The organism is Reyranella sp. (assembly GCF_965249915.1).
In the GTDB taxonomy this organism is placed as follows: Bacteria; Pseudomonadota; Alphaproteobacteria; order Reyranellales; family Reyranellaceae; genus Reyranella.
Genome location: NZ_OZ252257.1, coordinates 3,787,734 through 4,011,054, shown reverse-complemented (window position 1 = coordinate 4,011,054; position 223,321 = coordinate 3,787,734). Strand labels below are relative to the sequence as shown.

General features: G+C 65.0%; 228 protein-coding genes, 1 tRNA gene and 5 pseudogenes (1 of these 234 running past the window's edge). 133 read left to right on the top strand and 101 right to left on the bottom strand.

The annotated features are described in order from the left end of the window. Positions 1-6: 6 nt before the first annotated feature. From gpmI to rplU, 9 genes and pseudogenes are all read right to left on the bottom strand, one after another. Positions 7-1,599, bottom strand: coding sequence for a 2,3-bisphosphoglycerate-independent phosphoglycerate mutase (gene gpmI, locus ACP15H_RS19905; protein WP_425067886.1), 1,593 nt, complete (start codon positions 1,597-1,599; stop codon positions 7-9). Next, a complete protein-coding gene (locus ACP15H_RS19900) occupies positions 1,599-2,126 on the bottom strand; it encodes a hypothetical protein (RefSeq protein ID WP_425067885.1) in 528 nt (175 codons plus the stop codon). Before ACP15H_RS19900 ends, gpmI begins: the two co-directional genes overlap by 1 nt. Before the next feature lie 123 nt (positions 2,127-2,249). After that, positions 2,250-2,708, bottom strand: a complete 459-nt coding sequence (gene rlmH, locus ACP15H_RS19895; protein WP_425067884.1) for a 23S rRNA (pseudouridine(1915)-N(3))-methyltransferase RlmH — start codon at positions 2,706-2,708, stop codon at positions 2,250-2,252. Positions 2,709-2,912: 204 nt separating this feature from the next. Further along, positions 2,913-4,001 (bottom strand): nicotinate-nucleotide adenylyltransferase, encoded by a 1,089-nt coding sequence (locus tag ACP15H_RS19890; protein WP_425067883.1) that lies wholly within the window; start codon positions 3,999-4,001, stop codon positions 2,913-2,915. A gap of 10 nt (positions 4,002-4,011) precedes the next feature. Further along, on the bottom strand, positions 4,012-5,295 hold the full coding sequence (locus ACP15H_RS19885; protein ID WP_425067882.1) for a glutamate-5-semialdehyde dehydrogenase: 1,284 nt from the start codon (positions 5,293-5,295) through the stop codon (positions 4,012-4,014). A gap of 16 nt (positions 5,296-5,311) precedes the next feature. Further along, on the bottom strand, positions 5,312-6,427 hold the full coding sequence (gene proB / locus ACP15H_RS19880) for a glutamate 5-kinase (RefSeq protein ID WP_425067881.1): 1,116 nt from the start codon (positions 6,425-6,427) through the stop codon (positions 5,312-5,314). After that, positions 6,424-7,449 (bottom strand): GTPase ObgE, encoded by a 1,026-nt coding sequence (gene obgE, locus ACP15H_RS19875; RefSeq protein WP_425067880.1) that lies wholly within the window; start codon positions 7,447-7,449, stop codon positions 6,424-6,426. The genes proB and obgE overlap by 4 nt, the downstream gene beginning before the upstream one ends. A gap of 75 nt (positions 7,450-7,524) precedes the next feature. Further along, positions 7,525-7,797 (bottom strand): 50S ribosomal protein L27, encoded by a 273-nt coding sequence (gene rpmA, locus ACP15H_RS19870; RefSeq protein WP_425067879.1) that lies wholly within the window; start codon positions 7,795-7,797, stop codon positions 7,525-7,527. Positions 7,798-7,825: 28 nt separating this feature from the next. Beyond that, positions 7,826-8,119 (bottom strand): annotated as a pseudogene (gene rplU, locus ACP15H_RS19865) (50S ribosomal protein L21); the annotation flags it as partial. 319 nt (positions 8,120-8,438) lie between these two features. Between rplU and ACP15H_RS19860 the strand changes: the two are divergent. Continuing rightward, positions 8,439-8,528 (top strand) — tRNA-Ser (locus ACP15H_RS19860). Between the two features lie 346 nt (positions 8,529-8,874). Here the strand turns inward: ACP15H_RS19860 and ACP15H_RS19855 are convergent. The 8 genes and pseudogenes from ACP15H_RS19855 to ACP15H_RS19820 all read right to left on the bottom strand — a co-directional run. Next, positions 8,875-8,985, bottom strand: a pseudogene (locus ACP15H_RS19855) (transposase); the annotation flags it as partial. A gap of 96 nt (positions 8,986-9,081) precedes the next feature. Beyond that, positions 9,082-11,580, bottom strand: a complete 2,499-nt coding sequence (locus tag ACP15H_RS19850) for an Hsp70 family protein (protein WP_425067878.1) — start codon at positions 11,578-11,580, stop codon at positions 9,082-9,084. Further along, positions 11,577-11,951, bottom strand: coding sequence for a hypothetical protein (locus tag ACP15H_RS19845; protein ID WP_425067877.1), 375 nt, complete (start codon positions 11,949-11,951; stop codon positions 11,577-11,579). Before ACP15H_RS19845 ends, ACP15H_RS19850 begins: the two co-directional genes overlap by 4 nt. Then, a complete protein-coding gene (locus ACP15H_RS19840) occupies positions 11,948-14,071 on the bottom strand; it encodes a tetratricopeptide repeat protein (protein ID WP_425067876.1) in 2,124 nt (707 codons plus the stop codon). The genes ACP15H_RS19845 and ACP15H_RS19840 overlap by 4 nt, the downstream gene beginning before the upstream one ends. A gap of 406 nt (positions 14,072-14,477) precedes the next feature. Further along, positions 14,478-15,788 carry a hypothetical protein gene (locus ACP15H_RS19835; RefSeq protein WP_425067875.1) on the bottom strand — a complete coding sequence of 437 codons (1,311 nt, stop codon included), beginning with the start codon at positions 15,786-15,788 and terminating at the stop codon, positions 14,478-14,480. Between the two features lie 178 nt (positions 15,789-15,966). Continuing rightward, complete coding sequence (locus ACP15H_RS19830) at positions 15,967-16,332, bottom strand: hypothetical protein (protein ID WP_425067874.1); 366 nt, start codon at positions 16,330-16,332, stop codon at positions 15,967-15,969. A gap of 23 nt (positions 16,333-16,355) precedes the next feature. Further along, a complete protein-coding gene (locus tag ACP15H_RS19825) occupies positions 16,356-17,660 on the bottom strand; it encodes a recombinase family protein (RefSeq protein WP_425067873.1) in 1,305 nt (434 codons plus the stop codon). After that, the gene (locus ACP15H_RS19820; RefSeq protein WP_425067872.1) at positions 17,657-18,109 is read right to left on the bottom strand and encodes a DUF2924 domain-containing protein; all 453 of its coding nucleotides are present in this window, start codon (positions 18,107-18,109) and stop codon (positions 17,657-17,659) included. Before ACP15H_RS19820 ends, ACP15H_RS19825 begins: the two co-directional genes overlap by 4 nt. Positions 18,110-18,456: 347 nt before the next feature. Here ACP15H_RS19820 and ACP15H_RS19815 point away from each other — a divergent pair, with 347 nt between their 5' ends. From ACP15H_RS19815 to ACP15H_RS19710, 22 genes are all read left to right on the top strand, one after another. Beyond that, on the top strand, positions 18,457-19,698 hold the full coding sequence (locus ACP15H_RS19815; RefSeq protein WP_425067871.1) for a hypothetical protein: 1,242 nt from the start codon (positions 18,457-18,459) through the stop codon (positions 19,696-19,698). Beyond that, positions 19,658-20,623, top strand: coding sequence for a hypothetical protein (locus ACP15H_RS19810; protein WP_425067870.1), 966 nt, complete (start codon positions 19,658-19,660; stop codon positions 20,621-20,623). Before ACP15H_RS19815 ends, ACP15H_RS19810 begins: the two co-directional genes overlap by 41 nt. A gap of 112 nt (positions 20,624-20,735) precedes the next feature. Next, positions 20,736-21,983 carry a hypothetical protein gene (locus tag ACP15H_RS19805; protein WP_425067869.1) on the top strand — a complete coding sequence of 416 codons (1,248 nt, stop codon included), beginning with the start codon at positions 20,736-20,738 and terminating at the stop codon, positions 21,981-21,983. A gap of 181 nt (positions 21,984-22,164) precedes the next feature. Beyond that, a complete protein-coding gene (locus tag ACP15H_RS19800) occupies positions 22,165-22,740 on the top strand; it encodes a hypothetical protein (RefSeq protein ID WP_425067868.1) in 576 nt (191 codons plus the stop codon). Between the two features lie 171 nt (positions 22,741-22,911). Continuing rightward, entirely contained in the window at positions 22,912-23,250 is a 339-nt protein-coding gene (locus tag ACP15H_RS19795) for a hypothetical protein (RefSeq protein WP_425067867.1), read from the top strand. Beyond that, on the top strand, positions 23,250-24,029 hold the full coding sequence (locus ACP15H_RS19790) for a hypothetical protein (RefSeq protein WP_425067866.1): 780 nt from the start codon (positions 23,250-23,252) through the stop codon (positions 24,027-24,029). Before ACP15H_RS19795 ends, ACP15H_RS19790 begins: the two co-directional genes overlap by 1 nt. Next, entirely contained in the window at positions 24,010-24,534 is a 525-nt protein-coding gene (locus ACP15H_RS19785) for a hypothetical protein (RefSeq protein ID WP_425067865.1), read from the top strand. Before ACP15H_RS19790 ends, ACP15H_RS19785 begins: the two co-directional genes overlap by 20 nt. After that, the gene (locus ACP15H_RS19780; protein ID WP_425067864.1) at positions 24,534-25,022 is read left to right on the top strand and encodes a hypothetical protein; all 489 of its coding nucleotides are present in this window, start codon (positions 24,534-24,536) and stop codon (positions 25,020-25,022) included. Before ACP15H_RS19785 ends, ACP15H_RS19780 begins: the two co-directional genes overlap by 1 nt. Further along, positions 25,022-25,765 carry an ATP-binding protein gene (locus ACP15H_RS19775; RefSeq protein WP_425067863.1) on the top strand — a complete coding sequence of 248 codons (744 nt, stop codon included), beginning with the start codon at positions 25,022-25,024 and terminating at the stop codon, positions 25,763-25,765. The genes ACP15H_RS19780 and ACP15H_RS19775 overlap by 1 nt, the downstream gene beginning before the upstream one ends. 24 nt (positions 25,766-25,789) lie before the next feature. After that, a complete protein-coding gene (locus tag ACP15H_RS19770) occupies positions 25,790-26,308 on the top strand; it encodes a DUF669 domain-containing protein (RefSeq protein ID WP_425067862.1) in 519 nt (172 codons plus the stop codon). 5 nt (positions 26,309-26,313) lie between these two features. After that, positions 26,314-26,709: a hypothetical protein gene (locus tag ACP15H_RS19765; RefSeq protein ID WP_425067861.1), complete on the top strand. Its 396-nt coding sequence runs from the start codon at positions 26,314-26,316 to the stop codon at positions 26,707-26,709. Next, entirely contained in the window at positions 26,709-27,647 is a 939-nt protein-coding gene (locus ACP15H_RS19760) for a PD-(D/E)XK nuclease family protein (RefSeq protein WP_425067860.1), read from the top strand. The genes ACP15H_RS19765 and ACP15H_RS19760 overlap by 1 nt, the downstream gene beginning before the upstream one ends. After that, the gene (locus ACP15H_RS19755) at positions 27,641-29,368 is read left to right on the top strand and encodes a DEAD/DEAH box helicase (protein ID WP_425067859.1); all 1,728 of its coding nucleotides are present in this window, start codon (positions 27,641-27,643) and stop codon (positions 29,366-29,368) included. The genes ACP15H_RS19760 and ACP15H_RS19755 overlap by 7 nt, the downstream gene beginning before the upstream one ends. Further along, positions 29,365-29,589 carry a DUF6511 domain-containing protein gene (locus tag ACP15H_RS19750; protein ID WP_425067858.1) on the top strand — a complete coding sequence of 75 codons (225 nt, stop codon included), beginning with the start codon at positions 29,365-29,367 and terminating at the stop codon, positions 29,587-29,589. Before ACP15H_RS19755 ends, ACP15H_RS19750 begins: the two co-directional genes overlap by 4 nt. Before the next feature lie 17 nt (positions 29,590-29,606). Then, positions 29,607-31,853: a PriCT-2 domain-containing protein gene (locus tag ACP15H_RS19745; RefSeq protein WP_425067857.1), complete on the top strand. Its 2,247-nt coding sequence runs from the start codon at positions 29,607-29,609 to the stop codon at positions 31,851-31,853. A gap of 375 nt (positions 31,854-32,228) precedes the next feature. Next, positions 32,229-32,768 carry a hypothetical protein gene (locus ACP15H_RS19740; protein WP_425067856.1) on the top strand — a complete coding sequence of 180 codons (540 nt, stop codon included), beginning with the start codon at positions 32,229-32,231 and terminating at the stop codon, positions 32,766-32,768. Then, a complete protein-coding gene (locus ACP15H_RS19735) occupies positions 32,765-33,193 on the top strand; it encodes a hypothetical protein (protein ID WP_425067855.1) in 429 nt (142 codons plus the stop codon). Before ACP15H_RS19740 ends, ACP15H_RS19735 begins: the two co-directional genes overlap by 4 nt. Then, positions 33,190-33,447, top strand: coding sequence for a DUF6378 domain-containing protein (locus ACP15H_RS19730; protein WP_425067854.1), 258 nt, complete (start codon positions 33,190-33,192; stop codon positions 33,445-33,447). Before ACP15H_RS19735 ends, ACP15H_RS19730 begins: the two co-directional genes overlap by 4 nt. Further along, the gene (locus tag ACP15H_RS19725) at positions 33,444-33,644 is read left to right on the top strand and encodes a hypothetical protein (protein ID WP_425067853.1); all 201 of its coding nucleotides are present in this window, start codon (positions 33,444-33,446) and stop codon (positions 33,642-33,644) included. Before ACP15H_RS19730 ends, ACP15H_RS19725 begins: the two co-directional genes overlap by 4 nt. Next, positions 33,637-34,104, top strand: coding sequence for a DUF6362 family protein (locus ACP15H_RS19720; RefSeq protein ID WP_425067852.1), 468 nt, complete (start codon positions 33,637-33,639; stop codon positions 34,102-34,104). Before ACP15H_RS19725 ends, ACP15H_RS19720 begins: the two co-directional genes overlap by 8 nt. A gap of 331 nt (positions 34,105-34,435) precedes the next feature. Beyond that, a complete protein-coding gene (locus ACP15H_RS19715; RefSeq protein WP_425067851.1) occupies positions 34,436-34,756 on the top strand; it encodes a hypothetical protein in 321 nt (106 codons plus the stop codon). Positions 34,757-34,904: 148 nt separating this feature from the next. After that, entirely contained in the window at positions 34,905-35,408 is a 504-nt protein-coding gene (locus ACP15H_RS19710) for a GIY-YIG nuclease family protein (RefSeq protein WP_425067850.1), read from the top strand. A gap of 84 nt (positions 35,409-35,492) precedes the next feature. Here the strand turns inward: ACP15H_RS19710 and ACP15H_RS19705 are convergent, their stop codons facing one another. Continuing rightward, complete coding sequence (locus ACP15H_RS19705; protein WP_425067849.1) at positions 35,493-35,774, bottom strand: DUF3489 domain-containing protein; 282 nt, start codon at positions 35,772-35,774, stop codon at positions 35,493-35,495. 95 nt (positions 35,775-35,869) lie between these two features. Continuing rightward, positions 35,870-36,076: a hypothetical protein gene (locus ACP15H_RS19700; protein WP_425067848.1), complete on the bottom strand. Its 207-nt coding sequence runs from the start codon at positions 36,074-36,076 to the stop codon at positions 35,870-35,872. Between ACP15H_RS19700 and ACP15H_RS19695 the strand changes: the two genes are divergently transcribed. Both ACP15H_RS19695 and ACP15H_RS19690 read left to right on the top strand, forming a co-directional pair. Next, positions 36,075-36,503 (top strand): HNH endonuclease signature motif containing protein, encoded by a 429-nt coding sequence (locus ACP15H_RS19695; RefSeq protein ID WP_425067847.1) that lies wholly within the window; start codon positions 36,075-36,077, stop codon positions 36,501-36,503. The genes ACP15H_RS19700 and ACP15H_RS19695 overlap by 2 nt on opposite strands. Positions 36,504-36,616: 113 nt before the next feature. Next, positions 36,617-37,906 carry a site-specific DNA-methyltransferase gene (locus tag ACP15H_RS19690; protein WP_425067846.1) on the top strand — a complete coding sequence of 430 codons (1,290 nt, stop codon included), beginning with the start codon at positions 36,617-36,619 and terminating at the stop codon, positions 37,904-37,906. On the opposite strand, the gene ACP15H_RS19685 is transcribed toward ACP15H_RS19690, so the two are convergent. Then, entirely contained in the window at positions 37,903-38,232 is a 330-nt protein-coding gene (locus ACP15H_RS19685) for an addiction module antidote protein (protein ID WP_425067845.1), read from the bottom strand. The two genes, ACP15H_RS19690 and ACP15H_RS19685, sit on opposite strands and share 4 nt — an antisense overlap. Before the next feature lie 2 nt (positions 38,233-38,234). After that, positions 38,235-38,531, bottom strand: coding sequence for a type II toxin-antitoxin system RelE/ParE family toxin (locus ACP15H_RS19680; RefSeq protein WP_304851220.1), 297 nt, complete (start codon positions 38,529-38,531; stop codon positions 38,235-38,237). 91 nt (positions 38,532-38,622) lie between these two features. Between ACP15H_RS19680 and ACP15H_RS19675 the strand changes: the two genes are divergently transcribed. Next, positions 38,623-39,012, top strand: a complete 390-nt coding sequence (locus tag ACP15H_RS19675) for a hypothetical protein (RefSeq protein WP_425067844.1) — start codon at positions 38,623-38,625, stop codon at positions 39,010-39,012. Position 39,013: 1 nt separating this feature from the next. Further along, positions 39,014-40,711: a terminase large subunit gene (locus ACP15H_RS19670; protein ID WP_425067843.1), complete on the top strand. Its 1,698-nt coding sequence runs from the start codon at positions 39,014-39,016 to the stop codon at positions 40,709-40,711. 19 nt (positions 40,712-40,730) lie between these two features. On the opposite strand, the gene ACP15H_RS19665 is transcribed toward ACP15H_RS19670, so the two are convergent. Continuing rightward, entirely contained in the window at positions 40,731-41,168 is a 438-nt protein-coding gene (locus ACP15H_RS19665) for a PaaI family thioesterase (protein WP_425067842.1), read from the bottom strand. Between the two features lie 109 nt (positions 41,169-41,277). Here ACP15H_RS19665 and ACP15H_RS19660 point away from each other — a divergent pair, with 109 nt between their 5' ends. The 25 genes from ACP15H_RS19660 (at position 41,278) to ACP15H_RS19540 (ending at position 61,839) form a co-directional block, all read left to right on the top strand. Further along, positions 41,278-41,481, top strand: coding sequence for a hypothetical protein (locus ACP15H_RS19660; RefSeq protein ID WP_425067841.1), 204 nt, complete (start codon positions 41,278-41,280; stop codon positions 41,479-41,481). Beyond that, on the top strand, positions 41,481-42,710 hold the full coding sequence (locus ACP15H_RS19655) for a phage portal protein (protein WP_425067840.1): 1,230 nt from the start codon (positions 41,481-41,483) through the stop codon (positions 42,708-42,710). The genes ACP15H_RS19660 and ACP15H_RS19655 overlap by 1 nt, the downstream gene beginning before the upstream one ends. A 1-nt stretch (position 42,711) precedes the next feature. After that, positions 42,712-43,395, top strand: a complete 684-nt coding sequence (locus tag ACP15H_RS19650; protein ID WP_425067839.1) for an HK97 family phage prohead protease — start codon at positions 42,712-42,714, stop codon at positions 43,393-43,395. 16 nt (positions 43,396-43,411) lie between these two features. Continuing rightward, the gene (locus ACP15H_RS19645; RefSeq protein ID WP_425067838.1) at positions 43,412-44,758 is read left to right on the top strand and encodes a phage major capsid protein; all 1,347 of its coding nucleotides are present in this window, start codon (positions 43,412-43,414) and stop codon (positions 44,756-44,758) included. A gap of 85 nt (positions 44,759-44,843) precedes the next feature. Then, the gene (locus ACP15H_RS19640; RefSeq protein ID WP_425067837.1) at positions 44,844-45,269 is read left to right on the top strand and encodes a hypothetical protein; all 426 of its coding nucleotides are present in this window, start codon (positions 44,844-44,846) and stop codon (positions 45,267-45,269) included. Between the two features lie 147 nt (positions 45,270-45,416). Next, positions 45,417-46,145, top strand: coding sequence for a hypothetical protein (locus tag ACP15H_RS19635; RefSeq protein ID WP_425067836.1), 729 nt, complete (start codon positions 45,417-45,419; stop codon positions 46,143-46,145). Further along, positions 46,145-46,477: a hypothetical protein gene (locus tag ACP15H_RS19630; protein ID WP_425067835.1), complete on the top strand. Its 333-nt coding sequence runs from the start codon at positions 46,145-46,147 to the stop codon at positions 46,475-46,477. Before ACP15H_RS19635 ends, ACP15H_RS19630 begins: the two co-directional genes overlap by 1 nt. 1 nt (position 46,478) lies before the next feature. Then, positions 46,479-47,150 carry a hypothetical protein gene (locus ACP15H_RS19625; RefSeq protein WP_425067834.1) on the top strand — a complete coding sequence of 224 codons (672 nt, stop codon included), beginning with the start codon at positions 46,479-46,481 and terminating at the stop codon, positions 47,148-47,150. A 9-nt stretch (positions 47,151-47,159) separates the two neighbouring features. Beyond that, on the top strand, positions 47,160-47,657 hold the full coding sequence (locus ACP15H_RS19620; protein ID WP_425067833.1) for a hypothetical protein: 498 nt from the start codon (positions 47,160-47,162) through the stop codon (positions 47,655-47,657). 84 nt (positions 47,658-47,741) lie between these two features. Further along, positions 47,742-48,671, top strand: a complete 930-nt coding sequence (locus ACP15H_RS19615; protein ID WP_425067832.1) for a phage tail tube protein — start codon at positions 47,742-47,744, stop codon at positions 48,669-48,671. Then, on the top strand, positions 48,671-48,853 hold the full coding sequence (locus tag ACP15H_RS19610; RefSeq protein ID WP_425067831.1) for a hypothetical protein: 183 nt from the start codon (positions 48,671-48,673) through the stop codon (positions 48,851-48,853). The genes ACP15H_RS19615 and ACP15H_RS19610 overlap by 1 nt, the downstream gene beginning before the upstream one ends. 49 nt (positions 48,854-48,902) lie before the next feature. Then, the gene (locus ACP15H_RS19605; RefSeq protein WP_425067830.1) at positions 48,903-49,331 is read left to right on the top strand and encodes a hypothetical protein; all 429 of its coding nucleotides are present in this window, start codon (positions 48,903-48,905) and stop codon (positions 49,329-49,331) included. 164 nt (positions 49,332-49,495) lie between these two features. After that, a complete protein-coding gene (locus ACP15H_RS19600; RefSeq protein WP_425067829.1) occupies positions 49,496-49,717 on the top strand; it encodes a hypothetical protein in 222 nt (73 codons plus the stop codon). Positions 49,718-49,918: 201 nt separating this feature from the next. Then, a complete protein-coding gene (locus ACP15H_RS19595) occupies positions 49,919-53,437 on the top strand; it encodes a hypothetical protein (protein WP_425067828.1) in 3,519 nt (1,172 codons plus the stop codon). Positions 53,438-53,450: 13 nt separating this feature from the next. Then, a complete protein-coding gene (locus ACP15H_RS19590) occupies positions 53,451-55,187 on the top strand; it encodes a hypothetical protein (protein WP_425067827.1) in 1,737 nt (578 codons plus the stop codon). Between the two features lie 3 nt (positions 55,188-55,190). Then, positions 55,191-55,835 carry a hypothetical protein gene (locus ACP15H_RS19585; RefSeq protein ID WP_425067826.1) on the top strand — a complete coding sequence of 215 codons (645 nt, stop codon included), beginning with the start codon at positions 55,191-55,193 and terminating at the stop codon, positions 55,833-55,835. A 13-nt stretch (positions 55,836-55,848) separates the two neighbouring features. Next, entirely contained in the window at positions 55,849-56,664 is an 816-nt protein-coding gene (locus tag ACP15H_RS19580) for a hypothetical protein (RefSeq protein WP_425067825.1), read from the top strand. Then, positions 56,664-56,894: a hypothetical protein gene (locus ACP15H_RS19575; RefSeq protein ID WP_425067824.1), complete on the top strand. Its 231-nt coding sequence runs from the start codon at positions 56,664-56,666 to the stop codon at positions 56,892-56,894. Before ACP15H_RS19580 ends, ACP15H_RS19575 begins: the two co-directional genes overlap by 1 nt. Before the next feature lie 8 nt (positions 56,895-56,902). Continuing rightward, entirely contained in the window at positions 56,903-57,799 is an 897-nt protein-coding gene (locus tag ACP15H_RS19570; RefSeq protein ID WP_425067823.1) for a hypothetical protein, read from the top strand. A gap of 7 nt (positions 57,800-57,806) precedes the next feature. Then, complete coding sequence (locus tag ACP15H_RS19565; protein ID WP_425067822.1) at positions 57,807-59,453, top strand: hypothetical protein; 1,647 nt, start codon at positions 57,807-57,809, stop codon at positions 59,451-59,453. Between the two features lie 56 nt (positions 59,454-59,509). Beyond that, positions 59,510-59,737, top strand: a complete 228-nt coding sequence (locus ACP15H_RS19560; protein ID WP_425067821.1) for a hypothetical protein — start codon at positions 59,510-59,512, stop codon at positions 59,735-59,737. Then, positions 59,734-60,450: a glycosyl hydrolase 108 family protein gene (locus ACP15H_RS19555; RefSeq protein WP_425067820.1), complete on the top strand. Its 717-nt coding sequence runs from the start codon at positions 59,734-59,736 to the stop codon at positions 60,448-60,450. The genes ACP15H_RS19560 and ACP15H_RS19555 overlap by 4 nt, the downstream gene beginning before the upstream one ends. Beyond that, entirely contained in the window at positions 60,447-60,983 is a 537-nt protein-coding gene (locus ACP15H_RS19550; RefSeq protein WP_425067819.1) for a hypothetical protein, read from the top strand. The genes ACP15H_RS19555 and ACP15H_RS19550 overlap by 4 nt, the downstream gene beginning before the upstream one ends. Before the next feature lie 183 nt (positions 60,984-61,166). Continuing rightward, the gene (locus tag ACP15H_RS19545; protein WP_425067818.1) at positions 61,167-61,319 is read left to right on the top strand and encodes a hypothetical protein; all 153 of its coding nucleotides are present in this window, start codon (positions 61,167-61,169) and stop codon (positions 61,317-61,319) included. A gap of 70 nt (positions 61,320-61,389) precedes the next feature. Continuing rightward, on the top strand, positions 61,390-61,839 hold the full coding sequence (locus ACP15H_RS19540; protein ID WP_425067817.1) for a pyridoxamine 5'-phosphate oxidase family protein: 450 nt from the start codon (positions 61,390-61,392) through the stop codon (positions 61,837-61,839). Positions 61,840-62,089: 250 nt separating this feature from the next. On the opposite strand, the gene ACP15H_RS19535 is transcribed toward ACP15H_RS19540, so the two are convergent. After that, complete coding sequence (locus tag ACP15H_RS19535; protein WP_425067816.1) at positions 62,090-62,383, bottom strand: hypothetical protein; 294 nt, start codon at positions 62,381-62,383, stop codon at positions 62,090-62,092. A gap of 148 nt (positions 62,384-62,531) precedes the next feature. On the opposite strand from ACP15H_RS19535, the gene mgtA reads away from it, so the two are divergent. Further along, complete coding sequence (gene mgtA, locus ACP15H_RS19530) at positions 62,532-65,111, top strand: magnesium-translocating P-type ATPase (protein WP_425067815.1); 2,580 nt, start codon at positions 62,532-62,534, stop codon at positions 65,109-65,111. Between the two features lie 293 nt (positions 65,112-65,404). Here mgtA and ACP15H_RS19525 read toward each other — a convergent pair whose 3' ends face one another. The 6 genes from ACP15H_RS19525 to ACP15H_RS19500 form a co-directional block, all read right to left on the bottom strand. Then, on the bottom strand, positions 65,405-66,400 hold the full coding sequence (locus ACP15H_RS19525; protein ID WP_425067814.1) for an ABC transporter ATP-binding protein: 996 nt from the start codon (positions 66,398-66,400) through the stop codon (positions 65,405-65,407). Further along, the gene (locus ACP15H_RS19520; protein WP_425067813.1) at positions 66,393-67,382 is read right to left on the bottom strand and encodes an ABC transporter ATP-binding protein; all 990 of its coding nucleotides are present in this window, start codon (positions 67,380-67,382) and stop codon (positions 66,393-66,395) included. Before ACP15H_RS19520 ends, ACP15H_RS19525 begins: the two co-directional genes overlap by 8 nt. Continuing rightward, entirely contained in the window at positions 67,382-68,248 is an 867-nt protein-coding gene (locus ACP15H_RS19515; protein WP_425067812.1) for an ABC transporter permease, read from the bottom strand. Before ACP15H_RS19515 ends, ACP15H_RS19520 begins: the two co-directional genes overlap by 1 nt. Then, positions 68,229-69,185 (bottom strand): ABC transporter permease, encoded by a 957-nt coding sequence (locus ACP15H_RS19510; protein ID WP_425067811.1) that lies wholly within the window; start codon positions 69,183-69,185, stop codon positions 68,229-68,231. Before ACP15H_RS19510 ends, ACP15H_RS19515 begins: the two co-directional genes overlap by 20 nt. Further along, positions 69,186-70,709: an ABC transporter substrate-binding protein gene (locus tag ACP15H_RS19505; RefSeq protein WP_425067810.1), complete on the bottom strand. Its 1,524-nt coding sequence runs from the start codon at positions 70,707-70,709 to the stop codon at positions 69,186-69,188. It abuts the gene before it with no gap. A 425-nt stretch (positions 70,710-71,134) separates the two neighbouring features. Beyond that, the gene (locus tag ACP15H_RS19500; RefSeq protein ID WP_425067809.1) at positions 71,135-71,965 is read right to left on the bottom strand and encodes a TauD/TfdA dioxygenase family protein; all 831 of its coding nucleotides are present in this window, start codon (positions 71,963-71,965) and stop codon (positions 71,135-71,137) included. 147 nt (positions 71,966-72,112) lie between these two features. Here ACP15H_RS19500 and ACP15H_RS19495 point away from each other — a divergent pair, with 147 nt between their 5' ends. Beyond that, positions 72,113-72,943 (top strand): helix-turn-helix domain-containing protein, encoded by an 831-nt coding sequence (locus ACP15H_RS19495; RefSeq protein ID WP_425067808.1) that lies wholly within the window; start codon positions 72,113-72,115, stop codon positions 72,941-72,943. 38 nt (positions 72,944-72,981) lie between these two features. Here ACP15H_RS19495 and ACP15H_RS19490 read toward each other — a convergent pair whose 3' ends face one another. Together ACP15H_RS19490 and ACP15H_RS19485 are read right to left on the bottom strand one after the other, a co-directional pair. After that, positions 72,982-74,484, bottom strand: a complete 1,503-nt coding sequence (locus ACP15H_RS19490) for an amidohydrolase family protein (RefSeq protein ID WP_425067807.1) — start codon at positions 74,482-74,484, stop codon at positions 72,982-72,984. Positions 74,485-74,727: 243 nt separating this feature from the next. Further along, a complete protein-coding gene (locus tag ACP15H_RS19485; protein ID WP_425067806.1) occupies positions 74,728-75,396 on the bottom strand; it encodes a GntR family transcriptional regulator in 669 nt (222 codons plus the stop codon). A gap of 98 nt (positions 75,397-75,494) precedes the next feature. On the opposite strand from ACP15H_RS19485, the gene ACP15H_RS19480 reads away from it, so the two are divergent. The 3 genes from ACP15H_RS19480 (at position 75,495) to ACP15H_RS19470 (ending at position 78,582) form a co-directional block, all read left to right on the top strand. Next, positions 75,495-76,553: a TauD/TfdA family dioxygenase gene (locus ACP15H_RS19480; RefSeq protein ID WP_425067805.1), complete on the top strand. Its 1,059-nt coding sequence runs from the start codon at positions 75,495-75,497 to the stop codon at positions 76,551-76,553. Positions 76,554-76,617: 64 nt separating this feature from the next. Beyond that, on the top strand, positions 76,618-77,598 hold the full coding sequence (locus ACP15H_RS19475; protein ID WP_425067804.1) for a Bug family tripartite tricarboxylate transporter substrate binding protein: 981 nt from the start codon (positions 76,618-76,620) through the stop codon (positions 77,596-77,598). Between the two features lie 3 nt (positions 77,599-77,601). Continuing rightward, positions 77,602-78,582 carry a Bug family tripartite tricarboxylate transporter substrate binding protein gene (locus ACP15H_RS19470; RefSeq protein ID WP_425067803.1) on the top strand — a complete coding sequence of 327 codons (981 nt, stop codon included), beginning with the start codon at positions 77,602-77,604 and terminating at the stop codon, positions 78,580-78,582. Here ACP15H_RS19470 and ACP15H_RS19465 read toward each other — a convergent pair. From ACP15H_RS19465 to ACP15H_RS19455, 3 genes are all read right to left on the bottom strand, one after another. Beyond that, positions 78,570-78,698 (bottom strand): hypothetical protein, encoded by a 129-nt coding sequence (locus ACP15H_RS19465; RefSeq protein ID WP_425067802.1) that lies wholly within the window; start codon positions 78,696-78,698, stop codon positions 78,570-78,572. The genes ACP15H_RS19470 and ACP15H_RS19465 overlap by 13 nt on opposite strands. 363 nt (positions 78,699-79,061) lie before the next feature. After that, positions 79,062-79,790 (bottom strand): integrase core domain-containing protein, encoded by a 729-nt coding sequence (locus ACP15H_RS19460; RefSeq protein WP_425067801.1) that lies wholly within the window; start codon positions 79,788-79,790, stop codon positions 79,062-79,064. Further along, entirely contained in the window at positions 79,787-80,083 is a 297-nt protein-coding gene (locus ACP15H_RS19455; RefSeq protein WP_425067800.1) for a hypothetical protein, read from the bottom strand. The genes ACP15H_RS19460 and ACP15H_RS19455 overlap by 4 nt, the downstream gene beginning before the upstream one ends. Before the next feature lie 146 nt (positions 80,084-80,229). On the opposite strand from ACP15H_RS19455, the gene ACP15H_RS19450 reads away from it, so the two are divergent. Next, complete coding sequence (locus tag ACP15H_RS19450) at positions 80,230-80,424, top strand: hypothetical protein (RefSeq protein ID WP_425067799.1); 195 nt, start codon at positions 80,230-80,232, stop codon at positions 80,422-80,424. Between the two features lie 25 nt (positions 80,425-80,449). Here the strand turns inward: ACP15H_RS19450 and gcvA are convergent, their stop codons facing one another. Then, entirely contained in the window at positions 80,450-81,358 is a 909-nt protein-coding gene (gene gcvA / locus ACP15H_RS19445) for a transcriptional regulator GcvA (protein ID WP_425067798.1), read from the bottom strand. 163 nt (positions 81,359-81,521) lie between these two features. Here gcvA and ACP15H_RS19440 point away from each other — a divergent pair, with 163 nt between their 5' ends. The 6 genes from ACP15H_RS19440 to ACP15H_RS19415 all read left to right on the top strand — a co-directional run bounded on the left by ACP15H_RS19440 (position 81,522) and on the right by ACP15H_RS19415 (position 88,753). Further along, positions 81,522-82,541 (top strand): ABC transporter substrate-binding protein, encoded by a 1,020-nt coding sequence (locus ACP15H_RS19440; protein ID WP_425067797.1) that lies wholly within the window; start codon positions 81,522-81,524, stop codon positions 82,539-82,541. 19 nt (positions 82,542-82,560) lie between these two features. Next, complete coding sequence (locus ACP15H_RS19435; protein WP_425067796.1) at positions 82,561-84,288, top strand: ABC transporter permease; 1,728 nt, start codon at positions 82,561-82,563, stop codon at positions 84,286-84,288. Position 84,289: 1 nt separating this feature from the next. Then, positions 84,290-85,348, top strand: a complete 1,059-nt coding sequence (locus ACP15H_RS19430) for an ABC transporter ATP-binding protein (RefSeq protein WP_425067795.1) — start codon at positions 84,290-84,292, stop codon at positions 85,346-85,348. 107 nt (positions 85,349-85,455) lie between these two features. Beyond that, on the top strand, positions 85,456-86,346 hold the full coding sequence (locus ACP15H_RS19425) for a TauD/TfdA dioxygenase family protein (RefSeq protein ID WP_425067794.1): 891 nt from the start codon (positions 85,456-85,458) through the stop codon (positions 86,344-86,346). Continuing rightward, positions 86,343-87,422, top strand: a complete 1,080-nt coding sequence (locus tag ACP15H_RS19420) for a mandelate racemase/muconate lactonizing enzyme family protein (RefSeq protein ID WP_425067793.1) — start codon at positions 86,343-86,345, stop codon at positions 87,420-87,422. Before ACP15H_RS19425 ends, ACP15H_RS19420 begins: the two co-directional genes overlap by 4 nt. Positions 87,423-87,433: 11 nt before the next feature. Continuing rightward, positions 87,434-88,753: an LLM class flavin-dependent oxidoreductase gene (locus ACP15H_RS19415; RefSeq protein ID WP_425067792.1), complete on the top strand. Its 1,320-nt coding sequence runs from the start codon at positions 87,434-87,436 to the stop codon at positions 88,751-88,753. A 91-nt stretch (positions 88,754-88,844) separates the two neighbouring features. On the opposite strand, the gene ACP15H_RS19410 is transcribed toward ACP15H_RS19415, so the two are convergent. From ACP15H_RS19410 to ACP15H_RS19385, 6 genes and pseudogenes are all read right to left on the bottom strand, one after another. Next, positions 88,845-89,300 (bottom strand): transposase, encoded by a 456-nt coding sequence (locus tag ACP15H_RS19410; protein WP_425067791.1) that lies wholly within the window; start codon positions 89,298-89,300, stop codon positions 88,845-88,847. A 100-nt stretch (positions 89,301-89,400) separates the two neighbouring features. Next, positions 89,401-89,559, bottom strand: a complete 159-nt coding sequence (locus ACP15H_RS19405; RefSeq protein ID WP_425067790.1) for a hypothetical protein — start codon at positions 89,557-89,559, stop codon at positions 89,401-89,403. Between the two features lie 272 nt (positions 89,560-89,831). Beyond that, on the bottom strand, positions 89,832-91,463 hold the full coding sequence (locus ACP15H_RS19400; protein WP_425067789.1) for an ABC transporter substrate-binding protein: 1,632 nt from the start codon (positions 91,461-91,463) through the stop codon (positions 89,832-89,834). A gap of 820 nt (positions 91,464-92,283) precedes the next feature. Then, a complete protein-coding gene (locus ACP15H_RS19395) occupies positions 92,284-92,505 on the bottom strand; it encodes a hypothetical protein (RefSeq protein ID WP_425069933.1) in 222 nt (73 codons plus the stop codon). A 194-nt stretch (positions 92,506-92,699) separates the two neighbouring features. Next, the gene (locus ACP15H_RS19390; protein WP_425067788.1) at positions 92,700-93,119 is read right to left on the bottom strand and encodes a cyclic nucleotide-binding/CBS domain-containing protein; all 420 of its coding nucleotides are present in this window, start codon (positions 93,117-93,119) and stop codon (positions 92,700-92,702) included. Between the two features lie 160 nt (positions 93,120-93,279). Continuing rightward, positions 93,280-93,713 (bottom strand): annotated as a pseudogene (locus ACP15H_RS19385) (transposase); the annotation flags it as partial. Here ACP15H_RS19385 and ACP15H_RS19380 point away from each other — a divergent pair. The 6 genes from ACP15H_RS19380 (at position 93,667) to ACP15H_RS19355 (ending at position 99,956) form a co-directional block, all read left to right on the top strand. Next, positions 93,667-93,987, top strand: a complete 321-nt coding sequence (locus ACP15H_RS19380; protein WP_425067787.1) for a tripartite tricarboxylate transporter substrate-binding protein — start codon at positions 93,667-93,669, stop codon at positions 93,985-93,987. The pseudogene ACP15H_RS19385 and the gene ACP15H_RS19380 sit on opposite strands and share 47 nt — an antisense overlap. After that, positions 93,984-94,154 (top strand): hypothetical protein, encoded by a 171-nt coding sequence (locus tag ACP15H_RS19375; protein WP_425067786.1) that lies wholly within the window; start codon positions 93,984-93,986, stop codon positions 94,152-94,154. Before ACP15H_RS19380 ends, ACP15H_RS19375 begins: the two co-directional genes overlap by 4 nt. Positions 94,155-94,281: 127 nt before the next feature. Then, positions 94,282-95,151, top strand: coding sequence for a universal stress protein (locus ACP15H_RS19370; protein ID WP_425067785.1), 870 nt, complete (start codon positions 94,282-94,284; stop codon positions 95,149-95,151). A 93-nt stretch (positions 95,152-95,244) separates the two neighbouring features. Then, complete coding sequence (locus tag ACP15H_RS19365) at positions 95,245-96,084, top strand: universal stress protein (protein ID WP_425067784.1); 840 nt, start codon at positions 95,245-95,247, stop codon at positions 96,082-96,084. A 135-nt stretch (positions 96,085-96,219) separates the two neighbouring features. After that, positions 96,220-97,059 (top strand): universal stress protein, encoded by an 840-nt coding sequence (locus tag ACP15H_RS19360; protein ID WP_425067783.1) that lies wholly within the window; start codon positions 96,220-96,222, stop codon positions 97,057-97,059. Positions 97,060-97,151: 92 nt separating this feature from the next. Continuing rightward, complete coding sequence (locus ACP15H_RS19355) at positions 97,152-99,956, top strand: cation-transporting P-type ATPase (RefSeq protein WP_425067782.1); 2,805 nt, start codon at positions 97,152-97,154, stop codon at positions 99,954-99,956. Here ACP15H_RS19355 and ACP15H_RS19350 read toward each other — a convergent pair. Further along, positions 99,953-100,183: a DUF429 domain-containing protein gene (locus ACP15H_RS19350; RefSeq protein WP_425067781.1), complete on the bottom strand. Its 231-nt coding sequence runs from the start codon at positions 100,181-100,183 to the stop codon at positions 99,953-99,955. The two genes, ACP15H_RS19355 and ACP15H_RS19350, sit on opposite strands and share 4 nt — an antisense overlap. 817 nt (positions 100,184-101,000) lie before the next feature. After that, entirely contained in the window at positions 101,001-102,047 is a 1,047-nt protein-coding gene (locus tag ACP15H_RS19345) for a hypothetical protein (protein ID WP_425067780.1), read from the bottom strand. A gap of 261 nt (positions 102,048-102,308) precedes the next feature. Here ACP15H_RS19345 and ACP15H_RS19340 point away from each other — a divergent pair, with 261 nt between their 5' ends. Together ACP15H_RS19340 and ACP15H_RS19335 are read left to right on the top strand one after the other, a co-directional pair. Continuing rightward, positions 102,309-104,474, top strand: a complete 2,166-nt coding sequence (locus ACP15H_RS19340; RefSeq protein WP_425067779.1) for a GAF domain-containing protein — start codon at positions 102,309-102,311, stop codon at positions 104,472-104,474. 630 nt (positions 104,475-105,104) lie between these two features. Further along, positions 105,105-105,331 (top strand): annotated as a pseudogene (locus tag ACP15H_RS19335) (transposase); the annotation flags it as partial. 34 nt (positions 105,332-105,365) lie between these two features. Here ACP15H_RS19335 and ACP15H_RS19330 read toward each other — a convergent pair. From ACP15H_RS19330 to ACP15H_RS19310, 5 genes are all read right to left on the bottom strand, one after another. After that, complete coding sequence (locus tag ACP15H_RS19330; RefSeq protein ID WP_425067778.1) at positions 105,366-107,951, bottom strand: DEAD/DEAH box helicase; 2,586 nt, start codon at positions 107,949-107,951, stop codon at positions 105,366-105,368. Between the two features lie 3 nt (positions 107,952-107,954). Then, a complete protein-coding gene (locus ACP15H_RS19325) occupies positions 107,955-110,075 on the bottom strand; it encodes a site-specific DNA-methyltransferase (protein WP_425067777.1) in 2,121 nt (706 codons plus the stop codon). 254 nt (positions 110,076-110,329) lie between these two features. Continuing rightward, positions 110,330-110,692 (bottom strand): hypothetical protein, encoded by a 363-nt coding sequence (locus ACP15H_RS19320; protein WP_425067776.1) that lies wholly within the window; start codon positions 110,690-110,692, stop codon positions 110,330-110,332. Between the two features lie 20 nt (positions 110,693-110,712). Next, positions 110,713-112,017 (bottom strand): recombinase family protein, encoded by a 1,305-nt coding sequence (locus ACP15H_RS19315; RefSeq protein ID WP_425067775.1) that lies wholly within the window; start codon positions 112,015-112,017, stop codon positions 110,713-110,715. Further along, a complete protein-coding gene (locus ACP15H_RS19310; protein WP_425067774.1) occupies positions 112,014-112,466 on the bottom strand; it encodes a DUF2924 domain-containing protein in 453 nt (150 codons plus the stop codon). Before ACP15H_RS19310 ends, ACP15H_RS19315 begins: the two co-directional genes overlap by 4 nt. Positions 112,467-112,695: 229 nt before the next feature. On the opposite strand from ACP15H_RS19310, the gene ACP15H_RS19305 reads away from it, so the two are divergent. The 17 genes from ACP15H_RS19305 to ACP15H_RS19225 all read left to right on the top strand — a co-directional run bounded on the left by ACP15H_RS19305 (position 112,696) and on the right by ACP15H_RS19225 (position 126,691). After that, positions 112,696-114,834, top strand: coding sequence for an AAA family ATPase (locus ACP15H_RS19305; protein ID WP_425067773.1), 2,139 nt, complete (start codon positions 112,696-112,698; stop codon positions 114,832-114,834). Positions 114,835-114,841: 7 nt separating this feature from the next. Next, complete coding sequence (locus ACP15H_RS19300) at positions 114,842-115,972, top strand: ATP-binding protein (RefSeq protein WP_425067772.1); 1,131 nt, start codon at positions 114,842-114,844, stop codon at positions 115,970-115,972. Beyond that, positions 115,972-116,742, top strand: coding sequence for a response regulator (locus tag ACP15H_RS19295; protein ID WP_425067771.1), 771 nt, complete (start codon positions 115,972-115,974; stop codon positions 116,740-116,742). Before ACP15H_RS19300 ends, ACP15H_RS19295 begins: the two co-directional genes overlap by 1 nt. Before the next feature lie 142 nt (positions 116,743-116,884). Then, a complete protein-coding gene (locus tag ACP15H_RS19290) occupies positions 116,885-117,070 on the top strand; it encodes a helix-turn-helix transcriptional regulator (RefSeq protein WP_298309335.1) in 186 nt (61 codons plus the stop codon). After that, positions 117,067-117,483 carry a hypothetical protein gene (locus ACP15H_RS19285; RefSeq protein WP_425067770.1) on the top strand — a complete coding sequence of 139 codons (417 nt, stop codon included), beginning with the start codon at positions 117,067-117,069 and terminating at the stop codon, positions 117,481-117,483. Before ACP15H_RS19290 ends, ACP15H_RS19285 begins: the two co-directional genes overlap by 4 nt. A 154-nt stretch (positions 117,484-117,637) precedes the next feature. Then, on the top strand, positions 117,638-118,381 hold the full coding sequence (locus ACP15H_RS19280) for an ATP-binding protein (protein ID WP_425067769.1): 744 nt from the start codon (positions 117,638-117,640) through the stop codon (positions 118,379-118,381). A gap of 23 nt (positions 118,382-118,404) precedes the next feature. Continuing rightward, positions 118,405-118,929, top strand: a complete 525-nt coding sequence (locus ACP15H_RS19275) for a DUF669 domain-containing protein (protein ID WP_425067768.1) — start codon at positions 118,405-118,407, stop codon at positions 118,927-118,929. A 5-nt stretch (positions 118,930-118,934) separates the two neighbouring features. After that, positions 118,935-119,327, top strand: a complete 393-nt coding sequence (locus tag ACP15H_RS19270; RefSeq protein WP_425067767.1) for a hypothetical protein — start codon at positions 118,935-118,937, stop codon at positions 119,325-119,327. After that, positions 119,327-120,259, top strand: a complete 933-nt coding sequence (locus ACP15H_RS19265; protein WP_425067766.1) for a PD-(D/E)XK nuclease family protein — start codon at positions 119,327-119,329, stop codon at positions 120,257-120,259. Before ACP15H_RS19270 ends, ACP15H_RS19265 begins: the two co-directional genes overlap by 1 nt. Then, positions 120,259-121,986, top strand: a complete 1,728-nt coding sequence (locus ACP15H_RS19260) for a DEAD/DEAH box helicase family protein (RefSeq protein WP_425067765.1) — start codon at positions 120,259-120,261, stop codon at positions 121,984-121,986. Before ACP15H_RS19265 ends, ACP15H_RS19260 begins: the two co-directional genes overlap by 1 nt. Further along, positions 121,983-122,207, top strand: coding sequence for a DUF6511 domain-containing protein (locus ACP15H_RS19255; protein ID WP_425067764.1), 225 nt, complete (start codon positions 121,983-121,985; stop codon positions 122,205-122,207). Before ACP15H_RS19260 ends, ACP15H_RS19255 begins: the two co-directional genes overlap by 4 nt. Further along, positions 122,204-124,471 carry a PriCT-2 domain-containing protein gene (locus ACP15H_RS19250; protein WP_425067763.1) on the top strand — a complete coding sequence of 756 codons (2,268 nt, stop codon included), beginning with the start codon at positions 122,204-122,206 and terminating at the stop codon, positions 124,469-124,471. The genes ACP15H_RS19255 and ACP15H_RS19250 overlap by 4 nt, the downstream gene beginning before the upstream one ends. Positions 124,472-124,965: 494 nt before the next feature. After that, the gene (locus ACP15H_RS19245; RefSeq protein WP_425069932.1) at positions 124,966-125,385 is read left to right on the top strand and encodes a hypothetical protein; all 420 of its coding nucleotides are present in this window, start codon (positions 124,966-124,968) and stop codon (positions 125,383-125,385) included. Beyond that, the gene (locus ACP15H_RS19240) at positions 125,382-125,810 is read left to right on the top strand and encodes a hypothetical protein (RefSeq protein ID WP_425067762.1); all 429 of its coding nucleotides are present in this window, start codon (positions 125,382-125,384) and stop codon (positions 125,808-125,810) included. The genes ACP15H_RS19245 and ACP15H_RS19240 overlap by 4 nt, the downstream gene beginning before the upstream one ends. Then, positions 125,807-126,064 carry a DUF6378 domain-containing protein gene (locus ACP15H_RS19235; protein ID WP_425067761.1) on the top strand — a complete coding sequence of 86 codons (258 nt, stop codon included), beginning with the start codon at positions 125,807-125,809 and terminating at the stop codon, positions 126,062-126,064. Before ACP15H_RS19240 ends, ACP15H_RS19235 begins: the two co-directional genes overlap by 4 nt. After that, positions 126,061-126,261 (top strand): hypothetical protein, encoded by a 201-nt coding sequence (locus tag ACP15H_RS19230; RefSeq protein ID WP_425067760.1) that lies wholly within the window; start codon positions 126,061-126,063, stop codon positions 126,259-126,261. Before ACP15H_RS19235 ends, ACP15H_RS19230 begins: the two co-directional genes overlap by 4 nt. Next, a complete protein-coding gene (locus ACP15H_RS19225; RefSeq protein ID WP_425067759.1) occupies positions 126,254-126,691 on the top strand; it encodes a DUF6362 family protein in 438 nt (145 codons plus the stop codon). Before ACP15H_RS19230 ends, ACP15H_RS19225 begins: the two co-directional genes overlap by 8 nt. Positions 126,692-126,780: 89 nt before the next feature. Here ACP15H_RS19225 and ACP15H_RS19220 read toward each other — a convergent pair whose 3' ends face one another. The 3 genes from ACP15H_RS19220 to ACP15H_RS19210 form a co-directional block, all read right to left on the bottom strand. Beyond that, positions 126,781-127,068: a DUF3489 domain-containing protein gene (locus ACP15H_RS19220; protein WP_425067758.1), complete on the bottom strand. Its 288-nt coding sequence runs from the start codon at positions 127,066-127,068 to the stop codon at positions 126,781-126,783. A 98-nt stretch (positions 127,069-127,166) separates the two neighbouring features. Beyond that, positions 127,167-127,373, bottom strand: coding sequence for a hypothetical protein (locus ACP15H_RS19215; RefSeq protein WP_425067757.1), 207 nt, complete (start codon positions 127,371-127,373; stop codon positions 127,167-127,169). Positions 127,374-127,997: 624 nt separating this feature from the next. Then, the gene (locus tag ACP15H_RS19210; protein WP_425069919.1) at positions 127,998-129,035 is read right to left on the bottom strand and encodes an IS5 family transposase; all 1,038 of its coding nucleotides are present in this window, start codon (positions 129,033-129,035) and stop codon (positions 127,998-128,000) included. 390 nt (positions 129,036-129,425) lie between these two features. On the opposite strand from ACP15H_RS19210, the gene ACP15H_RS19205 reads away from it, so the two are divergent. Next, on the top strand, positions 129,426-129,548 hold the full coding sequence (locus ACP15H_RS19205; RefSeq protein ID WP_425067756.1) for a hypothetical protein: 123 nt from the start codon (positions 129,426-129,428) through the stop codon (positions 129,546-129,548). Between the two features lie 79 nt (positions 129,549-129,627). Here the strand turns inward: ACP15H_RS19205 and ACP15H_RS19200 are convergent, their stop codons facing one another. The 4 genes from ACP15H_RS19200 to ACP15H_RS19185 all read right to left on the bottom strand — a co-directional run bounded on the left by ACP15H_RS19200 (position 129,628) and on the right by ACP15H_RS19185 (position 131,735). Beyond that, positions 129,628-130,047 (bottom strand): cyclic nucleotide-binding/CBS domain-containing protein, encoded by a 420-nt coding sequence (locus ACP15H_RS19200; protein ID WP_425067755.1) that lies wholly within the window; start codon positions 130,045-130,047, stop codon positions 129,628-129,630. Positions 130,048-130,233: 186 nt separating this feature from the next. Next, a complete protein-coding gene (locus ACP15H_RS19195; RefSeq protein WP_425069931.1) occupies positions 130,234-130,581 on the bottom strand; it encodes a family 16 glycosylhydrolase in 348 nt (115 codons plus the stop codon). Continuing rightward, on the bottom strand, positions 130,581-131,378 hold the full coding sequence (locus tag ACP15H_RS19190) for an alpha/beta fold hydrolase (protein WP_425067754.1): 798 nt from the start codon (positions 131,376-131,378) through the stop codon (positions 130,581-130,583). The genes ACP15H_RS19195 and ACP15H_RS19190 overlap by 1 nt, the downstream gene beginning before the upstream one ends. Before the next feature lie 45 nt (positions 131,379-131,423). Then, positions 131,424-131,735, bottom strand: a complete 312-nt coding sequence (locus tag ACP15H_RS19185; protein WP_425067753.1) for a non-heme iron oxygenase ferredoxin subunit — start codon at positions 131,733-131,735, stop codon at positions 131,424-131,426. Between the two features lie 204 nt (positions 131,736-131,939). Between ACP15H_RS19185 and ACP15H_RS19180 the strand changes: the two genes are divergently transcribed. From ACP15H_RS19180 to ACP15H_RS19165, 4 genes are all read left to right on the top strand, one after another. After that, positions 131,940-133,109, top strand: coding sequence for an aromatic ring-hydroxylating oxygenase subunit alpha (locus ACP15H_RS19180; RefSeq protein ID WP_425067752.1), 1,170 nt, complete (start codon positions 131,940-131,942; stop codon positions 133,107-133,109). Between the two features lie 74 nt (positions 133,110-133,183). Further along, positions 133,184-133,756, top strand: a complete 573-nt coding sequence (locus tag ACP15H_RS19175) for a flavin reductase family protein (RefSeq protein WP_425067751.1) — start codon at positions 133,184-133,186, stop codon at positions 133,754-133,756. A 25-nt stretch (positions 133,757-133,781) separates the two neighbouring features. Further along, a complete protein-coding gene (locus tag ACP15H_RS19170) occupies positions 133,782-134,819 on the top strand; it encodes a hypothetical protein (RefSeq protein WP_425067750.1) in 1,038 nt (345 codons plus the stop codon). A gap of 8 nt (positions 134,820-134,827) precedes the next feature. Beyond that, positions 134,828-135,832, top strand: coding sequence for an FAD-binding oxidoreductase (locus ACP15H_RS19165; RefSeq protein ID WP_425067749.1), 1,005 nt, complete (start codon positions 134,828-134,830; stop codon positions 135,830-135,832). On the opposite strand, the gene ACP15H_RS19160 is transcribed toward ACP15H_RS19165, so the two are convergent. Then, entirely contained in the window at positions 135,814-136,854 is a 1,041-nt protein-coding gene (locus ACP15H_RS19160; protein ID WP_425067748.1) for a LysR family transcriptional regulator, read from the bottom strand. The genes ACP15H_RS19165 and ACP15H_RS19160 overlap by 19 nt on opposite strands. A gap of 142 nt (positions 136,855-136,996) precedes the next feature. On the opposite strand from ACP15H_RS19160, the gene ACP15H_RS19155 reads away from it, so the two are divergent. From ACP15H_RS19155 to torT, 3 genes are read left to right on the top strand one after another with little or no spacing between them, the layout of a single operon-like run. Beyond that, entirely contained in the window at positions 136,997-138,040 is a 1,044-nt protein-coding gene (locus ACP15H_RS19155; RefSeq protein ID WP_425067747.1) for an ABC transporter permease, read from the top strand. Between the two features lies 1 nt (position 138,041). Continuing rightward, positions 138,042-138,824: an ATP-binding cassette domain-containing protein gene (locus ACP15H_RS19150; protein WP_425067746.1), complete on the top strand. Its 783-nt coding sequence runs from the start codon at positions 138,042-138,044 to the stop codon at positions 138,822-138,824. Positions 138,825-138,877: 53 nt separating this feature from the next. After that, positions 138,878-139,939, top strand: coding sequence for a TMAO reductase system periplasmic protein TorT (gene torT, locus ACP15H_RS19145; protein WP_425067745.1), 1,062 nt, complete (start codon positions 138,878-138,880; stop codon positions 139,937-139,939). A gap of 451 nt (positions 139,940-140,390) precedes the next feature. Here the strand turns inward: torT and ACP15H_RS19140 are convergent, their stop codons facing one another. The 6 genes from ACP15H_RS19140 to ACP15H_RS19115 form a co-directional block, all read right to left on the bottom strand. Next, positions 140,391-141,272, bottom strand: coding sequence for a plasmid partitioning protein RepB C-terminal domain-containing protein (locus ACP15H_RS19140; protein WP_425067744.1), 882 nt, complete (start codon positions 141,270-141,272; stop codon positions 140,391-140,393). A gap of 2 nt (positions 141,273-141,274) precedes the next feature. After that, positions 141,275-142,159, bottom strand: a complete 885-nt coding sequence (locus tag ACP15H_RS19135; protein ID WP_425067743.1) for a plasmid partitioning protein RepB C-terminal domain-containing protein — start codon at positions 142,157-142,159, stop codon at positions 141,275-141,277. Further along, complete coding sequence (locus tag ACP15H_RS19130) at positions 142,156-143,700, bottom strand: recombinase family protein (RefSeq protein ID WP_425069930.1); 1,545 nt, start codon at positions 143,698-143,700, stop codon at positions 142,156-142,158. The genes ACP15H_RS19135 and ACP15H_RS19130 overlap by 4 nt, the downstream gene beginning before the upstream one ends. Positions 143,701-144,716: 1,016 nt before the next feature. After that, a complete protein-coding gene (locus ACP15H_RS19125) occupies positions 144,717-145,109 on the bottom strand; it encodes a hypothetical protein (RefSeq protein ID WP_425067742.1) in 393 nt (130 codons plus the stop codon). Continuing rightward, positions 145,109-146,413, bottom strand: coding sequence for a recombinase family protein (locus ACP15H_RS19120; RefSeq protein WP_425067741.1), 1,305 nt, complete (start codon positions 146,411-146,413; stop codon positions 145,109-145,111). Before ACP15H_RS19120 ends, ACP15H_RS19125 begins: the two co-directional genes overlap by 1 nt. Then, the gene (locus ACP15H_RS19115; protein WP_425067740.1) at positions 146,410-146,862 is read right to left on the bottom strand and encodes a DUF2924 domain-containing protein; all 453 of its coding nucleotides are present in this window, start codon (positions 146,860-146,862) and stop codon (positions 146,410-146,412) included. The genes ACP15H_RS19120 and ACP15H_RS19115 overlap by 4 nt, the downstream gene beginning before the upstream one ends. 455 nt (positions 146,863-147,317) lie before the next feature. Between ACP15H_RS19115 and ACP15H_RS19110 the strand changes: the two are divergent. The 3 genes and pseudogenes from ACP15H_RS19110 to ACP15H_RS19100 form a co-directional block, all read left to right on the top strand. Continuing rightward, positions 147,318-147,485, top strand: a pseudogene (locus ACP15H_RS19110) (glycosyl hydrolase 108 family protein); the annotation flags it as partial. 36 nt (positions 147,486-147,521) lie between these two features. After that, on the top strand, positions 147,522-147,938 hold the full coding sequence (locus ACP15H_RS19105; protein WP_425069929.1) for a peptidoglycan-binding domain-containing protein: 417 nt from the start codon (positions 147,522-147,524) through the stop codon (positions 147,936-147,938). Positions 147,939-147,991: 53 nt separating this feature from the next. Further along, positions 147,992-148,471, top strand: a complete 480-nt coding sequence (locus ACP15H_RS19100; RefSeq protein ID WP_425067739.1) for a hypothetical protein — start codon at positions 147,992-147,994, stop codon at positions 148,469-148,471. A gap of 317 nt (positions 148,472-148,788) precedes the next feature. On the opposite strand, the gene ACP15H_RS19095 is transcribed toward ACP15H_RS19100, so the two are convergent. After that, positions 148,789-148,995, bottom strand: a complete 207-nt coding sequence (locus ACP15H_RS19095) for a plasmid partitioning protein RepB C-terminal domain-containing protein (protein WP_425067738.1) — start codon at positions 148,993-148,995, stop codon at positions 148,789-148,791. On the opposite strand from ACP15H_RS19095, the gene ACP15H_RS19090 reads away from it, so the two are divergent. Then, positions 148,994-149,275, top strand: coding sequence for an AAA domain-containing protein (locus ACP15H_RS19090; protein ID WP_425067737.1), 282 nt, complete (start codon positions 148,994-148,996; stop codon positions 149,273-149,275). The two genes, ACP15H_RS19095 and ACP15H_RS19090, sit on opposite strands and share 2 nt — an antisense overlap. Positions 149,276-149,413: 138 nt before the next feature. Here ACP15H_RS19090 and ACP15H_RS19085 read toward each other — a convergent pair whose 3' ends face one another. Continuing rightward, positions 149,414-150,337 carry a LysR substrate-binding domain-containing protein gene (locus ACP15H_RS19085; RefSeq protein WP_425067736.1) on the bottom strand — a complete coding sequence of 308 codons (924 nt, stop codon included), beginning with the start codon at positions 150,335-150,337 and terminating at the stop codon, positions 149,414-149,416. Positions 150,338-150,421: 84 nt separating this feature from the next. Between ACP15H_RS19085 and ACP15H_RS19080 the strand changes: the two genes are divergently transcribed. Further along, complete coding sequence (locus tag ACP15H_RS19080; RefSeq protein ID WP_425067735.1) at positions 150,422-151,303, top strand: TauD/TfdA dioxygenase family protein; 882 nt, start codon at positions 150,422-150,424, stop codon at positions 151,301-151,303. Positions 151,304-151,344: 41 nt separating this feature from the next. Beyond that, complete coding sequence (locus ACP15H_RS19075; RefSeq protein WP_425067734.1) at positions 151,345-152,187, top strand: phytanoyl-CoA dioxygenase family protein; 843 nt, start codon at positions 151,345-151,347, stop codon at positions 152,185-152,187. Positions 152,188-152,616: 429 nt separating this feature from the next. Here the strand turns inward: ACP15H_RS19075 and ACP15H_RS19070 are convergent, their stop codons facing one another. From ACP15H_RS19070 to ACP15H_RS19045, 6 genes are all read right to left on the bottom strand, one after another. Continuing rightward, positions 152,617-154,203 (bottom strand): DNA polymerase, encoded by a 1,587-nt coding sequence (locus ACP15H_RS19070; RefSeq protein ID WP_425067733.1) that lies wholly within the window; start codon positions 154,201-154,203, stop codon positions 152,617-152,619. Beyond that, positions 154,196-155,896: an RNA-directed DNA polymerase gene (locus ACP15H_RS19065; protein ID WP_425067732.1), complete on the bottom strand. Its 1,701-nt coding sequence runs from the start codon at positions 155,894-155,896 to the stop codon at positions 154,196-154,198. The genes ACP15H_RS19070 and ACP15H_RS19065 overlap by 8 nt, the downstream gene beginning before the upstream one ends. Positions 155,897-156,405: 509 nt before the next feature. Beyond that, positions 156,406-157,080 carry a formylglycine-generating enzyme family protein gene (locus tag ACP15H_RS19060; RefSeq protein ID WP_425067731.1) on the bottom strand — a complete coding sequence of 225 codons (675 nt, stop codon included), beginning with the start codon at positions 157,078-157,080 and terminating at the stop codon, positions 156,406-156,408. Between the two features lie 95 nt (positions 157,081-157,175). Then, on the bottom strand, positions 157,176-157,862 hold the full coding sequence (locus ACP15H_RS19055; RefSeq protein ID WP_425067730.1) for a hypothetical protein: 687 nt from the start codon (positions 157,860-157,862) through the stop codon (positions 157,176-157,178). Beyond that, positions 157,859-158,647, bottom strand: coding sequence for a hypothetical protein (locus tag ACP15H_RS19050; protein WP_425067729.1), 789 nt, complete (start codon positions 158,645-158,647; stop codon positions 157,859-157,861). The genes ACP15H_RS19055 and ACP15H_RS19050 overlap by 4 nt, the downstream gene beginning before the upstream one ends. A 14-nt stretch (positions 158,648-158,661) precedes the next feature. Next, a complete protein-coding gene (locus ACP15H_RS19045) occupies positions 158,662-160,083 on the bottom strand; it encodes a DUF2252 domain-containing protein (protein WP_425067728.1) in 1,422 nt (473 codons plus the stop codon). A 151-nt stretch (positions 160,084-160,234) separates the two neighbouring features. On the opposite strand from ACP15H_RS19045, the gene ACP15H_RS19040 reads away from it, so the two are divergent. The 3 genes from ACP15H_RS19040 (at position 160,235) to ACP15H_RS19030 (ending at position 161,233) form a co-directional block, all read left to right on the top strand. Continuing rightward, complete coding sequence (locus tag ACP15H_RS19040; protein WP_425067727.1) at positions 160,235-160,513, top strand: hypothetical protein; 279 nt, start codon at positions 160,235-160,237, stop codon at positions 160,511-160,513. A gap of 24 nt (positions 160,514-160,537) precedes the next feature. Beyond that, entirely contained in the window at positions 160,538-160,753 is a 216-nt protein-coding gene (locus tag ACP15H_RS19035) for a hypothetical protein (protein WP_425067726.1), read from the top strand. Positions 160,754-160,867: 114 nt separating this feature from the next. Beyond that, positions 160,868-161,233, top strand: coding sequence for a hypothetical protein (locus tag ACP15H_RS19030; protein ID WP_425067725.1), 366 nt, complete (start codon positions 160,868-160,870; stop codon positions 161,231-161,233). A 39-nt stretch (positions 161,234-161,272) separates the two neighbouring features. On the opposite strand, the gene ACP15H_RS19025 is transcribed toward ACP15H_RS19030, so the two are convergent. From ACP15H_RS19025 to ACP15H_RS19015, 3 genes are all read right to left on the bottom strand, one after another. After that, positions 161,273-163,174 carry an ABC transporter substrate-binding protein gene (locus tag ACP15H_RS19025; RefSeq protein WP_425067724.1) on the bottom strand — a complete coding sequence of 634 codons (1,902 nt, stop codon included), beginning with the start codon at positions 163,172-163,174 and terminating at the stop codon, positions 161,273-161,275. A 210-nt stretch (positions 163,175-163,384) separates the two neighbouring features. After that, on the bottom strand, positions 163,385-164,272 hold the full coding sequence (locus tag ACP15H_RS19020) for an SGNH/GDSL hydrolase family protein (protein ID WP_425067723.1): 888 nt from the start codon (positions 164,270-164,272) through the stop codon (positions 163,385-163,387). A gap of 118 nt (positions 164,273-164,390) precedes the next feature. Further along, positions 164,391-164,894, bottom strand: coding sequence for a DUF2059 domain-containing protein (locus ACP15H_RS19015; protein ID WP_425067722.1), 504 nt, complete (start codon positions 164,892-164,894; stop codon positions 164,391-164,393). A gap of 238 nt (positions 164,895-165,132) precedes the next feature. On the opposite strand from ACP15H_RS19015, the gene ACP15H_RS19010 reads away from it, so the two are divergent. Then, entirely contained in the window at positions 165,133-165,705 is a 573-nt protein-coding gene (locus ACP15H_RS19010) for an NUDIX domain-containing protein (RefSeq protein ID WP_425067721.1), read from the top strand. 22 nt (positions 165,706-165,727) lie between these two features. Here the strand turns inward: ACP15H_RS19010 and ACP15H_RS19005 are convergent, their stop codons facing one another. Continuing rightward, a complete protein-coding gene (locus ACP15H_RS19005) occupies positions 165,728-166,747 on the bottom strand; it encodes a hypothetical protein (protein WP_425067720.1) in 1,020 nt (339 codons plus the stop codon). Next, complete coding sequence (locus ACP15H_RS19000; RefSeq protein WP_425067719.1) at positions 166,747-167,778, bottom strand: glycosyltransferase; 1,032 nt, start codon at positions 167,776-167,778, stop codon at positions 166,747-166,749. The genes ACP15H_RS19005 and ACP15H_RS19000 overlap by 1 nt, the downstream gene beginning before the upstream one ends. 446 nt (positions 167,779-168,224) lie before the next feature. Between ACP15H_RS19000 and ACP15H_RS18995 the strand changes: the two genes are divergently transcribed. The 4 genes from ACP15H_RS18995 (at position 168,225) to pncA (ending at position 172,517) form a co-directional block, all read left to right on the top strand. Continuing rightward, positions 168,225-169,799: a hypothetical protein gene (locus ACP15H_RS18995; protein WP_425067718.1), complete on the top strand. Its 1,575-nt coding sequence runs from the start codon at positions 168,225-168,227 to the stop codon at positions 169,797-169,799. 73 nt (positions 169,800-169,872) lie between these two features. Further along, complete coding sequence (locus tag ACP15H_RS18990) at positions 169,873-170,739, top strand: TauD/TfdA dioxygenase family protein (protein ID WP_425067717.1); 867 nt, start codon at positions 169,873-169,875, stop codon at positions 170,737-170,739. A 121-nt stretch (positions 170,740-170,860) separates the two neighbouring features. Next, positions 170,861-171,709, top strand: a complete 849-nt coding sequence (locus ACP15H_RS18985) for an enoyl-CoA hydratase/isomerase family protein (protein WP_425067716.1) — start codon at positions 170,861-170,863, stop codon at positions 171,707-171,709. Between the two features lie 64 nt (positions 171,710-171,773). Next, on the top strand, positions 171,774-172,517 hold the full coding sequence (gene pncA, locus ACP15H_RS18980) for a bifunctional nicotinamidase/pyrazinamidase (RefSeq protein ID WP_425067715.1): 744 nt from the start codon (positions 171,774-171,776) through the stop codon (positions 172,515-172,517). Between the two features lie 206 nt (positions 172,518-172,723). Here pncA and ACP15H_RS18975 read toward each other — a convergent pair whose 3' ends face one another. After that, the gene (locus ACP15H_RS18975; RefSeq protein ID WP_425067714.1) at positions 172,724-173,359 is read right to left on the bottom strand and encodes a hypothetical protein; all 636 of its coding nucleotides are present in this window, start codon (positions 173,357-173,359) and stop codon (positions 172,724-172,726) included. Between the two features lie 122 nt (positions 173,360-173,481). On the opposite strand from ACP15H_RS18975, the gene ACP15H_RS18970 reads away from it, so the two are divergent. Continuing rightward, positions 173,482-175,359, top strand: a complete 1,878-nt coding sequence (locus ACP15H_RS18970) for an adenylate/guanylate cyclase domain-containing protein (protein ID WP_425067713.1) — start codon at positions 173,482-173,484, stop codon at positions 175,357-175,359. A 16-nt stretch (positions 175,360-175,375) separates the two neighbouring features. On the opposite strand, the gene ACP15H_RS18965 is transcribed toward ACP15H_RS18970, so the two are convergent. Both ACP15H_RS18965 and ybaL read right to left on the bottom strand, forming a co-directional pair. Further along, the gene (locus tag ACP15H_RS18965) at positions 175,376-175,846 is read right to left on the bottom strand and encodes a YHS domain-containing (seleno)protein (RefSeq protein ID WP_425067712.1); all 471 of its coding nucleotides are present in this window, start codon (positions 175,844-175,846) and stop codon (positions 175,376-175,378) included. A gap of 100 nt (positions 175,847-175,946) precedes the next feature. Continuing rightward, positions 175,947-177,614 carry a YbaL family putative K(+) efflux transporter gene (ybaL, locus tag ACP15H_RS18960; protein WP_425067711.1) on the bottom strand — a complete coding sequence of 556 codons (1,668 nt, stop codon included), beginning with the start codon at positions 177,612-177,614 and terminating at the stop codon, positions 175,947-175,949. A gap of 92 nt (positions 177,615-177,706) precedes the next feature. Here ybaL and ACP15H_RS18955 point away from each other — a divergent pair, with 92 nt between their 5' ends. Continuing rightward, the gene (locus tag ACP15H_RS18955; RefSeq protein ID WP_425067710.1) at positions 177,707-178,684 is read left to right on the top strand and encodes a Bug family tripartite tricarboxylate transporter substrate binding protein; all 978 of its coding nucleotides are present in this window, start codon (positions 177,707-177,709) and stop codon (positions 178,682-178,684) included. A gap of 342 nt (positions 178,685-179,026) precedes the next feature. Here ACP15H_RS18955 and ACP15H_RS18950 read toward each other — a convergent pair whose 3' ends face one another. Beyond that, positions 179,027-180,187 carry an enolase C-terminal domain-like protein gene (locus ACP15H_RS18950; RefSeq protein WP_425067709.1) on the bottom strand — a complete coding sequence of 387 codons (1,161 nt, stop codon included), beginning with the start codon at positions 180,185-180,187 and terminating at the stop codon, positions 179,027-179,029. Positions 180,188-180,233: 46 nt separating this feature from the next. Next, a complete protein-coding gene (locus tag ACP15H_RS18945; RefSeq protein ID WP_425067708.1) occupies positions 180,234-180,575 on the bottom strand; it encodes a response regulator in 342 nt (113 codons plus the stop codon). 97 nt (positions 180,576-180,672) lie between these two features. On the opposite strand from ACP15H_RS18945, the gene ACP15H_RS18940 reads away from it, so the two are divergent. Next, positions 180,673-181,254, top strand: coding sequence for a biliverdin-producing heme oxygenase (locus ACP15H_RS18940; RefSeq protein ID WP_425067707.1), 582 nt, complete (start codon positions 180,673-180,675; stop codon positions 181,252-181,254). Continuing rightward, complete coding sequence (locus ACP15H_RS18935; RefSeq protein WP_425067706.1) at positions 181,247-183,781, top strand: HWE histidine kinase domain-containing protein; 2,535 nt, start codon at positions 181,247-181,249, stop codon at positions 183,779-183,781. The genes ACP15H_RS18940 and ACP15H_RS18935 overlap by 8 nt, the downstream gene beginning before the upstream one ends. On the opposite strand, the gene ACP15H_RS18930 is transcribed toward ACP15H_RS18935, so the two are convergent. Both ACP15H_RS18930 and ACP15H_RS18925 read right to left on the bottom strand, forming a co-directional pair. After that, positions 183,778-184,995 carry an MFS transporter gene (locus tag ACP15H_RS18930; RefSeq protein WP_425067705.1) on the bottom strand — a complete coding sequence of 406 codons (1,218 nt, stop codon included), beginning with the start codon at positions 184,993-184,995 and terminating at the stop codon, positions 183,778-183,780. The genes ACP15H_RS18935 and ACP15H_RS18930 overlap by 4 nt on opposite strands. Before the next feature lie 2 nt (positions 184,996-184,997). Beyond that, positions 184,998-185,942, bottom strand: a complete 945-nt coding sequence (locus ACP15H_RS18925; protein ID WP_425067704.1) for an SMP-30/gluconolactonase/LRE family protein — start codon at positions 185,940-185,942, stop codon at positions 184,998-185,000. Positions 185,943-186,114: 172 nt separating this feature from the next. Here ACP15H_RS18925 and ACP15H_RS18920 point away from each other — a divergent pair, with 172 nt between their 5' ends. Then, a complete protein-coding gene (locus ACP15H_RS18920; protein ID WP_425067703.1) occupies positions 186,115-186,915 on the top strand; it encodes a hypothetical protein in 801 nt (266 codons plus the stop codon). Positions 186,916-187,063: 148 nt separating this feature from the next. After that, complete coding sequence (locus ACP15H_RS18915) at positions 187,064-188,929, top strand: dihydroxy-acid dehydratase (RefSeq protein WP_425067702.1); 1,866 nt, start codon at positions 187,064-187,066, stop codon at positions 188,927-188,929. Between the two features lie 248 nt (positions 188,930-189,177). Here the strand turns inward: ACP15H_RS18915 and ACP15H_RS18910 are convergent, their stop codons facing one another. The 5 genes from ACP15H_RS18910 to ACP15H_RS18890 all read right to left on the bottom strand — a co-directional run bounded on the left by ACP15H_RS18910 (position 189,178) and on the right by ACP15H_RS18890 (position 195,463). Continuing rightward, positions 189,178-190,863 (bottom strand): hydantoinase B/oxoprolinase family protein, encoded by a 1,686-nt coding sequence (locus ACP15H_RS18910; RefSeq protein WP_425067701.1) that lies wholly within the window; start codon positions 190,861-190,863, stop codon positions 189,178-189,180. Then, a complete protein-coding gene (locus ACP15H_RS18905) occupies positions 190,860-192,926 on the bottom strand; it encodes a hydantoinase/oxoprolinase family protein (protein WP_425067700.1) in 2,067 nt (688 codons plus the stop codon). Before ACP15H_RS18905 ends, ACP15H_RS18910 begins: the two co-directional genes overlap by 4 nt. 2 nt (positions 192,927-192,928) lie before the next feature. Then, positions 192,929-193,906: a Bug family tripartite tricarboxylate transporter substrate binding protein gene (locus ACP15H_RS18900; protein WP_425067699.1), complete on the bottom strand. Its 978-nt coding sequence runs from the start codon at positions 193,904-193,906 to the stop codon at positions 192,929-192,931. A gap of 102 nt (positions 193,907-194,008) precedes the next feature. Beyond that, positions 194,009-195,157, bottom strand: coding sequence for an aminotransferase class V-fold PLP-dependent enzyme (locus ACP15H_RS18895; RefSeq protein WP_425067698.1), 1,149 nt, complete (start codon positions 195,155-195,157; stop codon positions 194,009-194,011). 117 nt (positions 195,158-195,274) lie between these two features. After that, positions 195,275-195,463: a CsbD family protein gene (locus tag ACP15H_RS18890; RefSeq protein WP_425067697.1), complete on the bottom strand. Its 189-nt coding sequence runs from the start codon at positions 195,461-195,463 to the stop codon at positions 195,275-195,277. 308 nt (positions 195,464-195,771) lie between these two features. Between ACP15H_RS18890 and otsB the strand changes: the two genes are divergently transcribed. Genes otsB through ACP15H_RS18875 form a run of 3 tightly spaced genes read left to right on the top strand, consistent with a single transcriptional unit; the run spans position 195,772 to position 199,693 of the window. Further along, complete coding sequence (otsB, locus tag ACP15H_RS18885; RefSeq protein ID WP_425067696.1) at positions 195,772-196,530, top strand: trehalose-phosphatase; 759 nt, start codon at positions 195,772-195,774, stop codon at positions 196,528-196,530. After that, on the top strand, positions 196,527-198,326 hold the full coding sequence (locus tag ACP15H_RS18880) for a glycoside hydrolase family 15 protein (protein WP_425067695.1): 1,800 nt from the start codon (positions 196,527-196,529) through the stop codon (positions 198,324-198,326). Before otsB ends, ACP15H_RS18880 begins: the two co-directional genes overlap by 4 nt. Continuing rightward, entirely contained in the window at positions 198,311-199,693 is a 1,383-nt protein-coding gene (locus ACP15H_RS18875; protein WP_425067694.1) for an alpha,alpha-trehalose-phosphate synthase (UDP-forming), read from the top strand. Before ACP15H_RS18880 ends, ACP15H_RS18875 begins: the two co-directional genes overlap by 16 nt. Before the next feature lie 2 nt (positions 199,694-199,695). Here ACP15H_RS18875 and ACP15H_RS18870 read toward each other — a convergent pair whose 3' ends face one another. The 5 genes from ACP15H_RS18870 to ACP15H_RS18850 are packed head-to-tail and all read right to left on the bottom strand — an operon-like array spanning position 199,696 to position 203,762. Continuing rightward, positions 199,696-200,226, bottom strand: coding sequence for a GNAT family N-acetyltransferase (locus ACP15H_RS18870; protein ID WP_425067693.1), 531 nt, complete (start codon positions 200,224-200,226; stop codon positions 199,696-199,698). Beyond that, complete coding sequence (locus ACP15H_RS18865) at positions 200,193-200,807, bottom strand: pyridoxamine 5'-phosphate oxidase family protein (protein WP_425067692.1); 615 nt, start codon at positions 200,805-200,807, stop codon at positions 200,193-200,195. The genes ACP15H_RS18870 and ACP15H_RS18865 overlap by 34 nt, the downstream gene beginning before the upstream one ends. Positions 200,808-200,817: 10 nt before the next feature. Next, positions 200,818-201,660 carry a DUF3883 domain-containing protein gene (locus ACP15H_RS18860; protein WP_425067691.1) on the bottom strand — a complete coding sequence of 281 codons (843 nt, stop codon included), beginning with the start codon at positions 201,658-201,660 and terminating at the stop codon, positions 200,818-200,820. A gap of 12 nt (positions 201,661-201,672) precedes the next feature. Continuing rightward, the gene (locus ACP15H_RS18855) at positions 201,673-203,049 is read right to left on the bottom strand and encodes a CoA transferase (protein ID WP_425067690.1); all 1,377 of its coding nucleotides are present in this window, start codon (positions 203,047-203,049) and stop codon (positions 201,673-201,675) included. Then, on the bottom strand, positions 203,046-203,762 hold the full coding sequence (locus tag ACP15H_RS18850) for an alpha/beta hydrolase (protein ID WP_425067689.1): 717 nt from the start codon (positions 203,760-203,762) through the stop codon (positions 203,046-203,048). The genes ACP15H_RS18855 and ACP15H_RS18850 overlap by 4 nt, the downstream gene beginning before the upstream one ends. Positions 203,763-203,818: 56 nt before the next feature. On the opposite strand from ACP15H_RS18850, the gene ACP15H_RS18845 reads away from it, so the two are divergent. The 4 genes from ACP15H_RS18845 (at position 203,819) to ACP15H_RS18830 (ending at position 207,305) form a co-directional block, all read left to right on the top strand. Beyond that, positions 203,819-204,097: a FeoA family protein gene (locus ACP15H_RS18845; protein ID WP_425067688.1), complete on the top strand. Its 279-nt coding sequence runs from the start codon at positions 203,819-203,821 to the stop codon at positions 204,095-204,097. Between the two features lie 56 nt (positions 204,098-204,153). Continuing rightward, entirely contained in the window at positions 204,154-206,004 is a 1,851-nt protein-coding gene (gene feoB / locus ACP15H_RS18840) for a ferrous iron transport protein B (RefSeq protein ID WP_425069928.1), read from the top strand. A 2-nt stretch (positions 206,005-206,006) separates the two neighbouring features. Then, complete coding sequence (locus ACP15H_RS18835; protein ID WP_425067687.1) at positions 206,007-206,918, top strand: PepSY-associated TM helix domain-containing protein; 912 nt, start codon at positions 206,007-206,009, stop codon at positions 206,916-206,918. A gap of 75 nt (positions 206,919-206,993) precedes the next feature. Beyond that, the gene (locus ACP15H_RS18830) at positions 206,994-207,305 is read left to right on the top strand and encodes a PepSY domain-containing protein (RefSeq protein WP_425067686.1); all 312 of its coding nucleotides are present in this window, start codon (positions 206,994-206,996) and stop codon (positions 207,303-207,305) included. Between the two features lie 11 nt (positions 207,306-207,316). Here the strand turns inward: ACP15H_RS18830 and ACP15H_RS18825 are convergent, their stop codons facing one another. From ACP15H_RS18825 to ACP15H_RS18815, 3 genes are all read right to left on the bottom strand, one after another. Continuing rightward, entirely contained in the window at positions 207,317-207,679 is a 363-nt protein-coding gene (locus ACP15H_RS18825) for a DMT family protein (protein ID WP_425067685.1), read from the bottom strand. A gap of 8 nt (positions 207,680-207,687) precedes the next feature. Continuing rightward, a complete protein-coding gene (locus ACP15H_RS18820; RefSeq protein WP_425067684.1) occupies positions 207,688-208,653 on the bottom strand; it encodes a Bug family tripartite tricarboxylate transporter substrate binding protein in 966 nt (321 codons plus the stop codon). Positions 208,654-208,743: 90 nt separating this feature from the next. Next, positions 208,744-210,177 carry an amidase gene (locus tag ACP15H_RS18815; RefSeq protein WP_425067683.1) on the bottom strand — a complete coding sequence of 478 codons (1,434 nt, stop codon included), beginning with the start codon at positions 210,175-210,177 and terminating at the stop codon, positions 208,744-208,746. Positions 210,178-210,220: 43 nt separating this feature from the next. On the opposite strand from ACP15H_RS18815, the gene ACP15H_RS18810 reads away from it, so the two are divergent. From ACP15H_RS18810 to ACP15H_RS18790, 5 genes are all read left to right on the top strand, one after another. Continuing rightward, the gene (locus tag ACP15H_RS18810; protein WP_425067682.1) at positions 210,221-211,048 is read left to right on the top strand and encodes a phytanoyl-CoA dioxygenase family protein; all 828 of its coding nucleotides are present in this window, start codon (positions 210,221-210,223) and stop codon (positions 211,046-211,048) included. 30 nt (positions 211,049-211,078) lie between these two features. Then, the gene (locus tag ACP15H_RS18805; protein ID WP_425067681.1) at positions 211,079-211,912 is read left to right on the top strand and encodes an ABC transporter substrate-binding protein; all 834 of its coding nucleotides are present in this window, start codon (positions 211,079-211,081) and stop codon (positions 211,910-211,912) included. A gap of 115 nt (positions 211,913-212,027) precedes the next feature. Continuing rightward, positions 212,028-212,765, top strand: coding sequence for a TSUP family transporter (locus ACP15H_RS18800; protein WP_425067680.1), 738 nt, complete (start codon positions 212,028-212,030; stop codon positions 212,763-212,765). After that, positions 212,762-212,962, top strand: coding sequence for a hypothetical protein (locus ACP15H_RS18795; RefSeq protein ID WP_298314475.1), 201 nt, complete (start codon positions 212,762-212,764; stop codon positions 212,960-212,962). The genes ACP15H_RS18800 and ACP15H_RS18795 overlap by 4 nt, the downstream gene beginning before the upstream one ends. Further along, positions 212,959-213,762: a crotonase/enoyl-CoA hydratase family protein gene (locus ACP15H_RS18790; protein ID WP_425067679.1), complete on the top strand. Its 804-nt coding sequence runs from the start codon at positions 212,959-212,961 to the stop codon at positions 213,760-213,762. Before ACP15H_RS18795 ends, ACP15H_RS18790 begins: the two co-directional genes overlap by 4 nt. A 165-nt stretch (positions 213,763-213,927) precedes the next feature. On the opposite strand, the gene ACP15H_RS18785 is transcribed toward ACP15H_RS18790, so the two are convergent. Then, positions 213,928-214,740 (bottom strand): enoyl-CoA hydratase-related protein, encoded by an 813-nt coding sequence (locus ACP15H_RS18785; protein WP_425067678.1) that lies wholly within the window; start codon positions 214,738-214,740, stop codon positions 213,928-213,930. Positions 214,741-214,757: 17 nt separating this feature from the next. Between ACP15H_RS18785 and ACP15H_RS18780 the strand changes: the two genes are divergently transcribed. Next, on the top strand, positions 214,758-215,783 hold the full coding sequence (locus ACP15H_RS18780; protein ID WP_425067677.1) for an alpha/beta hydrolase: 1,026 nt from the start codon (positions 214,758-214,760) through the stop codon (positions 215,781-215,783). A 172-nt stretch (positions 215,784-215,955) separates the two neighbouring features. Here ACP15H_RS18780 and ACP15H_RS18775 read toward each other — a convergent pair whose 3' ends face one another. Together ACP15H_RS18775 and ACP15H_RS18770 are read right to left on the bottom strand one after the other, a co-directional pair. Further along, on the bottom strand, positions 215,956-216,918 hold the full coding sequence (locus tag ACP15H_RS18775) for a Bug family tripartite tricarboxylate transporter substrate binding protein (protein WP_425067676.1): 963 nt from the start codon (positions 216,916-216,918) through the stop codon (positions 215,956-215,958). Positions 216,919-216,957: 39 nt separating this feature from the next. Continuing rightward, a complete protein-coding gene (locus tag ACP15H_RS18770) occupies positions 216,958-217,449 on the bottom strand; it encodes a GFA family protein (RefSeq protein WP_425067675.1) in 492 nt (163 codons plus the stop codon). 56 nt (positions 217,450-217,505) lie between these two features. Between ACP15H_RS18770 and ACP15H_RS18765 the strand changes: the two genes are divergently transcribed. Both ACP15H_RS18765 and ACP15H_RS18760 read left to right on the top strand, forming a co-directional pair. Further along, positions 217,506-218,294 carry an SDR family NAD(P)-dependent oxidoreductase gene (locus ACP15H_RS18765; RefSeq protein ID WP_425067674.1) on the top strand — a complete coding sequence of 263 codons (789 nt, stop codon included), beginning with the start codon at positions 217,506-217,508 and terminating at the stop codon, positions 218,292-218,294. Beyond that, positions 218,282-218,674 carry a lysozyme inhibitor LprI family protein gene (locus ACP15H_RS18760; protein ID WP_425067673.1) on the top strand — a complete coding sequence of 131 codons (393 nt, stop codon included), beginning with the start codon at positions 218,282-218,284 and terminating at the stop codon, positions 218,672-218,674. Before ACP15H_RS18765 ends, ACP15H_RS18760 begins: the two co-directional genes overlap by 13 nt. Positions 218,675-218,771: 97 nt before the next feature. Here ACP15H_RS18760 and ACP15H_RS18755 read toward each other — a convergent pair whose 3' ends face one another. Together ACP15H_RS18755 and ACP15H_RS18750 are read right to left on the bottom strand one after the other, a co-directional pair. After that, positions 218,772-219,656: a DMT family transporter gene (locus tag ACP15H_RS18755; protein WP_425067672.1), complete on the bottom strand. Its 885-nt coding sequence runs from the start codon at positions 219,654-219,656 to the stop codon at positions 218,772-218,774. A 34-nt stretch (positions 219,657-219,690) separates the two neighbouring features. Further along, entirely contained in the window at positions 219,691-220,668 is a 978-nt protein-coding gene (locus ACP15H_RS18750) for a Bug family tripartite tricarboxylate transporter substrate binding protein (RefSeq protein ID WP_425067671.1), read from the bottom strand. Between the two features lie 293 nt (positions 220,669-220,961). Here ACP15H_RS18750 and ACP15H_RS18745 point away from each other — a divergent pair, with 293 nt between their 5' ends. Continuing rightward, positions 220,962-222,821, top strand: coding sequence for a DEAD/DEAH box helicase (locus tag ACP15H_RS18745; protein ID WP_425067670.1), 1,860 nt, complete (start codon positions 220,962-220,964; stop codon positions 222,819-222,821). Here ACP15H_RS18745 and ACP15H_RS18740 read toward each other — a convergent pair whose 3' ends face one another. After that, positions 222,822-223,321, bottom strand: the 3' portion of a protein-coding gene (locus ACP15H_RS18740) for a 3-hydroxyacyl-CoA dehydrogenase family protein (RefSeq protein ID WP_425067669.1). Its footprint extends 430 nt past the window's final position; only the last 500 of its 930 coding nucleotides appear in the window; its start codon lies beyond the right edge, outside the window; it ends in the stop codon at positions 222,822-222,824. It lies immediately after the preceding gene.

Genomic DNA, 223,321 nt, shown 5'->3' with positions numbered 1-223,321 from the left:
CACAAATCAGGCAGAAGCTGCGGCCGCTGGGCGCGGCGCGGCCAGGACCGCCGGTCGGGAGGCCGTCGAGAGCATCGATTGGCCGGTCATTTCCGCAGGCTGCGGCAGGCCCATCAGCGCCAGCATCGTCGGCGCGACATCGGCCAGCTTGCCGTCCGACAAGGAATGGACCGTGGCCGGCGCGTTGAACAGCAGCGCGGGCACGCGATTGAGCGTGTGCTGGGTGTGCTTCTGGTGCGAATGCTCGTCGTACATCTGCTCGGCATTGCCGTGGTCGGCGGTGACGAACATCACGCCGCCGGCGGCCTGGATGGCCTGCATGAGGCGGCCGAGGCAGCCATCGACGGCTTCCACCGCCTTGATGGCGGCGCCGAGGTCGCCGGTATGGCCCACCATGTCGGTATTGGCGTAGTTGACCACGATCAGGTCGAAGGTGCCGGAGCCGATCGCCTCGACCAGCCTGTCGGTCACCTCGCCGCTGCTCATCTCCGGCTTCATGTCGTAGGTCGCCACCTTGGGCGACGGCACGAGGATGCGCTCCTCGCCTTCGAACACGCGCTCCTCGCCGCCGTTGAAGAAGAACGTGACGTGGGCGTACTTCTCGGTCTCGGCGATGCGAAGTTGCTTGAGGCCGGCGCGCGACACCGTCTCGCCGAGGCCCATCTTGATGATCGCGGGCGGGAACAGCGTCTTGAGGAACGGATTGAGCGCGGCCGAATACTCGACCATGCCGACCGTCTCGGCGAAGACGACGACCCGGTTGCGGTTGAAGCCGTCGAACCGCGGATCGAGCAGCGCGGTCAGGATCTCGCGCGCCCGGTCGGACCGGTAATTGAACATCAGCAGGCCGTCGCCGTCCTTCATGCCGGTGTAGCCGTCGATCGCCGTCGGCAGCACGAACTCGTCGTCGAGCTTGGCAGCATAGGCCTTGTCGACGGCTTCCTTCGCCGTCGTCGCGCGCTCACCCTTCGCGTCGACCATCGCGTCATAGGCCACGCTCACGCGCTCCCAGCGCTTGTCGCGGTCCATGGCGTAGAAGCGACCGATCACGGTGGCGAAGCGGATCGGCAGGCCGGGCTTCAGGCCCGCCTGGATATGGTCGAGGCATTCCAGCGCGCTGCGCGGCGGCATGTCCCGCCCGTCGAGGAAGGCATGGATCCAGACCGGCACGCCGTGACCCGCGACCAGGTTGGCGAGGAAGACCAGATGATCCTGGTGGGCATGCACGCCGCCCGGCGAGGCCAGGCCGATGAGATGCAGCGCCGCGCCGCTCTGCTTCAGCCGGGCGATCGTCTGGCCGAGGATCGGGTTCTGCGCCAGCGAGCCGTCCTCGATGGCATTGTCGATGCGCGGCAGGTCGGGCACGGCGACGCGGCCGGCGCCGAGATTCATGTGGCCGACTTCGGAATTGCCCATCTGGCCCTTGGGCAGGCCGACGAAGCTTTCCGAGGCGTCGATCAGGCCCTGCGGGCAGGTCGCGACCAGCCGGTCGTAGTTCGGCGTGCGGGCGTCGAGGATCGCATTGTTCAGCGGATCGGTGCGATGGCCCCAGCCGTCGAGGATGCAGAGCAGGGCGGGACGCGGTGCCTTGGCGGTCATCACGAGGCCTTCCGCGGCTGCGGCCGGGCGCGTTCGACGGCGTTGAACTTGTTGGGGCAGCTCAAATCGCGCGGATCGGTGTTGGGGTTCTGGTCCGGCACCTCGATGGCGCAGAACACGAACTCGCCGCGCGGCTCGCCGTCGATGCTGACATCGTAAGTGTAGGTCCCGGCCGGATCGCCCGGAATGATGCACCAGGAACGCTGCAGCACGCCGTCCTGAACCGTCTCGAGCATGCGCGTCGTGGCCTTGGTCTTGTCGGCGCTGACTTCGGTCTCGGGACCGGCGATCACCTGCTCGGCCGGCTGCGAGGTCGTCAGAACCTCCTTCAGCGACACCACCCGGTTGGGCCCGCCGAGATACATGCGCCAGCCGAAGCAGGCGCGGTGGAACAAGAGCGGAATGGCGTTGGTCTCGTAGTGGCGCTGCTTGCCGTCTTCTCCCGTGATCGACACGTACGGGATGCTGCGCACGGGCTTCACGCCCGGCTTCTCGACCGGAGTGGCCGGGGCCGTCGACTGCGCCATTGCGGCGCTCGAAGCGGCTGCTAGGAGGAGGGCGGACGAAGTGGCCAGGAGCCACCGGGAGAATGGGTGCATGGCGCCAATGTAGCCCCGGTTTTTCGTCAGAACAGAGGCAAAATCGCCTTTTCAGGCGCGATGATACGGATGGCCGGCGAGAAGTTGCTGAGCGCGGTAGATCTGCTCGGCCAGCATCCCGCGCGCCAGCTGGTGGGGCCAGGTCATGGCGCCAAATGACAGGATGAGCGTGGCTTTTTTCAGCATCGCCTCGGTGTGGCCGTCGGCGCCGCCGATCAGGAAGGCCACGTCCGACACCGACGTGTCGCGCCAGCCCCCCAGGCGGGCCGCGAAACCCTCGCTGTCGAGGACCTTGCCGCGGCGGTCCAGCATCACCAGCGTCGCGCCGGCCGGGGCCGCCTCGAGCAGCAATTCGCCCTCGCGCTGCATGAGCTGCGGCGCCGGCAGCTTCCGCTTCTCCTCGAGCTCGCGCAGCACCAGCGGCCAGCGGATGCGGCCGGCATAGTGTTCGTACAGATCCCGCTCCGGCCCGCGCGAGGCGCGGCCGATGGCGGCGATGGTGATCTTCAAGCGGTGCTCATGGGGCTCTGTTCAGGGAAGGGCTCGCCCGTCACGCAAGGGTCCCTCCCTTCGTTCGGGATGACACCATTGGTGAGGTGCGCGCCGTGCGCCGATCCAGAAAACGGTGTCATCCCGAGCGTAGCGAGGGACCTTTCGTTTTCCTCGAAACGCGAGCGCCTGCGCCTCCCGGGCCATACGCGATGGCCCGAGCGTTCACGACGCGCGCTTGCGCCGGGCGGCCGGCTTGGGGGCCGCCTTCTTGACCGCGGCCTTCTTCACGGCAGCCTTCTTGACCGGCTTGGCGGCGGCCTCGTCCTCGAGCGCCCACATCTTTTCGAGCGCATAGAAGGAGCGCGCTTCGGGGCGGAAGACGTGGACGATCACGTCGCCGGCATCGACCAGCACCCAGTCGCCGGTCTGCTTGCCTTCGACGGGAATGTAGCCGCGGCCGGACTGTTTGAGCTTGTCGGCGAGGTTCTCGGCGATGGCCACGACCTGGCGGGTCGAGCGGCCCGAGGCGATCACCATGTAATCGGCGAAGGCCGACTTGCCCTTGAGGTCGATGACGACGACGCCCTCGGCCTTGTTGTCGTCCAGGGACTCGCGCACCAGCTTGAGGAGCGCGTCGGAATCTTTGCTTCGATCGGGAAGCGTGCGGGTCTGGTCGGGGATGGTCTTTCCTTTCGCTCTGGTCCGTTGGGGGCGCACGGCGCGAAGGGCCGTCGCGGAATGGTTGTCCAACCTGCTCGGGATAAAGCACCAGGCCGGCGGCTCGCAAGTGGCGAGCCGGCGGGCCTCGGTGGCTTGCAGGCGGAAACGCTCGAAGGTGCGCGGCGCCGGGGCGGCCAGCGCCGCATAGCTCCAGCCGGGCCGCGCGAAGGCGGCGATCGGCACGGTGCCGAACAGGGTGCGCCAGCCCGCCCAGTCGACGAGCTGGGGCAGGATGTCGGCGCCCATCAGCCACACGAACCTCGCATGGGGGTAGACGTGCTGCAGCGCCTGCACCGTGTCGAGCGTATAGCGCGTGCCGAGCATCAGCTCGGGCGCCTCGACGCGGATGCGGGGATGACGGGCGACCTGACGGGCGCGGGCCACGCGGGTGGACAGCGGCTCCATGCCGTCGCCGCTCTTCAGCGGGTTCTGCGGCGAGACCAGCCACCAGACTTCGTCGAGGCCGAGGCGCTTCAGGGCCTCCAGGCTGATATGCCGGTGGCCGGCATGGGCCGGATTGAACGAGCCGCCCAGCAGGCCGATGCGTCGCGTGGTGGCGCGCGACACGCCCGGCATCGGGTGCAGGCTCACGAGGGGAAACTCACGGCCTGAGCGTACCCTTGCCGCGCACGATGTTCTTGTAGGTGGTCAGCTCGACCAGTCCGACGGGGCCGCGCGCGTGCATGCGGTTGGTCGAGATGCCGATCTCCGCGCCCAGGCCGAACTCGCCGCCGTCGGCGAACTGGGTGCTGGCATTGTGCATCACGATGGCGCTGTCGACCTCGCCCAGGAAACGCTGCGCCGTCGCCTCGTTGTCGGTGACGATCGATTCGGTGTGCTGGCTGCCGTAGCGCGCGATGTGCTCGATCGCGCCGGCGACACCGTCGACCGTGGCGACCGAAATGATCGGCTCGAGATATTCCGTGCGCCAGTCCTTCTCGGTGGCGACCAGCGCCCTGGAATCGCGCTTCCGGACTTCCTCGTCGCCGCGCACTTCGCAGCCCAGCTCGTGAAGCTTGTCGAGCACCGGCTTCAGATGGGTGTCGAGCGCGGCGCGGTCGATCAGCAGGGTCTCGGCCGAGCCGCAGACGCTGACCCGGCGCATCTTGGCGTTGGCCACGAGGTCGCGTGCCATCGCGACGTCGGCATCGCGGTCGACATAGACATGGCAGATCCCGTCGTAGTGGCGCAGCACCGGCACGCGGCTCTCCTGCGTCACGCGGTCGATCAGCGAGCGTCCGCCGCGCGGCACGATCAGGTCGAGCCAGTCCATGGCGCGCAGCATCTCGCCCACGGCGGCGCGGTCGGTGGTCGGCACCAGGGCCACGCAATCCTCGGGCAGGCCGGCGCCGGCCAGCGCGCGGCGCAGCAGCTCGACGATGGTGCGCGAGGAATGGAAGCTGTCGGAGCCGCCGCGCAGCACCACGACGTTGCCCGACTTGATGCACAGCGCGCCGGCATCGGCGGTGACGTTGGGCCGCGCCTCGTAGATCACGCCGATGATGCCGATCGGCACGCGCACGCGGCTGAGCGCCAGCCCGTTGGGCCGCCGCCATTCCTCGATGATGGCACCGACCGGATCGGGCAGGGCGGCGATGTCGTCGAGGCCCTTGGCCATCGCTTCGACGCGCGCCTCGTTCAGCAGCAGCCGGTCCTGCAGCGCAGCCGTCATGCCGGCGGCCTTCGCCGCCTCGATGTCGCGCGCATTGGCGGCCAGGATCGCGTCCTTCTCGGCGCGGATGAGACGCGCCGCCTCGAGCAGGGCCGCGTTCTTGGCCGTGGTCGAGGCGTTGCGCAGCGCGGCGGCGGCGGCCTTGGCGCGGCGGCCGAGGTCGGCCACCAGGGAAACGACGTCTTCGGCAGCGGGCTTGGTCTGGACGTTCATGGGACGCTCCGTCGCTTCACTCGACCACGAGGTCGTCGCGATGGACGATCTCGTCGCGGCCGCGGAAGCCCAGCAAATGTTCGATCTCGACGCTCTTGCGGCCGGCGATGCGGCGCGCATCCTCGGCGGCATAGGCGACCAGGCCGCGCGCCAGCACGCGGCCGCCGCGATCCTTCACGTCGACCACGTCGCCGCGGCGGAACTCGCCGGCCACCGCGGTGACGCCGGCGGGCAGCAGGCTCTTGCCGGTCGACAGCGCGCGCACCGCGCCGTCGTCGACGACCAGAGTACCGGCGGGCTTGAGCGAGCCCTTGATCCACTTCTTGCGCGCCGACAAAGGCGAGCCCTCGGGCAGGAACCAGCTGCAGCGCGCGGTGCCGTCGATCAACGCCCCCAGCGCGCCGACGCTGCGGCCGTCGGCGATGGCCATGCGGCAGCCCGCGGCCATGGCGATGCGGCCGGCCATCAGCTTGGTCACCATGCCGCCGTTGGACATCTCGGAGGCCGCGACGCCGGCCATCGCCTCGATCTCGGGCGTGATCTCGCGGATCTCGGGAATGAAGGTCGCCGAGGCGTCGCTGCGCGGGTCGCCGGTATAGAGACCGTCGATGTCCGACAGCAGCACCAGCGTGTCGGCCGAGATCATCTCGGCGACGCGCGCGCCCAGGCGATCGTTGTCGCCGAAGCGGATCTCGTCGGTCGCGACCGTGTCGTTCTCGTTGATCACCGGGATGGCGCCCAGCCCCAGCAAGGTCGCCATGGTCTGGCGGGCGTTGAGGTAGCGGCGGCGCTCTTCCGAATCGTTCAGGGTCAGCAGGATCTGCGCGACCGTGATGCCATGCCGCGCCAGCGCCTCCTGATAGGCCTGCGCGAGGCGGATCTGTCCGGTGGCGGCGGCGGCCTGGCTCTCCTCGAGACGCAGCGGCCCGGCAGCGAGCTTGAGATGCGTGCGGCCCAGCCGGATGGCGCCGGACGAGACCAGCACGACCTCGCAGCCGCCTTTGTGCAGGCGCGCGACGTCGCCGGTCAGGGCCTCGAGCCAATCGCGCCGGACCTCGCCCTTCGTCTCGTCGACAAGGATCGAGGAGCCGATCTTGACGACCAGCCGCCGCGCGCCGGCAAGCGGTGTCATGCGGCGTCCCGGGAGGGCGAGCGCTGCTTGTCGACGAGCTTCATGAGCTCGTGCAGCAGCGGCGTCACGCCCTGGCGGGAGACCGCGGAGATGACGTGCACCGTCTTGCGGCTGACCTTGGCGAGCTGGGCACGCTTGGCCTCGATGTCTTCTTGCGTCATGGCGTCGGTCTTGTTCAGCGCCACGATTTCCTTCTTGCGCGCCAGGTTGCCGCCATAGGCCTTGAGCTCGGTCCGCACGGTGCGATAGGCGCCGGCGACGTCGTCCTGCGTGCCGTCGACCAGATGCAGCAGCGCGCGGCAGCGCTCGACATGACCCAGGAAGCGCGTGCCGAGGCCGGCGCCTTCATGGGCGCCCTCGATCAGGCCCGGAATGTCGGCCATCACGAACTCGCGCGCGTCCGAGCCGTCGCCCACTTTCACCACACCGAGGCCGGGATGGAGCGTCGTGAACGGATAGTCGGCGATCTTGGGCCGCGCGTTGGTGTTGGTGGAGAGGAACGTCGACTTGCCGGCGTTGGGCAGCCCGACCAGGCCGATGTCGGCGATCAGCTTGAGGCGCAGCCACAGCGCGAGCTCCACGCCCGGCCAGCCGGCATCGGCACGGCGCGGCGCCCGGTTGGTCGAGGTTTTGTAGTGCAGGTTGCCGTAGCCGCCGTCGCCGCCCTTGGCGATGATCACGCGCTGGCCGATCTCGGTCATGTCGGCCAGCAGGGTCTCGTTGTCCTCGGCGAAGATCTGGGTGCCGCGCGGCAGGCGCAGCACGATGTCCTTGCCGGCGCCGCCGGTGCGCTGGCTGCCCATGCCGTGATGGCCGGTCTCGGCCTTGAAGTGCTGGGCGTAGCGATAGTCGATCAGCGTGTTGAGGCCGTCGACGCATTCGGCGATCACGTCGCCGCCGCGCCCGCCGTCGCCGCCGTCCGGCCCGCCGAACTCGATGAACTTCTCGCGGCGGAAACCCGCGCAGCCGGCGCCGCCGTTGCCGGAGCGGACGTAGATCTTGGCCTGGTCGAGGAACTTCATGAGATGGGGTCCAGAAACGGAAAAGGGGGAACGGCGAGCCGCTCCCCCTTCAAAAATCCAATGGGATGAACGGCGTTATTCGGCGGCCAGTGCCGGCGCCGGGAGAACGTTCACTTCGACCTTGCCGCCGGAGCGGGTGCGGAACGACACGACGCCGTCGGCGGTGGCGAACAGCGTGTGGTCGCGGCCGAGGCCGACATTCTCGCCCGGGTTCATCTTGGTGCCGCGCTGGCGGACCAGGATGTTGCCCGAGATGACCTTCTCGCCGCCGAAACGCTTCACGCCGAGGCGCTTGCCGTCTGAATCGCGGCCGTTACGCGAGGAGCCGCCTGCTTTCTTATGTGCCATCGTCCTACTCCGGTCGCTCTGCTCAGGCGACGATCTGTTCGATCTTGACCACCGTCAGGTCCTGACGGTGACCGTTCTTGCGCCGCGAGTTCTGGCGACGGCGCTTCTTGAAGATGATCACGTGCTCGCCGCGGGCCTGCTTGACGATCGAGCCGACGACCTTGGCGCCCTCGACGACCGGCGCACCGATCTTGTCGCCGACCATCAGCACGTCGGTGAATTCGACCTTGGTGCCGGCCTCGCCGTCGATCTTCTCGACCGTCAGCTGGTCGTCGGCGGCGACCGTGTATTGCTTACCACCCGTGCGGATAACGGCGATCATGATGACACCCGGCTTGAGGTTTCCCGGCGCGAAATGCCGAAAAACACGAAAGAACGCGGCGGACCCGCAGGGCCCGCCGAAGAAGCGCGGAATATACGCACGCCGGCCCTTGAGTCAATGTCGGAGACGGGATGGCCGATGCAGGGCTCACGGAACCTCCCGGAGGCCGGAAAGTCAATGTTTTCGGGGCGCTGGGCGCGGATCGCCTTGCTGCGGCGCCGCCGGGGACGCGTTCGGGGCCTTTTTTCCCGCAGCCCCGCCGTTCCGCGCGGGAAGCTGTTGCTCCTCCAAAGACGCCCGCCTATAAACCCGCGCGCCCGGAGGGGTGCTAGAGTGGTCGATTAGGACAGTCTCGAAAACTGTTGTGCGTGCAAGCGTACCGTGGGTTCGAATCCCACCCCCTCCGCCATTCACCGTCGAGCTGACAGTCTCTCCCGCCTTGGCGGGCCTCTTGAAAGCCCAATAGGCGCGGGCATTACGCGTTGGACCTGTTGACCGGCGTCGCCGTCCCAGGGGCCGTTTGGCTCTCTCTATGCCTCTTTCTCTCCAAAGCTGATGACTGCGGGATTTGGTACGCTTCTTGTAAGTCGCTGATCTGGTTGACTAATTCGGAGCGTAGTTCTGCGGGTTTCGAAGGTTCGGGCGGCCGGAGAGTAGGGCTGAGATCGAAACTTTGCAGGCTCGGCGTGGCGGTCAGAGCTAAGGGCAAGTTCTTTGCTAGCCGACGCCGGTGGCGAGCGCGCAGCTCATGAAGAGACCCGACACCTCTGCCACGTGGCACCGAGCACCATGGCGGCGGCGGCCTTTAGCCCTTCATGAGCGCGTGAGACGATGAGCTTGACGCCACGCAGGCGCCGGCGGGTCAGCGAGCATGCCGCGGGAACCCGCAATGACCGCCTCAAACGCGAGACTGCCTGAAGTTACACCACGCCTTGGGACGCTACCCGAAACCGTGTCTACGCCTATACCAGTCCGGTGAACATCCGCATCTCTTCCTTCGTCTGCTGCTCCTCGGGCATAAGGTTCCAAAGTCGGCTGCAGATGGTGCCTACCTCTTCCCAGTCGTCCGCAGCGACGGCGCGCTTACCGGCTTCCAGCAGCCTCGACGCTTGAACCTGGTCGTTCATCGCAGCGCGGCGCTGGTTCAGATGCTCCAGCATCCCTCGCAAAAAGGTCGGAGTCCTCGCGAGGATGGTGAACATCAGTGAGCGCAGAGCTTCTATCTCGGCGTGAATTTTTTCAGGCACGTTCGAGTTGATAAAGGTCTGCTCGCGGTTGAGAATTGCCTTGAGCTGATTGCGCTCACGGTCGTTGCCGGACTCTTGCACCGCCTTCACGCACTCAGACTTGGCGTCCTGGTAATCCCGGCGGGCCTGCTCCAGTCGCTTACCGGACGTCAGGTCGAACATCGTCCGAGCGGCTTCGCGCTTGCGGTCCTCGAGCTGGTACTTTTTGTCGGTAACGTCGTCATCCTTGAGCTCGGCAATCTCGCCCATGAGCGTCTGTACCGTGCTCAGCGTTTTCTCGATGCCTGCAGCGACGTCACTCTGGCCGTTCTTCTCGGCGTCTTCGAGCTCGGTCTGCAGCTTGCTCTCCAGCAGCAAAGTCTCGGCAGCAAGGTCCCTGGTGGTCACGTGCCGGAACTTAGGTGCGAAGACCTCTGAGAATTCTTGGTCCGTCCCGTTCAGGTAGGCGTTAACAGTAAGGTCACGTGATTCCGATATCGCAATTTTTAGGTCGACTTCTGTACCTTTGATGAGGTCCCGTGCGATCTGTTTGCCTGTAATGAGCAAGACCCCCAACGGCTTGTTCGTCGAGGAATGGCGATTTGAGGGTCCCTCAACAACGAGGATGCGAAGCTGGTCGTTAGAACCTTTGACGATGGTGCGTCCAACTTCCTGAGTGAGTTTGGTTTGCGACGGCAGCACCACGTTCTTGTGAAACAGCGGGCGCAGCTTTGTGTCATTCGCGGCGGGATCATCCAGCACCAGGCAGATGTCTTCGGGAAGCATCTGACCTGCCACGCTGTAGCGACCCTGGGCAATCTGGATGACGTCGTTGTCCAGTTTCACCAGCGTGCCTGTGGCATCGAACACTTTTAAGGCGAAGACGTTGTACGCGCCGGCGCGCAGCGGCAGGTCCTCGACAATGCGATTACCCAGCTTCTTCAAGCTGCTGTCGTAGGCCCCGTCCTCGCCGACGATGCGGTACTGCATGCCCTCAGAGGCGCCTTCCACCTTAGCAGTGAACGGCTCCTCGGTCTCTTGAGAAGTCTTATTGTAGGACATCCGCACCTTCACGGCGGTATCCGGTCTTGCCGCGTTTGGCGCCCCCTGCCCCTTCTCCTTGGTGCCGGCGAAGTAGGCGGCGCCCACCGCCACGGCGTTTGTCGGGTCAACGCTAGTGTTGGCCGCGATGCCCATCACCTCCTGAACGCGCTTGCGAACAAAGGGAATGTAGGTCGAGCCTCCCACCATGAGAATAAACTTCAGGTCGCCAGGCTGCAGCGAATTCCGCGTCAGTATCCGCTTGACCATTTCGATTGTACCTTCGACTGCATCCTTAATGACCGCCTCGAAGTCGCTTCGCGTGATAGTCAAAATGGCATCGACGGCCGTGCCTTCATCGTCTTCGACGGTGAGTGTGCCCAGGTCGATTTCAGTAGAGGTTTTAGCCGACAACTCAACCTTGGCCTCTTCGGCCTTCGCCAACAGGGCGTACCATAGGGGGTTTCGGCTACCGCTCTGGCTCTTGAGGGAGCCCAGCAGGTCCTCAAACTTGCCTCGCCGGTTGAGCTCAGCGACGACCACCTTTTCGACCAGCAGAGCGTCGAAGTCGGTTCCACCGAGGTAATTGTCACCCTCATGGTCCATGACAGTCAGCTCGCCCTCGACGATACGGACTAGGGCGGTGTCGAACGTGCCGCCACCAAGATCGTAGACGAGCCACTGGCTGTTCTTCAGGTCGACATTACGTTCCTTGTTGGCATAAGCCAAGCTCGCCGCAATAGGCTCCTGTAGCAGCACCACGCTCTTGAAGCCCGCCTGAAGGCCAGCTTCCTTGGTCGCGTTGCTCTGAAGCGTGTCGAACGAGGCCGGGATGGTGATGACAGCTGCGTCCACCTCCTCGCCGGACTGGACGAAGGTCTTCAACTCCTTGAGTACATATGCTGAAAGCTCAACCGGAGTTTTCGACGCACCGAGCGCCTTGATGTTGAAGCTCTCGGAGGTGCCCATCTTGCGCTTGAAGCGGCTAACCACACTTCGTGAATCACGGAGCAGGTAGGCCCGTGCCTGCTCGCCAATGAGGGTACGGTCGTTCCGGAATCCGACGATGGAAGGAAGGGTCTCCTTGAACCCGCTGGGGTTCTTGAACACCTGAACCTCGCCCTTCTCAAACTTGGCGATGAGCGAATTTGAAGTGCCTAGGTCGATGCCGAAGTTGATGGTGTTGCCGCTCATTGCAGTTCTCCCGCTTGATTCCCTGCTTCGACGGTTTTGGACCGCACTACGACGATGCCCTTCTGGATGACTCGCGAGTAGGCTGGCTCGCCGTACCGAATAACCGGCTTGATGACTTCGGTCACATGAAGATTCTCTGTGCCCTCACCCGCGATGGACGCATCGAGGTCGGCGCGCGTCTCATTGAACGGCTGGCCCATGGGGTCCTCGTAGAAGAGCTTCTCTTCGGCAAAAGCATCTTTGATGCGCTCGATGTTGCGCAGTGCGCCGCCCGGGTCCCCATGCAGAGTCAGCTTGCGCTCGGCATCGTATAGATGGTTGAGCGTCTGAAGCACGAACTTCGGGATGCTCAGTTGCAGAGGTGCGCTCATGAGCGGGGGCGCTCCTTTCGATTAGCCAATAAATGCAGGATGATGGCGTTGTACGTTGACTCGATCGGCAGGTCAGCGGTTGCCTTGGAGTTCTGTGCATCCCGCAAGACGATGGAGCCGTTGACCATAGTCGACGAGAGCCTTGCCCACGGCACGCGAATCTTCTTGTCGGTGAACCAACCCCTGGCGGTAAGCTCAACACCGTCTTCGAATACCAGCAGTGGACCTACTCGCGCGGACTGATTTCGCTGGAGCTCCGCCTCGAAGTTTTCGGCTACCCCTCCTAGGATGAACGACGTTGTTGCTTCAACGAGTTCACCCCAGTACTTCTTCTGCTCTTCGAAGTTGGCGGCGGCACTCCAACTCACCACGATGTCTTCGCCCTGACGCGCCTTAAACGCCACGGTCAGTCGGTGGATGGGCGGCTGAGCGGAGGTCTGCACCAAGCCCCACCGCAACCCGACGATGTCGGCAGGCGCAAGCCTCTGCTTGCCGTAGACCACACCGTTCTTCGTGATGCTGACATTGCGGTCCTTGAAAGACAGGTGGGCTTCCTTGCTCTTTTCTTCGGCGATGAATCCGTCGAGAGTCTTTTCGTCAGCCTGCATTTGGTGGGCCAGGGCCGGAGATTTCTTTGCGCAGGCGCGGCCCAGAGCAAGAATTGCCTTCGCACCCTCCGCGTCGTGTTCACGGTTGTAGTACGAGACCGACAGATCCCGCAGGGCGCTGCCTACCGCGCTATGGGCCTCGTAGAACTCAATAGGCAGCAACGTTAGTAGACTGCCAAGGTTACCTTGGTTAAACGCTTTCTCGATTTCGGACCTGGAGACCGAGCACTTATCCTTGACCTCGGCAGCCTTAATTAGGGGTTCGCTCAGTCGGGTTACCAGCCGCTTGGTGCTCTCGAAGCAGGTGTCCAACTGCGCTGGCGTTACCCAACGCCGTCCATCCATCAGGCACTCGACCACCACCAAGTCGGCTTGCTCTACTGCACGGCTCAAGACATCGGCGAACTGCGCAGCGAACTTCGGACCGATATGTTCCAGCGTCTCCGCGTCCAACAGGTGGGGGAGAGTGCAGTCAGTCGAACCATCCTCGTTGATAAGGAAGTGGCGAAGGTCACCGCGCATTAGGAAATCGTTCAGCGCACGGTTATGAGACACCAGTTGGTGGGCGTTCCATGCGTCTACGATGTCAAGCTCAGTGAGCTTCGCCAAAGCGGTCGACTTGTCGATGACCAAGCCAGGCAGCCAGTCGACCTTTCCTTCTTCGAGCTCGATTTCGCGCATCAGCGCCTGCTTCGCCTTCTGCAGCGCTCTGGGGTTGTCCTCTACGTCTTCGGGCTCGACGTCCAACAGCGTGAAAGGATTGATGTAATGGCTGAACCACTCCGACTGAGGTAGGTACGGCTGGGGCCTGCGCAGCACTTGCTCTCGCAGCGCAAAAAGGCGCTGCTGGGCGTTCGAGCGGACCGTCGTCAGCTTTTCTGACTCGTAGCCAGTGCGACGAGCAGCTTCGAGCGCGTCCAAAGCGTCAGCATCGCGGTCGAGCGCTTCGTAGCCTAAAGCGAGGTTGTAGAAAGCGGCTTTTCCCTCATGCTTTCGCGTGTAGGTCTCATAGACCCTTACCGCTTCCGCCGTTTCGTTGGCTTCCCCAAGCAGGTAGGCCAGGTCGAACATGTCCTCTTCGTTCAGTTGGTCCTTTTCGTAGACCTCCCGCAATAGCGCAAGGCGCCTGGCAGGCACGCCTTCTTCCTTCCTGCCCTTGAGCAGGTAGGCCACCATTAGCATGCTTGAGATGTGTGAACTGTCTGCCTCAAGCGCTTGTTCATAGGCTTCGAGCGCTTCGTCGTTGCGATTAGCCCTTAAATGGGTCCGGCCCAGTTCGTTCCAGCCACCGGGAAACGCAGGAGCCAGCTCCGTCACTTTCTGCAGGGCCGGCAAAGCGGCTTCAGCGCCGTCTTTTGCTCCTTGCGCCAATGCAAGCTGCCACCACGCGTTTGCGTTATCCGCGTCCAATGCGGTGGCGCGGCGCGCGGCCAATATGGCTTCTTCCAGCCGGCCTTCACCGCGCAGGTTCTGTGCTCGTTCAGCAAACTGCTTCGCTTCAGCTTCACTCATTAGCAGGCCGCCCAAGTTCTTAACTGACATTTCTTTTATACCGAGGCTGTCCGGGCCTCTTGGGCGGACGATAACCTCGGGCACCGGCAGCAGGCAATCCTCGCGGGCGTCATGGGGTGTCGGAGGCAGACCGTGGAACCGCACTGGAGGCGCCTGCTCTGATTGCAGGCAAGTCCGGGAGGCTTTTATCCGTCGGGGAGCTGGCCCTGCTGTGCCCACTCCACCGGAAACACCCTCATCGCCTCCGCCAGCGTCGGCCCGGCACTCGCTCGCCCATCCAGCATCGCCTCCACGGTCGCCGGCGCGAGCAGCGTCAGCCTGAACACGCGTGAGACGTTGGACGGGTTGATCTTCTCGGCCTTGGCGATCTCCTTGATGGTCGCGTCCTGGCCGGTCTGTGCCGCGGCTACGTCGCCTTGATGACAAGAATTTTCGCGGATCCCATTCCGCGGAACATTTCGACGGCCCAGTCCCGCACACGGGACCAATCGACGGCTTCAACTTGGTGGGCGCCTTTCACTACTGCGTGATGGACCAGGATCGACGCAATGAGGCCGGCTACTAGTCCGATCCACACTGGGCCGCCAATCACGGCGCTAGTGGCAATTAGAGCGCCCGAGCCAAGACCACCCTTCATAAGGCCGACGACGAAGCGCGTTCGGCCCTTGGCGGCCTTAGCCGTCTGCACAGCGCGCGCGAAGCAGGCGATCGCAACGATGCCCAAGACCGGATTGGCCGCGCAAAGCGTCGATAGGCCTAAACTGCCGGCCAGGTTCGCCGCGCGCTCAGTTTCGGCCTTGTCCCAGCAGAGCAGCATGGCGACGGCACCGAGGGCGGCGCCCGCCAGCTCTGTCCCTGTGTAGGACAGGGCGTCGGCGAGCTGCGCCTTACTGATGCCGATGCCGTGCAGAGAGGTGTGTGTGGCATTGAACCAGTCGCGATTTACAGTGGCGAATGGCAGGCCCATCGGCGTGATGACATCCTTCCATATTGCCGCCAGATACCCGGCGATCTCCTCGGTGAAGGTGTCGTTGGGCGAAGCGGTCGCCACCGCCTTCCAAGCGTCCGTGAGGCTGTGCCCTTCGTCCCAAAGCCGATGGAACGCGCCCGACGGATGGGCGATGTGCGTGGCATCCATCGCCTTGTCGTAGATCGTCGGCTTGGCTGTTGCGAAGGTATCGCGCATCCAACCGTCAAGTTTGCGTGCGAAGTCGGTGCCGAGGCTGGCGTTGAACCAATCGGCCAGGCGGTCCCAGCTGAAGCTTGCCTTCTGCTGAGCGGTTGCGTCGCGAGAATTGGATGGGGACGGACTAACTGGCCCGACGGTTGATATTGTGGTGGAGCCCGCGTACGTCTCAGCCCTGCGTTCCGCCAGAGCGGCAAGGCGGGGGTCCGCCGCCGTTTTCGTCAGCCGAGGTGCCACGGGCGGCGACACTGGTAGTGCCGTAGTCCCAAAGGGTGCCAGAGGTTCGTAAGGGCGCAGCCCCACTTTCATCTGCCACTTGACGAACGCGACCTCATGGATTGCGACCGGGGGCACTTGCTGGTTGGCGACCTCGATAAATCGGCGCCGCGCCGCGGTATTCGCGGGCAGTTCGCCTGCGACCAGTCGTTGGTAGCTCGGCAGGTAGCGGCGCAGCAGCGCCTCTTCCAGCTCGCTAAGCGCGATATTCTGTCGCGAGTTGCTAGAGAGCGTCACTCCCGGAGCCGCCATCACTGTTCAGGCCGCCTAGACGAAATCAGGCACGGTGCCGCAAATCCTGCCGTGCCCCATGCGTGCAAAACGATCACGGCGATCGTGCCCGAGGCTTTCGTCCAGTTTTTCATTTGGCAGGGACCGAAGCAGCCATAAGCGACCATTGGCGGACCGTATCCGCACAAAATGCAGTGAGCAACTACACAGCAGAAGGGCGCCCCTGCCTCGCCCACTCCACGGGAAACACTCCCATCGCCTCGGCCAACGTCGGCACGGCACTCGGGCGCCCGTCGAGGATCGCCTCCACCGTCGCCGGCGCGAGCAGCGTCAGCCTGAGCACGCGTGAGACGTAGGACGGGTTGATCTTCTCCGCCCTGGCGATCTCCCTGATGGTCGCGTACTTGCCGGTCTCCAGCATCTTCTGCCACCGGAATGCGCGGGCGATCGCCTTGACCAATGTGCTGTCGATGTGCGGTGCCGCAGGCGGCACAGGCGCACCGTCCGGGGCCAGGACCAGCTTCCGCCCGCCCCGCTTGCGCACAGCAAAAGGCACCTTGATGGCCACGACGCCGGGCTCTGCCCGTGGCATCAGGCAGTCCTCCGCAGATCGCCCAGTTGCTGGACCACGTGGCCGAGCCCCTGCGTCCGGAGCTGGAGCTCGAGCCCGTCTGTCTTGAGGTCGATGCGCTGGACCAGCAGCTGGACGATGCGGGTCTGCTCGGCGGGGAAGAGCTCCTCCCAGAGCGGATCGAGCCGCTCCAGAGCCTCCCGGACGGCCGCTTCGGACAGTGCCTCGATCTGGGGCCCGGCAGCCCGCCAGGTCGCCATCACGACTTCAGGAGACCGGAGCAGGGCCCGCAGCTGGTCGATGACCGCCGCCTCGATGGCAGCCGCCGATACTCGCCGGATGGGGGAAGGCCCTGCCTCGCCCTTCAGGGCGGCCTGGCAGACGTAGTAGCGATAAAGCTTGCCGTGCTTGCGAGTGTGCGTCGGGCTCATGGCGCGGCCCGTAGGGCCAAACAGCAGCCCCTTGAGGAGAGCGGGAGTAGCCGCCCGAGCCCGGCAGCCCCTGACCCGGGGGCTCTCCTGCAGGATCGACTGCACCTTGTCCCAGAGGACTTGGCTGACGATCGCGGCGTGCTCGCCGGGGTAGGCCACGCCCTTATGGACTGCGAGCCCGACATACACCCGGTTCCGGAGGATCCGGTACAAGGTTCCCTTGTCGACGACCCGCCCTCGATGGCTTCGGACATCCTCGGCCCGAAGCTGACGCGCAAGCAGCGTCGCAGATCCGACCTTCAGGAACCGCTCGAAGATCCGGCGAATGACCGCCGCCTCGGGCTCGTGGACGACCAGCTTCCGGTTCTCGACCCGGTAGCCCATGGGCACGAACCCGCCCATCCACATGCCGCGCCGGCGCGAGGCAGCGACCTTGTCGCGGATGCGCTCGCCAATGACTTCGCGCTCGAACTGAGCAAAGGACAACAGCACGTTCAGGGTCAACCGGCCCATGCTGGTGGTCGTGTTGAAGGACTGGGTCACCGACACGAAGGTGACGCTGCAGCGGTCGAACACCTCGACCAGCCGGGCGAAGTCCATCAGGGAGCGGCTTAGCCGGTCGATCTTGTAGACCACTACGACGTCGATCCGGCCGGCCTCGATATCGGCCATCAGCCGCTTGAGGGCGGGGCGTTCCAGTGTGCCACCCGAGAAGCCGCCGTCATCGTACTGGTCGGCCAGTTCGACCCAGCCCTCCGACCGCTGGCTGGCGATGTAGGCACTGCAGGCCTCGCGCTGGGCGTCGAGGCTGTTGAACTCCATGTCGAGCCCTTCCTCGGTCGACTTCCGGGTGTACACGGCGCAGCGAATCTTACGGACGACCGGCTTCTTCATGCCGCTCTCCGCCTGTTCTTGAGTCCGAAGAAGAGCAGCCCGTTCCAGCGGGTGCCGGTGATGGCCCGCGCGATGGCCGACAGCGACTTATAGGGGCGGCCCTGCCATTCGTAGCCGTCGGCCATCACCGTCACGGTGTGCTCGACGCCCTGGTACTCTCGAATCAGCCGAGTGCCGGCGATGGGGATATCGCTGCCTCGCAGCCGGCGCACGGCGATGTTGCCGCCGTCGAGCTGCTCGCCCAGCTGCTCCAGCCGGCGCACCGTCTCGGGCTTCAGGCCGCCGTAGGCCAGCTCCTGGATCCGGTACGCGAGCCGGCTTTCGAGGAAGCGCCGGTTATAAGGTGGCGCCGGGTGGTCGAAGAGTGCGGTCCACTGTTCCTTGAGCTTCGCCGTCGGCATCGCCTTCAAGGCCGCGACGCGGGCCAATACACTGTCGTTTTGCTTCATGCCGTTCTCCGTCTGGGGGCGTCGGCATGACCGCTTCGGTCGGGCAGGAAGTCGACCGAACTGTCTCCGCGGTCGGCAGATAGTGGACTGGACTTCCGGGCATGAAGCCGGATCAGCCCGCGCGCCAGGATCTCGCCGAGTTCGGCGAGGCGTTCGTCGGGGGTCATGGCATCTGGGGATAACAAATTGGGGATCTGCACGGTGAGTCTAGGGATTGAGGCTTAAGGGCTCTCTACCCCTACCCATCGCCCCTTCGAGACGTCCCAAGGCGGCCGAGTTACTAGCCTTGTTGTCCACAGCTAATGAGAACGAGAATAGAACATCTGTGGCGCTAAACGGTGACTGGAATGGCCAAAAACCTGAAGAAATTCGCTAACGCTCGGTTTGTCAGGACGATTGATCTCGGTCTCCTGCGGCGTCTCCTCGAACGCCATGCCAACGCCCTATCAGGACTGGATCTCGCCATTCTCGATGACGACTCGGATGCGGCACGGAAGGCTTTGCTCGAGTTCTTTTTAGGGCCAGATGAGAACCATCCGGATGGGTTGGTGACCGATCTCCATCGGATTGCTGAGCTCGGCGACGCCAACGGGCTCCGGCTTCTCCAGGACCAGGCACGCCGACGCGGCGTGGGAATCATGGCGGCCAACGACGGGGCTCCCGACGAAGGCCGCGAGGATCCCAAGCATGTCGCGTTGCGCCTGTTTCTCGACGAGCGCGAATTGTTTGACGTTGCCGCCGACACGCTGAGTTACACAACGTTGTCGTCCTACAGCGAATTTTCAGGGACCGACGAAGGCATTGATGCCGAGGTCAACGAGGTAACGTGCTCCGCGTTCAAGGCCTCGGCGGAAAGTCTGCTGGAAGAAGAGCTTAGGGGTCGGTACTGCCGCGTCGGCTGGTATGATGACGATGGCGAGATTAATGTCGTCATGACGCACGGTGCCGTGCTGAAGACAACCGAGGTGATCGAAGAAGGCGCGGATCGGGTGATCCGCCTTCGCGAGGCCGCTCATGCCGTGCTGTCTTATGACCCGGCATCAGGCCGATTGAAGATCGGTGGCTTCGCCAAATCCGGTCGCGCTGACATTGCAGAACTCTTTGCTGTCACGATGTTGAAGCGGCCGGGCTTCTTCGCCGCACCAGATGCTCAAAACCTCTATACGCTGGCCCTGGTTGAGCGTGAGGGCTTCGGTTTCAAATTCGATCATGCGTTCGATGCCGGCATCCGACGCGTTATAATCACGGCTGTTCAGGTTGATCGCATCGGCACCGATCTGCGGTCCGGCAAGACAAGGACCCTGTGGTCACACCTGGTTCGCGACAGCCGTGACAACGCGCTGGCCCGGATGGGGGAGACCACGCGAGGCATCAACTTTGCGGGCGATTGGCGGATCAACCATATCGTTATTGGCGTAGACATCGACGTCGGCGAAAAGCGCCCGGTGCGGGTAACAATCAAACTGAAACCGCCAAGCCTCGCTGTATTCAAACGGCACCGCTTCGAGGCACGTATCATGGAACTGCTGCGCCGCAATGGGCTGGTCAATGACCGAGAGATTGCACAATCTGCTGCTGCGGCAGAGTGAGGCCGGCGAACCTGCGATCCTGTGGGGACGACTGGCAAAGCCGTTCCTGGGGAAGAAGTTCGACCGACTGCTCCACTGCGGCGTTCTCATCGAGGAAACGCCTGCTGACGACTGGGACGTCTGCAGCGATTGCGAATGCGGCCATGACAGCCGTCGCATCCAGCTGATCGATGGCAAGCTGATCGCCGCCTGTCCGATCGATCATCGCAGCGACACCGTTCTCGAGCCTGAGGACCTGCGGAGCTTCCGCATTAACCTGAAGTCGCTCGTACGTGAGATTGCCGTGGCTTCGGGCTTCACGGCGGAGCCGACGCAGGTCATGCCGGGTGTCTGGTATCTGGGTGTGGCGCCTGCGAAGCGTGGACTATTTTTCGCCTTCACGCGCAGCAACATTCTGGCGCCCGGCTTGATATCCAGCCTCAGGACGATCGGCGAAAAACTGCCGATCACCATCGTCGCCCCGGCATTGGCGGTGGGGGACTTGCTACGTTTTGCCGAAGCGGGAATCCACTACACATCGATCGCCGACGCTTTCTCTCCGGCGGGCACGGCCTTTGCGATCGACGCCGAAAAGCTGGTGCCGCCATCCTCTATCGCGGCGAGGCTCACGCTGATCCGCGAGCAATCGAAGATCGTTCTCGATGGTCGAGAGCTCAAACTGCCGCCGATCGGCTTCAAGATCATGTGGCTTCTGGCCGAGACGGCGATGCGCGACAACGGCAGGGTGAGCAGCCAGCAGATAGAAAAGCATTTGTGGGCGTCAACGGTGCTCAGAACCGCCGTCGGAGACGCTATCCGCAACCTGCGCAAGGCGCTGGACGGAAACGATATGAGGGGGAAGCATGGCGATCCGCTTGTGCAAAACCTCACCGCGCAGGGCTATTTTCTGAACCTTGAAGCAGCGGACATTCGCCTGGTGAATTGATCGGCGTTGCCACCGCCAGGATATTGCAACCATTGCAAACTTATCTACGCCACGCGGCGATTCGGCCAGCCGATGCTATCATTGCCGAGGTGAGAGAAATTGGCGAGACGCGATGGCGCCGGTTCAGAAGTGGCAATTCAAGGCGAGAATGCGGGCCCGCTCCTATAATTGGCGCGGTACGGCCCTCGCGACCGCACGGCTGAAGGCTGCGGTCTCCGAAATCAAGAAGGTAGCGAAAACCGATCCTGTCGCGGCGGGAGACGGGGTGGTGTCGTTGATGGAGCGGATCTGGCCGGCATTCCAGGATATCGACACCTCATCTGGCGCGCTCGGAACGGCGGTTTCGCGGACCTTGGACGAATTGATCCCGATCCTGATCGCCGCGCCGGCAGACCATGCGATCACAAGCACGTGGCTCGAACGTTTGTTCGAGGCGGTCCAGAACGACGGTGTTCAGTATCTGGCGCCAGTCGAGGACCGTTGGGGCGAGATCGCCCGCTATCCGGATCTGATCAATGATTATGCGGACAGGTTGCTGTGGGTGGTGCGCCGCGCCTGGGCCAATCACAACGGCTTCGAATATGTGACCGGCACGGCCATTTGCCTGTCGTGCCTGCTCGAGGCGGGCCGCTATGCCGAGCTGCAGGAGTTGCTGGCGAAAAGGCGGTCCAAGTTCTGGTCCTGGCACCGGTTTGGCGCGGAGGCGCTGGTTCGTCAGGGGTTGTGGGAAGCCGCCATAGCATTCGCCGAAAGCGTGCGCGATACCGCGAATTCTCCCTACGAGGACAGGTCGATCGATCGCTTTTGCGAGGATCTTCTGATCCGCCATGGCCGCTCCAACGAGGCCTATCGCCGCTATGGCCTGGTTGCTGCGGGCGGGACGACCAACCTCGCCACCTTCCGTGCTCTGACGAAGCGATATCCGGATCGCGACCGTCGTCAGACGCTGATCGATCTGGTTAAAACGCGCGGCGACAAAGGGAAGTGGTTTGCCGCCGCCAAGGATGCAGGATTTCTCGACATCGCGCTCGAGTGTGCTGAATTGAGCGGCGTGGATCCGTCGACGCTGGTTCGCGCGGCCCGGGATTTTTGCGACAAGGAGCCCCGGTTCGCCGCCGTGGTGGGGCTGCTGGCCATCAGGCATTTGCTCGCGGGCGGCGGTTATGATCCGCAGGTGTCGGAGGCAGCCGACGCCGCGACCCATCTCCTTGCCGCTGCACGCCAGATTGGCGCTGTCGACTGGGCAAGAGCGGAGCTCGGCAAACTTGCCGATGGGCCCTGCAGCTCAGAGCGTCAGCTGTTCCGCCACGCCGTCGAGGTCGCTTTGGCACGCGACATCGCAGGCAATCTCAAAGCCTGATCCAGCGTCACGGCCGCGGCGGGCCTGACGACCACCTTATCCTGGGATTCCCACGAGCAGGTTCGTGCCGTCGGGGCGCCGGTGCTGGGCCTTCCCATAGCTTCCCATAACAAGACCAACCGTATGGGAAAAGCGCACCTCTATCTTCGGTCTCCAACAGCGATGACCGAGGGGTCCGCAGATGCGGCAGTCTATTTCCCAAGACGATCTCAGGACGCTTCTTCATGAAGCCGACGTGGCGGTCCGCCGGCTGGTTCGCAAGCTGGGCCTGCCTCGTGCAGATCTCGACGATATCCGCCAGGACCTGCTGACCGACGCCCTGGCGCGCCTCCATGCGTTCGACGCCGAGCGGGGGGCGCTGGGTGCCTTCGCGGGCCTGGTCATGGCGAACCGTGCCACCCGCATTGCCCAACGCGTCAGGAACCATCGCCGCATGTACGGGCCGGAGCCCGTGTCGCTCGACGAGCCCGCGGCACCCGGTTCCCGCGAAACCTTGGGCGCTTCTTTGCCCGAGGAGCAGAGCCTCGCCGCCATTCAGGGGCACTGGGTGAACCCGATTGCCCAAGTCGAACGGCGCCTCGATCTCGAACGCGGCCTGGGAACACTCGATGAAAAAGGGCGCCGCCTTGTCGCCGACCTGCTGCGGGGATCGGCTCACTGGCTTGCACGGGCCGGCCTTGGGTCGCGTAGCACGCTCTACCGGCAGACGAGGGAACTTCGCCTGGCGCTGATGGCGGTCGGCGTTTCGGCAGTGTGAGGGACGCACGTCGATGTTCCCGCAAACGCACCTGCGGCTCCTCCTGGTCACGCACAGCTACGCGCGACTTCGCGGGCCCACGCAGTGGGTAGCCGAAGGCGATCTCATGCGTGTCGCTTCGGATTATCGAGGTCGTGAGACGCATCTCAAGAGCGCTGGGTAGGAGAGGGTATGGCAGTTTCACAAACCAATCCCAGGGCAATGCAGCGCCTCACCGAGACAGCGTTCTGTGCCTGGCTTGGCCAGGCCCATCCGGGTGCCCAGCTGGTCTATCACCGCGGCCTGCTCGCGCTGGACGCCAGTATCAACAGCCAGACTCCCAAGAGCGATGCGCGCCACGAACTCGCCCGTGTCGCACGGCGCGCCTGGTGGGCCGCCTCGCAGGGGTTGGTCCATCTGATCCAGCGGCGCAACGGCCCCGACGACTTCACTTACATCGCGATCGCGCGACCTCGGCCAAAGGAGCTGCCGGCAACGCCGTCATCGGTTCTTCTGAAGGAGGTCGCGTGATGGACCTTGCCGCCGTGTCCATCAATGGGCAGTACCTGCCCACACTTCTCGCCGACGCGGCAGCGGCCCTGGTCAACGCCCGCGATGCCGCCGAAGTGTTGGAAGCACGCGACCTTGCATCGCTGGCGTATGACGTGGCCAAGCGTACGGCGCGCCTGGCGAAAGCCAAACAGGCCCATGACGATCTGATCGTCGCTGCCCATCGTGCCCAGGCCCATGCCCTGCAGATCGAGGCGCGCGCCAAGCTGCGGCTGGCCGACGAATACGACGCCGCGCAGGATCGGGGAGAGGTGGCCAGTACCGGGCAGCACGCACGAGCTGTTCCAGACGGGAACAGCAGCTCTCGTGCGACGGTCGCCGACATCGGCCTCTCCCGCAAGGATATCCACGAAGCGCGTCTGGTACGCGATGCCGAACGGGCCGAGCCCGGCATCGTCGGCCGCACTCTCAAGGAGCAGATGGAACGCGGCGACGAGCCGACCAGGGCTGCGCTGCGCAAGATGGTGGTCGATGCTGCGATGCGCGGCCTGCGCGGCGGCGGATCGAAGAAGCGCGCTCGCAACCCGCTCTACGAGCCCAATCCTGCCTACGACGCCAGCGCCGGCATCGACGGCTGCTGCACGCGCATCGCCGACTACGTCGATACCCACGGCGCCGCGTTCATCCTGTCGGGTTGCCTCGACGCCCCCATGCTCGAACGCAGCATCGCAAAGATGACGCGCGGTCGGGACGCCCTCACCACCATCCTGGAGGCCGCTCGTGCTCAAGCGAACGTCTGATTTTACGCACCATGTCTGGGAGGCAGCCGATCTGGTTGGTCGCAACGCCCCACGCATCGTCGACGACATCCTGAAGGCACTGTTTCCGAACACCGTCAGCGCGGCGGAGGCGGAGGGGGCATCCCGGATACTCCGCATCGGGTGCATCGCCGAGGTCAAGCGCGTGCTCCACAGGTCCGGCAGCAGCAGCGCACAGGTCGACTTTGGCGAGATGCACGAGTCCTTCCTGCCGCTGGTTCGAGCGCTGCAGCGACCGTCCTATTTCGTGCCCGAGCGCGAAGAGGAAGTGCCCGTCAGGGAGTTGATCGCCGATCCCACCCAGCTCGACGCGGCACGTCGCTTCATGCGTCGCAAGGGCATGGAATGCCTCGACGAAGCTGAGCGACTCGACCGCCTGTACGAGGCCGTCATGGGGCAGGGCGATGCCGCCGCCGTTCCCCCGGCCATGCCAATCGCCGTCGCCCCTGATCGCCCTCGATCACTTTCTTCCTCGGAGGTCTCATGATGTCGAACAACACTACCAATCGCCCGCGTCTCGACGACATCGGCATCATGCCGATCGGTGAGATCGCGCAGCTGCCAGCCGAACACCTGGCGCTGCTGCAGGAAGATGCATCGGCTGCCCTCGACGCCACCAAGAAAGCCAAGGACTGGATCGATGGCGCCATCGTCTTGCGCTTTGCCGACCACGTTCAGGCGCTGCGCCGCGAGGCCGGCAAGGACACCGGTACCGTCCGCTTCGAGCAGGACGGCGTCACCGTCGTGGCCGACCTGCCCAAGCGCGTCGACTGGGATCAGGCGCTGATCACCGGTGTGGTCGAGCGCATCCGTGCTGCCGGCGACGATCCCACCCAGTACGTCGACATCGCCATCAAGGTGCCGGAGCGCAAGTACACCGCCTGGCCCGAGAACATCCGCACCGCCTTCGCGCCGGCCCGCACCGTCAAGACCGGTAAGCCGAGCTTCGTTCTCACTTTGAAGGAGCACCTGTAATGGCCATCTCACTCGCGTCCCTAAAATCGACGACGGCGCTGTCGCCGCCGCGGGCTCTTGTCTACGGCGTCGCCGGCGTGGGGAAGACGTCGTTCGCCGCCAGCGCCGACAGAGCCGTTGTCGTAAAAACCGAAGACGGTCTCGGGACCATCAAGGTCCCGCACTTCCCGCTGGCACGCAGCTTCGACGCGGTGATGGAAGCGCTCGCCGCACTTTATAGCGAGGCCCACGACTACAAGACCGTGGTGATCGACAGCGTCGACTGGCTCGAGCCGCTGGTGTGGGCGCGCACCTGCAAGGACAACAACTGGTCCTCGATCGAGGAGCCCGGCTACGGCAAGGGGTATATCGCAGCCCTCGGCCTGTGGCGGCAGTATCTCGATGGTCTGAACGCGCTGCGCGACGAGCGCGGCATGACGGTGATCCAGATCGCCCACACCGACATCAAGCGCTTCGATAGTCCCGAGCACGAACCCTACGACCGCTACGTCATCAAGCTGCACGCCCGCGCTTCGGCGCTGCTGCAGGAGCATTCCGACGCGGTGCTGTTCGCCAACTACCGCATCAGCACGGTGAAGTCCGACGTCGGCTTCAACAAGAAGGTGACCCGGGCGCTCGGGAGCGGGGAGCGCGTTCTCTACACCGCCGAGCGTCCCGCCTTCCTCGCCAAGAACAGATACGGCCTGCCCGACATGCTGCCGCTCGACTGGCAGGCCTTTGCCGCGGCGATGCCGCAACCCTGAGCCCAGACACAACAGGAGACTGACATGGCAAATCTCGGAGCCACTTTCGACGCCACCGGCGTCGAGCCCACCCAGACGCTGGAGGTGCTGCCTCCCGGCAAGTATCCCGCGCAGATCGTCAAGAGCGACCTCCGCCTGACCAAGGACGGCATGGGCCAGTACCTCAATCTCGAGATCGACGTGCTGGAGGGGCCGTACCAGGGGCGCAAGCTGTTCGATCGCCTCAACCTGGTGAACGCCAACAGCCAGACGGTCGAGATCGCGCAGCGCGCCCTCTCGGCGATCTGCCATGCCACCGGGCGCCTGCAAGTCCAGGACAGCGAGGAGCTGCACCTGATCCCCTTCATGGCCGTCGTCCAGGTCCAGCCGCCGAAGAACGGCTACGGCGAGAGCAACAAGATCCGCTACCAGCCGCTGCAACAGACAGCGCCCGCGCCTCAACCCCAGCGTCCCGCCGCGCCGACGCCCGCGGTAGCGCCTGCGCCCGCACCACGCCCCGCCACGGGCGGGTTCGCGTCGGCGCCCTGGAAGCGCTCGGCCTGAAGCCCATGCCCACTGCCGGCGACGTCCTGCTCGATGCCGCCGGCGGCAATGCCCTCTTCGAACCCGGAAAGCCCGACATGACAGCACAGCCCCCTGCCGAGCCGCGCGCCCGTCTTGCCAAGATCGACGACGCGATGGCCTCCATCAAGACCCAGATCGCGTCGGCCGACCTGCTGCGCCAGGCGAGCGGCAAGCCGATCGACCCGAGCTGGTTCCACCGTGCCAAGACGGCGCTGCGCCATCTGCAGCGCGAGCGCGCTGGACTAGTCGAGCAGTCCCGGCCGCGCCGCGAGTCGGTGAAAGACTGCCTGATCGCAGTGCTGCGCGAGCGCCACGACGAGACCGGCTGGTCCGCCATCATCGCCGAGGCCCACCGGCGAGCCGACGGGGAGGGCCTGTGATGGCCGCGCTGCCGGATCCTCCGACGCCGACGCTCGTCGCCATTTATGCCGCCTACGAGGCGGAGCGGGGCGACGGGTTCCGCGAGCATCTCGGCGCCTCGCTGATCGGCAAGTCGTGCGAGCGGGCGCTTTGGTACGACTTCCGCTGGGTAACGCGGGCGCAATTCCCGGGCCGCATCCTGCGGCTGTTCGAGACCGGCCAGCTGGAAGAGGCGAGGCTGGTACGCAATCTCCGCGCAACCGGCGCCACCGTGCTCGAGGTCGATCCCGAGAGCGGCCGCCAGTGGCGGGTCGAGGCCCATGACGGTCACTTCGGCGGCTCGCTCGACGCCGTCGCCATCGGCCTCAGGGAAGCGCCTAAAACCTGGCACGTGGTCGAGTTCAAGACGCACTCGGCTAAAAGCTTTCGAGACCTCGTCGCCAAGGGAGTTGCTCTCTCCAAGCCGCAGCACTGGGCCCAGATGCAGATTTATATGCATCTCACCGGTATCGCCCGGGCGCTTTACGTGGCGGTCTGCAAGGACAACGACGATCTGCACATCGAGCGCGTGCACGCCGATGGGGCTGCCGCAGATCGTCTTCTCGACAAGGCGCGCCGCGTCATTACAGCCAAATGCCCGCCGGCTCGCATCTCCGAAGATCCCACGTGGTGGGAATGCCGGTTCTGCGATCACCACGCCACATGCCACACGGGCGCCCCGGCAGAAACTAATTGCAGGACTTGCCTGCACGCGACACCGGTCGAGGGCGGCTGGCATTGCGCGCGCTTCGACCAGGCGCTCGATCGTGCCGCCCAGCACCGCGCCTGCCCAAAGCACCTGTTCATTCCCGATCTTGTGCTGGGAGAGGTGACCGACGCCGGTGACGATCATGTCGTCTACCGCCTGCCCGACGGCACCAGCTGGATCAACGATGCCCGGGAGGATGCACCATGCTGAGCCTGCGCCCCTATCAGCAGGCCGCCGTGACGGCGATCTACAACTACTTTGCCGAGAAGGACGGGCATCCGCTGGTCGTCATCCCGACGGCTGGCGGCAAGTCCATCGTGCTGGCCTCGTTCATCCAGGGCGTGCTGCAGCAGTGGCCCGACCAGCGCATTCTCGTGGTCACCCACGTGCGCGAGCTGATTGCCCAGAACCACGCCGAGATGATGGGACTGTGGCCCGAGGCGCCCGCGGGGATCTATTCGGCCGGGCTCGGCCGCCGGGATATCGAGGCGCGGGTCCTGTTTGCCGGCATCCAGTCGATCCATCGCCGGGCCTACGACGTGCAGCAATGCGACCTGGTGCTGATCGACGAGGCACATCTCATCCCGCGCGCCTCCGACACGATGTACCGGCGCTTCCTCGACACGCTGTCGCGCATCAACCCCAAACTCAAGGTGATCGGGTTCACGGCAACTCCCTACCGGCTCGACAGCGGCCTTCTGCACGAGGGCGAGGGCCGGATGTTCACCGACATCGCCTACGAGGTGTCGATCCGCGACCTTATTGACCACGGCTATCTCTGCCCGCTGATCAGCAAGGCGACCGATCTGACCCTCGACGTTGGCGGTGTCGGCAGTCGCGGCGGCGAGTTCATCCCGGGACAGTTACAGGCAGCCGTCGATCGCGAGTCGATCACCCGCGCCGCCATCGACGAGATCCTGGTCTATGGCGAGGGCCGACGGTCTTGGCTGGCGTTCTGCTCGGGCGTCGAGCACGCCACCCATGTCGCCGAGGCCCTGCGCGCGCGCGGCGTGAGCTGCGGCGCCATCTTCGGCGACACGCCGGCCAATGAGCGCGATCGCATCATTGCCGCCTTCAAGCGGGGCGAGATCCGGGCTCTGGCCTCGATGGGGGTGTTGACGACCGGCTTCAACGCCCCCGCGGTCGACCTGATCGCCATGCTGCGTCCCACCAAGTCCCCGGGGCTCTATGTGCAGATGGCCGGTCGCGGCACTCGCCTTGCGCAGGGCAAGGAGAACTGCCTGGTCCTCGACTTCGCCGGCAATGTCGCCCGGCATGGCCCGGTAGACGCGGTGAAGCCGAAGCGGCCGGTCGAGGCCGAGGGAGCTGCGCCCACCAAGGTCTGCCCGGATTGCGACAGCATCCTGGCGGCGGCCGTACGGCAGTGTCCCGACTGCGGCCACCAGTTCCCGCCGCCTGAAATCAAGGTCGCGTCGACCGCCAGCACACTGGCGATCCTGTCCAATGTCCGGTCGCAGTGGGTCGAGGTCGGCCAGGTGACCTACAGCCAGCACGACAAGCCAGGCAAGCCACCGTCGCTGCGCGTCGAATATTTCTGCGGGCTTTTAAGCCACAGCGAATGGATCTGCTTCGAGCACGCCGGCTACGCCCGGCAGAAGGCCGTCACCTGGTGGCAGGCCCGCAGTGCCGAGCCAGTGCCCGCCACTGTCGCTGCGGCACTGGGCAAGACGGGCAACCTGTCGACGCCAACTGCCATTTTCGTGCGGCCGAGTGGCCGCTTCACCGAGATCGTTAACTACAGGTTCCAGCCATGTCCCACCCCGGCCTCTGCGCCGTCTGCCACCGCGAGCCCCGTGGGTTCGGCTGGTTCGATGCGCGGTATCGCGTCAGCGACCCCCGGCGCGACACCAGTCGCCGGCACCTCTGCTCGATTCTCTGCCAGAACCTCTGCCATGGGAGGCGAGGCATGATCGATGCGACGCCAAACGAGCGGGCCGCGATGGAGCACGGTGGCGCCATGGCGGGTGAGTATCTCGACAGCCTGGGCAAGAGCGATCTCGCACAGTTCAGCCTTGGGGAATGGCAGACGCTGATCGAGGTGATCGTCACCGGCTACTGCGACCACCTGCGGTCGCTTGCCGGGCAGGACCGCAGCCGGATCGACGGCATGGCCGAGCAGGTGCCGTTTTGAGTGCGGCGCCCAGCTTCATGGCGCGGTTCGGTACCCGCCTCGTGGCCAATGGCTATGCCATCCTCCCGATCCAGCCGGGCACCAAGAAGCCAGGCTGCCATCGCGACGGCCAGTGGCGCGACTATCCGGCTTGGACCCGGCATGCCGCTCGGGCCACGACCGATCTCGAACTCCAGCTCTGGAACACCTGGCCCGACGCCGGCATCGGCATCGTGGGCGGCGCCGTGGCTGCGGTCGACATCGATATCGCCGACGATGCCGAGCTGGCGCTTCGCATCGAGCAGCTCGCCCGCGAACGGCTGGGCGACACGCCGGCGCTGCGCATCGGCCGGGCACCCAAGCGGCTGCTGGTCTATCGCACCATAGAACCGTTCAAGGGCATCAAGCGCCATCCGCTGGAAGTCCTCTGCCTTGGCCAGCAGTTCGTGGCCTACGCGGTGCATCCCACCACCAACAGGCCCTACGACTGGCCGGAAGAAAGCCTTGCCGATCTCGATCTCGCCAGCCTGTCGGCGATCACCGAGGAACAGGCGCGGGCGTTCCTGGACGAAGCCGTCGCCCTGCTGCCGCAGGCGCTGCGTTCGGCCACGCTCGCCGAGCCCGCCAAGGCGCCGCGGCCGGCACATGCGCAGCAGGGCACGCCGGAGGCGGTGGAGGCGGCACTCGCGTTCATTCCCAACGCCGACCTCGACTACGACAGCTGGGTGCGCATTGGCCTGGCCATCAAGGGCGCCATCGGCGATGGCGGCGCGTCGCTGTTCGCCGCCTGGTCCGCGCAGTCGGCCAAGGATGTGCCGGCCGCTACGGCGAAGGCCTGGGCCAGCTTCCGGCCCAACATTATCGGCGCCGGCACGATCTACCATCTCGCCATGGAGCGTGGATGGAAACCGGATGCCGGGCTCGAGCTGGACGGTGCCGCGCCGCGCGATGCCGTGCATCCGGCGGCCGGTATGCTGGCCAAGATCAGCAACGCGTCTGCTCCGGTTCAGGAACAGGACCAGTTCTCGCTCGTGATCCCGGACGGCCTCGTCGGCGACCTGACTCGGTACATGGTCGCGACCGCCCGCCGGCCGCAGCCGCTCCTGTCTCTTGGGGCCAGCCTGTGCGCCGTCGGGGCCCTGATGGGCCGCAAGTACCGCACCGAGAGCAATCTGCGCAGCAACCTGTACATCGTGGGTGTTGCCGATTCGGGCTCGGGCAAGAACCACAGCCGCGAGGTCATCAACGATCTCTTCCTGGCCGCCGGGCTCGTCGACCATCTCGGCGGCAACAAGATCGCCTCCGGCGCCGGCCTGCTGACGGCCGTGCACCGGCAGCCGGCCATCCTGTTCCAGATCGACGAGTTCGGCATGTTCCTCTCGGCAGCGGCCGACCGGCGTCGCAGCCCTCAGCACATCACCGCCATCCTCGACAACATGACGGAGCTGTACACCGCGGCAGGCGGTGTCTTCCTCGGCGCCGAGTACGCCAATCGCGACGGCCACAACGAGCGACGGGACATCAACCAGCCCTGCTTGTGCGTCTACGGCACAACGACGCCCGTGCGGTTCTGGAGCGCCCTTGAGGGCTCCAATGTCATCGACGGGTCGCTCGCGCGGTTCATCATCCTGCCGACCGAGGACGACTATCCGGAAGAGAACCCGAGTTCGGGGATCCATGTGCCGCCGGCCGGCCTGGTCGAAGGGCTTCGTCTCATCGCCGCCGGCGGCGGCCGGCAGATCGGGAACCTGGTGGGCCGGACGGCCGGACTGGAGACTGCGGTCGATCCCATGGTTGTGCCGATGCAGCCCGCCGCCCAGGACGCCTTCCGTGCTCTCGGGCAGGAGATCACCCGGGAACTGCGGGAGGCGCGCGGCACTCCTTTCACGGCCATCCTCGCCCGCATCGGCGAGAATGCTCAGAAGCTGGCGCTGATCCGCGCCGTCGGCATCGATCCTGTGGCGCCCGCGATCAGCGGCGATGATGCCGATTGGTCCATCGAGCTGGTCAGGCGCTACGCCTTGCGCACTGTCAGCGCCGTCGAGCGGCACGTCGCGGACAACGACACAGAGCGCAATCACAAGCGCATCCTCGAAATCATCCGCAATTCAGGCAGCGACGGCCTGGGCAAGAGCCACCTGATTCGCCGGACCCAGTTTATCGACAAGCGGCAGCGGGACGAGATCCTGGTGACGCTGGTCGAGGCGGGCCTTGTGACAATGGCTATGCGATCCACAGCGACGAAGCCGGGACTGTCCTATCGAGCGACACAGCAGGAGGTATGACCATGAACTTCTACAGAACCATCAAGCGGCATCGCCTGGCCAACCGCTGCTCCACAACAGAAAACTGGAATCCTTCCATCTTTCAATCATTCAAGGGGGGTCAGGGGGGCAAGGGGATGAGAGGGGCTCTAGTAGAGGGTCCTATATGGTTTATTATTATTTGAATTATTTAATTATATGAGTCCTACCCAGTGTCTGAGGGCCTCGGTCTTCATGGGCCCTCTTTGAAGCATTCTTGAACCTTCACCGTCCGCTGCCGGGCCTGTCGCCCAGCGGGACCTTACTCAACCCGAACCCCTCCTGGTTCGGGCGAGAGCCGCACCTTCGCCGGATGCCACGCTCGCCCCGACCACCCCGAACCTCGAGGAGGTCGTTATGTCCGAAGTCCCGGCGCAGCCGCGCTCTGGCAATCCCGCGATCGACAGCATCTTCTGCAATCCACCGCTCCAACAAACGATCCTCGCGCTGGACCTGGGCACCAAGACCGGATGGGCTGTGCAGCCCGCCACAGGGCCGGTCCAGAGCGGGACCCAGACGTTCCGCCCGAACCGGTTCGAAGGCGGCGGCATGCGGTACCTCCGCTTCACCGATTGGCTCGTCGAGATCGCCATGATGACCAGTGGCCTGCATCGCGTGGTATTCGAGGAGGTGCGGCGCCATGCCGGTACAGACGCCGCCCACGCCTACGGCGGCTTTCTCGCCACTCTCACGGGGTGGTGTGAACAGCACGAAGTTCCTTATCAGGGCGTGCCCGTTGGAACGATCAAGCGGTTCATCGCCGGCAAGGGCAACGCCGACAAGGCCGCCGTCATCGCCGCGATCCGCGCTCGCGGCTTCAATCCCGCCGACGACAACGAGGCCGACGCGCTGGCCATCCTGCTGTGGGCCACGGAAACGCAGGGAGGCGTGCGATGAACGGCGATCGCGCGATCGGCCTCGAACGGCGCGACGGCCATGACGTCGGCCGCGATCCCCGCGGCATGACGGCTGAGGAACTCACTGAGCTGGGCCATGTCCGCATGAACGCGCAGAAGGCGCTCCGGCTGCGATGCATCGACTGCTCCGGCGCGTCGGCCGCGGCTGTGCGGGCGTGCGCGCTCGTGCGGTGTCCGGCATGGCCGTTCCGGATGGGCAGCAGCCCGTGGCGGCCCCCGGCCAGCGAGGCGCAGTTGGCTCAGGCAAGGACCCTGGCCGCGAGAAGGGCTGTTGCCGCCAAAATTCAACCAAGCCGCCGTTGTTCCGGCGCTACGGAGGGGGTGGCTGCTACCACCCTACCTGCCAGGCACGATGTCGCCGTGGCACGGCTAAAAACCGCCCTGGCGACGAAGGTGCGGCCATGAGCGCCGACACCCTCCTCGACCAGGCAGCCTTCGTGCTGCGCGAGCGGCAGGCGGCCTACGGCGCACCGGACAAGGCGATGGCAGCGATCGCGGCGCGCTGGTCGCTCACGCTGGGCCACACTGTCACGCCGGCCGAGGTCGTGCTCTGCATGATCGACCTCAAGCTGACGCGCCTGGCGCGCGATCCCAGGCACCAGGACTCGATCCTCGATATCGCGGGCTACGCCGCCGTGCTGCACGAGGTGACGAAATGAAATGGGCGCCGCGGGGCTTTGGCGGCGAGCGCAGGCCGCCGGAACACATCAAGCGCGAGGGCTGGCAGGCCCAGCGTGTGCTGGTGATCGAGGCCGACGACGAGCGGTTGACGTGGCCAGAGCGCGAGTTGGTCCGACAGCTCGGCGAAAAGCTCTACGGCGACCAGCGCAAGCGACAGGAGAGCCGCCATGAATGACTGGACACCCGAGATGGTCGAGGAGCGGCTGATTGAGGCGGCTGCCGTCCTGCGGCGGCTTCCCGCGCAGCGGGGCCAAGGTTACTTCAGCACGTGGCCGCAGATGAAGGTCGAGTTCAGCGACCTCGTGGGCCAGACGCCGGAGCCGATGCGGCTGCCACCCCCGACCGCGGCCGCGATCGACCGGATGGAGCAGGTGTTGCAATGGTTCGCCTGGCTGGAGCCCATCGACTCGAAGATCGTCTGGGAACGGGTGAGCGGCAAGCGGTGGAAGGAGATCTGCTGGGAGGTCGGACTTGCCCGTGCTGCAACGCATGAGCACTGGCTCTATGCACTGTGCCTCATCACGTGGCGGCTGAATGGCCGTGAAGGGTTGACGCGTCTGGGAAGGCGCGCGGCGATTGCGCGTGTCCGGGTCGGATACGGCTCAGGCGCAGCTTGCCAAAGGCTTCGATCATAGTTGTCCGAGGCGCGATGGCCGAGTCCTTGGGGAGAGACGGCCATCGCTATTCGGAAGCCTACGCTTTGTGGGATGCGGCTTCCCTTAGGTCGAGGCCCGGGTGGGAGTGAGCCTGCGACCGTCCCTTTATGCCAGCTTTCACTGCGAATTTTGACAGAAGTTGAAACCATTTCGGATGTTTCCAGGCTCAGCTTTCGAGGAGTTCCTGGACCTGGTCGACCGGACGCCGTTGGCTGGCTCGCGTGTGGCGACTGCCCGGGGCCGGGAAAGCAGGTTCGGAGGGCCTCGTGGTAGGGTTTGAGGCCGGATCGGCCGGCCGGGGAGGCTCTCGATGAGCGATCAGCCGCGTATCGCGCTGCCGAAGAACATCGGCCAGACGCTGAAGTACCTCGACCATGACGATCTCGCCGCACTGCGCGCCGCCGTGGAGGACGAGTGGGCCCGCCGCGGCAATGGGGCCGCCACGCGGGCGGATGCATCGGCCGCCACCGCGCCGGCCAGGTCGAAAGCAGGCGCCTCGAAGCTGCCCGTGGGCAAGGTGAGCCTGATCAAGGCCTCCGCGCTGTCGGGCATGAAGCCGGCCGCGATAGCGCGCACGCTGCGGCTTTCGCTGGCGGAGGTGAACCGGGTGTTGAATGCCGAACGGAAATGAGAGGCTGAAAGCCGGACGAGAAAATCTAACCTGCAGACACTTTCCGACAAGACATGCGCGACGGGCCCAGGCAAAGTGCCTTCATTCCTAAAATCTCGGGCTCGCGCGCGCAGCGCTCGCCAGCCTTGGCGTCGCCGCACGGAGTGCGATGAGGCGCCCGCATGGTTTCCGGCGGTTCACGAAAAAGCAGGCGTTTCACAGCCTTTATCTCGTGACGACCGAGAGCGGCACACCGGTGAAGGTGGGGATTGCGTCCAATCCACACGCCAGGTTTAACGCCCACCAGTCGAGTAACTTCGTTCCGCTTCGGCTACATCGCTTCTGGTGGGTCGCCGGGCGCCAGATCTCGGTGCGGATCGAAGACGACTTCAAGGAGCACTTCGGGGCCCGGTGTGTACGCGGCGAGTGGTTCGAGGTTGCGCTTCCCGAGGCAGAGGCGTTCATTGAAGCTGCGGTGCGCACTATTGGAACTTGGGGCGTGGAGGAAGATCAGGTGATCCGGCTGATGGATCACTACGCTCGTCAAGAACTGTCGATGCCGCCGGACGCGCCGTCACCGCTGCGAGCTGCCCCGCCGGAGTTGAACGGCGGCGCGAAACGTCGAAGCTCACGCAACGACAAGAAGCCGCCTCATCTTTTCAAAGCTCGGTAGGGCTTTGCAAGGTTCTCCATGCGACGAACGACAAGCCGGCGACCACGCGATTGGCGCAGCCGCCGGCTTGGAGAGCGGGAGACGCTATCCGCCTATGCGGTACACGCGGCCCCGCTCGCCCTCCTTCTCGGACTCGATCGCGAGGCCGAGCTTCTTCTTGAGCGCGCCGGAGATGGCCCCTCTGGCCGTGTGAGCCTGCCATTCGAGCGCCTTGACGATCTCCTCGATCGTGGCGCCCTCGGGCCGGCGCAGCATGGCGATCAGCCGCGCCTGCTTGGTGTTGTCGCGTGGCGCGGCGGCGGATTCGGCGGCCTGCTTCGGCGTGGTGGTTTTGGTACTGCGCGGCTTGCGCGTTGACTTGGCCATTGTGTCTCTCCTTGCTGCGAGCCGCACCCTGCGGCTCCTACCGGCCCGAGCCCCGGTTGCCACGGCAACACGGGGCGGTGACGTTGCGCGTCACGCTATTCGGCGTACTCGCCTTCCTTGAAGGCGCTGTCGGTGATGCGCTTCAGCAGCTCGGCGTAGTGGGCGAGGGTGCCGACGTCGCCCCAGGTGACCGCGTCGGGCGCGACGTTGAAGTGGTCGTCGCTCAGCGCCTTGAGGCGCGCGAGCATCGTGTCGATCTCTGTCTTCGTCGCGACGTAGGCGTCGAGGGCGGTGCGGCGCATGTCGGTCTCCGTTGTTGGTGACCGCATAAGCGCTTCGATCGCGGCACGAGCCAAGCACACAAGCGGATCATTCGATTGCTTTATTGGGAGCAACACGATCATGGGATTACAAGCGCTGCAGCCACGCATAGCGCTGGCGAATCTGCGCACGGCGGCACTGCCGCCCAAGGTGGCGGACTCGTTCTACTCATCACCGGCGTGGATCGCGATGCGCGATCGCGTTCGACGTGAAGCATGTGGACGATGTCAGGTGCCAGGTTGTGGCCGTATCGAGCGCGGCATGATCGTCGACCACATCGTCGAGCTGAAAGACGGAGGCGCGCCGCTGGATCGAAGTAATGCCCGGTTGATGTGCAGAGCACACCACAACCAAAAAACCATCGCCGAACGCGCGAAGCGCACGGCGCGGAGGCCGGGGGGACCTTGATCCTTGGGGCTTTTGGGGCGCGCTGCCGGACGGGGGCTCACGCGGAGAATTTTTCCCGCCCGCCAATACCGCCACGAATTCGCCCGTACAGGGCCTCGACCTGAAAGGGGACAATGACCGCCAAGAGGGCGACAAGCCGCCGTGCCGACGCAGAATCCGGCGCGGTCGCCGCGACTGAGGCCAGGTGGCCGGCCGACGCCGTCGAACGCCGGCCCGTCGCGGCACTAGTACCGTTTGCGCGGAACGCCAGGACCCATTCCGACGAGCAGGTCGCCCAGATCGCGGCGTCGATCCGGGAATGGGGATGGACGATGCCGGTCCTAGTCGACGAGGCCGGAACGATCATCGCCGGCCACGGGCGCGTGCTGGCGGCCCAGAGGCTGGGGCTGGCCGAGATCCCGGTAATGGTAGCGGCGGGGTGGTCGGAGGCCAAGAGGCGGGCGTACGTGATCGCCGACAACAAGGTGGCGCTGAATGCCGGCTGGGACGAGGAACTGCTGCGGCTCGAACTGGGTGAGCTGAAGGGCCTGGGCTTCGACCTCGGGCTGACCGGCTTCGGCGAGCTCGAGCTGGGCAAGCTGCTGCTGGATGCCGAGGGCGACGGGGATCCGGACGTTGCGCCCGAGCCGCCCGCTGAGCCGATCACGAAGCCTGGCGATCTCTGGATCTGTGGCGAGCACCGTGTGCTGTGCGGCGACGCGACGGTCCGGGCCGACGTCGATCGGCTACTCGACGGCGAACTGGCGGACATGGTTTTTTGCGATCCGCCGTACAACGTGAACTACGCCAACTCAGCCAAGGACAAGCTGCGCGGCAAGAATCGGCCGATCCTGAACGATGCGCTGGGCGAGGGGTTCGAAGCCCTTCTCCACGCCGCCAGCGCCAACATGCTCGCCATCACCAAGGGCGCAATCTACATCTGCATGTCGTCATCGGAACTCGACACGCTGCAGAAGGCGTTCCGCGAAGCCGGCGGCAAGTGGTCGACCTTCGTGATCTGGGCCAAGAACACGTTTACGCTGGGCCGCGCCGACTACCAGCGCCAGTACGAGCCCATCCTGTACGGCTGGAAGGACGGCGCCGATCACTACTGGTGCGGCGCGCGGGATCAGGGCGACGTCTGGTTCTTCGACAAGCCTGTGAAGAACGACCTGCATCCGACGATGAAGCCGGTGGCGCTGGTTGAGCGTGCCATCAGGAACTCTTCGAAGAGCCGGGATATCGTGCTCGATCCCTTCGGCGGGTCAGGCACGACGATGATTGCTGCGGAGCGAACGGGGCGGCGGGCGCGGCTGCTGGAACTCGATCCGCGGTACGTCGATGTGATTGTGCAGCGGTGGCAGGGGACGACTGGTGCTCGTGCCTGTCACGCCCTCACGGGTGACCAATTTCCAACGACTTAAGCAGCCTTCCGCTTGCGTTCCACGGTCTTCGTGGCCCGCCGGGCCGGTGGTTGGACAGCAAGGGAGAAGCCAAGCGACCGGATAACGCCGAGCAGAGTCGTCAGCTTGGGGTCGCCAGTGGGGCTCAGTGTCTTGTAGAGCGCCTCGCGCGTCACACCTGCGCCGCGGGCGACCTCGGCCATCCCCCGCGCTCGTGCAATGACGCCAAGGGCGTTGGCGATGTACCCGGCATCGCCCGACTCCAGGGCGTCGGTCAGCAGCTCAGCCTGAGCCTTGGCAGAACCAAGGTAGCGCGCCGCATCAAAGGCGATCGTCTTCGTAGCCATCTTCAATCCTCCAGGTCCGCCGCCAAAGCTTTTGCCGCCCTGATGTCGCGAGACTGCGTACGTTTGTCTCCGCCACACAGCAGGACAATCATGATCTTCCCCCGTTGTACGAAGTACACTCGGTAACCGGGGCCGTAGTCGATCCGCAACTCGGAGACGCCCTCTCCAACTGGCTTGACGTCTCCGAGGAGCCCCGACTGCAAGCGCACGATACGCTGGGCAATACGCTCAGCAGCGCGCTGGTCGGCAAGTCGTTCCAGCCAGCGGCTGAAGACAACAGTCTGGCGTACCTCGAACACGTGTAACCTCTAGGTTACTGGCGGTGAGGCGTCAACTGCAGATTACAAATGCAACAGTGCGCCGGATGGCACCCAACCATAGGATTTCCAAGTGACCCGCCCTGGACGCGGCCGGCCCTCCCATGTGCCGACCGACGAAACCCGCAATCTCGTGGAATCGCTCTCGGGCTTCGGCATCCCCCAGGACGAGATTGCTCGCCTGGTCGGAATTGACCCCAAGACGCTGCGCTTCCACTACGCCGACCAGATCGAGCTGGGTTCCATCAAGGCTACGGCGAAGGTGGCACAGAACCTGTTCACCATGGCGTGCAAGCCCACTCGTGAAGGCCTGTCGGCTGCGATCTTCTGGCTGAAGGTGCGCGCGGGCTGGTCGGAGTACGCACCGAAGCGCGTGGAAGAGCCTCTGGGCAAGAAGGAGGCGGCCGAACGTGATGCGCTGACGGCAGGCGACGGCACCGAGTGGGGCCGCTTGGTCAACTGAGATGGAGCCGTGGTCGCTGGCCGTACCGGATTGGCGAGATCGCATCCGGGCGGGTCGATCGCTGCTGCCTGATTTGCCGCACCTCAACCGGGCCCAGGCCAACCGGGCGATCGCGATCTTCAACAAGCTGCGGCTGCCCGACGTGATCGGCACGCCGGCGCTGGCGGAGGCGGGGGCGGACTGGTTCCGCGAGATCGTGGGCGCCCTGCACGGGTCGTTCGACCCGGTCGCCCGGGAGCGGATGATCCGCGAGATCTTCCTGCTGGCGCCGAAGAAGTCGAGCAAGACGAGCTACGCCGCGGCGCTGATGGTGACGACGCTGCTGATGAACGAACGGCCGCGGGCCGAGTTCCTGCTGGTGGCGCCGACGGTATCTCTGGCGCACATCGCCTTTAGCCAGGCGCTGGGCATGGTCGACAAGGATCCGGACGGGTTCCTCCGCAAGCGCCTGCACGTGCAGGAGCACCTGCGGAAGATTACGGATCGTCGGACTAAGGCCACCCTGGAGATCAAGGCGTTCGACACGACGGTGCTCACGGGCGTGAAGCCTACCGGTGTACTGCTCGACGAACTGCACGAGATCGCCAAGGTCGCGGCGGCGGAGCGCATCATCGGTCAGCTGCGGGGTGGGCTATTGCCCAACCCCGAGGGCTTCCTGGTGTTCATCACCACGCAGTCGGACGAGCCGCCGCGAGGGGCATTCCGTGCCGAGCTGATGGTGGCGCGCGCCATCCGGGACGGTAAGACCCGGGGAGCGATGCTCCCGGTGCTCTACGAGTTCCCCGAGGACATCGCCAACGACACCGCTGACCCGCCGGCGTGGCAGGATTCGCGGAACTGGTGGATGGTCACGCCCAATCGGGACCGATCGGTCACTATCAGGCGACTAGAGGACGACTGGGCCCAGGCGAAGGCCAAGGGGCAGGGCGAGATCATTCGCTGGGCATCGCAGCACCTCAACATCGAGATCGGGTTGGCCCTGCGGTCCGATCGATGGGTCGGCGCCGACCTCTGGCAACGCGCTGCTGACAAGACCTTGACCCTGGACGTTCTGCTCGAGCGGAGCGAGGTGGTGGTGATCGGCATCGACGGCGGCGGCCTGGACGATCTGCTGGGCCTGGCGGTGCTGGGGCGAGACCGGATCACCCGGCACTGGCTGCTGTGGTCGAGGGCGTGGGCGCACGGCTCGGTCCTCGAGCGGCGCAAGAGCGAGGCCTCGGTGCTGCGCGACTTCGCAGCCGCCGGCGAACTGCGGATCGTCACCAACCTGGGCGACGACATCGCCGAGATCGCGGCCCTGGCCGAGCGTGTCGACGAGAGCGGCAAGCTGGGCTCGGTTGGCCTCGATCCATTCGGCGTCGGCGCCATCGTGGACGCACTGGCCGAGGTGGGGATTGCCGGCAATGACAGGGTGGTCGGCATCACGCAGGGATGGAAGCTCACCGGCGCGATCAAGACTGCCGAGCGCAAGCTGGCGGACGGCACCTTTAGCCATGGCGGCCTCGCCCTGATGGCATGGGCCGTCGGCAATGCGAAGGTCGAGCCCAAGGGCAACGCCGTCGTGATCACAAAACAGGCCTCGGGAACGGCCAAGATCGATCCGCTGATGGCGGCGTTCAACGCGGTTGCCCTGATGGCGATGAATCCTCAGGCCGCTGGCCAGTCGTATCTGCGATCGCGTGAGCTACTTGTTCTGTAGGAACACTCGCGAGGCCCGCTTATTGCGCCGCGGCTCCGGCCGATGGTGCGTCGAAAACCCGAAATATCGCCGTCGCGGTCAGCAGCAACTTATCCCCGGCGCTGGCCTCGGCGTCGAGGAAGGCCATGGTGCGCGTGAGCTTGCGCAGTCGGGCCCGCCCCGAAACCCAGCCACCAGATGGCGCGCCGGCGACGAACTGAACATTGAGTGCCACCGTGGCGCAGAGGCGTCCGGTCTGGACGACCACGGCATGGCCCAGGAACGTGTCCACGAAAGTCGTGACGGCAGCGCCGTGCAGTACGCCGTTCGGATTGCCATGGCGGGCGTCGCTTTGGAAACCGTAGACGAACTCGCCCGAGGGCTCCTTGGCCCAGTAGTAGGGTCCGTTGTGGGCGATGAAGCCGCCGTTCTCGGCAAATGGCGTGAACTCAACATCGGTCAGCTTATCGGTCGGCATGGATGCTCCCTCTGGCGCGGGCAAGATCGCCCGGTTGGTCACAGCGTTCAATGCGACGAGCCGACCCTATCGGCAGTCGAGCCATAGTCTCGCGCTCCTAGAGGAAACCATGATGAAGCTGCTCGCCACCGCCGTACGCACAATCGCAATGGCGGTGCCCAGTCTTGTCCGCGATCTGGCGGGCCTCTGCGGTGTCGGCCTCGTTTCCTACGGCGCGTGGATGATCTACCCGCCCGCCGGCTTTATCACCGGAGGCTTGCTGCTGATCGTCGGCACCCTGCTGATCGCGCTCGGCAACCGCGCAGCCGGTTGATGGAGGGATTGTTCGGCTCCCTGGCGTCCGGCCTGCGACGCCGCGAGCTGAAGACGACCGATGCGGGGAACCTCAGCTGGGCGGCGCTGTTCGGCCAGCAGAACTCGCGTGCCGGCGTGTCGGTCAACGTCGACAGCGCGCTGAAAGTCTCGACGGTGTTCGCCTGCCTGCGCGTCCTGGCCGACGGCATCGCGCAGGTGCCGTTAAAAGTTTACCGGGAGAAGGCCGACGGCTCGAAGGAGCTGGCGAAGGACCATCCGGCCTACCGGCTGCTGTCGCGTCGGCCCAACGAGTGGATGACTTCCTTCGAGTTCCGGCAGGTCATGATGTTTCATGCTGTTCTGCTCGGGAACGGCTGCGCCTATATAGGCCGCATCCGCGGCGTGCCGCGTGAGCTGATCCCGCTGGTGCCCGGCAGCTATACGATCGAGCAGGCGAAGGATTACACGCTCACCTACCGGCTAACCGGCCTGAATGGGCAAACGACGGTCCTGCCCCGCGAGGATGTGTTCCATGTGCGGGGCCCCAGTTGGACCGGCGTCGCCGGCCTCGACGCCCTGCAGGTCGCGCGCGAGGCGGTGGGGCTGGCGATTGCGACCGAGGAAACGCATGCGGCGCTCCACGCCAACGGCACTCAGCCGGGCGGCGTCCTGTCCGTAAAGGGCTCCCTGGACGATGCCGCCCGGGCGCGCCTGAAGGAATCTTGGGCGCAGTACCAGGGCGGGCTCGCGAACCGGTTCAAGACGGCAGTGCTCGACATGGACAGCACTTGGACACCGCTCGGCATGAAGGGGGTGGATGCCGAGCATCTCGACACGCGCCGGTTCCAGATCGAGGAGATCTGTCGTGACCTGAAAGTGTTCCCGCAGATGGTGGGCTACGCCGACAAGACCGCGACCTTCGCCTCGGCGGAGGCGTTCTTTCTGGCCCACGTCATCCACACGCTCAATCCATGGATCGAGAACTGGGAGCAGTCGCTGGCCCGCGACCTCTTCCCCGACGAGGACGACATCGTCGCGAAGTTTTCGATGCAGGGCCTGCTGCGCGGCGACAACGCGGCGCGCGCCACCTTTTATGCCAGCGGCATCACCAATGGCTGGCTGACGCGCAACGAGGCGCGGCGGCTGGAAGATCTGAACCCGATCGAGGGACTGGGCGAGCCGCTTCTGCCCCTCAACATGAGCACGCAGGCCGAACGCGCCGCGCCGCTACCGCCTGGAGGCAACTGACATGCTGCGTACCACCCGGCCGTTCGAGCTGAAGTTTGCGAGCGACACGAAGCCGGGGTCTTTCTCCGGTTACGGCGCGGTGTTCGACAACATCGACAACGGCGGCGACATGATCGTCAAAGGCGCTTTCAGGGACACGCTCGCCGAGTGGAAGGCCAAGGGCAAGATGCCGAAGATGCTGTGGCACCACGGTCTTGGCATGTCGTCGGAGGACCTGCTGCCGATCGGCTACTGGACCGGCATGGAGGAGGACGACCACGGCCTGAGGGTCGAGGGCCAGCTCATCGCCCTGGATACCGACCGCGGCCGCACCCTGCACGAAGGCATGATGGCCGAGGCGATCGACGCCATGTCGATCACCTACTCGGTCGTGGAGAGCTCCTACGGGAAGCTCGCGGGCGAGACCTTCCGCTCCATCAGCAAGCTCGACCTTTACGAGGTGGGCCCCGTGCTGTGGGGCATGAACGAGCAGGCCGGGATCGAGGACGCCAAGGCGTCGAAGAACATCAAGACCATCCGAGATTTCGAAAGCTTCCTGCGGGATGCAGGCGGGTTTTCGATTGCTGCCGCCAAGGCGATAGCCAGCGGCGGTTACAAGGCCAATCCGACCCCTCGGGATGAGGGCGGGACGGCGAAGGAGCTGGAGGCACTGCGCGACCGTGCCGCCAGCGTTTTCTCCCCCTGAACCGAAGGACAGGACAATGAATATGGGCAATCAGCGCCGCATCGAGCGCAAGGACGACAGCGGCCCAAACGTCGCCGCTGAGGTCAAGAAGGTCGTCGACCCGCTGATGACGGGCTTTGAGGAGTTCAAGAAGACGAACGACCAGCGCCTGGCGGAGATCGAGAAGAAGGGGGTGGCCGATCCCCTGACGCTGGAAAAGCTCAACAGGATCGAGGCCGATCTCGCCCGGACCGAAGAGGTGAACCAGAAGCTGGTCGCCATCGAGCGGGAGGCCAAGGCCGCGATCGAGCGCGAGCAGGAGCTGCGCGAGACCATCGACAGGCTGGAACTAAAGCTCAAGCGGCCTCTGGTCGGCGGCGAAGACCTCAAACTGCAGCGCAAGGTCACACACGCGACGTGGGCACGCGCGGCGGTCCTGTCTTCGATGGGGGGAACGCCGCTCTCGGACGAGCACCGCAAGGTGCTGGCCGACGTCGAGACCGAATGCAAGTCGCTCTCGATCCAGAACGACACGACCGGCGGCTACCTGGCGCCTCCGGAGTATGTGAAAGAGATCATAAAGGGCATCACCGAGATGTCGCCGGTTCGCTCCTTGGTCCGGGTCCGCTCGACTGGGGCCAAGTCGATCATGCTGCCCAAGCGCACCGGCCAGTTTGCCGCGCGCCGCGTCGGCGAGCAGGAGACCCGTACTGAGACCACCGGTCTTACCTGGGGCATGATCGAGATCGTGGCTCCGGAGATGTGCGCGCTGATCGATATCAGCCGGCAGAACCTGGAAGATTCGGCGTTCGATCTGGAAGCCGAGCTGCGGCTGGAAGCTGACGAGCAGTTTGCGGTCAAGGAAGGCGCCGAGGTCGTGTCGGGCACGGGCGTCAACCAGTGCGAGGGGTTTTTGACCAATACCGACGTGGGCTCGACAGTCTCGGGGTCGGCGGCCACCGTGGCGGACGCCAACGGCCAAGCGGACGGCATCCTGACCCTGAAACACGCGATCAAGACGCCTTATACGCGCAATGCCACCTGGGCGCTGAACCGGACGACGCTCGGTTCGGTCCGCAAGTTGAAAGATGGAAACAAGCAGTACATCTGGATGCCCGGGATTGCGCTCGGCAAGCCCAACACCATCGACGGCGACCCGTATGTGGAAGTCCCTGACATGCCGAGCGAGGGGGCGAATACGTATCCCATCGCCTACGGCGACTTCGCCCGGGCTTATACGCTGGTCGATCGCCTCGCCATGTCACTCCAGCGCGACAATCTCACCCAGGCCACCAGCGGCAATGTCCGGTTCCTGTTCTGGAAGCGTGTTGGCGGTGCGGTGACGCTGCCCGAGGCCATTCGCAAACTGAAGTGCTCGACCTGATCGGTCGGCACGGACCGGACAAACATCGAAGGCGCGCTTCCATGAGGCGCGCCTTTTCTCATTCTGCATTTAAAGGACTGTCACCATGCAAGACCTGCACAACAACATTCATCTGAAGCGCGGCATCAGCCCCGCTGCCGCCGTCGTCGACAATACCCCGTTCGTATCGCAGATCGCCGACCTTGCCGGCTACGATGCCGCCGAGTTTGCGATCCTGACCGGAGCACTTGCCGACGCCGATGCGACGTTCACCACTCTCGTCGAGCACGGGGACGCGGCCAACCTGTCGGATGCCGCCGCTGTTCCTGATGATCAGCTTCTGGGCCTGGAAACGCAGGCGAGCTTCCTGTTCAGCGATGATGACAAGGTTTTCAAGATCGGCTTGCGCACCAGCAAACGCTATGCGCGCGTGACGATTACGCCGGCGGCCAACACCGGCAATGCCTTCGTCGCGGGCGTGTGGGTGCTTGGCCGTCCGCGCAACCGGCCGACCTCGAACCCGCCGGCCTGATCGGCTCTGATCGCATGAGGAGCCAGTCATGAAGGCGAAGGTCGTCAAGGCATTCATGGGGGCGCCCGATGGCGCCCTCCATCCGCGGCAGTTCGAGGTGTCGGAGCTGGTCGAGGGAGATCTCGCGAGGGTCGCTGTTGCTGAGGGGTGGGCAGACGCACTGGACGCCGCTCCGACGGAGCAAGAACCTCCGCGGCGACGATCGGCGAGCCGGTGAACCCGCCGCTGTTCGAGGTGGTGACGCCGGCAGTCTCCGCGGCGGCCCGCCGACTGACCACGGCGGCGAAGGTCCAGGCAGCGCTCAGAATGGGCGCCGTCGATACGACCCTCATCGAAAGCATCATCGATGCCGTCAGCGGGGAGTGTGTCCGGTTCTGCAATCTGGCCCGCGGCGCGGCCGGTCCCGTGCCTACGTTCGGCCTAGAAGTCGTCCGTGCCACCTGGCTGGCCACCGACATGGACCGTAGTTCCGTCCTGATCCTGCCGTGGCGGACGCCGATCACGACGGTGGGCAGCGTGATCGAGGATGGCACCACCCTCGTCATGAACACCGGCTTCCGGCTGCTTGGCAGCGGCATGCTGGAGAGAATGGCCAATGACACCCCGGTCTGCTGGTCACCCGGCAAGATCGTGGTGTCCTGGACGGCCGGCTGGCCACTGCCCGCGGAGGTGCCGGCCGAACTCGAGGGGCAGGTGATCGAGCAGGTGAAGATGAAGTACCTGGCGACTGACCGGGACCCCGCCCTCAGGTCAGAGAACACGCCCGACATCTGGTCCGGCTCGTATGCCGTCGCCGGCGGCGACAGCATTGGCGAGAGCGGCCTGCTGAAGTCGCTGGAAGTGGCGCTGTCCCCGTTCAAGACGTGGGCGGTGTGATGACTGCTTCGGACACCGCCCGCAATGCTGCCCGTCTGATCGCGCGGCACGGCGAGACGATGGTGCTGAAGCGGGCGAGCGAAGCCACGGCCGTTGTCCTGAAAGGTAAGCGTCTCGTCGGTTCGACGGTTGATGTCGGCGGGTCGGCGGTCCAGCAGGAGTTCCGGATAAGAATCGGAACGACCGAGCTGGCAGCGTCGCCGTGGGCCAGCAAGGCGCCGGGTCGCCACGACAGCATCATCGTTGACGGTCGCGAAAGATCGATCCTCGATGTCCGGCCGCTGGGCGATGCGGGCACGGTCGCACTCTACGAGCTCCTGGTCGCCGGCTGACATGCCGGTGATCGTCGAAGGCATCTCTTCGGAGCAGCTCGGCCGGTCGACGGCGGAATGGGTGCGCGCCGCCACGATAGACGTGGCGAAGCGGGCCCTGCGGGAGGAGGTCGCGCGGGGCTTCGACAACGAGCCCGTGGTCATTACCGACGGCATGCCGCGGCGCGACTATCTGCAGGTAAAGCCGTTCGGCAGGATCGAGTTCGCGGCGCGCACCAGCATGGTGGAGGCGGTTCGCTGGGCGCTGACCGAATTGCAGAAGAAGAGCCCGGTGCTGACGGGGCGATATGCCAGTTCGCACACCGTGATGATCAACGGTGCCGAGGTAGAGGGCAATATCTGGGGTGCGCTGCGCAACGCTCGGCCGACGGATCGCGTCCAGATCGTCAATCCGCAGCCCTACGCCCGAAAGATCGAGGGCGCGACGGCGAATAGAAGAACGGGGCGCGGCAAGCGGGCAGCCCTCAGTCGGCAGGCCAGGAGCGGCGTCTATCGCGTCGTGCTGCGGGCCCTGGTCAACCGGTTCGGCAAGGCGCTGTTCTTCGACTTCAAATACGTGAACCTGAACATCGGCATCAAGGTGTGGGGCAAACGGGGCGCCCGGCGCGTCCAGCGGGATCAGGTGTATCCAGCGCTGCAGTTCTTCATCAAGCCCACGGGGTTGCCCAACTAAGGTCAGGACATGATGTATGGCGTTCATCCGATCGTCAGCGTGCCGCTGGGCGCGACGGCCACGGGCCTGGTTGTCGGCGACCCCCTGCGCATGGCGTTCCGCGACCGGCTCATCGTCTGGTTGGCCGATCTCGGCATCGGCTGGCCGATCAGGGATCTCTACAACACGGGTGACAATCCGGACGTCTCGCAGGGCTTTGTGGTGCTCGATTTTCCGGGTGGCACCGAGGATCAGTACACGTTCGGCGCGCCAGGACTGAACTTCTGGCGCGAGCAGGGCCAGGTGACGCTCTACGTAAAGACCCGGCTCGGCGCCGGTATCGTGGTGCGCAATCTGGCGGAATCCTACGCGAGTGGTCTGCGAGCCCGGTTCCGCAACGACCGCTTCGCTGCTGGCAATGGCACCGTTCGGATCGCTTCGACCGCCCCCATGGGCGGCGGGCACGACGAGGCCGGACTGTGGGTCGAAGCCGTAGCCCTCGGGTACGAGACTTATAACGTCGGCTGAGCCGGTAGAGCACGCGCCGCCGGACGCATCTGATCGCCGCCCACCGGGCGGCTTTTTGTTGTCTAAAATTTGGGAGAAGGCCTCTTGGACAGCGCCAACAAGCAGACCGCCGTCATCGCCGAAGCGACCGTCGGCACCACGCCGGCGACGCCGGCCTTCCTGCTCGCCCGCGACATCCGCGTCAGCGGCGCGCCGCAACGCCCCAATACCCGCTCGCCCGAGCGGCGTCCCGATCGCCAGGCCGCCTCGATGGTGCAGGGTGTCGCGACCTATCCCAAGCAGATCGAGATGCCGTGGGTCCGGGACGCGGCCAGCGACGTGCTGTGGGCCTCGCTCCTCTGCAGCCCCTGGGTGTCCAATGTTCTCAAAGTCGGCTCGGTGCGAAGCGGCACGACGTTCACCCTGGAAGAGAAGTACGAGGGCGGTGCCACCGACCCCTATCGCCGCCTGACCGGCTGCATGGTCGACAACGTCTCGATCGCCTTCCAGAACGGCAACCCGGGCCAGCTCAACTTCTCCCTGCTGGCCCTGGGCGAAAGCACTGCGACGACGGCGATCGTATCATCGACTTACGCCGCGCCGACGCCGGCCTACGATCCCTCGACGCCGGCCGACATCGTGGTCAACAGCCTGTTCGGCCTTGCCTCGCCGAAGGTCCGCTCGCTGCAACTGCAGATCTCGAACAACCTGCAGCAGCAGTACGCCTTCGGTTCGGCCGATCCCTTCGCCATCGGCCTGGGCGAGTTCAACGTGCAGGGCGTGGTCGAGGTCTATTTCAACGCCTTGGCCGACTACTCGGCCTTCGTCGTGAAGCAGACTGGTCAGACACTCGACATCACGATCGGCGCCACAATGAACTTCAAGGACCGGCTCGTGCTGGGCAATTGCGACGTCTTCAACCCGAACGTCGATGATCCCGGCCAGACCGGCGTCCACGCGGTCACCCTGAATTTCCTCGGCAAGTACTACGCCACCGACGCCTCGGCGATGAAGCTCACCCGCAACGTGCCGTAATGGCGGCACCGGAGATCGACATGGAAACAACCGTCCTCATTCTTCAGACCTTTCACCGCTTCGTGTCCGAAGGCGAGGGCAGGCCCGAGCGGAAGGAGCGCTACGCCCAGGGCCAGACGATCAAAGTGTCCAAGGAGGACGCGGCCGACTGGATCGCGAAGGAACTCGCGCGAGAAGCATGATCCCCAAAATCCACAGCTTCCTGTGGCATCCCACTCCCCGGAGCAAGACATGAACCAATTCAAGTTCGGCAATATCGACAAGCTGAAGCGCAACCGCGAGATCGAAGGCGAGAGCGGCACCGAGATCGGCCTGCCCGGCGGCATCTCGCTGATCGCGCTCTGCGCCTCGGATGCCAATCCGGCCTGGCGGCGCGGCGGGGAGGATTTTCTGGCCGAGCTGAAGCGGCTGAGCCGCGCCCACGCCTCGGACGAGCGCGTAAAGCGCTTCCTGGCCGAGCAGCTCGCCCGCATGCTGGTCAAGGACTGGAGCGGCGTCGTCGATGAGGACGGCAATGCCATCCCGTTCAGCACCGATGCGTGCATGGAATTCCTGATCGAGGCCGACGACGCGATCCCCGCCTTGCAGGCGGTCGTCTACGAGACGCAGAATTTCCGTGGCCAGCGTATCGAAGCGATCGTCGACCACGCAAAAAACTGATCCGCTGGGACAGCGCTAACGCTTCCGAGATCGCGGGCTGGAGCGATCGCGCCCGGGCGGGCGATGCCGAGTTCGTCGACCGCCTGCTGTCCCGGCCGCAACCCGACATCGAGACGGCGCCCTACTGGGAAGCCTTTCAGTACCTGACGAGGGACCGGACCCTGGTGTCGCTGTCCCTTGGCCTGGGCGGCGGCCTGGTGCTGCCCCAGCCGATCCCGCGTGAGGCGATCCGGCGATACGGCAGGGCCCTTCGTTTCTCCGGCGAGGAACTGGCCGACTTCGTGGAAATCGTGGCCTGCATCGACGACTTCTGGGTCGCGACCGAGCAGCGCAAGCAGACGGATGCAGCGGTTCGCGCTGCCAGGGGCATGAGCAGGCAACGCTGATCCATGGCTGAAGAAACCAAGATCATCCGGCTGGTCATCGACAGCTCGAAGGCGGTCGATGGGGGGCGGGCGGCGCAGAGGGCGCTGGAACAGATCGAGCGCAGCACCTTCTCTCTGGACAGCACCATGGCGCGCATGGAGCAGTCGCTGGGGCGTGTCGGCGGCATGATCAAGGCGCACCTCGCCCTCATGCTCGCCGAAATGGCGGCGCGCCTCGTCGATACGGCGAAGGCCGCGGTCGAAGCAGTGGGCGGCCTGGACGAGCTGGCCGAGCAGCTGGGGCTCACGACCAAGGGGCTACAGGCGCTGCAGTTCTCGGGTATTCAGAATGGCCTCAAGCTGGAGCAGCTGGAGACCGGCGCCGCCAAGTTCAGCCAGAAGATCGGCGAGGCGGCCAACGGTTCGAAGGAGATGATCGAGGCTCTCGATCATCTGGGCGTCAGAATACTCGACGTCGACAAGACCCTGCGGCCGACCGAGGACATCATGAGCGATGTCGCCCGGGCGATCCTGGCCATCGAAGACCCCGCCCGGCGCGCGTCGGCGTCAGTCGAGTTCTTCGGCAAGGCCGGGACACGGTTCCAACCCGTGCTGCAGGATATCGCCAAGGGTTTTGGCTTCATGGGGGAGGAAGCCCGGAAGGGCGGGGCCCTGGTCGACGAGCACGTGGTCAAGCGACTCGATCAGCTGTCCGATGCCTTCGAGCGCGGCAAGCTCCGCTCCCGGGCGTTCTTTGCCGAGATGGCGGTCGCGGTTCTCGACATGGCCGACAAGGCCGTCGATGCCTACCGCAAGATCCTGGCGCAGCAGGCCACGCGCAGTTCGGGGGGCGGCTACCAGTGGGAGCGTGACTTCCAGTCCTGGGTGGAGAACGCCGTGTCGAACATGGCGGGCGTAGGGGCGGGCGTCGTCGAAGTCTTCCGGGGAGCTGCCGAGCAGGTGGTAAAGCTCTGGATCGATGCCTTTAACCGCGTCCTCGCCGGCGCCGAGCAGGTGCTCAACAAGCTGAAGGAGTTCTCTACCTTTGGCCTGGGTGATGCGATCGCCCTCGGTCGGATCCCGGGAGGCGGTGCCAGCGCTAACGATTTTGTCGCCGGCGTCACGCAGGCAGCCGAGACGGCGCGCGCCGACACGCAGGCCTATTACGCCCGCCAGCGCAGTCCGGTTGGCAAAGCTTCCGATGGCACCGCCTGGGCGGTCGTCAACGATGGCCTGCCGGCGCAGGATGGCCCTCGGCCGGGCGTCTTCAATCCGCCGGTCAAACCCGGTGGCGGCGGCTCAGAAGATTCGGTCGACAAGCTGAAACGTCAGACTGAACTCGCGATGCAGTCGGCGCAGGCGCTCGCCGACGTCTCGGCCCAGGGCAGCCGGGCCGTTGCCGACCTCGAGCTCCGTTTCAAGGCAGTCAAGGAGGTCCAGGACGCCTACGCCAGCTCGGCGCACAAGGCGGGTCTCTCGGTCGAGGAGCTGACGAAGAGGATAGAAGATCAGCAGCGCGCCACCGAGCGCGCTAAAAACCTGAAAGACTTCAACATCGAGACCTCGACCCTGCAGAAGGCCAACGAGCTTCTGGCGGCCGAGAACCGTCTGATTGATCAGTCGTCCGAGACGCGCGCCGTCGTCATCGCCCAGATCAAGCTCAAGCAGGAACTCGAGCTAAAGGGCATTGGCGTCGCGACCGAGGCGGAACGGGCTGCCATTGCAGCGCGCGGGGAGGCGATCGCTCAGAACGAGAGGCTGAAAGGCCAGGCCGAGGAGCTGAAGCGCGCCAACGAACTCTGGACCGAGCCGCTGAAACAGGCGTTCCGCAACATCCAGACGGCCGGCGCCGATGCCTGGGACCGGATCCTGCAAAGCGGCCAGGTGTCGTTCCAGGCCCTGGGCGACATCTTCAAGACGACAATCCGGCGCATGGTGGCGGAGTTTTTGGCCCTCGCAACGATCCGGCCAGTGATGAGCGTCGTGGTCCAGGGCCTGGGCAGCCTCGGCGTGGTCTCGCCGACACTGGCCCAGCAAATGGGCTTCGGTTCGTCGGTGACTGGGAGTGGGAGCGGGAGCGCCGGAGGCGGGGGCATTGCCATGCCTTCGGCCGGCAGCATCGGTGGTGGCAGCTTCTGGAGCGGCCTTGGCTTGGGCGGAGTCGGTGACTGGCTCAACACTCCCTTTACCGGGCCCTATGCCGGAATATCGCCGTCGGCGATGCAGAGCGTGCCAACGCTATCGCCCAGCATGTGGAATCCGTCGACCTGGAGCATCACGCCTCTGCAGGGTATCGGCGCCGCCGCTGGTATCGGCATGGGCGCCTATCAGCTGGCGAACTCCAGGAGCACCGGCCAGACTATCGCCGGCATCGGCAGCATGGTCGGCGGCGCCGTGTCCCTGGTGCCCGGCCTGCAGCCGGTCGGCATGGCGATCTCGCTGCTGTCTCAGTTCGCACCCGCAATCTTCGGAGAGTCCAACACCCGGACGCACAGTTCGACGAACGCCTCGCTGCACTACGGCAACGGCAACTGGTACACGACCGGCGGTGCATATGGCCCAAACGCCAATAGCGGCCAGTCGGAAAGCGCGCTGCGCGGCCTGACGGGCGGCATCGATTCGGTGCTGGGCATCCTGGGCGGGGTGAAGGACCCATCGAAGGTCTGGGGGCTCAACGCCTCGTCCTGGACCGCCCAGGGCAAGGACTGGAGCTATACCAGCAACGCCACGCACCTCGTCGACCCGGAGACGGGCAGCCAGGAAGCCTGGCGGATGAACATGGACGACATGATGGACACCGGCGCCGCCCAGGTGGCGATCCGGTCGATCCTGTCCGGCGCCGTCGGCGAGATCTCGGCGACGATGAAGACCGCGCTGGAGTCCATGCGCGCCGCTTCCATGGGCATCAAGGAGACCGCCGAAAGCATCGTCTTCGTCGATGAAGTCTACGAACGCCTCGGCAAGGGCGCGCTGACCGTCCGGACGCAGTTCCGCGAGCTCGAGAAGCAGTTCGGCGACATGACCGACAAGGCGACCAGGCTCGGGCTCGCCCTGGCGCCGATCGAGGTCGAGCAGAAGAAAGCCACCGAACGGCTCGGCCAGGACTATGTCGACAATCTCATCGATCCGATCGCCGCCAGCCTGCGCGCGTGGGCAGACGAAAAACAGTCGATCCTGGCGAACATCGATTACATCAGCCAGCACACCGACGTGATCGTCGACCAGGCCCGCATCGCCGAGGCCCTGCTGCGCCGGGAAACCGCGCTGAAGGATCAGCTTTACAGCGGTGCGATCTCGCAGCTGGAGGACGCGATCCGGCGTCTCAGCCTGGGCGATCTCGCCAACCTCTCGCCCACTACCATGCTGACAGGCGTGCAGGCGGCCTATCAGGCCACCGTCGCGCAGGCCCGCTCTGGCGACAGCGGCGCCATCGCGCGCGTCGCGGCCGAAGGCACGACCTTCGCGCAGGCGGCCCAGTCCTACTATGCGAGCGGCCCGGACTACGAGACGCTGAAGCAGCAGATTCTCGATGACCTGCTCACCCTCCAGTCGCAGATCGCCGGCGGCGGTAGCACGACCGGCTCAGCGCTGAACGACAACAATGGCTCTGCGCAAGCGGCCGTCGCCCAGGTGGCCCAGCTTCAGTCCGTCGTCACCGAGCAGAGCCGGCAGATCGCAACGCTGATGGCAAAGCTCTCCGAGACCAACGACCTGCTGCTACGCCGCGTGGTGAACGGCTGAGAGGGACGGCCATATGGCCAGCACGATCTACCTGACGGGCTTCCCCGGTCCATCGGGCACGGTCGAATATCCCGCGCTGGCGCAGTTCCCGGTCGATGTCGGCGCCGATGCCATCGACCTGCAGTCGGCGAGGGGCCTGTCGTACCTGCTGCGGGCTGCACCACCTGATCCTGGTGGCAATATCGTGCTCTCCGATGGCGCGCCCTACCCCTCGGGCATGACCGATTGGCCGACGCCCTTCCAGGTCGAGTGGCCTGGTGCCCGCACCGTCATCTATCCGGCGGCCTCGCTGGGCCGCTCGACGGCGCCGGACGATACGCCGGCCAATACCTACGTGCCAGGCAAGCTGAACGGTCCGATCAACTACGGCATCAGCCTGTTCGACGGCATAGAACCCTCGCCCAGCGGCAAGGGCGGTGTCGGCGCGATCACCCTGATCGACCCGGACGGCGAGCTGGACGGGTTGACCCAGCTCGCCTGGGACGGCGCCAGCCTCGATATCCTGCGCGGCAACCCGCTGGCGGCGTTCTCGACCTTCGAGGTGGTGGGCCGGCTGACGACCAACGGCCTGCTCTACGACCAGCGCCGCAAGGAGATCAGGCTGCGCGACCTCGGCTGGCAACTGGCCGCCGCCGAACTGCACGGCCTGCGCTACGGCGGCACCGGCGGCGCCGATGGCGATGCCTCCATTGCCGGGCAGATGAAGCCCTATGCGGTGGGCCCGGTCTATAATTGCGAGCCGACGCAGGTCAGTGCCGCGCTGTTGATCTTCCAGCTGTCCTGCAGTTCGATCCTGGCGGTAGATGCTGTGCGGGATGGCGGCGCGCCTCTCGCGTTCGATGCCGACTATGCGGACTGGACGGCGCTGGCGGCCGCTGCGGTGCCCGCCTCAACATATGCCACCTGCCTGGCGCAGGGCCTGATCCGGCTGGGCTCGGCGGTGGTTTATACGCTGACCGTCGACCTCCGCGGCGACAACGACACCATCAACGGCCAGACCTATCCTTTTACGCGCGGCCAGGTCGCCCGACGCATCGCCACCGGGCGCGGCACCATCGTGCTCGGCGACGCCCAGATCGACTTTGCGGCGCTGAACTACATGGAGCAGGAGCAGGCCGGCGTCGTCGGTTTCTATTTCAAGGACGCAATCAGCAAGGCAGAGGCCCTGACCGAGGTCATGGCCGGATGCCTGGGCTGGTGGGCCGTACGCGCCAATGGCCTCCTCGCCCTGGGCTTTCTGGAAGAGCCGACACGTTCCCCGGCGCTGACCATCCAGTACCCCGAGGACTTCGGCTCCTCGGAGCCACAGATGATGCAGACCTACCAGGCGCCCCGTCGCGCAACCTATGTCGGCTGGCAGCGCAATTACACGCCGCAGGATCCCAGCCGGCTGGCCGGTTCCGTCGATGCGGCGGCGGCACTCCTCTACCGGGGCACCGAACGCTTTGCCAGCTCGTCCGACGGCTTCCAGGCCAGCCTCTGGCCCACGGCGGCCGCGGTCTATGTGAGCGGCGGCTTCTCGCAGGAGGCGGCGGCTAATGCCGAAGCGGCGCGGCAGCAGCGCGTCATGGGTGTCCGGCGCGAGCGGTGGCGCGTAACCGTGCCCTGCGATCCCTTCGCCAACCTGCTGGGCAAGGTGATCCAGATCTACGGCTTTACGCGCTACGGCTGGGCCGGCGCACGCAAGTTCATCTGTGTCGGCATGAGCTTCGCCTCGTCGAAGTCTGTCGCGCTCGATCTATGGGGATAGCGAATGGCGCACAGGATACTCGACCGCGTGCAGGAGACGACGACCAGCACCGGAACGGGAGGGCTCACGCTCGCGGGGGCCACGTCGAGGATGCTGTCCCTGTCCGGTGCCGGCTTCGCCAACGGCGATACCTTCTGGGGCTTGATCGAACACGCGACGGCCGCTGAGTGGGAGATCGCGCTCTGCACCTACGTCAGCGCCGGCGCCGGCAGCATCGCGCGCGCCGCCCCGCTCAAATCCAGCACCGGTGCCGCCGTGTCCTTCTCGGCCGGTACCAAGACGATCTCGTTGGTGGCGCCGGCGGCCGTGCTCACCCTCCTGGGCTCTCTCGAAGCGGTCGCCGCGCCGACCATTTCCGGAGGCGCGCTCACCGTCGATCTTCTGCTGGGCACCGTGCACAAGGTCGCGCTCAATGCCGACGTGACGGGCGTCACCATAGCCAACGCGCTGCCAGGCTTCGCCTCGGGCTTCACGGTGGAGTTTACCGCGGACGGCACTGCCCGCACCGTGACGATGCCCGGCAACGTCACCGCCTTGAACGGCACCTACGCGCCGTCCAGCACCAACGGCACACGCGATCTGCTCAACTTCGTGACCTTCGACGGCGGCACGACGTGGCTGATGTCGATCGTCGCGCAGAATTACTAGGCGAGGGGCCACGATGAGTTCGATTGCCCGCCGCCTCGGCGTCATGGGGCAGGTGGATGCGGACGTACTGTCGTGGCGCGACACCATCGTCGCCGCCGGCGGCAGTATCTCCATCGCGATCCTTTCCATCGCGTCGCGCTTCGTGGCGGACGAGAAGGCGAGTGGCGCGTGGCCGCTGACCGACGACTACTGGCCGTTCTGGGGCGAGAACCTGATCCAGGCGACCGTGTCGCTCAAGCAGTGGCGCACTGTGACACTGGTCAACGCACCGGTCTTCACGGCACGCCGGCATTTTGCGACCGACGGCACATCCAGATATCTCAACACCGGATTCATTCCCTCTACGCACAAGATCGCGGCCAGCACGCACAATTTTCGTCTCGCGGTCTATCTGCGCGACAATCTGTCGGGCAACACGTACGCGGCAGGTGCCGTCTCAAGCTCGAACAGAAACCTCCGCGTGCGTCCGCGCAATGGCAGCGTGGCCTATCTCGACGCCAACTCCTCTTCCGGCACCTACACGCTCCCCGCGGCGACCAGCGCGGGCTACACGGCCGGCTCGCGTGATGCAGCGTCGGGTGCCAACAGCTATGGCTACAAGAACGGGGTGGCCATGGTGCAGACCGTCGCTCCGACGGTGTTCGGCTCGGCAAGTCTGCCCGTCGTCCCGATCTTTGCCGGCGGATACAACAACGCAGGCGTCTTTACGGCTCCCCGCGCCACGTCGATCGGCTTCATGACCGTGGGCGCCACCCTCAGCGCGGCTCAGGAGCTGGCCCAGTACAACGCCGTGCAGGCGTGGGCCACCGCCGTGGGAGCAAACGTCTGATGCCAGTGTTCATCGTCCTCACCGCCGACGAGGCGGCCCATGTCCGTGGTCCGGCGTTGCCACCTTATGCGCTGGAGCCCATTGAGCGGCTGGGCGGCGTCTTCATTCTCCCGGCTGGCGTGCTGGCCCATCCGGCCTATGCGATGCACGCCGAGTTCCTGGCCGCACTTCCGCGACTGGACAGCGCCGATCCGTCGTTCCCGGCCGCGCTGGATCCCGTCGACGCCTAACGCGGCCCATGACCTTGCCATATCCCTACGGTGCGCTTCCGGTCGCCGTGGCGCCCTATGCCATGCCCACCGGCAGGGCCGAGCACCTCCTGCTTTTGTCGCCGCGCTACAGCGATCTCGCCACGCTGGTGGCCAGCAGCGCGGTGACGACGCTACCGGTGTCCAATCTGCAGAGCCCGGAGCCCTCGAAGAAGTGGCGTTCGACCTCGACTACCGGGCAATACATCGACATCACCCTGGCGTCGGGCCTGGGCTGCAACGCGGCCGCCCTCGTCGGCCATAATCTGAGCGGCGCCGGCCTGTGGCGGGTGAGGGGATACGCATCGCTCGCCGATGTCGGGGTCACGGCGGCCTCGGATACTGGCTGGCAGAGCGTGTGGGCGGGTGGCGTGAAGCCCACGGACGCCGCCTGGGCGCACCATCTTGCCCTGGTTCGCTGGACTTCGATCGGGGATCATCGCTGGTGGCGTATCGAGTTCGCCGATCCTGCGCCGACCACGACCTGGCTCGAAGCCGGGCGGCTCGTGCTGGGTGTTGCCTTTCAGCCCTCGCTCAACTGCGATTTTAGCGGCGCGGTCGGCTGGATGCCGGACGATGTCCAGGAGCCGACGCCCTACGGGCAAACCTTCACCGACCCCCGGCCCTATCGGAAGCGGCGCTTCGTGCTGCCCTTTGGTGCCATGGATCAGGACGAGGCGCACGAGGGCGCGATGCAGTTCGCCCGGCTGCATGGGCTCGCGGGCGATCTGATCTGCTGCCTCGACCCTGGGGAACTGGCCCGCTTCCATACCTGGTCGATGCAGGGCCTGCTGATACAGGGCAGCCATGATTTCACCCCACGGCCGCTGTTCCTGAACGGCCGGATGATGTGGGGATTTACCTTCACTCTCCTCGAAAAACTCTGAGGCACCGATGTTTGCCGATTCAGTCATGGAGTCCTCGTCGACCACGGGGACCGGCAGCTACACGCTTGTCGGCGCCGTGGGCTACTCGCGCACTTTCGCGCAGGATTTTGCCAACGGCGACACGGTTGCCTACTTCGTTTCGAACCTCGCCAAGACCAGGTGGGAGTTCTGCACCGGGACGCTCACCATCGGGCCACCACGCACGCTCACGCGCACGGTCAGGAAGAGCAGCAACGCGGGTGCGGCGATCGATTGGCAGGCGTCCGACGTCTACTACGTCTTCTCGATCGCCTCGGCCGACGTATTGTCGGGGCTGATCGCGGGCAACCTGGGTGCAACCCGCCCGTGGTGGGTCCGCACCGGCTCGCGCTGGTGGGACCATGCCGCCGGCCTTGCCGTCTCGTGGATCGACCGGCTGGCCACCGGCGCCGCCACCAACACCCGCATCGGCGTCTACGATGCCGTCAAGGATGCGTATTTTCCCGATGCACGCCGGCCGTGGACCGCTATCGGTGCTGCGAACAAGACAATCGCCGCAGCCGACATCAGCGGCATTTTCACCCAGAACAATGCCGCCGCCGATCGCACCTTCACGCTGCTGGCGCACGACGCCACCGGTGTGGGACACGGCTTCAAGGTCGGTGGCCTCGGCCTTAGCTCCGGTCAGTATGGCATCGTGCTGACCCCGGCAGCCGGCGACGGGATCGACGGGGGCGCCGATGCCGCGGTGAAGAGGATCCCGGGTGGTGTCCGTTTCGACGTGGAATGGGATGAGCCTGGCGACACCTGGCGCGTTTCCTACCTCAACTCAGTGCCTGAACCGCGCACCGGCCGGCGCCAGACTGTCGCCGCAGGCCCGGTCTCGAGCGCGGGGCTGCCGACGTTCCTGCCCTCGACCAACGGTGCACTCAGCCTGACGATGCAGAATGTGACTGCCACGGCACGCTTCGTCGCGACGGCGGCCAACGGCTGGGACTGGCAGGGGCGGCCGAACGATCGCGTCGGCGTCAGCCTGGCGAACCTCCAATGGACCGGTCTCACGGCCAGTCGCACGGCCGCGACGCCGAACTTCCTCTATGTGGCCGTCGGCGCCGATGGCGCGCTGACGCCCGGCAGCACCATCCTCGCGCCGGTCTACCAGGAGGGCGGCACCCCCGGCACAGCCAACGGCCAGTTCACTTTCAACATCGGCGAGATGAAGGGCTATCTCGGCAACGGCAGCTCGGCGGCGGAGGCCTTCGTCGTCATGGTCGGCGAGGCCGCCACGGACGGCAGTGGCGTGATCAGCACCGTGGCCTATGCCTACAACGCCCGCTTCGTCTCGGCCTTCACCACAACGCTTCCGACAGCCGCCACATTCACCTCGGCGAACCACAACCTCGGCATCAAGCCGAACGTGGCAAAGTTCATCGTCGAGAACGTCACGCCGGAGCATGGCTACTCTGCCGGCGACCAGATCACCGAGGGGCACGCTTCGGCCTACAGTACGCTCTATATCCCGATGCCCGTCGTGACGACTTCGAAGCTCATCGGCATTCAGCTGGGCCAGAGCGCTGGCTATGTCGTGACCATCCGCACCTCTGGCGTCACCACCGCGTCCGTGACCGCTGGAAGCTGGAAATACGCCTTCGTCGCCGATCGCGGCTGGGGCTGATCGATGTCGCTCAGTCCTGAGACGCGGCCAGGTACGCACCAAAGGAGCGGAGAATCATGACGTTGGAAGAGCGCGACCGGCTGGTGAAGGTCGAGCAGATCGTGGCCGGCCAGCAGGAGTCCCTGAGGTCCATCGAGCGCAAGCTCGATCACCTCATGAGCATTGCCGACATGGGCAAGGGCGCCTTGTGGCTGTCGCTCAAGGTCGGCGGTGTCATGGCAATGGCGGTCGCGGGGCTCTGGGCGCTGTTCGACAAGCTGCACAAGATCGGAGGCACACCATGAGCGACGCAATCGACAATCTCATCACGGACGTGATCCGCCGTGAGGCAGGCTACTCGAACCATCCAAACGACCGAGGCGGTCCGACGAAGTACGGCATCACCCAGGCTACCCTCTCGTCATGGCGTGGCTATGCCGTGCCCCCGGCCGAGGTGGAGACACTGACGATCCCGGAGGCGAGGCAGATCTACCGCGCCGTGTTCTTCCGGGGCCTGGAGGGTGTGACGGATCCCATGGTGCTCGAGTTCCTGTTTGACTATTCGGCGAACAGCGGTTCCGGCCGCGCGGTCAAGGCACTGATGGTTGTGCTGGGGGCGCAGAAGTTGGGCATGGTCGACCAGTCCACGCTGTTCTGGCCGCTGATCTGTGAGCGCCTGGACAACTTCCTCCGCATCGTCGGCAATGACCATTCCCAGGCAGTCTTCGCGACGGGTTGGGCCAATCGCATCACCGAGTGGTGGCGGCCAACGGGCACGCCGGTCGCGGGGTTCTCACAGCTCACGCCCGCTGACGCCGACGGCATCCTCGTCAGGGGCGAGAAGGGCCGTGCCATCAAGAAGCTGCAGGCCGCTATTGGTGTCGTCGCTGACGGCGACTTTGGGCCCGCCACCGAGCGGGCCGTCATCGCCTTCCAGAAGGCAAGAGGATTGACGGCGGATGGAGTTGCTGGCCCGAAGACCCTCGCCGCGCTCGGCATCACCCTGGAGGCTGCATGATACCTCTTGTTCCCCTGCTGCTGGGCATTGCGCCTACGGTTGCCAGCTGGATCCTGGGCGACAAGACCGGCGGCGCGGTCGAGAAGGTGACCGGCATCGCCCGCGAGATCCTCGGCACCGATGACCCCTCGGGCATCGAGGCTGCGATCGCGCGTGATCCCAACACGGCCCTGCAGTTCAAGACTGCGCTGATCCAGGCTGAGGCCGATGCCCGGCGGCTCGAGCATGAGGCCATCCTGGCCCAGATCCGCGACGTGCAGAGTGCCCGAGAGCAGACGGTACGCCTGGCCGAAGCAAAGAGCCCGATCGCCTACGGCGCCGTCTTGGTGTCGGCCATCGTGTTGGTGGGCTTCGCCGTTATGCTGTGGCTGGTTATTAGGGAAGAGGTGCCGGTCAACCAGCGCGATATGGTCACGCTACTGCTGGGCACGCTCGCTGGCATGGCCTCGAGTGTCGTTGCGTACTGGGTCGGCTCGTCCAACGGTTCGATGCAGAAGAATGCCGCGCTGGAGAAAGCGCTGGCACAGAAATGACCATGTGAATGGCAGTTGCTCTCCATAACTGCTGCAGTGCTCGCGTCGCATCTGCCGGGATTTGTCGTATTGGGGAACCTTCAGTGGATCCATTCGTTGATCGTCGCGGTGGGAGTGCACGTCGAAGCACTCTGCGGCCATAGGTTGTCGCCATCTGCCCTTTGAGACTCAGAGGAGCTCTCCATGACTGAAAGCAAGACGCTGCAAACTACCGACAATCAAGCCGCACAACCGAAACTTGGACAGGTGCGGCAGGCGGAAGAGAGCCAAGCGAGTGCCGCGGCTCAGCCAGTGCAGCGCCCGGCGGCTGGAAGGAAGCCACTCTTCCGCAACTGAGCCAAGCGTCGCTTGCGGCTAGACTATCGGAAGCAATTCGGGGAAACACCAGTTAACGCAGGTGGTCGCGATGTTGATTGAAAGCATGACGCGCCAGGCGAGCATAGAGCTCCTGAAACGCGCGCGCGTGGCCCGTCTGGGTTACGTCCACGATGGCCAACCCTACATTGTGCCAATGCTGTTCGCCTACAATGTCGACTATCTCTACAGTTTTTCTACCGAGGGCCAGAAGATCGCCTGGATGCGAGCAGATCCTAGGGTCTGCGTCGAAGTGGACGATCTGGTGACGAGTCAGGAATGGGAAACCGTCATCGTTCTCGGGCGGTTTGAAGAGCTTCCGCCTACAGAAGAAAATGAGACGTTGATTTCCTACGCTCACGCCCTGATCCAAAGACGCCCGGTGTGGTGGGAGCCCGGCTTTGTGAAGACCATCGTGGACGGCAAGGAGCGCCCGCTCGAAACTCTGTATTTTCGCATCCGCATTGACCAGATCAGTGGCCGTCGCGGAACGCCAGGGTAAGAATCTACGAATCAAAGGTTGCGACTGCAGGCAGCCGAGGCCGCGCACTGACCAATCTGTCCTTGCTCAAGAAGCCATCCGGCCATGCAATCGGTGTGACGATGCAGGTCACGCTTGATGATATTCGATAATTGAAGAGCTCGCCGTTCTCTTGCGGCGCGGCTTTCCGGCATGGGTCCTGGGCGCGCCGACCTCCGAGCGACGCAATAGCGGACCGCGACGGCGACCTCACTGCGAAGACGGTGCAGGTTCAATCGCTGCAAAAAGTGCAGGCCGCGCGACGCTCGTAGAGATGGCGCCGGCCGGGACGTTGCCGGCGCAGGACGGTCAATTGATGTCGCAGGGCGACGAGTTCGAGCTCCAGGGTGAGGCGACTAAGCACGGCGGCGCCGTCGCGAACTTGGCTGCGATTGACGGAGCTATTCCAGGTCGCGCCGCCATGTAGCAGCTGATTACGCAGCACGTACAAGCGGTCAAGGATCTTGATCCGGGCGTTTGATGACCTAGTCATCTGACGAATCAGAGTACCGATGGCAGGGTCCATTTTGGGCCTTCCCAGCCGCCTAGTCCTTGGCCTCCTCGTCAAACAACAGCTTGGACACGTACTCATACGGGGACAACTCTCTTGCGATAGGGACCAGCGGCGAGCCACCCTCCACAGGATCGACGGAGTTCCAAAATCGGACACATACATGAGCGAGTCAGGACACGAATCTCCATACTGGAGTCGGGACGCAGCCGAGTTGGCGTCATCCCTCCAGTCTGGGCCCGACGGTCTTGCATCCGATCGAGCTGCAACGCAGCTTGCGCTTGTTGGCCCCAACAGCATTGAAGATGCGCCGCGCCTAAGCGCAATTCGGTTGCTGCTTCGCCAGTTCGAAAGCCCACTCGTCCTCATCCTGGCATTCGCCGCCGTAATCTCGCTAGTGCTGCAGCAATGGGTGGACGCGGCCATCATCCTAGCAATCGTCCTTGGCAGTTCACTCCTCAGCTTCTTTCAGGAATACAGAGCCTCCACGGCGGTCGAAGAACTCAAGAAGCGCCTCGCGCTGACGTGCCGCGTAGTCCGGGACGGTGTGGAGCGGGCAGTTCCGGTCCGCACGATCGTGCCCGGCGACCACATTCTTCTCTCTGCTGGAAACCTGATCCCGGCCGATGGCCTGGTTATCGAGGCGCAGGACTTCCTTGTCAGCGAGGCCAGTATGACTGGCGAGTCCTTTCCAGTCGAAAAGCGGCCCGGGATTATCTCGCCCGATGCGCCCATCGCGGCCCGGACCAATGGGGTCTTTCTCGGCGCATCGGTTCGCAGCGGCACCGGGAGAATCCTCGTCGTGAAGACGGGCCGCCGGACCGAGTTCGGTGCTATTGCGGCGCAGCTGAGAGCACGCCCGCCCGAGACCGATTTCGCGCGCGGCGTGCGGCAGTTCGGCTATCTGCTCATTCGCGTGATGGTGGTCATCGTGCTGTTCGTGCTGACGGCGAACCTGCTTCTCGGCCGCCCCGTAGTTGAGTCGCTGCTTTTCGCCGTGGCGTTAGCGGTAGGGCTGTCGCCGGAACTGTTGCCCGCGATCATCAGCGTGACCCTTTCTGCGGGTGCGCGGGCCATGAGCAAGCGCGGCGTCATCGTCCGCCGGCTCGATGCCATTGAGAACCTTGGCAGCATGGACATACTGTGCACCGACAAGACGGGCACGCTCACCGAAGGGACCATCATACTGAGCGACGTCCTCGATGCTGAAAACCGGCCTTCGAATGAGGTACGACGGCTGGCGTTTCTCAACGCAGCGTTCGAGACTGGTATCGAGAATCCGCTCGACGCTGCAATCGTGACCGCAGGCGAGAGCACCGGGCTGACAACGCGAGGCTTCTCCAAGTTCGACGAAATTCCCTACGACTTCCTGCGACGTCGGCTCACCATCGTAGTTGCCAAGGACGACGCGCCCTCGCAACATCACGTTATCACCAAGGGTGCGTTCTCCAACGTGCTCGACATCTGCTCGTTGCTTGACCGCGATGGCGTCGAAGCTCCGCTGGATGCCGCGGGGCGAGCAGAACTAGAGGCGGTCTTCAAGGCCAAGGGCGCTGAAGGATTTCGTGTTCTGGCCGTTGCCACCCGCAAGGTGGCCGCGAAGGCAGACTACGACCGCGACGACGAACGGGAAATGACCTTTCGGGGCTTTCTCGTCTTTTACGACCCACCCAAGGTGGACGCACAACGCACGATAAGCGACCTCAACCGTCTCGGAATCAGCATCAAGGTGATCAGCGGCGACAATCGCTATGTGACGGCGCACATGGCGGCGGCGGTTGGCCTCGACGCCAAAGCGATGCTCACTGGAGAAGAGCTGGCGACGCTCAAGGACGAGGCCTTATGGCATCTCGCACCGCGCACCGATCTTTTCGTCGAGATCGATCCGCAGCAAAAGGAGAGGATTGTCCGTGCCCTGCAGCGGACTGGCCACTCGGTCGGCTATCTCGGCGATGGTATCAACGATGCGCCGGCCTTACATGCGGCCGATGTCGGCATTTCCGTCGAGGAGGCTGTGGATGTCGCCCGCGAGAGTGCCGACATCATTCTCCTGAGCCGCGACCTGGATGTGCTGCGCTCAGGCGTGGAAGATGGCCGCCGGACTTTCGCCAATACGCTAAAGTACATCTCGATCACCACCAGCGCTAACTTTGGCAACATGGTGAGCATGGCCCTGGCAACGCCTCTGTTGGTGTTCCTGCCTCTTGTCGCCAAGCAGATCCTGCTGAACAACTTTCTCTCCGATCTGCCTTCGATCGCGATCTCCAGCGACAATGTCGATCCGGATCGGGTTTCACGGCCGCAGCGATGGAACATCAAGGACATCCAGAAGTTCATGGTCGTCTTCGGTCTGATCAGCTCGGTCTTCGATCTGTTGACCTTTGCCATTCTGCTGCTGGGATTCCATGCAAACGAAGCGACCTTTCAAACTTCGTGGTTCATGATTTCACTTCTGACAGAACTTGCGGTCGTCCTCGTCCTGCGAACCCACAAGCCGGCCTTTCGCAGCAACCCCAGCCGATTGCTATTGTGGTCAACGCTGGCGGTGGCCACCGTGACCTTCACAATCCCGTTCCTCGGGCCCCTGAGTTCAACCTTCGGCTTTGTGCCTCTCTCGGCGCTTCAGATGGGGACCATCATCGCAATTGTCATTGGCTACATTGCAGCTACGGAAGTGGCGAAAGCATGGTTCTATCGGGAGAGAGCCACGCGAGAGCCCGGCATTGCGGCGCGCGCGCCCTGATCGCCCAGTGTCTCCGCCGAATGCTCCATCCGTGCCGGTATGACGGATGACATCAGCTAAGCTGATCTCCGATGATCGATTTCCTGAGCCTGGTCCTCCACGTCGAGGTATCGCCAATCAAGACGCGGGTGTCGTCGGTCGGGCGAACACTTTGACCATACGCCCCCCGGAAGGCCGCGCCGTGCTCTTCGAGCGCTCTTGCTGTTGCTCGGGACGCTCGCTGGCATGGCATCGAATGTAGTGGCGTACCGGGTGTCAACGGCTGAGGAAATTGTGCTGGTCGGTATCGACGTCTACTCGCTTGCGAAGTGACAGGCGACAACGTGATCATAGCCAATGCGTCGCAAGAGCGGTTCCTGAGAGGCACAGAGGTCGGTCGCCTTTGGGCAGCGGGTACGAAACCGACAGCCAGAGGGTGGTTCCAGAGGGGACGGCACCTCACCTGTTATGATCTGGCCTGACTTGCGCTTTGGTTGCGGGCGCGCTTCGGGTACAGCCGAAAGCAGCGCCTGTGTGTACGGATGAGCTGCATGTCCGTAGAGCCGATCCGACGGTGCAATCTCACAGATGCGGCCCAAATACATCACTGCCACGCGGTCGCTGATGTTTTTCACCACCGCGAGATCGTGAGCAATGAACAGCATCGTGAGCCCGAAACGCTGCTTCGCATCCTCGAGCAGGTTGAGGATCTGTGCCTGAACAGAAACATCCAGCGATGACACCGGTTCGTCGCAAATCAGAAGCCGTGGTCGCAAGATCAGAGCCCGTGCGATGCTGACGCGCTGACATTGCCCGCCGGAGAGTTCGTGAGGGCGCCGGTTCCAGACAACATCAGGATCGAGCCCTACGGCATCCAGCATCTCGCGAACAAGCTGGTCACGTTTCACCCGGCTGTGCCCCCCCGCAACGACAAGGGGTACTTCTACAATATCGGAGATCGTGCGCTTGGGGTTGAGAGAAGATACGGGATCCTGAAAGACCATCTGCATGCGCGGCCTGAGCGGGCGCAGCGTGTCTCGGGTAAGCCCGCAGAGCGACCTTCCTTCGAGCAGGATTTCTCCCGAGGTTGGCGGTGGCAATTGAATGAGCGCGCGGCCCACCGTTGTTTTGCCGCAGCCCGATTCGCCCACCAACCCCAGGGTTTCACCGGCAGCAATGTCGAAGCTGATTCCGGCGACCGCCTGCACGGTCATGCCGCCCGGAGCTGCAAAGGTCTTCGTGAGATCACGCACAGACAGAACCATATCGGTCCGTTCACCGCGCGAAACCTGCGTGCTATTTTCATCCATCGGACAAACCTATCGGATGCCAACAAGTATAGCGGCGGCCGCTCTGGGCGTGGAAAGTCTCCGGTGGATCGCGCTCACAATCCCTCTGCGAACGCGGACAGCGCGACGCAAACCGGCAGCCTGCCGGTGGATCTATCAGGATCGGCGGCCGCCCGCCTATTGCTTCGAGTTTTGTGTGGGGTGGATCGGCAAGCCGCGGTGCCGCACGGAGCAATGCCGCCGTGTAGGGCATGCGCGGTTCTGTGAGTAGATCAGAGGTTACGCCGTGTTCAACAAAGCGACCGGCGTACATCACTGCTACTTTGTCGGCCATTCCAGCGACAACTCCCAGATTGTGAGTGATGAGGATCAATGCCATGCGCCGTTTTTCCTGCTGTTCTTGGAGCAGGTTGAGGATCTGTGCTTGCACGGTCACATCGAGAGCGGTGGTCGGTTCGTCGGCGATTAGAAGCTTTGGATCGCAGGCAAGCGCGATGGCAATCATTACCCGCTGGCGCATTCCTCCTGACATTTCGTGCGGATAGTTTGCTGCCCGGCGTCGTGCCGAGGCAATGCCAACCGAATCGAGCAGTTCGACCGCTCGCTCCTGCGCCTGTCGAGCGCCAAAGCCGAGATGCAGTCGCAGGACCTGCTCGATCTGTGCTCCGATGCGCATCACGGGGTTCAGCGAGGTCATGGGATCCTGAAAGATCATGGCGATCTCGCGGCCGCGGATACGTCGGAGCTCGCGCTCGCCGGCCTGGCGCAGGTCGTACTCGCCAAAGCGTATCTCGCCACTCTCCTTGACGAGAACGGAATCGGGCAGGAGCCCCATGATGGAGCGCGCGAGAACCGACTTGCCACAACCGGTTTCTCCCACCACGCCAAGGGTTTCGCCGGCGTGCAGGTCGAAAGAGACGCCGTCCACTGCGCGAACCATGCCGCGCGGCGTGCGCAGGTAGCTCCTGAGGTCCCGTACCGAAAGAAGCGGCAAAGCTTCCATCAAATAGCCGCCTCCCGCCCATCCAGCCTGCGCTGTACCTGATCGCCCACGATATTGAGCGACAGGATTGTCAGAAACAGGAAGCCTGCCGGCCCGAAGACCGACCAGGGTGCGTCCAGAAGATTGGCCCGCTCGGCCGCGATCATGCCGCCCAGGGTGGGCTGAGGTGGTGGAACACTAAGTCCCAGGAAACTCAACGCAGCCTCACCGATTATCGCAACAGCCACCATCAGCATGCTGTACGCCGCCAGCGGAGCTACCAGATTGGGAAGAATTTCTCTCAAGAGGATAAATCCATCACGCATCCCGATGGCCCGCGCCGCCAGCACGAACTCGCGTTCCACGAGGCTCAACGTGTTGGCCCGAGCAATGCGCGCGAATGCGGGCACGAAAAGAATGCCAAGCACGACAATGACGAGCACCAAAGACGGTTGGGCATAGGACATGATCGCGATGGCAAGGACTAGCGGTGGAAAGGAAAGAACCACTGTCATAACGGCCGAAATCCAGAGATCGATCAGTCCCCGGAAATACCCAGACACCAGACCGAGCGCCCCCCCCAGCGCAAGGCCGAAAGCCACCGATCCAATGCCGACAATTAGGGACACCCGCAGGCCAACGATCGACCGGGAGAACACGTCCCGGCCGAGGCTGTCGGTACCTAGCCAGTGCGCTGCCGACGGCGGTTGTAGAGTGCGCAGCAACGCCTGCTTGAAGGGGTCGGGCAACGGCAGCAAACCAGCAAATACCGTCGCAGCGATCGCGACCACGAGCCAAGCTGCCGGAATATAGACCAGCGGCCCGAACCATTGGCGGGCAGCGATTGGCGCCAAATGCGCGGGGGGCTTAGTGACGGATACTGTCAACGCGAACTCTTGGATCCAGCATGCTGTAGAGCAGGTCGACGAGGGTATTGATCAGCACAAAGAAGACACCAACAAAGAGCACCACTCCCTGCACCACCAAGTATTCGCGCTGGTAGATGCCGTCGACCAGAAGCTGGCCGACGCCGGGCAAACCGAACAAGACTTCAACGATCACGGCGCCGCCGATCAGGCGGCCCATGTTGATTCCTACCACGGTTATCAAGCTAAGCGACGAGGGGCGTAGCGCATGGGTGATCAGAATTCGCCACGGCGGCAGGCCGATCGCACGAGCCAACAAGATAAAATTCTGCTGCAGCGTCTGGATCATGTCACTGCGCAGGAGCCGCATATAAATCGGGAACTCGAACAGGCCGAGTGTGGCGATCGGCAGCACCATCGTCAAAAAATTGCCAACCAGATCCTCACCAAGCGGGACGTAACCTGTCGCGGGTAGAACGCCCAGCTGCAGGGCAAAAACATAGATAAGAATGATGCCGATCAGGAAAGGCGGCGTCGAGACGAAGGCAAGGGCCACGCCGAGGGCGGTCTTGTCGGCAAGGCTACGTGGTCGATAGGCAGTGTAGATGCCGATGGGAAGCGCCAGGGCAAGCGCTACCACCTGCGCACCCAGCAGCAATTGCAGGGTCACAGGAAAACGCCCGACGATGGCGTCGAGCACCGGCTCATTGGCGCGAAAGGACTCTCCGAGGTCGCCGGTCAGCACTCCGCCCAGCCAATTTAGATAGCGCTGGAGAAGCGGCACATCTAGCCCGAGCCGCTGGCGCAGGGTCGCGATCGATTCTGCCGTTGCCGTCTCTCCTAGGATTGCCAGGGCGGCATCTCCCGGTGCGAGATTCATCAGGAGAAAGGTGATGAGCGAAACGGCGAACAGAATGCCGACGAGCGTGCCCCCGAGGCGCAAGCTCCTTCTCAGCATTTACTCCACCCAGGCTGTTTGGAGCCTGAGCACACCGTCGGCAATGTTGGGTCCGGGATGGACCTTGGCGGCCATCACGGTGTGGAATGTTGCGTAAAACAGAAACAGATAAGGGACCTCGTCTGCCAGGAGAGCCGAGGCCTCGTCGTAAATCTTCTGGCGTTCCGACCGGTCGAGCGTGCTGCGTCCCCTTTCCAGCAACTCATCCATCCTTGAATTGGTGAATTGCGTGTAGTTGGAGGACGTTTCGTTGGCGAACTTGGAGTGGAAGGCGCGATAGAGATTGAGATCTGGATCAGGACGGCCCGCCCACCGAAACAGCGACATCTGGAAATTGTGGGTTAGGGCATCGCGAATGAAGCGGGCCTGCTCGATCTGCTTGATCTCGGCGTTGATCCCGACTGCTTTCCACATCTCCTGCAGCGCCTGCGCCGCCAACGCATTGTGCGGCGACGTCGAAATTCCCAGCGCGAACGAGACTGGTTTACCGTACTCGGCCAGTAGCTTGCGCGCTTGTGCGGGATCATATTTGGGAAAGTTCTTCACGGCCGAGTGGGCCCACATGCCAGGCCCGATCAGGCTATCCGCAACGGGGTACTGGTTGTCATAGATAGCTTTAGTAAAGAGATCGCGGTCGGTAGCAAATGCCATCGCCCGCCGTACTCGTACGTCGTCGAACGGCGGGTTGCGGGTGTTCATCTTCAGGAACACGGTGCCGAGGCCTGCACCTGTCAAGACCTTCAGCTTCTTGTTGCGCCTGGCATCCCTGACGAACCGCGGACTGGGCGATTCAATTACATCGATCGAGCCGGAGAGGAGGCCGGACTGACGGCTCTCTTCGTTCGCGAGCGGTAGAATGACAACGCGATCAAGATAGGGTTGGTCTTTCACCCAATAGTTTGGATTGCGTTCGAGAACGATCTTGTGGCCCTGCTGCCATTCCTTGACAACGAACGGGCCCGTTCCAACCGGCTTCTTGGCCGTTCCCTTTTCATCCGCCCGCACCGCGGTGGGCGACACCATCAGCCCTGCCGCATCGGACAGAATGGCCGGCAACACGGCATCCGGCCGATTCAATTTGAATTCCACCGTTTTGGCATCGACCGCCTTCACTCCGACAATGCTGTCGATGTTGGCGAGGCAGCGGCAGGCGTTCTTGGGATCGAGGGACCGCTCGAGATTGAAGACAACTGCGTCGGCATCAAAGGCCGTGCCATCGTGGAACTTGACGCCTTCACGCAGGGTTATGCGGTAGGTCTTGCCGCCGTCTAGGACCTCGTAGCCGGTCGCCAGCATGGGCTTCACCTCGCCCTTTTCGTCAATGTCGAAAAGAGGATCCATGACCGCGAGGCCGACTTGTCGCTCGACCAGGGCTGTAACACGCAAGGGATCAAGGCTTGGGAAGTCGGCTTCAAGCGCAAGCGTTAGGGTGCCACCGCGTTTCGGCTGCTGCGCCTCGGCCGCAGGGCACCCTGCAAATAGACCGAAGAGCGTGAGTCCTGAGGCCAGTAGTCCGCGCAACATGGGGTAACGACACTGCACCGCAATTCTCCCTGTCAGCGTTTCTTCTTGTTAGCCACTATTCGGGACAACAAAATATTGTCAACAATCACATCTTCGTTGGTCGATGGTGCCGGATCGTACACCCGCCACGCTCAGCGTCGACAAAATCCCATTAATGAAAGTGCCTATGACCTCAGCAAGCCTTCGATGGGGTAAACAGTGTCGCGTTGTTCAATAGACCTTACGCGGCAACTCGTGTCTTGCTCGTTGCGAGACTGTGGTCGGTTCGGAGCAAGACGCTGTGCCAGGCAAGGCTCTGCGAATAGTCACAGGCGCCAACGCGTAACCCAGTCGGCTCGTGGTTCTCGATAGGCACAAGAGGCACCTCGGCAAAGGTGGGCGCCGGCTATAGATTAATCTAGAAGTCCTTTACGATTGGATCGTAGTTAGGCCGCTGCGCGGTAGAACGGTTTATCACCTGCCACCGTGACGCGATGTCCGTAGCGACGATGGGGGAAGTAATCGAACAAAGCATGATGCTGGGCACAGCGATTGTCCCAACAAGCCATCGAATTGGGCTGCCACTTGAAGCGCACGCATAGCTCGGGCATTTCGATGTGGCGATACAGCATCTCGAGGATGGCGGCGCTTTCATTGCGCGACAGACCGACGATGCGAGTCGTGAAGCCCCGATTGACGAACAGGGCTTGGCGGCCGGTAACCGGATGGGTCCGCACCATGGGATGCTCGGAACGTGGATACATCGCGCCTTCACGATAGCCCGGCCGCTCATAGACATGCTTGCCGTCGTGTACCGCCTTCATGCCGGAAATCATCTTGCGGATCGGTTCGGAGAGCGTTTCATAGGCGCGATACATATTGGCGAACATCGTGTCGCCACCGCCGTCGGGCGGTACTTCGGTCAGATGAAGCAACGAGCCCATCGGCGGCTCGGCATCGCATGAAACGTCCGAATGCCATTCCTCCCCGGCAACGTGCTTGGACTTCTCGTCAGCCTTGATGATGAGAATCTCAGGATTCTTCTCGGGTTGGTGTGCGGCTGGATGAAGATGCAATTTGCCGAAGCGGCGACCGAAATCGAGATGCTGATCCACCGTTAGCTGCTGGTCACGAAAAAAGATGACCAGATTCTCCATCCACGCATCATGAATTTCCTGGAACTGCTGGTTGCCCAGCGGCTTGGACAGGTCGACGCCATAGATTTCGGCACCAATCACCGGGGTCAGCTTACGCACTTCGATTGTCTGATAGGTCATGGCCGTTCCTCCTATGGGTAAAGCTCGCGGCGTTGTTCGCTCGTCGAGTGGATTTCTCCACACATAGTATTCTGGCAAGATTGGCGTCCCGCCGTGAATTTTACTAAAATCCGTATTACGGAAGAGCCTGACCAGAGTGGAATGCCAATGGCGAGTCGTCCCACGCCGCCTGTCGAACCTGTGCTGCGCGCCCTCGCCGTACTTGCGGCCCTCAATTTTCGGCCGATCTCCCGACTCAGTGATCTGCAAGCCGTCACCGGCCTGCCGAATCCTACGCTTGTGCGCCTGCTGCACACCTTGATGGCGGCCGGCTATGTTGCGCGCATCGGACCTCGTGCAGGGTATCGTATAACCGAGCGCGTACTTTCGCTGGCCAGTGGCATACGTTTCATCGACCGGATGGTCGACTGCGCCATGGCGCCTATGAGCGCGTTCACGCGCGAGCACGACTGGCCGCTCGTACTTGGCAAGGTGCGCAACGACGCCGTTGTCGTATTGCACAGCACGGCAGCGGAGAGTCACCTGTCATTCGAGCAAGCCGGGTACAACCGTACTTTCCCATTGCTCGTCAGCGCGCTGGGACAGGCGTATATGGCGTTCTGTCCGGCCGAAGAGCGCAAGCAAGTGATACGTCGACTGCTCGCCGCGCCGGCTTCGGGCTCCATCGTCGTTGAGGGCGTGCGCGGCGTCGAGGCGGCTCTTGCGGTCATTCAGCGCCGCGGCTATGCGATCACGATTGGCCCACGAGCTGGTCGCGTTCTAGGCCTTGCCGTTCCGATTAAGCGATCGCGAAATGTGTTCGGCAGCCTTTCAATGCGCTTCGCGCGTGCAGCATTTACGCCGGAACAGGCAGCCGCGCGCTTCCTGGAACCGCTCAACGCTACTGCTCGTTCGATCGCTCTCGCAATGGCAGCACACGATGATGCCGATTTGGCCGAGGGAGTGGACTCTCGTGTAATGAGACTTCCGTCCGTATGACACGCGCACCCGCTTGGCAGGGATGGTGAGGCAGCCCTCTATTCCGCGGCTTGGGCCTTCGACGCAAAGTCGGGGCGTTGCAAAGCGGTAACCGCATCCTCGACCGCCGTACCTTTGAAGAAGTCGCGGTTCAAACTGCCGTGCAATTCCGCGATGTTTGTAAACGTGAAGGCACGAAAATCGCTTTCGTCGATATGCTTGTGCTCGACGAGTTCGTAGGCTTCCTCTAGGACCTCCCCGATATCCTCGACGTCCCAGTGGCCGATGTCGGAGCTGAAGATCGCCTTCAGTTTGGTGCCCATCGGATTGAGGCGGTGATTGAATGCGCCAGGCACGCTCGAATCATCAGCCTCGCACCCGAAATAAAACGGGTCGGCGAACAGAGTCCGGATGTCTTCCTTGCGCTCGATCTGGCAACGCGACCATTCATCGATCTTGCCACGATCTTCCGTCGAACGTTCGATCCAGGCGCGATCGTCGCCATTGACCTGCACCTTCGAGCGGAACCGCTCGTCGCCGTATTTGTCGGCAAGCTCAAGGAAGAGCTTCAGGTCGAGGTTGGCCGGATCAAGCCGCTCAAGCGCCTTGCGATTCCGCTTCTCCCAATGGCCGACAAGATCAGCGTAGAGACTGCTCGCCCAGCCGACACCACCTTCAAGAAGGCCAAACTTGAGCGTGGGGAAACGCCGCGTGACGCCACCGAAGAAGAGAGCCTTGGCAGAGACTTCGTTGGCTGCAGCAAAATGGCCGATGTGGTTGAAATTATAGTTGCTGATCGAAGTCCGGCTGCCCCAACCCATGCTGCCTGTGTGAACTGTTGGCGAAATCTTGAGATCGACACATCGCTGCCAGAAGGGGTCGTAGTCGTGGAGGCTGTCGAGCGCCAGATTGTCGACCCATTGCGCAAGTCCAGCCACGGCAGGCGCTTCGCGGGCGACTTTGGGGACCGGCCGGCGGACGTGGCCAGCGATCATCGCCACCTTGTAGCCAAGTGTTTTGACGCAATAGTCGAGTTCCTCAACAGCCTCCGCGGGCGTGTGCATGGGAATTGCCGCTGCCGGCGTCATGCGTCGCGCATGGGGCCGAAACAGATCGGCGAGCATGCGGTTCAGCGCACGACAGGTTGCCTGGCGCAGTTCGCTGTTGGGATCGCGAGGCATGAAGAGCCCCATCGTCGGGTAGATGATCGAGTAGTCGATGCCGATCTCGTCCATGCGTTCTGCCAGCAGCTTTGGCATCATTGCGGTGGCGAGATCGCGCGTGTTGCGGGTTGGAGTTGCCCAGAATGGAGGCCGCACGGTGCGGCGATCGACCCGATCTTGCTCGCTTTGCGAATACCAACCGCCGGCCTGGGACCCTTGATTGTAGCCGCCACGGGCATCGAGGTTTTGCTTGCGCCAGCGGTCAGTGAGTTCACGCCCCGCGACTTCAAGGAGGTAATCCTCGAACAGCGGCCGGTATTCGATGACGTGTCCGTCGCCGTCGATCACCGGATGCTTGAGGGACGCGTGGATCTTCTCGGACTTCGTTGATTGTCCCATTGGACTGTCCTCCCTGTCGCGGCTTGTAACTATGCAGCGCAAAGTCGGCCGATTGCAACGGGATGGTCCGGCTGCCTTTCTCGGTAAAAGAAAAGGAAGCCATGATCAGCCTGCGTGGCGGATTCGCGTGAGCATCGGCCGGTCCAGCTTGCCGCGCTGTCGTTTCTCGGTAGCCTTCATTGCCAATGTTGCCGGATGTAGTTTTGGGCCGGGACACGGTATCGATGGCCACTGCAAAGCCGTCTATCGATTGGTGTTCAGCATTTTGAAGGCCGCATCGCGCGTGTCGAGGACGAGCTGCCGAGCAACACGTTCGGCGGCAGCCGCATCGCAATTGATCGTGGCGGTAACCAGCTTGCGCCAGTTGGCCAGCGACTGGCGGCGGCGCTCCGGTGTCGACAGGCTCAGTCTGGTGTAGCGCGCGGTCTGGCGGCCGAAGGAAAGGATGAGGTTGGCCAGCCGGGCGCTGCCGGCATTGTGCACGCAATACGAGCTGATCGCCAGGCTGGCGCGGGCGTAGGCCTCGCCATCGTCACGGGCCGATTGCAGGTCTTTGAGTAGTCCCGAGAGGTGCTTGCGCACCTCGGTTGACGCCGCGGCGGCCAGCCGATGGTGGGCGAGCCCCATAAGGTTGGCGCGAATCTCGAAGACGTCCTGCACTTCCTGCGCCGTGAGGGACGTGACCTGGGCGCCGCGCTGCGGAAGGATGGTGACCAACCCTTCGCGCTCGACCATGCGCAACGCTTCGCGCACCGAGGCGCGGCTGACGCCGAAGGCTGCGGCGAGGTCGACCTCGCGCAGCTTCTGCCCCGGCTCGAACTCTTCCTCGACGATGGCATTTCCGATCCGTACCGCGATCTGGGCGGGCAGGGTGGCATAAATCTCGTAGAGGGCGGGGGACAGGCTGGCCATTGACCGATGCTCTAACGGCATTGCTGCCTTGCTTCCAGCCCCTGTCCACTGGAATGTTACTAATTCATAATGTCGACATTCTAGCATGGGAGCAAGCGATGAGGGAACTGGAACTTGAGGAATTCGTCACTCGCGCAGCATGGCTCGGCCGGGACATCCAGGACAGTGAGGACTGGGTCTACAGGCTGGGCGCCGAGGAGATCGCCGAGATCGACGCCGCGTTGCGCCACCTGCAGTCGACCGGCCGGCAGATCCCCGACATCGGGAAGGGGGACTTCCCGCTCAAGCGCTTCGCGCGCACGCTTCGGCTGCTGCAGACTGAAATCGAGAACGGCCTCGGCGTCACCCTGATCCGCGGCCTGCCGCGCGACCGCTACACGGTTGAGGAGATGGGCCTGATCTACTGGGGTATTGGCGCCCATTTGGGCCGCGCCGTGGCACAGAACGCCCAGGGCGACGTGCTCGGCCATGTCCGTGACATGGGCCGCGACCAGTACAAGGACATGCACGCCCGCGGCTATCAGACCGCGAACCTACTGCCGTTCCACAACGATTCCTGCGACATCGTCGGGCTGTGCTGCCTGGAGACCGCCAAGAGCGGCGGGCTGTCCACCGTCGCCAGCTCCGTGGCGGTCTACAACGCGCTCGTCCGCTCGCGGCCCGATCTTGTTAAGATTCTGGGCCAGCCCTTCTACGCCGATCGCCGCGGCGAGGAGTCGGCGGACCAGAAGCCATACTACGTGACGCCGATCTTCATCTGGCACAAGGGCCGGATGTTCAATCGCTTCAACCGCACTTTCATCGACTCGGCGCAGCGCTTCGACGAGGTACCCCGGCTGACGCAGTTGCAGATCGAGGCGCTCGATGCGGTTGCGACGCTTTGCAGAGACCCGGCGTTCCGTCTCGACATTAAGCTCGAGCGCGGCGACATGCAGTTCGTGAACAACTACTGCGTCCTGCATTCGCGGACCGCCTACGAGGACCACGCCGAGGAATCGAAGAAGCGCCATTTGCTGCGGCTTTGGCTGCGAACGTCCGCCTTCGTTGACTATCCCGCCGCACTGCGCGACCGCTACGAGGACATGGACAAGTGGCGCTCCAATCCGCGTCCGCCGTCCTACCACTTCGTCGCCATGGCCGAGGTGACGACGCACTGATGCAAGGGCGTTGCCTGGAAAAAATGCAAGACTGAAAAAGAGCAAAAGAAGAATGGAGGGAACGATGCGCGCAACGAGGCGGGCGCTGGTCGCCGGCGCCGCTCTGCTGTTGGCTTGCGCGGGAGCGATGGCTCAGCCGGCGGACAAGTATCCCGACAAGCCGGTGCGGCTCGTGGTGCCGTTCCCGCCGGGCGGCCCAACCGACGTCTTCGCCCGTGTGCTTTCGCTCGGCCTGACCGAACAGCTCGGGCAGCAGATCTTGATCGAGAACAAGGGAGGGGCTGGCGGTAATGTTGGCACCGAGCTGGTTGCCAGGTCTAAGCCTGATGGCTACACACTGCTGTTCGGCACGGCGGCGACCCACGGCATCAATATCTCGCTCTACAAGACCCTGCCGTACGACCCGCTAAAGGACTTCGAGTTGGTCGCGCTCACCGGCCTCGTGCCAATGGTGCTGCTGGTGCCTCCCGACCAGCCGCACACGCTGAAGGAGTTGATCGCTAAGCTCAAAGCCGAACCAGGCAAATGGAGCTACGCCTCCTCGGGCAATGGCACAACCAATCACCTCGCCGGCGAACTCTTCAAGACGCGCGCGCTCGTCGATGTCGTGCACGTACCGTATCGTGGGTCCGGGCCGGCGTTGCAAGACCTCATGGCCGGCCGAGTCGCCTTCATGTTCGACTCCTTCGGCACGTCACTTGAACAGATCAAGGCGGGCAAGCTCTACGCCGTGGCGATCATGGCCGACAAGCGAAGCCAAGTGCGGCCGGACGTGCCGACCACAGCCGAGGCTGGCCTTGCCGATTTCGTGGGTGGCACCTGGAACGTCGTAGCGGCTCCAGCCGGCACGCCCAAAGAGATCGTCGAGCGGCTCAATGTTGCGGTTAACAAGGCGCTCAAGGACCCCACGGTGGCCGAGCGCCTGCGGCAGCTCGGCATCGAGGCCGTAGTCGATTCCACGCCGGTGACAACGCGGGCATTCGTCGAAGCGGAAATCCTCAAATGGCGTGAGGTCGTGAAGTTGGCTGGCGCGAAGGTGGACTGACACATGCTGAACCTTAAGTGGGCGCTGATTGCCGGCGCCGCCTTGGTATTGTCATGCGCGGGCGCGATAGCTGAGACGCCGGATAAATATCCCGAGAAACCGGTGCGGCTGGTGGTGCCCTTCCCGCCGGGGGGACCGACCGACCTCATCGCCCGCGTAGTCGCCGTCGGGATGGCGGCCGATCTCGGGCAACAAATAATAATCGACAATAAGGGCGGTGCCGGTGGCAATGTCGGCACCGATCTCGTCGCCAAGGCGAAGCCCGACGGCTACACCTTGCTCTTTGGTACCGCGGCGACACACGGTATCAACGTCTCCCTATACAAAAACCTGCCATACGACCCGGTGAAGGACTTCGAGGCGGTCGCCCTGGTAGGCTTGGCGCCGATGGCGCTGTTGGTACCGCCCAGCATGCCGCGCACGTTGCAGGGTCTCATCAGCAAGCTCAAGGCCGAGCCCGGGAAGTGGAGCTATTCGTCGTCAGGTAATGGCACGACCAACCATCTCGCCGGGGAACTTTTCAAGACACGGACTGGAGTGGACGTGCTGCATGTACCCTATCGCGGCACTGGCCCGGCATTGCAGGACCTGCTGGCCGGGCGGCATGCTTTCATGTTCGGAACCCTGGGGCCGGTGATGGAACAGATCAGGGCGGGCCAGCTCGTGCCGCTTGGGCTGATGGCCGACAAGCGCAGCACCGTGATACCGGAAATCCCGACGATGTCCGAAGCCGGCTTGCCGGACTTCGTCGGCGGGACTTGGAATGTGGTGGCAGCGCCTGCCGGCACTCCCAAGGAGATCGTCAACAGGCTTAATGCAGCCGTGAACAAGGCGCTCTCCGATCCGACGCTCGGGGAGAGACTGAAGGCGCTCAACATGGAGGCCAGCGACGCCTCTACGCCGGCCTCGACGAAGGCCTTCATCGAGGCTGAAATCGTCAAATGGCGTGCGTTAGTTGCTTTGGCAGGTGCTCAGGTGGACTGAGTACCAAAGATGGCAGCGGCGGGGTGATCCGCACCAAACGCCGGAGCCGCGAAACTGAAGGTTCTCAGCGCAATGAGACGCAACAAGACTTCGGAGATATTGAAGACCTTCAGCATGGGCCTTCACGCTAGAGGTAGGGCCATGCGCCAGTCCAGCTGCTACCGAGCGCCTACCGCGCGTCAAAGCTCGACCGGTAAGGTCCACTGCGACCGTAGACTGTCTTGAGGCTCGTGATCCGCTGTGGAACGTCGCGGCTATCTGACGGTTGGCTGTCCTTGCTCGAAATTCCGTCCGCCCATGGAATCGGTATTCCGATGAAGGCCATGCCTGCCGTTGACAGTGATCGGAGCGCGCGCCGCTCTGTTGCGACCCGAACTCCGTGCGTGGGTTCTGAGCGCGCCTGCCTGCGAGCGACGCAATAGCAGCCGGCGACACGCCCCGACCGCGACGGCGGTGCAGGTTCGGTCACCGTAATCAGTTCAGGCTGCGCGACGCTCGTAGCGATGATGCAGGCCGCCGACCTGTGGAAAGGCGACAACGATGCCGGCAGAGGGCGGCTGTACAGGCCGAGGCTCGGGGCAATCCTTGCCGAGCGAGAGATGCGGGCGGCTTCGGTGGTGATACTCAAAGTATGCCGACAGCACACGGCGCAGGTGATGCTCATCGGAGACGATGACGTGATCGAGACATTCGCGGCGGATCGAGGCAATGATGCGCTCGACATAGGCATTCTGCCACGGCGATCGCGGCGCGGTGACGACCTGCTCGATAGCCATCGCCTGAACACGATCGCGGAAGGTCTGCCCATATGACGCGTCTCGGTCTCGCAGCAGAAAGCGAGGCGCGGTGTCCCAGGGGAAGGCCTCGGTGATCTGGCGGGCCAGCCAGGCCTGTGTGGGATTCGGGGTGACATCGAAGTGGATGACTTTTCTTCGCTCGTGGCCGAGGACGACCAGGGCGTAGAGCAGCTGAAACGTCGCCGTGACGACAACGAACATGTCGATGGCGGCGGTGTCATGCATGTGATTGTGCAGAAACGATCGCCAGGTCGGGGAGGGGACCGTGGGCCGCCACGGCAGGTATCTGCCAACCGTGGCCTGGCTGACCTCGATGCCGAGCTTGAGCAACTCGCCATGGATGCGGGGAGCGCCCCAAAGCGGGTTTGCCCGGCTCATCTGGCGGATCAGTTCACGGATCTCGCGGTTCATACGGGGCCGTCCCAGGTGGCGTGACCGCCGCCGCCAGTAGAGGCGGAAGCCTTTTGCCATTGGACGACGGTTGCCGGTTTGACCAGCACCATGGCGTCGAGGACCTGCGGCCAGAGCCGGTAAAGCCACGCCCACAGCAACCGGTCGGCGGAGAAAAGCCGAGGCGGGCCGGGGCGCTGCCGGTGCAGGACGGTCAACTGATACCGCAGGGCGACGAGCTTGAGTTCCAGCGCGGCACGGCTGCGCACCCGGAACGAGAGCTGGGAACCAAGGGCGGACAGAAGCGTGAGCATGCTGACGACGGTATGACTGCGGCGCCGGAAACTCTATGCTTGCTTAGCTTTTCGGAGTTTTGAGCAAGGACAAGGCTCCGAAGCGCAATCGTAGAGTATCAGCCTACTCGATCCCGCCCCTTGCGCCAGTGGATGGAGTATTCGGTATGGACACCGATCGCACGACCATCGTGATCGCCCACCGCCTCTCGACCGTGCGCGATACCGACCTGATCGTGCTACTCGACGAGGGCCGCGTTACCGAATCCGGCACGCACGGCGAGTTGGTCGCGCGCGGCGGCCTCTATGCACGCCTGGTCTCCCGCCAACTCGCGTCGGTATATGCGCCGGCCGCGCAGTGACGGGAAGCACAGTAACGGAGAGAGATCAGTCGAGGTTGAAGGGCGTGGCGCCGCCCACGCCATCGGGCACGGCGCGGGATTCCTCGTGGATCCAGTCGCGGAACAACTCGACCTTCTGCTTGCGAACGTTCTTCGGATAGACGAGGCACCAGGCACGCTCGCGCGGAATCTTGAGGTCGAAGGGCGCGATCAGCCGGCCGCGCAACAGGTCTTCCTCGACGAACGGCCCCCACGCCATCGCGACGCCCCAGCGGTGGCACGCCGCCTCGGCCGCCAACGCATAGGAATCGAACTTCGGCCCGTCCTCGACATCGGCGCGCTTCACGCCCGCAGCGGTGAGCCAGATCCGCCAGTCGCTGAGTGAATTCAACACGTGAAGCAGCTTGAATCGCCGCAAGTCGGCGGGCATGCGCAATCCCTCCTCGTCGCGCAGCGCGGGATGCATGACGGGAAACATACTGGCGCGGAACAGTGGCTCGAACTGCAGGTGCGCAGCCTCGCCGTCGAGACGGATCGCGACGTCGATTTCGTCATACAGTGCTTCGAGAGCTCGCGGAGCGGTCAGCAACTTGATCCGCATAGCCGGATAGCGTGCCTGGAATCTGGGCAATCGCGGCATCAGCCATCGAAGCGCAAAATTCGGCAGCGCGCTGATCGTCAGCACGGTGTCTGCGTCAATGCCCTTCAGCCGCTCCGTGCTTTCACGCAGACGATCGAACGCCTCGCGCACCGTCGGCAGATAGAGTTCGCCTTTCTCTGTGAGGACCAGCGCATTGTTGAGACGACGAAAGAGTCGGAAGCCGATCCAGTCTTCGAGAACCTTCACCTGATGACTGACCGCCGTCTGCGTCACGTTCAGCTCTTCCGCTGCGCGAGTGAAGCTGCAGGTTCGTGCAGCGGCCTCGAAGGCACGTAGCGCCTTCAGCGGTGGCAATCGCAACTGCATGGCAGGATCGAATAAAAATCAGGCTTCAATGAGGTTGGGCAGGGCTAAAGCAATGTTCTTGGACCACCATCGCGCTTGTGACCAAATGAGACAAGCCGAAAGCACCGGCTGCACTGGAAGAAGCAAGACGTAAACAGAAGGAGGAAGCTTAATGGGCCGCACATTCGCATTGGCAATGGTATTTCTCAGTTTCGCCCTTTCGACGGCGAAGGCCGACATGAAGGAACTCGAAGCCAAGGCCGCCGCCGAAAAGGAAATCACCTGGTACGTGAGCTATCCCAGCGCGGAGGATGCCGAGCTCACGGCGCGCCTCTTCATGCAACGCTATCCGGCGATCAAGGTGAATGTCGTCCGCGCGACCGCGCAGGTCATCTACCAGCGTCTGCAGCAGGACATCAAAAACGGCGTGCGCAATTGCGACGTCTTTGAGACGACCGACGTCGGCCACTATGTCGACCTGAAGAAGCGCAAGCTCGTCGCCAAGTACACTCCGGAAGCGTCGAAGGATCTCTATCCCGACTTCCGCGACCTTGATCCCGAAGGATACTTCCACATCATCGGCTCGAGCATGATGACGCTGATGTACAACACCAAGCTGGTGAAGGCCGATGACGCTCCGAAGAGCTGGAAGGATCTCCTAGATCCGAAGTGGAAGGGCAAGGTCTCGACCGGCAGCCCGGCCTACAGCGGCTTCCTGGGCGTCTGGGTCGTCTACATGAAGCAACTCTACGGCTGGGAGTATCTCGACAAGTTCAAGGCCAACAATCCGCTGATTGGCCGCTCAAGCATCGACCCAACCACCCATCTCAATTCCGGCGAACGCCAGGTCGCCGGCGGCCCGGCGGCCATCGTCGAGCAGCTCAAGGCCAAGGGTGCGCCGCTGGAGATCGTTTATCCGACGGACGGCTCTCTCCTGATGTTTGGCGTGGCAGGCATCCTCGCCAACGCGCCGCACCCGAATGCCGCGCGTCTCTGGATGGAGTTCCGCATCGGCAAGGAATCGAACCAAATCGGCATCGACCGCGGCGGCGAGTCGCTTCGTCCCGACGGCGTCATTCCCGCCGGCCGCACCGAGTTCCGCGCGGTGAAGTACTACCGCCCGAAGGTGGACGAGCTGGTCAAAGGCGTGCCGGAAGCGATCGAAAGGTGGCGCGACACGTTCGGCGGCTGAGAGTGGAACCGAACACACGATGAGCGATATTACCCTGAAGCCGGCCCCCGCTCCGCGGGGCCGGCTCGCCAACCTTGCCCCCCTCGAGCCCGGCCGGCTGCTCTGGTTCGGCCTGGCCGCGGTGATGATCTTCCTGGTGGTCTATCCGCTATGGCAGATCGTGTCCGTCAGCCTGCACGACAGCGACGGAAACTTCACTTTCGAGAATTACGCGAAGGCGTTCGGCCGCGCGCGGTACATCCAGTCTTTTACCAACAGCCTCTGGCTCGGCGTCTGCGCCTGCGTGCTCAGCCTCTGCTTCGCCGTGCCGATCTCCTGGGGCCTCGCGCGTACCGACATGCCGGGGAAGCGCTTCGTCTGGCTGGGCGTGATCGGCGCCTATGTCATGCCACCCTTCATGGGCGCGATCGGCTGGATCCTGCTGGCTGGCCCCAACGCCGGCTGGCTGAACCGCATCTTCCGCAGCCTGAGCGGCATGGATGTGGCTCTCTTCGACATCTACACCTTCTCCGGCCTCGTCTTTGTCGTGGCGCTCTACAGCTTCCCCCTAGTGTTCGTCTTCGTGAACGCCGCGCTCGAACTGGTCTCCTCGGAGATGGAGGACGCTGGCGCGATCCTCGGCGCCAGCATCTGGCATGTCGCCCGCCGCATCACCATTCCGATCGTATTGCCGACCATCATCGGCGCAGGAATCATCGTGTTCCTCGAAGCCGTGTCGCTGTTCGGCGCGCCCGCCTTGCTGGGGACGCCCGCCCGCATCTCGGTAGTGACGACGACGCTTTTCGAATTCTTCAGCAACCCCGTGCGTGTCGAGGTGGCGGCTGCCTATTCGATGCCGCTGCTGCTAATCACCGTAATCCTCTTTCTTCTTCAGTATTGGGTGATCCGCCGGCGCGGCTATGTCACCCAGACCGGCAAGGGTGGTGAACGGCGGATGATGAAGCTCGGCCCCTGGCGCTGGGCGGTCTTCGCCTATGGCTTCGGGGTCATCTTCCTCGCCGTGATCCTGCCGCTGATAATCATCGTACAGGCAGCACTTTCCAAGGCGTGGGGCCAAGGCTTCTCGTTCGACAATCTCACTTTGAACAATTTCCGCTACATCCTGTTCGAGCATTCGACGGCGGGTCAGACGGTCATCAACAGCGCGATGTTCAGCTTCTGGACAGCGACGCTGGCGGTCACGCTCACGCTGCTGATCGCCTATATCGTCAACCGCAAGCTCGTCCCCTTCTCGAGCGTGCTGGGCTTCCTCGCGGTGACGCCGTTCGTCATCCCCGGCATCGTGCTGGCCATCGGCTTCTATGCCGCCTACGCCCCGCCGCCGCTGGCACTCTACGGCACCGGACTAATCATGGTGCTGTCCTTCACGACACGCTTCATGCCGGTGGCCTACATCAATGCCGCGTCGGGCATGCGCAGCCTCCATCCCGAGATGGAGGAGGCCGTTCGCATCCTGGGCGGCTCGCGCATGACCGCCATTCGCCGCGTCATCGCCCCGCTTCTCAAACGCAGCCTCGCGGGCGCCTGGCTGATCGTCTTCATAGGCGCCACGCGCGAACTGTCGACTGCGATCTTCCTCTACGTCGGCGCCACCCGGACAATGTCGATCATGATCTACGATCTGAGCGAGGAGGGTCGCTTCGAGCATCTCTCCGCGCTCGGCCTGGTCCTGGTCGTCGCTACCATGGCCTTTGTGGCGATCGGCTTCCGCGTCGTCGGGCGCGACTTCATGCTGAAACGGTCCTGATATGATCAAGCTATCGCTGAAAAACCTGTCGCGGACCTTCGGCGCCTTCAAGGCCGTCGATGATGTGAGCCTCGATCTCGCCGACGGCGAATTCGTGTCGCTGCTGGGCCCTTCGGGCTGCGGCAAGACGACGACGTTGCGCATGATCGCGGGCTTCATCCCGCCCAGCGCCGGGACGATCGAGATGAACGGCCGGGCGCTTTCGAATCCCGCCAGCGTCGTGCCACCCGAGAAGCGGCAGATGTCGATGATTTTCCAGTCCTACGCGATCTGGCCGAACATGACAGTGGCAGAGAACGTCGGCTTTGGTCTCGGCGTCCGCAAGCTGCCGCGCGCCGAGATCGAAGCCCGCGTCAAACGCATTCTCGAAGTGGTGCACCTAGGGACGCTGGCCGGCCGCTATCCGTCGGAACTCTCGGGCGGCCAGCAGCAACGCGTGGCGCTGGCACGCGCCATTGTGGTCGAGCCGCAGGTGCTGCTGCTCGACGAGCCGCTGTCCAACCTCGATGCCAGCTTGCGCGAGGAGATGCGTTTCGAGATCCGCCGCCTGCACAACGAATTCAAGATCACGTCCGTCTATGTGACTCACGACCAGTCCGAGGCCATGGTCACGTCCGACCGCATCGTGGTGATGAACCAGGGACGGATCGAGCAAGCCTCCACGCCGGTCGATCTCTACGGCAATCCCAAGACCCGCTTCGTCGCGAGCTTCATCGGCAAGACCAACCTGATTGACGCAAAACGCGAGAACGGCAACGTCGTCTTCACCGGCGGCGCCTGGCCTTTGGCCGCCTTCGGCTCGACGCCACCCGGCCAGAACTTCCAGCTCTCGATCCGGCCGCACGACGTGAGTCTTGGCCGCGAGGTGCCGCCCGGCGCCTTCGCCTTCAAGGGTCGGATCGCCGAGCGCGCCTATCTGGGCGATGTTTGGGACTATGCCGTGGCGGTCGATGGCGGCCAGCTTCAGCTCAGGGTCACGACCACGCCGCGCGACATGTTCGAGGTCGGCGACACAGTCTATTGCGCTGTGGATCCTAGCATCGTGGCCATGGTTGAATAGCGCCTGACCAATTTGAAATTGGTCAGACTCAAGATTAATGATGTTGTGACTTTGGTAATTTGAGTCAGAAGGTAATGTTGTTCATCCCTTTCCTGACGGAGGGCCACATGCCGCTCGATAGCCAGACAACCACTCCTTGGATTCAACCGACCGGCGGCGCGCTGGGTGCAGACGTGCACGGCGTCGACCTCTTGCGCGACATCGACCGCGCGACGTACGAGGTTCTGGCTGATGCCTGGGCCAAGCACCTGGTGCTGCGTTTCTCCGGCCAGAAGCTTAGTGATGACGATCTGATGCGCTTCAGCCGCAACTGGGGCGAACTCGACCGCACGCCGGTCGGCACCGCCGGCCAGAAGGTGAATGGCGTCGCCGCGAATGCTGTCGAGTGGATCGCCGTGATCTCGAACGTGAAAGTCGAGGGCAAGCCGATCGGCGGCCTCGGCGCCTACGAATCGGTGTGGCACACCGACATGTCGTACAATCCGCTGCCGCCGCGCGCGAGCCTCCTCTACGCCCTCGAGTGCCCGCCTTCGGGCGGCGACACCGGCTTCTGCAACATGGAGCTGGCCTACGAGAGCCTTCCCGCCGATCTCAAGAAGGCCATCCAGGGCAAGACCTGCACGCACGATTCGAGCCGCAACTCGGCCGGGGAGCTGCGCCGCGGCGCCAAGGAGACGACCGACCCGCGCGAGACTCCCGGCGCCCACCATCCGCTGGTGCGCAAGCATCCCGTGACCGGCCGCAGCGCTCTGTTCCTCGGCCGTCGCGTCGGCGCCTATATCCAGGGCCTGCCCGTCGAGGAGAGCGAGACCCTGCTGAACGCGCTGTGGGCCCATGCCAGCCAGCCGCAGTTCGCCTGGTATCAGCGCTGGCGCATGGGCGATCTCATGATGTGGGACAATCGCAATGTCATGCATCGCCGCGATTCCTTCGACGACACGGCGCGCCGCCTCATGCACCGCACCCAGATCGTCGGCGAACCGGTGCTCGCCGGATGAGCACCCGGATCGAGGCCGTCGAGATCTACCGCACCGAGGTACCGCTCACCGTCCCGTACAAGGTGTCGAAGTGGACCTTCACGGCCTTCGATCCGCTGATCGCGTCGATCCGTACCGGCGACGGCCGCATCGGCTGGGGTGAAGCGACAATCACTAAAGGCTATGCCGTCGACGAGACGCCGCAGACCGGCTGGGCCTTCCTCCAGTCCTGGGGTGAACGCCTCGTTGGCCACGACCTCAAGGAGGCGCACGCGCTGCTCGAGCCCGAGATCCATGCCAACTCGCACGCAGCCTCGATCCTGATCACCGCTCTCGAGATGATCGAGCGCAGCCCGTTGCTTGAGATCAAAGCTCCCGCCGTCGTACCGCTCCTCGTGCCCATCAACGCGATGGACCGGGACAAGGTCGGCGCAGAGGTCGAAGCCTTAATCAACGAGGGATTCGGGACGCTGAAAGTAAAGGTCGGCTTCGACGTCGAGGCCGACCTGGTACGCGTCGCCGCCATCCAGCACGCCCTGAACGGCAAGGCAACGATCCGCCTCGACGCCAACCAGGCCTTCTCGGTCGAGCAGGGAAAGCGTTTTGCCACCGCACTCGATCCAACGGGCATCGAACTGTTCGAACAGCCCTGCGACAAGGCCGACTGGGCGGCCAATGCCGCCGTGGCCGCCGTCTCGACCGTACCTGTGATGCTAGACGAATCGATCTACGGCATTCCGGAGATCGAGCGCGCCGCCAAGGTCGCGGGCGTCGGCTTCGTGAAGGTGAAGCTGAAGAAGCTTGGAAGTCTCGTGCACCTGGAAGCGGCGCTAAAGCGCATTGCCGAGCTGGGCCTGACGCCTGTTCTCGGCGACGGCACGGCAACCGACATCTCCTGCTGGATGGAGGCTACGGTCGCGCGCACTACAATTCGCAACGCCGGCGAGAACAACGGCTTCCTGAAGCTCACCGCTCCCGTTTTCAAGAACCCGCTACCCTTCTCGCGCGGCGCCATTCAGTTGCCGGCCGGCTGGTGGCCGGAAATCGACGAACCTTACCTGCGCAAGGCCGCCACCGGGACCGCGCTCTACCGATGAACGGAAATCCCATGAAGCGCGAACTGCATATCAACCTGTTCGTCCAGAGCCGCGGCCATCACGAGGCTTCGTGGCGTCATCCCGACGCATCGCCCTACGCCTTGAGCGACATCGCCTACTACCGCGACGTCGCGCAGCGGGCGGAAGCCGGCCTGTTCGATTCGATCTTCCTCGCCGACACGCTGGCCCTTATGGATACGGTGGGACATGCTGCCAGCAACTGGCTGGAGCCGATCACCGCCCTAGGCGCGCTGGCCATGACGACCGAGCGCATCGGCCTGATCGCCACGGCGTCGACCACCTACACCGAGCCGTTCAACCTCGCCCGCCAGTTCGCGTCACTCGACCACATCACCGGCGGTCGGGTCGGCTGGAACATCGTAACCTCGTGGCTGGCCCCCGCGGCACGCAACTTCGGCGGCACCAGCCTAGTGAGCCACGACGAGCGCTACGAGCGTGGCGAGGAATTCGTGCAGGTAGCGAAGGCGCTGTGGGACAGCTGGGCCGACGATGCAGTGCTCGACGATCGCGCCAGCGGCCAGTATGCGCGGGCCGATCGCATCAAGCCGATAAATCACGAGGGCAAGTACTATCGCGTGGCCGGACCGCTCAACATGCCGCGCGGTCCGCAGGGTCGGCCGGTGTTCGTGCAGGCGGGCTCATCGGAAACTGGCCGTCGCTTCGCCGCGCGCCACGCCGAGGCGGTGTTCACCGCCCAGATGGAAAAGAAGACGGCGCAGGCTTTCTACGCCGACCTCAAGGCGCTGGTGGTGGCGGAAGGCCGCGCACCCGACCAGGCGCTGGTCCTTCCCGGCCTCAGCCCGGTGATCGCATCGACCGAGGCCGAGGCCCTGCGCATGGCGCGGGGCATGAACGATCTCACCGACCCGGAGGTCGGCCGCAAGCGTCTGAGCGGTCGCTTCGGCGGACACGACTTCTCGCACCTGCCGCTCGACAAGCCGTTGGCGCCGGAGGATTTCCCCGATCCCGGCACGGTGCAGGCGGCGCGCAGCCGCACCGAGGTGATCGTTGGCCTGGTGAAGCGGGAGAAATTCACGCTGCGCCAGTTGCTCGCCTACCTGGCAGGCGCACGCGGCCATTTCACGACGGCGGGCACGCCCGAACAGATCGCCGACTTGATCGAGGACTGGTTCACCGACGGCGCGGCCGACGGCTTCAACCTCATGCCGCCCCTGCTGCCGTCGATGCTCGATGTCTTCGTCGCCGAGGTGATCCCGCTGCTGCAGCGACGCGGCCTGTTCCGCACCGCCTATACCGGCCGCACCCTACGTGAGCATTTCGGCCTCGCCCGCCCGGCCACCGCGTTCTGATCCGGCGAATTGTGCATTATTGTGAATTTTGCATGCCCCGTGTGATGGTGGAGCGATGGCCCAACCGCTCGATAATACCAACCGACAGAACTCATGACAGTTGAGCCCATCGCCGGCTTGTGATGGATGCGATCCTTTTGGGGGTGGCGAGCAGGTCTGTCCAAGCTTTGCAGCAGGCATCGACGATAGCGTCGTAGGTGTCGTGGATGCGTAGCGCGAGGTTGTTCTTGCGCAGGTACTCCCAGACGTTCTCTATCGGATTGAGTTCGGGTGAGTAGGGCGGCAGGCAGAGAAGCGTGACGTTGTCTGGCGGATCCAGAGCGTGGCTGGTGTGCCATCCGGCGCCGTCGAGCACGAGGATGGCATGGGCTCCGGGAGCCACCGCGCGGCCGATCTCCTCGAGATGGAGGTTCATGGCTTCACTATCGGCATAGGTGTCCTTGCTCAAAAAGCGATTCGGCCATGGAATCGGTTTGCCGATGATGGCCTCGGTTGATGATGTTTGGTGATAGAAGAGCCCGCCGCTCGCTCGCGGTGAGGACTCCACACGTTTGTTCTGAGCGCGCCTGCATCCGAGCGATCAAATGGCCGACGGCGACGGCGGCCGTCATCGCGGCGGCCTTGCAGGTTCGGTCACCGTAATCAGATCAGGCTGCGAGGCGCTCGTAGCGATGGTGCCAGCCGGGACGTTGCCGGCGCAGGACGGTCACCTGATGTCGCAGGGCGACGAGTTCGAGTTCCAACGCGGCGCGGCTGCGCACCCGGAACGAGAGCAGGAAACCGAGGGCGGACAGGAGCGTGATCATGCCGATGACGGTATGGCCGTGGCACAAGAAACGCTACACTTGCTCGGTGGTTTCGACTTTTGAGCAGGCACAGGCCCGCGGCATGCAACAAGCCGCACTTCGAGGCCTGACAAATGACCCCACCCGATCATCGCCGGCGCCGTTAAGAAACCTCTTGCATCGACGGGGGCATCCACACGTGTCTCACAGGTGCTGACGCCGGACACGCCGCCTGGTGTTGCGCCAGCTTGCCGCCGTCTGCGCCCGGCCGCCCAATAGAGCGTAGCGCCCCGCTACTTCTTCTTCTCGATGTTCCAGAAGACGGTCACTGGCGCCTCCATGTTGCCCGTCACGTTCTTGCGCCGCGCCATCGGCTGCTGGAACTGTCCGAGCGGGATCGTGACACCCTCGCTGATGATGCGCATCTGCACCTTCTCGGCGATTTCCATCTGTTTCTTGGGGTCGCTTTCACGAACGAAAGCGGCGCGAAGTTGCTCGATCTCCGGATCGAGCGGCCAGCCGAACTGGGCGCGATCGCCGCTGGCCTCCGCATAGTGGTTGTTGACCGGATCGAGCAGCAGCACGGCCGTGGTCGCGGTCATGGCGATGTTCCAGCCGCCTTCCGCAATCGGGATCTTCTTGGCGCGCCGGCCGACCAGCGTCTGCCAGTCCATGGACTGCATGTCGACCGTGAAGCCGCCGCGTTCGAGCAGGTTCTTGGCCACCGGCGCCAGGTTGGTGAGCACGGCGAGGTCGGTCGACTGCAGCAGCACGACCGGCGTGCCGTCGTAGCCTAATTCCTTCAGCAGCTTCTTCGACTCCTCGAAGCGCGACTCGAACATCCCGTCCATGCCGACCGAGGTCTCCAGCGGTCCGCCGCAGCTAAACATAGCCTTGCACTTCTTGTAGTAGCGCGGGTCGCCGATGACGGCCCGCAGGAAATCCTCTTGATTGAGCGTGAGCGCGGCGGCTCGACGATAGCGGACGTCGTTGAACGGCGGCTGCTTCCAGTTGAAGCGAAAGATGTAGGTGCTGCCGAGCGAGTCGGGGATGATGACCTCGACATTCTTGTTCTTTTCCAGCACCGGCAACAGGTCGTGCGCAGGTGCCTCGATCATGTCGATCTCGTCCTGTTCCAGAGCGTTGATGGCCGTCTGCGTGTCGGGGATCGACACCCATTCGACGCGATCGAGCTTGGCGACCTTGCCGCCGGCCAGGCCGGAGGGCGGCTCGGCGCGCGGCTTGTAGTCGGGATTGCGGACATAGACGGCCCTCTCGCCGGGCTTCCATTCGTCCTTCTTAAAGATGAACGGTCCGGAGCCCGTGGTGTCGGATATCTGCTGGCTGAGCGGCGTCTCGGCGACCCGTTGGGGCATGATGAACAGCGGCACCGAGGCCGGCTTGGCGAGCGCCTTCAGCATCAGCCCGAACGGCTCCTTGAGCACGATCTGGAAAGTCCGGTCGTCGATCGCCTTCATCTCGTTCGTTGACTTGGCGAGCAAGCCGCCCAGCGTGTCCTTGTCGGTCCAGCGCTTGATCGATTGCAGCACGTCGGCGGTGGTCACCGGCTTGCCGTCCTGCCACTTGAGTCCGTCGCGCAGCTTGAAGATCCAGACGAGCTTGTCGTCGCTCACTGTCCAGCTGTCGACCATCTGCGGCTGCGGCTGCAGCTTGCCGTCGAGCGCGAACAGCGTGTCGTAGATCATGTAGCCGTGATTGCGCACGATGTAAGCCGTGGTCCACACCGGGTCGAGGATCTTGAGATCCGAGTGCATGACAACGCGTAGCGTCTTGTCGGACTGCGCTATCGCGGGCGCGGCGATCAGCAGCGCCATCGCGCCGACCAGGCAATGGCGCGACAACGACGTCGCGAAACTGCGCGCGCAAGCGGGAACTGACTTGGTCGAAGCGAGTGTTCGTTCCATGTGCGTTTCCTTGATTGTCTGTTTTTATCTTGATCTGCCTGTCGACGCATGCAGCTTGTATTATCGAAGCACAGGCGCAATGCTGGGCCAACAATATTGCGTTGGCCCTGGCCAAATTATTTGGAGGCTGATTTCCTGCCGTTACCGCCATGCAATTGCTACCAGCCGGGAACGCCTTAGCCTTTCGACGCGGGCCGTTCAGGTTTGGACGTGCTGCACGGTGCTGGAGCCATCCGCGATGGCCATCTGGCTCACCTCCTAGGGAAGGTTGAATAAGCGAGGAGTTTGGCGAAGGATGCGAGAGCGCCGTCGGCTCGCGGTCCGTGACCTGCCTCTCCAGGACCTCCGGAGTGAAATAGGCCAGCAGCAACCTGTTGCTGACGAACCGGTCAAACGCCTTTTTGAGGCGTCACGACGTGAAAGGGAGACGCTGGCAAGACCGCCCCGAACATGTTCGCAGGTCTACGCTCTACGACGCCGAGAGAGTCTGTTCCCAGGTCCTTTCCCTCCGCCATATTGACGTCCGCAGCCTTCCACCAGCGTCCGCAGAACGCTGATAAAGTAGGCGTCAGGCCGCTGAAAGCATCCGCAGGCGTACGCTCTTGACCGCCTGTCCTTGCTCAAAATTCCGTCCGCCCATGGAATCGGTATTCCGATGAAGGCCATGCCTGCCGTTGACAGTGATCGGAGCGCGCGCCGCTCTGTTGCGACCCGAACTCCGTGCGTGGGTTCTGAGCGCGCCTGCCTGCGAGCGACGCAATAGCAGCCGGCGACACGCCCCGACGGCGACGGCGGTGCAGGTTCGGTCACCGCAAACGGTTCAGGCTGCGCGCCGCTCGTAGCGATGGTGCAGGCCGCCGACCTGTGGAAAGGCGACAACGATCCCGGCAGAGGGCGGCTGTACAGGACGAGGCTCGGGGCAATCCTTGCCGAGCGAGACATGCGTGCGGGTTCGGTGGTGATACTCAAAGTATGCCGACAGCACACGGCGCAGGTGACGCTCATCGAGGGTGACGACGTGATCGAGAAATTCGCGACGGATCGAGCCGGTGATGCGTTCGACATAGGCGTTCTGCCACGGTGATCGCGGCGCGGTATCCTAGGGGACGTGACCGCCGCCGCTAGGGAACCGAGGGCGGACAAGAGGATGAGCATGCCGATGACGGTATGACTGCGGCGCCAAAAACTCTATGCTTTCTCGGCTTTTTGGAGTGTTGAGTACGCACAGCTAGCGCGTCAGCGCATGTGTTCCCAGAGATCGCGCTCTTCTTCGTGGCGGCCATATTCGACCCCCTTGAAGTCGCCGCGCGACACGACGCCCAGGATCTTTCCGTCCTTCACCAGCGGCACGTGCCGGAAGCCGCCGTCCCACATCAGCCGCAGCGCGCCGATGGCGGTGCGGTCGGGCGACATGGTGATGGGATTGGCCGTCATGACGGTGCGCAGCGGGGTCGTCGCCGCCTCGAGACCCTCGGCCAGAACGCGGCACACCGCATCGCGCCCGGTGAAGATGCCCGCCAGCCGGCCATCTTCCTTGGTCACCAAGACCGATCCTGCCCCAGTCTCTCGCATCTGCTGGCTGGCTTCCTTGACGGTCGCCGTCTCGACCATCGTGAGCGGCCGCTGGTCCAGAACGATGTCGCCAAGCTTTCGCATCTGACCTCCTGACGCCGGCGGGGAGCCGGACACGTTTACGTATGTGTGACGGTGGCATGACAGCGGCGTCATGCGTTTGACCAAGGTCAAGATCGTGCCCCGAGGCGTGGTGTAGCTGACGGTTGGTCAGTACGACGATCCTGAGCGAGCGCCGGATCGATCAGGCGGCCACGACGGGCAGGCTGACGATGGGATCATCGCCGACGGGAGCGATGCTTTCCAGAGTGATGTAACGGGCGCGCTGGACGGCCCACTCATCGCTCTGCTCGAGCAGGATGGCGCCGACGAGACGGGTAATGGCAGCTTCGTTGGGGAAGATGCCGACAACCTCGGTGCGGCGCTTGATCTCGCCATTGAGGCGTTCCAACGGGTTGGTGGAGTGCAGCTTGGCCCGGTGCTGAGGCGGGAAGCTCATGTAGGCCAGCACGTCGGGCTCAGCCTCGTCCTTGAGAGCTGCGAGCTTGGGGACCTTGGGTCTGAGCGGTCGGCGACGCGGCGCCACTGTTGCTTGGCGGCCTTGGCATCGTCCTGGGCGAAGGCGGTGGCGATGAATGCCGAGACGACGCGCCGGCCGCTGCGGCCGGCATGGGCCAGGGCGTTGACGCACGTGCCGTTCCGCGGCACCGGCCCTTTGGTGACCGACCTGCTGGGCGGCCACATCAAGCTCGGCATGTCGAGCATCACCAGCGTCGCGCCGCAGATCGCGGCCGGGAAGCTCAAACCCTATGCAATGGCCTCTCTCGAGCACTCCTCGGTCGTGCCTAGCATTCCGACCTTCAAGGAGCTAGGGCGGGCGATGTCGACGGCACGATCGTCTACACGCTGCTGGCTCCCGCCGGCACGCCACCGGCGCCAGTCGCCCGGTTGAATCAGGCGCTGAACGCGGCCGTGGCGACGCCGCAGCAGAAGGAAGATCTCGCAAAGCGCGGCTTGGTCGCGATGGGCGGCACGCCGGAGCAGCTGGCCGACTGGCTCAAGTTGCAGGAGCAAATCTGGGTACCGGTGCTTCAGGCCGCCGGCATCAAGCCGGAATAGCGAGAAGGGCTCCGCATCTCTGGTCCCGATATTGATCCAGGTCAAAGCGCAGGCTCACATTTCAGTCGATGTGCTATTGCGAAAGTAAGCTGGACAGGGAGCCATTCATGACCTTTCGGCATACGCGATGACGAACGCAGCAGCCGCGTCCGCGCCGTCCAAAGTGCTCGTCGCGACGGACCTGTCCGCGCGATCCGATCGCGCGGTCGAGCGGGCCGTCCTCCTGGCGAAGGTGACGGGTTCAGCCCTCACGATCCTTCACGTGGTCGACGCGGAACTTCCGCGGCGGACGGCCGATCGGCTGGTCGATGAGGCCCGCGAGTTGATTGGCGAACATGTCGCAGCACTGAAAGGCGCCGAAGCGATGGCGCCTGACATCAAGGTCGTGCTCGGCACGGACTACAAAGAGATTGAGGACGTCGCCCTGAAATCCGGGTGCGAACTCATCGTTCTCGGCGTTCACCGCAACGAGACACGTGATCTCTTCCGTGGCACTACGGCGGAGCGCGTCATTCGGAGCCGCGCGTGCCAGGTCCTGATGGTCAAGGCGAGACCGCAATCCGACTATCGCCGCATCATGGTGGCGGTCGATTTCTCCGATTGCTCGCGGCGCGCCATCGAGTTCGCAGTGAAGTTATTCCCGAATGCGGAGTTTCACCTCGTCCATGCGTTCGATGTCCCCTTCAAGGCGTTCCTGAGGAGCGAGGATACGCGTCAAGAAGTGTCGAGGAGCCATGAGGAAGAGATGGAGCGGTTCGTCAACGGGGATTTCCCAGCGCTTCTTCCTCTCCTGCAGGCAGTGCCCGCTCGCGTGTTTCCAGTCCAGAAACAGGGGCCCGTCCGCGACGTGATCGAGGATCAGGTAGATCAGCTGAAGCCGGATCTTCTCGTCCTCGGTACTCACGGTCGGAGCGGCATAGCGCACGCCGTCATGGGAAGCGTCGCCGAGGATCTTCTAAGCTACCCTCCCTGCGACATCCTCGCCGTAAGGCCTTGATGTCTCGCCTGGCCGTCGGTCCTGGTCGATCCGAAGGTTCGTCACGGCAGGAGCATCAGGGTGGTGCCGCCACTACATAACGAAAGGGTTCCCATGCGTTCCATTCTCGTCACCGTCGATGACACGCCGTCCGCCGTCGCTGCCAGGAGACTTGCAGTTGCACTGGCTCGACAGTGCGGCGCCCAGGTGAGAGGCGTGACCGCACTGGATGTCAGCGACCTCGATCGCGTCGAGCCGATTCCGATCGGCGGGGTGCAACACGCCTACGACCGGCTGCAGCATCGCAAGAAGCTGGCCGACGAACGACGCGCAAGAATCGTTGAGCTGCCGGAGGTGTTTCGGCGTTCCTTGGCAGACGAGGGACTGGACGCCGAGTGCTCCACTCTCGAAGCGGACGTGCGCGACGGATTTCTTCGGATGATCGAGACGTGCGACCTCGTCGTGACCGGCCGGGATGCCGAGTTTCATCTCGAGGCGGTCGAGGGCGTGACGCCCCTTGTCCACCACATCATCGCCAAAGGGTGCCGTCCGGTCGTGGTGAGCGGTCCCGAATGGATCGAGAAGGGGCCCGTCCTGGTGGCCTACGATGGAAGCGCGCCGGCCGCGAAGGCATTGCAGGTCGCGGCGCTGATGGGGATTTGCGGATCCTCCGGCGCTCGCATCCTGTCGATCGGGCGCGAGCAATCGGCCGCCCTGTCCGTTGCTGAACGAGCCCGTTCATTCCTGGCTCTGCATGACATCGACGCCGACCTCGAGGCGGTCGCAACGACGGACAACCCGGCCGATGTCCTGCTGAGGCGTGCTTCGGAGACGGGTGCACGGATGCTCGTCATGGGCGCCTTCGGTCATCGGGGTTTCCGGGAGATTCTCTTCGGCTCCACGACCCGTCACCTGTTCGACAGCGCGCCGATTCCGCTCTTCATCTATCACTGAACGAGTGAACGCCTGGCCTTGGCGGTTGACCCAGATCAAGGTCGGGCGCGGGATCTTTCTCCAGAATTGCACAGCATGTGAGGTAAGACGGTTGGCCTTTCCTCGCGCGCGGGCTCACTCAATTGGAGAAGCGAAATGATCACGACCCGCAGGACCTACATGCCGTTGGCGACCTATCCGGAAGCGGTCGCAGATGAGGCCGTCCTGGCGGCTGCCGGTTTCGCTATTTCGCTGGGAGGCGCGCTCGAGGTCACGACCTTCTCCGTCGACATTCCTCGGGTGCCGTCGCCGCTGGCCAGCATGCTGATCGACATTCCCGGTCTGGTTCGGGCGGCCGAGGACAAGAGCAAGTCCGAATGCAGCCGTCTCCAGAGTCTGGTGCGCGCGGTCGGATCTCCTCCCACCGTGACCTGTACGAGCAGGGAGGTCCTTTTGAGCGGGATCCTCGATGCGGCTGCCGCGGAGGCTCGATACTACGACCTGGCGGTGCTTCCCTGGTCCAGGGAAGAGGCTTCCGCCCAGCATCTGATCGAGGCCGTCGTCTTCGGATCCGGTCGGCCAGCCATTCTGGTGCCGAGTTCCGCCCGGCCGGCCGCCCGGCTGGAGCATATCGCGATCGCGTGGGATGCAAGCCGGGTCGCCGCCCGCGCGCTGGGTGATGCGCTTCCCCTTCTGGCAGACGGTGGTCGCGTCACGGTGTTGACGGTCGGCGACGAGAAGCCTCTGGCTGGAGCAGCTCTCGCCAGCCTTCTTGCATCCTCGCTGGAGAAGCGGGGGGTGAAGGCACATCCAATCGAAATCACTCTCGGCGAAAAGACGATTGCCCAGGCGTTGCAGGAGAAGGCCCTGGCGGAGGGGGCGCAGATGCTTGCGATGGGAGGGTTCGGCCATTCCCGCATCCGCGATTTCGTTCTCGGCGGCGCAACCACGGGTGTGTTCGCCGACCTTCGCCTGCCGGTGCTGCTCTCGCACTAGCCCTCGTCGCCTGCCGATCCGGTTGGCTGCAATCACATTTACCGCGCTCCGACGACGTGCGTCGTCCAGGGCGCGGCTGGGAGTTCGTGACGATGCGGGAGTCCCTGTCGGAAACTTCAGGTTCAGGAGCAGCGGGACGTCCCGGCGCAACAGCGGGCGTCGATGCGCGGCTGGATCTGGATCGCGCCTGGCATGCGCTGGAGCCGGGGGAGTCGCTGACCGCTCTCGGAACGCGATCCGACGGCCTCGACGCGACCGAGGCGGCGCGACGGCTCGCGATCTGGGGACCGAACCGCCTGCCGCAAGGGCCGCATCGCGGGGCCCTGCGACGGCTTGCCGAGCAGTTCGACAATCTCTTCATCTATGTGCTGATGGCGGCGGGCGTCGTGGCGGCGGCGCTCGACCATACGGTCGACGCGCTGGTGATCTTCGCGGTCGTGGTTGCCAATGCCGTGATCGGCTTCATCCAGGAAGGGCGCGCGGAGAAGGCGCTCGAGGCGATCCGCGGCCTGATCGACCCGCGCGCCTCCGTGATCCGCGACGGTCATCGCCAGACCGTTCCGGCCGACCAGGTCGTGCCCGGTGACATGGTGCTGCTCGAAGCCGGCGATCGCGTGCCGGCCGACCTGCGTCTCGTCAAGTCGCGCAATCTCCGGATCGACGAGGCCATCCTGACCGGCGAGTCGGTCCCCGTCGACAAGGCGATCGGACCCGTCGACGTCGCGACCCCTCTTGGAGACCGCCTGAGCATGGCGCACTCCGGAACCTTCGTCACGACCGGTCAGGGGACGGGCGTCGTGATCGGCACCGGCGCGGCCACGGAGCTGGGGCGGATCAGCGTGATGATCGGCGCCGTCGAACGGCTGGCGACGCCTCTTGTCCGGCAGATGGATCAGTTCGCGCGACAGGTCACCTTCGCCATCCTGGGCGTATCGGGTCTCGTGTTCCTCTATGCCGCCTTCGTCCAGGCCTATGCTTTCGACGAAGCCTTCATGGCGGTCGTGGGCCTGGCCGTCGCCGCCATTCCCGAAGGTTTGCCTGCGGTGATGACGATCACGCTTGCCGTCGGCGTCCAGCGCATGGCGCGGCGCAATGCGATCATTCGTCGGCTGCCGGCTGTGGAGACGCTCGGCGCCGTCTCCGTGATCTGTTCCGACAAGACCGGGACACTGACCCGCAACGAGATGACCGTGACCGCCGTCGTGACGGCGGATCGTCGGATCGTCGTCGAAGGGGTCGGGTATCGTCCCGAGGGTGGGTTTGCGGTCGAGGGCGGCGCTGCGGTCGATCCCGCCGCCGATCCCGTTCTCGAGGAACTTACGCTGGCGGCCCTTCTGTGCAACGACGCCGAGATCCGGCGCTCTGGCGAGGAATGGATCGTCGACGGCGACCCGATGGAGGGAGCGCTCGTCTCGTTGGCCAGCAAGGCCGGACACGACATCACGGCGGCGCGGAAGGGCTTCGTCCGGCGTGACGAGATTCCCTTCGACGCGCGCCACCGCTACATGGCGACGCTGAACGCCCGCGATGGACGGCGCCCTGTCGCCTATGTGAAGGGAGCGCCGGAACGCATCGTCGAGATGTGCGCCTGGGCGGCCACCCAGGAGGGCGAAGCGCTGATCGACCTGGATTGGTGGCGTCGCGAGACCGAGCGGCTCGGGGCCGAGGGCCGGCGCGTCATCGCCATCGCCCGCAGGACCATGCCCGAGCAGGCGGGCGAGATCGCGCCCGCCGACGTCGAGGGAGGGCTCACGCTGCTCGGCCTCGTGGGCCTGATCGATCCGCCCCGGCCGGAAGCCGTGGCCGCCGTCGCCGAGTGCAGATCGGCCGGTATCCGCGTCAAGATGATCACCGGCGATCATGCTTCCACCGCACGTGCCATAGCCCTGCAGCTCGGGCTCGCGGCGGATCCCGTGGTGGTCACAGGACAGGAACTCGACGGCCTCGATGAAGCCGAGTTCAGGCGCCAGGCGCAGGTCTCGACGGTGTTTGCGCGCACCAGTCCCGAGCACAAGCTCCGTCTCGTGGAGGCTTTACAGAAGGATGGTTCCGTGATCGCCATGACCGGTGACGGGGTCAACGACGCGCCGGCGCTCAAACGCGCCGACGTCGGCGTCGCCATGGGAGGCAAGGGTACCGAGGCCGCCAAGGAGGCGAGCGAGATGGTGCTTGCTGACGACAACTTCGCGTCCGTCGTGGCTGCTGTCCGCGAGGGGCGCACCGTCTACGACAACCTCTCCAAGGTGATCACCTGGACGCTGCCGACCAACGGCGGCGAGGCCATGACGATCATCCTGGCCATCCTGTTCGGCCTCACCTTGCCGGTGACGCCGGTTCAGATCCTGTGGGTCAACATGATTACGGCCGTTGCCCTCGGCCTCACTCTGGCCTTCGAGCCTGCCGAGCCGGGAGCCATGCAGCGGCCGGCCCGGCAGCCGGGGGAGCGGATCCTGTCCGGACGGCTCCTGTGGCGGGTCCTGTTCGTCTCGGCCCTGATGGTCGTCGGAACCTTCGGGATGTTTAGCTGGGCGGAAGCCCGCAACCTTCCGATCGAGAACGCGCGGACCATGGTGGTCAACACGCTGGTGGTGATGGAGATCTTCTATCTGTTCAGCGTGCGCTACGTTCATGGCACATCGCTGACATGGCGGGGCGTGTTCGGAACGCGTGCCGTCCTGATCGGCGTCGGAATCGTCGTCGTCGCCCAGTTCGCTTTCACCTACCTGCCGCCGATGCAGGCGGTCTTCGGCACGCGCGACCTTTCTATCGGCGAGGGCGCGGCGATCATAGCGGTGGGTTTTGCGCTGCTCGTCTGCGTCGAAGTCGAGAAGCGCCTGTTCGCCCTGTTCGCCTTGTTCGCGGGGCGTGCGGGCGACCAGGCGCGTCCCGCCCGCTAGAACCAGATGTTCATCGGCAGCCCGTAGCGATCACGCTCATGCTCCGGTCCCAGGCGCGTCGCCGTGCCCTCGGCGATCAGCAGGGCCGTGCGGCAGACGGCCATGGCGTCGAGGACGTCGTCGCGGGCCGCGCCTGGTAGCGGTCGCGGCTCCCAAGGGAAGCCGTGACGCGCGAGCGGGTCGAGGCGCTCGGCAAAACCGTCGGGCCGGCGCGTCCTGCTGAGCACGGGGTTGCCTGTCCTTGCTCAAAATTTCGTCCGACCATGGAATTGGTATTCCGATGAATACGATTCTTGCCGATGTTCGGTAATCGGAGAGCGCGCTGCTCTGTTGCGACCCGATCTCCGTGCGGGGGTTCTCAGCGCGTCAGCCTCCGAGCGACGCAATAGCGGACCGCGACGACGTCCGGCGCCGCAAAGGCGGTGCAGGTTCGGTCACCGCAAACGGTTCAGGCCGCGCGACGCTCGTAGAGATGGTGCAGGCCATGGCGTTGCCGGCGCAGGACGGTCGGTCAAACCAAATTTCGACCCGCTGCACGCTCTTGTTGGCATCCGCTCGGACCTCGCCAGGTCGGCCAGTCGACCGACATGCTGACCCATTTTGGTAAACAAGCTTCTTTCCGTATCTCAGATTCTACCCGAAGCTTTTCCCCCTTGGGGAGGGGAATAGCGATGCTACAGGTCATCTATCGTGGCCTCATCGGCCTCGCGCTGACGTTTGGAGTTTTGAGCAGGCACAAGCGTGATGGTGCGTTGGCCGGGTCAGTTCTTTGGCCCTACGAGGTTCCGACGGAAGCCGCAGGTGGTGCGTTATTCGAACGTGTTTGGAATTTCTTGTCACGCGTGTTTTCGCGTAGCCATTTGTCGACTTCGACGTTCCATAGACCGTCGCTGAATGCTCATCGTTTCGGATTGAGGACTTCCTGGCCATCGTACCGGAAGAGGCCTGGGCACATCGGTGGCGGGAGGGCGAAGGGGCGGGAAAGGTCCACTCCCGTGATGATGAGGACGAAGTCGAACTTGTCGGGCTCGCTCCCCGGCAGGTTCACGTGACAGTCGGCCTGCAGTTCACCGAAAGCATAGCCGCTAAAGCATAGCCGCTGATGATGAAGCTTCGGCCCACCGGCTCCGGCAACGGGATCCCCGCGGCCCGCAGGTCCGAATAGACACTTTCGATCAGCCGGTCGTCCTTCGAGGCGAGGACGCCCGCGAGCTGTCCGACCAGTGGTCCCTTGACGTTCACACTCTCGACGTTCCGCTGGACCTGTTCGAGCAGGTAGCGCTTGGCCTCGCGGGCCGTCGTCGGCCGCGCCTGGGACGCTTCGGCGACACCGGATCCGCCGCTTGCGTGATTGCAGACATTCACGGCCTGCAGTTCGAGGCGGCCCAGCGGCGGTTCGCGCCCGCTCGGGCAGGCGCCGACGGTCAGGAACATTTCGTTGGTGTCGATGTAGAGCCAGGTGTCGGGCGGACGCACGAGCAGTTGTGCGATGAAGCCCGGGTCGACGCCGAGGTCGGCGGCGTAGCGGATCAGCGCCGAGGCGCCGGCCCTGCCCAGCCCGAAGCCGCGGGCGATTCCCGCCGTGGCATCGCCCTTCGTCTCGTTCTGGACCACCGTGGAATCCAGCGTGAAGTTGTGGAAGCCGACCTGACCGCCGATCTCGATGGTGCGGCTGGGCAGCGGCGTGGGCGGCTGTCGGCTGGCCGTACCGCCCAGGAACGCCATCGCACACGCGGAGAGGCAGATGTCGCCCTTGCGCACGAGCGTGGCGACCTCGAACTCGCGGAACAGGTACCCGACCTTCAGTCCTTCGAACAGGTCGCCACCGCTGCTGCTGAGTTCGGCGGTTGCCAGAGGTTGACCGGTTATCCTGGCGGTCTTGGCCTTGAGGTCGGCCAGCATGATCCGAAGCTTGTCGCCATCGCCCTGTTCGAAGCGGCCGGTGATGCGAACCGCATGGGCGACCAGGGGCGTCTTCGGGTTCAGTCCGGGGATCGACTTGCTGTCGAGGGTAATGTTGAAGGCACTAGCCTCCGGCACGGCGCTCCAGCAGAGCAAGCCGATCGCAAAGACCGACAGCCAACTAGGCATATCGGCCACCGCGCGCTGCCACTGGTTCGGAGTGCGTCACGCTTTTCCCCGGTCTCGCCTCAACGCCCGGGAAGAATTCCCAGCGTCGGTGAAAAAATGTACCATGCAACGACTTCTGTATTCACCAGCCCTCTTTAGATCATCCGTGCCAGCCCGAAGATTGCGCTGGATCAAGGACGCCGTCGGCGCCTTGGCTATAGTGGGATGGCCAAGTTCTGCGGCGCGTTCAGGCGACTTTAGATGCACCCAGGTCGGGGGACGATGAAACAGCAGGAGCTTCCTCCGTCCGGGACGGAACCCGAAACCGGTTCTGTACGACGGATCTATTCGATCTCACTAGCGGCGCTGGTCGGATTGATGCTCCTCGCGGCCGTGCTCACGGTCGATGAATGGCTGGGATTGGTCCCGTCCTTCGAGCGGGCGATGCAGGACCTGTTTTCGCGGGGCGCGCTGCTGGCGCTTGGCCTCGTGATCGCCCTGATCGCCTTCGGCGTCTTCTTCCAGCGTTCGTTGCGCAGGAGTGTGCGGCAGGGGGACCATCCCGAAGCGGCCCTCGCCATCAGAAAACGGTTGCTCGTGACCGTATTCGCCGCCTTTGCCTTGGGTATCGCCGGTACCGGATACCTTCTCAACAACGATCTGCGCACCGCCTTTCGCGATGAGCGGCTGTCCCAGCAGGCCGGTATCGCCCGCCTCAAGGCGCAGCAGATCGACCAGTGGGTCGCCGAGAGAGCGATCGACCTTGGATTTCTGGTCACGTCCCTCAAGGGGTTGCCGCTCGGCCAGATCGAGGCGGGTCCGGAGCTGCGGCAGTTCGTTGAACTGATGCTGTATCAGCTCCTGATCGGACATCCCGAGCGGCGCGAAGTCATGCTGTTTTCGTCCGATGGGCAATTGCTGGTCGAGGTGGGTGGCACTCCCGGTCACAGTGATCATGCCGGGGTCGAAGGCCTCGTGCGTGAGGCGGCACGCGACGGCAAGCTGAAGATCGGACCAATTCGACTCGATGCCGGCACGCCACCGAGCCCCAGCCTGGCATTCGCGCAACCGCTCGGCACCAGCGTGCCTGGTTCGCGCCAGTTCGTTGTCGTGCTCGTGGTCGACCCGGCTGTCGACCTGTTCCGGAAAATTCAGATCTGGCCCACACAGAGCGCGACATCGGAAGTCCTGGTGGTGCGTCGAGACGGGGACGACGCCGTCTTCCTGGTTGCACCGCGTTTCTGGCAGAACCCAATCCCGCCCTCAGGGCTCCGCCTCCCCCTGTCGACGCCGAACCTCGTGGCCGCCACCGCGATCCGCCAGGGAGACGGCGCGCGAGTGGGTGTGGATTATCGTGGGGAGGGGGTCGTCGCGGCGACGCACGCTGTCACGGCCGTTCCCTGGATCGTGATCGCCAAGTCGGACGAAGACGAGGTGATGGGCCCGGTCGATCGCCGGTCCGAGAAGATCGTCCTGGTGTTCGGGGCCACCATTCTGGTGGCGGGCTTTCTGGTCTGGTCGCTCTGGAGAAGCCAGCGCGACGAAGCGCGTGACCTGGCGGTGCGCAATCTGCGGTTCGTTCATGCCATACAGGACATGTTCATCGTGTTCGACGAGCAGGACCGAATTCTCGAGACCAACCAGGCCGCGCAGAAGGCCGTCGGATATAGCGCCAAGGAACTCCGGGGGATGGATGCAAGAAACCTCAGAGCGCCCGACCGGACGGACGAGGACGATCAACGGACAGCCGCCGTGGCCGGGGGCCAAACAGCATATCGCACCGTTGTCCGCCGCAAGGACGGCAGCACGTTTCCCGCGGAAGTGCGGATCAGCACTTTCGAACTCGAAGGACAGACCTATCGTCAGGCGATGGGCGTCGACATCAGCGATCGTGTGAGGCTGGAGCAGGAGGTTCTGCGGCTGTCGCGTGTGAAGCGCTCGCTGCAGGCGGCAACCAGCATCCTGCTGTGGGCCGAGTCGGAGGCCGAGATGTTCGAGCAGATCTGCGAGGGTCTCGTCGCATTCGGCGATTTCCGGATGGTGGCGGTCGCCGTTGCCAATGACGATCCGGACAAGACTTTCCGCTTCCCGGCGATTGCGGGTTACGACCAGGGTTATCTCGCTTACGCTCATATCACCTGGAACGACGAGCCTACGGGCAACGGGCCGCTGGGCATGGCAATCAAGACGGGGGCCATCCAGGTCAACCAGGATTTCGAGAACAATCCGAAGACACGGCCGTGGCACGACGAAGCGCTGCGGCACGGATACCGCTCCAGCATCGCCCTGCCGCTGCGCCGTCACGGCACGGTGGCGGCGGCCCTCGTGATCTATGCGGCGGAGCCGCAGGCCTTCGACGCGGAGGAGGTCCAGCTCCTCTCGGCCCTCGCCGACGACATCTCCTATGCCCTGTCCAAGCTTGCCGTGACGCCGGGTGCCGAAACCTGACGTGCGTCCCGTCAGCGTAGGCTGACGGGACGCTGGACGACGCCGCTGGCGAAGACCTAGAACAACGGAATGTACTGAGACAGAAATCGGCTGACAGTTTCCGCGCCCGCACCGGTGATCAAGCGGCTTCAGTCTGGTCCATGTTCTGGTCGTTATCTTCCTGGGTATTGTCGTTTGCGGGGAAAGCGTCGGAACGGGAGCGGAGACCGTTGGATCCCAGTTCCTTTTCCTCCGCCATTCACCGCCGATCTGACAGTCTCTCTCGCGTCGGCGAGGGGCGCAAAAGCCCAATAACGGCGGGCACTTCGCGCCGTACCTGTTGACTGGCGTCGCCGTTCCAGGGGCCGTTTGGCTCTCTCTATGGCCCTTTCTCTCCAAAGCTGATGACTGCGGGATTTAGTACGCTTCTTGTAAGTCGCTGATCTTGCTGGGGAATTCGGAGCGTAGTTCTGCGGGTTTGAAAGGTTCGGGCGGCTGGAGAGCGGAGCCGAAATTCGAATTTCGGTGGGGTTTGGCTGCAGGAGTTGGCTCTGCAGCGGGGCCGACACCTGCGGCGAGCGCGCCGCGAAGCTCGCTTAGCCACGAAGGGCCTGTGGAACCGTCGTTAGAGTGCCAGTGCTTGGGAGCCCAGCCCCGCAGGAACGGTGGCGGACCCTGACCTTCCTCGGCGCGTTACGCTGGGATGGATCACCGCACCCTGCATCTTCGACGGTCCGATCAGCGAACAGTGCTTTCGCGCCTATGTCGAGCAACTGCTCCTGCCCATCCTGCGGCAAGGAGATATCGTCGTCCTCGATAATCTCGGCAGCCACAAAGCAAAGGCCTTGCGCCCGTTGATCAAGGCCGTCGGCGCAAGGTTTTGTAGACGAGTAAATTTTCTATAGCCTGCCTTTATCCTAAGTAGTCTGCTCCGATCGGGCTCTCGTACAGTGATTTTATTGACGTTGCTGATGCAATAGCTGAACGAGTTGAAGGCTCCTTGAGATCGATAACACGGAACCGTTCGCCGATCTTCGCAACAGCGTCAATTCGTCGATAATGGGCGCCGAATTGTTCTGCATACTGTGCCAAACCCTTCAGCTTCGGGATGGCGTCACCGAACTGGATACCGTGCGGATCAACGATGTCGGCAGTGAATGTGCCGTCGCTCTGTTGAACGAAAAAGACGAAATCCGGCCGCACGATCTTTGGAGCCCCACCATCGTCATAGATGATCCCAAGCGAATCCTGGCTGGAGCGCGACGGATTGCGATACCACGCGACCGTGCCTGACCGGCCAAGTTCCGCACGGACCACTTCACCTTCCCAGGAATTGAATTCCTCGGGGAACAGCCCTCGCTCATCGCAAAGGAGATGCCTCTCGAAAGTCGGGAGAGGTGTTTCAGCCCCATTTGCGTCGCGGATCGTGGTTCCTTGCATCCACGATGTCGGGCGAGCAATTTCCACCTCCATCGGATAGGCGCTCATCGCCTTGATCTGGCGATAGACGTCCTGGCGTTCGTCCGTCAGATTCTTGATCTCGACACGGAACCGGGCAAGCCACTGGTTGGCGAGCTTTTCGGCTTCGGCATCGAGCGTCTCGCGAGCCTGTGGCACTAGGCCCAAGGCAGCAATGCTGACATGCGCCTCCATGAATGCCGTCTCCATATCGCTCGTGTCACCTTCGTGCCGGGCGAGATAGTCGCTGTATGTGGTTGTGAGATCGGGACTGATGGCCCGACCAGCGCGACGGTAGGCATCCTCGATGACGGCGTAGTCCGCTTCTTCCAGGAAATCGTCGAACGTCATTGCGCCGCCCTTCAGGTCGGCTTTCACGCTCCTGCCCTCGACCGTCATGACCGACTTGCGAGCGGCCTCTATTTCGGCCTTATAGCGCGCGCGGATGCCGTTCAGAACTTTGTGCATCTCTGCATGAGCCTGCTTCCCTGCATCGGCCAGCAGACCATCCACCGCAAGTTCGTGTGCGAGAGATGTGAGCCGCTTGACCGGTCGCGCATGGCGTTTTGGCAGCGTTTGTGACGGCAGAGAAAGCAGCTTGTCCCAGACCGCCTCGGGGATGGCGGGGTTCGGCTTCAGCTCCACGGGGTTGATCAGCACACGGCGGCCGGGGAGATCGTCGCCCCCATCTCCGCCTGACATGAGCGCTTTGGCGACATCCTTGACAGACGCCTCGTCAAAAAACGGCAGCAGGCAGTCCACCGAGTTCAGTCGGTCATTTCCAGGGATTCGCCGTGCAAGCGGGGTGCGTACCATCCGACCCAGAAGCTGCGTGATGTGCGTCTTGTCTCGGGCGGGCCGGAAGGAGACCATGACCTCGGCGCGTGGACAGTCCCATCCCGTGCTGATGGCGTCTTTGGCGATCAGGACCCGGACCCATGTCGAATCCTGTACCCGTTCGGGTGAGATATAAGGCACGCTGTGGCGGCCGAAAGCCTGGGTCGAGTGTTCGCCGAAAACGTGTGCCACTACATCCTCTTGCAGCTCCGGCCACTGGGTGAAGATCGTGTCCAGCGCCTTGCCGATGTCATTTCGATCCGGAGCATTGGGCACCTGTAGCACCATCAGCGGCAGTACCACACCGGCATCGCTCTGCTGCGCGCCATATACCGTCCAGGCGGCTGAGATCTCCTTCAGCTTGTCGGTGCCACGACGCACCAGCACGGTGTCGAACTGCCCTGCCTCCTTCGGCACGTCGAGAATGATCGTGTCCTTCAGGAGGCCTGACGCCTGCACCTTGCCCGAATCCACGACCACGCTGGGGAGGGTCGCGCGCCCTTGCATGTCGGCCATCGCAGCGTTGAACCGCTCGACCGTGGCCGAGATGCCCCAGACGACCGGGACTCCCGGCACGGAACCCGACCCGTTGATCAGCCGCCTAACGATGGTGGTCTTTTCGCCCGCGCCGGTTGCCGCGCGCATGCCGCGATGCGCCTCGTCGAGTACGAGGTAAAGCGTCAAGGTAGGATCATCGATCGTGTTCTGGATCGTGTCCCAGATCGTCCAGGATCGGCTGTCCGGCATCGGCAACGGCGGCGCATCCGGGTCGGTCTCTTCATCCTGTTCCCGCCCCCGCACGAGCAGGCTCGACTTGCTCAGCTTTTGCGTGTTCAGGAAGTAGATCTTGCCTGGCTCCAGCGCCTCGCGCTGAAAGGTATTCTGCACCACCACCAGTTCCGAGATCGACAGCCGGTCCGACGCCTGAAGCAAGCGGTAACGGGACTGTTCGTTCAACGAGGGATCGTCGCTGAACCAGATCACAACGGCCCCCGGATCCGGCTCGACGTCGTAATTGTCATCGCCGTGGAACAGCGCCTCGAACACGGCCGCAGCCATGACGGTCTTGCCCGCGCCCGTTGTCGCCGTCAGCGAAAAGGCGTGCTTGTCACCGTCCTCTCGCCAGCGCTTCGATGCCTTCTTGAGGTTCACTAGAACCTTGCTGACGGCCTCGTCCTGGTAATCCTTGAGGGTAAACTTCATGGCTCAGCGGCCCATGGAAAAGCGGAAATTGGAGAGGTACGACTCGTAGAGTCGCACCGGTTCGACGCCGTCCGGCAGCGCGCGAGCCACCGCTTGGAAACGGCGGTCGTCATCGGTCACCACATAGGCGACCCGCAGCCCGCCTTGCGCAGCGACGGCTTCGCAGAAGGCACCTGCGCGGTCCAGATCTACCAGCAGGCCATAGGTGTCGGCTACCTCCCACCCGGTTGCGGGCAGGCCGTCGATCCGGCGACCCTCCGACCCCGCCCGCATCCACAAGAGGGGAGCGATGCGTTGAAAGGCGAAGTTTGCGCCGACGGCGACGTGGGATTCATAGGTCAGAGTGAAGAACTCGGCGTTCTCCTCGAACCCCTCGGCTATCGGGAATTCGTCGGTGAACTTGTAATCACCTTCGATATCTTTGCCCTCTGGCGTCTTGCCCGTGATGGCGGCGGCGATACGTGGCTTGGTGATGTAGTCGCAGATGCCCCACTTCTCCCAGTCGAGGTCACCCGGACGCAGGCCAGCAGTGCGCAGGGCCGCCTGTTCGTCGGCCGCAACTTCGTTGTTGGTGATCGAGATGCATTGCCGCCGACCACCGTCTTGGCGGTTCAGGCGCATGACGGCATGGGCCGTCGTGCCAGAGCCCGAGAAGAAGTCGACAATTGTGGCGTTAGGCTTGTCCGCAACAAAAAGGCGGAGGCAATCTTCCACTGCGAATAGGCTTTTGGGAAACGGAAACGCGCGTTCTCCAATCAAGCGCTTGAGCAGGTCTGTTCCACATATCTCGGCGTTGTGGGAAGGCCGCGACCAAGTAGATACCGGCATCTTGATCTTGCTTGCCTCGTATCTCGCGACAACGCTGCCATCTTTCGCGCGACCAAAAACTTTGGCCCTCCCTGTTTCGATGTCGGCGATTCGTCCGGAAGTCAGATAGGAAATCTCGCAATTCTGTGGCTTGTCCGGCGTCGCCCTACCAACCCGCACATACCCTTTTGTCAGCAAGTCACCGAGCGACGGTGCGGTAAGGCCCCAATTCATCTCGGTGCCGTCATCTCTAATCGGAAAAACGGCGACGCAGTCAGGCAGAGACGGTGCTGTTGATCTGTCGACCCCGTGCTCCAACGGGTCACCAATCTTTTCGATCTTTCCCGAGCCGTTGATGTAGATTGGATAAAACTGCCCCGTTCCTCCCTTCTTGGTCCCTCTGGCCGACGACAGATCGCTACGGCGCAATGTTCTCCAGCTGACCGTAGCACCAGCGCCAAAATCGTCGTCTGGTTCACCAAGAACCTTTGCCGAGCCGAAGGACAGGAAGAAGAGATACTCTTCGCATCTGGCGAACTCGCCTTGCCGGTACTTCCCGCGAGGATTGATCACTGAAGTAATCATTTCTTGCCGCGCCTCGGGAAAAACCTGTTCAAGAAGCAAGGCAAGCCTCGAAAACTCCTTATCGTCAATGGCAACAATAAGGACGCTGTTGTGTGGGTTCAGGAGTCGGCCTGCCACTTTCAACCGCCGCTCCATCATGGCAAGCCATTTTGAATGTCGGTACAGGTCATCTTTCTCGACGTAGTCGTTATTGTACTTCCAGTCGCTTGCACCCGAATTGTAGGGAGGGTCGATGTAGATAGCGTCGATCTTGCCGCGATGGGTGTATGTCAGCGCCTCGAGCACGTGGAAGTTTTCGCCGTTGATGACTGTATGGAAGGGCTTGTTGCCGCCTCGCGTCACGCGACCGGTGCTGACCAAGCCGGGGTAGATGAAGTCGCGGAACTCGGCCACCACGACCAGGTCGGCGACCGCCACTTCGGCCGTCTCGGGTGTCTCCACATCGATCAGTGTGATCTGCGCCATCCGTGCCTCGACGTCGGCGCTAAGCCGGGTCACCCGCCACAGCCGCTGGTCACCACGCTGCGTCGTGCCGCGCGGCGGCAAAACGCGCACCTTGTCGCCCCGTCGTACGGGCCGCCCGGGTAGTTCCACGCTTTCCGGCCGGTGCCGTTCGAAGTTCAGCCCGAAGGCCCGCCGCGACGCCAGCGCCTTGAATTCCCGCTCAAGCTCATCGCCCAGCGCACTGTCTCGGGCCTTGGCCCGCGCGATCAGGTCCGTCAGTCGCGACACGTTGTAGCCTCTTTGTTATCAATCCAACTAGCGCGTTAAACAGATCGCGTGCACCTGAATCATTCCGTTGGCGTTTATCAACAGTTCCGTCGGCGTCGTCATTTTTCACCTTTGAATAGCAATCGCAGATTGCAGTTCCCGAGTCAGCTTGGCCACTGGTTTTGATTTTGGATGGTGCCCTGCCGACTGAGGAGTCTTCAACTTCGATTGCCAATCCACGCGTCGCGCGGGCTGCCGTGCGGAGCGGCTATCAACTATGCTCGGGCTCTTGTCTGCCTCGTCCACTCTACCGGAAACACCCCCATGGCCTCCGCCAGCGTCGGCCCGGCGCTCGCGCGCCCATCCAGAATCGCCTCCACGGTCGCTGGCGCGAGCAGCGTCAGCCTGAGCACGCGTGAGACGTACGACGGGTTGATCCTCTCGGCCTTCGCGATCTCGCGGATTGTCGCGTACCGGCCGGTTTCCAACATCTTCTGCCATCGGAACGCCCGGGCGATGGCCTTCACGAGCGTGGTGTCGATGTGGGGCACCATGGCCGGTACCGGCACACCGTCCGGCGCCAGGACCAGCTTTCGGCCGCCCCGCTTGCGCACAGCAAAGGGCACCTTGATCGTCATGACCGGCTCAGCTCGCGGCATCAGGCAGCCCTCCGGAGGGTGCCTAGTTCCTGCACGACGTGGCCGAGCCCCTGCGTCCGGAGCTGGAGCTCGAGGCCGTCCGTCTTGAGGTCGATGCGCTTGACCAGCAGCTGGACGATGCGGGTCTGCTCGGCGGGGAACAGGTCCTCCCAGAGCGGATCGAGCCGCTCCAGAGCCGCCCGCACCAACCCTTCCGACAGTCCGTCGACTTGGGGCTCGGCAGCCCGCCATGTCGCCATCACGACTTCAGGGGACCGGAGCAGGGCCCGCAGCTGGTCGATGACCGCCGCCTCGATGGCAGCCGCCGAGACCCGTCGGATGGGCGACCCCTCTGCCTCGCCCTTCAAAGCGGCCTGGCAGACATAGTAGCGATAGAGCTTGCCGTGCTTGCGGGTGTGCGTCGGGCTCATGGCGCGGCCCGTTGGGCCGAACAGCAGCCCCTTGAGGAGCGCGGGAGTAGCGGCCCGAGCCCGGCAACCCCGGACCCGGGGGCTCTCCTGCAGGATCGACTGCACCTTGTCCCAGAGTGCCTGGCTGACGATCGCGGCGTGCTCGCCGGGGTAGGCCACGCCCTTGTGGACGGCCAGCCCGACATACACCTGGTTCCGGAGGATCCGGTACAGGGCTCCCTTGTCGATGATGCGCCCGCGGGCACTGCGGACGTCCTCGGCCCGAAGCTGGCGTGCCAGCAGCGTCGCCGAGCCGACCTTCAGGAACCGCTCGAAGATCCGCCGGATGAGCGCTGCCTCGGGCTCGTGGACGACCAGCTTGCGGTTCTCGACCCGGTAGCCCATGGGCACGAACCCGCCCATCCACATGCCCCGCCGGCGGGAGGCAGCGACCTTGTCGCGGATGCGCTCACCGATCACCTCGCGCTCGAACTGGGCGAAAGAGAGCAGCACGTTCAGGGTCAACCGGCCCATGCTGGTGGTCGTGTTGAAGGATTGGGTCACCGACACGAAGGTGACGCCGCACCGGTCAAACACCTCGACCAGCCGGGCGAAGTCCATCAAGGCGCGGCTCAGCCGGTCGATCTTGTAGACCACCACGACGTCGACCCGGCCGGCCTCGATGTCGGCCATCAGCCGCCTGAGAGCCGGTCGCTCCAGCGTGCCACCCGAAAAGCCGCCGTCATCATACTGATCCGCCAGTTCGACCCAGCCCTCCGACCGCTGGCTGGCGATGTAGGCGCTACAAGCCTCGCGCTGGGCGTCGAGGCTGTTGAACTCCATGTCGAGGCCTTCCTCGGTCGACTTCCGGGTGTAGACGGCGCAGCGGACCTTACGGACGACCGGCTTCTTCATGCTGCCCTCCGCCGGTTCTTGAGCCCGAAGAAGAGCAGCCCGTTCCAGCGGGTGCCGGTGATCGCCCGGGCGATGGCCGACAGCGACTTGTACGGCCGGCCCTGCCACTCGTAGCCGTCGGCCATCACCGTCACGGTGTGCTCGACCCCCTGGTACTCGCGCAGCAGCCGGGTGCCGGCGATGGGGATGTCGCTGCCTCGCACCCGGCGCACGGCGATGTTGCCACCATCCAGCTGCTCCCCCAGCTGTTCCAGCCGGCGCACCGTCTCAGGCTTCAGGCCGCCGTAGGCCAGCTCCTGGATCCGGTAGGCCAACCGGCTCTCCAGGAAGCGCCGGTTGTAGGGCGGGGGCGGAGTGTTGAAGAGCGCCGTCCACTGCTCCTTCAGCTTCGCGGTCGGCGTCGTCTTCAGGGCCGCAATGCGCGCCAATACCGTGTCGTGATCCTTCATGCCGTTCTCCGTTTGGGGGCGTCGGCATGACCGCTTCGGTCGGGCAGGAAGTCGACGGAACTGTCTCCGCGGTCGGCAGATAGTGCACTGGACTTCCGGGCATGAAGACGGACGAGGCCGGCGGCCAGGATCTGGCCGAGTTCGGCCAGACGTTCGGTGGGAGTGAGGCGGTCGGGGAATACAGGGCTGGGGCCGGTGTGGCTGTGGACCATGGCGACCTTTCGAGAGGGTGTGCGGTCGCCGAAGGCTACTCGGCCTCAGGAAAATCGATAGCAGAATCAATTGGTTAACGTGGTTCCGCGCAAACAAAGGAAGCCGCGCGAAGTTGTTCACAGGCGCCGCGTTTGACTTCGCGCCATGTCGGAACAAAACTAGAACATTATTGATCGAGTATTTCGACCACGGCTTCGGCCGTGGTTACCTCTTCGGGGGATCACGCATGCAATTGGCGGTACGTAAGGTCGACGCCGTTTCGGCCGACCCGGATGTTGGGCAGTCGCACCACCGGATTCTCAGCCTGTCCGTCACCGGGGGGTTCCTCGACGGCACGCGGCTGGAATTCAGCGACGGCCTCAACTGCATCATCGGCGGCCGCGGCACCGGCAAGACCACGGCGCTGGAGTTCATCCGCTACATCCTGGGCATGATGCCGGACGCCGCCGACGGCCGGCCGCGGTCGCGCGCGATCGAGGGCCACGTGCGCGGGAATCTCGGCAGCGGCACGATCCACCTCGAGGTCGAGACGCGGCACGGCACGCGATATCGGGCCGAGCGACCCTGGGGGGACGATGTCCAGGTACTCGACGCCGAGGGTGAGCCGATTCCTGTCACCCTGGACCGCGACCTGGTGTTCAAGGCCGACATCTACAGCCAGAACGAGATCGAGGAGATCGCGACCAACCCGCGCTTCCAGTTGTCGCTGATCGACAAGTTCGCCGAGGAAGCGATCCGCGAGGCCAGTGCCGACATCCAGAAGGCCAAGCGGCAGATCGAGCAGAGTGCGCTCGACCTACGCCATGTCGACCACCGGATCCGCGAGATCGAGGATGTCATTCCCGAGATTGAGGTCGTCGGCAAGCGGCTGCAGGAGATGCAGGTGGTCGAGGGCGAGGACGCCGACCTCATCAACACTGCCCATGCCCACAAAGCACTGCGGACGCGCGAGACGGAGATGATCGCCGACCTTCGCATTGCCGTAACTTCGGCCGGCGCAGGCTTCCGGCGCTTTATCGATAGCGTCGCCGAGAACTGCGTCCATGCGATCGGAGAGGGCGTTCGCGAGGGGCCCAACGAGGTACTGTTCGAGGAGCTGGAGACCGCGGCATCGGAGTTCGTGGAATCCTTCCGTGCCGCGCTCCCCGAGATCCAGTCGAGGTGCACCGCGCTCACGAGCCGGCTGGACGATGTTGCGGCCAGGCTCGCTGCCGACCATGCCCGCCAGGAGCAGCACTACCGCGACGTGATCGCCCGATCGGCCGAGGAGAAGCAACGAGCATCGGAGCGGGCCAAGCTGCAGCAGCGCCATTTGACGTTGACGAAGGCGCGGCACGAGATGGATGGCTTGGTCCGCAAGCGCAAGAAGCTGGAGACCACGCACCGGCAGATGAACGCGAAGTTGTCGGAGCTGCGCGACCGGCGGTTCCAGCTGCGCAAGCAGGTCGCGGAGTGTCTCTCTCGCTCGCTCGCCCCGACCATCAAGGTCGTCGTTACCCAGGCAGGAGACCGGTCGGACTACGAGGCCCTGCTCAAGGAGATGCTGAAGGGCTGCGGCCTGCAGTACAACCGCATCGCTGCTCGCATCGTGGAGAACCTCTCTCCGGAGGAACTGTCGCGCATCGTCCGCAAGGGCGACGCCGTGCGGCTGGCGGAGGACGGCAACATCGCTGCGGACCAAGCCGCCAGGATCGTCGGCCATCTCCAGGAGAGCGACCAGATCGGCAAGCTGGAGACGATCGACCTCGAGGACGAGCCGCTGATCTCCCTGAAGGACGGCGCCGACTACAAGAACTCGGCGGATCTGTCGACGGGCCAACGCTGCACCGTCGTGCTGCCGATTCTGCTGCTGGAGAGCGAGCGCCCGCTGCTGATCGATCAGCCGGAAGATAATCTCGACAATGCCTTCGTGTACGACACCATCGTGCGGAGCCTGCGCAACGCCAAGGGCGGTCGGCAGCTGATCTTCGTGACGCACAATCCCAACATCCCCGTTCTGGGTGAGGCTGACCGGGTGTTCGTGTTCGCATCGGATGGCCGCCAGGGCACCGTTACCCACAGGGGCACGGTGGAGGACGTGAAGGAGCAGATCGAACACCTGCTCGAGGGGGGCAAGGAAGCCTTCGTCCTGCGCATGCAGAAGTACGGGCACTGAGTGAGCCGTGACCGAGCTGGAGAAGGATGACCTGCTGGCCGACCTCGATGCCGAGGACTGGGCGCGGGTCCGCGAGGGTGTGGAGCAGGCCGGCAGCTGGCTGAGATTCGGCCAGGCCGGCGAGCAGTTGAAGACGGAGGTGGCCGGCCGCCTTCTGCGGTTGGCGTCCCATCCGAAGTGGGAGGTGCGCAAGGCGGTTGCGCATGCCGTGCTGTTCCTGCGGCACGAGTTGTTCCACGCCGTGATTGCTCGCATCGTCGAGGATGAGAACACGTGGGTGCGTGAGGCAGCCCGGAAGACGCTGCGCCGACGCGATGGCCTGGCCCGGGCGGACAGCCATAGCGACAACCGAGGCGAAGAGGTCCTGAGCCTGCTGTCCGCTGTGGAGACGCGATACGGTGCACGGGCTCATCGGGCCACGCTGAACATCGCCGACCGGCTGAACCACCGGTTCGTGCGCGAGGCGTACCACGAGATCGTGCGAATCATCTCGCCGGTGGATGCCTCCTTGCTGAACCTCGAGCGACAGCTCGCGGCGCTGCGTGTGCCGGACGAGACGCTTGCGCATGTCCGGCGTGCCCGGGAACGCGTCGTCCTGGTCACGGACTTCCTCGACAACTTGCGGGCATTCACCACGCACACCCCGGCCGAGTTCACTGTGGAGACGCTGCATCCCATCGTGACGGAAGCGGTCGATCTCGCGCTCAGCCACATGGAGGGGCCCGCTGTCGGTGTCCAAGTGCGCCAGACCGTGAGCCGCGCCTTGAAGATCGACGCCAACCGGTCGCGTCTCCTGCAGGCGCTCATCAATATCGTGGTCAACGCTGTCGAGTCCTGTGTCCACCTGGGCCGTCAGGCGATGCTGACCATCTCAGCCGCCGCCGAGGGCGAGACGCATGTGCGGATCACCATCGGCGACAACGGCTGTGGCATGAGCGAGGAGGCGCTCCGCGACTGCGTCCTTCTCTATAGCTCCGGCAAGCCAGGCGGCATGGGCTTCGGCCTGCCGCTCGCCAAGAAGATCATCGAGATCGACCACCACGGAACGCTGTCGATCGATAGCCACATGGGCGCAGGCACCGTCGTGACACTCGTGCTGCCCGTCGATCAGGCGATCTGCGAGGAACAGGCTTCGTGATGCCATACCATACCGCACTCATCGTCGAGGACGAGCCGGAGATGGCCGCCGAGATCGCCGATCTGCTGCGATCGTTCGGCCACGGTCACATTCATGTCGAGACGCTGGCCGACGCCCGGGCGTGCCTTGACCAGGGCGGCTTCTGCTACGTGCTGCTCGACCTGCAGATCAAGGCCGACAGCCAGTCGATCAAGCCCCGTGTCGAATCAGGCATGTCGTTGCTGCGCGAGATTCGTCAGCGCTTCCCGGTGCATGGCGCGGAGGGCACGCACCTGCTGCCGGTGATCGTCGTCAGCGGGCACGGCAAGGAGCCGTTCAACATCATCGGCGCGTACAGGCACGGCATCGACGAGTTCATCGTGAAGCCGCTCGGTACGCAGGGTCAGGACGTGATCGGCCTGATCGGGCAGACGTTGGAGAAGGCGGGCCGCGCCGACCACATGCAGTGCGAGGCGCGTACTCACGAGGCGGCAGGGCAACTCGTACGACAAGGGCCGCCGGGACGCTTCTGGCATTCACCGGACTACTCGCAGGTATCGTTGAACGGCGAGCCGTACCTTTTCACGGGCGAGATCCAGCGTTCGGCGATTCGTATCCTTCATGCGGCATCACGCTGTGGGGAACCCTGGGTGACCGGCAAGACCCTCCTGAAGCAGGCGGGATCGAGCGATCTCAGCATGCGCATGGCCAACCTGTTCCGTCGCCATCCTGCGTGGGGCACCATCGTCGTCTCGAACAGCCGTGGACAGTATCGCCTGAGAACAGAGTAGTTCTGCGTAAAGCCGTCCATCAGCCATCCGCTGCCCATCCATCAGTCATCCATCACCGATCCATCACCGCTCCCGCAGAGGAATATCGCGCGTTCGTTCATCTTCTCGGCAGGTCTTGAACTTGTGGAGAAGGAGAGGGGACATGCCGGTTCGGCATCTCACCCAGTTCGAATTGGCCGAACGCTGGCGGATCAGCCCACGCACTCTCGAGCGGTGGCGCTGGCTTCGTCTGGGGCCTCAATACATCAAGATCGGCGGGCGCGTCGTCTACCTGCTCGGCGACATTGAAGCCTATGAGGCGGCCAAGCGCACGGAGACTTCGCTGTGAGCGCGCTGACAAAGCGTTGTGCTCCGACCGCCAACGATTTTATCCCCCCGGTTCGAGGCCGTAACAGAGAGAAGCACGCGCATCAGTCGGCGGCGCCGGCACGCGAACTTCTCATCGACGCGATTCAGTTCTGCGCCTGGATCGCCCAGGCAAGCCCTGGCGACACTCTCGAATATCATCGCGGCTTTCTGGCTCTGGACGCCGGTCCCGACAGCCAGACTCCCAGGAGCGATGAGCGCCGCGAGCTGGCCCGTGTTGCGCGCACCGCCTGCAGGGCAGCCGAGAAGAGGCTGGTTCACCTGGTCCAGCGCCGCAACGGCCCCGACGACTACTCCTACCTCGCGATCACGCGACAGCGTACCGACAAGGTCACCGCATCGCTGTCGACGTTGCTGCTGCAGGAGGGCGCGTGATGAGCGTGCCAGCGGTCCCCACGATCATGAGCTACCCGCCGATCAGCACTCAGGGTCGCGAGCTGTTCCGGAAGGGAACAGCTCTGCACACGCAGCACGCTGCGCCGACCTCCCGTCCTTCCAACCCCTCTGTCGTTCCCATGGAGAAGCAGTAATGGCCATATCGCTTTCGTCCCTTAAATCCACGACGGTGTGGTCGCCGCCGCGGATCCTCGCCTACGGCGTCGCCGGCGTGGGCAAGACCACTTTCGCGACCGGCGCCGACAAGCCGGTCGTCGTGCCGACCGAGGACGGGCTCGGCAAGATCAATGTGCCGCACTTCCCGCTGGCCAAAAGCTTCGACACGGTGATGGAGGCCCTCGCGGCGCTCTACAGCGAGCCGCACGACTACAGGACCGTGGTGGTCGACAGCATCGACTGGCTGGAGCCACTGGTCTGGCAGCGCGCCTGCAAGGATAACGGCTGGCGCTCGATCGAGGACCCCGGCTACGGCAAGGGCTTTATCGCTGCCCTCGACCTGTGGCGTCAGTATCTCGATGGTCTGAACGCGCTGCGCGACGAGCGCGGCATGACGGTGATCCAGCTCGCCCATACCGACATCAAGCGCTTCGACAGTCCCGAGCACGAACCCTACGACCGCTACGTGATCAAGCTTCATGCCCGCGCCTCGGCGTTGCTGCAGGAGCATTCCGATGCGGTGCTGTTCGCCAACTACCGCATCAGCACGGTGAAGTCCGACGTCGGCTTCAACAAGAAGGTGACACGGGCGCTCGGCAGCGGCGAGCGCGTTCTCTACACCGCCGAGCGTCCCGCGTTCCTCGCCAAGAACCGATACGGCCTGCCCGACATGCTGCCCCTCGACTGGCAGGCCTTTGCCGCGGCGATGCCGCAACAGTAGCCCCGACAGAACAGGAGATCCCCATGGCGAGTTTTGGAACCACTTTCGACGCCACCGGCGTCGACCCCATGAAGCCGCTGGAGGTGCTGCCGCCCGGCAGGTACCCGGCACAGATCGTCGCCAGCGACATGCGCCTCACCAAGGACGGCATGGGCCAGTACCTCAACCTGGAGATCGACGTGCTGGACGGACCCTACAAGGGACGCAAGCTGTTCGACCGCCTGAACCTGGTGAACAGCAACACCCAGACCGTCGAGATCGCCCAGCGGGCGCTGTCGGCGATCTGCCATGCGACCGGGCGCCTCCAGGTGCAGGACAGCGAGGAGCTGCACCTGATCCCCTTCATGGCTGTCGTTCAGGTCCAGCCGCCGAAGAACGGCTACGGCGAGAGCAACAAGATCCGCTACCAGCCGCTAGAAGGGGCGACGCCTGCAGCGCAGCCCACGCCGGTCGCCCGTCCTGCCACCGCGGCCCCGGCCATGCCGGCGCCTCAGGCCACCCCGGCCGCCGGCGGCTTCAAGACCGCGCCCTGGAAGCGCTCCGCCTGAAGCCCGTGCCCATCGCCGGCGACGTCCTGCTCGATGCCGCCGGCGGCAATGCCCCCTTCGAACCCGGAAAGCCCGACATGACAGCACAGCCCTCTGCCGAGCCGCGCGCCCGTCTTGCCGAGATCGACGACGCGATGGCCTCCATCAAGACCCAGATCGCCTCGGCCGACCTGCTGCGCCAGGCGAGTGGCAAGCCCATCGACCCGCGCTGGTTCCACCGTGCCAAGACGGCGCTGCGCCATCTGCAGCGCGAGCGCGTTGGACTGGTCCAGCAGTCCCGGCCGCGACGCGAGTCGGTGAAGGACTGCCTGATCGCCATGCTGCGCGAGCGCCACGACGAGACGACCTGGTCGACGCTGCTGACCGAAGCCCGGCGGCGAGCCGGGGAGGCCGCGTGATGGCGCCCTTGCCCAGTCCACCGACGCTCACCCTGTCGGCGATCTACGCAGCCTACGAGGCCGAGCACCGCGACGGCTTCCGAGACCATCTCGGCGCCTCGCTGATCGGCAAGTCCTGCGAGCGGGCACTCTGGTACGACTTCCGCTGGGTGACCCTGGTGCAATTCCCGGGGCGCATCCTGCGCCTGTTCGAGACCGGCAACCTCGAGGAGACCCGCCTGGTACGCAACCTGCGCATGACAGGGGCCACGGTGCTGGAGGTCGATCCCGAGACTGGCCGTCAGTGGCGGGTCGAGGCCCATGGCGGCCACTTCGGGGGGGCGCTCGATGCCGTGGCGATCGGGCTGCGGGAAGCGCCCAAAACCTGGCACGTGGTCGAGTTCAAGACGCACTCGGCCAAGAGCTTCCGCGATCTCGGCGCCAAGGGAGTTGCCGTCTCCAAGCCGCAGCACTGGGCGCAGATGCAGGTCTACATGCATCTGACACAGCTGACGCGCGCCCTGTACCTGGCAGTCTGCAAGGATACCGACGCGCTGCATGTCGAGCGCGTGCATGCCGACCGTTCGGCAGCCGAGCGCCTGCTCGATAAGGCCCGGCGAGTGATCGAGGCGCAGCGGCCGCCCTCCCGCATCTCCGAGGACCCGACCTGGTGGGAGTGCCGGTTCTGCGATCACCGTGCCGTCTGCCACGAGGGCGCGGCGTCGGAATCGAACTGCCGGACCTGCCTGCACTCGACTGCCATCGAAGGAGGCTGGCACTGTGCGCGCTTCGACCGTGCACTCGAAAGCTCCGCGCAGCGCGCCGGCTGCGGCAAGCACCTGCTCATCCCCGACCTGGTGCCGGGCGAGGTGGCAGACGCCGGCGAAGACCATGTCGTCTATCGCATGCCAGATGGCACGCAATGGGTGAACGACGCCCGGGATGGTGTCTAATGCTGAGCCTTCGACCCTACCAGCAGGCTGCCATCCAGGCGATCTACGACTACTACGCCCGCCATTCCGGGCATTGTTGCGTGGTCATCCCGACGGCGGGCGGCAAGTCGATCGTGCTGGCCTCGTTCATCCAGGGCGTTCTGCAGCAGTGGCCCGACCAGCGCATCCTCGTGGTTACCCACGTGCGCGAACTGATCGCGCAGAACCATGCCGAGATGATGGGCCTGTGGCCGGAGGCGCCCGCCGGCATCTATTCGGCCGGGCTCGGCCGCCGCGACATCGGTGCCCGGGTCCTGTTCGCCGGTATCCAGTCGATTCATCGCCGGGCCTACGACGTGCAGCAATGCGACCTGGTGCTGATCGATGAAGCCCATCTCATCCCGCGTGCCTCCGACACCATGTACCGGCGCTTCCTCGACACGCTGTCGCGCATCAACCCGGCACTCAAGGTGATTGGCTTCACCGCCACGCCTTATCGGCTCGACAGCGGTCTTCTGCACGAGGGCGAGGGGCGGCTGTTCACCGACATTGCCTACGAAGTGTCGATCCGCGACCTGATCGACCATGGCTACCTCTGCCCGCTGATCAGCAAGGCGACCGATCTCACCCTCGACGTTGGTGGTGTCGGCAGTCGCGGTGGCGAGTTCATCCCGGGGCAGTTGCAGGCGGCCGTCGACCGAGAATCGATCACCAAGGCCGCGATCGACGAGATCCTGGCCTACGGCGAGGGCCGCCGCTCCTGGCTGGCGTTCTGCTCGGGCGTCGAGCACGCGACCCATGTCGCCGAGGCCCTGCGCGAGCGCGGCGTGAGCTGCGCCACGATCTTCGGCGACACGCCGTCGGCCGAGCGCGATCGCATCGTCGCAGCCTTCAAGAGGGGCGAGATCCGGGCACTGGTATCGATGGGCGTGCTGACGACCGGCTTCAACGCCCCCGCGGTTGACCTGATCGCCATGCTGCGTCCCACCAAGTCGGCCGGGCTCTACGTCCAGATGGCCGGCCGCGGCACCCGGCTCGCGCCGGGCAAGGACAACTGCCTGGTCCTCGACTTCGCCGGCAACGTGGCCCGGCATGGGCCGATCGATGCCGTCAAGCCGAAGCGGCCGGTGGAGGGTGAGGGGCCACCGCCGACCAAGATCTGCCCTGACTGCGACAGCATCCTGGCGGCCGCCGTGCGGCAGTGTCCCGACTGTGGCCACCAGTTCCCGCCGCCGGAGATCAAGGTCGCCGCGACGGCGAGCACGCTCGCCATCCTGTCGGCCGTACCGGCGGAATGGATGGAGGTGTCCGAGGTTTTCTACAGGCGCCACGAGAAGCCCGGTAAGCCGCCGTCCATGCGCGTGGACTACAGCTGCGGCCTCGTTCGCCACAGCGAGTGGATCTGCTTCGAGCACACCGGTTACGCCCGCCAGAAGGCCGTCGACTGGTGGCAGCGGCGCGGCTCCGCCCCGGTGCCGAGCACCGTCGCCGAGGCCCTGGACGCCACCGACATCCTAGCGATGCCCACCGCCATCTTCGTGCGTCCGAGCGGCCGCTTCACCGAGATCGTCAATCACAGGTTTGAGCCATGCCCCACCCCGGCCTCTGTACCGTCTGCCGCCGCGAGCCTCGTGGGTTCGGCTGGTTCGATGCCCGCTATCGCGTCAGCGACCCCCGGCGCGACACCAGTCGCCGGCACCTCTGCTCGATCCCCTGCCAGGACCTCTGCCATGGGAGGCGAGGCATGATCGACCCGACGCCGAACGAGCGTGCTGCGATCCTGCATGGCGGCGACATGGCCGGCGAGTATCTCGACAGCCTGGGCAAGACCGATCTCGCGCTGTTCAGCAGCGAAGAATGGCAGACGCTGATCGAGGTGATCGTCACCGGCTACTGCGACCACTTGCGGTCGCTTGCTGGCCAGGATCGCGGCCGGCTTGACGGCTTATCCGAGCAGGTGCCGTTTTGAGCGCGGCGTTCAGCTTCATGGCGCGGTTCGGCGCCCGCCTCGTGGCCAATGGCTATGCCATCCTCCCGATCCAGCCCGGGACCAAGAAGCCGGGCCGTTATCGTAGCGGCGAGTGGTGCGACTATCCCGCCTGGACTCGGCATGCCGCGCGCGCCACGACCGATCTCGAACTCCAGCTCTGGAGCGGCTGGCCGGACGCAGGCATCGGCATCGTGGGCGGCGCCGTGGCCGCGGTCGACATCGACATCGCCGACAATGCCGAGCTGGCACTCGATATAGAGCGGCTGGCTCGCGAGCGGCTGGGCGACACGCCAGCCCTGCGCATCGGCCGGGCGCCCAAGCGGCTGCTGGTCTATCGCACCGTGAAGCCGTTCAAGGGCATCAAGCGGCATCCGCTCGAAGTGCTCTGTCTTGGCCAGCAGTTCGTGGCCTACGCGGTGCATCCCGCTACCAACCGGCCTTACGAGTGGCCGGAAGAAAGTCTTGCCGACCTCGATATCGCCAGCCTGCCGGCGATCGACGAGGAACAGGCGCGGGCGTTCCTGGACGAAGCCGTCGCCCTGCTGCCGCAGGCGCTGCGTTCGGCCACGCTCGCCGAGCCCGCCAAGGCGCCGCGGCCGGCACATGCGCAGCAGGGGACACCGGAGGCGGTGCAGGCGGCACTCGCGTTCATTCCCAACGCCGACCTCGACTACGACAGCTGGGTGCGCATTGGCCTGGCCATCAAGGGCGCCATCGGCGATGGCGGCGCGTCGCTGTTCGCCGCCTGGTCCGCGCAGTCGGCCAAGGATGTGCCGGCCGCCACGGCGAAGGCCTGGGCCAGCTTCCGGCCCAACAGTATCGGCGCCGGCACGATCTACCATCTCGCCATGGAGCGTGGATGGAAACCGGATGCCGGGCTCGAGCTGGACGGTGCCGCGCTGCGCGATGCCGTGCATCCGGCGGCCGGTATGCTGGCCAAGATCAGCAACGCGTCTGCTCCGATTCAGGAACAGGACCAGTTCTCGCTCGTGATCCCGGACGGCCTCGTCGGCGACCTGACTCGGTACATGGTCGCGACCGCCCGCCGGCCGCAACCGCTCCTGTCTCTTGGGGCCAGCCTGTGCGCCGTCGGGGCCCTGATGGGCCGCAAGTACCGCACCGAGAGCAATCTGCGCAGCAACCTCTACATCGTGGGTGTTGCCGATTCGGGCTCGGGCAAGAACCACAGCCGCGAGGTCATCAACGATCTCTTCCTGGCCGCCGGGCTGGTCGACCATCTCGGCGGCAACAAGATCGCCTCCGGCGCCGGCCTGCTGACGGCCGTGCACCGGCAGCCGGCCATCCTGTTCCAGATCGACGAGTTCGGCATGTTCCTCTCGGCAGCGGCCGACCGGCGTCGCAGCCCTCAGCACATCACCGCCATCCTCGACAACATGACGGAGCTGTACACCGCGGCAGGCGGTGTCTTCCTCGGCGCCGAGTACGCCAATCGCGACGGCCACAACGAGCGACGTGACATCAACCAGCCCTGCTTGTGCGTCTACGGCACAACGACGCCCGTGCGGTTCTGGAGCGCCCTTGAGGGCTCCAATGTCATCGACGGGTCGCTCGCGCGGTTCATCATCCTGCCGACCGAGGACGACTATCCGGAAGAGAACCCGAGTTCGGGGATCCGTGTGCCGCCGGCCGGCCTGGTCGAAGGGCTTCGTCTCATCGCCGCCGGCGGCGGCCGGCAGATCGGGAACCTGGTGGGCCGGACGGCCGGACTGGAGACTGCGGTCGATCCCATGGTTGTGCCGATGCAGCCCGCCGCCCAGGACGCCTTCCGTGCTCTCGGGCAGGAGATCACCCGGGAACTGCGGGAGGCGCGCGGCACTCCTTTCACGGCCATCCTCGCCCGCATCGGCGAGAATGCCCAGAAGCTGGCGCTGATCCGCGCCGTCGGCATCGATCCTGTGGCGCCCGCGATCAGCGGTGATGATGCCGATTGGTCCATCGAGCTGGTCAGGCGCTACGCCTTGCGCACTGTCAGCGCCGTCGAGCGGCACGTCGCGGACAACGACACAGAGCGCAATCACAAGCGCATCCTCGAAATCATCCGCAGTGCAGGCAGCGACGGCCTGGGCAAGAGCCAGCTGATTCGCCGGACCCAGTTCATCGACAAGCGGCAGCGGGACGAGATCCTGGTGACGCTGGTCGAGGCGGGCCTTGTAACAATGGCTATGCGATCCACAGCGACGAAGCCGGGACTGTCCTATCGAGCGACACAGCAGGAGGTATGACCATGAACTTCTACAGAACCATCAAGCGGCATCGCCTGGCCAACCGCTGCTCCACAACAGAAAACTGGAATCCTTCCATCCTTCAATCATTCAAGGGGGGGCAAGGGGGCAGGGGGATGAGAGGGGCTCTAGTAGAGAGTCCTATATGGTTTATTACTATTTGAATTATTTAATTATATGAGCCTAACCCAGTGTCTGGGGGCCTCGGTCTTCATGGGCCCTCTTTGAAGCTTTCTTGAACTTGCACCGTCCGCTGCCGGGCCTGTCGCCCAGCGGGACCTTACTCAACCCGATCCCTCCTGGTTCGGGCGGGAGCCGCACCTTCGCCGGATGCCGCGCTCGCCCCGACCGCCCCGAACCTCGAGGAGGTCGTCATGTCCGTTGTTCAGGCGCAGTCGCGCCCTGCTACTCCTGTTATCGACAGCATCGCCAGCAAGCCACCATCGGCGCAAACGATCCTCGCGCTGGATCTCGGCACCACGACCGGCTGGGCCATGGCGCTGCCCGACGGCGGCATCGTGAGCGGCACTGTCTTGTTCCGCCCCAATCGCTTCGAAGGTGGCGGCATGCGGTACGTCCGCTTCACCGACTGGCTCGTCGGCATCGCGATGATGACCAACGGCCTGCATCGGGTGGTATTCGAGGAGGTGCGGCGCCATGCCGGTACCGATGCTGCCCACGCCTACGGCGGCTTTCTCGCCACTCTGACGGGGTGGTGTGAAGAGCACGAAGTCCCTTACCAGGGCGTCCCCGTCGGCACGATCAAGCGTCACATCACCGGCCGCGGCAACGCCGACAAGGCAGCCGTGATCGAAGCGGTTCGCGCCCGCGGCTACAGCCCGGCCGACGACAACGAGGCCGATGCCATCGCCATCCTTCTTTGGGCCATGGAGACCAGGGGAGGCATGCGATGAACGGCGATCGCGCGATCGGCCTCGAACGGCGCGACGGCCATGGCGTCGGCCGCGATCTCCGCGGCATGACGGCTGAGGAACTCACTGCACTGGGCCATGTCCGCATGAGCGCGCAGCAGGCCCTGAGGCTGCGCTGCATCGACTGCTCCGGCGCGTCGGCGGCGGAGGTGCGGCTGTGCATCCACGTGCAATGCCCGGCCTGGCCGCTCCGGATGGGCAGGAGCCCGTGGCGGGCGCCGCCCAGCGAGGCGCAGTTGGCACAGGTGAGGACCCTGGCTGCCAGAAGGGCCGTTGGCGCCGCCAATCAACCAAGCCGCCGTGGCTCCGACGCGACGGCGGGGGTGGCCGCTACCCCCGTACCTGCCGACGGCGATGTCGGCCAAACCCACGGCGGCGCTGGGCGCGGAGCGGAGGACCGGCCATGACCCCCGAAACCTTCCTCGACCAGGCCGCACATGTGCTGCGCGACCGCCGGGCAACCTACGGAGATCCGCGCCAGAGCATGGCAGCCATCGCGGCGCGCTGGTCGATCACCCTGGGCCATCCCGTGACGCCTGCCCAGGTCGTGCTGTGCATGCTGGACCTGAAACTTGCTCGGCTCGTTCACGATCCCCGGCACGTGGATTCCCTCCGCGATGTCGCCGGCTACGCCGCCGTGCTCTGCGAGGTGTCGCGATGAAGTGGGCACCGCGGGGTTACGGCGGCAATCGCCCGTCGCCCGAGTCCATCAAGCAGGAAGGATGGCGTGCCCAGGGCGTCCTGGTCATCGAGGTCGACGATCAGCGTCTGACCTGGCCGGAGCGCGAGCTAGTGCGGCAGCTCGGCGAGAGGCTCTACGGCGACAAGCAAAATCAGCGGGAGGGTCGCCATGAATGACTGGACGCCGGCGATGGTCGAGGAGCGCCTGATCGAGGCGGCTGCCGTCCTGCGACGCCTGCCGCGAGAGCGGGGGCAGGGCTACTTCAGCACGTGGCCCCAGACGTTCGTCGAGTTCAGCGACCTCGTGGGCCAGACGCCTGAGCCCATGCGGTTGCCGCCGCCCTCGGCAGCCGCCATCAGCCGCATGGACGCCGCCCTGCCATGGCTGCTGTGGTTGGCGCCGCTCGATGCGAAAATTGTATGGCGACGAGCCAGCGGCGAGCGCTGGAAGTCGATCTGCTGGTCGGTCGGGCTGGCCCGGGCCGCGGCGCACGAGCACTGGCTCTATGCGCTCTGCGTCATCGCGTGGCGGCTAAATGGCCGTGCCGCGCCGAAGGGAGTGGGGCGCCGGGAGCTGATTGGCCGCCTGCGGGCTGTGCAGGCATAGCCCCATGATCCGGCCGCGTGTTCTGGACGGACGACGAAGCCGGCGGCCACGCTATCGGCGTGACCGCCGGCCTGCGCCGAGGGTGGACGCTACTCGGCCACTCGATATACGCGACCCCGGCCATCGACCTTCTCGGAGTCGACCTTGAGGCCGAGCTTCTTCTTCAAGGCGCCGGACATGGCGCCGCGTATTGTGTGTGACTGCCACGTCAGCGCCTTCACCATCTCGTCGATGGTGGCACCCTCGGGCCGCTTCAGCATGGCGATCAGCTGAGACTGCTTGCTCTCGCCGCGTGGCGCCTTTGCTTCGGCGGCCGCAGGATTCAGTGCGGCGCGCTTGGTCTTGGTGGTGGTCGTCTTGCGGGTGGCCTTGGCCATGGTCTTTGCTCCTGGTAGCGAGCCGCGACGGTCGCGGCTCCTACTGACCGGAGCCCCGCCAGCCTGAGCCGGTCGGGGCTGGGGAGCGTGGTCGGCTACTACTCGGCGTACTCGCCTTCCCTGAAGGCGGCGTCGATGATGCGCTTCAGCTGTTCGGCGTAGTGGGCGAGGGTGCCGACGTGGCCCCAGTCGACTTCGTCCGGGGCCACGTTGAAGTGGTCGTCGCTGAGCGCCTTGAGGCGCGCGAGCATTGTGTCGATCTCGGCCTTCCTGGCGATGTAGGCGTCGAGGGCGGTGCGGCTCATATCGGTCTCCGTCGTTGGTGACCGCATAAGCGCTTCGATGACGCCACGAGCCAAGTGAACAAGCAGATCATCGCATTGCTATCTTCGGCGCATCACGATCACGGGATTACAAGCGCTGCAACCGCGCGTCGGCTTGGCGCCCTTCATGTCGAGCCGCCCAAAACGGGCCGTTTCTTGGAGGCATTAGCGGACGGGAAATATTCGCCGGTGCTCGACGGCGGCGGACGGCTCAGAAGTCCCGACAGGGGCGGCTTTCCCGGCCGTACGGCGCGTCCCGGCCCTCTCGGCGGTCGTTGCTGCCGCTCGCGACGAGGCCCCAAAACAGGCCGTTTCTTGGTGGCATTGGCGGACGGGAAATATTCGAGTGTGGTTTTGGGCCGGCGGAAAAATTCTCTGCGTGAGCCCCATGCCGGCAGCACGCCCCAAAAGCCCCAAGGATCAGAGGCCCCCTACCCCCTGACAGGCGATGGAATCACTATAGGGCACCTCGAAGAATGGGCCTGTCAGCGACCTGCTGTCCATGGCACCGGACGTTTTGTGGGTTCGGCGTGGCTTGGTGAGCGCCATCAGCGGCTTTTTGCCTCCTGACGCTCAGGTTGGTGCGTAGCGGACGGACTCATCCCGTCATGCGGCGGCAGCTCGTTCCAGGATCACCAGGCGGCGGATGTTGTAGGCGAGATTCTGAAGCCCGATCTTGACCTTCGCACGCACGATGCCGATCGTGCGGACGAGTCGTCCACCTGGCGCGTTCTCCTGGGCGCCGAACACGTGCTCGATGCGCGCCCGCACCTTGCTCTTCCTGGTGTTTGCCTTTGTCTCCGCATCGCTCAGCGGATGATTGCGGTGTCCGCGCTTGTGGATACGGCTCCTGAAGCCCCGCGCCTTGAGCTTCCGCTCCGTCTCGGCCGAGCGATAGGCACTGTCGGCGTACACCTCGCTCGACGTGTTGCCCTTGTTCAGAAGATCGTCAATCGCCTGGCTATCGTGGACACTCGCGTCGGTAACCCCGTATTCGCGGATCAGCTTGTACCGGGCATCGGCGTTCACATGGTTCTTGTAGCCGAAGAAGCTACGCCCATGCTTCTTGGTCCAACGCGCGTCCTTGTCCTTCTGCCGATTCTTTGCAGGCCTTTTCTTCCAGTCCCTGGGCGTCGTGCCGGCCTTGACCTGATCGTTCTCGTCCCGGCTGTTGCTCTGCCGGGGCACAGGAACGATCGTGGCATCGACCATCTGGCCACCGCGCGCGATGTAGCCCTTGGCTTCGAGATGCTGGCCAAAACGCTCGAACAGCTTGTCGATCAGACCAGCCTTGGCGAGCTTCTCGCGGAACAGCCACAGCGTCGTGCCATCCGGAATGCTGGCCTCGATGCCAAGCCCGAGAAAGCGCGTGAACGACAGACGGTCGCGCACCTGGTACTCGATCTGCTCATCCGACAAATTATACAGCGACTGCAAGATCAACATTCGGAACAGAACGAGCGCGTCGATTGGCTTGCGGCCAGCGCTGCTCTTTCTGGCCTCGTCGGCGGTCAACACCACAGCCTCGATGTCGCCTCGGAACGTCTCCCATGGCACCAGTGCAGAGATACCAACCAAAGGATCGCCCTTCGCAGACAGCGCAGAAAGCCGTTTGTCCGCATCGAAGAAGCCGAACTGCGCCATCATCGCCCTCGCCGAACCATCTCGTCAGCTACGAGACTCACACACGTCAGTCAGTGGCGCTATTATTCGAGGTGCCCTATAGTATAAAGGCCTTGGCCACCGCAATCAAAGCTATGTCGGAAAGTGCGGCGTTCCCCGTTAGCATAGACAAGCTAGCCAAAAAGCATTTGCTGTCTCAGCGGGTCGCGCCTCGGCCCGTTGCAGAACCGTCCCCGTTGGGGCCGTCGAAGGAGCGGGAGACGTCGGTGCTCTCGAGTTAGTCGTGGTCCGATGAATTGAGGTCGTTCAGAGCGGCATTCAGCGTTGTTGCCTACTGGGTCGGCTCATCGAGTGGGTCGATGCAGAAGAACGCAGCGATGGAGCGGGCGCTGACGGGGAAATAAGCAATGAGTGGCCAAGGTGTTGCCGGCGCAGGACGGTCAACTGATGCCGCAGGGCGACGAGTTCGAGCTCCAGTGTGAGGCGACGAACCCGGAGCAAGAGCAGGGAACCGAGGGCGGACAGAAGCCGTGAGCATGCCGATGGCGGTATGACTGTGGTAAACGCTGCACTTCCTTGGCTTTTGGAGTTTTGAGTGCGCACAGCTAGCGCGTCAGCGCATGTGTTCCCAGAGATCGCGCTCTTCTTCGTGGCGGCCATGCTCGACTCCCTTGAAGTCGCCGCGCGACACGACGCCCAGGATCCTTCCGTCCTTCACCAGCGGCACGTGCCGGAAGCCGCCGTCCCACATCAGACGCAGCGCGCCGATGGCGGTGCGGTCGGGCGACATGGTGATGGGATTGGCCGTCATGACGGCGCGCAGTGGGGTCGTCGCCGCCTCGAGACCCTCGGCCAGGACGCGGCATACCGCATCGCGCCCGGTGAAGATGCCCGCCAGCCGGCCATCTTCCTTGGTCACCAAGACCGATCCTGCCCCAGTTTCCCGCATCTGCTGGCTGGCTTCCTTGACGGTCGCCGTCTCGCCCATCTTGAGCGGGCGCTGGTCCAGAACGATGTCGCCAAGCTTTCGCATCTGACCTCCTGATGCCGGCGGGGAACCGGACACGTTTACGGATGCGTGACAATGGCATGACAACGGCGTCATGCGTTTGACCAAGGTCAATGCTACCCCGCCTCGGAGACCCCATAGGAGGGAGTGAAATCCCCCTCACTGGCGGGACCCCTGCGACAATAGGAAATGTATTGGCGAATGCATCGATTATGAGACACCGGCTCGCTTGTGGCCCTGCAAGCGGATCGACCTGATGTCACTGTGCGCGGGGCCCCCCTCCAGCGCCAATCTTCCAGCGAACTCCTCGGATCTGGAGGACCATAGGTTGATAAAGAACTGCATCGGAAGATGCGGAATCGGAGTGGGATCCCAACTCGTCCGCTCGTGAATTAGCTTGTCGTCCACGAACCACTTGATTCCTGTAGGCTCCCACTCGATCGCGTAGCGGTGGAAATCCTCGGAAGCATCAAAGCCGAGGTCAATCTGAACCGGAGTGCCCCGATATCCGTAGTTGAGCTCCGCACCGTCATCACCCGGGTTGTAGTAGACGTTGATTAGGCGCGCGCCTCTGACGGCTCCTCGACCGACTTCAGGAAGCGCAGCAGCAGGTTTCCGACCAGATCGGGCGCCTCGACAAGAACGGAGTGCCTGAGGCGTGGGAGGATGACGAGTTCCGACTGCGGGAGGGCCGCCGCGATCTTCTCGTTGAGCGCGGGGCTGCAGCCGGGGTCGAATTCTCCGGTCGTCACCAGCGTCGGCGCAGCAATCTCGCCCAGCCACGGACCGGTCTCGGTCGTGGCAAAGACACGATAGGTCTCAAGGTAGACCCTCGGGTCGGCGTTCAGCATCTGCTGCTTGCGCTGCTCGACGAAATCGGGACGTTCCTGCCTGAACTCGTCGGTGAACCATCGGCTGAGCATGGTATCGAGGATGCCCGGCATGCCTTCCGCCTCGATCTTCTTGACGAAGTTCGCGCTGTTGGCCCTCGCCTCGGGACTACGGAAAGCTGCGGTGCAGATCAGGCCGAGTGACCTGATCCGTTCCGGATGGAGCCGTGCATAGGCCGGTACGATCATCCCGCCCAGGGAATGACCGATGAAGTGCGCCCGTTCGATGCGGAGCTGGGCGCGCAGCGCTTCGAGGTCCGCGACGAACTCGTCAAGACCGAAGGGCGAGGTGGCACCCTCGGATCCCCCGTGTCCCCTGAGGTCGTAGGAGATGCACTGGAAGTGGGGCGCAAGCTTCGCGACGACACCCTCCCAGACCTGGCGCCGCGCGCCGACGCCGTGCGTCAGGAACACCGCGGGCCCGGTTCCCACGATCGAGTATTCGGAGCGAATCGGCTGAGCCATGACGAAATCCTTCTCGAATGAACGGCGAGCGTCTGCGCGCGGGCGTCAGCTCATCCCGACGAAGATGTCCGTGCCCTCGACCTTGACGGGGAAGGTCTTGAGCGGCTCCTCGGGTGGACCCTCGACAACGGCGCCGGTGCGGATGTCGAAGAAGGCCTGGTGAAGCGGGCACTCCACGCATCCCTTGTCGACATAACCCTCGGAGAGGAAGGCGAACTGGTGCGTGCAGATGTTGGCGGTGGCGAAGTAGCCGTCTTCGAGGCGGAAGAGGGCGATCTCGACGCCGTCCACCTCGACGCCGATCACGTCCTTGTCGGCCAGCGCGCTCGTCTCGGCCGCCTTGTGCCAGGTCGTCATCCGTACCTCAATGCAGTTGATGTACCCATAATCCGTATCGATGGAGTCGATATGAAGACAGGAGGATAGACCACCGCGCTCGGGGGGGCGTCAATCGTGTTCCGGCAGCGCCATCGACGCACTCGATATTGATATAGATCGTATCGATTTGAGTGGAGGAAGTTGCAACGTCATGCTCGGCGACGACCAAGGAAGGGCCGGGCAATGGACAAGACAGGCAAGACAGGCGGCGGCAACGAGGGTGCTTACGCCAGGACGTTCCTGCCGGTGACGCAGGCGAACCATCCGACGGGAGAGATGTATCACGATCCCGCCGTGCTCGAGCGCGAGAAGCAGGTGATCTTCGGCGAGGACTGGCTCTGCATCGGTCGCGCCGAGGAGATCGCCAATCCGGGCGACTACAAGACGTTCCGCATCGTCGAACAGCCGGTCCTGCTGTGCCGGACCTCCGAGGGTCGGATCGCCGCCTATTCCAACACCTGCGTCCATCGCGGCGTCGAGGTGGCCAGCGGCGCGGGCAACACCAAGGAATTCACCTGCCCGTATCACGGCTGGCTCTACAATCTCGAGGGCGAGTTGATCGGCGCGCCCTACATGCGCGACTCCGAGGGATTCGACCGCAAGAACTGCAAGCTGCCCGAGCTGCCCTGCGAGACGTTCCAGGGCTGGGTGTTCGTCTCGTTGAACAAGACACCCGAGAAATTCGAGACTTTCGTCGCCGAGTTCGCCGAGAAGTTCGGCTATCTCGACATGGAGCCGATGCGGCTCGGCATCCAGCGCGACATTCCGCTCAGCTGCAACTGGAAGCTGATGGTCGAGAACTTCATCGACTTCTACCATATCGGCGTGCTGCACAAGGACACGATCGGCCGCTTCATGAAGACGACCGACGTGCCCTACGAGACACGCAAGCGCGGCCAGGTCTTCATCAACGAGTACGACGCGGGCTCCCACACCAAGTCCGGCGAGGTCTTCGTCGAGCCGATCCCGGCGCTGAGGAACAAGCCGCCGCGCTTCTCGCAGGCCGGCGTCATCACGCCCAACGTCAACTTCTTCGTGCGGCCTGATTACGTGATGCTCTATTCGTCGTGGCCGGTCGACGTGAACACGATGATCATGAAGCAGTTCATCGTCTTCCCGCGGCATGTCGTCGAGGCGCCGAACTTCCCCGAGGTGAAGCGCCAGTTCCTCGAGATGAGCGACAAGATCCTGGGCGAGGACGTCGCCATGGTCGAATCGCTGCAGAACGCCTCGCGGGCCAAGCACTTCGTTCCCGGCCGCATGAGCCGGCTCGAGAAGGGCGTGCAGCACTTCATCCTGCACAATCTCGGTCGCATCTACGGCGAACCGCAGATGGCCGCCGCGGCTGAGTAGATCGCCGCCCGATGTTCTATGAATGCGCCCGCAACGATCACGGTTTGCCTCACAATCCTCTGAAGCAGTGCGTCGTGCCTCGACCCATCGGCTGGGTGTCGACGATCGACGGCAGGGGCCGGGTCAACCTGGCGCCGTTCAGCTTCTTCAACCTGGTGAGCGAGCACCCGCCGCTGGTCATCTACTGCCCGGTCGGTGCCCATGCCGAAGGCGGCGAGAAGGACTCGCTGCGCGCGGTGCGTGATGTCGGTGAGTTCGTGATCAATGTCGCGACCTACAGCCTGCGCGAGGCGCTGAACGTGTCCTCGGCGCCCGCCGGCCGGGATGTCGACGAGTTCGAACTGGCGGGGTTGAGCAAGGAGCCGTCGCAGCTCGTGCGGCCGCCAAGGGTCAAGGAATCGCCGCTCCATCTGGAATGTCGGCTGGTGAAGGTGATCTCGATGCCCGGCTCGTTCGGCGGCGTCGACAACTGCATGGTGCTGGGCGAGGTGCTGGGCGTCCACATCCGCGACGATCTCCTGCAGGACGGGCTGCTGAAGATCGACCGGCTCGAGCCGATCGCGCGGCTCGGCTACCAGGAATACGCCGTCGTACGCGAGACATTCACTATGCCCCGGCCCACGCGCGTCACCGTCGAGGGCGCCTGAGCCTCGCAGGATAAGGAAAGCGCCCATGTTCACGTCGAAGCGGCTGCTGCGTGCAGCCGACAATCTGGTCAGCAAGCACTTCGCCGTGGGCAACGGCGAGACCGTTCTCATCACGGCCGACACGGCGACCGAGAGCAAGCTGATCCAGGCGGTCGCCGACACGGTGATCCAGGCGGGCGGCAAGCCGCTCATCGCGGTGGCGCCGCAGCTTCCCTTCCAGGGCGGGCTCGCCGATCCTTACGTTTCCGACGCGCTGAAGGCCGCGGCCATCGCCTGCGACGTCTGGTTCGACTTCTGCTTTCCCTATCATGCCGGGTCGGGGGCGCATTCGGCCGCCATGGACGCCAACCGCTGCCGCTATGCGCTGCTGGCGCTCGCGGAGGCCGACAGTTTCGAGCGGCTCTACGGCTGCGTCGACTTTGCTGCGATGATGGATTTCAACGTGGCGCTCGCGGAGTTCTTCGCGGAGGCGGCGGGCCAGCAGGTGCGCTTCACCTGCCCACGAGGCACGGACGTGACGCTGACGCTCGACAAGCTGAAGATGATTCGCCAGCGCGTCTGCCAGAGCCCGGGCATGAACACCGTGCCGGGCACGCAGAGCTTCTATCCGGTGATGGACAGTGTGAAGGGCAGGATCATCATCCAGGCGCTGTTCGACGAGTATTACCGGAAATTGCGTGCCCCGATCACCATCGAGGTCGACGGCAAGATCAAGGGCTTCACCGGCGGCGGCACCGAGGACCGGCCGAGCTTCGGGCGCGCCCTGCGCCGGGCCGGCGGGAAGGGCGACTTCGGCTACTTCGTCCATTTCACCCTGGGCTTCCATCCCGGCACCATGCTCACCGAGCGGCAGTTCATCGAAGACATCCGCATTCCGGGTTCCAATGCGATCGGCATGGGCCTGCCCTGGTGGGAGCCGGGCGGCGGTGAGAACCACCCCGACGGCATCGTCTTCGACCAGTCGCTGTGGGTGGGCGACGTCCAGCTCGTGAATGACGGCGACTTCGTGGGCCCCGGCCGGCTCGCGAAGCTCCACGAAGCCATGTCGCGGCGGCTGGACTAGGCCGCTTCGTGGCGTACCGGATCCAGGAGGGCCGGCTCGGCGCGGCCTTCGACTGCGCGGCCGACGATGCGCTGTTGCGAGCCGGACTGCGGGCGGGCCTGCCGCTTGCCTACGAATGCAACGCCGGCGGCTGCGGCACCTGCAAGTTCGAACTGCTCGATGGCGAGATCGTCGAGGCCTGGCCCGCCGCGCCCGGCCTGTCGGAGCGCGACCGAGGCCGCCGTCGCTTTCTCGCCTGCCAGTCGCGGCCGGCCTCCGATTGCCGCATCCGGATGATCGGCCGTGGCGAAGCCGCCGAGGCGCCGCTGCCGGTTCGGGTCGGTGCCACGCTGGAAAGCGTGCTCGATCTCACCCACGACATGCGCGAGTTCCGCTTCGCCACCGACCGGCCGGCCGCCTTCCTTCCCGGTCAGTATGCCCTGCTGTCGCTGCCGGGCCTCCCGTCGATGCGCGCCTATTCGATGTCGAACATCGCCAATGACGCGGGCGAATGGCATTTCATCATCCGGCGCGTTCGCGGCGGCGCCGCGACGTCCCTGCTGTTCGATCTGCGTCCGGGCGCGCCTGTCACGCTAGACGGACCGTATGGCCGCGCCTACCTGCGAACCGGCGCGTCCCGCAATGTCGTGTGCATCGCGGGCGGCTCCGGCCTGTCGCCCATGATCGGCATTGCCCGCGGCCTCGACCGGCTGGGCGGCGAGCCCCTGGGCAGCGTCGACTTCTTCTATGGCGGCCGCTCGGCCGACGATATCTGCGGCGAGGCGCTGTTGCGGAACCTGCCGCGGCTGGGCGAAAGTCTGCGCTTCCACCCGATCGTTTCGAACGAAGATTCGCGATGGACTGGCCGCATCGGCATGGTGCACGAGCTGGTGGCCGACCTGCCGAAGGAGGCCTTCGCCGAGGCCGATTTCTATCTGGCAGGGCCACCGCCGATGGCGGAGGCGGTGGTGTCGCTGCTGTCGCGGGGCCGCGCCGTGCCGGCGGACCGCATCCACTACGACCGGTTCTTCTGACCCCGGCGCACCGCCGGCGGGGCGGCAAATGACAGGCCGAGCGCCTGCGGATAGGTCCGCTCCTTGAGAGGGCTGGCCTCCACCAGTTCCTTCACGACATCGATCAGCGACTGCTCGACCCGGCTCGGCTGGACGCGCGGATTGGTGATCATGAAGACATCGACGGGCATCATCGGCTTGTAGGGCGGCAACCGCCACAGCAGGCCGTCCTTCTCGTCCCGTGCCGCGATATGAATGGGAATGGCCCCGATGCCGATGCCGGCGATGATCATGCGCCGGACCTCTTCCATGTGATTGGACACCGCGACGGCCGGTTCGGCGAGCTGCAGCTCGCCGTGCGCATCGGCGATCGTCTGCAGCGTGTAGGAAATCGTTGTCGGCCGATAATAGCTCACCGAGGCCTCGTTGCGCAGTTCGGCGGGCGTCACGTCGTGACGCCCGAACAGCCGGTGCGTCGGGCCGCAATAGAAGGCGCAGTGCTCCCGGAAGAGATGAAGGCACTCGAACTGGTCGGGCGTCTGGTAGAGCGGCGTGATGGCGAAGTGGATGGTGCTCGCGGCCATCGCTTTCATGATCTCGGGACTCGACATCACGGTCGTGAGGAAGGTGGCCTTGGGATGCCGGCGGTGGAATTCGGCGAACGCCTGGTTGAGCAGGGGGCTGGTCATGTGGCTGGCCATCGCGAGGTGCACGGTGCCGGTGAGCTCGCCGCTCAGGTCGGCGATGAGCAGGGAGATGCGGTCGATGCCGTTGGCGATCTCGCGCGCCTCCCGGTAGAGCACCTCGCCCGCCGGCGTGAGGGCGAAGTTGGTGGGACCGCGCGTGGCCAGCTTGCAGTCGAGCCGCTCCTCCAGCTTCTTCAGGGCCGCGCTCACCGCCGGCTGGCCGCGGCCCAGCACGTTGGCTGCGCGCGACAGGCTCTGCTGCTCGGCGACCACGACGAACATGTGCAGCAGGTTCCAGTTGATCTTCTTGGCCAGCCCTTCGAAGGCGGGGACTTGGTGCGCGGGTTGCTTGGCCATTCCGGGCTCCATAATGCGAATAAAGCTTAATATCAAAAATATTGCTTTCGTCATTGAAAATATCAATTTGCGTCATGCAGCCCGTCCGTACGCTAATCCTGAAAGTTCAAGGGGCATGCAATGGCGATCCGCAGAAAAGACGATGTCTGAGCGCGTGGCGGTGGAGCAGAAACTTCCGCCTGACCTGCTGGGGCGCCTCATGGGCCTCGGCCGCAGGATCTTCCTGGCGGGTGGCATCCTGCCGATCGTGCTCATCGTCGCCATCGTGGGCTTCGCGCTCGCCGAGCCTCGGTTCCTCACCTACAACAATCTCTTCAACGTCGCCCGCGCTTCGAGCTTCCTGGTCGTCGTCAGTATCGGACAGATGCTGACCCTGCTGGTGCGCGGCATCGACATGTCGATCGGTTCGACCGAGGCGCTGGTCAGCGTCTGCGTCGCCCTGGTGATGGCCACTGTGCTGGCCGGCGATCCGGGCGCCACGTGGTGGGCGATCGCCGCCGGCATTGGCGCGGGCATGGCGATCGGGGCGGTGGTCGGCGCGATCAATGGGATCGGCATCGCCGTCTTCAACGTCAACCCGTTCATCATGACCGTGGGCATGTTGTCGATCCTGTCGGGCGTCGCGCTGACGGTGAGCGGCGGCATGCCGATGTACGGCATGCCCAAGCAGTTCGGCGAGGTCTTTGCCTACGCCGCACCCCTGGGCATTCCCGCGCCCGTATGGGTCGCCGGCGGCGTCTTCCTGATCATGTACTACATCCTCAACTGGACGCCGTTCGGCCGTCGCATCTACGCGCTCGGCGGCAACATCGTGGCGAGCCGGCTCGCGGGCATCAGCACGCGGCTGCACATGGTGATGGCCTACGTCATGTGCTCGATCATCGTGGCGGTCGGCGGTCTTCTCCTGACGGCGCGGGTCGGCACCGGTGAGGCGACGCTCGCCAGCACGCATGTTCTGGAGTCGATCACCGCCGTGGTGATCGCGGGCGTGTCCTTCTTCGGCGGGATCGGGCGGGTCGGCAACGTGGTGCTGGGCGCCTTCTTCGTCACCCTCGTCACCAACGGCATGAACCTCCTGCGGGTGCCGAGCTACCAGCAGCTCATCGTGCTGGGCGTGATGCTCATCCTCGCGGTGGTGGTCGACCAGGTGCGGATCAAGATGATGCAGCAGGTTCGGGCCGAATAGCATGGAACAGGTCCTCGCACCCCCGCGCCCCGCGGCCGGCACCACCTCGCTTCTCAGGGCCTCGGGCATCATCAAGTCGTTCGGCGGCAACCGCGCCCTGAACGGCGTCTCGATCGACGTGCGCGAGAACGAGATCATGGCGCTGGTCGGCGACAACGGCGCCGGCAAGTCGACCCTGGTGAAGATCCTGTCGGGCGCCGAGACGCCCGACGAAGGCGCCATTCACGTGAGCGGCCGGCTCGCGGACATCAAGAATCCGCACGACGCACACGGCCTCGGCATCGCCACGCTGCACCAGAACCTGGGACTGGTCGACTGCTTCGACGTCCCGCAGAACGTGTTCCTCGGTAGAGAACTGTCGACGAAGATCCTGGGTGTGCTGCCGCTGCTGCGGCGCGCCGAGATGGTGGAGCGCACCAAGGCGCTGCTGCGCGAACTCGACATCCGCATGCCGTATCTCGACCGTCCGGTCAGCACCATGTCCGGTGGCCAGCGCCAGGCCGTCGCCATTAGCCGGCTTCTGCTCGGCGACATCAAGTTGGTCATCATGGACGAGCCGATGGCGGCACTGGGCGTTCACGAGGGGCAGAAGGTGCTCGATCTCATCCAGCGCCTGTCCCGGCGCGGCATCTCGTTCCTGATCGTCAGCCACAACATGGAGCATGTCATGAGCATCTCCAATCGCGTGGCCGTGCTGAAGAATGGAAATCTCGTCGGTGTGGTGCCGACGGAGGGGGCGACCCGCCAGGACATCACGTCGATGATCATCCATGGCCGGGTCTAGGGAGCCATTATCCCGTCGAGAATCCGCCGGGGTATAGCAGTGGGAGCTGTGTCATGAGGAAGACTTCTGGAATTGCACTTTCGGTAATGCTGGCGATGCAGGCGGGCGCGGCCTTCGCGGCCGACGACTGGACCGCCAACCTGATGGTCGACGAGAAGAACCCGACGGCCGTCTACAAGCCGCTGCCGGCCGGCTCGCTCAGCAAGCCGTGGCGCATCTGCGTCGCCTTCCCGCACATGAAGGACGCCTACTACGTCGCCAAAGACTACGGCATCCTGATGGAGGCCAGGCGGCAGAACATCTCGGCGACCGTGATGGCGGCCAACGGCTACGACGACGTCGCGGGCCAGATCCAGCAGATCGAGGATTGCGTCGCCGCCGGCGGCAATGCGGTGCTGGTCAACGCGGTCTCGAAGTCGGGCCTGAACGGCATGATCGAGGAACTTGCTCGCAAGGGTGTGCCGGTGCTCGATCTCGGCAACGGCGTGACGAGCGACAAGATCGCGGCCGCCGCGCTCGCCCAGTATTATTACGCGGGCGCCACGGCCGGTAAGTATCTGGCGCAGACCTATCCGGCCGGCTCGGGCAAGAAGAAGCTGGTCTGGCTCGCGGGCCCGGCCGGCTCGCAGTGGGTCGAGGACGCCGTGAAGGGCATGAAGGACGCCATCGCCGGCTCCGATGTGGAACTGGTGAAGGTCATCTACGGCGACACCGGTAAGGCCACCCAGATGAAGCTGCTGGAAGATGCGCTGCAGACCTATCCCGATCTGACGATCATCGGCGGCGTGGCGCCGGCGATCGAGGGCGCGATGGAGATCGTCAAGGAGCGGGGCATCAAGGACAAGAAGCTGATAGCCTTCTACTCGACGCCGCCGATCGAGCAGGCCGTGCGCGACGGCATCGTCATGGCGACGGTCAACGACAACAACCTGCTCGGCTCGCGGATCAGCGTCGACCAGGCGCTGCGCATCCTCGAAGGCAAACTCGAGGTCAAGGTCGCGAGCCGCCAGTTCAGCATCATCGACGGCAAGAACGTGAACACCTACGACCGTACGACCCTGCTGGCGCCGAACGACTTCAAGCCGGTGTTCAAGATCGACGCGGTCAAGAAGTAACAACCCAGGCGCCGGGATTGAAACCCCGACAGGCCCGTCATCCGCTATCGGTGACGGCCTGTCGGTCGCGTTTCGGATCGGCTGCGCGCTTTACTTGCGCGTTGCGAAGCCCAATTCGTTCCCGCTGGGGGCGGTATTGTTGAGGGGGATGCGAGGTAGCTTCAGCAAGGGAGGGTCGCGGCGGTGGGCGACGCCACCCGTGACGTGCCGGTGCAGGCGAGTGCGGCCGCGCCTGCTCCCGGCACGTCGTTGCAGTATGCGCGCTCACCAAGAGTGAGGTGCATCCGGCTGGCATATGATTTCCAGCCTGGCGGACTCAGGACGGGTTCGCCGCCTTCTCCGCCACCACACTCGATCCGCCCCACGGTGCGGCGTCTCCTGTGGTCCCCGCGCTTGTTGGGTCCGGGTCCCCGCGGACAGCTTGCTGTCCGGATCAGGCGGCCGTCGCCTGCTATTCCCTGATTTGCAGAAGCTCGGCGAGGATGTCCTTGTGATGCTGCTCCAGGTAACGTGCGACGCGAACGTTGCCGACCAATCGCCCGACGTAACCTTTGGCAAGCACGAGATCGAGATGATCGGGCCCGTAGGACTCCTCAATCAGTCTGAATTCCCTGTCGAGATTTGCCGATTCACGCTGCATCAGCACGAGCTGCTCGTCTGTGACACCGCGCGGCTTGGTACGGCGCCGTCCCGGCGCCAGTTGCGCGTCCGGTGTGCCCGCCAATAGAGTTCTGGCGTAGCTGATTGAGAACTTGTTCATCGCGATCATCAGCTCGGCCGCCTCGACCTGACGCTCAGGGCCCATTTTCTTCAGCGTGTCGAACGTATTGATCGAGATGTGCCTGTCTTCGAGCAGCGATGCGGCGTCCGGGCATATGCCATCCAGCAGCCGGCGCTTACGACGAATGTGGTCGAGCTTCACGTTAAGGGCCGCCGCCAACCGGTCTTCCGAGACGCCCCGCTCGATCGCCCGCAGAATCATCCGGTGTTCTTGTATGATCGCAAGTCGATTGATTCGATTGTTGTAGGTGTATGCTTCATCATCAGTCGCGACCAGGCAGACGGCATCGGTTTCGCCCAGCTCCTTGAGTACTTCGAGCCTGAGATGGCCGTCGAGGACGAGGTATTTGCCTTTGGCCTTGCGGTCGGGGGCAATTACCAATGGTTCGACCATCCCGATTTCCCGGACCGACGCCACGATCTGTGAGTATTTGCGCGTCTTCCGTACGGCATCAGTGACGGGCCGAAGAGCGTTGAGGTCCGCGACCGGTACCTGCACGGTAGTATCCGCGAAAGCCGCGGGAGCGACGGCCGGGCCCATGCCGTGGGGCATGCCTAGGCCCCCTGAAGCCGGGCGGCGAGGTTGCGCGGCAAGCTATCGAGGCCTTCCGCCCTCAGGATCGCCGTCAGCCCTTCATCGGCGAACAACGTTCTCAGGGCCTGAACGACGAACGTCAACCTGTCACGGGTCGCCTCGGCCTTGCGGACCAACTGCCGTTTGCGCTCGACGTCCTGCTGATATGTCCGGATCAGCGCGCTGGGCGAAAGCTTCCCGCCTCCCTTCTTCACCGTCGACCCGCCGAATGTCTTTCCGCGACGTCGCCGCTGTTCAATCAGATGCCGGGCAATGGTAATTTTCCGGCCCTTCAGGTCGCCATTCTCGTAGGCCTGCTGCAGAGCGTCCTGGACATCACCGTCTTCGGACTCGGCAATCTGGATTGCCACACTTACTGGGATGGCGCCGGACTCCACTGCCCGGAGCAACCTGTCTTCTCCGCCCTCGATAAGTCGGATGACGCCACGCACGTACTCGACCGTGAGGTCGGTCTTCAGTGCGATCTGCTCTTCGCTGTGACCTCTGCGTTTCATTCCTTCGATGTCATGGAGCAGATCGATGGCTCTGTGCTGCCTCCGGGCGATGTTCTCAACGAGGCTCATGACCAGCCCGTCTTCTTCGGTCGCCTCGACGACTAATGCCGGGATCTCCGTCCGGCCCAGGGTCTTGTAGGCCTCCAGGCGGCCCTGGCCACAGACGAGGTCAAAGACGTCACCGTCAGGGCGCGGCTTGCGGATGACCGTAATGGGGCGCTTCAGCCCGAGCTGGCCGATGTTCTTGACGATACTTTCGAACACCTTGCGGTTTCGGGCGCGTGGATTAATGACGGTGATCTTGTCGAGTGGGATCTGCTCGACACGGGATGTGGAGAGTGGCTTTTTCATAGGTCACCAAGCTGCGTGCGAGCGGCCATTTCGTAGAGCTGGTCCAGTGAGCCGAAGAGAAACGAATCCAGCGCGAGGCCATTGTGCTCCCCGAGGCGGACCTGCGGTCCCGGAAGATCGATGCGCGGCAGGATGTAGTAGTCCTGTACTGCCTGGTTCTCTCGATCCATGCGCAAGGCGACGATGACGTCCGGTGAGAGGCTGGTATCAAACCGGATCTGCCATCGCAGCGAGCCGGCTGCGGTCTCGCGACAGCGCGCGATGCACAGCGCGACCGTGAACTCTTTGTTTATCGTAAGTAGCTGGCTGCGCGGATCCTGTTCTGTGCATCCGCCAATTCGGGTGATCTGTTCGATGGTCTCCGCAATAATCTCCGGCTGCAGACTACGAAGAAGCCGGTTGATCTCTACGAACCGGAAATCTCGATCCGGTGTGAAGCCTACAAGCTCGTAGGCGCGGCCCAGGCTTCCAAAGCGAGCACTGTATGTAGAGCTGGATGGGAGGTCGGGAGCTTCATCGATGATCAGCCCCGAGAGGTCTCCACGTGCTTGATAGAGATGGCGCAGGCGCTCGAGCATGTCGTCTTCCGACATTCTGCGAGACCTGTTCTGAATGATCGCTTGGGCGGCATCGAAGAGATGCCGCTCGACGATCGGCTCAAAGGCGCCGTTCGAGCGTACCCACATGTCCGGGTCGTTGCGGACCCGCACTTTCTTCAGTTTGTAGGAGATCCTATTCCAAACGTTGTCGCCAACGTATTTGGGATTGGTCAAAACCTGATGGACGCGTCCGCGCGTCCAGGAGCGTCCGTCTTCTGTTTCGACCTCCCTACTGTTTAGAAGGTCTGCGATTTCGTGCTCGAGTTTCCCGTCTTCCACGAATGCTCGATACATCCATTGCACGGTCTCGATCTCGACGGGCGTACCGGGAACCAGGATCACGCGGTCCGTTTGAATGCTCTTGTGCTCGCCCCGGGAAAGTTCGCCCTTGTGTGCCCCATTTTGATCGACGAGCATTCGGCGCAGGCCATATCCGGCCGGACCTCCTTGCCGGTAGCCAATCTCGATTAGGCGGCACTGACCGGCGAACACCTTTGCGGACAGCTCGCGACTGTACTCGCCCGCCATAGCCCGCTTCACCCCTTTGACGATGGTGGAGACCGGGCTGCCGTCGTTCTCGAACTGCTCGGCGCAGTACTGGACGGCTATTCCTGCTCGGCGGCAGATGTATTCGTAGTAGGCGCTCTCGTCGGCGTCCTGGAAGCGGCCCCAGCGACTGACGTCGTAGACCAGGATTGTTGAGAAATCGGCCTTGCCTGTTTGGACGTCATCAATCAGCCGCTTCAAGGCATCACGCCCGTCCAGCCTCAAGCCACTCTTACCCTCGTCGGCGTAGGTTCTGACCACCTCAAGGCCGCGTCGCCCGGCATACTGATAGATGGCATCGGACTGGTTCTCGGTAGAGTACCGCTGATGCTCGGTCGACATCCGGACATACTGCGCAGCTCGTCCTTGCGGCCGGACGTTGGATCCCAGGGGCAACGCATCCCGGCGCCGGCTTTCGGAAATGCCGCCCAGAACGCCTGGCGGCGGGACTCTGAGAGGTTGGTGCCCACCCGAGGTCGGGCCCGGTGCAATACTCATTCCTGACGCCCCTTGAATGGTCTGGACGCTACATTCTTGGGAGGAGTGATGTCTGTGCCGTCGACGGGCGAAGAGTTGCCTAAGAAGGGCAAAGAATTGCCCTCCGAGCGATCCCGTAAGGAGCTTGGCCGGTCCTATTCCAAGGCAATCGGAGATGCCCTGAAAGAGGAGTTGGCATGCGGCGCCTCAATCAAGACAGTCATGGCTTGGACAGGCGCCGGCGAGAGGACCGTCAAAGGATGGCTGGCTGGGGCTAACGGCCCCAGCGGCCACCACCTGGAAGGCCTCCTGCGGTCGTCCGAAGCGGTATATCGGGAGGTCATGCTCCGAACCGGCCGGGCACCCATGGCAAGCCGCCAGGGCCTGGAAGCGCTCAGGGGGCACGTAACGGCGTTTGTCGAGGCGCTGGACGCTACCCTTGGTCGGCAGCCTTAGGCTCAATTATCGTGGTCGAGAGCCGGCGCCGTGCTGGGTGAGTATCTGGTTATCCGAGAGAAGGTACTCGCCAATCAGCGCGACATGGTTATGCCCATACCAAGGACTGGCGGCCGCTGGCCTACTGGATACATGACCACCTCCCGTACAGCAGGCTCCAGTTCTTTCCGAAGCTCGCTGCCTTCAACATTAATTGGCACGACCGTCCGAAGCGCAGTATCTTTGGCTTCGCTGATCCGAAGGGCTATTTGCTCCGCGGCGGGGAGCCAGACGACCGATTCAAAGACCAGTACCGGGATTTCCCAGAGTTTCGACGCGGCTAGTTGATCCGTACGCTGAACCGCCTGGAAGGGCCGGAGGCTCCAACTCTTGAGAAGGTGGAGCCATTATGAGCAAGACCATTAGCATGTCCTCGCCTGGCCACCGGAGCGGGGGCTCCGTATCGGGGCGCGGTCTGCACATTCCAAGCGGAAACTTCTCTACCGACCAGGAAGCTGTCGTCGCTGCCTCGCCCAAATGACCGGAAACACCCCCATCGCCTCCGCCAACGTCAGCCCAGCGTTCGCGCGCCCATCCAGAATCGCCTCCACCGTCGCCGGCGCGAGCAACGTCAGCCGGAGCACGCGTGAGACGTAGGACGGGTTGATCCTCTCGGCCCTGGCGATCTCCCTGATGGTCGCGTACCGGCCGGTCTCCAGCATCTTCTGCCAGCGGAACGCCCGGGCGATCGCTTTAATCAGCGTACTGTCGATGTGCGGCACCATGGCCGGCACAGGCGCGCCGTCTGGCGCCAGGACAAGCTTCCGACCGCCCCGCTTGCGCACGGCGAAGGGCACCTTGATGGTGACAACGGCGGGTTCTTGCCGCGGCATCAGGCAGCCCTCCGGAGATCGCCCAGTTGCTGGACCACATGGCCGAGCCCCTGTGTCCGGAGCTGGAGCTCGAGGCCGTCTGTCTTGAGGTCGATGCGCTTGACCAGCAGCTGGACGATGCGGGTCTGCTCGGCTGGGAAGAGCTCCTCCCAGAGCGGATCGAGCCGCTCCAGGGCCTCCCGAACCAGTCCTTCCGACAGTCCGTCGGCTTGGGGCCCGGCAGCCCGCCAGGTCGCTACGACCACCTCAGGGGACCGCAGCAGGGCCCGCAGCTGGTCGATGACCGCAGCTTCGATGGCAGCTGCTGAGACCCGTCGTATGGGGGAAGGCGCTGCCTCGCCCTTCAGGGCGGCCTGGCAGACGTAGTAGCGATAGAGCTTGCCGTGCTTGCGGGTGTGCGTCGGGCTCATGGCGCGGCCGGTAGGTCCGAACAGTAGCCCCTTGAGGAGCGCGGGAGTGGCGGCCCGAGCCCGGCAGCCCCGGACCCGGGGGCTCTCCTGCAGGATCGACTGCACCTTGTCCCAGAGGGCCTGGCTGACGATCGCGGCGTGCTCGCCGGGGTAGGCCACACCCTTATGGACGGCCAGCCCGACATACACCCGGTTCCGGAGGATCCGGTACAGGGCTCCCTTGTCGACGACCCGCCCTCGATGGCTGCGGACATCCTCGGCCCGAAGCTGGCGTGCCAGCAGCGTCGCCGAGCCGACCTTCAGGAACCGCTCGAAGATCCGCCGGATGAGCGCTGCCTCGGGCTCGTGGACGACCAGCTTCCGGTTCTCAACCCGGTATCCCATGGGCACGAACCCGCCCATCCACATGCCGCGCCGGCGGGAGGCTGCGACCTTGTCGCGGATGCGCTCGCCGATGACCTCGCGCTCGAACTGAGCAAATGACAACAGCACGTTCAGGGTCAACCGGCCCATGCTGGTGGTCGTATTGAAGGACTGAGTGACGGAGACGAAGGTGACGCCGCACCGGTCGAACACCTCGACCAGCCGGGCGAAGTCCATCAGGGCACGGCTGAGGCGATCGATCTTGTAGACCACCACCACATCGACATGGTCGGCCTCGATGTCGGCCATCAGCCGCCGCAGCGCTGGTCGCTCCAGCGTGCCACCTGAGAAGCCGCCGTCATCGTACGGATCCGCCAGTTCGACCCAGCCCTCCGACCGTTGGCTAGCAATGTAGGCGCTACAGGCCTCGCGCTGGGCGTCTAGGCTGTTGAACTCCATGTCGAGCCCTTCCTCGGTCGACTTCCGGGTGTACACAGCACAGCGCAGCTTGCGGACGACCGGCTTCTTCATGCCGCCCTCCGCCGGTTCTTGAGCCCGAAGAAGAGCAGCCCGTTCCATCGGGTGCCGGTGATGGCCCGGGCGATGGCCGACAGCGACTTGTACGGCCGGCCTTGCCACTCGTAGCTGTCGGCCATCACCGTCACGGTGTGCTCGACGCCCTGGTACTCCCGGATCAGCCGGGTGCCGGCGATGGGAATGTCGCTGCCTCGCACCCGGCGCACGGCGATGTTGCCGCCGTCCAGCTGCTCGCCCAGCTGCTCCAACCGGCGCACCGTCTCGGGCTTCAGGCCGCCGTAGGCCAGCTCCTGGATCCGGTAGGCCAACCGGCTCTCCAGGAAGCGCCGGTTGTAGGGCGGGGGCGGAGTGTTGAAGAGCGCCGTCCACTGCTCCTTCAGCTTCGTGGTTGGTGTCGTCTTCAAGGCCGCGATGCGCGCCAATACCGTGTCGTGATTCTTCATGCCGTTCTCCGTCTGGGGGCGTCGGCATGACCGCTTCGGTCGGGCAGGAAGTCGACGGAACTGTCTCCCCGGTCGGCAGATAGTGGACTGGACTTCCGGGCGTGGAGGCGCATGAGGCCGGCGGCCAGGATCTGGCCGAGTTCGGCCAGGCGTTCGGTGGGTTTTAGCCGATCAGGGTGAAGAGGGCTTGGGTTGTCCATGCTCGGTACCAACCAAAAGCCATTCCGGAGCAGACATCGGGACATACTGCTATGTCGCCCAAGGGTTGTGCACGAGTTGTCCCAAGCCGGGCTGGTTGCGGAACGCCTGCGAGCCGTGATTATCATGGCGTAAGCGGCAGTCTGTGCAGGTGAAATTGTGCGACGCAAAAGTTCTGTGGGCCCATCGACTCTATGCGTCATTGACGACGCGCGCGTGGACTTGGCACTTGCCGTCCTCTCCCTCCGACGAAGTACGGCATCACCCAGGCCACCCTCTCCTCGTGGCGCGGCTATGCCGTGACCCCGCCCGAGGTGGAGGTCCTGACGATTCCGGAGGCAAGGCAGATCTACCGGGCCGTGTTCTTCCGGGGCCTGGAGGGTGTGACGGATCCCAGGGTGCTCGAGTTCCTGTTCGACTATGCGGCGAACAGCGGTACCGGCCGCGCGGTCAAGGCGCTGATGGTCGTGCTGGGCGCGCAGAAGCTGGGCACGATCGACCAGGCCACGCTGTTCTGGCCGCTGATCTGTGAGCGCCTCGACAACTTCCTCCGCATCATTGGCAACGACCATTCCCAGGCTGTCTTCGCGACGGGCTGGGCCAATCGCATCACCGAGTGGTGGCGGCCAGCGGTCACGCCGATCGCAGAATTCTCGCATCTCACGCCAGCGGACGCCGATGGCATCCTTGTGAAGGGAGAGAAGGGCGGTGCCATCAAGAAGCTGCAAGCCGCCCTTGGTATCGTGGCCGACGGAGACTTTGGGCCTGCCACCGAGCGGGCCGTCATCGCCTTCCAGAAGGCTAGAGGGCTGGCGGCGGATGGCGTCGCTGGCCCGAAGACCCTCGCTGCACTCGGCATCACCTTCGAGGCCGCATGATGCCTCTTGTTCCCCTGCTGCTCGGTATCGCACCAACGGTCGTGTCGTGGATAATGGGCGACAAGACCGGTTCCGCCGTCTCGAAGGTGACTGGCATCGCCCGTGAAATCCTCGGCACCGACGATGCCAGCGGCATCGAGCGAGCGATTACTGCAGATCCGAATCTCGCGTTGCAGTTCAAGATGGCCGTCATCCAGGCCGAGGCAGACGCACGCCGACAGGAATTTGAGGCGCTCCAGGCTCAGCTGGCTGACGTCCAGAGCGCCCGCAGTCAGACGGTCAAGCTGGCCGAGGTGCGGAGCCCGATCGCCTATGGGGCCGTGGTGGTATCGGCCATCGTGCTTGTAGGATTCGCCGTCATGCTGTGGCTCGTCATCCGGGAGGAGGTGCCCGCTAACCAGCGCGACATGGTCACGCTGTTGCTGGGCACGCTGGCCGGAATGGCGTCGAGCGTCGTGGCGTATTGGGTGGGGGCGTCCAGCGGTTCGATGCAGAAGAACGCCGCTTTAGAAAGGGCACTGGGGCAAAGGTGAGCAGAAGTCTTCTTTCGATGAATATCCAACCGGAGAGGCTGAGCCAACGCCATAAGGGCGTGCTGCAGTCGCCGCGTAGGGCCGGCTCGGCGAGACCTGCAACACGCCCTTCAAGGACATCTGGCTGAGCGCCAACCGGGTACCCGGCTGCCGATATGACGGGCAGCCTGATGGGCTCCGAACGGGTTCGCCGTCATTCCCATCGCCACGATTGATCCGCCCCACCGTGCGGCGTCTCCCGTGGTCCCCGCGCTTGTGGGTCCGGGTCCCCAATGGTGGCCGCACGGAGCCGGCTGCGCGGCCTGGATTGACGTTGCCTAGGCCGCCGACGATTCGAGATTGGCGACCTTATGAAACTCCGACAAAAGTTCCTGATGATGCTGGGACAAGTAACGAATCACCCGAGCGTTTGCCAGGAGCTTGGCGAGAAAGCCCTTGGCCAGAACCAGGTCCAGGTGGTCAGTCCCGTAGGATTGCTCGGCCATCTTGAATTCACGGTCGAGCCTGGCGGACTCGCGTTCCATGCCCGGAGCTCGGATCGGCACTGTCGACAAGTTCCAGGGCCAAGAGGCTCCGTTGGTCTTCTATTCTATGACGAGCTCCAGCAAGGAAGATTCGCCGCGAGGAATGGAGTTCTTGTACAGCGCGAACAGACTGAACGTAGCTACCTCGAGAGCGAAGGCGCTTTGCGTTCTGGTCGGGGCCCCGGCAATTTTCGAAGCCGAATGCCGTACCCCGATCCAGATGGGGCTTGCGAACGCGTTCTGTCGCTACCTCGAAATGTCTAGGCCGATTACCTCTTGAGCATCCTGGAGACGGATCGCCATCGACGTACCGCGTCGAAGTGCCTAGGATCACCTCGATGTCCCGACTGGCAGCTGTGATTGGAGCTTTTCAGTCATGCGGTTCTTCCGGGCATATTCTGGTCTCTTCCGATGAGGCTCAAGCAGCCGATACTCGCCGACGCAGGTTTTGCATATGTTGACGCAGCAAGAAGGAAAAGGCCTTTGCGCGGTCGGTCCGCGGCTCGTTTGCCGGAAAGACGACTTTCAGTTCGTACGGGATGGCAGGTTTGAATGGCCGCACGACCATCCCCTTGTCTTCGTAAGCAGAGGCTGTCAGCGCATCGAGGATGGAGACACCGACACCTTGCGCGACTAGAGAGCAAATGGGTGCCGAGAACGACGACTCAAAGACAATGTCGGCTTTCACATTTGCGTCCAACAGGCGCTGCATGATGCGCTGCTGGAACAGGCTGTAGTCCGATATCATCAGAAGCGGCACGCCGACTATATGAAATGGCCGGATAACTGGTCGAGCAGCAAGTGAGTGGCCAGCCGGAAGGACGCACACGGCATCCGGCGCGGGCACTGCCTCGATTTCGACGCCGGGAGCTTCGGCCGGCACTACGGCAACACCAATATCAAATTGCCGCATTGAGACGGCGTCGAGGACCTCCGGAGAAGAGCAGGTCTTGAGCGAAAGACGAACACCGGGCCAGTCCCGACGAAAGCGGCTCAAGACAGTCGGCAGCCCGTAGAATGAAGGTGCGAAAGAAGCGGCAATCCGCAAGTCTCCCTCGCGTCTCATGTTCAGTTCGGCGGCCACGCGTACGATGCGGTCGAGACCCTGAAAACTCCGCTGGACCTCACGATAGAGAACCAGGGCATCCGGCGTGGCTTTCATCTTGCCAGATTTGCGGTCGAAAAGCGGCAACCGGATCTCGGCTTCGAGATCACGAATCAGCCGGCTGACCGCTGGCTGAGTGATGCCCATCAGCGCTCCGGCTGCCGTCATGCTGCCGGTCTGAAACACCGCTCGAAAAGCTTCGACCTGCCGAAGGTTGATCCGCATGCGGTTCTGCATAACGTATTGTTATCGACTCCCAATATTTTGCATTGGCAGTTATCCCGCGTTGCCTGTCAACTCCCGAGCAAAGGAGCCTGATCGATGACCATCGTGAAGTTGCATCCGCTTTTCGTTGCCAAATTCAACGCCGTCGACATTTCCCGGCCAATCGATGAGCCCACTTTCAGAAACATTGAAGAGACTCTGGATGAACATGCTGTCGGAGTATTTGCGGGACCCCGCATCGACGAGGAAGCGCAGATCACTTTCGCCCGGCGCTTCGGGACACTTGAGCAGCAGAACGGTGTGCTGACGACCGGCATCAAAGCCCGGATCAGCCGGCAGCTCGTCGATATCTCGAACCTGGACGATAGCAATGCGCTGCTGGCCCAGCAGGACCGCCGGCGCATGTTCTCGCTGGGAAACCAACTTTGGCACACTGATTCATCCTTCAAGCGCACGCCGGCGAAATACTCCCTGCTCCATGCTCATTCGGTAACGCCCGAGGGGGGCGAGACACAGTTTGCCGATATGCGTGCCGCCTACGATACATTGTCGCCGAAAATGAAGGCCCGAATCGAAACGCTCGTGGCAGAGCATTCGATCTTCAATTCCCGTGCCACGCTCGGCTTCACCGAGTTTTCCGACGAGGAACGCCGCGCGATGCCGCCGGTCCATCGCGGTCTCGTGCGCGTCCATCCCGGGTCCGGACGCAAGACACTCTATCTCGCCTCGCACGCCTCGCATATCGTCGGCTGGCCGGTCCCCGACGGTCGAATGCTGATCCGCGAACTCATTGAGCACGCGACGCAGCCGCAGTTCCTCTACACCCATCGCTGGTCGGTGGGCGACCTGGTCATCTGGGACAATCGCTGCACGATGCATCGCGGCCGGCCCTACGAGGAAGGCATCTATCGCCGGGACATGCGTCGCGCGACGATCCAGGACCTCGATCCCGGAGTGCAGGATCGTCGGGTTGCCTGATCGCCGTCGTCGAGGACTAAAGCAAGAAAGGGAGGAACGAAATGTCAGGTGCGCTGACTGACGAGTCTATCGCCCGCTATAAGAGCAACGGCGTCCTCTGGCCCTTTTCCGTGCTCGAGCCAGCCGAGGTATCGCGCTATCGCAATGCCCTGGAGGCGTTCGAGCGCGCGCAAGGTGGCCCGCTTCGAGGCTCCATGATGTTCAAGACACATCTCGTCTTCACCTGGGTCGACGAGCTGATCCGCCATCCGAAAATACTGGATGTGGTGGAATCGATCCTCGGCCCCAACCTGCTCGCCTGGAACACGCATTGGTTCATTAAGGAGCCAGGCGACGGACGCTATGTGGGTTGGCACCAGGATCTGACCTATTGGCATCTGGAACCCGACGAGGCCATCACCGCCTGGATCGCACTGTCGCCGGCAACGGTAGATAGCGGTGCGATGCGCATGGTGCCGGGCACCCACCGGCGCGAGGTCGTGGCTCACACGGATACCTGGAGGCAGGGTGCAATGCTCACCCGTGGACAGGAGATTGCCGTCGAGGTCGACGAGGCCTCGGCGATCGATGTCGAACTTGCAGCCGGTGAGATGTCCCTGCACCACCACAAGATCTTCCACGCTTCGCCCGCCAATTGCGCTCAGGACCGGCGGATCGGTCTGGCAGTGCGTTACATTCCCACGCATGTACGCCAGGTGGCTATCACTGACGATAGTGCTGCGCTCGTGCGGGGCGTGGACACCTACAATCATTTCCGACACGAGCCGCGTCCGACGCGCGACATGGATCCGGAATTCATTGCTTTGCGCGAACAAGCCGCCGAGCGTCAGAAGAACATTCTCTATGCCGGAACGGGTCGAACGACATTGCGTGCGGACCTGTAGCGATGGACTGTCACGTTATCGGCACCTCGCCGATCGGGAGAGTGAGGTAACCGATTGGGGTAAGTGCTTGCCAACGTGCCGCCCGCCCGTCGAGCGAAGAGACCGTTCGATTTTAATCCCACTTCCACCGCCATATATCGCCGATTGCGCTCTATGACCCGCTATGTTCGCCGATCACCGCACACCACGATGCGGTATAATGAACAGCCGTTTCCACGTTATAGACCAATACTTGCGCGCCCGGGCCGGCAGTGCGGATGCTTTCGATCAACGAGCGCCGTCCGGCGGCAGGGGCGTGAACGAAGGTCTGATCCAAGAGCCGCCATTAACTTGGCGTAAAGTTACCCAGCAACTTCGAGCCCCATATTGTCCCTTGATGTCTCTAGTTCAGCCTTTGGGAGCTGGACGCGACTATGTGATCTGAACCCGTCAGATTTCGCTCTCCCTTGGAGCAGCCGAGGTTTGCTCACGTTCAGCGAAGTCGCTGATGGAGGCCTTGCCGGTAACCTGGCCGCCGAGCACTTCGGTCATGACGCCCTCGAATGCCTCGACGACTTTCCCCGGGGTAGCGCCAAGTGCGTGTTCGAACAGCAAGGCGTCGTGCATCGGCAGGACGATTCTAACGTCTTCGATGGAGGCCACGGCCAGCAGTGCGCGCTTGAATATCAGCGACGCTGTGCCCTGAACTACTTGGCTAACCGCCGAGCGCTGCTCCTTGCCGGTGAGTTGTCCCCCGCCGGCTCGACGGTAGTGGTTGCCTAGAACGGTGGACACCCGGCCCGCGCTCTGAAACTCGGCCCACACCTCCTTCTTCCAGTCTTCGTAGCGTTGGAATAGCCGAAACGCCTCTTTCGCCTTTTGCCTATCAACTCCGAGCGAGACGGCGGCGTCGACGAGTGCTTTGCGGCTCATCCCGTATGCATAGGACAAGAATAGCTGCTTGGCCGCCTTTCGGTCGCCGAAAAGCCCTAGGTGCGTTGTCGCGAAGATCTCGTACATGTCACCCGCCGCATAGAGCCGCTTGAGTTGGTCGTCGCCGGATAGTGCTGCCATGATTCCGACCTCGAACTGGTCGAAGTCGACGTAGCTGAGTTGGGCGTCTCCGTGCGCGGTGATGATCGACCGATATCGTTTCGGGATGTTTTGAAGGCTAGGACTACGTAGTTGCACGCGCGACGTGCGCGACCCGAACACGTCGACAACCGGTCGCGTACTGTCGGTGGATAGGGTGAGAGAGCCGAGCACTCTGCGCGCCGCGCCGAGGGCGAGGAGCGCCGTGGTGTCGCCGCCGAAGTCGTGTTCGTGTGGCACAAACTCTAGGAGGTACTCGACGGACACTTCGTCCAACTCGAAGCCTTCTTTGAGTAACTTGGTCTCGATTGCGCGCCTGCTCGGCGTCTCGAGCGGCATGTCGTGCTTCGCGGAGTAGTCCTTTAGCAGCAAGAAGTAGTCGTGCTCTGCCTGGGCTCGCTTGTCCGAGAGCCCCGCCGTATCGATGGAGATGCCGGCCGACATCGAGAGCTGGAGCAACCGATAGACAGGCACTTCGACGGAAACGAAACGCTCGAGCTCGCCATCGGTGGTCGCCTGCGCGCGGAGGTCGCGATACATCGCCGCAATCGCCGTCGCGGCCTTCACGGCAACCCCTTCGTCAAACGGGACGCCCTTGTTGAACATCTTCTGGTACATGTCACAGACTTCTTGCTCGGCCCCATATTTCTCGAGCCGAGTCGTGACGTCGCGCTTCTCGCGCGCAAGCCTTTCCTCGGGAACTCCGCTGATCGAGATGCGGAGTTCGTCGACGTCGATGATCGTGCCAGGCAGCGTGCCCGTCCGGTCGAACAGCGCATCGCGGATCATCCAGAAGTCGTGGCACACTACGATACCCGGAAATTTGACGACACTGGCAGCGTCGGTCTTCCGGAGCTGCCCGTCCTGGAACCAGAAGAATACGTCCGCTCCTCTCTCGGTGAAATCCTTTACGAAGAGCAGCAGCCTAGTGTCGAGGTCAGTCATAACCGCTAACCTCGTCGACGAGGTTCAGGAGATCGGTGCTTTCCCGCACGGCGAACGGGAGGCCATCCTCGTTGCAGTGGCGCTCGGCTCTTGGGCCCGTCCCCTTCAGGCAGACGGGGACATGACCATAGAGCGGACGCCGCGCTTTTTCGTCTAGGACAGACGAGGCAATGAGGAGGTAGCGGGCGTTCTGGTAGGGCAGGGTCGCGAACTCCTGCACGCACTTCTCGATCAGTGCCTTCTCATCGACGCAGCGGAGCCAAATCATGATGGCCGCCGACTCGCCCGATTTCATGTCTTCTCGCAGTTTGCGGTCCGCCAGTGCTACTAGGTTGTCTGACCGGTGCCGCCGCACAGCGAGCAGCATCCAGATGTTGTAATTCTGCCAGTCGTGGATGGCCCCGTCCTCCGCGAGCAGGAAAGCCTCCAGGGCAGACAGGCAGCGACCATCGCGATCAAGCGTGGCGATCAACCGGCAGTATTGATCAGTCGTGACGGCGTGCTCGGACAGCGAGCGTGACAGCGTGTCGAGCAGGTTGGCCGACAACGCGTCGCCCACGTCGAAGAGTCCGGACTCCACGATTTTAGCCACCCGGTTTACCGCGAAGCGGAAAGTCCGCGTCTGGGAGTCCCCCTGCGCAATGCATCGGCTCAGAATCTCGAATATGTACGTTACCGACCTGGTGACGATTCGTCGGCTGCGAGACTGCCACATCTGATTGATCGCGATGGTGGAACTGTCCTGCGAGGGGAAGTACTCTGCGACTTTCTCATTCGATACGTCGGGTGCGAGGATTTCGGTCTTATTGGCGTTGATGTTGAGGCCGACCGTCCGCAGCTGCCGGATGAGGTCCTGAAGGGCGCGCCGGGCATGCAGCTCGGAGTCGGCGATGATGCGGATGTCGTCGACGTAGCGGTAGTAATCGTAGCCCTTCCTCGACATCTCCCGATCCACGAACGAAAGCAGAATGTTGGACAGGAAGGCCGATGCGTCACGATTCTGCGGCAGGCCATGGTCGCGGCTGAACGTCCATTGCTGGAGCAGTCGGTTGAGGGTGGCGATCGCGTTGCGGATCTGCAGCTTCTCCGGTCCGGTCGCCGCGAGGTCGGGGACTGCCTCCTCGAGCGCTTTGATGATCTGCACGCGCGAGACGTTCTCGAAGAAATTGCTCAGGTCGGTGACCAGCAGATGCCGTCCTGACTTACGGAAGGTCAGCGTGACGCCTTCAAAGGTGAACCAGCGGTCGATTTTGTTCTTAAACAGATACTTCGCATTGAGGGGAGCGGGCTCGAACCGATAGCTTAGGACGCGGTGGCCAAGGAGAGGGTCGTAAAATGGGATCAGAAAACTGCAGATGGCCTGATAGACGAAGCGATCGAAAAAGTCCGTCTCCAAGCCATAGCGCTCCCCGTAACCCTTCTTAGGAATATTGCGGACAACGCTACGCGTACCCCGGTACTCGCCATTCCATTCCTGCAAAAGCGTGATAATGATCCGCTTCGCCTCGGCCGGATTTTTGAATAGGTCGTCATACTGCAGGCAGTCAAAAAACCAGTCGTCACGCATGTCTTGGCGTAGGTGCTTCAGCACCAGCTCGAACTGCACTGGGAAGCCGAGCGCTTGGCCGTTTAGCCAGAATGCGGGATCAAGCGCATAATCGCTCTTTTCCTCGATCTTATCACGATTATTCACTCTAATGTGCTTTCCTGGCTTTAGTAAATTGAGCCCAAGTGCTGCATCCGTCTATTCCAGTTTTACCCGTTCGTTAACAACAGCCAAGCACCCGGGAGTCGCTTACAACACAACGGCTGCCTTCGGGTTTGTGACCGAGAAGCTGCATGCGCGCTCTCAGCCTGATACCCCAGTCAACGGCCTTAGCAGGTATCGGGTGGAACGTCCGCCAGCATCGCCGGCACGAGGCCACTCGCACTTTCCAGTGCCGCGGTTCTTGCCGCGCTTTCGCGCGTGGAGAAGGGGACCTGGGACCAAACCGCCGCCACCCTCATTCTCGTCGACGACATGCTGAGGCAGACGGGCTGCCTTTAGGGCAACGACCAGCGGGCGGGTGAAGGCGCGGGTCCTTGGCTTCGGCGACATCGTCAAGGGACTGTAAACGAAACAATCGCAATATACGAAACAATCGAAATCAATGTCGCAGGCGAGTCGGCATCAACCCTTAGCGTCGTAAGCGCAGCGAAACACTATATATAGAGGGCGTAGAAACTGGCGGCCTTCCATTGCGCACCGTCGGCGCGGGCCTGGTCCGGGCCATACCACCAGGATCCGCCGGCGGTCAGGGCCTCGTCGCCGCGCCGGTCCGCCAGCCACTCCCAAACGTTGGCGCCCATGTCGTAGAGCCCGTTGACGCCGCGCTTGGTAGTCGCGACCGCGACATGCGCCTGGCGGTTGTTGTTCATGCCGTCGGGGGTGTCGCCCACGGGATATTGGTAGGTCTGACCGCGCACGTAGCCGTCGGTCGGTCGGTCGCGCTGCTCGGTGTAGGCGGCGCTTCGCCACTCGGCGAGGGTCGGCAGCCGGCCGCCGACATGTCGGCAGAAGGCATCGGCCTCGGCCCAGGTCACGTGCACGGCGGGCTCGGAGTCCTGGCCGGGCTGGCCCTGCGGACGCTCATAGGTCCAGCCTTGCCGCCGCGTCCATCCGCCGGTGTATTCGAAGCCGCCGCCCTCGCGCTCGGCCGCGGTCCGTAACGAGGTGGCGCGGGCGAAGGCGCGGAACTGGCCGATCGTCACTTCGGTGGCATCGATGCCCATTCCACCGATGCGCACGGGCTCCGGCCGTTGTGCGAGACAGGGGACGGCACTGGCGATCGCGACCGCAACGGACGCGGTAGCGATCGTAAGGCGCGAACGGATCATGGGCGTCATGTGTCTTGAGTTGGATGGGCGCGGGACCTGCCGCGCCGGAGCGTAGGTCGTGTCGCCGGCAGGCCGCAAGACGGCGCGTTGGCGGGCTAGGGGCCGCGTCTTTCGGCCCGCCGTCCGGCGGCTTGCGTGCTCAGGCTCGTGACCAGCAGGTAGACGCTGATCAACAGTGCCCACAGCGGGAAGACGATGAAGGTCCAGTCGAGCCACGGGCTGGCGAACAGCAGGAAAAGTCCCATCGCGAAGCCGGGCGCCGCCAGCCAGCGCGCGATGAAGGCGGTGCGCAGCGCGATGGTCGAGGTGATCAGCACGAAGATGCCCGCCATCCGGATCGCGTAGACGTTGACCAGCGTGTAGGCGAAGGCGCGCGCCAGGGCGAAGGCGGGCGAATCGCCGAGCGCTCCCGGGTGAGCGACATGGACCAGGACGAGGGCCCCGAACACGGCGCTGGCCACGAACATCAGGACGAGGAAGAGAAGCCCGCTGCCCAGGAAGACCGTGGCGAACAGGCGGTCCTCGGCCTCGCCCAGGCGGTCGCGCACCACGCCGATGAACCACAGGAAGGCGACACCGGCGAACGGGATCAGGTTGATCGCCAGCACGACCCGGTCGAGGCTGCTGGCCAGCCACGCCCCGTGCTCCGCCGGGTCCCGCGGCACCGCCGATAGGAACAGCAGGAACGCGAGGGTCAGCAGGCCCGAGAACAGGATGCCGGCGACCGCCGCCGCCCGCGGCGTGCGCAGCCTGTCGCGCGTCAGCGGCGCCGGCGGCGTCATGGCCGGGCGGCGGGGAAGGCGTCGATCGTGGCGGCCGCGTTGGACAGCGGCTGCTGGCTGACCCGGATGAAGCCGGTGCCTGGCCGGTCGATGTCCAGGACCAGCAGCACCATCGCCGCCACCAGGATGCCGGTGATGTAGACGGGCACCCGCGTCCGCTTGGATTCGACGCCGCTGCCGTAGCCCGCGAAGCCGATGCCCATGATCGACATGGCGTAGAGCGCGGCGATGACGACAGCGGGCAGGCGGTTGGTCATGGCCGACAGGCGCTTCTCCTGGTCGTCGATCATCTCGTTCAGCGACTGGATGAACAGCCCCGTCGGGACCATCGCGTTGTCCTTTGCCGCCACCGCCTGGGCCTGCCGCCAGAGCGCCTCCTGCAGGAGGTTGGAGCGGGCGATCGCCTGCTCGAACGCATCCGGGCCGACGGGGGCGCGGGCGAGATCGAGGCGGATCTGGACGTACTCGCGCAGCAGCTTCACGGACTCGCGGTCGTGCGGCGCCGGCAGCAGGCGGGCGCGCAGTGCCGTCGTGCCGATCGCGGCGGCCTCGATCACTGCGCCGTCGCGCCGGGCCTCGAAGCGCGCCAGGGCCATCGAGAAGGTGAACCCGATCATGAGCGCGAGCAGGCCGAGGATCGCACCCTCCAGGGTCGACACCGCGGCCGCGCCCTGTCGGGCCGCCCGCACGCCCAGCCAATGCCCCGCTTCGCCGGCGCCCAGGATCAGCACCAGGCTCGCCGCAAAGATCACCGGCAGGGAATGGGAGTCGAGGTCGAACGGCATTGCCGGCGCCCGCGCTAGCGGTCTTCCTCGAGATGGACCTTGATGCGGCCGGCGGCGACCGCCGCTTTCAGCAGCGCATGGCCGCGCTCGGTCTGATCGGCATAGGCCACCGCGAAGGTCGCCATGGCCTCGTCGAACGCCTCGCTCCGGCCGAGATAGCCCGCGATCAGCCACGGATGGCTGGCCCGGCCGTGCGCCCGCGCCAGGGCCCAGCCGCAGGCCTTGCCGAAGAGCAGCAGGTTCTTGCGGTCGAAGGTCTCGACCAGTGGCTTGATCTTGGCGTCGCGCAGCTGGCGAACGTAGAGGTCGTTGCCGCGCACGCCGGTCGCCCAGCCCAGGAAGATGTCCGACGACGACTGCATCAGGCGCTGGCCCTGCACCACGCGCTGGCCGGCATGGCCATAGACGCTCTTGCCGACATGCGGCTCCAGCACGGAGGGCACGGCCTCCTTGAACTGGAGGAACAGCGGCTGGTTCGAGGACGACATCAGCAGGCCGATCGAGCAGTACCGGCCGACGCTGCCGATACCGACCACCTTCATGGCGACGTCGACCAGGCGATAGCGATCGAGCAGTGCCTTGCGATCGTCCGGCAACGTATCGCGGTAGCTGGCAAAGGCCTTGTCCACGGCCTCCCGGAAGCCTTCCGCGCGCGAGAACTCGGGGTGGAAGATCAGCGGGGGCTGGTCCTTGATCTGGATCTGGCCGCCGACCATTTCCGCCAGCTTGGGAAAATCGATGTCGGAGGCGCGCTCTTCCATCGCCTTCTCGATGCGGCGCTGCACGCGCTTCCTGATCTGCGGGTCGTCGGCCAGGTCGTAGAGTTCCTCCGGCCCGATCCTGGTGTACCAGGCCTCCAGCGGGCTCATCTCGGCGACCTCGCGCAGGCGCTCGCGGTAGCTGCGGGCGGCGGCCTGAGCCGCCTCCCGCCCGGCCGCGTCCGACAGGCCGTTCGACCGCGCCGCCAGCACGAACGAGGCGACCAGGCGCTTGAGGTCCCATTCCCAGGGCGCCGGCAGGGTTTCGTCGAAATCGTTGATGTCGAAGTTGATGCTGCGCTCGGGCGTGGCGAAGCCGCCGAAGTTCAGCAGGTGGCAGTCGCCGCAGGCCTGTACGTGAACGCCCGTCGAGGGAGCGGCCGCGAGGTCGGCGGCCATCACGGCGGCCGCCCCTCGATAGAAGGTGAACGGCGATTGCAGCATGCGGCCGTAGCGGATCGGCAGCAGCTCGGTCTGACGCCCCTCGTCGGACGCTTGGAGAATCTCCAGCGGATCACGGCGGCCCTTCGGACGCTTCCATTCGCCCTGGCTGGCGCGCGGAACCGTGTCGCGCAGGCGCTTGCCCGCGGCGACGAGGTCGTCGGCCGGCACCGAGTGCACGGGACGCTCCAGTTCGGGCACCGCTGGCCTGGCGCGCAGCTTCGTCACATTGGTCATGGACTGCATCCTTCGACAGGCGGTGTTTCCGCGCCGCCCCTGCAGACTACAGGCCGCCGGCAGGGCGGGACTTGAGGCAGGTCAAGGCTGCATCCCTCGCGGGGGCGGGCGCGTTCATGGCGCGCGAACACATCAGCCCCTGGAGGATTTCATGGCGCAGACGCCCAAAAAGCCCGACCCCAACGAGGCCTCGGCCAGTTATAGCGGCACCGAACAGGCCAAGGACGCGCGTCGCGAGGAGCGGCGGGAGAAAGGTGTCTACGGCGCCGAGGCTGAGGAGGGGCCGGGCTACAAGCGCGAGGACGCGGAGAAAGGCGGCCGCTACGGCCAGGAACGCACCGTGGAGCGCAGCGAGGACGACGAGGGCAGCTCCGAAGCGGCGGTGCCCCCGGCGGACCGGAAAGCGGGTAAGATGCCGGACCGCAAATGATGCCGGTTTCCGGCGGGAGAGTTCATGGGCCAGCCGATTTCCGAAGCCAAGAAGGCGATCTTCCTGCAGCGCGCCGAAGCGCGGCTGGCCTTCGCCCGCAACCTGACGGCCGGCGACGCGAACCGGGACGCCAAGATCCGCGAGGCGGAGAAGGCGCTGCAGACGGCGCTCGCCTCTAAGACCGCTCCGGTGCGCAAGGCCGCCAAGGCGGGGAAGCCGCGGAAGAAGCGCGCCCGCTGAAACGGGCCGGCGAGCGGGGACGTGCCTTCAAACCGCGCGATTTCGACGTCTAGAATGGTCTAGTGTTGCTCGACACATCGCATGCTGCTGCCATCTTCCGGAGAGGGAAAGTCGATGCTGAAAAAGTTTGCCGTGGCCGCTCTGGTCGCTCTTCTTCCGGTCGCGCCTGCCCTGGCCGAACCGGCCATCTTCACCTGGACGGGCTACGGGCTGAACGTGCCCGGCAGCGGCAAGTGTCCGACCTACAAGATGACGATCAAGGTGACGGTCGTCGGCACCGAGGTCGATGGCTGGTTCCAGCAGGAAGGCCGCCCCGAGCGCGGCTTCAAGGCGACGCTCGGGCCCGACATGAAGTTCAAGTCGACGGCCGTCGTCGGCGGCGGCAACAAGATGGACGTGGTGGGCTCTCTGAAGCCCGGCGCCTCGACCATCATGCTGGACGGCTACTGCCTGTTCGAGGGTCCGCTCAAGGCCCAGTGACGTCTCCTCGAACGGTTCGTTCGACCGGCCTCCGGGTCGCTAGCTGGCGATCCAGAAGGTGTCGGGTTCGTAGAGGCCGATGTATCCGCCCGGATCCCAGGCCCAGTAGCCCTTCTCCGGCACGTTGCGGATCTTCTTGGCCACCGTCACAGGCTGGCGCACCTCGTTCACCGTGCCGATCGAGAAGACCTCCTCGGCATTCACCGCCAGGATCGCCTCCCACGCCTTGCGTCGTTCGGCGGCGTCGACCGACTGCTCCCACTGGTGCAGCAGCTCGAGCAGGTGCTTGCCGACCTCCATGTCGCAGGGCTCGCCCTGCTTGCCCTTCGACTCGATGTAGAGACCCCATTTCGGCCATTGCAGCCCGCCCTGCATCACCGGCGTGAACTCGCGTGGGCTGGTGTCGGCGGTCGGCGCGGCCGTGGTCATGCCGGCATAGGCGGTCATGATCGCCTCGCCGGAGGTGGTGCGCAGGCGGAAATTATCCGTGGTCTGCGGCTTCAGCAGCGCCTTGATCCCGACCTTCTTCCACTGGTCGACGACCAGGGTCATCGTGTCGACCTCGTCGGACTTCTCGCTGGAATGCTCGATCACGAACATCGCCGGCTGGCCGTTGGGCAGCAGGCGGATGCCGTCGTTGCCCTTCTTGGCGAGCCCGATCTCGTCGAGCAGCTTGTTTGCGGCCTTCACGTCATGGGTCGCCCACTTCGTCGCGTACTCCGGCTTGAACAACGGCGAGCGTGGCATGATCGTGTTCGCCGAGGGCTTGGCCATGCCGCCATAGACGACCTCGCTCAGCTCGTGGCGGTCGATCGCCAGCGACAGGGCGCGGCGGAAGCGGACGTCGCGATTGATCTTGCGCCAGGTCTCGTCGTTGGCGTTCATGTTGGGATAGAACGCGACCTCCGAGCCCGAGCCCTTCTCCCACAACAGCGCCTTGATGCCCGAGGTCTTGGCGGCATCGCGCAGGAAGGTGTAGTCGCGCAGGCCGAGATAGCGCGGTTGCAGGTCGGATTCGCCGAGCCCCGCCTTGGCCGGGATCAGGTTGGCCGCGACCACCGTCATGATCACGTCGTCGATGTAGGGCAGCTGCTGGCCCTTGCTGTCGATGCGGTGGAAGTAGGGATTGCGCACGAACACGAAGCGCTGGGCCGGCGGCACCGTGGTGAGGACCCACGGGTTGAGGGTCGGCAGGTCGACGTTGCTGTTGCCGTACATCGCATCCTGCCGCTTGAACACGTTGGACCAGCGGCTGCCCTTGAACTGCTTGAGGATCTCCTCCTCGGCCGTGTACTTGCCGTGGAGCTTCTTCAGGTAGTGGGCCGGGCGGAACAGGAACAGCGGCGCGGCGCGCGCCTGACTCTCGATGAAGTCGGGGTTGGGCTTGTCCCAGCTGTAGCGGATCGTCACCTCGTCGAGGATCTCGACCTTGGGCGGCTTGCCCTCGACCAGCAGCTCGACCGAAGGACCGTTGGGCGACAGGTCCTTGTTGTTGGCAATGTCCTCCCAGAAGAAGCGGAAGTCCTCGGTGGTGAAGGGATGGCCGTCCGACCATTTGTGGCCGGCGCGAAGCTTCAGGGTGAACTCGCGGCCGTCCTTGACCTCGTAGCTTTCGAGGATGTCGGGATGCAGCTTGAACTTGTCGTCGTACACGATCAGCCTTGTGTAGCTGTAGATCGTCATCAGACGGGTGTCGCGTGTGGCCGCGACCAGCATGTTGAGCTGGCCCCCGTGTTTGCCGATGCCGTCGGCGCCCGAGAAGCTCTCGAGGACGCGCGGCTGCTTCGGCAGGCGCTCGGCGACTGGAGGCAGTGCGCCCGACTTCACCTTGTCGCGCAGGCCCGGCGTTTCCTGCAGGGGCGGCAGATTCGCGGCAAAGGCCGGGACGCTGCGCGCCACCAGCCCCATCAACAGCGCCTGCGTCAGAACACGTCTCTTCATCGCCCGCCCCATTGTTTGCCCATTCACCCAATGCTCCCGCGCTCAGTATGATGCACAACTAAGGCAGAAATCGTAGACTTTCTGAAGAATCGGACCGGGAGGAAACGACGCATCGGCCGCAGCGGGACCGTCTTCGGCGCGCCACACTTTTTCCCGCGTATCTGTCAGCCGAAGCCGGCTCCGGTGGCATTCCTCGACGCCCGGACAAGCTCAGCTGGACCAGGTACGCAGTCTCGCGGCCAACAGGCTGGCGATCATCAGATTGCCGCGCGCGTTCATGTGGAGAGTGCCATAGAAGTCGCCTGGCCTTGGCTCGGCGGCAAGTCGATGGAACGTGTCCAAGGTCGCGATTCCATGCATTGCCGCACACTCCAGAAGGGGGCGCAGCACGTTCCTTTGTTCCTGCGCCCGGCGGCGGCCCGACCAGGCATCGGCATCGTATTGCGCGACCAGGAGGAACTTTACCCGGCTCACGGTCTGAAGGTTGGCAAGGCGCTCGATGAGCGCCTGGGAAATATGGGCTCCGGTGCCGGCACGATGAACCCGGATCGAATAGCCGGTGAACTGCTGAAGCGCGGGTGGCAATTCGATCAGCAGCCGTTCCATCCGCCGCCGCACGGCAGTGGGCGGTTTCCTGCGCTCCGGTACCGGCACGCCTCTCAGCACGAGCTTCCCTCCCTGGAGGGCGAACCAGGGTTTGTCGTGCCACCACATCCGCCGCATCTCGGTGCGTCGAACGTCGTCGGCGATCATGCTCACGATCACCATGGCCAGCCCATGTAGGGCCGTCAGCCGTTCGGTTCGCAGGACGATCTGGTCCAGACCGTAGCCGCTGACGCCGCCATTCAGGACGGTGCGGCCGGTCAGCCGTTGCAGCTGTGCGGGCCAGGCGTCGAGGTCGGCGACGTCCTCGCCGTAGGTGAAGGAATCGCCGACGGCCAATATTGGCGCATCGGCCGAGGCCGGCTTCTCGCCCGAAAACCTCAATCCGTTCGCCTCGATCGTGACCGGACCGCCATCTCTTACGGTGCCGCGGACTCCCGGTCGCGGGACGTAACCGAGATCGCCATCATGGACATGAAGAAATTCGTCGGCCATCGCTCGAGTCCAAATTCCGCCGGCATCCTAGAAGTAAGATGCCGGCATAAACAGGTCGTCGATGACCGCCGTTCCCCGCGCGCAGGCAGGGATCGCCAAGAGGCTCGCAGCGTCGTCTTCAGGTCTTGCCCATCTTCAGCTTGCGCTTCTCGAGCTCGGGCTGGAGCTTGATCATCACCTCCATCGCGATCTTCTGGCCGAAGGTCTGGGCCACCGTCATGCTCTCGGAGAGGATCTGGGGCATCTCCTTGACCATCTTGCGGCCTACCGGCGAGTCGTAGAAGGCGGTGACCTCGGTCAGCTCGTCCTTCGTGAAGTGCTGTGCGTACACCCCGGCCATCGCGTCGATCATGGTGGGAATCTGCTTGGCGAACTCTGCCTGCATGAGACCGATCACTTCGGCGATCTCTGCAGTCTTGCCGGGATTGGCCTGCTCAAGAGCGGCCTTCTGTGCCATCAGCACGCCGTTCACCATCTGCTGGCTCAGCGCGGCGGAACCGGACTTTTCCATGAAGACCTTGGCCTGGGCCAGCGCGGCCGAATCGACGGGCTTCGGCGCCTGGGCCAATGCGGGGGTGGCGACGGCAAAGGCTAGAGCGAACAACAGGGTGGGAAGACGCATGGGTTTCCTTCATTTCTCGGGAGCGATCTTGGAAGCCGCTTCCGCCGCGACGGGCGGGGAGGCAAAAGGCAATGCCGGCCAGCCCCTTGTGGTTCCCGAGAAGAATGGATGACGGTGGCGCGTCAGCGGCCCTGCTGAAACCAGCGCGCCGAAGCGGGGACCAGATCCGTATCGGATAGTTGCTGCGAGTCTGTCGAACGTGCCTAGGATGGGCGTCCCCGAAGAGTAGAGCCCGCCCATGACGCCCACCCAAAAAGGCCCCTGGACCATCCTCTCCGCCGAGGATGTGTACGAGAACCCGTGGATCCGGCTCACCCATCATGAGGTGCTGACGCCGGCGCAGACACCCGGGATCTACGGCCTCATTCACTACAAGAACCTCGCCATCGGCGTCGTTCCGGTCGATGCGGAGGGCCATACCTATCTGGTCGGGCAATATCGCTTTCCGCTCGACAGCTACAGCTGGGAGATCCCCGAGGGCGGCGGGGCGCACGGCGTCGATCCGCTGGAGTCGGCAGCGCGCGAGCTGCGCGAGGAAACCGGCCTCACGGCGCGGCACTGGCGCAAGCTGCTGGAGGCCGATCTCTCGAACTCGGTCTCCGACGAGCGCGCCGTGGCCTATGTCGCCTGGGGCCTGACGCAGGGCGAGTCCGAGCCGGAAGCCACCGAGGAACTGGCGGTGCGGCGCGTGCCGCTCACCGAGGCGTTCCGCATGGTCGAGGCCGGCGAGATCCGCGATGCGCTGAGCATTCTGTCGCTGCAGGCCGTCCGGCTGCTGCACCTGGAAGGAAAGCTCGACCTGTCGGTGTGAGCGCCCCGATTCCGGGCGCCGGTCAGGGGGCGGTGGCGTTGGCGATGATGCAGCCCAGGGCCTGCTGCAGGTGGTGACGGTTCGGCGGGAGCATGAGCGTTCCGCCGAAGCGGGCGTTGATCTCGAACACCGCGATCCGTCCCTCTGGCGTCACCCCCTCTGGCGTCACCATGTAGTCGACGCTGCAGGGGCCGTCATAGCCCAGCGGCAGAAGCAGTCGCTCGATCGCGGCCAGCGCGCCGGCGGGCGGAGCGACGTCGGTCATCGACAAGAAATCGACGCCCTGCCTTATGTCCTGGCCGACTTTCTTTTCGAAGGCGCAGGTGCAGGACCACAGAACGCGTCCGGCCTTGCAGACACAGTGGGTCGCGTATTCGACCGGGGTGGCGAGGTACTGCTGGACGATGAACGAGCCGCTGTCCCACGGTTCGGCGTGCAGGAACGCGTCGAGCTCCTGGTCCGATCGCAGGATGCGGCTGCCGTAGGCAAAGGCCGCGTTCACATACTTCACGATGCAGGGATAGCGCACCTGCTCGCGCGTCGCATAGGTGACCGGACAGAGGTCGGACAAGCCCTCCGTCGCCACGTAAGCGGCAAAGGAAGCCTTGTTGCGCAGCACGCCGACCGCCCGGCGATCGGGTGCCAGCGAGTCCATCGTGCGCGGACAATTCAGGATGTTGTCTTCCGACAAGGGGACGATGACGGTCCGGCAGGCGGCAGGCGGCGGCAGGGGGCGCACCGGATCGTCCGGCCACATCAGCACTTCCGTCACCGCGGGAAGCGCTTCCCAGGTCTGTATCTCGGAAAGGCGGGCGAGCCAGTTATCGGCGAAGCTGCCGAAGATCACGACGCGGACGGGCGCCTGCCCGGGCGGGGGCGGCGGCAGCTCGAGCCGCAGCGGGATGGCATCGACCGAATTCTTGGCGCGATGCAGCATCGACCGGAACGGGAGCGGCAGGACGGCGCGCAGCCGGCGCGCCGCGGTGCCTGTGCCCCACTTGCGCAGCGCGATGATCGCCTGGGTGAGGGGCGGCTGGCGCATCACGCCGAAGCCGGCCCCGCCATGCCGCCGGTCAGGCGCCGGACGAGGTCGACATAGTGGCGGGCGCCCGCTTCGAGGGTGAGGTTTTCCGTTATGTAGGCGCGCGGAGAGAATTCCTGTTTCAGCACGCCCGACCAGAAGCGCGGGAAGGTGGCGCTGAATTCGGCGGCGTCCCGGAACGTCATCCCGCAGCGCGCGTCCCAGTAGGGCACGGTGGTCACCGGGCCGAACTGGACGCGGTGCGGATAATAGTTGGTGTCCTGCCACGGACCGCCGGGGTCCCAGGCGAAGACCGGCACGTCGCACGACAGCGCCTGCTCGAGCGCGATGCCCTGGGTCTCGTGCTCGCAGAGGAACACCATGGCGCGCGCGCGGGCCAGCAGATCGCGGAACTGCGGTTCGCGGTAATGGCCGTAGGCGAGGGTGGCGACGCGAAGGCCGCGGGCCATCAGGTCCAGAAGGATCGGATCGCGCACGGCGGCGCGGTCGCGGGGAGGATCGACGCGGATCTTATCGTAAACCAGCACATCGACGTCCTTGGCGACGTGAGGCGAAGGCTTCCAGCCGTCCGTGTCGATGCCGACGGGCCAGACATGAACCTTGTCGCCCCAATGCGGCTCGAACATCTTGCGCACCCATTCGCAGGGAACCAGCACGCCGCGAATGTCATGATCGGTGAGCAGGGTGGGATGGGCGAACGGATGGTCGTAGCCGGAAGCCCCGAAGACGATCGGCGTCGCGCGCGGAATCTTCGCAAGGACCAGGGGCTTGCCGATGACGCAGGCGACCGCGCCGGGGTTGCGCCGCAGATGGCGGTAGTCGTTCACGCGATAGCGGATGCCCAGCCGGTCGAGCCCGGCGCACAGGTTGAGGAACACGCGCATATGGCCGCCCGGCTGCTTCGGCCCGCGCAGGAGGCGCCGGACGACGCGTCGCGGGTAGCGATCGAACGGCAGCCAGCGATCCGGGTCGCCTTCTTCGTAGAAGAGGTTCAGGGGGGCGGCGTCACGCGCCGGGTCGGGTCTAGCCATCGGTTGAGCGAGCCTCGAATCCGAAAGGATTCTGTATCCTCAGGGTGCCGGAGGACATGGCGAGTCCTTGGGAGACATGGGCGCGGCCCGTTCGTGGGCCGGCGCTCGCACTTCGCCGCCATGCTCGCCACCGGCGGCCGGTGATGCAATTGAATGCGAGGTCCCTGTGCTCTGGCGGAATTCGCCTTCCTGTTGCGACGAAAGGACCATCGAAGAAACCCTGCTGCGCCTAAAGCGGTTGCACAGGCCGCAATGCGCGACCAGAAACCCGCTTGTGCGCGCGAATCGTAGGCCGTGCTAGGGTTGTTTCGCAAGCTCGATGGGCCCGGCAATTGATGCTGGCAGACAGGTGGTGCAGGGGTCGGATGTCTAGGATCGCGCTCAAGGCAGGCGAATTCGGTTCCTCCCCGCGGGAGGATGGACCGCTCGGGAGTCGCCGGGCTCAGATGCTCTGCATTCTGGTCGTCCTCGGTGTACTGGCCGCCAGCGCGGCCATGCTTGTCGTGCCGCCGACGGTGTACTCCCGGGTCATGGCCTGGGACCTCCTGTTCAATCTGTCGGGTGCCTGGGCCATCTTCAACGGCCAGTCCCTCCATACGGACGTTCACGATCCGCTGGGCGCCGGGTCTTTCTGGTTGACCGTTCTGGGCTTTCATCTCATCGGCGTGTCGCTGCGTGCGTTCCTCGTCGGCAAGATCGCGATGTCGGCCATCGTATTCGCCATTGCCACGGTCGTGGCCCTGAGACGTCTCTCGCCGGTTCCCGCGGCGATATTCGTGCTGATGGTGTCGCAGCTTTGTCTGCTTCCCACGAACACGGGCGACCTGCTCGACGACTTCACCTTCGCGATGTCGTACAACCTCTATGGCTGGTCCGTCGTCAGCGTGCTCGCGCTGGCGCTGTTTCTGCCGCCGATGGCTGACGGCCGGGGCCATTGGTGGGACGTCGCATGCGTCGCGGGTCTCCTCGCGCTTCTGTTCTATCTCAAGATCACCTACTTCCTGGCGGGCCTCGGCGTCTGCGTAGCGGCCTTCATCGTCAATCCATCGGTGCTCGAGCGCTGGCGGAGCTGGGCCGTCGCGATGTTGGCAACGTCGGCGCTGCTGGTGGGGCCGTGGAACTGGGCCTACCTGGACGACATCTCTTCGGCGGTCGGTTCGGGCGCCGTCAGGTCGCGCATCTTGGAATTGCTGATCATGTTCTCGGCCAATGCGTTCGAGCTTTCGATCTATCTGACGATTCTCTTCGCCGCGGTCGCGCTATGGCGCATGAAGTGGGCGTCGTTCCGACTCATCCTCGCCGTGCTCGCTCTCTATGGCGCGGGCGTTGCGATCCTCAGCCAGAACGCCCAGTTGCGCGGGCTCACGCTCTGTTCAGTGTCGGTTTTCCTGCTTTACAGGGAGCTGAGCCTCCACCGCTCAGCCGGCCCGTCGCCAGTCTCCTTCTGTCTTGCCGCGCTGCTCACATTGCCGGCCATCATCTGCTTGAATACGACTTTCAGCCTCGGCCTCTATGCGAGGAGGGCCTTCAGCGACTTCAACGTCCATACGGTCCAGACGTCCGCGTTGAAGGGGCTTTCCGTCCCCGTCGAGATGGTGCCGTCCTGGCATGCGCTTTCCGCGCGGGGCGGAGACTACTCTTGGCGTTTGCGGACACGCTCGGTCCATGGCGATCCGCCGGTCACGCAACTCCAGTATGTTCACACGATCGTCGAGGCCGTCAGTCTCCTGCAAGGGGATGGTCGTGAACCGGGCGGGGTTGCGGTGATCGACCAGGTCAATCCACTGCCCTTCGCATTGGGATGGGCGCCGCCCGCCGGCGGCAATCTTTGGTACGATCTCGGCTTCCCCTGGCCGAGCCCCGAGGCCGCCCTGGCGAACGTTCGCTATGTACTGATCCCCAAATTCCCGACAAACACGGATATTTCGAGGGAAGCTCTGCAACGCTTCGCGCCCTATCTCGAGCGGCACTACCGATCGGAACTGGTATCGGAGAGTTGGCAGCTCCTCGTCCGGCAATAGGCGGTCTCGGTCTAGCCGTGCCTCTTCAAATGGGGAAGACTGTCACCTGACGATATCACGGAGTTCGCCCGCCATGTCTCAGCTCCAGTACGAAGCGCTCCATCCCGAGTTGGGCGTCCGCCTGCGCGGCGTCGATGTCGGCACGCCGCTTTCACCGGATCTGGTCGCGGAGATCCGGGCGGCGATCGATCGCTACTCGTTCGTCTGCTTTCCCGATCAGTCGATGGACGACGACAGCCAGCTCGCGCTGACGCGGCAGCTCGGCAATCCCGAGCCCAGCCATACCAGCGTCGGCAAGGTCGAGTATTTCGGCACCATCGGCAACGTGCAGAAGGATGGCACGGTGCTGGGCAATACGCACAAGAAGACCATCTTCCTCACCGGCAACAACATGTGGCACTCCGATGCCTCGTTCAAACCGGTGCCGGCCTTCCTCTCGGTGATGTGCGCCTACGAGACGCCGTCCGAGGGCGGCATCACCATGTTCGTCTCGCTGCGCGCCGCCTACGACCGTCTCTCGGCCGAGCGCAAGGCCGAGCTCGAGCCGCTGATCGCGATCCACGACTACGTCCATTCGCGCTCGAAGGTCGCGCCCGATGCCGTGTCGCCGGAGCTGGCGGCCTCTCTGCCGCCGGTGCGCCAGCGGCTGGTGCGCACCAACCCGGCGACGGGAGCCAAGAACCTGTTCCTCGGCAGCCACGTCCGCGAGATCGAGGGCATGGACCCGGCGGCCGGCCGCGCGCTGATCGACGCGCTGACCGATGAGGCGATCCGGCCCGAGCATGTCTATCACCACGCCTGGCAGCCGGGCGACGTCGTGCTCTGGGACAATCGCTGCCTGCTCCATGCCGGCAGCGGCTACGACGCCGATCGCCACCGCCGCTACATGCGCCAGACCCGCGTCAGCGGCACCTGCTCGTCGCTGGACGAGGCCGCCTGACCGCGCCTCGTCGGACGAGGGCCGGCGAGCTCTGACAGGCGCTGCGAAACTGCACCCATGACGATGGCCGTGCGCCGGTCGATACTCCGCGTTCGCCCGATCAGCAGTGGAGGAAACACGCATGGCGCCGAAGCTTGTCGACTATCTGTCCTACGAGCCCGAGGACAATGGAATCCTCTGGATCAGGTTCAACCGCCCGGACCGGCTCAACGCGCTCGTCGGCACGGCGGAGGAAAACGGCACCGTCGCCAAGGTGGGCGAGTACATGCGTGCCGGCGACGACGACCCGAAAATCCGCGTGATCGTGCTCACCGGTGTCGGTCGCGTTTTCTGTGCCGGCGCCGACCTGCGCTCGAAGATGCCGCCCGAAGTGACGGGCGAGGAGTTCCCGGGCAACCGCGGTACGCACGAAGGACCCGATGCCGCGCGCCAGCACTTCTTTCACGGCTTCACCAAGCTCCATCGCGACATCTCGCTGATCCGCAAGCCGACCATCGCCATGATCAACGGCCCGGCGGTCGGCTCGGGCATGGACATGGCGCTTCACTGCGACATCCGCATCGGCTGCGAGAAGACCCGCTTCATCGGCTACCAGAATGCCGGCCAGATCATCGAGAATGGCGGCTCCTACTATCTGCCGAAAATGGTCGGCCTCGGCCGTGCGCTCGAATTCGCCTACACCGGCGAGCTCGACGCCGACCGCGCCTATAACTGGGGCATGCTCAATCACCTCGTGGCGTCGGACAAGCTCGAGGAGACCACGCGGGCATTGTGCGACCGTATCATCAAGGTGCCGCCGCTCGTGCAGTGGGTCGGCAAGCGCATCATGCGCGCGGCCCTCGACAGCACGATGGAGACCACCATGGTCCTCACCTCGAATGCCGGCGGCATCCTGAACGGCTCCGAAGATGCCAAGGAAGCGCGCCGCGCCTTCGCCGAAAAGCGTCCGCCGGCCTTCAAGGGCCTGTGATCGCGGTCGCCTCTTCGGCTATGGGGCGCTAGACTGCGGCATCGTCCAGCATCGGAGGATGGCCATGACATCAACCGCAATCCGCCTGTCGCGCCGCGGCTTCGTGCGATCGGCAGTCGCTCTTGGCGTATCTGGCGCCATCGTCGGCGGAACGATCTCGCCGCTCCTCGCCGCCGATCCGATCAAGCCCGGCGCCAACAGCGCCCTGATCGTCATCGACGTCCAGAACTGCTTCATCGACGGCGGCACGCTGCCGGTGAAGGGCGGCGCCGAGGTCGTGCCGATCGTCAACAAGCTGGCCGGCGCCTTCCAGAACGTGATCGTGACGCAGGACTGGCACACGCCGGGCCACGCCTCGTTCGCCAGCGCGCATGCGGCCAAGAAGCCGTTCGAGACGATCGGCCTGTCATACGGCACGCAGGTCCTGTGGCCCGACCATTGCGTGCAGGGCTCCGACGACGCGGCGCTGCACAAGGACCTCAAGCTGCCGACGGCGCAGCTCGTCATCCGCAAGGGCTTCAACAAGGGTGTCGACAGCTACTCGGCGTTCGAGGAGGCGGATCGCAAGACCACGACGGGGCTCGCGGCCTATCTCAAGGCTCGCGGCATCGACACCGTCTTCCTGACGGGCCTCGCCACCGATTTCTGCGTCGCCTGGACGGCGCTGGATGCCCGCAAGCTCGGCTTCACCACCTACGTGATCGAGGACGCCACCCGCGCCATCGATCTCAACGGCTCGCTGGCCGCGGCCTGGAAGGAAATGACGGCGGCCGGCGTGAAGCGCATTCAGGCGAGCGACATTTCCTAGGGTCTTTCCGCTTCAAGTCGACCCGCACCACCTCATCCTGAGGAGCGGCCCCCTCGAATACCTCGGGGTAAACTCCGGACCGCGTTTCGAAGGATCGGCAACAGGCGCGGTGCTCGTGCCCATGCTTCGAGACGCGTCCCGGCGGGACGCTCCTCAGCATGAGGTTGGTGGTGGTGACTTTATCCGACTCGAAAAGATTCGAGCCGCTACTGCGGCCAGCCCAGCTCGATCTCGATGACGACGGGCTTGACCTGACGCATCGCGGAGTCGGTGGAGGAGAACTCGACGTCGCCGTTCACCTTGTCGAGCGCATCGCCGGGCGCATCGGTTGGCGGGTCGAAGCGCAGCGAGAGGTTGCAGCCGCCGACCGGCTTGTCGAGCCGGCCGCCGTCCCAGCCGTTGGTATAGCCGCCGAGGTCCCAGCCGAAGCCCGTCAGGGTGAAGGGCTTGCCGTTCATCGCCTCGATTTCCGCCAGGGTGGTGCCGTTGGTCACCGGCCTGTCGAGGCCGGTGACGGCGACCGGCCAGGTCGAGCCGTTGCGGATGATGACGACGTTGGGTCGGGCATAGGAATCGTGCCAGAGGATTTCGATGCGCCTGGTGGGATCCCTGGCGAAGATGACGGTTCCCGGCTCGGTGTTGCCCTCGCCGACGGGAATGGCGGCCCGTTCGACGTTGGCAGCGCCGAACACCCGCGCCAGCGTGCGCTCGTCGGCGGTGCGGGCGAAGGGGCCGGTGCAGTCGAGCACGGTCGGGGCCTCGCTCTGGGCGAGCGCCGGTGTCGCAAGGGTGACGCAAAGGAGGCAGGCAAGGTGTCGGGACAGGAACAGGAACGGTGACATCTCGCTCTCGCACCGCTCTGGCGGCAAGGGCCGTCCGAGCGCCATATTGTGGCCGCTGCAAGGGAGCAGCAGCATGACCGTGAAGTTCGTCTTTTATCACACCCGGCGCTGACGCGAGACCGATGACGTCCCCGATCACCACCCGCAGGCTGGCGACGATCCTGTTCGCCGACGTCTCCGGCTACAGCCGCATGATGCGCGCAGACGAGGAGCGCACCCTCGTCGACCTGCGCGCCCATCTGGCCGAGCTGGTGGCGCCGGTGATCGAGCGGTTCGGCGGCCGTATCGTGAAGACGGTGGGCGACGGCGTGATGGTCGAGTTCGGCAGCGCGGTCGAAGCGGTGCGGTCCGCCGTCGAGCTGCAGCGCGGCATGGCGGGGCGCAACGACGGCGTGCCGGTGGAACGGCGGCAGACCTTTCGCATCGGCCTGCACCTGGGCGATGTCATCGCCTCCGACGACGATGTGTTCGGCGATACGGTCAACGTCGCCGCGCGTCTGCAGGGCGTGGCCGAGCCCGGGTCGATCGTCCTGTCGGCGGCCGTCTACGAGCCCGTCCGCGATAAGCTCGCTTTGCCGTTCCGCGACCTCGGCAACCGCTCGGTGAAGAACATCGACCGGCCGGTCCGCGTCTATGCGCTCGACTCCGCGTCGCTGGCCGACGGCGCACCGTCGCGGCCGCTCCCACGGGCGCGCAAGCGCCTCGTCGCCGCCGTTGCATCCGTTGCGTTGGTCCTCCTCGCCGGTGCCGGCACCCTGGCCTATTTCTCCGGCCACTTGCTGCCGGCGGAGGAGGCGGTGGCGGCCGCGCCGGTGCCGGTCGAGACAGGCCTGTCCGTGGCGGTGCTGGTGTTCGCCAACCAGAGCGGCGATCCCGGCCAGGATTACTTCTCCGATGGGCTGACCGAGGACATCACGCGCGCGCTCGGCCGCTTCAAGCAGCTCACGGTCCTGTCCTACGGGGCGGTGCTGCCGTTCCGCGGGAAGAACCTGCCGCCGCAGGAGATCGGCCGCGCGCTGCGGGCGCGGTACATCGTCGGCGGCACGGTGCGTCGCATGGGCCCGCGGGTGCGCGTCACGGTCCAGCTCAGCGACGCGATGACCGGCACGCAGCTCTGGTCCGAGCACTACGACGACGATCTGGGCGACATCTTCGCCGTGCAGGATCGCATCGCCCGCCGGATCGCCGGCACCCTGGCGACCAACCTGCAGCAGCTCGCCGTGCAGCAGAGCCTGCGCAAGCCGACCGACAATCTCGATGCCTACGACATGCTGCTGCGGGGCCGCACGCGGGCAGCGGAGACGACGCCGTCGGGCAACCGGGCGGCGCGCGAGATGCTGGAGAAGGCGATGGTGATGGCGCCGAACTATGCCGATGCCTATGCCGAGCTGGCCGGCGTACATTTCGAGCGCGCCACCTTTGGCTGGTCGGAGTTTCCCCAGCAGGACATCGACACCGCGATCCGCTACGCGCAGAAGGCGATCGACCTCGACGAGGAGAGCGTGCTGGCGCACGGCCTGCTCGCCCGTGCCTATGCCGCGACCCGCAAGTACGACCTGGCGATGGCTGAATCGGAGCGCGCGCTCGAGATCAATCCCAGCGACGCCGAGGTGCTGCGGGCGCGGGCCGCGGTGCTGCTGTGGACCGGCCGCATCGAGGAATCGATCGCGACCGCGGAGATCGCCAACCGTCTCAACCCGAACATCGGCCCCGAAGCCGCGCTCAATCTCGGCATCGCCTATCTGCTGAGCGGCCGCTATGCCGATGCGGTGCGCCTGCTGGAGACCGTGCGCGCCCGCTTCCCGGCCTATCCGCTGCTCGACCTGCCGCTGGCCGGCGCCTATGCCGAGATGGGACGCACGCCGGAAGCGAAGGACGCGATGGAAGAGGGCCGGCGCAAGAACCCGCATCTCGACGCCGCCAGCTTCGGCTCGCGCTTCCAGGATCCAGCCCTGCAGCAGCGGCTCGCGGAGAGCCTGCGCAAGGCCGGGTTGGACTGACGCGACGGCGGCCGGCTTACGGTCGGGGTGCGTTCTTCAGGGTCTGCCAGTTGCCGTTGGCCTTCGTCGCGTTGGCCCCGGAGTCCTGGCGAAACCGCTCGGAACCCGCGGCGCTGGCAAAGACATAGAGATGGCCGTTGGAGATCGTCCAGATCGTCGGGTCGGATTCGCGCAGGTTGCCGTTGGCCATGTTCATCGCGCACTGGCCGCCGAACTGCGGCGCGTACTTGTCGGGATCGGCCCTGAACAGGTCGCGGTGCTGGGCATTGGCGAAGCGGTAGCGCACCCCGTCCCAGATGAGTTCGTGGTCGGCGACGCCGGGGGTGGCCACGCCCAGGGTGAAGTAGGCGACCGGATCGTAGCCCTTGAGGCCGAGGCGCGCGGCGCTCGCCGGGTTCGGTTGTGCGAAGGCCGGAGGCGCTGCCGCCATGCCGGATGCGACGGTCGCTGCGGCCACTGCCCACAGGAATGCACGGCGCGTGGACATTTCAGTCTCCAGGATATGACGGCGATCGAGTCATACGCTGCGAGATGGGCTTCAATTTGGGCGCGATAGGGGCGGCCTGTGAACGGCCGTCCAACCCCAGTCAGACCTGAGTCGTGGACGTGTCGGCGCGGCCGCGCTCCAGCATACGGTGGGCAATCTCGGTCTCGCCGAGGACGATGAGATTGGCGCCGAGCTTCTCGAAATGCTCGACCGTCGCGCTCGAATGCGCCCGGGCCAGGATGTCGAGCCTGGGATTGGCGGCGCGGGCCTGCTGGACGATCTGGCCGGCCTCGAAGGCCTCCGGGATGGTGACGTAGAGGCGCCGCGCGCCGGCGAGGTTGAGGGCCGCGATGATCGCCGGTTCGGCGGCGTTGCCGGTGAAGACTTCGGCGCCGTCGCCGCGCGCCCGGGCGACGCCGGCATCGCTCGCCTCGACGACGATCATCTTGGCGCCGTCGCCCCGCAGGCCGGCGCCGACCAGCGAACCGACGCGGCCGTAGCCCACGACGATGTCATGGCCGGTCAGGGTCGTCGGCGTGAGAGCGGTCGCAGGCTCGTCGGGCTGGGCGGCCGGTTCGGCGGCTTTCTCCTGCCCCAGGCGCTCGAGCAACGTGAAGACCAGCGGATTGAACATGATCGACACGATGGCGCCGGCCAGGATGAGGTCGCGCGACTCCTTGGGTACCATGCCCAGGCCGATGCCGATCCCGATCAGGATGAACGAGAACTCGCCGATCTGCGCGAGGCTCGCCGAGACGGTGAAGGCGGTCGACCGGCTGTGCCCGAATGCCCGCACGATGAGGTAGGCGGCCACCGACTTGCCGACGATGATGATGGCGATGGTGGCGATCACCGCCAGCGGGTGCTCCACGAATACCGCCGGGTCCAGCAGCATGCCCACCGAGACGAAGAACAACACGGCGAACGCGTCGCGCAGCGGGATGGCTTCTTCGGCGGCGCGCTGGCTGAGGTCGCTTTCGCCCAGCACCATGCCGGCGAAGAAGGCGCCGAGGGCGAAGGAGACGCCGAACAGATGGGCGGCGCCATAGGCCACCCCGAGGGCGATGGCGTAGACGGCGAGGCGGAACAGTTCGCGCGATCCGGTATGCGCGGTGAAATGCATCAGCCAGGGTATGACGCGCCGGCCGACGATCAGCATGATCGCCACGAAGATCGAGACCTTGGCCAGCGTGACCAGAAGGGTGAACAGGATGTGCGTTGCGGGCACCCCGTTGCCCGCCGTCGCCACCGCCAGCGCCGGCAGCAGGACCAGCGCCAGCACCATCGCGAGATCTTCGACCACCAGCCAGCCGACGGCGATGCGGCCGCGTTGCGTTTCGAGGATGTGGCGCTCCTGCAGGGCGCGGATCAGGACGACAGTGCTGGCGACGGAGAGCGCCAGGCCGAACACGAAGCCGGCAATGGGCGGCCAGCCCAACGCCCAGGAAAGGGTGGCGCCCATCAGGGTCGCGACAGCGATCTGCCCGATGGCGCCGGGAATGGCGATGCGTGCGACCGACAGCAGGTCCTTCAGCGAGAAGTGCAGGCCGACGCCGAACATCAGCAGGATGACGCCGATCTCGGCGAGTTCGGTGGCGAGCGCGGGATCGGCCGTGAAGCCCGGCGTGTAGGGGCCGACCAGGACGCCGGCCAGCAGGTAGCCGACCAGCGGCTGCACCCGCAGCCTCTGGGCGATCAGGCCCAGTACGAAGGCGAGCATCAGACCCGCAGCGATCGTCGCAATGAGCGGGGTCTGATGCTCCGGCATCCGGTTTCTCTCAGCGAGTGAATGGACGCTTCCGGTGTGGCGCGCCTCCCTGGAAATTGCAATCAGTCTGAGCGGAATTGGGGAGGCTCGAAATGAAGATATCGCGACGCACATTGCTGGGCAGCGGCCTCGCCGTGTCGACGGTCGGCGCCGCAGGCGCGACGGCATGGGCGCAAGCCTATCCCACGAAGCCGATCCGCTGGATCGCGCCCTTCGCGGCCGGCGGCAATTACGACCTGACGTCGCGACTGGTCGGCGAGGGCATGTCGCGCGCCCTCGGCCAGACAGTGCTCGTCGACAACCGGCCCGGTGCCGGCGGCCTCGTCGGCGCCGAAGCGGCGGCAAATGCGCCGGCCGACGGCTACACCGTCGTGATGGGCAGCTTCAGCGTGCTGTACGTCTCGCCCTATCTCGCGGGCAAGCCGTCGCTGGTGCCGCTGTTCGCGCCGATCAGCCTGCTGTCGACCGTGCCGATGATCCTCGTCGGCAAGCCCGACGGGCGCTTCCCCGACATGCGCGCCGCACTCGCCGAAGCGAAGGCGAAGCCCGGCACGGTCACGATCGGCCATGCCGGCAACGGCACGACCAACCACATCGCCATCCTGCGCCTCGAAGTGAACGAGGGCGTGAAGTTCAACATCATCCCCTACAAGGGATCGGGCCCCGGCCTCACCGACCTGATGGCCGGCCAGATCGATCTCTACATGGACCAGCTCACGACATCCCTGCCGCACATCAAGTCGGGCAAGCTGAAGGGCCTGCTGGCGATGAGTCCCGATCGCATCGCGCAATTGCCGGACATGCCATCACTCACCGACATCGGCAGCAAGCCGTTCGACGGCGGCACCACGGCCGGCGTGCTGGCGCGCGTCGAGACGCCCAGGCCCATCCTCGAAACCCTGAACGGCGCCGTGGTCACGGCCCTGAAGGACCCGGCCATTGCCGCGAAGCTTGCCGAGCTCGGCGCCGTGCCACGCCCGTCGACGATGGAGGAGTTCGCAGCTTATATGAAGGACCAGGAAGCGGGCGTTAGCGCACTTGTGAAGTCAGGTTTGTTGAAACCCGAATGAGCGGGTGCCATGTCGGCGCCATGGCATATCTCATCAGAACGATCACACTGGCTCTAGCTTTCGCCGTAGCCGGCGCCGCCGCGGGATGCAGTGGGCTCCCGCAGGACGGTCGGTATCAGACCCACAACAATGCCAGTTGGGAAGGCTTCCGCGCCTGACGAGCCAAGGGGCGCGGGGCATGACAAGGCGTGCTCGCGGGCTTTGAGGACGCGGCCGCGAACAGGAAGCTGCGCGCCATCGTGCGCGCGTCGAAGCGCGAGGTATTCACGGCGGCCTTCGAGGCCTAAGAAGGCAGTGTCGAGGAGCGGTTGACGCTCGGCCTGTTGAAGCTGGATTACGCCTTCAGGCAATTTCCTTCATGACCGACCACAGGTCGGCCTTGCGTTCGAAGCCGATGCCGGGCGTGTCGGGTAGCGACACACGGCCGTCAACCACCGCGCAGTCGTCGGCGAAGCCGCCGAACGGCGCGAAGACCTGGGGGTAGGATTCGTTACCGCCGCATTGCAGGCCGACGGCGATGTTCAGCGCGAACTGGTGGCCGCCGTGCGGCACGCAGCGCCGAGGCGACCAGCCGTGCGCCTTCAGCATCTCGAGCGTGCGCAGATACTCGACCAGCCCGTAGGACAGAGCGGGATCGTATTGCAGGATGTCGCGGTCGGGACGCAGGCCGCCGTGGCGGATCAGGTTTCGCGCATCCTGCATCGAGAACAGGTTCTCGCCGGTGGCGAGCGGCGGGGCATATTCGGTCGCGAGCGCGGCGTGCGCCAGATAGTCGAGCGGGTCGAGCGGCTCTTCGTACCAGCGCAGGCCGAAGCCCTGGATGGCGCGGCCGAACTCGATCGCGGTGGTGAGGTCGAACTTGCCGTTGACGTCGACTGCCAGCCGCTCGCCGGCGCCGACGATGTCCAGCACCGCCTCGATGCGCTTCAGGTCCTCGGCCAGCGGCACGCCGCCCACCTTCATCTTCACGCAGGAATAGCCGAGGCCGAGATAGTGCTTCATCTCGTCCTTGAGCCCGTCCAGCCCCTTGCCGGGATAGTAGTAGCCGCCGGCGGCATAGACCCACGCCTTCTCGTCGGCCTGGCCGCCATTGTAGCGGTCGGCCAGCAGCTTCCAGAGCGGCACCCGCTTGGCCTTGGCGACGGCGTCCCAGATTGCCATGTCGAGCACGCCGACCGCGACGGAGCGCTCGCCGTGGCCGCCGGGCTTTTCGTTGGCCATCATGACGGCCCAGCATTTCGCGGGATCGAGCAGCCCCTCACCATCGAGCAGCAACTCAGGCTCGGCCTGGCTGAGCCGCGGAATGAAGCGCTCACCCAGCAGCCCGTGCTGCGCGTAACGGCCGTTCGAATTGAAGCCGAATCCCACCACCGGCTTGCCGTCGACCATCACGTCGGTGACCACCGCCACGACCGAAGCGGTCATCTGGCTGAAGTCGATGTAGGCGTTGGCGATCTTGGAGCGGATGGGCGAGACGATGTCGCGGATGGCGACGATGCGCATGGTGGCGTCCGTGTCTGGAAGGGCCGTCGGGCCGGGTCCAGAGTTTCTACAGGTGCTGCCGCGCGGCGGCCAGTAGTTGCGGCGGCGACACCGGCTTGCGCAGGAAGGGCGCGGTCGCGAGGTCGGGGGGAACCTTGGCCGGATCGCTCGCCGATACGAAGACGAAGGGCACGCCCTGCTCGCGCAGGTGCTTGGCCAGAGGGAAAGTCAGGCCGTCCGCCAACTTGATGTCGAGAAAGCCGAAGTCGACCCGCTGAGATGCCAGCGCCATTGCGTGGCCGGTACTGCCGGCGACGTGGGGCGTGCAGTCGAGCTGGTCGCGGACGAGCGCCGCGAGGTGGTCCGCCACCAGTTCATCGTCTTCGACAATGAGAACGTGCTTGCCCATGGCGAGTAGGGAAACGCCGTCGCATCGAACAGGTTGCCGCGAAAATCACAAATCAGTTAGTCGAACTTTGGACGGCCTGTTGCGTAGTATCGATCGAATGCAGCGGGCGTTTTCCATCGCTGCGCCCGGACGGCCCTCCGCCCGCCAGATGTTGCGTACGGCAACCTCGGCGCTCCATGCAGAGGTTGACGGGCGCTTCTCCGGTCCTTTTGAGACGGATAAGAATGCCTACTCGGCGTTCCTTCTGTCGCTCGCCCGCGCGGTTCCGCCGCTGGAGCGGGCGCTGGAGCAGGGCGGCGTCGAGCGCCTGCTTCCGGATTGGCGGTTGCGACGCAGGTCCGGCGCGCTGCAGCGAGATCTCGACATACTGGGCGTCCGCGCACCGGCCGCGATAGCCGTCGACGTGACGAGCGACGAAGCGCGCCTGTTCGGTCGCCTCTATGTGCTGGAGGGCTCACGCCTCGGCGGGAGCCTTCTGGTCAAGCGCGCCCGGGCGAGCGCCGATCCGCTGGTGCGGGCGGCCACCCACTATCTGAGCCACGGGGCCGGCGCCGATTTCTGGCGTGGCTTCCTGCAGCGGCTAGAGGACTCGCAAGCCGTGGCGGCGGCGCCGGAGCGGGCGATGCTGGGCGCCCGCGAGACGTTCGGACTGTTCATGACGGAACAAGCCCATGCCTGACCCTGTGTTTCCCGTCGACCTCACCAACTGCGATCGCGAGCCGATTCATCTCCTGGGGGCGATCCAGCCGTTCGGTTTTCTGGTCGCGCTCGACAGCACGCAATGGATCATCACGCGCCTGTCGAGCAATGCCGGCGTGTGGCTGGGGGCCGGCCCGGCCGAACTGGTTGGCCGGCCGATCGAGGACGTGTTCACCCACGACGCCATCCATCTCATTCGGGGCCAGCTGCAGACCGCGGTGTTCACCAACACCGTGGCGCGGGCCTTCTCGGTGGCGCTGCTGGCCGACGGTTCGCGCTTCGACCTCGCCGTCCATGTGAACGGCGACACGATCGTCATCGAGGCCGAACCTTGCATCGACGAGCAGGGGGTCAACTCGGGAGCGCTGGTGCGCGCCATGATCGCGCGCCTGCAGCAGACGCCGGATCTCCGGACCTTCTACCGGGTCGCGGCCCGCGAAATGCGCGGCCTCACCGGCTTCGATCGCGTGATGATCTATCGCTTCGACCATGACGGCTCGGGCGAGGTGATCGCGGAATCGGCGCGCGGTGGCCTGGAAAGCTATCTCGGTCTGCACTATCCCGCGTCGGACATTCCCCGGCAGGCGCGCATCCTCTACGAGCGCAACTGGCTGCGCATCATTGCCGATGTGTCCGCAAAGCCTGTCGCGATTCAGCCTGGCCTCATCGCCGGCCGGCCGCTCGACCTGTCGATGAGCGTGCTGCGCAGCGTCTCGCCGATCCACATCGAGTATCTGCAGAACATGGGCGTCGGGGCCTCGATGTCGGTGTCGATCCTGCGCGACGGCAAACTGTGGGGCCTGTTCGCCTGCCATCATTACGGACCCCACACCGTGCCGTTCGAACGGCGCACGGCGGCCGAACTGTTCGGCCAGATGTTCTCGCTGCTGATGGAGAGCCGGGAGCGGGACGGCGAAGCGGCCTACGAGGCGCGGGCACGCAAGCTCCATAACCAGCTCGTCACCGTGATGGCAGCCGAAGCGACCCGCTTCGACAGCATCGTCTCGCACCTCGACGAGATTGCCGATCTCCTGTCCTGCGACGGGATCGGCGTCTGGACGGGCGGCCACGCCAGCCTGCAGGGCATGGCCCCGACGCAGGAACAGTTCATCGGCTTGATCGACCATCTGACGCGTCGAGACCTCGGCGACGTGCTGGCCTGCCACGAGATCGCGGCCGAGTATCCGCCGGGCCGCGACTTCGCCGACCGTGCGGCCGGCATGCTGGTCGTGCCCCTGTCGCGGCCGGCGCGCGACTTCCTCATCTTCTTCCGCAAGGAAGCGGCGCGATCGGTGAGCTGGGCGGGCGATCCCGGCAAACCGATGACGATCGGCCCGCTGGGCGCGCGCCTGACGCCGCGCAAGAGCTTCGAGCTGTGGCGCGAGACGGTGAGGGGCCAGTCGATTCCCTGGGAGCCGGTAGACGTGCGCATCGCCGAGAGCCTGCGGGTCAGCCTGCTTGAGGTCATCCTGCGTCTCTCCGACATCACCGAGGTCGAACGCAGGCGGTCGCAGGAGCGGCAGGAACTGCTGATCGCCGAGCTCAATCATCGGGTCCGCAACATTCTCGGCCTGATCCGCGGCGTCATCTCGCAGAGCCGCGATCCCTCCCTGACGGTCGATGCCTTCACCGAGGTCGTGAGGGGGCGCATCCAGGCCCTGGCGCGCGCGCACGACCAGATCACCGCCGACAACTGGGGGCCGGCTTCGTTCCGCGGTCTCGTTGCTGCCGAGGTCGGCGCCTATCTGGGGGGCAAGGCCACGCGCGTGCGCCTGTCGGGGCCTGAGATGCTGCTGGAGCCACAGGGCTTCACCACCCTGGCGCTGGTCGTGCATGAGCTGATGACGAATTCCGCCAAGTACGGTGCGCTGAGCGACAGTAGCGGCTCGATCGATATCGAGACCCGGCTCGATGCGCAGCGCGACCTGCACATCACCTGGACCGAACGGGGCGGTCCGCCGGTGACGCCGCCGACACGGCGCGGATTCGGCTCGACCGTGATCGAGCGCTCGATCCCCTACGACCTGAAGGGCGAGGCCACGGTCGCCTACGAAGTGACGGGCGTGTGCGCCAGGTTCGTGATTCCGGCGAGCTATGTTCGTCCGGCGGCGGGCGCGCTGGCCGAACCGCCCGCCGAGGCGGCAGCGGAGGTAAGTGCGGCGGACCTGCCGAAGGATGTGCTGATCGTCGAGGACAACATGATCATCGCACTCGATGCCGAGAGTTCGCTGGTCCGCGCCGGTATCGAGACCGTCCGGGTGGCCGCCAGCGTCGCGCAGGCCATGCGTGCGATCGCCACCCGTGCGCCGAACTTCGCCCTGCTCGACATCAATCTCGGCCGCGAAACCAGCTTCGTGGTCGCCGAGCATCTCGATTCGCTCGGCATCCCCTTCGTGTTCACCACCGGCTACGGCGAGGACATCGCCTTCCCGCCCAAGCTGCTTGGCGTGCCGCGCATCCGCAAACCCTATAGCGGCGACGCGCTGCTGATGGCGATGCGCCGCTAACCCGCCGCGAAGACGTTGCGGCGGTTCTGGCGGAACAGGAGCCACCACGCGACCGCGCCGTTCAGCAGGTTCCAGGCGATGCCGTTGATGAAGGCGGCCCGGTAGGAGCCGGTCATGTCGAACAGCACGCCGCCCATCCAGCCGCCCAGCGCCATGCCGACCAGGGTCGATGAGATGGCGAGGCCCACCCGGAAGCCGGCTTCCCTGGGCGGGAAGTATTCGCGCACGATGATGGCGTAGGACGGCACGATGCCGCCCTGGAACAGGCCGAACATGGCCGAGGCGAGGTAGAGCGAGTTGACCGAATCGTCGACGAGATAGAAGACCAGCGCCACGCACTGCAGGGTCGAGCCCAGCAGCAGCGTCTTGATGCCGCCGACCCGGTCGGCGATCCAGCCCGAGGCGATGCGGCTCACGATGCCGAAGCCCAGCATCAGCGACAGCATCTCAGCGCCGCGCGCCACGCCGTAGCCCAGGTCGGCGCAGTAGGCGACGATATGCACCTGCGGCATCGACATGGCCACGCAGCAGCCGATGCCGGCGACGACCAGCACCGCCTGCAGCGCATTCGGCGAAAGGCCGAGCGAGCGCGGCGAATGTGCGGCAGCGCCGGGCGTTCCTGCGGCGGCGTTCATCTGCTCCTGCGGCGGCTTGCGGCGGAGCGTCAGGGCCAGCGGGATCATGGCGGCGAAGCACAGCGCGCCGGCCACCCAGTAGGTGACCCGCCAGCCATGATCGTGGATCAGCATCTGGATGATCGTCGGCCAGATCGCGCCGGCGAGATAGTTGCCGGAGGCGGCGATGGCCACGGCGATGCCGCGCCGCCGGTCGAACCAGTGCGAGATGTCGGCGACCAGCGGCGCGAAGGTCGCGGCCGAGCTGAAGCCGATCAGCACCTGGACCGCGGCGAACAGAGGCAGCGCGGTCGCCAGTGGCGCCAGCGCGAAGCCCAGCGCCAGGCCCGTGGCGCTCAGCACTGCGGTGAGCACGATGCCGCGCTTGTCGACCAGCTTGCCCCAGGTGACTCCGCCGGCGAAGAAGCCCAGCGTGTTCATCGTGTAGGCGAACGAAATGTCGGCGCGGGTGACGCCGAGATCCTGCTGGATCGACGGCAGTGCCACGACGAGGCACCACATGCCGATGCCGCCCACCGTGCTCAGCGTCACGCTGGCGGCCAGGCGCCACCAGGCATAACTCGACTCGACTCCGGACATGATCAGCCGCCGATCGCGCCCTGCGTGTTGACATAGAGCGCGTAGAGCGAGTGGCTGGCCGCCATGAACAGGCGGTTGCGGTAACGGCCGCCGAAGCAGACGTTGGCGCAGCGCTCGGGCAGGTCGATATGCCCGATCGGCTTGCCCGCCGGATTGAAGATGCGCACGCCGTCGAGTTCGGCCGAGCCCATGCCCCAGCCGCACCACAGATTGCCGTCGACGTCGACCCGGAAGCCGTCGGGCGAGCCGCCGGGCCCGGCGTCGATCAGCACCGAGCCCTTGCCCAGCGTCGTGCCGTCGGTCGAGAGGTCGTAGGACAGGATCGTGCGGTGCGGCTCGGCGCGCGACGCCACGACATAGAGCTTCTTCTCGTCGGGCGAGAAGGCGAGGCCGTTGGGGCCGGGAATGTCATCGACCATCATCGCGAGCTTGCCGGTCGTCGCATCGAGCCGATAGACGGCGGGCCTGTTCTCGCTCTCTTCCTTGTGGCCTTCGTAGTAGCCCAGGATTCCAAACGTGGGATCGGTGAACCAGATCGAGCCGTCCGACTTCACCACCACGTCGTTGGGCGAGTTGAGCGGCTTGCCGTTGTAGGAATCGGCCAGCACGGTGATGGCGCCGTCATATTCGAAGCGGACGACACGGCGGGCATCGTGCTCGCAGGCGATCAGCCGGCCGCGCCGGTCGCGGGTATGGCCGTTGGCATTGTTCGAGGGCTTGCGGAAGATCGAGACGTTGCCGGTCTCCTCGTCCCAGCGCAGCACGCGGTTGTTGGGAATGTCGCTCCACAGGAGGTAGCGGCCGTCACCGAACCAGACGGGCCCCTCGGACCAGCGGCAGCCGGTGTAGAGCCGTTCGACCGAGGCCAGCGGCAACCGGTACTGGTTGAACGACGGGTCGAGCACGCGCACGGCCGGATCCGGATAGCGCTCGCTGGGCTGCCACATCTTGGTTTCCTCGTTTCATTCCCTGAGCCGACACTAGCGCCAAGTGGGCGTGCGCGCCTCCTTGGAATTGGCAAGGCCACCGTGCGGACATGGAGGACCTGCCGGCTTCATCGTCCAGTTGCAATTGGTCGGCCGGATCCGCAACCTGCCGTCCTTCGGTCGGGGGCGAGGAATGAAACTGTTCGGCGTGGTCAAACTGCTGGCGTTGCTCGTGGCGCTCGACCTGACAACGATCGCGACGGCGGTCGCACAGCCAGCCTCGCCACCATCGAGCAAGGCTGACGATGCCTTCACCTATTACTATCGCGATCCTCGGCCAGAGCGTCTGGTTGGCGTGCTCGATTCCCTTGGCAAGAAGCCGCGGGACTGGATCGCTTATCCACCCGTTGCCGGCATTCTCGCCGTGGTGTTCGCGACCCAGCCGGGGTGGATCGGGAAGCTCATTCCGGCTCAACTCGATGCCCGTTTGGCCACGACGATTGCCGCGGCCCTTCAACTGTCCGGCCAGCCCGTCTCCAGGGATCTGCAGGCCCGTCTGGCCCAGGCAGGGACGGATCCCACGCTCGCGGCCCAGTTCGCGGGCCTGCCGAATCGACTGACCGACCTCAGGATCGCGATCCCGACCCACCTGGACATCCTCTGGGGTGCGTCTTTCGCCAGCGGCGACGGCCGGTACGTCCTCATGATCATCGACTTCATGGCCCGGACGGCCAACCGGTCCGAGCCCATCGCGCTCGAGATCGTTCGGGTCGCCGCGGGTGTTGGACGCAAGGACTCCGGCTATCTGGCCACCCTCAAGGACAAGTACGATCAGAGGCTTCTGATTGAAATTGCATATGCTGCGACGGCCGCCTGGGCGCTCACCTCCAACGCTCACCAGCATGGCTTCGTCGATGTCACCGTGAAGCGCTACATTTCGGAGCATCCGGGGACTTGGGGGGCAAAGGTGTTGGCCGTTCTGAAGGCCTCGTAAGGGCCGTCCTTCCGGGGTTTCGGCGTGCGGCTGGCAGCATGTCACACGACCGAAGAAATCGCGGGAATGGCCAGCCTGCCCTGTGATATACCGCCGAACCGCTCGCCCGGAGGCGAGCCAAGTCTGCAAGCCCTATGGGATGGTTGTGATGAAGCCGAGCTTTGTGACGATTGACCGACATCCTGGCCGCTCCACCCAGACCATCGGTGTGGCCCGCGCGCTCGGAACCGATCCGGATCTCATTCACGAGCCGTCGGTCGGCGTCGTCGGCACCAAGGGCGACAGCCAGTGCTACCTCGGCGTCCTGTCGAAGGTCGAGGCGATCCACGCCCAGCTGAAGGCGCGCATCGGCACGGGCCCCAACCAGCTCAAGATGCGGCTGGTCCAGCCGGAATACACGATCGCCACCTCGGACGGCATCCGCAACGGTACGCGCGAGATGCGCTATTCGCTGATCGGCCGCGAGGTCACGCAGGATGCGCTGTGCGAGCATCTGAGCGCCACCGGCCTCGCCGGCACGATTGCGGTCGTGGCCTGCGACAAGCCGCCGGTCGGCACGCTGTCGGCCCTGCTCGAGCACAATCTGCCCTCGATCATCATGTCGGACGGCCCGATCCATCCCGGCAAGGACCCGAACACCGGCGAGGCGCTCGACATCGTGAGCGCCTACCAGGTCGCCGGCCATCCCGATCCGGAATACCGACATCACATCGCCTGCCACGCCTGCCCGGGCTACGGCAGCTGCGGCGGCATGTTCACCTACAACACCATGCAGACCTTCATCGGCGTGGTCGGCATGCAGCCGCTGCACATGGTGGCGCCGCCGTCCGACGATCCGCGCCGCACCAACGAATTCGCCGCCGAGCTGGTCGACCTGCTGGCCAACCTGATCGCCAAGGACCTGAAGCCGCGCGACATCGTCGTGCGCGATTCGATCCGCAACGCGGTGATCGTGGCGATGGCCATCGGCGGCTCGACCAACGTGGTGCTGCACGCCCCGGAAATCGCCCGCGCCGCCGGCTTCGGCGACTTCTGGAAGGACGTCATGACGCCGGAGGAATTCAACTACCTCTCGCAGCATGTCGTGCCGGTGCTCACCGATGCGCGGCCCTACGGCAAGTATTCGATGGTCGACATCGACGAAGTCGGCGGCGTGCAGGTGATCGTGCGCGAACTGCTCGAAGCCGGCCTGCTGAACGGCAACGTGCTGACCTGCACCGGCGAGACGCTGGCGCAGCAGGTCGAGCGCCTGGGGGCCAAGAAGGCCGATGGCCGCGTGATCTATCCGGTCGAGAAGCCCTACAAGCCGACCGGCGGCCTGCGCATGCTGGGCGGCAACCTGTCGCCGGACTTCTCCGCGATCCTGAAGCTCGCGGGCGTCGAGGGCGGCCTCGAGGACAATCTGTTCCGTGGCCGCGCCCGCGTCTTCGAGGGCGAGCAGGGCCTGCTCAAGGCGCTCGACGAGACTCCGGAGACCTTCCAGAACCACGACATGATCATCGTGCGCTACGAGGGGCCGAGCGGCGCGCCCGGCATGCCGGAGATGCTCGATCCGACCTCGCGCATCACGACGCTCTGCCGCGAGCGCAACATCGTCGTGGCGCTGATGACCGATGCGCGCTTCTCGGGCGGTTCGGTCGGCCTCGTCATCGGCCATGTCGGGCCCGAGGCGGCGCTGGGCGGCCCGATCGCGCTGGTCGAGGATGGCGACGAGATCGTGGCCGACCTCAACGTCAACGAGCTGAACTGCACGGCGTTGAAGGATCCTGCCGTACTCGCCAGGCGCAAGGCGGCGTGGGAGAAGGCGGTCGCCGACAATGGTGGCATCCATCCCAATTGCGGCATCGCCGACACGCGGCTGCTGCATCGCGCGCGCACCAGCGCGGTGCCGGCGACGCGCGGCGGCGGCCTGCACCCCAACCGCGAGGTCTGGGTCCGTGCCCCGCGCAAGGCCGAGCGCCAGGACTTCAAGCTGCGCAACAAGCACCGCCCGGCGTTCGACAAGAGCTTCTGACGGGACGCAGACTTCGCCGAATACATCAACGCCAGAGGCTCACACCTCTGGCGTTTTCATTGGAGCTCGCCAATCCGATCCCATCCTCCCCCATCACATGGGGGAGGTGGCCCGAAGGGCCGGAGGGGGAAGGCCACAGGTCTGAACTCTCTTCAGTTCAAATTCATCGCTTTGCTTTCCCCCTCCCGGCCTCCCCCGTAAGACGGGGGAGGTGAAGAGTAGAGCAAAGCGTCGGACTTCAATTGTCTCTAATCGCCCTCGACGCCGTACGCCGCCTTGACCGCTTCCTGGCTGACCAGGCCCAGCCGTACGTCGCGCTTGATCGCTTCCGGGTCCCGCTTCGCCGGATCGCCGTAGCCGCCGCCGCCGGGCATCTCGACCACCAGGCGCTCGCCGGCCGGGATGGTCTGGAAGCCCTTGGCCTTCAGCTCCTGCCCTGACGCGAGCGACAGACGGCCGTTGGCGCCGGCCTGTCCACCGTCGCGACCGCGCGCCGGATACTTGACCCGTTCGAAGGTGGCGAAGATGCCGAAGGGTGCGCCCTCGCGATGCTCGACCTCCATCACCTGTCCGAGGCCGCCGCGCTGCGCGCCGGGGCCGCCGGAATCCTGGCGGTATTCCTTCTTCCAGACGACCACGGGCGCGATGGTCTCGGTGATCTCGACCGGCACGTTGCGCACGCCCGACGGGAAGGGCGTGGCCGAGAGCCCGTCGAGCGTCGGGCGGGCGCCGGCGCCGCCGGAATGGAAGGTCGTCACCATGAAGGGACGGCTGTTGCCGATCGTTCCCGTCATGCCGTGGCCGGCCCCGAGCTTCAGGTTCCAGAGGTTGGAGGTGCCTTCGGCGGGCACCTGTCCCGGGATGACCTGATGCAAAGCGTCGAAGCAGACGTCGGGCAGCATGTGGCCGATCGTGCTGCGCGCGTTCACCGCCGCGGGGTGGAGCGCGTTGACGATGGTGTTCTCGGGGGCCGTGACCAGGATCGAATCGAGCGTGCCGGCATTGTTGGGAATGGTCGGCGCGACGATGCACTTGATGCCGAAGGCGGTGTAGGCCTCGGTGTAGCACATCGGCGAATTGATGCCGTAGATCGACGAGCCGGAGGTGCCGGCATAGTCGACCGAGATATGATCGGCGTGGATCGTGACGGCGGCATGCAGGTCGATCGGCGCGTCGTAACCGTCGATTCGCATATGGCCCTTCCAGGTGCCGCGCGGCAGCTTGGAGATGGCCGCGATCATGCCGGCGCGGCTCTTCTCGATGATGTGTTCGCCCAGCTCGTCGAGAGTGTCGATGCCGTGCTCGGCCATCATGTCGGACAGCCGCTTCTCGCCGATGCCGTTGCAGCCGATCAGCGCGTGGATGTCGCCCTCGACCTGCACCGGCTCGCGCACGTTGGCGCGCACGATGCGCATCACGCTCTCGTCGATCACGCCCTGGCGCATCAGCGGCAGCAGCGGCAGGAAGAGGCCCTCGTGGAAGACCTGCCGCCCGTCGGGCGACTGGCCGAGGCCACCGATGTCGACCACGTGCGTGGTGCAGGAGAACAGCGCCACCAGCTTGCCGTTGTGGAAGGCGGGCGAGGTCACGACGATGTCGTAGAGATGGCCGGTGCCCTTCCACGGATCGTTGGTGACGTAGGCATCGCCCGGCTTCATCGTCTCGACCGGGAATTCGCGGATGAAGTGGATGACGCTGCGTGCCATCGAGTTCACGTGGCCCGGCGTGCCGGTCACGGCCTGCGCCAGCATGCGGCCCTCGAGGTCGAACACGCCGGCCGAGATGTCACCGGCTTCGCGCGCGCTGGTCGAGAAGGCGGTGCGCACCAGCGCCCGTGCCTGCTCCTCGACGACGGAGAGCAGGCGGTTCCACATCACCTGCAGCCGGATGTCGGCCAACGGAGACTTGGCCGGCAATTTGGGAGACGTGCTCATGCGCGGTCCTCCAGGACGATCTGGCCCACTTCGTTGATGCGGGCGATGAAGCCGGTGGGAACGACGGTGGTGGTACCGTCCTCGACGATCAGCGCCGGTCCGTCGAATGACATGCCGGGCGTCAGGGCCTTGCGTTCGTGGAGGGCCGCCCGTTCTAGGAGGCCGCTCGCGGGATCGAACACCTCGCGATGGCCCGACGGCGCCGGGGCGGCGAGCCTGGCCACCGGCCTGACCGGCGATGGCAACGGTCGGTCGGTGCCGATCGACAGGGTCCAGGTCAGGGCTTCGACTTCGAGCTTGGGAATGGCGCGGCCGAACACCTGCTCGTAGGTCGCCTCGAAGCGGCGGCGCAGGTCGCCTGCGGCATCCGCGGCGAAGGGTTCGTTCGGCAGCGGCACGGCGATCTCATGGCCCTGGCCGCGATAGCGCATGAAGGCCTGGCGCGATTCGACCAGCGCCTCGCCCGGTGCCGCCGGCCGCACGACGGTCTCGGCTTCGCTACGCATGGCGGCAAAAAGCTCGTTCAGCATCTTCGCGTCGAACATGTCGAGCCTGACATGGCGCGTCCTCACCACCTCGTAGGCGATCGAGGCGCGCAGGAAGCCGAAGGCTGAACCGACGCCGGCGCCCACCGGCACGATGACCTGCTTCATCCCGAGCTTGCGGGCGAGACGCGCGGCATGCAGCGGCGCGGCGCCGCCGAAGGCGATCAGCGCGCGGTCGGCCGTGTCCTTGCCGTTCTCGACGGCGTGCACGCGTGCGGCACTCGCCATGGTCTCGTCGACGATCTCGGCCACGCCGGCCGCCGCGCCCTGGGCATCGGTGCCGAGCGGGCCGGCCAGCGCCTGCAGCGCCGCCTCGGCCTTGTCGCGGTGAAGCGGAATGGCGCCGCCGGCGAAGCGCGTCGGATCGAGCCGTCCCAGCGCGGTATCGGCGTCGGTCACGGTGGGCTCGGTACCGCCGCGCCCATAGCACGCGGGACCGGGCACGCTGCCGGCGGAATCGGGGCCGACCTGGATACGGCCCAGCGCGTCTAGGCGGGCGATCGAGCCGCCGCCGGCGCCGATCTCGACCAGCTCGATCACGGGGATGCGCACCGGCAGGCCGGAGCCCTGCACGAAGCGATAGGCGCGCGCGACTTCGAACTGGCGCGAGCGCTGCAGTTCGAGATCGTCCAGCAGGGTGAGCTTGGCCGTTGTGCCGCCCATGTCGAAGGCGACGGCCCGGCGGGCATCGTTCTCGGCCGCGACCGTGCGCGCCAGGATGGCGCCGCCGGCCGGTCCGGATTCGACCAGCCGCACCGGATAGCGCCGCGCGGTCTCGACCGTCGTGATGCCGCCCGACGACATCATCAGCAGCAGGGGGGCCGCGATCCCGTCCTTCTTCAGGTCGGCTTCGAGCTGGCCGAGATAGCCTGCCATGCGCGGCAGCACATAGGCGTTGGCGATGGTCGTCGAGGTGCGTTCGTACTCGCGGATCTCGGGACAGACCTCGCAGGACAGCGAGATGGCGACGCCCGGCAGTTCCTCGGCCAGGATCGCACCGGCGCGGCGCTCATGCGCCTCGTTGGTGAAGCTGTGCAGGAAGCAGACCGCGACCGCCTCGATCTCCTGCGTCTTCAGTTCGGCGGCGACGCGGCGCACCGCGGCCTCGTCGAGCGCCAGCAGCACGGCGCCGTCGGACGCCACGCGCTCCGGCACGCCGAAGCGCAGGTCGCGCGGCACCAGCGGCTGCGGCCGCTCCATGTGGATGTCGTACTGCTCGAAGCGATGCTCCCACGCCATCTCGACGGAATCGCGGAAGCCCTCCGTCGTGACCAATGCCGTGCGCGCACCCTTGCGCTCGATCAGCGCGTTGGTGGCCAGCGTCGTGCCGTGAACGACGAGCGTCACGTCCTGCGGCCGGCACTTCGCCTGGGCCAGGATGGCGCGCACGCCCTCCAGCACGGCGCGCTCGGGCGCGTCGGGTGTGGTCAGGACCTTGATGGCATGGGATTTCGCACCGACTTCGAGAACGACGTCGGTGAAAGTGCCGCCGATATCGACGGCCAAACGGGAGGACATACTTACTCGTCTATCTTGATGTTGCCCTTGCGTACCACGTCGCCCCAGGTGACGGAATCGCGCTTCAGGAAGGCCACGTATTCGGCTGGGGGGAGCAGGGCGGGGGTGAGGCCGCTCTCGTCGTACTTCTTCCTCACGTCCGGCTCGGCCAGGACCTTGTCGATGGCGGCGTACAGCCGGTCGACGATCGGCTTCGGTGTACCGGGAGGGGCGGCGAGCCCGTACCAGTTCTCAGCCTCGTAGCCCTTTACCGCTTCGGCGATTGCTGGCGTGTCGGGCAGGACGGGCCAGCGCTCCGGCGAGGTCACGGCCATGGCGCGCGCCTTGCCGCTGCGGATCAGGCCCAGCGTCGCGGGATCGCCGAAATAGGCATCGACGATGCCGGCCGCCAGGTCGTTCAGCGCCGGGCCGGTGCCGCGATAGGGTACGTGGATCATCTTCAGGCCGGACATCTGGGTGAAGAGTTCGCCCGCAAGATGCTGGCTGGTGCCGATGCCGCCGGACGCCCAACGCAGCTCCTGCTTCTTCGCCAGTTCCATGAATTCCGGCAGGGTCTTCGCGGGCAGGTCGTTGCGCACCGCGAGGATGAAGGGCATGCGTACCAGCCGCGTGATCTGCGTCAGCGCCATCGGATCGTAGGGCATCTTGCTGCGCAGATGCGGACCGGCGGTCAGGGTGCCGGCACCCGTGAGCGAGAGCGTGTAGCCATCGGGTGCCGCATGCGACATCGCCTCGACGCCGATGATTCCTCCGGCGCCGCCCTTGTTCTCGATGACGATGGTCTGACCGAGCTCCTTCGACAGCGGCTCCATCATCAGCCGCGCCGTCAGGTCGACGCCACCGCCCGGCGGAAAGGGAACGATGATCTTGATCGGCCGCTCGGGATACTTGCCCTGCGCGGAGGCGGCGCGAGCGATGAACGGTGAGGCGACCGCCGTGACGAGAAGCTGCCGCAGAATGTGTCGACGAGTGTTACGCAAGAACCAGTCCCCCTGTTACGCGCGCCGGCCTCGACAGTTCGGTGCGCCGGCACCGCTCATCGAATGCAATCGCGATGCCACCGACGGCTCGTCTTGTTGCGGCTAGAGCGCGACTTTCTTGAAGACATCGACGAATCGATCGACGTCCTGCTCGTCGTTGTAGACATGCGGGCTGATGCGCAGGCGGCCGAGGCGCGGCGCGGCATAGACATTCTCGGCCGTCAGCTTCTGCGGCAGCTCGTCCGCCATGCCCTGGGGGAACTGCAGGCAGAGCAGGTGCGGCGCGCGCAGCTTGCGGTCGATCACGCGCACGCCGCAATTGGCAAGTCCGTCGGCCAAGCGGTCTGTCAGCATGGCGAGACGCGCGACGATGGGATCGTTGCCCCAGCCCGCCATCATTTCCATGCCGACTGCCGCCATTTCGAGCGTGATGAAATGGTCGCGCTCGCCCATGTCGTAGCGGCGCGCGCCGTCGGCATAGGACAGATCGCGGAAATAGACCTTCTGCTCCGCAGCCACGCCCTTGCGGGCCGGCGCCGTCTGCTCCAGCGGCACGCCATTCTGGTGTCGCTTGGCGACATACAGGAAGGCGCGGCCGTAGGGACCCAGCACCCACTTGTAGGTCGGGAAGATCAGGAAGTCGGGATCGAGCGTCTTGACGTCGATGCGGCGGACGCCGGCATCGTGCGTGGCATCGACCAGGAACGCCGCGCCCGCCTGGCGCGCCGCTTCGGCAATGCGCGGCAGGTCTATGGCGCCGCCATCCGACCAGTGCACGGACGAGATCGAGACGAGGGAGAGAGGCGCTGCATCCTTGCGGGCCATCGCCTCCAGCACCGCAGAGGTCCAGTCGTCGTCGCCGGGCTGCTTCACCTGCTCGACGGTGAAGCCGCCTTGTTCGGCGCGGCTCATCCATTCGAGCACGGGAGAGGTGTGGTCGTCCTGCAGCACCAGCACGCGGCTGCCCCGCGGCAGGCTCATCACCTTGCCCGCCGTCGAAACGCCGTAGCCGACGGACGGGATCAGCGCGATATCGACGGCATCCGCGCCGATCAATGCCGCTGCCGCACGACGCGCGCGCTCGTACTGCTTCGCCATGAAATCCGCGTCGAGTTTCCACGGCTGGCCCTTGCGCGCCACGCCGAGGCGGCCTGCCTCCTGCACGGCAAGCGGCAGCGGGCTCCACGCGGCCGCATTGAGAAAGCAGACATCGCGCGGAATGTCGAACAGATCGCGTTGGCAAGGGAGCATCGGACCGCCATCGGTGAAGGAGGCGTCGAGCCTAGGCCAATCGCCGACAAAGAAAAAGGACGCTCGTCTCGCGACGAACGCCCTCTTTGTTCTTTGGAAGTGCGAGGAAGGGAGGCGTTAGCCGTCGATCACCTTCTTCACCGCGTCCTTCGTCTTGCCGATGGCCTGCTGGGCCTCGCCCTTGCGCTCCTGGAGCGCGCCTTCGACCCGCATCTTGTCGCTGTCGATGACCTTGCCGATGCCCTGCTTGACGTTGCCGACGGCCTCGTTGGTGACGCCCTTGATCTTGTCGGTCGTGCTGCTCATGAGCTTTCTCCTCTGTCGAATGGTTGTGGCTCTACAACGCCGGTTGCCGGCCGGCGTTGCCATACAAATTCGACTCGGGAGGCGATCCACGGTCGTGTCATCCGTTCGTCACGAACCTGGACCGTTGTCGACATATTCGCCTCGATTTTTGCCCTTCCGGGACGGGTTTTGGGAACCCGCGTCGGTTCAATTCGTTGAACAACCACGCGCTAGGAGTGGCCGCCCGAAACGGCGGTCCCCGAACCGCGGCGTGTTGCGGTCGAGAGCCTCTTCGCGCCCCAGGGCATCCAAGGCGCAGAGGGGACGAGATGGCAGCAACGGACTTCGACTACGGTACCGCGCTTTTTCTGGATCTCGACGGCACCTTACTCGAGATTGCCGCCACGCCCGAACTCGTGGTCGTGCCACCGAACCTGCCCGGCATCCTCCTGCAGCTTCAGACGCTCTTGGGCGGTGCGCTCGCCATCGTCAGCGGCCGCTCTCTCAAGACAATCGACCAGTATCTCCAGCCGCTCAAATCTGCAGCGGCGGGCGAACATGGAGTCACGCTTCGATTTACCGACGGCACCGTCGAAGAGATGCCCGCCGGCCTCGGTGTCACGCAGGCGTGGCGGGATTCGCTGGTCGCGGCGACGGAGCGATGGCCGGGCGTACTCGTCGAATCCAAACCGCACGGCTGCGCGATCCACTATCGCCTGGCGCCGGAGCGCCATGACGATGTCTGGCGCCTGGTCCGTGCGCTCGTGCCGGAGGATCATCCCTGGTTCCGTCTGATTCCGGCGCGTGAAGCGGTCGAGATCGGGCCGCGCGGCACGTCCAAGGGCCATGCGGTCGAGAGGTTGATGAAGGACAGCGCCTTCAAGGGTCGACGGCCGATCTTCATTGGCGACGATTTCACCGACGAGGCCGGCATGAGCGCGGCGCGGCGTCATGGCGGCGAAGGGCTGCGCGTGCAGGAAGTGTTCGCGGGCGACCCGGCGAAGGTGCGCGCCTGGCTGGCGCGCAATGCCGAACGGTTGGAGCGCGCCTTGAACACCACCACGTCAGGAGCATCGGTCCGTCCATGAGCACTCTCGACCTCGGCGTGATCGGCAATTGCTCGATCGCGAGCCTGATCGATCGCAACGGCCGTCATGTCTGGCACGGGCTGGGACGGCTCGACGGCGATCCCGTCTTCAACGCCCTGCTCGGCGGCAACGATCCTCAGGCGGGCTTCATGGACGCCGTCTTCGACGGGATGAAGGAGAGCCGGCAGCGCTACATTCCCAACACCGCCATTCTCGAGACCACGATCGAGTGCGCGGGCGGAACGGCGCGAATCCTGGACTTCGCGCCGCGTTTCCGGCGCTTCGGGCGCATGTTCCGGCCGCCCATGATCATGCGCCGGCTGGAGCCGGTCGCGGGCCGGCCGCGCGTCACGCTGCGCCTGCGTCCCACCTTCGACTACGGCGCGCGCAAATCGCAGGTCACGGTGGGCAGCAATCACATACGCTACTACGGCGATGCGTCGGTGCTGCGCCTCACCACCGACGCCTCGCTCAACTACGTGCTCCACGAGACCGAATTCTCGCTCGACCGGCCGCTCACCATGATCGTGGGGGCCGACGAGAGCATCACCGACAATGTCGATCAGCTGTCGCGCACCTTTCTCAGCGAGACCGAGATCTACTGGCAGGGATGGGTGCGCGACCTCAACATCCCCTTCGACTGGCAGGTCGCCGTGATCCGCGCCGCCATCACGCTGAAGCTCTGCAGCTACGAGGATACCGGCGCGGTGCTGGCCGCGCTCACGACCTCCGTTCCCGAGGCCGCCGGCACGGTGCGCAATTGGGATTACCGCTTCACCTGGTTGCGCGACGCCTTCTTCACCGTGACGGCGCTGAACCGGCTGTCGGTGACCCGCACCATGGAAAGCTATGTGCGTTTCATCATCGACGTGGTGGAGGCGGGCAGCAAGCGCGGCGAGGTCCAGGACGTCGCCCCGCTCTTTCCCATCGCGCCGGGGACCGACACGGTGGAGCGCCTGATCGACACCTTGCCGGGCTATCGCGGCTACGGGCCGGTGCGCGTCGGCAATGCCGCGGTCGGTCAGCGTCAGAACGACGTGTACGGGTCAATGGTGCTGACGGCCGCGCAGATGTTCTGGGACGAGCGCCTGCCCCGTCAGGGCGATGTCGAACTCTACCGCCAGCTTTGCGCGGTCGGCAACGAGGCACACCGCGCCGCCCTCACGCCCGACGCCGGCCTGTGGGAGTATCGCGAGCGCGAGGAGGTCCACACTTTCTCCGCCGCCATGTGCTGGGCCGCCCAGCACCGGCTCGGGATGATCGCCCGGCGGGTCGGCCTCGGCGGCGAGTCCCGCGAATGGCTCGCCAAGGCGGGTGTGCTGCGGCAGGAGATCATGCAGCGCGCCACCATGTCCGACGGCTGGCTGTCGGGCGTGCTCGACCGCGAGATGGCCGACGCGTCCAGTCTCGTACTGCCGGAGATCGGCCTGCTGCGCTCCGACGATCCGCGCTTCCACGCGACCATCGACATGGTCTCGCGCAAGCTGATGAAGAACGGCTTCATCATGCGCTACATCGAGGCCGACGATTTCGGCGCGCCGTCCAACGCCTTCCTGCTCTGCACCTTCTGGTACATCGATGCGCTGGCCAGCGTCGGTCGCCGCGAGGAGGCGCTGGAACTGTTCAACAACGTGCTGAGCCGCCGCAACCATGTCGGCCTGCTGTCGGAAGATCTCGATCCGCGCACCGGCGAACTGTGGGGCAACTTCCCGCAGACCTACAGCCAGGTCGGCCTGATCCTGTCGGCCATGCGGCTCTCGCGGAGCTGGGAGGAGGGGCTGTGGCACGCCTCGTAATCGTCTCCAACCGCGTGCCCGTTCCCAAGGCGCGGGGCACCGCCGCGGGCGGCCTGGCCGTCGCGCTGCGCGATCTGCTGACGCCCGGCGCGATGTGGTTCGGCTGGAGCGGCCGTCTCACCGCCGAGCCCTCGACACAGCCCGCGATCGTCGAGGCGCGCGGGGTCACCTACGCCACGGTCGACCTCACGCCCGATGCCTATCGCGGCTTCTATGTCGGATTCTCCAACGCGGCCTTGTGGCCGCTGCTGCACTTCCGCCTGGGGCTGATGCATTTCCGTCGCGAGGATTACGAAGGCTACCTCTCGGTCAATCGCTCCTTCGCCTCGTCGCTGGCGCCGCTGCTGCAGGGCGACGACACGGTGTGGGCGCACGACTATCATCTCATTCCCTTCGCCCGCCTGCTGCGCAAGCAAGGCTTCGAAGGCCGTATCGGGTTTTTCCTGCACGTTCCGTTCGTGCCGCCATCGATGCTCGAGGCCATGCCGGTGGCGCGCGAGCTGGTGGCCGATCTCTGCGCCTACGACGTGGTGGGCTTCCAGACCGAGGAACATGCGCGCGATTTTCGCGACTGCGCGCAGCGCCTGCTGGGCGCGACGGTCGACGGCGAGTGGATCCGGCTGGCCGGGCGCCGCGTGCGTGCCTTCGCCGATCCGATCGGCATTGATGCCCAGGGGTTCGCCCAGGACGCCGTACGTGCCGAGGGCGACAAGGAGGTGCTGCGGGTTGCCGAAAGCCTGTCGAACCGCGCCCTCGCCATCGGCGTCGACCGGCTGGATTATTCCAAAGGCCTGCCGCACCGCTTCGAGGCCTTCGGCCGTTTGATCGAGAAGCATCCCGAGCACAAGAGGAAGATTCACTTCCTGCAGATCTGCCCGCGTTCGCGCGAGGAGGTCGACGAGTATCGCAAGCTGCGCACCGAGCTCGACCGGCTGGCCGGACGCATCAACGGCCGCTTCTCGGAGTTCGACTGGACGCCGTTGCGCTATTCGACGCGCGGTGCGCCGCGCTCCACGCTGGCGGGCCTCTATCGTCTCGGACGCATCGGCGTCGTGACGCCGCTGCGCGACGGCATGAACCTGGTGGCCAAGGAGTTCGTCGCCGCCCAGTCGGACGAGGATCCCGGCGTGCTGGTCCTGTCGCAATTCGCCGGCGCCGCCCAGGATCTCACCGAGGCGCTGATCGTCAATCCGTTCGATCCCGATGCCATCGCCGATGCGATGCATGTCGCCCTGTCGATGCCGCTGTCGGAGCGACAGGAGCGGCAGAGCGTGCTCCGCGAAAAGGTCATGCGCACGACCGCGGATGCCTATTGCCGGCGCTTCATCGAAGCCCTCGAAGCGCCGGTAATCGCGCGCGCCGCCTAGGTCTAGGAAACCAGCCCGAACGCCGCCGGATAGACGACGAGTCCGTCGTCGCCGTCGAGGGCGCCGGGCACCAGTTCCAGGGCCATGAACGAATCGCCGTCGAAAGGACTGTCGAGGCCGCTGGCCAGTTCGGCCGAAAAGCCGAAGCGCGGATAGTAGTCGGGATCGCCGAGCACCACGACGGCCTGCCATTCCCGGCGCCGCGCCAATTCGAGGCCGGCTTCGACCAGGGCGGTGCCGATGCCGGCCTGCTGGTGATCCGGATGGACGCACATCGGTGCCAGCGACAAGGTCGGCACGGCATCGTCGTCGACCATCGTCGTCAGTGCGCTGAACAGGATGTGGCCGACGAGGACGCCGTCCTCGACCGCCACCAGCTCCACCGCGTCGATGAACGCCTCGCGCAGCTCGTCGATCAGCCTGGACTCGAACGGGCCGCCGAACACCAGATCGTTCAGGTTCCGGATCGCCGCGTCGTCTTCCGGCTCGCGCTCGCGGATCACCACATGGTGGCCGCTGCCCGGCCCGGCCATTCGCGATCGTAGGTTTCGCCGCCGACGCTCTCGTTGCTCAGCGCGGCCAGGATCTGGCCGGCGCTCGGCAGCGACTTCGGATCGACATGTCGTTCGGGATTCCACAGCTCGGAGCGGACGAGCGCGCGGGCGCACTGGAAGTAGACCGCATCGACCTCGATCACGGCCACGGACCGCGGTGCCTTCTCCTCGACGGCGAAGGACTCGAGAAGGTCGGGGGCGACGCTGAGATGGGCGCGGCCGTTGACCCGCAACGTGTTGCCGACGCCGGGGATCATGAACAGGAGCGCGACCCGGGGATCGCGCACGATGTTGCGCAGCGAATCGATGCGGTTGTTGCCGCGCCGGTCCGGCAGCATCAGCGTCTTCTCGTCGTGCACCCGCACGAAGCCCGGACGATCGCCACGCGGCGAGCAGTCGAGACCCTCGGGGCCGGATGTCGCCAGCGCCGCATAGGGCGACGCCTCGATGTAGGCGCGGTAGTGCGGCGTGATCCAGTTCACTTCCTTGACCGTCGACGCCTCGACCGGCCGCCCGTAGATCGCCTCGAGCTCGGCTTCCGTTCTCAGGATGTCGGACATGCTGTCTCCGCTACTTCAGCGATGCTTGAAACGTCAGAGCTTCGAGTTGCAATACTGCGTCGAGTGGCGGTGTCAAAGTGAAGAGTCCGGGCTGGCGCGAAAAGTCGTGGAGCCGATACAATCGGAATGCGTCGGGGCGCTCTTTGGCAACTTCATTTTCGTTTCGGGTCAGATAGAACGGCGTCGTACTGCCGCCGCGGGTCGTCTTCACTTCAATCCAACGCTCCGCGCCGCTCTTGTCGTAGGACCTTATGTCATAACCGGCGCCGTCCCCATCCTCCTGTGAAACCCATCTGACCTTTCGAGCGAGGTCCTTGCGATCCCCGTTGATGAGAATTTGCTTCTCACGCTCGTAGATCAGCTGCTCTCCGGCGAAACCGAGAGAACGGTTAAGTTGGTCGCGCAGCGCCGGATCGAACTTCCGGGCAACGCGCTCGAACGCAGTTCTGGCCCTGGGGCTGATGGGAGGCGCTGCGGGTGGCGCGCTTTCGAATAGGGACGGCGCATCGGCGAAGCCCATCAAGGGCTGTGAGATCGTCAGGGGAACGGGATCCGAATCGATCTCCAGATAGCGACCAATGGCTTCTGCAATCGCGCCCTGGAAATTCCATGCGGGAATGTAGCCGCGGATTATTGGCAGGCCGAGGCGTGTCAGTACTGCCGAGATGTTGCGATGCTTGAACTCGATCGATCCGTCCGATCGTTGGACATGTGCCTTGAGCCTACGGCGGTGCTCCGTCTTGTGGACGATTTGACCGGCCTGCTCCTCTTTCAGCATGGCGAAGTAGTCGGCAACGATGAGGTCGAGTTCAGTACTCGACCAGTCGCTCCCAGCTACTTCGGACGCAGTCATGCTCGGTCCGGCTTATGCCCATTGCGCGGGAGAGGTGCCGAGCGGTTCGGCGGGACGGGCGTAGTAGGCCGGCGTCTCGCCGAGCTGCACCACCGGCTTCAGGTGACGCAGACGGCCGAGCGGGCCGACGCTCTCGGTGAGGAGCGGCAGCAGCGTGGCCTCGGGCAGCTCCGCGGCGCCCTGCGAGGCATCGACGGTGCCGAGGCCGGCGAGCCAGTGGGCGACCTGGACCAGCGAGACGCGAACCTGCCACGAGCCGCCCTGTTCGACCCGGCGGGCCAGCGCCACCAGGGCGCCCAGCGCGCCGAGATAGCCCGCAATGTAATCGAGGGCCTGGACCGGCAGGTTGCGCGGCTTGTCGAGCGAGCCCTGCGTGGCGGCAAGGCCGGTCACATTCTGCACGATCGAGTCGAAGCCGCGGCGCGACGCCCACGGGCCTTCATGGCCGTAGGCGCAGAGGCTGACGCAGACGATGCCGGGCCGCAGCGCCGCCACCTGTTCGGGCGAGAAGCCGCGGGCCGCGAGCGTGCCGGGGCGATAGCCCTGGGTGAAGATGTCCGCCTTCTTCAGGAGCGCCTTCATCGTCTCGACGCCGGCGGCCTCGCGCAGGTCGATCCAGGCGCAGCGCTTGCCGTGGCCGGTGTCCATCAGCAGCTCGGCCTGGTAGGGCAGGTGCGGGGCCGCGACGTGCAGCACGTCGGCGCCGTTCTCCGCCAGGACGCGGCCGCTGGTCGGACCGGCCAGCACCCGCGTGAGGTCGAAGGCACGCACGCCCGACAGCGGGCGCTCGCCCGCCGGCAGGGGCTCGGCCGGCGCGTCGCCGATCTTCACGATGTCGATCAGCGGCAGCTTCGCCACGGCGATCCCGTGCGGCGAGGCGTTCCATTCGTCGCGGCTGCGCGTCAGGCCGCCGACGCAGCCGCCGTCGGCAATCGCCTGCTCGATCGCGAGCCCGTCCCATTTGGCGACGGCGGCGGCCAGCGCCTCGCGCGTGTCGCCCTCGGCGCCGGCAATGCGCAGCGCGCCGGCGCGATGGTGCGGATGGTTGGTGTGGATGAACATGTGCCGGCCATCGCGCGTCGGATAGTGGCCGGACAGCGGATCCCACGACACCGGCCGCTCGCCGTTGCGCAGGACATAGGTGTTGGAGCGCAGCGAGGCGGTGGCGGCGGCGATGTCGACCGAGACCGGCTGGGGCCGGCCGGTCTTCAGCCGCCACAGGTCGGAGACGGCGAGGCCGACGGCGCCCAGCGCCGCGGCGCCGGCGGTGCCGACGCGCCACGGCGTCTGGAACACCGGATCGCCCTCCCCCGTGAGGGTAAGCCGGTCGTCGGCGCGCGGGCTGCGTCCCAGCTGGCCCAGGATCGAATAGGCCAGGTCGGTGTTCACTTTCCGCCCGCCATGATCTTGGTCAGCAGGGCCATGAACTCGTTCGGGCAGGTGATGTGCGGATTGTGGCTGGTGTCGAGCTCGTGGCAGGTCCAGCCGGCTTCGCTGCGCGCCCGGTCGGCGAACTGGCGGAACGGATCGCCCGGACCGTTGCGGGTCGCATAGATGTAATCGCGGGGCGGCAGGGGCTCCTTCGACTCGAGCTTGATCTTCTGCTCGAAGGTCTTGATCGGCTGCGGCCGGCGGCGCGGGCTGGCCCAGGCCACGTCCTCGGGCGCGGTATCCGGCGGCATCGGATTGACGGGCATCTTCCAGCCGTCGCCGTCCCGCTCCGCGCCCTTGCGCATGTTGCCTTCGGCCTTCGGTCCGACCAGGTCGAACAGGCTCTGCCCGTCCTTCGGCGCGAAGGCGTCGATGTACACGATGCGTGCAAGACGGTGAGGTATCCTGTCGGCCACGCCGGTCGCGACCATGCCGCCATAGGAATGGCCCAGCAGGACGACGTCGTTCAGATCCTCGAACTCGATCTCGGAGACGATGTCCTGGATGTGGGTCGAGAGGTCGACGTCGGGCGTGGCGAGATGGGCGCGCGCGCCGAGGCCGGTATAGGTCGGCGCATAGAACTGGTGGCCGGCCGCCTGCAGCAGGGGACGCATCTTCTTCCACGCCCAGGCCGCCGACCAGGCGCCATGCGCCAGAACGATATTTGCCATTTCCTTACCTCCCGCTGGCGAGCCGACACTTTCGATGCTACTACGACTTACTCTCAATGAGCAGCGAACCAACAATAGCACTTGGCACCGCCCGCGTGGGCTTTCGTGGGCGCATAAAAGCCATCGCCGCGGGGCGCGTCGCCGCAGGCATGTCTGCGCCCGAACTCGAACGCCGCCTCATCGAGCTGGGCTTCGTCGAAGGCGCCGATGTCGAAATCCTGCACCAGGGCCTGTTCGGCGGCGATCCGATCGCCGTGCGCGTCGCCCACACCACCATCGGCCTGCGCCGTCGCGAGGCCATGGCCATCCTCGTGAGCGTCGGAGCCGAACCGTGAGCGTCACCGCAGCCGCCGCCCCGTCCGTCGCTTCCGGCACATCCACCGCCGCCCCCGTGGTGGCTCTCGTCGGCAATCCCAATTGCGGCAAGACGGCATTGTTCAATGCGCTGACGGGCAGCCGGCAGAAGGTCGCCAACTATCCCGGCGTCACGGTCGAGAAGAAGGTCGGCCCGCTGACGACGCCCGCCGGCCGCACGGTGCGGATCGTCGACCTGCCCGGCACCTATTCGCTGCGCGCGCGCTCGCCGGACGAGGAGGTGACGCGCGACATCGTGCTGGGCCGGACCCAGAGCGACGTGATCCCCGACCTGATCGTGTGTGTGGCCGACGCCTCCAACCTGCGGCTGGCGCTGCGCCTCGTGCTCGAGCTGAAGCAGGTCGGCCGGCCGATCATGCTGTCGCTCAACATGATGGACATCGCGCGCAAGCGCGGCATCGAGATCGACGCCGAGAGGCTCAGCCGCGAACTCGGCGTTCCCGTCGTGACTTCGGTCGCGGTGCGCCGCGGCGGCACCGACGCGCTGCTGGCCGAGATCGACCGCCGCCTTGTCCTGGCAGAGCGCGCGACCGGCACGCTCTGGACCACGCCCGACGCCGCCGCCCTGCGCGGCGCCCAGCGCGAGGCGGACCGCATTCTCGCCTCCGTGGTGAAGGGGCAGGGCAAGCCCGACAGCCTGACGACGCACGTCGACGCGGTGCTGCTGCACCCGGTGGCGGGACTGGTCGTGCTGCTGGCCATCCTGTTCGTGATGTTCCAGGCGGTCTTTGCCTGGGCGCAGCCCGGCATGGATGCGATCGAGGCCGGCTTTCATGTCCTCGGCGACCTCGTCGCGGGGCTGCCGCTCCCCGAGCTGCTGAAGAGCTTCCTGAAGGACGGGCTGATCGGCGGCGTCGGCAGCGTGATCGTGTTCCTGCCGCAGATCGTCATCCTGTTCTTCTTCATCCTCGTTCTCGAGGATCTGGGATACATGGCGCGTGCGGCCTTCCTGATGGACCGCATCATGGGCGGCGCCGGCCTGCACGGGCGCGCCTTCATTCCGCTCCTGTCGTCCTTTGCCTGCGCCATCCCCGGCATCATGTCGACGCGCGTGATCGACGACCGGCGCGATCGCCTCACCACCATCCTGGTGGCGCCGCTGATGACCTGCTCGGCGCGCATCCCGGTCTATACTCTGATCATCGGGGCGTTCATTCCCGACCGCGAGGTCTGGGGCTTCGTCGGCCTGCAGGGGCTGGTGATGTTCGGCCTCTACACGGTGGGAATCGCCAGCGCGCTCGCCGTGTCGTTCGTGGTCAAGCGCGTGATTTGGCGCGGCAAGCCGGGCGAGCCCTTCATGCTCGAGCTGCCGGATTACAAGATACCGCAGGCGAAGAGCATCGCCATCGGCCTGTGGACGCGCGCCACGATCTTCCTGAAGCGTGCCGGCACGACCATCCTGTCGATGATGATCCTGATCTGGGTGCTGGCGTCGTTCCCGCAGCCGCCCGAGGGCGCGAGCGAACCCGCCATCAATTACAGCCTGGCCGCCAGGATCGGCACGGCGATCCAGCCGCTGACCGAGCCGCTGGGCTTCAACTGGCAGATCAACGTCGCGCTGATCCCCGGCATGGCGGCGCGCGAGGTCGCGGTCGGCTCGCTCGGCACGATCTACGCGATCAGCGGAGGCGAGGAAGCCACCGACAAGATCGCCGCTGCGCTCAGCTCGCAATGGAGCCTCGCCACGGCGCTGGCCTTTCTCGCCTGGTACGTGTTCGCACCGCAATGCGCCTCGACGCTGGCCGTCATCCGCCGCGAGACCGGCGGCTGGCGTTGGTTGTGGGTGACGTTCTTCTACATGCTGGCGCTGGCTTACGTGGCGGCCTTCCTCACGTACCGCATCGCCGTCGCACTTGGCGGAGGATGACGATGGCGAAGGGTCCCAAACCGCAGCGGCGCACCTTCCGCTACTGGCTGCAGCAGGTCCACCTCTGGATCGGCCTCATCCTGCTCTTGCCGCTGGTGATGATGGGCATCACCGGTGCGGTGCTGGTCTACGCGCACGATATCGAGCATCTGCTGGGGCAGGGCGAGCCCGAGGTCAGGACCACCGGCGAATGGCAGTCGGCGGCCCGGCTGATCGAGGCGGCCAAGGCCGCGAACAACGAGCCCGGCCGCGTCCCCATCGCGGTCCGCTGGCCCAACGAGGTGGGCGAGCCTGCCGCCGTACGCCTGTCGCGGCCGGGCATGGCCGGCGAGCGGCCGCAATTCCGGGGTGGCCAGCAGGCGGGCCCGCCGGGCGGCGCGCCGCCGCAACCGGGCCAGGCCGCGCAGGGACGCGTGCCGACGCAGAGTCCGTTTGCCGGCAGCCTGCAGATCCTGATCGATCCGGTGTCGCTACAGGTTCTCGGGACGCAGCAGGCCATGACGGGCTGGGTGCGCTTCTTCCACGATCTGCATGGCCACCTCTTCATCCCCGGCGGTGTCGGCCGTGAGATCGTGGGCTGGCTGGGCGTGGCGATGCTCGTGCTGGGTTGCTCCGGGCTCTATCTCTGGTGGCCCAAATCCGGCCAGTGGAAGCAGGCCTTCCTGGTCCGCCGCAAGGCCAAGGGCCTGCGCCTCAATCGCGAACTGCATGGCGCCGTCGGCATCTGGTCGCTGGTGATCTTCATGCTGGTGAACTTCACCGGCGTCTATCTCGCCTTTCCGCAGCAGATCTCGGCGGCGGTCAATCTCGTGTCGCCCGGCCGCGACATGCGCGCGGCGATGTTCCAGGCCCGGGTCGAGCCGATGCGCGGCACGCCGGCGATGGGGATCGACGAGGCGGTCGAACTGGCCTAGTCGCGCGCTCCCGGCACGCGTTTCCTGAACGCCTTCCTGCCGACCCGCCCCGACCAGGCGCTGCGCATCGGTCTGGTGCGGCCCGACTATCAGGAGGGTGCGCCCGTCGTCACGGTGATCGTCGATCCCTATCGTCGGACCGTGGTCGACGTGTTCGATCCGCTGACCATGTCGGCCGGCGAGAAGGCGATCAGCTGGCAGCGCGCGCTGCACTACGGCATCGGGCTGGGCGGAACCTACAAGTTCCTGGTCTTCCTGTCGGGTGTGATCATCCCGATCTTCGCCGTCACCGGCTTCCTGATGTGGTGGATCAAGCGCCGCAACCGCCGCGCCGGAGAACGGGCGCGGCAGGCCATCCTGCAAGGGGCCGGCCAGGCCGCCGAATAGGCCGTCTCATTTCACCAGGACGGCAGCGGTCCCTTGAAGATGAAGAAGGCACCGCCGCAGATCATCGCGAAGCCCACCAGGTGGTTCGAGGTGATGCGTTCGCCGAGATACAGGACGGAGAAGGCGGCGAACACGGTGAGCGTGATCACCTCCTGCATGGTCTTGAGTTCCGCCGCCGAGTAGACCTCATGCCCGTAGCGGTTGGCCGGAACGGCGAAACAGTATTCGACGAAGGCGATGCCCCAGCTTGCCAGCACCACCAGCCACAGCGGCTTGTCGGTGAACTTCAGATGCCCGTACCAGGCGAACGTCATGAAGACGTTGGAGACCAGCAGCAGGACGATCGGCGTGATGGTGGCGGGCAGGAAGGACATGGGTCTGACTACTCCGGTTTGATCTGAAGCTTCTTGATGAGCGGGACGACCATCCTGTCCTCCGCCTCGAACATCGCCGCGGTTTCCTGCGGGGTGGTCGGATAGGCCTCGGCCGTGAGTTCGGCGAAGCGCGCGACGACGGCGGGATCCTTGAGGACCTTGACCATCGCCTCGTTGATCTTCGCCACGACGTCGGGCGGCATCTTGGCCGGACCGAACAGGCCGGTGAAGGTGGCGAAGGTGAAGTTCTCGAGGCCCTTCACGCCGCTTTCCTTCATGGTCGGCACGTCGGGAAGCTGCGGCATGCGCTGGTCGGACGAGACGGCGATGGCGCGCAGCTTGCCCGACTTGATGTTGCCGATGGCGGCGTTGAGCTGGTCGACCTGGGCCGGCACCTGGCCTGCCATCACGTCGATCATGGCGGCGCCCGAGCCCTTGTAGTGAACCGACGTGTATTTGGTGCCGGTGGCCTCGGCGATCAGCTCGACGGCGAGATGGTTGGTGGTGCCGAGGCCGGAATCGGCCACCGCAAACTTGCCGTCCCTGCCCAGGGCAATGAAGTCGGCGAGCGTCTTGATCGGCGAGTCGGCCGGCACGACGAGCACCGCGGGCACGCGCTGGATGTGGGTGATGGGCGTGAAGGCGGTGCGCCAGTCATAGGGTGCGTTGCCATAGATGGCGGGCACCGCGACCAGCGAATTGGCCGTGACGAGCAGGCTGGTCCCGTCGGGCGCCGAGCGCGCGACGACGTCGCTGCCGATCATGCCGCTGGCGCCGGCCTTGTTCTCGACGATGACGCTCACGCCCGTCACCTCGCGCAGCTTGTCGGCGATGATCCGGGCGGTCACGTCGATGTTTCCGCCCGGCGCGTACGGCGCCATGATCTTGATCGGCTTGTCGAAGCCCTGCGCGAAGGCCGTTGCCGGCCCGACGGCGAGGCCGAGAAAGGTCGCGAAAACCGCAATCAGACGCATGGAATCCTCCCATTCATGTTTGGGAGGAACCTAGAAGAACGACTATGGCAGCGCAAAGGCTCGATCCCTGCGCTGCCCGCGTGGCGGCTCTCAGAGCGCCGGCGGCCGGTGCTGCGCCCACGGCCGTGCGGCTTCGAGCAGGGCGCCCATCCGCAGCACGTCGGTTTCCGCGCCCCACTTGCCCACGACCTGCACCGAGGTCGGCAGCCCGTCGGTGCCGAAGCCCGACGGATAGGCGCAGGCGGGGTGGCCGGTGAGGTTGAAAGGGTACTGGTAGGAGGTCCAGCCCTGGCGGGTGATGCCGCACTTCACGCCGTCGATCACGACCTCGTCGTTGGCCGCGTCGTGAGTCACGTCGAGCGCCGTGCGGGCATTGGTCGGCATCACCAGGAAGTCGTAGCGCTCGAACAGCGACTGGATCTTGCGGAACAACGTGGTGCGCGCAAACTGCGCGTTGCGGAAATCGGCCAGGGTGAACTTGGCGCCGCGCTCCATGAAGGCGAGCGTCACCGGATCCATCTGGTTCTGCCATTTCGGCAGGTACTGCGCGCAGAACACGGCGAAATTCGCCTGGTAGAGCACCCGGCCTTCGTACTCGATCCAGTCGATCTTCTCGGTGACCTCCTCGACCTCGGCGCCCATCGCCTCCCACGCCGCGAGCGCGGCCCGGGTGTTGGTGCGCACGTCGGCGGCCACGCGGGGATTGGCGGTGAGTTCGATATAGCCGATGCGCACGGCGGCGAGGTCGGCGCCCGCCAGCTTCGGCGACAGCGGCTTCTGCGATGGACCGCTCAGCGTCCAGGGATCCTTGTCGCTCGGGCCGACCAGCACGGAATGCATGATGGCGGCATCGGTGACGGAGCGCGCCAGCGGCCCGGCATAGATGTTGTTGCCGTAGGCATCGCGCGTCGTGTCGTAGGGCACGGCGCCCAGCGTCGGCTTGAGCCCGACCAGGCCCGAACAGGAGGCGGGACCGCGCACCGAGCCCGCGCCGTCGGTGCCGAGCGACAAGGGGCCGAGGCCCGCCGCCACCGCCGCCGCGCCACCGCCGCTCGAACCGCCCGGCGTGCGTTCGAGGTTCCACGGGTTGCGCGTCACGCCAAACGGCCCGTCGGTCAGGCCCTTGACGCCGAACTCGGGTGTGGTGGCCTTGGCGAAGATGACGGCGCCCGCCTTGCGCAGGCGCTGCACCAGCAGGTCGTCCGCAGCCGCCGGTCCGTTGCCCTCGAAGATCGCCGAGCCATGGCGCGTCGGCACGCCCTCGACATCGACCAGATCCTTCACGCTGATCGGCACGCCGTGCAGCGGCCCCAGAGCTTCACCGCGTGTGACGGCTTCCTCGGCCTTCTTGGCGTCGCGCCTTGCCTGATCGACCGCGACCTCGCGGAAGCAGTTGATTTTCGGGTTGGCCCGCTCGGTCGCTTTCAGCACCGCGTCGAGATATTCGACGGGCGAAAGCTTCTTCGTGCGGATGAGGGCGGCCGCCTGAACGGCCGGGGTGAAGAGGAGATCTGTGTCGGTCATGGCGCGCACCATATCGGCCTCCAATTTGCTTGGGAACGTTTCGATGCCGAAGTCGCTGACCCTTGACGAAATGAACCGGTATGAACGCGACGGCTTCGTCTTTCCGCTGCGCGTCCTGCCGGCGGAGCGGGCACGTGCCTATCGCGCCCGGCTCGAAGCCTCTGAACAGGCTGTGGGCGGCGCCTTCGTCGGCATCTACACCCAGAAGCCGCACCTGTTGTTCACCTGGCTTGATGAACTGGTTCGCGAGCCGGCGATCCTCGACGTCGTGGAAGACTTGATCGGGCCCGACCTGTTGCTGTGGTCGACCGAGTTCTTCATCAAGAATCCCGGCGATGGCCGCTTTGTCACCTGGCACCAGGACGACACCTATTGGCACATCGAGCCGACCACGCAGGTCACCGCCTGGATCGCCCTCGATGACGTGCCCCTGGCGAGCGGGCCGGTGCGCTACCTCCCGGGCAGCCATTGCGACGCGCGGCTGCCCATCGTCAACCAGCCAAGCCCGGACAACATGCTCATCAGCGGGCAGATTGCGCAGAACGTCGATTCCGCCCGCGCGATCGATGCCGTTCTCGCCGCCGGCGAAATGGCGATCCACCACACCGGCACATTGCACGAGTCGGCGCCGAACCGATGGACCGATCGGCGGGTCGGGATCGCCGCCCGCTTCGTTCCCACCAGCGTCCGCTCCCTGAAAGGCCGCGAATCGGCGCTTCTGGTCCGCGGTACGGATCGGCACGGCCATTTCGACCACGAGGCCCGCCCCGCGGCCGACCTCGATGGCGCCGCCCGGGCGGCACATGCCGAGGCAGTCGAGAAGCGGCTGCGCAACATGCATGGGGATGCGGCACGCGCTTTGCAGTCCTGACGTTATCGCCGTCCCGCAGGAGCGCCTCACATGATCTTCAATCGACTGGGCGTCGGCCCTCTGACGGCCCTTGCGGCGTTGCTCGCGGCCACCGCACCTGCCAGCGCACAGGACTGCAAGGTCAAGGTCGCCGACTCATTGCTGGTGAAGCCCGGCACTCTGGTGATGTCGATCAATCCCACCCTGCCGCCCGTCCAATGGGTGGATGACAAGGGGCAGTTGCGCGGCCTCCATGTCGAACTGGGCGATGCGATCGCCCGCAAGCTTTGCCTCAAGCCTGAACACGTGCGTGTCGAGTTCTCGGTCATGGTACCGGGCGTGCAAAGCGGCCGGTGGGACATGATCAATACAGGCATGTTCTTCACCGAGGATCGCGCCAAGATCATGCAGCTCGTGCGTTACGGCTACGACGGCATCAGCATCTCGGCTCAGGCCGGCAATCCGCTCAAGATCACCAAGCCGGAAGATCTCGCCGGTCGCTCGGTCAGCGTCGAGCTGGGGGGCGCTCCCGAGCGACGGGCGCGCGAATTGTCCAAAACGCTGGAGGAGAAGGGCCTCAAGCCCCTCACGATTCGGACCTTCGAGAATTTCGCGGCGGCCTATCAGGCGCTGCGCGCGGGCCAGGTCGAGGCTGCCGTCAGCGTCGACGCGGTCGCGCGCCTGTACGGAGAGAAGGGAGACTTCGCCGAGGCGATCACGGGCCTCTACCCGACGGTCATCGCCTTCGGACTGTCCAAGAAGCAGCTGGCCGAATATGTCGCCGGAGCACTGCAGGAGCTGAAGGCCGAGGGCACCTACCAGAAGATGTTCACCGCCTACGGCCGCAAGCTCTACGAGGAGCCTTTCGACGTCAAAGGTCCCTGAGAGTCTGGCAGGAACCGCCCGCGGGCTGCTGACGATGTGAAACCGCGGCGAGCGCCAATCTCGACACGTCCGCGGGGGTGCGCTACGCCCGCACCCGATGTTTTCGCTTCCCGTAATGGCGGCACTCGCGGTCGTGGCCGTCGTGACCTCGTTCGTCTCCGGCATCTTCGGCATGGCGGGCGGGATGCTGTTGATCGGCTTCCTGCTGGTCCTGCTGCCGGTCCCGGTGGCCATGGTGTTCCACGGCGTCATCCAGATCGCGGCCAACGGCTGGCGCGCCTGGCTGTGGCGCCATCACGTGAACTGGAACGTCGTGCTGCAGTTCGGCGCCGGGGCCGGCTCCTCGCTGATCGTGTTCTCCTTCTTCGATTTCGTGCCCGACAAGGCGCTGGTGCTGATGGCCGTCGGGCTGACGCCGTTCATCGCGCTCGCGGTGCCGCAGCGCATCGCGCCCAACATCGAGCGCGGCGGGCAGGCCTTTCTGGCGGGCGCGATCGGCGGCGCGATCCAGCTCGTCTCGGGCGTGACCGGTCCGCTGCTCGACATCTTCTATGTCCGCACCGGCATGACGCGGCAGGTCAACGTCGCCACCAAGGCGGCGGCCCAGGTGCTGGGACACCTGACCAAGGTCCTCTACTTCGCGATGGTGATCGAGGGCCCGGCCGGGCGCGATCTCGAACAGTGGCTGGTCATGGGCTACGCCGCGGTCTTCGCCGTGATCGGCACCACCTTGTCGCGCAGCTTCCTCGACCGCATGTCGGACAAGCAGTTCTATCACTGGACGCGCCGTGTGATCCTGGCGCTCGGCGCGGTGTACATAGGGCAGGGCCTCTGGCTGATGGTGACGCGATGAGTGACGTGAAGGATCAGGTCCGGGCCCTGCTCGACCGGCTGCCGGACGATTGCACGTTTGCCGACGTGCAGCGCGCCCTCGCGGTCATGGTGTGGCCCAAGCGCGACGACGGCAGCCTCGAGCCGCCCAAGCGCCTGGACCCGGAAGAAGTGAAGCGCCGCCTGCGCGAATGGATGAAATCGGAGGGAGAGAAATGAAGGACCGCGTCTCGATCGACTTCAAGGACGGCGTCGCCGACGTCCGCCTGATCCGCGCCGACAAGATGAACGCGCTCGATCCTGCGATGTTCGAAGGCATCATCGAGGCGGGCGCGAAGCTTGCCGCCATGCCGGGCCTGCGCTGCGTCGTGCTGTCGGGCGAGGGCAAGGCCTTCTGTGCCGGCCTCGACATGGGCAGCTTCGCCGCGATGAAGGCCGAAGGCGACGCGGTGCCCGGCGTCCGCGACCTCACCAAGCGCACCCACGGCATCGCCAACCGGCCGCAGCAATGCGCCTGGCTGTGGCGCGAGCTGCCGGTACCGGTGATCGCCGCCGTCCATGGCGTGGCGTTCGGCGGCGGCTTCCAGATCGCGCTGGGCCCGGACATCCGCTACGCCACCGCCGATGCGCGCTTCTCGGTGATGGAGATCAAGTGGGGCCTGGTGCCCGACCTCGCCGGCACGCAGCTCATGCGCCATCTGGCGCGCGAGGATGTCGTGCGCGAGCTCACCTACACCGGCCGCATCTTCAACGGCGTCGAGGCCCGCGAGATGGGCTTCGTGACGAAGGTGGTCGACGACCCGCGCGCCGCGGCGCTGGAGACGGCGCGCGAGATCGCTTCCAAGAGCCCCGACGCGATGCGCGCCAACAAGCGGCTGCTCAACGCCGCCGTCGCGACCGATGCCGCCTCGGGCCTGATGATGGAATCAGTGGAACAGCAGAAGCTGATCGGCTCGCCCAACCAGCTCGAAGCCATCATGTCGAACCTCCAGAAGCGCGCCGCGAACTACAGGGATTGATCGAACGGTTTCACCCAAACGACCTCATCCTGAGGAGGTGCGCGCAGCGCGCCGTCTCGAAGGATGGGCAACAGGCGTGGTGCTCGTGCCCACCCTTCGAGACGCGCTCCTGCGGCGCGCTCCTCAGGGTGAGGTGATGTTGGCGAAGGTGGCGGCGGGTGGCCGCTATCGCCCCGTGAACACCGGCTTGCGCTTCTCGACGAAGGACGCCACCGCTTCCTTGTGATCGGCGGTGCGCGACGACTGGACCAGGCGCTCGGCCTCGCGATAGTGCGCGTCCGCGTAATTGATGTGCAGCGCCTCGTCGAGATTGTCCTTCATGTGGCGCAGCGCCACCCGCGGCCCCTCGGCCAGCGACTTGGCGAAGGCGAAAGCCTCGTCCTGCAGCTTGGCATCGTCGACCACGCGATTGACGAGACCGATCTGCTCGCAGCGCTCGGCGCCGACCTTCTCGGAGGTGAACATCAGCTCGCGCGCCCGCATCGGGCCCACGGTGCGGGTCAGCAGCCAGGAGATGCCGTAGTCGCCCGAGAGGCCGATCTTGGCGTAGCCGGTGGTGCAGAAGGCCGACTTCGCCGCAATGCGGATGTCGCAGGCCAGCGCGATGGCCAGGCCCGCGCCCGCCGCGGCGCCCGGGAGTGCTGCGATGGTGGGCTTGCGGACGGCGACCAGCGCCCCGGTGAGATGCGTCTGGCGCCAGCGCAGGTCGGCCAGCCGCTCCTCGTAGCTCATCTGGCCGCGCGGGCCGCGGCCGCCCATGCCCTTCACGTCGCCACCGCTGCAGAAGGCGGTGCCGGCGCCGGTGATCAGCAGCGCACCGACGGCATCGTCGTCGCCGCGCGCCTTGATCTGGTTGCGCAGCGCCTCGGTGAGGTCGGGCGACATCGCATTGCGTGCCTCGGGGCGGTTCAGCGTGATCAGCGCGACGCCGTCGCGGACGCTGCACAAGAGTTCGGTTGTGCCGGTATCGATTTCCATGTGACCTTCTCCTTGCCATGACATTCCCGGTCACCGAACACACCGTCAAGACCGCCCGCCACACGACGGGCTATCTCGCCTGCGGAGCGAAAGAGGCGCCGCTGCTGATCTTCGTCCATGGCTGGCCCGAACTGTCGCTGTCGTGGCGGCACCAGCTCCCGGCGTTCGCGGCGCTGGGCTTCCGCTGCATCGCGCCGGACATGCGCGGCTACGGCCGCTCCAGCACCTACACGCGGCACGAGGATTTCGCGCAGGAAGAGATCGTGGCCGACATGGTCGAGCTGCTGGCGGCACTCGGTCCCGACAAGGCCGTGTGGATCGGCCACGATTGGGGAAGCCCTGTCGTCTGGAACATGGCGGCACATCATCCCGACAAGGTGGTGGGCGTGGCGAGCCTTTGCGTGCCCTATCTGCCGACCGGCTTCACGCTCGACACCGTCGTGCCGCTGGTCGACCGTGCGCTCTATCCCGAGGCGCAGTTCCCGGCCGGCCAGTGGGACTACCAGTTCTTCTACGAAGAGAACTTCGACAAGGCCTGCGCGGGCTTCGATGCCAACCCGCTCAACGTGGTGAAGGCGCTGTTCCGCAAGGGCGATCCGGCGCGGGTGGGCAAGCCGGCGCCGACCTCGATGGTGCGCAAGGCCGGAGGCTGGTTCGGCGGCAGCGCCTGTCCCGACGTGCCGCGTGATCCCGACGTGCTGACCGAACAGGACATGGAGGCTTATGCCGCGGCGCTGACAAAGAACGGCTTCTTCGGACCGGACTCCTGGTACATGAACCACAAGGCCAATGGTGCCTACGCGAAGCGCGCGAAGAACGGCGGGAGGCTCGCGATGCCGGTGCTGTTCCTGCATGGCGCCTACGACACGACCTGCGAGACCATGACCTCGAAGCTCGCCGAGCCGATGCGGCAGAACTGTGCCGATCTCACCGAGGTCGTGGTGCCATCGGGCCACTGGATGGCGCAGGAACAGCCCGTTGCCGTGAATGCGGCCTTGGCCAAGTGGCTGGCGGCGAAGCTGCCGGATTATTGGTCCAGCTAAAGAAGTCCGTCGTCTCGACCGGAGCACCGAAGGTGCGGAGCGGAGAGACCTTCGCTCCAGCGAAAGCCGGCCAATCGTGGAGCGAAGGTCTCTCCGCTACGCCTCGCTTCGCTCGGCTTCGGTCGAGACGACGGGGAGAGGTCCTACGGTTCTCTGCCCCCGGGATTGATGCCTATTCGGCCGCGATCTTCCCGACCTCGATCACGTTCTTCCAGCGGGCGATCTCGCCCGTGAGGAACTTGGCGAACTCATCGCCATTGCTGGCGACGACTTCGAAGCCCACCGTCTCGAACTGCGCCTTGATGTCGGGCGCGGTGGCCGAGGCGATCAGCTCGGCTTCGAGTTTCTTGCGCACGTCGGCCGGCAGGCCTTTGGGGGCGGCAGCCGCCTGCCAGGAATAGACTTCGAGATCCTTCACGCCGGCCTCGGCCATGGTCGGAACGTCCGGCAGCGCGGGCGCCCGCGCGGCACTGGTGACGCCCAGCGCCTTCAGCTTGCCCGACTTCACGTGCTGGGCGATCGCGCCCAGATTCTGGAACGAGACGTTGGCGTGACCGGACATCAGGTCGCTGATGGCCGGTCCGCCGCCTTTGTAGGGAACGTGGATGCCGGTCGTGCCGGTCTTCTGCAGGAACAGCGCCGCCGTCAGGTGATCGGACGAGCCGGTGCCGGACGAGGCGAAGGTCACCTTGTCGGGGTTCTTCTTCAGGTACTCGACGAGCTCGGCGACGGTGTTGGCGGGGAAACCGGGATTGGCCACCAGAACGTTGGGCGTGCGCACGGCGACGCTCAGCAGGTCGAAATCCGTCAGCGGATCGTAGCGCAGATCTTTGAACAGGGCGGGATTGATGCCGAACACGCCGATCGAGCCCACGAGGAACGTGTAGCCGTCGGGCTTGGCCTGCTTCAGCGCCGCCGCGCCGATCGAGCCGTTGGCGCCGCCGCGATTGTCGACCACGACCGACTGGCCCACGCGTTCGGCCAGCTTCTTGGTCAGCAGGCGGGCCGTCATGTCCGACGCGCCGCCGGGCGGGAAGGGAACGATGACCGTAATGGGCCGGTCTGGATACTCGGCCTGTGCGGACAGGCTTGCAAAGGCGGTCAGGACGAACGCCAGAATACTCAACGCTTTCATACTCTCATTTTCCTCCCTGTGGTTTTCGCGGGTCCTATATCAGGTCGCCGCTTTTGCCCTCAACGCCGCAAACCGTTCGAGGCTTTCCTTCGGCCAGAGTTCGTTGCGGTCGTAGTACTCCGCGACGGCCGGCACGCCGGCGGGGAGCCCGACCCAGGGCTGCTTGCTCATGGTGAAGATGTGAACGTCGGGCGGCAGGCGGTCGGGCTCGTCGAGCGTGCCGACCCGGACGAAGTGCACCGTGGGACCGGCGCCGGAATAGTTGCTCCACACCGCGATGCGGCATTTCGGGCAGCGCGCGATCTTCTGGCCGTTGCCGCTGAGTGTCGGCGTGTCGATCACCTCGACTTCGCCGCCCAGCCGCTCGACCCGATCGGCCTCGATCATGGCGTTCATCGCGAAGGCCGTTCCCGAATCGCGCTGGCACCAGCGGCAGTGGCAGCAATGCACGAACAGCGGCCGGGAGGTGAGCCGGTAGCGCACGCTGCGGCAGGTACAGCCGCCTTCAAACGTTTCGGTCTTGCTGGTCATCGCGTTCGTCTCCCGGCTAAGGTCCGCGCCTGAAATCATCTGGGCGGAGAGTAGACATGGCCGGACGGCTGCAGGGCAAGGTGGCGGTGGTGACGGGTGCGGCGCCGCGCGGCGAGGGCGTGGGCAACGGCATGGCGACGGCGCTGCTGTTCGCCAAGGAAGGCGCCAAGGTCGTGCTGGTCAACCGCAGTGCCGAGCGCGCCGAGGGACTGGCCAAGCAGATCAAGGACGAGGGCGGCGAGGCGTCGGTCTTTGCGGCCGACGTGGCGAAGGCCGACGAGGCCGAGGCCATGGCCGACTTCGCGATGAAGAAATACGGCCGCCTCGACATCCTGCACAACAATGTCGGCATCGGCGGGCCGGGCACGCCGGAGACGGTCACGCTCGAGACCTGGAACAAAGTGCTGGAGACCAACCTCACGACGACCATGCTCTGCACCAAGTCCTGCCTGCCGCGCATGAAGGAAGGCGGCGGCGGCTCGATCATCATGGTGTCGTCGATCGCCGGTGCCCTGGGTTTGATGGGCAGCGCCGGCGCGGTGGCTTATGCGACCGCGAAGGCCGGCCTGCACGGCTTCACCCTGTCCGTCGCGGCCGACTATGCGACGCAGAACATCCGCGCCAACTGCATCATCGTGGGCTCCGTGCACACGCCGATGGTGGCGCATCTCGGCGCCGAGGCGCGCGACCGGCGCAAGAAGATGGTGCCGATGCAGGTCGAGGGCACCGCCTGGGACATCGCCCATGGCGCGGTCTATCTCGCCTCCGACGAATCGCGCTGGGTGACGGGCGTCATGCTGCCGATCGACGGCGGCCTCGTCGCGCTGCGGGCATGGCCGCGATGATCCGGCGCCTGGTCGCGCTTCTCGGCTCGGCGGTGGCGATGCAGCTCCTGCCGCTGCCGGGCCATGCGCAGAGCCAGATGGATCTCAACCAGCAGGCGGGAACGGCGCGGCAGGACGCCGACCGGCAACTGAACGCCGTCTACACCAAGCTGCGGACACGCCTCGGACCCGAAAGCCGCGCGCGCCTGCAGGCGGCCGAGGAGGCGTGGATCCGCTTTCGCGACCGGGAATGCGCCTTCATCGGCGCCCCAACCGACGGCGGCTCGATCCACGGCATGATCGTCGCCCAGTGCCAGGCGCGCCTCACCCTCGTGCGCGTGAAGGACCTCGAGGCCCAGCTCAACTGCCAGGAAGGCGATCTCTCCTGCGTCAGGGAGTAGAGGCAGTCTTATTGGGGCGCGCCACTCCAGTGGCGCTCAAGCTTCGCGGATGAAGCAAGACGTGAGCGCCACTGGAGTGGCGCGCTCCAATGACGCCCTATCGGCTCGCGCGTCTCTCGTGGTGCCAGGTGTAGAGGCCTGAGGCCACGATCACGGCGGCGCCAGCCAGCGTCCAGGCGTCGGGAATGTCACCGAACACGATGGCGCCCAGGATCGTGACGAAGACGAGCAGCGTGTAGCTGTAGGGCTGCACGGCGCCGGCCTCGGCATAGTCGAGCGCCTTGATCAGCGAGTAATGCGCGAGCGCGCCCAATGAGGCGATGGCGAACAGCAGCGCCCAGCCTTTCGCGTCCGGCCAGGTCCATTGCCACGGTCCGACCAGCGTCGTGGCGCCGAAGGCCACGAAGGCCGACCAGACGAGTGTGGTGTCGGGCGTGTCGGTGCGCGAGCAGAGGCGGACCAGGATCTGGTAGCCGCCCCACAGGATGGCGCCCGCCACCGGCAGCAGCAGCGGCCAGTCGAGCTCGCGAAAGCCCGGACGCACGATCAGCAGGACACCGACGAAGCCCGCGCCGACAGCCGCCCAGCGGGCCGGGCCGGCGCGTTCGCCGAGGAACAGCACGCCGAGCGCGATCACGATCAGCGGCGAAGTGGCGGCGACGGCATGGGTGTCGGCCAGCGGCAGGTAGCGGAAGGCCAGCACGAATACCGCGCTCTCGATCGCCGCCAGCAGGGCACGGCCGAACTGCAGCCACGGCCGCGCCGAGCGTGCGGCTGCGCGCAGGCCGCGCCGGCGAACGACCGCCCAGGCGAACAGGCAGAAGACGGCGTAGCGCACCCACATCATCTGGCCGATCGAATAGTCGGCCACCATCCACTTGCTGATGGTGTCCATGCTGGCGAAGCCCAGCATGGCGAGCATGGTGAAGATCGCGCCGCGCGAAGTGTTGTTGCGACCGAAGGCGGCCGCTCGCGGTGTCATTCGGGGGCGAACTCCATGCCGGACTCCGTGAGCCCTATTCGAGCTTGATGCCGGTATCGTTTACCACCTTCGCCCAGTTTTCGACCTCGCGTGCGCGCCAGGTATCGCTCTGCGCGGGCCTGTAGAGGACGGGATCGGCGCCGAGTTCCTTCAGCCGGACCGCCACCTCGGGGATCTTCGTGGTCTTGTCGATCTCGACGTAGAGCCGTTCCAGCACTTCCGGCGGCGTGCCCTTGGCGGCGAGCAAGCCCTGCCAGCTTCCCGTCACGAAATCCTTGATCCCGGCCGCCTCGATCACGGTCGGGAGATCGGGCGCCAGCTCGTTGCGCGTGGCGCTCGATACGGCCAGCCCGCGCAGCTTGCCGCTCTTCACGTGCGGCAGGGTGGCGATCATGCCGTTGAACAGCGCGTCGGCATGGCCGCCCGCGACCTGCTGGATCGCCTCGGCACCGCCCTTCATCGGGATGAAGGTGATCTTGAGGCCGAGCGAATGGGCGAACAGGGCGCCCGCCAGATGCGGCGCGCTGCCCAGCCCCGCCGTCGCGTAGTTCAGCTTGTCGGGATTGGCCTTGGCGAAGGCGATCAGTTCGGCCGCGGTCTTGTAGGGACGATCCGGCGCGGCGGCGAGCAGGTGCGGTGTGTAGGCCAGAACGGTGACGGCGTTGAAGTCCGAGGCGACGTCGAACGGCAGTTTCATCACCGAGGGCGAGATGGTGAGATTGCCGAGGTCGGTCAGAACCAGCGTGTAGCCGTCGGGGGCCGACTTCGCGACCATGTCGACGGCGATGTTGCCGTTGGCGCCGGTGCGGTTCTCGACGACGACCGACTGGCCCAGCGCCGCCTGCAGGTGCGGCTGCATGAGGCGCGCGAGGATGTCGGACGTGCCGCCCGGCGCGTAGGGGATGAGAATCCGGATCGGTTTGGCGGGAAAGGCCTGGGCGCGGGCGCTGGTCCCGATCGACGGTGCGGCGATGGTGGCGGCTGCCACCGTGAGAAGCTGTCTGCGGCGCATCGTTCACTCCCTAAGTGTTTGTTTTGAAGACACTCTAGGGAGCGGTCTGCCGGAAGGCCAGCAATCCGCTTGACTCCGCTGCGCTGCAGCATCATATACGCGCCAGCCCGCAGCCAAGCGGGCTTCAAAGATTTCTCGCGATCGCGCGACGCGCCCCATTCCTTTGTGACGGCGCCTCATCCCGAGACAATCCCCCAAGACAAGAGCCGTCCCAGCCGCGCGCGGGAACGGGCCTAACGCCGCCACAGATGCGCGTGCCCAGAAGGCACGCCGGCGGCAAGTAAGGATTTTCAGTGAGTGAAGTTACGTTTGCGAGCCTCGGCCTGGCCGAGCCGCTGCTGCGTGCATTGAATGCGGCGAACTACACCGTGCCGACGCCCATCCAGGCGCGCACGATTCCCGCCCTGCTGCAGGGCCGTGACGTGCTGGGCATCGCCCAGACCGGCACCGGCAAGACGGCGGCCTTCGCGCTGCCCGTGCTGCAGCTTCTTTCCGAGTCGAAGGAGCGCGCCCAGCCCAAGAGCCCGCGCGCCCTCGTGTTGGCGCCGACCCGCGAACTCGCGGTCCAGATCGCCCGCAGCTTCGACACCTACGGTCGCGGCCTCGGCCTACGCCTCTGCACCGTCGTCGGCGGTCTTGGCTACGGTCGCCAGATCGAGACGCTGTCGCGCGGCGTCGACATCCTGATCGCCACGCCCGGCCGTCTGCTCGACCTCGTCGAGCGCGGCAACGTGAAGCTCGGCCAGGTCAGCTTCTTCGTCCTCGACGAAGCCGATCGCATGTTCGACATGGGCTTCATCCGCGACGTCCGTCGCATTGCGGCCTCGGTCTCGAAGAACCGCCAGACGCTGCTGTTTTCGGCGACGATGCCGAACGACATCGCCAAGCTTTCTGCGGAGATCCTGAAGAACCCGGAGAAGGTCGAGATCGCGCCGCAGGGCCGCACCGTCGAGAAGATCGACCAGCGCGTCTACTTCGTGAACGCCGGCCTCAAGCGCACCCTGCTCAACCATCTCCTGACCGACGAGAGCCTCGAGCGGGTCATCATCTTCACGCGCACCAAGCGCGGCGCCAATCGCGTCGCCGAGGCGCTGGAAGACCGCGGCGTGCGCTCCGAGGCGATCCACGGCAACAAGTCGCAGAACGCCCGCCAGAAGGCGCTCGACAACTTCGCCCGTGGCAAGGCCCGCGTCCTGGTCGCGACCGATCTCGCCTCGCGCGGCATCGACGTGCAGGGCGTGACCCACGTCATCAACTTCGAGCTGCCGGCCGATGCCGAAAGCTATGTCCATCGCATCGGCCGCACCGCGCGCGCCGGCGCCTCGGGCATCGCGATCTCGTTCTGCGACGGCAGCGAGCGCGGCCAGCTCAAGGGTATCGAGCGGCTGACCAACCAGCGGATCCCGGTCGTCCCGACGCCGGCCAACGAAGACATGCCGCAGTTGCCGCCGCCCAAGGCGCGCGCCGAGGGCGACGATCGTGATGATCGCGACGAGCGTCCCCGCGAGGGCCGTGGCGGTCCGCGTGGCGCCGGCCGTCCGGGTGGCGGTGGTCGTCCTGGCGGCGGCGGTCGTCCCGGCGGTCATCGCTCGTTCGGCGACCGTGCCAACCACGATCGTTCGCGCGGCGACCGTCCGCCGGCGCATGCCGACAGCCAGTTCCGCGGTGGCGACTTCCGCGATGCCCCGCAGGGTGATCGTCCCCAGGGCGACCGTCCCCACGGTGATCGCCCCCACAGCGATCGTCCTTACGGCGACCGCCCCCAGGGTGATCGTCCGCGCGGTCCGCGCCCGCAGGGCGATCGCCCGTTCGGCGACCGCCCCCGTGGCGACCGCCCTCATGGCGACCGCCCTCATGGCGATCGTCCCCATGGCGATCGTCCGCAGGGCGACCGCTTCGATCGCGCGCAGGCCGATCGCCCGCACGGCGATCGCCCGCAGGGTGACCGCCCGCGGTCGTTCGGCGATCGTCCGAACCACAATGGTGGCGGCGGGCAGTATGCGCCGCGGCCGCACGGCGACCGCCCCCACGGTGACCGCCCGCAAGGCGATCGCCCGGCTGGCGATCGTCCGCAGGGTCCGCGTCCCCAGTGGAAGGGCCGGCGCTTCGGCGGTGGAGGCGGCGGCGGCCGCGGTCGAGGCCGCGCTGCCTAGCTAGAGAATTCCTTCCTCGCGGAAGATTTCCAGACATTTAGAAAGAGCGCGCTCATATCGGGCGCGCTCTTTCGCTATCGAGACATCGTCCCAGTCGAAGAAGCCGCCCTTGGTCTTGAAGCCGATGCGGCCCTGGTCGACGTTGCGCTGAAGCACCGGCGGCGGGCCGTCGGCGTTGCTGAGGTCGGGCCAGATGATCTTGGCGACGGCACAGGTCGTGTCCCAGCCCGAATGCTCCTTCTGCGTGATCGGGCCGGCGGCGGCATAGCGGAAGCCGAAGGAGAGACGCACGGTCGCGTCGACGTCCTCCGGCGAGGCGACGCCCTGCTCGATCAGCCACAGCGCCTCGCGCATCAGCGCGCCCTGGATGCGGTTGCCCAGGAAGCCGATCACGTCCTTCTTCACCTGGACGGGCCGCTTGCCCAGGTCGCTCATGATCGCGCCGACCTTCTCGGCCAGCGTCACGTCGGTGTGGATGGAGCGCACGACCTCGACCAGCG

Bases quoted from the DNA above. Each gene is read 5' to 3' on its own strand.
- ACP15H_RS19050 (WP_425067729.1), bottom strand. From the start codon at position 158,647: ATGCCGTTCGACCTCGACTCCCATTCCCTGCCGGTGATCTTTGCGGCG.
- otsB (WP_425067696.1), top strand. From the start codon at position 195,772: ATGGCAGCAACGGACTTCGACTACGGTACCGCGCTTTTTCTGGATCTC.
- ACP15H_RS18795 (WP_298314475.1), top strand. From the start codon at position 212,762: ATGAGTGACGTGAAGGATCAGGTCCGGGCCCTGCTCGACCGGCTGCCG.
- proB (WP_425067881.1), bottom strand. From the start codon at position 6,427: ATGACACCGCTTGCCGGCGCGCGGCGGCTGGTCGTCAAGATCGGCTCC.
- ACP15H_RS19450 (WP_425067799.1), top strand. From the start codon at position 80,230: ATGGACACCGATCGCACGACCATCGTGATCGCCCACCGCCTCTCGACC.
- ACP15H_RS19045 (WP_425067728.1), bottom strand. From the start codon at position 160,083: ATGACCAATGTGACGAAGCTGCGCGCCAGGCCAGCGGTGCCCGAACTG.
- ACP15H_RS19010 (WP_425067721.1), top strand. From the start codon at position 165,133: ATGACGCCCACCCAAAAAGGCCCCTGGACCATCCTCTCCGCCGAGGAT.
- ACP15H_RS19400 (WP_425067789.1), bottom strand. From the start codon at position 91,463: ATGGAACGAACACTCGCTTCGACCAAGTCAGTTCCCGCTTGCGCGCGC.
- ACP15H_RS19885 (WP_425067882.1), bottom strand. From the start codon at position 5,295: ATGAACGTCCAGACCAAGCCCGCTGCCGAAGACGTCGTTTCCCTGGTG.
- ACP15H_RS19535 (WP_425067816.1), bottom strand. From the start codon at position 62,383: ATGGACCCTGCCATCGGTACTCTGATTCGTCAGATGACTAGGTCATCA.
- ACP15H_RS19555 (WP_425067820.1), top strand. From the start codon at position 59,734: ATGAGCGACGCAATCGACAATCTCATCACGGACGTGATCCGCCGTGAG.
- ACP15H_RS19000 (WP_425067719.1), bottom strand. From the start codon at position 167,778: ATGGCTAGACCCGACCCGGCGCGTGACGCCGCCCCCCTGAACCTCTTC.
- ACP15H_RS19095 (WP_425067738.1), bottom strand. From the start codon at position 148,995: ATGGAACGCGAGTCCGCCAGGCTCGACCGTGAATTCAAGATGGCCGAG.
- ACP15H_RS19255 (WP_425067764.1), top strand. From the start codon at position 121,983: ATGATCGACCCGACGCCGAACGAGCGTGCTGCGATCCTGCATGGCGGC.
- ACP15H_RS19455 (WP_425067800.1), bottom strand. From the start codon at position 80,083: ATGCTCACGCTTCTGTCCGCCCTTGGTTCCCAGCTCTCGTTCCGGGTG.
- ACP15H_RS19020 (WP_425067723.1), bottom strand. From the start codon at position 164,272: ATGGCCGACGAATTTCTTCATGTCCATGATGGCGATCTCGGTTACGTC.
- ACP15H_RS18955 (WP_425067710.1), top strand. From the start codon at position 177,707: ATGAAGATATCGCGACGCACATTGCTGGGCAGCGGCCTCGCCGTGTCG.
- ACP15H_RS19770 (WP_425067862.1), top strand. From the start codon at position 25,790: ATGGCAAATCTCGGAGCCACTTTCGACGCCACCGGCGTCGAGCCCACC.
- ACP15H_RS19080 (WP_425067735.1), top strand. From the start codon at position 150,422: ATGACCATCGTGAAGTTGCATCCGCTTTTCGTTGCCAAATTCAACGCC.
- ACP15H_RS19790 (WP_425067866.1), top strand. From the start codon at position 23,250: ATGGACCTTGCCGCCGTGTCCATCAATGGGCAGTACCTGCCCACACTT.
- ACP15H_RS19565 (WP_425067822.1), top strand. From the start codon at position 57,807: ATGTTTGCCGATTCAGTCATGGAGTCCTCGTCGACCACGGGGACCGGC.
- ACP15H_RS18925 (WP_425067704.1), bottom strand. From the start codon at position 185,942: ATGTGGCAGCCCAGCGAGCGCTATCCGGATCCGGCCGTGCGCGTGCTC.
- ACP15H_RS19120 (WP_425067741.1), bottom strand. From the start codon at position 146,413: ATGAAGAAGCCGGTCGTCCGCAAGCTGCGCTGTGCTGTGTACACCCGG.
- ACP15H_RS19545 (WP_425067818.1), top strand. From the start codon at position 61,167: ATGACTGAAAGCAAGACGCTGCAAACTACCGACAATCAAGCCGCACAA.
- ACP15H_RS19670 (WP_425067843.1), top strand. From the start codon at position 39,014: ATGGAGCCGTGGTCGCTGGCCGTACCGGATTGGCGAGATCGCATCCGG.
- ACP15H_RS18965 (WP_425067712.1), bottom strand. From the start codon at position 175,846: ATGTCCACGCGCCGTGCATTCCTGTGGGCAGTGGCCGCAGCGACCGTC.
- ACP15H_RS19585 (WP_425067826.1), top strand. From the start codon at position 55,191: ATGGCGCACAGGATACTCGACCGCGTGCAGGAGACGACGACCAGCACC.
- ACP15H_RS19360 (WP_425067783.1), top strand. From the start codon at position 96,220: ATGATCACGACCCGCAGGACCTACATGCCGTTGGCGACCTATCCGGAA.
- ACP15H_RS19630 (WP_425067835.1), top strand. From the start codon at position 46,145: ATGACTGCTTCGGACACCGCCCGCAATGCTGCCCGTCTGATCGCGCGG.
- ACP15H_RS19430 (WP_425067795.1), top strand. From the start codon at position 84,290: ATGATCAAGCTATCGCTGAAAAACCTGTCGCGGACCTTCGGCGCCTTC.
- ACP15H_RS19480 (WP_425067805.1), top strand. From the start codon at position 75,495: ATGAGGGAACTGGAACTTGAGGAATTCGTCACTCGCGCAGCATGGCTC.
- ACP15H_RS19475 (WP_425067804.1), top strand. From the start codon at position 76,618: ATGCGCGCAACGAGGCGGGCGCTGGTCGCCGGCGCCGCTCTGCTGTTG.
- ACP15H_RS19715 (WP_425067851.1), top strand. From the start codon at position 34,436: ATGAGCGATCAGCCGCGTATCGCGCTGCCGAAGAACATCGGCCAGACG.
- ACP15H_RS19425 (WP_425067794.1), top strand. From the start codon at position 85,456: ATGCCGCTCGATAGCCAGACAACCACTCCTTGGATTCAACCGACCGGC.
- ACP15H_RS19570 (WP_425067823.1), top strand. From the start codon at position 56,903: ATGACCTTGCCATATCCCTACGGTGCGCTTCCGGTCGCCGTGGCGCCC.
- ACP15H_RS19405 (WP_425067790.1), bottom strand. From the start codon at position 89,559: ATGATCACGCTCCTGTCCGCCCTCGGTTTCCTGCTCTCGTTCCGGGTG.
- ACP15H_RS19055 (WP_425067730.1), bottom strand. From the start codon at position 157,862: ATGACGCCGCCGGCGCCGCTGACGCGCGACAGGCTGCGCACGCCGCGG.
- ACP15H_RS19745 (WP_425067857.1), top strand. From the start codon at position 29,607: ATGGCGCGGTTCGGTACCCGCCTCGTGGCCAATGGCTATGCCATCCTC.
- ACP15H_RS19765 (WP_425067861.1), top strand. From the start codon at position 26,314: ATGCCCACTGCCGGCGACGTCCTGCTCGATGCCGCCGGCGGCAATGCC.
- ACP15H_RS18920 (WP_425067703.1), top strand. From the start codon at position 186,115: ATGAAACTGTTCGGCGTGGTCAAACTGCTGGCGTTGCTCGTGGCGCTC.
- torT (WP_425067745.1), top strand. From the start codon at position 138,878: ATGAGGAAGACTTCTGGAATTGCACTTTCGGTAATGCTGGCGATGCAG.
- ACP15H_RS19005 (WP_425067720.1), bottom strand. From the start codon at position 166,747: ATGCGCCAGCCGCCCCTCACCCAGGCGATCATCGCGCTGCGCAAGTGG.
- ACP15H_RS19135 (WP_425067743.1), bottom strand. From the start codon at position 142,159: ATGAAAAAGCCACTCTCCACATCCCGTGTCGAGCAGATCCCACTCGAC.
- ACP15H_RS19265 (WP_425067766.1), top strand. From the start codon at position 119,327: ATGGCGCCCTTGCCCAGTCCACCGACGCTCACCCTGTCGGCGATCTAC.
- ACP15H_RS19550 (WP_425067819.1), top strand. From the start codon at position 60,447: ATGATACCTCTTGTTCCCCTGCTGCTGGGCATTGCGCCTACGGTTGCC.
- ACP15H_RS18950 (WP_425067709.1), bottom strand. From the start codon at position 180,187: ATGCGCATCGTCGCCATCCGCGACATCGTCTCGCCCATCCGCTCCAAG.
- ACP15H_RS19315 (WP_425067775.1), bottom strand. From the start codon at position 112,017: ATGAAGAAGCCGGTCGTCCGTAAGGTCCGCTGCGCCGTCTACACCCGG.
- ACP15H_RS19900 (WP_425067885.1), bottom strand. From the start codon at position 2,126: ATGGCGCAGTCGACGGCCCCGGCCACTCCGGTCGAGAAGCCGGGCGTG.
- ACP15H_RS19650 (WP_425067839.1), top strand. From the start codon at position 42,712: ATGCTGCGTACCACCCGGCCGTTCGAGCTGAAGTTTGCGAGCGACACG.
- ACP15H_RS19365 (WP_425067784.1), top strand. From the start codon at position 95,245: ATGCGTTCCATTCTCGTCACCGTCGATGACACGCCGTCCGCCGTCGCT.
- ACP15H_RS19075 (WP_425067734.1), top strand. From the start codon at position 151,345: ATGTCAGGTGCGCTGACTGACGAGTCTATCGCCCGCTATAAGAGCAAC.
- ACP15H_RS19180 (WP_425067752.1), top strand. From the start codon at position 131,940: ATGGACAAGACAGGCAAGACAGGCGGCGGCAACGAGGGTGCTTACGCC.
- ACP15H_RS19155 (WP_425067747.1), top strand. From the start codon at position 136,997: ATGTCTGAGCGCGTGGCGGTGGAGCAGAAACTTCCGCCTGACCTGCTG.
- ACP15H_RS18760 (WP_425067673.1), top strand. From the start codon at position 218,282: ATGGCCGCGATGATCCGGCGCCTGGTCGCGCTTCTCGGCTCGGCGGTG.
- ACP15H_RS19720 (WP_425067852.1), top strand. From the start codon at position 33,637: ATGAATGACTGGACACCCGAGATGGTCGAGGAGCGGCTGATTGAGGCG.
- ACP15H_RS19485 (WP_425067806.1), bottom strand. From the start codon at position 75,396: ATGGCCAGCCTGTCCCCCGCCCTCTACGAGATTTATGCCACCCTGCCC.
- ACP15H_RS19700 (WP_425067848.1), bottom strand. From the start codon at position 36,076: ATGCGCCGCACCGCCCTCGACGCCTACGTCGCGACGAAGACAGAGATC.
- ACP15H_RS19510 (WP_425067811.1), bottom strand. From the start codon at position 69,185: ATGCTGAGAAGGAGCTTGCGCCTCGGGGGCACGCTCGTCGGCATTCTG.
- ACP15H_RS18930 (WP_425067705.1), bottom strand. From the start codon at position 184,995: ATGTCCGGAGTCGAGTCGAGTTATGCCTGGTGGCGCCTGGCCGCCAGC.
- ACP15H_RS19645 (WP_425067838.1), top strand. From the start codon at position 43,412: ATGAATATGGGCAATCAGCGCCGCATCGAGCGCAAGGACGACAGCGGC.
- ACP15H_RS18825 (WP_425067685.1), bottom strand. From the start codon at position 207,679: ATGTCCTTCCTGCCCGCCACCATCACGCCGATCGTCCTGCTGCTGGTC.
- ACP15H_RS19655 (WP_425067840.1), top strand. From the start codon at position 41,481: ATGGAGGGATTGTTCGGCTCCCTGGCGTCCGGCCTGCGACGCCGCGAG.
- ACP15H_RS18915 (WP_425067702.1), top strand. From the start codon at position 187,064: ATGAAGCCGAGCTTTGTGACGATTGACCGACATCCTGGCCGCTCCACC.
- ACP15H_RS19290 (WP_298309335.1), top strand. From the start codon at position 116,885: ATGCCGGTTCGGCATCTCACCCAGTTCGAATTGGCCGAACGCTGGCGG.
- ACP15H_RS19560 (WP_425067821.1), top strand. From the start codon at position 59,510: ATGACGTTGGAAGAGCGCGACCGGCTGGTGAAGGTCGAGCAGATCGTG.
- ACP15H_RS19580 (WP_425067825.1), top strand. From the start codon at position 55,849: ATGAGTTCGATTGCCCGCCGCCTCGGCGTCATGGGGCAGGTGGATGCG.
- ACP15H_RS19260 (WP_425067765.1), top strand. From the start codon at position 120,259: ATGCTGAGCCTTCGACCCTACCAGCAGGCTGCCATCCAGGCGATCTAC.
- ACP15H_RS19415 (WP_425067792.1), top strand. From the start codon at position 87,434: ATGAAGCGCGAACTGCATATCAACCTGTTCGTCCAGAGCCGCGGCCAT.
- ACP15H_RS19490 (WP_425067807.1), bottom strand. From the start codon at position 74,484: ATGGGACAATCAACGAAGTCCGAGAAGATCCACGCGTCCCTCAAGCAT.
- ACP15H_RS19030 (WP_425067725.1), top strand. From the start codon at position 160,868: ATGCTGAAAAAGTTTGCCGTGGCCGCTCTGGTCGCTCTTCTTCCGGTC.
- ACP15H_RS18775 (WP_425067676.1), bottom strand. From the start codon at position 216,918: ATGAAAGCGTTGAGTATTCTGGCGTTCGTCCTGACCGCCTTTGCAAGC.
- ACP15H_RS19805 (WP_425067869.1), top strand. From the start codon at position 20,736: ATGGCGCCGGTTCAGAAGTGGCAATTCAAGGCGAGAATGCGGGCCCGC.
- ACP15H_RS19100 (WP_425067739.1), top strand. From the start codon at position 147,992: ATGGGCGACAAGACCGGTTCCGCCGTCTCGAAGGTGACTGGCATCGCC.
- ACP15H_RS18975 (WP_425067714.1), bottom strand. From the start codon at position 173,359: ATGTCACCGTTCCTGTTCCTGTCCCGACACCTTGCCTGCCTCCTTTGC.
- ACP15H_RS19330 (WP_425067778.1), bottom strand. From the start codon at position 107,951: ATGAAGTTTACCCTCAAGGATTACCAGGACGAGGCCGTCAGCAAGGTT.
- ACP15H_RS19685 (WP_425067845.1), bottom strand. From the start codon at position 38,232: ATGGCTACGAAGACGATCGCCTTTGATGCGGCGCGCTACCTTGGTTCT.
- ACP15H_RS18890 (WP_425067697.1), bottom strand. From the start codon at position 195,463: ATGAGCAGCACGACCGACAAGATCAAGGGCGTCACCAACGAGGCCGTC.
- ACP15H_RS18785 (WP_425067678.1), bottom strand. From the start codon at position 214,740: ATGGAAATCGATACCGGCACAACCGAACTCTTGTGCAGCGTCCGCGAC.
- ybaL (WP_425067711.1), bottom strand. From the start codon at position 177,614: ATGCCGGAGCATCAGACCCCGCTCATTGCGACGATCGCTGCGGGTCTG.
- ACP15H_RS19845 (WP_425067877.1), bottom strand. From the start codon at position 11,951: ATGAGCGCACCTCTGCAACTGAGCATCCCGAAGTTCGTGCTTCAGACG.
- ACP15H_RS19595 (WP_425067828.1), top strand. From the start codon at position 49,919: ATGGCGGCGCGCCTCGTCGATACGGCGAAGGCCGCGGTCGAAGCAGTG.
- ACP15H_RS19275 (WP_425067768.1), top strand. From the start codon at position 118,405: ATGGCGAGTTTTGGAACCACTTTCGACGCCACCGGCGTCGACCCCATG.
- ACP15H_RS19210 (WP_425069919.1), bottom strand. From the start codon at position 129,035: ATGGCGCAGTTCGGCTTCTTCGATGCGGACAAACGGCTTTCTGCGCTG.
- ACP15H_RS19850 (WP_425067878.1), bottom strand. From the start codon at position 11,580: ATGAGCGGCAACACCATCAACTTCGGCATCGACCTAGGCACTTCAAAT.
- ACP15H_RS19590 (WP_425067827.1), top strand. From the start codon at position 53,451: ATGGCCAGCACGATCTACCTGACGGGCTTCCCCGGTCCATCGGGCACG.
- ACP15H_RS19610 (WP_425067831.1), top strand. From the start codon at position 48,671: ATGGCGGCACCGGAGATCGACATGGAAACAACCGTCCTCATTCTTCAG.
- ACP15H_RS19390 (WP_425067788.1), bottom strand. From the start codon at position 93,119: ATGCGAAAGCTTGGCGACATCGTTCTGGACCAGCGGCCGCTCACGATG.
- ACP15H_RS18935 (WP_425067706.1), top strand. From the start codon at position 181,247: ATGCCTGACCCTGTGTTTCCCGTCGACCTCACCAACTGCGATCGCGAG.
- ACP15H_RS19160 (WP_425067748.1), bottom strand. From the start codon at position 136,854: ATGGCCAAGCAACCCGCGCACCAAGTCCCCGCCTTCGAAGGGCTGGCC.
- ACP15H_RS19370 (WP_425067785.1), top strand. From the start codon at position 94,282: ATGACGAACGCAGCAGCCGCGTCCGCGCCGTCCAAAGTGCTCGTCGCG.
- ACP15H_RS19230 (WP_425067760.1), top strand. From the start codon at position 126,061: ATGAAGTGGGCACCGCGGGGTTACGGCGGCAATCGCCCGTCGCCCGAG.
- ACP15H_RS19495 (WP_425067808.1), top strand. From the start codon at position 72,113: ATGGCGAGTCGTCCCACGCCGCCTGTCGAACCTGTGCTGCGCGCCCTC.
- ACP15H_RS19150 (WP_425067746.1), top strand. From the start codon at position 138,042: ATGGAACAGGTCCTCGCACCCCCGCGCCCCGCGGCCGGCACCACCTCG.
- ACP15H_RS18755 (WP_425067672.1), bottom strand. From the start codon at position 219,656: ATGACACCGCGAGCGGCCGCCTTCGGTCGCAACAACACTTCGCGCGGC.
- ACP15H_RS19500 (WP_425067809.1), bottom strand. From the start codon at position 71,965: ATGACCTATCAGACAATCGAAGTGCGTAAGCTGACCCCGGTGATTGGT.
- ACP15H_RS18870 (WP_425067693.1), bottom strand. From the start codon at position 200,226: ATGGCCGGGCCGGGCAGCGGCCACCATGTGGTGATCCGCGAGCGCGAG.
- ACP15H_RS19695 (WP_425067847.1), top strand. From the start codon at position 36,075: ATGTCGGTCTCCGTTGTTGGTGACCGCATAAGCGCTTCGATCGCGGCA.
- ACP15H_RS18940 (WP_425067707.1), top strand. From the start codon at position 180,673: ATGCAGCGGGCGTTTTCCATCGCTGCGCCCGGACGGCCCTCCGCCCGC.
- ACP15H_RS19665 (WP_425067842.1), bottom strand. From the start codon at position 41,168: ATGCCGACCGATAAGCTGACCGATGTTGAGTTCACGCCATTTGCCGAG.
- pncA (WP_425067715.1), top strand. From the start codon at position 171,774: ATGACATCAACCGCAATCCGCCTGTCGCGCCGCGGCTTCGTGCGATCG.
- ACP15H_RS19525 (WP_425067814.1), bottom strand. From the start codon at position 66,400: ATGGATGAAAATAGCACGCAGGTTTCGCGCGGTGAACGGACCGATATG.
- ACP15H_RS19740 (WP_425067856.1), top strand. From the start codon at position 32,229: ATGTCCGAAGTCCCGGCGCAGCCGCGCTCTGGCAATCCCGCGATCGAC.
- ACP15H_RS19470 (WP_425067803.1), top strand. From the start codon at position 77,602: ATGCTGAACCTTAAGTGGGCGCTGATTGCCGGCGCCGCCTTGGTATTG.
- mgtA (WP_425067815.1), top strand. From the start codon at position 62,532: ATGAGCGAGTCAGGACACGAATCTCCATACTGGAGTCGGGACGCAGCC.
- ACP15H_RS19220 (WP_425067758.1), bottom strand. From the start codon at position 127,068: ATGGCCAAGGCCACCCGCAAGACGACCACCACCAAGACCAAGCGCGCC.
- ACP15H_RS19625 (WP_425067834.1), top strand. From the start codon at position 46,479: ATGCCGGTGATCGTCGAAGGCATCTCTTCGGAGCAGCTCGGCCGGTCG.
- ACP15H_RS19070 (WP_425067733.1), bottom strand. From the start codon at position 154,203: ATGACTGACCTCGACACTAGGCTGCTGCTCTTCGTAAAGGATTTCACC.
- ACP15H_RS19815 (WP_425067871.1), top strand. From the start codon at position 18,457: ATGGCCAAAAACCTGAAGAAATTCGCTAACGCTCGGTTTGTCAGGACG.
- ACP15H_RS19240 (WP_425067762.1), top strand. From the start codon at position 125,382: ATGAACGGCGATCGCGCGATCGGCCTCGAACGGCGCGACGGCCATGGC.
- ACP15H_RS19060 (WP_425067731.1), bottom strand. From the start codon at position 157,080: ATGATCCGTTCGCGCCTTACGATCGCTACCGCGTCCGTTGCGGTCGCG.
- ACP15H_RS18860 (WP_425067691.1), bottom strand. From the start codon at position 201,660: ATGACTGCGTCCGAAGTAGCTGGGAGCGACTGGTCGAGTACTGAACTC.
- ACP15H_RS19840 (WP_425067876.1), bottom strand. From the start codon at position 14,071: ATGAGTGAAGCTGAAGCGAAGCAGTTTGCTGAACGAGCACAGAACCTG.
- ACP15H_RS19780 (WP_425067864.1), top strand. From the start codon at position 24,534: ATGTCGAACAACACTACCAATCGCCCGCGTCTCGACGACATCGGCATC.
- ACP15H_RS19025 (WP_425067724.1), bottom strand. From the start codon at position 163,174: ATGAAGAGACGTGTTCTGACGCAGGCGCTGTTGATGGGGCTGGTGGCG.
- ACP15H_RS18970 (WP_425067713.1), top strand. From the start codon at position 173,482: ATGACGTCCCCGATCACCACCCGCAGGCTGGCGACGATCCTGTTCGCC.
- ACP15H_RS19085 (WP_425067736.1), bottom strand. From the start codon at position 150,337: ATGCAGAACCGCATGCGGATCAACCTTCGGCAGGTCGAAGCTTTTCGA.
- ACP15H_RS19505 (WP_425067810.1), bottom strand. From the start codon at position 70,709: ATGTTGCGCGGACTACTGGCCTCAGGACTCACGCTCTTCGGTCTATTT.
- ACP15H_RS19215 (WP_425067757.1), bottom strand. From the start codon at position 127,373: ATGAGCCGCACCGCCCTCGACGCCTACATCGCCAGGAAGGCCGAGATC.
- ACP15H_RS19200 (WP_425067755.1), bottom strand. From the start codon at position 130,047: ATGCGAAAGCTTGGCGACATCGTTCTGGACCAGCGCCCGCTCAAGATG.
- ACP15H_RS18835 (WP_425067687.1), top strand. From the start codon at position 206,007: ATGGCGAAGGGTCCCAAACCGCAGCGGCGCACCTTCCGCTACTGGCTG.
- ACP15H_RS19190 (WP_425067754.1), bottom strand. From the start codon at position 131,378: ATGGCTCAGCCGATTCGCTCCGAATACTCGATCGTGGGAACCGGGCCC.
- ACP15H_RS18905 (WP_425067700.1), bottom strand. From the start codon at position 192,926: ATGTCCTCCCGTTTGGCCGTCGATATCGGCGGCACTTTCACCGACGTC.
- ACP15H_RS18880 (WP_425067695.1), top strand. From the start codon at position 196,527: ATGAGCACTCTCGACCTCGGCGTGATCGGCAATTGCTCGATCGCGAGC.
- ACP15H_RS19340 (WP_425067779.1), top strand. From the start codon at position 102,309: ATGAAACAGCAGGAGCTTCCTCCGTCCGGGACGGAACCCGAAACCGGT.
- ACP15H_RS19125 (WP_425067742.1), bottom strand. From the start codon at position 145,109: ATGCCGCGGCAAGAACCCGCCGTTGTCACCATCAAGGTGCCCTTCGCC.
- ACP15H_RS19355 (WP_425067782.1), top strand. From the start codon at position 97,152: ATGCGGGAGTCCCTGTCGGAAACTTCAGGTTCAGGAGCAGCGGGACGT.
- ACP15H_RS18910 (WP_425067701.1), bottom strand. From the start codon at position 190,863: ATGAGCACGTCTCCCAAATTGCCGGCCAAGTCTCCGTTGGCCGACATC.
- ACP15H_RS18985 (WP_425067716.1), top strand. From the start codon at position 170,861: ATGGCGCCGAAGCTTGTCGACTATCTGTCCTACGAGCCCGAGGACAAT.
- ACP15H_RS19540 (WP_425067817.1), top strand. From the start codon at position 61,390: ATGTTGATTGAAAGCATGACGCGCCAGGCGAGCATAGAGCTCCTGAAA.
- ACP15H_RS18990 (WP_425067717.1), top strand. From the start codon at position 169,873: ATGTCTCAGCTCCAGTACGAAGCGCTCCATCCCGAGTTGGGCGTCCGC.
- ACP15H_RS19575 (WP_425067824.1), top strand. From the start codon at position 56,664: ATGCCAGTGTTCATCGTCCTCACCGCCGACGAGGCGGCCCATGTCCGT.
- ACP15H_RS18945 (WP_425067708.1), bottom strand. From the start codon at position 180,575: ATGGGCAAGCACGTTCTCATTGTCGAAGACGATGAACTGGTGGCGGAC.
- ACP15H_RS18995 (WP_425067718.1), top strand. From the start codon at position 168,225: ATGCTCTGCATTCTGGTCGTCCTCGGTGTACTGGCCGCCAGCGCGGCC.
- ACP15H_RS19235 (WP_425067761.1), top strand. From the start codon at position 125,807: ATGACCCCCGAAACCTTCCTCGACCAGGCCGCACATGTGCTGCGCGAC.
- ACP15H_RS18820 (WP_425067684.1), bottom strand. From the start codon at position 208,653: ATGCGTCTGATTGCGGTTTTCGCGACCTTTCTCGGCCTCGCCGTCGGG.
- ACP15H_RS18895 (WP_425067698.1), bottom strand. From the start codon at position 195,157: ATGCTCCCTTGCCAACGCGATCTGTTCGACATTCCGCGCGATGTCTGC.
- ACP15H_RS19090 (WP_425067737.1), top strand. From the start codon at position 148,994: ATGCCCGGAGCTCGGATCGGCACTGTCGACAAGTTCCAGGGCCAAGAG.
- ACP15H_RS19825 (WP_425067873.1), bottom strand. From the start codon at position 17,660: ATGAAGAAGCCGGTCGTCCGTAAGATTCGCTGCGCCGTGTACACCCGG.
- ACP15H_RS19750 (WP_425067858.1), top strand. From the start codon at position 29,365: ATGATCGATGCGACGCCAAACGAGCGGGCCGCGATGGAGCACGGTGGC.
- ACP15H_RS19170 (WP_425067750.1), top strand. From the start codon at position 133,782: ATGTTCACGTCGAAGCGGCTGCTGCGTGCAGCCGACAATCTGGTCAGC.
- ACP15H_RS18770 (WP_425067675.1), bottom strand. From the start codon at position 217,449: ATGACCAGCAAGACCGAAACGTTTGAAGGCGGCTGTACCTGCCGCAGC.
- ACP15H_RS19245 (WP_425069932.1), top strand. From the start codon at position 124,966: ATGGCGCTGCCCGACGGCGGCATCGTGAGCGGCACTGTCTTGTTCCGC.
- ACP15H_RS19435 (WP_425067796.1), top strand. From the start codon at position 82,561: ATGAGCGATATTACCCTGAAGCCGGCCCCCGCTCCGCGGGGCCGGCTC.
- ACP15H_RS19105 (WP_425069929.1), top strand. From the start codon at position 147,522: ATGGTCGTGCTGGGCGCGCAGAAGCTGGGCACGATCGACCAGGCCACG.
- ACP15H_RS19795 (WP_425067867.1), top strand. From the start codon at position 22,912: ATGGCAGTTTCACAAACCAATCCCAGGGCAATGCAGCGCCTCACCGAG.
- ACP15H_RS18850 (WP_425067689.1), bottom strand. From the start codon at position 203,762: ATGGCAAATATCGTTCTGGCGCATGGCGCCTGGTCGGCGGCCTGGGCG.
- ACP15H_RS19035 (WP_425067726.1), top strand. From the start codon at position 160,538: ATGGGCCAGCCGATTTCCGAAGCCAAGAAGGCGATCTTCCTGCAGCGC.
- ACP15H_RS18845 (WP_425067688.1), top strand. From the start codon at position 203,819: ATGAGCAGCGAACCAACAATAGCACTTGGCACCGCCCGCGTGGGCTTT.
- ACP15H_RS19420 (WP_425067793.1), top strand. From the start codon at position 86,343: ATGAGCACCCGGATCGAGGCCGTCGAGATCTACCGCACCGAGGTACCG.
- ACP15H_RS18865 (WP_425067692.1), bottom strand. From the start codon at position 200,807: ATGTCCGACATCCTGAGAACGGAAGCCGAGCTCGAGGCGATCTACGGG.
- ACP15H_RS19775 (WP_425067863.1), top strand. From the start codon at position 25,022: ATGGCCATCTCACTCGCGTCCCTAAAATCGACGACGGCGCTGTCGCCG.
- ACP15H_RS19620 (WP_425067833.1), top strand. From the start codon at position 47,160: ATGATGTATGGCGTTCATCCGATCGTCAGCGTGCCGCTGGGCGCGACG.
- ACP15H_RS19605 (WP_425067830.1), top strand. From the start codon at position 48,903: ATGAACCAATTCAAGTTCGGCAATATCGACAAGCTGAAGCGCAACCGC.
- ACP15H_RS19810 (WP_425067870.1), top strand. From the start codon at position 19,658: ATGACCGAGAGATTGCACAATCTGCTGCTGCGGCAGAGTGAGGCCGGC.
- ACP15H_RS18790 (WP_425067679.1), top strand. From the start codon at position 212,959: ATGAAGGACCGCGTCTCGATCGACTTCAAGGACGGCGTCGCCGACGTC.
- ACP15H_RS19310 (WP_425067774.1), bottom strand. From the start codon at position 112,466: ATGAAGGATCACGACACGGTATTGGCGCGCATTGCGGCCCTGAAGACG.
- ACP15H_RS18750 (WP_425067671.1), bottom strand. From the start codon at position 220,668: ATGCGCCGCAGACAGCTTCTCACGGTGGCAGCCGCCACCATCGCCGCA.
- obgE (WP_425067880.1), bottom strand. From the start codon at position 7,449: ATGAAGTTCCTCGACCAGGCCAAGATCTACGTCCGCTCCGGCAACGGC.
- ACP15H_RS19460 (WP_425067801.1), bottom strand. From the start codon at position 79,790: ATGAACCGCGAGATCCGTGAACTGATCCGCCAGATGAGCCGGGCAAAC.
- ACP15H_RS19345 (WP_425067780.1), bottom strand. From the start codon at position 102,047: ATGCCTAGTTGGCTGTCGGTCTTTGCGATCGGCTTGCTCTGCTGGAGC.
- ACP15H_RS18805 (WP_425067681.1), top strand. From the start codon at position 211,079: ATGATCTTCAATCGACTGGGCGTCGGCCCTCTGACGGCCCTTGCGGCG.
- ACP15H_RS19520 (WP_425067813.1), bottom strand. From the start codon at position 67,382: ATGGAAGCTTTGCCGCTTCTTTCGGTACGGGACCTCAGGAGCTACCTG.
- ACP15H_RS19115 (WP_425067740.1), bottom strand. From the start codon at position 146,862: ATGAAGAATCACGACACGGTATTGGCGCGCATCGCGGCCTTGAAGACG.
- ACP15H_RS19225 (WP_425067759.1), top strand. From the start codon at position 126,254: ATGAATGACTGGACGCCGGCGATGGTCGAGGAGCGCCTGATCGAGGCG.
- ACP15H_RS19320 (WP_425067776.1), bottom strand. From the start codon at position 110,692: ATGACGATCAAGGTGCCCTTTGCTGTGCGCAAGCGGGGCGGCCGAAAG.
- ACP15H_RS19660 (WP_425067841.1), top strand. From the start codon at position 41,278: ATGATGAAGCTGCTCGCCACCGCCGTACGCACAATCGCAATGGCGGTG.
- ACP15H_RS19710 (WP_425067850.1), top strand. From the start codon at position 34,905: ATGAGGCGCCCGCATGGTTTCCGGCGGTTCACGAAAAAGCAGGCGTTT.
- ACP15H_RS19705 (WP_425067849.1), bottom strand. From the start codon at position 35,774: ATGGCCAAGTCAACGCGCAAGCCGCGCAGTACCAAAACCACCACGCCG.
- ACP15H_RS19800 (WP_425067868.1), top strand. From the start codon at position 22,165: ATGCGGCAGTCTATTTCCCAAGACGATCTCAGGACGCTTCTTCATGAA.
- ACP15H_RS19280 (WP_425067769.1), top strand. From the start codon at position 117,638: ATGGCCATATCGCTTTCGTCCCTTAAATCCACGACGGTGTGGTCGCCG.
- gpmI (WP_425067886.1), bottom strand. From the start codon at position 1,599: ATGACCGCCAAGGCACCGCGTCCCGCCCTGCTCTGCATCCTCGACGGC.
- ACP15H_RS19440 (WP_425067797.1), top strand. From the start codon at position 81,522: ATGGGCCGCACATTCGCATTGGCAATGGTATTTCTCAGTTTCGCCCTT.
- ACP15H_RS19690 (WP_425067846.1), top strand. From the start codon at position 36,617: ATGACCGCCAAGAGGGCGACAAGCCGCCGTGCCGACGCAGAATCCGGC.
- ACP15H_RS18800 (WP_425067680.1), top strand. From the start codon at position 212,028: ATGGCGGCACTCGCGGTCGTGGCCGTCGTGACCTCGTTCGTCTCCGGC.
- ACP15H_RS19735 (WP_425067855.1), top strand. From the start codon at position 32,765: ATGAACGGCGATCGCGCGATCGGCCTCGAACGGCGCGACGGCCATGAC.
- ACP15H_RS19820 (WP_425067872.1), bottom strand. From the start codon at position 18,109: ATGAAGCAAAACGACAGTGTATTGGCCCGCGTCGCGGCCTTGAAGGCG.
- ACP15H_RS18780 (WP_425067677.1), top strand. From the start codon at position 214,758: ATGACATTCCCGGTCACCGAACACACCGTCAAGACCGCCCGCCACACG.
- ACP15H_RS19040 (WP_425067727.1), top strand. From the start codon at position 160,235: ATGGCGCAGACGCCCAAAAAGCCCGACCCCAACGAGGCCTCGGCCAGT.
- ACP15H_RS18815 (WP_425067683.1), bottom strand. From the start codon at position 210,177: ATGACCGACACAGATCTCCTCTTCACCCCGGCCGTTCAGGCGGCCGCC.
- ACP15H_RS19730 (WP_425067854.1), top strand. From the start codon at position 33,190: ATGAGCGCCGACACCCTCCTCGACCAGGCAGCCTTCGTGCTGCGCGAG.
- ACP15H_RS19465 (WP_425067802.1), bottom strand. From the start codon at position 78,698: ATGCTGAAGGTCTTCAATATCTCCGAAGTCTTGTTGCGTCTCATTGCG.
- ACP15H_RS18810 (WP_425067682.1), top strand. From the start codon at position 210,221: ATGCCGAAGTCGCTGACCCTTGACGAAATGAACCGGTATGAACGCGAC.
- rpmA (WP_425067879.1), bottom strand. From the start codon at position 7,797: ATGGCACATAAGAAAGCAGGCGGCTCCTCGCGTAACGGCCGCGATTCA.
- ACP15H_RS18765 (WP_425067674.1), top strand. From the start codon at position 217,506: ATGGCCGGACGGCTGCAGGGCAAGGTGGCGGTGGTGACGGGTGCGGCG.
- ACP15H_RS19640 (WP_425067837.1), top strand. From the start codon at position 44,844: ATGCAAGACCTGCACAACAACATTCATCTGAAGCGCGGCATCAGCCCC.
- ACP15H_RS19015 (WP_425067722.1), bottom strand. From the start codon at position 164,894: ATGCGTCTTCCCACCCTGTTGTTCGCTCTAGCCTTTGCCGTCGCCACC.
- ACP15H_RS19140 (WP_425067744.1), bottom strand. From the start codon at position 141,272: ATGCCCCACGGCATGGGCCCGGCCGTCGCTCCCGCGGCTTTCGCGGAT.
- ACP15H_RS19380 (WP_425067787.1), top strand. From the start codon at position 93,667: ATGAATGCCGAGACGACGCGCCGGCCGCTGCGGCCGGCATGGGCCAGG.
- ACP15H_RS19725 (WP_425067853.1), top strand. From the start codon at position 33,444: ATGAAATGGGCGCCGCGGGGCTTTGGCGGCGAGCGCAGGCCGCCGGAA.
- ACP15H_RS19295 (WP_425067771.1), top strand. From the start codon at position 115,972: ATGCCATACCATACCGCACTCATCGTCGAGGACGAGCCGGAGATGGCC.
- ACP15H_RS19760 (WP_425067860.1), top strand. From the start codon at position 26,709: ATGGCCGCGCTGCCGGATCCTCCGACGCCGACGCTCGTCGCCATTTAT.
- ACP15H_RS19755 (WP_425067859.1), top strand. From the start codon at position 27,641: ATGCTGAGCCTGCGCCCCTATCAGCAGGCCGCCGTGACGGCGATCTAC.
- ACP15H_RS19185 (WP_425067753.1), bottom strand. From the start codon at position 131,735: ATGACGACCTGGCACAAGGCGGCCGAGACGAGCGCGCTGGCCGACAAG.